Source organism: Fibrella aquatilis, from assembly GCF_017353255.1.
GTDB lineage: Bacteria > Bacteroidota > Bacteroidia > Cytophagales > Spirosomataceae > Fibrella > Fibrella aquatilis.
Map to the genome: position 1 here is coordinate 1 of NZ_JAFMYU010000013.1, position 187,580 is coordinate 187,580.

148 protein-coding genes, 1 tRNA gene and 2 pseudogenes are annotated in these 187,580 nt (G+C 52.4%); 76 read left to right on the forward strand and 75 right to left on the reverse strand.

Annotation, left to right across the window (positions count from 1 at the left end):
• Nucleotides 1-194 precede the first annotated feature (194 nt).
• The gene (locus tag J2I48_RS15970; RefSeq protein ID WP_207336477.1) at nt 195-1,223 is read left to right on the forward strand and encodes a glycoside hydrolase family 43 protein; all 1,029 of its coding nucleotides are present in this window, start codon (nt 195-197) and stop codon (nt 1,221-1,223) included.
• 148 nt (nt 1,224-1,371) lie between these two features.
• A complete protein-coding gene (locus tag J2I48_RS15975) occupies nt 1,372-2,517 on the forward strand; it encodes a L,D-transpeptidase family protein (protein ID WP_207336478.1) in 1,146 nt (381 codons plus the stop codon).
• A 60-nt stretch (nt 2,518-2,577) separates the two neighbouring features.
• Here the strand turns inward: J2I48_RS15975 and J2I48_RS15980 are convergent, their stop codons facing one another.
• On the reverse strand, nt 2,578-3,285 hold the full coding sequence (locus J2I48_RS15980) for a murein L,D-transpeptidase catalytic domain family protein (RefSeq protein ID WP_207336479.1): 708 nt from the start codon (nt 3,283-3,285) through the stop codon (nt 2,578-2,580).
• Nucleotides 3,286-3,454: 169 nt separating this feature from the next.
• Complete coding sequence (locus J2I48_RS15985) at nt 3,455-4,165, reverse strand: murein L,D-transpeptidase catalytic domain family protein (RefSeq protein WP_207336480.1); 711 nt, start codon at nt 4,163-4,165, stop codon at nt 3,455-3,457.
• 311 nt (nt 4,166-4,476) lie between these two features.
• Between J2I48_RS15985 and J2I48_RS15990 the strand changes: the two genes are divergently transcribed.
• The gene (locus J2I48_RS15990) at nt 4,477-4,710 is read left to right on the forward strand and encodes a hypothetical protein (protein WP_207336620.1); all 234 of its coding nucleotides are present in this window, start codon (nt 4,477-4,479) and stop codon (nt 4,708-4,710) included.
• 432 nt (nt 4,711-5,142) lie between these two features.
• Here J2I48_RS15990 and J2I48_RS15995 read toward each other — a convergent pair whose 3' ends face one another.
• The 10 genes from J2I48_RS15995 to J2I48_RS16040 all read right to left on the reverse strand — a co-directional run bounded on the left by J2I48_RS15995 (nt 5,143) and on the right by J2I48_RS16040 (nt 12,628).
• On the reverse strand, nt 5,143-5,772 hold the full coding sequence (locus J2I48_RS15995; RefSeq protein ID WP_207336481.1) for an HAD hydrolase-like protein: 630 nt from the start codon (nt 5,770-5,772) through the stop codon (nt 5,143-5,145).
• Nucleotides 5,773-5,782: 10 nt separating this feature from the next.
• A complete protein-coding gene (locus J2I48_RS16000) occupies nt 5,783-6,184 on the reverse strand; it encodes a DUF3347 domain-containing protein (protein ID WP_207336482.1) in 402 nt (133 codons plus the stop codon).
• Between the two features lie 107 nt (nt 6,185-6,291).
• Nucleotides 6,292-6,921 (reverse strand): FISUMP domain-containing protein, encoded by a 630-nt coding sequence (locus J2I48_RS16005; RefSeq protein WP_207336483.1) that lies wholly within the window; start codon nt 6,919-6,921, stop codon nt 6,292-6,294.
• Nucleotides 6,922-6,969: 48 nt separating this feature from the next.
• Nucleotides 6,970-8,295, reverse strand: coding sequence for a hypothetical protein (locus tag J2I48_RS16010; protein ID WP_207336484.1), 1,326 nt, complete (start codon nt 8,293-8,295; stop codon nt 6,970-6,972).
• Between the two features lie 69 nt (nt 8,296-8,364).
• On the reverse strand, nt 8,365-8,982 hold the full coding sequence (locus J2I48_RS16015) for a hypothetical protein (protein ID WP_207336485.1): 618 nt from the start codon (nt 8,980-8,982) through the stop codon (nt 8,365-8,367).
• A gap of 337 nt (nt 8,983-9,319) precedes the next feature.
• Nucleotides 9,320-9,469, reverse strand: coding sequence for a hypothetical protein (locus J2I48_RS28305; RefSeq protein ID WP_229376354.1), 150 nt, complete (start codon nt 9,467-9,469; stop codon nt 9,320-9,322).
• Between the two features lie 131 nt (nt 9,470-9,600).
• Complete coding sequence (locus tag J2I48_RS16025) at nt 9,601-10,017, reverse strand: DUF4345 domain-containing protein (RefSeq protein ID WP_207336486.1); 417 nt, start codon at nt 10,015-10,017, stop codon at nt 9,601-9,603.
• A 76-nt stretch (nt 10,018-10,093) separates the two neighbouring features.
• The gene (locus J2I48_RS16030) at nt 10,094-10,672 is read right to left on the reverse strand and encodes a Crp/Fnr family transcriptional regulator (protein WP_207336487.1); all 579 of its coding nucleotides are present in this window, start codon (nt 10,670-10,672) and stop codon (nt 10,094-10,096) included.
• Between the two features lie 19 nt (nt 10,673-10,691).
• A complete protein-coding gene (locus tag J2I48_RS16035) occupies nt 10,692-11,486 on the reverse strand; it encodes a LytR/AlgR family response regulator transcription factor (RefSeq protein WP_207336488.1) in 795 nt (264 codons plus the stop codon).
• Between the two features lie 20 nt (nt 11,487-11,506).
• On the reverse strand, nt 11,507-12,628 hold the full coding sequence (locus tag J2I48_RS16040; RefSeq protein WP_207336489.1) for a sensor histidine kinase: 1,122 nt from the start codon (nt 12,626-12,628) through the stop codon (nt 11,507-11,509).
• Nucleotides 12,629-12,968: 340 nt separating this feature from the next.
• Between J2I48_RS16040 and J2I48_RS16045 the strand changes: the two genes are divergently transcribed.
• Entirely contained in the window at nt 12,969-14,174 is a 1,206-nt protein-coding gene (locus J2I48_RS16045) for a site-specific integrase (RefSeq protein ID WP_207336490.1), read from the forward strand.
• Nucleotides 14,175-14,269: 95 nt separating this feature from the next.
• Here the strand turns inward: J2I48_RS16045 and J2I48_RS16050 are convergent, their stop codons facing one another.
• The 4 genes and pseudogenes from J2I48_RS16050 to J2I48_RS16065 form a co-directional block, all read right to left on the reverse strand.
• Nucleotides 14,270-14,635, reverse strand: coding sequence for a transposase family protein (locus J2I48_RS16050; RefSeq protein ID WP_310587281.1), 366 nt, complete (start codon nt 14,633-14,635; stop codon nt 14,270-14,272).
• 16 nt (nt 14,636-14,651) lie between these two features.
• Nucleotides 14,652-15,167, reverse strand: a complete 516-nt coding sequence (locus J2I48_RS16055; RefSeq protein WP_207336491.1) for a hypothetical protein — start codon at nt 15,165-15,167, stop codon at nt 14,652-14,654.
• Between the two features lie 288 nt (nt 15,168-15,455).
• A complete protein-coding gene (locus tag J2I48_RS16060; RefSeq protein WP_207336492.1) occupies nt 15,456-16,094 on the reverse strand; it encodes a toll/interleukin-1 receptor domain-containing protein in 639 nt (212 codons plus the stop codon).
• Between the two features lie 328 nt (nt 16,095-16,422).
• A pseudogene (locus J2I48_RS16065) lies at nt 16,423-16,659 on the reverse strand (transposase); the annotation flags it as partial.
• A gap of 294 nt (nt 16,660-16,953) precedes the next feature.
• On the opposite strand from J2I48_RS16065, the gene J2I48_RS16070 reads away from it, so the two are divergent.
• The 10 genes from J2I48_RS16070 to J2I48_RS16115 all read left to right on the forward strand — a co-directional run bounded on the left by J2I48_RS16070 (nt 16,954) and on the right by J2I48_RS16115 (nt 32,626).
• Nucleotides 16,954-18,240: a DUF4062 domain-containing protein gene (locus J2I48_RS16070; protein WP_207336494.1), complete on the forward strand. Its 1,287-nt coding sequence runs from the start codon at nt 16,954-16,956 to the stop codon at nt 18,238-18,240.
• Between the two features lie 7 nt (nt 18,241-18,247).
• Complete coding sequence (locus tag J2I48_RS16075) at nt 18,248-19,207, forward strand: AAA family ATPase (protein WP_207336495.1); 960 nt, start codon at nt 18,248-18,250, stop codon at nt 19,205-19,207.
• 13 nt (nt 19,208-19,220) lie between these two features.
• Entirely contained in the window at nt 19,221-22,562 is a 3,342-nt protein-coding gene (locus J2I48_RS16080; protein WP_207336496.1) for a vWA domain-containing protein, read from the forward strand.
• Between the two features lie 327 nt (nt 22,563-22,889).
• Complete coding sequence (locus tag J2I48_RS28310; RefSeq protein WP_229376356.1) at nt 22,890-23,066, forward strand: hypothetical protein; 177 nt, start codon at nt 22,890-22,892, stop codon at nt 23,064-23,066.
• Nucleotides 23,067-23,222: 156 nt separating this feature from the next.
• Nucleotides 23,223-24,026: a DNA/RNA non-specific endonuclease gene (locus J2I48_RS16090; protein ID WP_207336498.1), complete on the forward strand. Its 804-nt coding sequence runs from the start codon at nt 23,223-23,225 to the stop codon at nt 24,024-24,026.
• 130 nt (nt 24,027-24,156) lie between these two features.
• Nucleotides 24,157-24,873 (forward strand): hypothetical protein, encoded by a 717-nt coding sequence (locus J2I48_RS16095; RefSeq protein ID WP_207336499.1) that lies wholly within the window; start codon nt 24,157-24,159, stop codon nt 24,871-24,873.
• An 11-nt stretch (nt 24,874-24,884) separates the two neighbouring features.
• On the forward strand, nt 24,885-26,861 hold the full coding sequence (locus J2I48_RS16100; protein WP_207336500.1) for a CHAT domain-containing protein: 1,977 nt from the start codon (nt 24,885-24,887) through the stop codon (nt 26,859-26,861).
• A 35-nt stretch (nt 26,862-26,896) separates the two neighbouring features.
• Nucleotides 26,897-28,270: a TRAFs-binding domain-containing protein gene (locus tag J2I48_RS16105; RefSeq protein WP_207336501.1), complete on the forward strand. Its 1,374-nt coding sequence runs from the start codon at nt 26,897-26,899 to the stop codon at nt 28,268-28,270.
• A gap of 85 nt (nt 28,271-28,355) precedes the next feature.
• Nucleotides 28,356-29,222, forward strand: a complete 867-nt coding sequence (locus J2I48_RS16110) for a toll/interleukin-1 receptor domain-containing protein (protein ID WP_207336502.1) — start codon at nt 28,356-28,358, stop codon at nt 29,220-29,222.
• Nucleotides 29,219-32,626, forward strand: a complete 3,408-nt coding sequence (locus J2I48_RS16115) for a HEAT repeat domain-containing protein (protein ID WP_207336503.1) — start codon at nt 29,219-29,221, stop codon at nt 32,624-32,626. The genes J2I48_RS16110 and J2I48_RS16115 overlap by 4 nt, the downstream gene beginning before the upstream one ends.
• A 134-nt stretch (nt 32,627-32,760) precedes the next feature.
• Here the strand turns inward: J2I48_RS16115 and J2I48_RS16120 are convergent, their stop codons facing one another.
• Nucleotides 32,761-35,874 carry a TIR domain-containing protein gene (locus J2I48_RS16120; protein WP_207336504.1) on the reverse strand — a complete coding sequence of 1,038 codons (3,114 nt, stop codon included), beginning with the start codon at nt 35,872-35,874 and terminating at the stop codon, nt 32,761-32,763.
• Between the two features lie 184 nt (nt 35,875-36,058).
• Entirely contained in the window at nt 36,059-37,168 is a 1,110-nt protein-coding gene (locus tag J2I48_RS16125; RefSeq protein ID WP_207336505.1) for a patatin-like phospholipase family protein, read from the reverse strand.
• A gap of 164 nt (nt 37,169-37,332) precedes the next feature.
• Here J2I48_RS16125 and J2I48_RS16130 point away from each other — a divergent pair, with 164 nt between their 5' ends.
• Complete coding sequence (locus J2I48_RS16130; RefSeq protein ID WP_207336506.1) at nt 37,333-38,175, forward strand: hypothetical protein; 843 nt, start codon at nt 37,333-37,335, stop codon at nt 38,173-38,175.
• A 183-nt stretch (nt 38,176-38,358) separates the two neighbouring features.
• Here the strand turns inward: J2I48_RS16130 and J2I48_RS16135 are convergent, their stop codons facing one another.
• From J2I48_RS16135 to J2I48_RS28320, 4 genes are all read right to left on the reverse strand, one after another.
• Nucleotides 38,359-39,309: a DNA adenine methylase gene (locus J2I48_RS16135; RefSeq protein WP_229376366.1), complete on the reverse strand. Its 951-nt coding sequence runs from the start codon at nt 39,307-39,309 to the stop codon at nt 38,359-38,361.
• A gap of 11 nt (nt 39,310-39,320) precedes the next feature.
• Nucleotides 39,321-43,313: a bifunctional RecB family nuclease/DEAD/DEAH box helicase gene (locus J2I48_RS16140; protein ID WP_207336508.1), complete on the reverse strand. Its 3,993-nt coding sequence runs from the start codon at nt 43,311-43,313 to the stop codon at nt 39,321-39,323.
• 424 nt (nt 43,314-43,737) lie between these two features.
• Nucleotides 43,738-44,193 carry a transposase gene (locus J2I48_RS28315; protein ID WP_229376368.1) on the reverse strand — a complete coding sequence of 152 codons (456 nt, stop codon included), beginning with the start codon at nt 44,191-44,193 and terminating at the stop codon, nt 43,738-43,740.
• 69 nt (nt 44,194-44,262) lie between these two features.
• Entirely contained in the window at nt 44,263-44,502 is a 240-nt protein-coding gene (locus J2I48_RS28320; RefSeq protein WP_262899093.1) for a transposase, read from the reverse strand.
• Nucleotides 44,503-44,753: 251 nt separating this feature from the next.
• Between J2I48_RS28320 and J2I48_RS16150 the strand changes: the two genes are divergently transcribed.
• The 6 genes from J2I48_RS16150 (at nt 44,754) to J2I48_RS16175 (ending at nt 51,415) form a co-directional block, all read left to right on the forward strand.
• The gene (locus J2I48_RS16150; RefSeq protein WP_207336509.1) at nt 44,754-45,542 is read left to right on the forward strand and encodes a TIR domain-containing protein; all 789 of its coding nucleotides are present in this window, start codon (nt 44,754-44,756) and stop codon (nt 45,540-45,542) included.
• Between the two features lie 386 nt (nt 45,543-45,928).
• Nucleotides 45,929-47,725 (forward strand): DUF262 domain-containing protein, encoded by a 1,797-nt coding sequence (locus J2I48_RS16155; RefSeq protein WP_207336510.1) that lies wholly within the window; start codon nt 45,929-45,931, stop codon nt 47,723-47,725.
• 4 nt (nt 47,726-47,729) lie between these two features.
• The gene (locus J2I48_RS16160; protein WP_207336511.1) at nt 47,730-48,662 is read left to right on the forward strand and encodes a hypothetical protein; all 933 of its coding nucleotides are present in this window, start codon (nt 47,730-47,732) and stop codon (nt 48,660-48,662) included.
• 66 nt (nt 48,663-48,728) lie between these two features.
• A complete protein-coding gene (locus J2I48_RS16165; RefSeq protein ID WP_207336512.1) occupies nt 48,729-49,055 on the forward strand; it encodes a helix-turn-helix domain-containing protein in 327 nt (108 codons plus the stop codon).
• Between the two features lie 411 nt (nt 49,056-49,466).
• A complete protein-coding gene (locus J2I48_RS16170) occupies nt 49,467-50,516 on the forward strand; it encodes an AAA family ATPase (protein ID WP_207336513.1) in 1,050 nt (349 codons plus the stop codon).
• A 56-nt stretch (nt 50,517-50,572) separates the two neighbouring features.
• Entirely contained in the window at nt 50,573-51,415 is an 843-nt protein-coding gene (locus J2I48_RS16175) for a hypothetical protein (protein ID WP_207336514.1), read from the forward strand.
• A gap of 397 nt (nt 51,416-51,812) precedes the next feature.
• Here the strand turns inward: J2I48_RS16175 and J2I48_RS16180 are convergent, their stop codons facing one another.
• From J2I48_RS16180 to J2I48_RS16195, 4 genes are all read right to left on the reverse strand, one after another.
• On the reverse strand, nt 51,813-53,741 hold the full coding sequence (locus tag J2I48_RS16180; protein ID WP_207336515.1) for a response regulator: 1,929 nt from the start codon (nt 53,739-53,741) through the stop codon (nt 51,813-51,815).
• A complete protein-coding gene (locus J2I48_RS16185; protein ID WP_207336516.1) occupies nt 53,738-54,469 on the reverse strand; it encodes a hypothetical protein in 732 nt (243 codons plus the stop codon). The genes J2I48_RS16180 and J2I48_RS16185 overlap by 4 nt, the downstream gene beginning before the upstream one ends.
• A 4-nt stretch (nt 54,470-54,473) precedes the next feature.
• Complete coding sequence (locus tag J2I48_RS16190; RefSeq protein ID WP_207336517.1) at nt 54,474-56,513, reverse strand: reverse transcriptase domain-containing protein; 2,040 nt, start codon at nt 56,511-56,513, stop codon at nt 54,474-54,476.
• A gap of 285 nt (nt 56,514-56,798) precedes the next feature.
• Complete coding sequence (locus tag J2I48_RS16195) at nt 56,799-58,151, reverse strand: ATP-dependent DNA helicase (RefSeq protein ID WP_207336518.1); 1,353 nt, start codon at nt 58,149-58,151, stop codon at nt 56,799-56,801.
• Between the two features lie 85 nt (nt 58,152-58,236).
• Between J2I48_RS16195 and J2I48_RS16200 the strand changes: the two genes are divergently transcribed.
• Complete coding sequence (locus tag J2I48_RS16200; protein WP_207336519.1) at nt 58,237-59,229, forward strand: helix-turn-helix transcriptional regulator; 993 nt, start codon at nt 58,237-58,239, stop codon at nt 59,227-59,229.
• Between the two features lie 203 nt (nt 59,230-59,432).
• On the opposite strand, the gene J2I48_RS16205 is transcribed toward J2I48_RS16200, so the two are convergent.
• The 4 genes from J2I48_RS16205 to J2I48_RS16220 all read right to left on the reverse strand — a co-directional run bounded on the left by J2I48_RS16205 (nt 59,433) and on the right by J2I48_RS16220 (nt 61,974).
• Nucleotides 59,433-59,506: transfer RNA gene (locus J2I48_RS16205), tRNA-Asn, on the reverse strand.
• Nucleotides 59,507-59,764: 258 nt separating this feature from the next.
• The gene (locus J2I48_RS16210; protein WP_207336520.1) at nt 59,765-60,070 is read right to left on the reverse strand and encodes a PH domain-containing protein; all 306 of its coding nucleotides are present in this window, start codon (nt 60,068-60,070) and stop codon (nt 59,765-59,767) included.
• A 103-nt stretch (nt 60,071-60,173) separates the two neighbouring features.
• A complete protein-coding gene (rsmG, locus tag J2I48_RS16215; protein ID WP_207336521.1) occupies nt 60,174-60,794 on the reverse strand; it encodes a 16S rRNA (guanine(527)-N(7))-methyltransferase RsmG in 621 nt (206 codons plus the stop codon).
• A 13-nt stretch (nt 60,795-60,807) separates the two neighbouring features.
• Complete coding sequence (locus tag J2I48_RS16220; RefSeq protein ID WP_310587282.1) at nt 60,808-61,974, reverse strand: glycosyltransferase; 1,167 nt, start codon at nt 61,972-61,974, stop codon at nt 60,808-60,810.
• A gap of 92 nt (nt 61,975-62,066) precedes the next feature.
• Here J2I48_RS16220 and tgt point away from each other — a divergent pair, with 92 nt between their 5' ends.
• Complete coding sequence (tgt, locus tag J2I48_RS16225; RefSeq protein WP_207336523.1) at nt 62,067-63,197, forward strand: tRNA guanosine(34) transglycosylase Tgt; 1,131 nt, start codon at nt 62,067-62,069, stop codon at nt 63,195-63,197.
• Nucleotides 63,198-63,259: 62 nt separating this feature from the next.
• Here the strand turns inward: tgt and J2I48_RS16230 are convergent, their stop codons facing one another.
• The 5 genes from J2I48_RS16230 to J2I48_RS16250 form a co-directional block, all read right to left on the reverse strand.
• Nucleotides 63,260-63,904, reverse strand: coding sequence for an acetoacetate decarboxylase family protein (locus J2I48_RS16230; RefSeq protein WP_207336524.1), 645 nt, complete (start codon nt 63,902-63,904; stop codon nt 63,260-63,262).
• 11 nt (nt 63,905-63,915) lie between these two features.
• A complete protein-coding gene (locus J2I48_RS16235) occupies nt 63,916-64,635 on the reverse strand; it encodes a hypothetical protein (RefSeq protein ID WP_207336525.1) in 720 nt (239 codons plus the stop codon).
• A gap of 16 nt (nt 64,636-64,651) precedes the next feature.
• Nucleotides 64,652-65,392 (reverse strand): toxin-antitoxin system YwqK family antitoxin, encoded by a 741-nt coding sequence (locus J2I48_RS16240; protein WP_207336526.1) that lies wholly within the window; start codon nt 65,390-65,392, stop codon nt 64,652-64,654.
• Nucleotides 65,393-65,463: 71 nt separating this feature from the next.
• Complete coding sequence (locus J2I48_RS16245; protein WP_207336527.1) at nt 65,464-66,633, reverse strand: glycoside hydrolase family 172 protein; 1,170 nt, start codon at nt 66,631-66,633, stop codon at nt 65,464-65,466.
• Nucleotides 66,634-66,751: 118 nt separating this feature from the next.
• Nucleotides 66,752-67,327, reverse strand: a complete 576-nt coding sequence (locus J2I48_RS16250) for a hypothetical protein (RefSeq protein ID WP_229376372.1) — start codon at nt 67,325-67,327, stop codon at nt 66,752-66,754.
• A gap of 152 nt (nt 67,328-67,479) precedes the next feature.
• On the opposite strand from J2I48_RS16250, the gene J2I48_RS16255 reads away from it, so the two are divergent.
• From J2I48_RS16255 to J2I48_RS16265, 3 genes are all read left to right on the forward strand, one after another.
• Nucleotides 67,480-69,165, forward strand: coding sequence for an AMP-binding protein (locus tag J2I48_RS16255; RefSeq protein ID WP_207336528.1), 1,686 nt, complete (start codon nt 67,480-67,482; stop codon nt 69,163-69,165).
• Nucleotides 69,166-69,406: 241 nt separating this feature from the next.
• Entirely contained in the window at nt 69,407-69,592 is a 186-nt protein-coding gene (locus J2I48_RS16260) for a CsbD family protein (protein ID WP_207336529.1), read from the forward strand.
• Nucleotides 69,593-69,837: 245 nt separating this feature from the next.
• Nucleotides 69,838-70,209 carry an HPF/RaiA family ribosome-associated protein gene (locus J2I48_RS16265; protein ID WP_207336530.1) on the forward strand — a complete coding sequence of 124 codons (372 nt, stop codon included), beginning with the start codon at nt 69,838-69,840 and terminating at the stop codon, nt 70,207-70,209.
• 94 nt (nt 70,210-70,303) lie between these two features.
• Here J2I48_RS16265 and metK read toward each other — a convergent pair whose 3' ends face one another.
• The gene (gene metK, locus J2I48_RS16270) at nt 70,304-71,581 is read right to left on the reverse strand and encodes a methionine adenosyltransferase (RefSeq protein ID WP_207336531.1); all 1,278 of its coding nucleotides are present in this window, start codon (nt 71,579-71,581) and stop codon (nt 70,304-70,306) included.
• Between the two features lie 313 nt (nt 71,582-71,894).
• Between metK and J2I48_RS16275 the strand changes: the two genes are divergently transcribed.
• Nucleotides 71,895-73,412 (forward strand): adenylate/guanylate cyclase domain-containing protein, encoded by a 1,518-nt coding sequence (locus J2I48_RS16275; RefSeq protein WP_207336532.1) that lies wholly within the window; start codon nt 71,895-71,897, stop codon nt 73,410-73,412.
• Nucleotides 73,413-73,492: 80 nt separating this feature from the next.
• Nucleotides 73,493-74,062, forward strand: a complete 570-nt coding sequence (locus J2I48_RS16280) for an HD domain-containing protein (protein ID WP_207336533.1) — start codon at nt 73,493-73,495, stop codon at nt 74,060-74,062.
• Here J2I48_RS16280 and J2I48_RS16285 read toward each other — a convergent pair whose 3' ends face one another.
• The 5 genes from J2I48_RS16285 to J2I48_RS16305 all read right to left on the reverse strand — a co-directional run bounded on the left by J2I48_RS16285 (nt 74,063) and on the right by J2I48_RS16305 (nt 82,517).
• On the reverse strand, nt 74,063-75,217 hold the full coding sequence (locus J2I48_RS16285) for a lycopene cyclase family protein (RefSeq protein WP_207336534.1): 1,155 nt from the start codon (nt 75,215-75,217) through the stop codon (nt 74,063-74,065).
• A 131-nt stretch (nt 75,218-75,348) separates the two neighbouring features.
• Nucleotides 75,349-78,747: a right-handed parallel beta-helix repeat-containing protein gene (locus J2I48_RS16290; RefSeq protein ID WP_207336535.1), complete on the reverse strand. Its 3,399-nt coding sequence runs from the start codon at nt 78,745-78,747 to the stop codon at nt 75,349-75,351.
• A gap of 242 nt (nt 78,748-78,989) precedes the next feature.
• Entirely contained in the window at nt 78,990-79,868 is an 879-nt protein-coding gene (gene lipA, locus J2I48_RS16295) for a lipoyl synthase (RefSeq protein ID WP_207336536.1), read from the reverse strand.
• Nucleotides 79,869-80,009: 141 nt separating this feature from the next.
• Nucleotides 80,010-80,894 (reverse strand): hypothetical protein, encoded by an 885-nt coding sequence (locus J2I48_RS16300; RefSeq protein ID WP_207336537.1) that lies wholly within the window; start codon nt 80,892-80,894, stop codon nt 80,010-80,012.
• 165 nt (nt 80,895-81,059) lie between these two features.
• Nucleotides 81,060-82,517 (reverse strand): sugar MFS transporter, encoded by a 1,458-nt coding sequence (locus J2I48_RS16305; protein ID WP_207336538.1) that lies wholly within the window; start codon nt 82,515-82,517, stop codon nt 81,060-81,062.
• Nucleotides 82,518-82,716: 199 nt separating this feature from the next.
• Here J2I48_RS16305 and J2I48_RS16310 point away from each other — a divergent pair, with 199 nt between their 5' ends.
• On the forward strand, nt 82,717-83,142 hold the full coding sequence (locus J2I48_RS16310) for an OsmC family protein (RefSeq protein WP_207336539.1): 426 nt from the start codon (nt 82,717-82,719) through the stop codon (nt 83,140-83,142).
• 398 nt (nt 83,143-83,540) lie between these two features.
• The gene (locus J2I48_RS16315) at nt 83,541-84,056 is read left to right on the forward strand and encodes a hypothetical protein (protein ID WP_207336540.1); all 516 of its coding nucleotides are present in this window, start codon (nt 83,541-83,543) and stop codon (nt 84,054-84,056) included.
• 300 nt (nt 84,057-84,356) lie between these two features.
• On the opposite strand, the gene J2I48_RS16320 is transcribed toward J2I48_RS16315, so the two are convergent.
• Entirely contained in the window at nt 84,357-85,712 is a 1,356-nt protein-coding gene (locus J2I48_RS16320; RefSeq protein ID WP_207336541.1) for an NAD(P)/FAD-dependent oxidoreductase, read from the reverse strand.
• Between the two features lie 139 nt (nt 85,713-85,851).
• Complete coding sequence (locus tag J2I48_RS16325) at nt 85,852-86,574, reverse strand: SDR family oxidoreductase (RefSeq protein ID WP_207336542.1); 723 nt, start codon at nt 86,572-86,574, stop codon at nt 85,852-85,854.
• A gap of 104 nt (nt 86,575-86,678) precedes the next feature.
• Between J2I48_RS16325 and J2I48_RS16330 the strand changes: the two genes are divergently transcribed.
• Nucleotides 86,679-87,830 carry a PQQ-dependent sugar dehydrogenase gene (locus J2I48_RS16330; protein ID WP_207336543.1) on the forward strand — a complete coding sequence of 384 codons (1,152 nt, stop codon included), beginning with the start codon at nt 86,679-86,681 and terminating at the stop codon, nt 87,828-87,830.
• Between the two features lie 194 nt (nt 87,831-88,024).
• Here the strand turns inward: J2I48_RS16330 and J2I48_RS16335 are convergent, their stop codons facing one another.
• Nucleotides 88,025-88,906: an alpha/beta hydrolase gene (locus J2I48_RS16335; RefSeq protein ID WP_207336544.1), complete on the reverse strand. Its 882-nt coding sequence runs from the start codon at nt 88,904-88,906 to the stop codon at nt 88,025-88,027.
• Nucleotides 88,907-89,022: 116 nt separating this feature from the next.
• Here J2I48_RS16335 and J2I48_RS16340 point away from each other — a divergent pair, with 116 nt between their 5' ends.
• The 3 genes from J2I48_RS16340 to J2I48_RS16350 all read left to right on the forward strand — a co-directional run bounded on the left by J2I48_RS16340 (nt 89,023) and on the right by J2I48_RS16350 (nt 91,699).
• Nucleotides 89,023-89,325 carry a DUF427 domain-containing protein gene (locus J2I48_RS16340; RefSeq protein WP_510186082.1) on the forward strand — a complete coding sequence of 101 codons (303 nt, stop codon included), beginning with the start codon at nt 89,023-89,025 and terminating at the stop codon, nt 89,323-89,325.
• Nucleotides 89,326-89,413: 88 nt separating this feature from the next.
• Nucleotides 89,414-90,568, forward strand: a complete 1,155-nt coding sequence (locus J2I48_RS16345; protein ID WP_229376373.1) for an ATP-binding protein — start codon at nt 89,414-89,416, stop codon at nt 90,566-90,568.
• Between the two features lie 219 nt (nt 90,569-90,787).
• Nucleotides 90,788-91,699 (forward strand): hypothetical protein, encoded by a 912-nt coding sequence (locus tag J2I48_RS16350; RefSeq protein ID WP_207336547.1) that lies wholly within the window; start codon nt 90,788-90,790, stop codon nt 91,697-91,699.
• Here the strand turns inward: J2I48_RS16350 and J2I48_RS16355 are convergent.
• Nucleotides 91,662-92,291: a Uma2 family endonuclease gene (locus J2I48_RS16355; protein WP_207336548.1), complete on the reverse strand. Its 630-nt coding sequence runs from the start codon at nt 92,289-92,291 to the stop codon at nt 91,662-91,664. The two genes, J2I48_RS16350 and J2I48_RS16355, sit on opposite strands and share 38 nt — an antisense overlap.
• Nucleotides 92,292-92,483: 192 nt before the next feature.
• Here J2I48_RS16355 and J2I48_RS16360 point away from each other — a divergent pair, with 192 nt between their 5' ends.
• The 7 genes from J2I48_RS16360 to J2I48_RS16390 all read left to right on the forward strand — a co-directional run bounded on the left by J2I48_RS16360 (nt 92,484) and on the right by J2I48_RS16390 (nt 99,687).
• Nucleotides 92,484-94,127, forward strand: coding sequence for a TldD/PmbA family protein (locus tag J2I48_RS16360; RefSeq protein ID WP_207336549.1), 1,644 nt, complete (start codon nt 92,484-92,486; stop codon nt 94,125-94,127).
• A 4-nt stretch (nt 94,128-94,131) separates the two neighbouring features.
• Nucleotides 94,132-94,371 carry a DUF8507 family protein gene (locus J2I48_RS16365; protein WP_207336550.1) on the forward strand — a complete coding sequence of 80 codons (240 nt, stop codon included), beginning with the start codon at nt 94,132-94,134 and terminating at the stop codon, nt 94,369-94,371.
• A 32-nt stretch (nt 94,372-94,403) separates the two neighbouring features.
• On the forward strand, nt 94,404-95,744 hold the full coding sequence (locus tag J2I48_RS16370; protein WP_207336551.1) for a TldD/PmbA family protein: 1,341 nt from the start codon (nt 94,404-94,406) through the stop codon (nt 95,742-95,744).
• 279 nt (nt 95,745-96,023) lie between these two features.
• Nucleotides 96,024-96,266, forward strand: a complete 243-nt coding sequence (locus J2I48_RS16375; protein WP_207336552.1) for a hypothetical protein — start codon at nt 96,024-96,026, stop codon at nt 96,264-96,266.
• Between the two features lie 66 nt (nt 96,267-96,332).
• Complete coding sequence (locus J2I48_RS16380) at nt 96,333-97,976, forward strand: TldD/PmbA family protein (RefSeq protein ID WP_207336553.1); 1,644 nt, start codon at nt 96,333-96,335, stop codon at nt 97,974-97,976.
• Between the two features lie 21 nt (nt 97,977-97,997).
• Complete coding sequence (locus J2I48_RS16385) at nt 97,998-99,335, forward strand: TldD/PmbA family protein (protein ID WP_207336554.1); 1,338 nt, start codon at nt 97,998-98,000, stop codon at nt 99,333-99,335.
• A gap of 97 nt (nt 99,336-99,432) precedes the next feature.
• On the forward strand, nt 99,433-99,687 hold the full coding sequence (locus J2I48_RS16390) for a hypothetical protein (protein WP_207336555.1): 255 nt from the start codon (nt 99,433-99,435) through the stop codon (nt 99,685-99,687).
• A 7-nt stretch (nt 99,688-99,694) separates the two neighbouring features.
• Here J2I48_RS16390 and J2I48_RS28325 read toward each other — a convergent pair whose 3' ends face one another.
• Together J2I48_RS28325 and J2I48_RS28330 are read right to left on the reverse strand one after the other, a co-directional pair.
• Nucleotides 99,695-100,093, reverse strand: coding sequence for a restriction endonuclease (locus J2I48_RS28325; RefSeq protein WP_229376394.1), 399 nt, complete (start codon nt 100,091-100,093; stop codon nt 99,695-99,697).
• Between the two features lie 123 nt (nt 100,094-100,216).
• Nucleotides 100,217-100,366 (reverse strand): annotated as a pseudogene (locus J2I48_RS28330) (DNA polymerase III subunit beta); the annotation flags it as partial.
• 119 nt (nt 100,367-100,485) lie between these two features.
• Between J2I48_RS28330 and J2I48_RS16400 the strand changes: the two are divergent.
• From J2I48_RS16400 to J2I48_RS16420, 5 genes are all read left to right on the forward strand, one after another.
• Nucleotides 100,486-100,989: a DinB family protein gene (locus tag J2I48_RS16400; RefSeq protein WP_310587283.1), complete on the forward strand. Its 504-nt coding sequence runs from the start codon at nt 100,486-100,488 to the stop codon at nt 100,987-100,989.
• Nucleotides 100,952-101,578 (forward strand): hypothetical protein, encoded by a 627-nt coding sequence (locus J2I48_RS16405; RefSeq protein ID WP_207336557.1) that lies wholly within the window; start codon nt 100,952-100,954, stop codon nt 101,576-101,578. The genes J2I48_RS16400 and J2I48_RS16405 overlap by 38 nt, the downstream gene beginning before the upstream one ends.
• 178 nt (nt 101,579-101,756) lie before the next feature.
• A complete protein-coding gene (locus J2I48_RS16410; RefSeq protein ID WP_207336558.1) occupies nt 101,757-104,180 on the forward strand; it encodes a TonB-dependent receptor domain-containing protein in 2,424 nt (807 codons plus the stop codon).
• A gap of 8 nt (nt 104,181-104,188) precedes the next feature.
• The gene (locus J2I48_RS16415) at nt 104,189-104,545 is read left to right on the forward strand and encodes a hypothetical protein (protein WP_207336559.1); all 357 of its coding nucleotides are present in this window, start codon (nt 104,189-104,191) and stop codon (nt 104,543-104,545) included.
• Between the two features lie 34 nt (nt 104,546-104,579).
• On the forward strand, nt 104,580-105,788 hold the full coding sequence (locus tag J2I48_RS16420; protein ID WP_207336560.1) for a helix-turn-helix domain-containing protein: 1,209 nt from the start codon (nt 104,580-104,582) through the stop codon (nt 105,786-105,788).
• A gap of 126 nt (nt 105,789-105,914) precedes the next feature.
• Here the strand turns inward: J2I48_RS16420 and J2I48_RS16425 are convergent, their stop codons facing one another.
• The 3 genes from J2I48_RS16425 to J2I48_RS16435 all read right to left on the reverse strand — a co-directional run bounded on the left by J2I48_RS16425 (nt 105,915) and on the right by J2I48_RS16435 (nt 108,412).
• Entirely contained in the window at nt 105,915-106,604 is a 690-nt protein-coding gene (locus tag J2I48_RS16425) for a DUF421 domain-containing protein (protein WP_207336561.1), read from the reverse strand.
• Between the two features lie 136 nt (nt 106,605-106,740).
• The gene (locus tag J2I48_RS16430) at nt 106,741-106,935 is read right to left on the reverse strand and encodes a DUF2188 domain-containing protein (protein WP_207336562.1); all 195 of its coding nucleotides are present in this window, start codon (nt 106,933-106,935) and stop codon (nt 106,741-106,743) included.
• Between the two features lie 73 nt (nt 106,936-107,008).
• Nucleotides 107,009-108,412 carry a TolC family protein gene (locus J2I48_RS16435; protein WP_207336563.1) on the reverse strand — a complete coding sequence of 468 codons (1,404 nt, stop codon included), beginning with the start codon at nt 108,410-108,412 and terminating at the stop codon, nt 107,009-107,011.
• 79 nt (nt 108,413-108,491) lie between these two features.
• Between J2I48_RS16435 and J2I48_RS16440 the strand changes: the two genes are divergently transcribed.
• Both J2I48_RS16440 and J2I48_RS16445 read left to right on the forward strand, forming a co-directional pair.
• Nucleotides 108,492-110,150 carry an amidohydrolase gene (locus J2I48_RS16440; protein WP_207336564.1) on the forward strand — a complete coding sequence of 553 codons (1,659 nt, stop codon included), beginning with the start codon at nt 108,492-108,494 and terminating at the stop codon, nt 110,148-110,150.
• A 1-nt stretch (nt 110,151) separates the two neighbouring features.
• Nucleotides 110,152-111,105: an Rpn family recombination-promoting nuclease/putative transposase gene (locus tag J2I48_RS16445; protein ID WP_207336565.1), complete on the forward strand. Its 954-nt coding sequence runs from the start codon at nt 110,152-110,154 to the stop codon at nt 111,103-111,105.
• A 61-nt stretch (nt 111,106-111,166) separates the two neighbouring features.
• Here the strand turns inward: J2I48_RS16445 and J2I48_RS16450 are convergent, their stop codons facing one another.
• A complete protein-coding gene (locus J2I48_RS16450) occupies nt 111,167-112,321 on the reverse strand; it encodes an amine oxidase (protein WP_229376375.1) in 1,155 nt (384 codons plus the stop codon).
• A gap of 567 nt (nt 112,322-112,888) precedes the next feature.
• Between J2I48_RS16450 and J2I48_RS16455 the strand changes: the two genes are divergently transcribed.
• Nucleotides 112,889-115,132 (forward strand): T9SS type B sorting domain-containing protein, encoded by a 2,244-nt coding sequence (locus tag J2I48_RS16455; protein WP_207336567.1) that lies wholly within the window; start codon nt 112,889-112,891, stop codon nt 115,130-115,132.
• Between the two features lie 31 nt (nt 115,133-115,163).
• A complete protein-coding gene (locus J2I48_RS16460) occupies nt 115,164-116,543 on the forward strand; it encodes a DUF6734 family protein (RefSeq protein ID WP_207336568.1) in 1,380 nt (459 codons plus the stop codon).
• A gap of 79 nt (nt 116,544-116,622) precedes the next feature.
• On the opposite strand, the gene J2I48_RS16465 is transcribed toward J2I48_RS16460, so the two are convergent.
• On the reverse strand, nt 116,623-116,982 hold the full coding sequence (locus J2I48_RS16465) for a helix-turn-helix domain-containing protein (protein WP_207336569.1): 360 nt from the start codon (nt 116,980-116,982) through the stop codon (nt 116,623-116,625).
• A 292-nt stretch (nt 116,983-117,274) separates the two neighbouring features.
• Between J2I48_RS16465 and J2I48_RS16470 the strand changes: the two genes are divergently transcribed.
• The 6 genes from J2I48_RS16470 (at nt 117,275) to J2I48_RS16495 (ending at nt 128,543) form a co-directional block, all read left to right on the forward strand.
• On the forward strand, nt 117,275-118,903 hold the full coding sequence (locus J2I48_RS16470; protein ID WP_207336570.1) for a cysteine peptidase family C39 domain-containing protein: 1,629 nt from the start codon (nt 117,275-117,277) through the stop codon (nt 118,901-118,903).
• Between the two features lie 12 nt (nt 118,904-118,915).
• Nucleotides 118,916-120,274, forward strand: coding sequence for a glycosyltransferase (locus J2I48_RS16475; protein WP_207336571.1), 1,359 nt, complete (start codon nt 118,916-118,918; stop codon nt 120,272-120,274).
• A gap of 396 nt (nt 120,275-120,670) precedes the next feature.
• A complete protein-coding gene (locus J2I48_RS16480) occupies nt 120,671-122,065 on the forward strand; it encodes a thioredoxin domain-containing protein (RefSeq protein ID WP_207336572.1) in 1,395 nt (464 codons plus the stop codon).
• Nucleotides 122,062-124,431, forward strand: coding sequence for a peptidase domain-containing ABC transporter (locus J2I48_RS16485; protein WP_207336573.1), 2,370 nt, complete (start codon nt 122,062-122,064; stop codon nt 124,429-124,431). Before J2I48_RS16480 ends, J2I48_RS16485 begins: the two co-directional genes overlap by 4 nt.
• Nucleotides 124,428-125,720 (forward strand): HlyD family secretion protein, encoded by a 1,293-nt coding sequence (locus J2I48_RS16490; protein WP_207336574.1) that lies wholly within the window; start codon nt 124,428-124,430, stop codon nt 125,718-125,720. Before J2I48_RS16485 ends, J2I48_RS16490 begins: the two co-directional genes overlap by 4 nt.
• Nucleotides 125,721-125,786: 66 nt before the next feature.
• A complete protein-coding gene (locus J2I48_RS16495; RefSeq protein WP_207336575.1) occupies nt 125,787-128,543 on the forward strand; it encodes a carboxypeptidase-like regulatory domain-containing protein in 2,757 nt (918 codons plus the stop codon).
• A 67-nt stretch (nt 128,544-128,610) separates the two neighbouring features.
• On the opposite strand, the gene J2I48_RS16500 is transcribed toward J2I48_RS16495, so the two are convergent.
• The 10 genes from J2I48_RS16500 to J2I48_RS16545 form a co-directional block, all read right to left on the reverse strand.
• Nucleotides 128,611-130,317, reverse strand: coding sequence for a GMC oxidoreductase (locus J2I48_RS16500; RefSeq protein ID WP_207336576.1), 1,707 nt, complete (start codon nt 130,315-130,317; stop codon nt 128,611-128,613).
• A gap of 122 nt (nt 130,318-130,439) precedes the next feature.
• Nucleotides 130,440-131,171 carry a helix-hairpin-helix domain-containing protein gene (locus J2I48_RS16505; protein ID WP_207336577.1) on the reverse strand — a complete coding sequence of 244 codons (732 nt, stop codon included), beginning with the start codon at nt 131,169-131,171 and terminating at the stop codon, nt 130,440-130,442.
• A gap of 12 nt (nt 131,172-131,183) precedes the next feature.
• The gene (locus J2I48_RS16510) at nt 131,184-131,675 is read right to left on the reverse strand and encodes a helix-hairpin-helix domain-containing protein (protein ID WP_207336578.1); all 492 of its coding nucleotides are present in this window, start codon (nt 131,673-131,675) and stop codon (nt 131,184-131,186) included.
• Nucleotides 131,676-131,707: 32 nt separating this feature from the next.
• Nucleotides 131,708-132,670 (reverse strand): OmpA family protein, encoded by a 963-nt coding sequence (locus J2I48_RS16515; protein ID WP_207336579.1) that lies wholly within the window; start codon nt 132,668-132,670, stop codon nt 131,708-131,710.
• Between the two features lie 268 nt (nt 132,671-132,938).
• Complete coding sequence (locus J2I48_RS16520) at nt 132,939-133,814, reverse strand: T9SS type B sorting domain-containing protein (protein WP_207336580.1); 876 nt, start codon at nt 133,812-133,814, stop codon at nt 132,939-132,941.
• A gap of 167 nt (nt 133,815-133,981) precedes the next feature.
• A complete protein-coding gene (locus tag J2I48_RS16525) occupies nt 133,982-135,460 on the reverse strand; it encodes a hypothetical protein (protein WP_207336581.1) in 1,479 nt (492 codons plus the stop codon).
• A gap of 142 nt (nt 135,461-135,602) precedes the next feature.
• Nucleotides 135,603-136,967, reverse strand: a complete 1,365-nt coding sequence (locus J2I48_RS16530) for an Ig-like domain-containing protein (RefSeq protein ID WP_207336582.1) — start codon at nt 136,965-136,967, stop codon at nt 135,603-135,605.
• Between the two features lie 30 nt (nt 136,968-136,997).
• Nucleotides 136,998-138,929 (reverse strand): Ig-like domain-containing protein, encoded by a 1,932-nt coding sequence (locus tag J2I48_RS16535; RefSeq protein WP_207336583.1) that lies wholly within the window; start codon nt 138,927-138,929, stop codon nt 136,998-137,000.
• A gap of 42 nt (nt 138,930-138,971) precedes the next feature.
• Entirely contained in the window at nt 138,972-140,834 is a 1,863-nt protein-coding gene (locus tag J2I48_RS16540) for a DUF11 domain-containing protein (protein ID WP_207336584.1), read from the reverse strand.
• 632 nt (nt 140,835-141,466) lie between these two features.
• A complete protein-coding gene (locus J2I48_RS16545; protein WP_207336585.1) occupies nt 141,467-142,246 on the reverse strand; it encodes a hypothetical protein in 780 nt (259 codons plus the stop codon).
• A gap of 130 nt (nt 142,247-142,376) precedes the next feature.
• Here J2I48_RS16545 and J2I48_RS16550 point away from each other — a divergent pair, with 130 nt between their 5' ends.
• A complete protein-coding gene (locus J2I48_RS16550; protein WP_207336586.1) occupies nt 142,377-143,201 on the forward strand; it encodes an SGNH/GDSL hydrolase family protein in 825 nt (274 codons plus the stop codon).
• A 42-nt stretch (nt 143,202-143,243) separates the two neighbouring features.
• Nucleotides 143,244-144,020 (forward strand): UDP-2,3-diacylglucosamine diphosphatase, encoded by a 777-nt coding sequence (locus tag J2I48_RS16555; protein ID WP_207336587.1) that lies wholly within the window; start codon nt 143,244-143,246, stop codon nt 144,018-144,020.
• 61 nt (nt 144,021-144,081) lie between these two features.
• Here J2I48_RS16555 and J2I48_RS16560 read toward each other — a convergent pair whose 3' ends face one another.
• The 3 genes from J2I48_RS16560 to J2I48_RS16570 form a co-directional block, all read right to left on the reverse strand.
• Nucleotides 144,082-144,984, reverse strand: coding sequence for an SDR family oxidoreductase (locus J2I48_RS16560; RefSeq protein WP_229376377.1), 903 nt, complete (start codon nt 144,982-144,984; stop codon nt 144,082-144,084).
• A gap of 3 nt (nt 144,985-144,987) precedes the next feature.
• Nucleotides 144,988-145,827: a crotonase/enoyl-CoA hydratase family protein gene (locus J2I48_RS16565; protein ID WP_207336588.1), complete on the reverse strand. Its 840-nt coding sequence runs from the start codon at nt 145,825-145,827 to the stop codon at nt 144,988-144,990.
• 73 nt (nt 145,828-145,900) lie between these two features.
• Nucleotides 145,901-146,347: a type I restriction enzyme HsdR N-terminal domain-containing protein gene (locus J2I48_RS16570; RefSeq protein WP_207336589.1), complete on the reverse strand. Its 447-nt coding sequence runs from the start codon at nt 146,345-146,347 to the stop codon at nt 145,901-145,903.
• 149 nt (nt 146,348-146,496) lie between these two features.
• Here J2I48_RS16570 and J2I48_RS16575 point away from each other — a divergent pair, with 149 nt between their 5' ends.
• Entirely contained in the window at nt 146,497-147,270 is a 774-nt protein-coding gene (locus tag J2I48_RS16575; RefSeq protein ID WP_207336590.1) for an AMP nucleosidase, read from the forward strand.
• A 145-nt stretch (nt 147,271-147,415) separates the two neighbouring features.
• The gene (locus tag J2I48_RS16580) at nt 147,416-147,880 is read left to right on the forward strand and encodes an energy transducer TonB (RefSeq protein ID WP_207336591.1); all 465 of its coding nucleotides are present in this window, start codon (nt 147,416-147,418) and stop codon (nt 147,878-147,880) included.
• 82 nt (nt 147,881-147,962) lie between these two features.
• On the opposite strand, the gene J2I48_RS16585 is transcribed toward J2I48_RS16580, so the two are convergent.
• Nucleotides 147,963-149,348 carry an ATP-binding protein gene (locus J2I48_RS16585; protein WP_207336592.1) on the reverse strand — a complete coding sequence of 462 codons (1,386 nt, stop codon included), beginning with the start codon at nt 149,346-149,348 and terminating at the stop codon, nt 147,963-147,965.
• Between the two features lie 18 nt (nt 149,349-149,366).
• Nucleotides 149,367-151,553 (reverse strand): sensor histidine kinase, encoded by a 2,187-nt coding sequence (locus J2I48_RS28335; RefSeq protein WP_229376379.1) that lies wholly within the window; start codon nt 151,551-151,553, stop codon nt 149,367-149,369.
• Between the two features lie 860 nt (nt 151,554-152,413).
• On the opposite strand from J2I48_RS28335, the gene J2I48_RS16595 reads away from it, so the two are divergent.
• The 6 genes from J2I48_RS16595 (at nt 152,414) to J2I48_RS16620 (ending at nt 164,505) form a co-directional block, all read left to right on the forward strand.
• The gene (locus J2I48_RS16595; RefSeq protein ID WP_207336593.1) at nt 152,414-152,890 is read left to right on the forward strand and encodes a response regulator transcription factor; all 477 of its coding nucleotides are present in this window, start codon (nt 152,414-152,416) and stop codon (nt 152,888-152,890) included.
• 119 nt (nt 152,891-153,009) lie between these two features.
• Nucleotides 153,010-154,194 (forward strand): sugar transferase, encoded by a 1,185-nt coding sequence (locus tag J2I48_RS28480; RefSeq protein ID WP_207336594.1) that lies wholly within the window; start codon nt 153,010-153,012, stop codon nt 154,192-154,194.
• A gap of 279 nt (nt 154,195-154,473) precedes the next feature.
• Entirely contained in the window at nt 154,474-155,691 is a 1,218-nt protein-coding gene (locus J2I48_RS16605) for a glycosyltransferase family 2 protein (RefSeq protein WP_207336595.1), read from the forward strand.
• A 286-nt stretch (nt 155,692-155,977) separates the two neighbouring features.
• Entirely contained in the window at nt 155,978-156,799 is an 822-nt protein-coding gene (locus tag J2I48_RS16610) for a TolC family protein (protein WP_229376386.1), read from the forward strand.
• 8 nt (nt 156,800-156,807) lie between these two features.
• Nucleotides 156,808-158,994, forward strand: a complete 2,187-nt coding sequence (locus J2I48_RS16615; protein WP_207336596.1) for a GumC family protein — start codon at nt 156,808-156,810, stop codon at nt 158,992-158,994.
• A gap of 81 nt (nt 158,995-159,075) precedes the next feature.
• The gene (locus J2I48_RS16620; protein ID WP_207336597.1) at nt 159,076-164,505 is read left to right on the forward strand and encodes a non-ribosomal peptide synthetase; all 5,430 of its coding nucleotides are present in this window, start codon (nt 159,076-159,078) and stop codon (nt 164,503-164,505) included.
• 27 nt (nt 164,506-164,532) lie between these two features.
• Here J2I48_RS16620 and egtD read toward each other — a convergent pair whose 3' ends face one another.
• From egtD to J2I48_RS16645, 5 genes are all read right to left on the reverse strand, one after another.
• A complete protein-coding gene (gene egtD, locus J2I48_RS16625) occupies nt 164,533-165,579 on the reverse strand; it encodes an L-histidine N(alpha)-methyltransferase (protein ID WP_207336598.1) in 1,047 nt (348 codons plus the stop codon).
• Complete coding sequence (gene egtB, locus J2I48_RS16630; RefSeq protein WP_207336599.1) at nt 165,543-166,715, reverse strand: ergothioneine biosynthesis protein EgtB; 1,173 nt, start codon at nt 166,713-166,715, stop codon at nt 165,543-165,545. Before egtB ends, egtD begins: the two co-directional genes overlap by 37 nt.
• Before the next feature lie 46 nt (nt 166,716-166,761).
• Entirely contained in the window at nt 166,762-168,150 is a 1,389-nt protein-coding gene (locus J2I48_RS16635; RefSeq protein ID WP_207336600.1) for a mercuric reductase, read from the reverse strand.
• A 90-nt stretch (nt 168,151-168,240) separates the two neighbouring features.
• Entirely contained in the window at nt 168,241-169,368 is a 1,128-nt protein-coding gene (locus J2I48_RS16640) for an acyltransferase family protein (protein WP_207336601.1), read from the reverse strand.
• Between the two features lie 123 nt (nt 169,369-169,491).
• Nucleotides 169,492-171,267 (reverse strand): ABC transporter ATP-binding protein, encoded by a 1,776-nt coding sequence (locus tag J2I48_RS16645; RefSeq protein WP_207336602.1) that lies wholly within the window; start codon nt 171,265-171,267, stop codon nt 169,492-169,494.
• Between the two features lie 82 nt (nt 171,268-171,349).
• Between J2I48_RS16645 and J2I48_RS16650 the strand changes: the two genes are divergently transcribed.
• From J2I48_RS16650 to J2I48_RS16680, 7 genes are all read left to right on the forward strand, one after another.
• Nucleotides 171,350-171,985: a DUF4126 domain-containing protein gene (locus J2I48_RS16650; RefSeq protein ID WP_207336603.1), complete on the forward strand. Its 636-nt coding sequence runs from the start codon at nt 171,350-171,352 to the stop codon at nt 171,983-171,985.
• A 140-nt stretch (nt 171,986-172,125) separates the two neighbouring features.
• Nucleotides 172,126-172,398, forward strand: coding sequence for a hypothetical protein (locus J2I48_RS16655; protein WP_207336604.1), 273 nt, complete (start codon nt 172,126-172,128; stop codon nt 172,396-172,398).
• Nucleotides 172,399-172,674: 276 nt separating this feature from the next.
• Complete coding sequence (locus tag J2I48_RS16660) at nt 172,675-173,814, forward strand: lytic transglycosylase domain-containing protein (RefSeq protein WP_207336605.1); 1,140 nt, start codon at nt 172,675-172,677, stop codon at nt 173,812-173,814.
• Between the two features lie 167 nt (nt 173,815-173,981).
• Nucleotides 173,982-175,781, forward strand: coding sequence for a pyruvate dehydrogenase complex dihydrolipoamide acetyltransferase (locus J2I48_RS16665; protein WP_207336606.1), 1,800 nt, complete (start codon nt 173,982-173,984; stop codon nt 175,779-175,781).
• A gap of 220 nt (nt 175,782-176,001) precedes the next feature.
• Nucleotides 176,002-176,430: a DoxX family protein gene (locus J2I48_RS16670; protein WP_207336607.1), complete on the forward strand. Its 429-nt coding sequence runs from the start codon at nt 176,002-176,004 to the stop codon at nt 176,428-176,430.
• Between the two features lie 6 nt (nt 176,431-176,436).
• A complete protein-coding gene (locus tag J2I48_RS16675) occupies nt 176,437-176,775 on the forward strand; it encodes a YciI family protein (protein WP_207336608.1) in 339 nt (112 codons plus the stop codon).
• Between the two features lie 23 nt (nt 176,776-176,798).
• Nucleotides 176,799-178,037: an RNA polymerase sigma factor gene (locus tag J2I48_RS16680; RefSeq protein ID WP_207336609.1), complete on the forward strand. Its 1,239-nt coding sequence runs from the start codon at nt 176,799-176,801 to the stop codon at nt 178,035-178,037.
• 130 nt (nt 178,038-178,167) lie between these two features.
• Here the strand turns inward: J2I48_RS16680 and J2I48_RS16685 are convergent, their stop codons facing one another.
• Nucleotides 178,168-179,778 carry an OmpP1/FadL family transporter gene (locus J2I48_RS16685; RefSeq protein WP_207336610.1) on the reverse strand — a complete coding sequence of 537 codons (1,611 nt, stop codon included), beginning with the start codon at nt 179,776-179,778 and terminating at the stop codon, nt 178,168-178,170.
• 158 nt (nt 179,779-179,936) lie between these two features.
• Complete coding sequence (locus J2I48_RS16690; RefSeq protein ID WP_207336611.1) at nt 179,937-181,301, reverse strand: hypothetical protein; 1,365 nt, start codon at nt 181,299-181,301, stop codon at nt 179,937-179,939.
• A gap of 250 nt (nt 181,302-181,551) precedes the next feature.
• On the opposite strand from J2I48_RS16690, the gene proS reads away from it, so the two are divergent.
• Complete coding sequence (gene proS, locus J2I48_RS16695; RefSeq protein ID WP_207336612.1) at nt 181,552-183,024, forward strand: proline--tRNA ligase; 1,473 nt, start codon at nt 181,552-181,554, stop codon at nt 183,022-183,024.
• A gap of 86 nt (nt 183,025-183,110) precedes the next feature.
• Here proS and J2I48_RS16700 read toward each other — a convergent pair whose 3' ends face one another.
• Nucleotides 183,111-184,859, reverse strand: coding sequence for a S8 family serine peptidase (locus tag J2I48_RS16700; RefSeq protein ID WP_207336613.1), 1,749 nt, complete (start codon nt 184,857-184,859; stop codon nt 183,111-183,113).
• A 138-nt stretch (nt 184,860-184,997) separates the two neighbouring features.
• On the opposite strand from J2I48_RS16700, the gene J2I48_RS16705 reads away from it, so the two are divergent.
• On the forward strand, nt 184,998-185,633 hold the full coding sequence (locus J2I48_RS16705) for a thioredoxin family protein (RefSeq protein WP_207336614.1): 636 nt from the start codon (nt 184,998-185,000) through the stop codon (nt 185,631-185,633).
• Nucleotides 185,634-185,691: 58 nt separating this feature from the next.
• Nucleotides 185,692-187,569 carry a TlpA disulfide reductase family protein gene (locus J2I48_RS16710; RefSeq protein ID WP_207336615.1) on the forward strand — a complete coding sequence of 626 codons (1,878 nt, stop codon included), beginning with the start codon at nt 185,692-185,694 and terminating at the stop codon, nt 187,567-187,569.
• Nucleotides 187,570-187,580: the final 11 nt, after the last annotated feature.

Here is a 187,580-nt window from a genome sequence, read left to right on the forward strand (position 1 = left end):
ACGCTCGCGTCAGCCCACTCGCTCAAATTGCTGACGCGAGCGTAGGCCTGTGGAGACACAGGCCAAGGAGTCGAAGCCCACTCAGCGCGAAGCAACATCAAACCTTAAACATTCACCCCCTCACTCTTCACAACCCCCAACAGGATAGTTTCAGCGCGAATTGCCTTTGGAAAGAGACACGAACGTATCCCGTTATGAAATCCTCTACCCTACTCTTATTTGCCTGTATGATTACGCTGTCGTCATTGGCGCAGCGCACGTTTACTAACCCGCTGAAACCGTCGGGACCCGACCCGTGGGTGTTGCAACAAGGCGGCTGGTATTACTACATGAACACCACCGGCCGCGACCTCACCCTGTGGCGGACGCACAACCTCGCCGACCTGGCTGCCGCCGAGAAGAAGGTCATTTTCACGCCCCCCACCGGTACGGGCTATTCCAAAGACATCTGGGCACCGGAGATCCATTTTCTGGACAACCGCTGGTACGTCTACTTCGCCGCCGATTCGGCCAACAACCTCAGCCACCGGATCTGGGCGCTTGAAAACACCGCTGCTGACCCATTTACGGGCAATTGGACCGTGCGCGGCAAAGTCGGTGACCGCGACGACCATTGGGCCATCGACCTGTCAGTGTTCGATTTTCGGGGGAAACGTTACGCCGTCTGGTCGGGGTGGGAAGGTCGAAAGAATGGGCAGCAGGATATTTTTATTAGCCAGATGACCAACCCCTGGACGCTGAAAAAGGGCCGTCGCACCAAGATTTCGTCGCCCACCTACGAGTGGGAACAGCACGGCGAAATGTCGGCAGAGGGGGTGAAGAACGGGGAACCGGTGCGAATTCTGGTGAATGAAGGGCCGGAGCCGCTGCAACACGACGGGCGGCTGTTTGTGGTCTATTCGGCCAACGCCTGCTGGCTTGACTACTGCCTCGGCCTGCTCACCTACCGGGGCAAGGGCAGCTTGCTGAAAGCCAAAAACTGGATCAAATCCCCCACGCCTGTGTTCACGCAAGCGCCTGAGAATGGGGTCTATGCACCCGGCCACGGCGGCTTTTTCGTAGACAGCAAAGGCCAAAATTGGATGATCTACCACGCCAACCCCACCGCCACCGACGGCTGCGGCAACAAACGCGCCCCCCACATCCAACCCTTCACCTGGCACCCCGACGGCTCCCCCAACTTCGGCAAACCCGTAGCGAACGTGCCGATGGTGTTGGAGTGAAGGGATTTACGATGTACGAATTACGATTTACGATTTATTGCTGACGCCAGAATAGTCTTGCTCCAGCCCATTGGCGTCAGCAATAAATCGTAAATCGTAATTCGTACATCGTAAATAACATTTCTCTCCCGTCATGCGTCTTTATAGTATGACTCAACGCACCATCACCGCCCTTGGGGTAACACTTTTTCTGACGGCTACGCTGTTTACGCAGTGTACCGAAAAAACCAAACCAGACCCCACCGCCCAGCACCTGCGTACCGCCAAACATATGGCCGACTCGCTGGGGATCGACACGACGCGCTATGCTACAGCCAGCCCCGGTCTGGCGGGCGAGACGCTGCGCAACCTGCTCACCGAAATCAGATACGGCCAGAAACCGGCCGATCAGTCGTTTAGCAAACTACCCGAAACAGTAGACACAACGGTGATTGGCGAAGCCCTGCGCACGGCCGATCCGGTGGCGAGTGTGCAGGCCAAGGCCCCCGCTTTTGCGCCTTATAGGGCGTTGGTAGCGCAGTATCAGCAGGTGCGGAAAACGGCTACGCCCGCCCAGTTGGGCCAGATCAGGCAGACGCTCAATTTCTACCGCTACCTCAACCGCTTTGGTGCCGACAAATTTATTCTGGTCAATATCCCCGCCGCACGGTTGGCCGTGTATGATCAGGCCGGACACCGCCAACTGCCTATGGACGTGATCGTGGGGAAGGCCGGAAAAGCAACGCCCCGCTTCAATTGCTACCTGACCGACATTGTGGCGTACCCCTACTGGAACGTGCCCGAAGGCATTGCCCTGAAGGAAATTGTGCCGAAGGTGCGCGCGAACCCCAGCTACCTCGATAGTCAGAATATGGAAGTGCTGGACAGCCACGATCAGCCCGTCGATCCTGAATCGGTTGACTGGACAGACGTTTCAGCCTCGAACTTCCCATACCGATTTCGGCAAACGTCGGGTTGTCATAACTCGCTGGGGCTGATCAAGTTCACGCTCAACGGTCCGCCCGCTATCTACCTGCACGATACCAACGCCCGGCAGCTATTCGACCAAACCACCGACCACTGGCGGAGCCACGGGTGTGTGCGGGTAGAGAAGCCTGTAGAGTTGGCCAACTTCGTGCTGGGTACGCCCAAATTTGATCAGGGGTTCTACAACCGCTGCCTCACTGACCAGACACCAAGCACCTTCAAGCTGCCCAAGCCCTTCCCCGTCTTCGTCACCTACAACCTCGCCGACGTCGATGAGACGGGCAAGCTGGTGTATTATAAGGATGTATATGGGCTGAAGAAGTCGTAAGTCGATAGTCGTAAGTCTGGAAAGCCGTGCGTCAGCAACACTTCACACGGCTTTCCAGACTTACGACTCCTTTTTGCAAAACACCGACTGCTTCAGATACTGCTGATCGGGAGAATAGATGAACAGGCAGGAGCCACCTGAAATGGCCCGCACAATGGGCGAACATTCGGACGTAGATACGGCGGGGCAACCCTGACTGCGGCCGAGGCGACCGGTTTGGCGGATAATGGATTCGCTGACGTAATCGGCACCGTGCATGACAATGGCGCGGGCAAAGGCATTGTCATTGATGCCCTTTTCCAGCCCCTGTAACTGCATCGACAGGCCGTGTTTGCCCTGATACAGGCCCAGCGTTTTGTAAAAACCAAGGCTCGACTGAAACGATGAGTTGGCGTTGGAAAACCGTTTGGCCAGCAGTTCGCCGGAGTTGCGACCGTGAGCTACGTAGGTATGAAACAACAGCTTTTGTCTTAGTAAATCAATGACATACAGCCGTTTACGGCTCGATGGTTGACTCATGTCGACGATGGAAAGCAGCGGCTTGGCACCAGATACCTGCTGCATACCACGCACCGCGAGGGCAAAGACGTCGCGGTTTAGGCCCGATGCGGCCAGGTTAAGCTGATCGTAAAGATGAAAAAAAGGGAGGGCCGGGGGCAACGTTACGTGATGCGCAACGGTGGTGGTGATGGAGGGTTTCGGCGTCTTTTCTGAACTGGTCAGGCTAAGACAAAACAGCGACAACGCGGCGATCAACACTCGATTCATGCAGACGGAATTTTTCGTTGGTATCGGAGTTAAAACAACGAATAGTCTACTGGTTTAATTCGGTAATCGGCGTTAAAAAAGGAAGTGAGCCATTGTTCGAGTTGAAGCGAGTTGCATATGGTGTGGCTTGGCGCGCGGTGGGTTGCTGACGCACAGCCACACCATACACCTACTGACTAGCCAATAACCTCGGCACCGGATTTACGAAGGTCGACTGGCTTAGGTATCGCTTATCGGGATAGTACACAAAGAGCGTAGCGCCGCCTTCTACGGCCTCGATAATGGGCGTACAGAGTTTGTTGGGCACCGCCGGGCAGCCCTGACTGCGCCCTAGCATACCCGTGTAGCGGATCGTGTCTTCGCAGACGTAATCGGCCCCGTGCAGCACAATGTTGCGGGCGAACACCTGGTCGTTAATGCCTTTTTCCAGCCCCTGCAATTTCATCGACAGCCCGTGCTTGCCCCAATACCGCCCCATGGCCCGGTAGAAACCCAGGCTCGACTGCATCGACGACCCTTCGTTAGAAAACCGGCTTGGCCGCAGTACACCTGACCCTTGTCCATGAGCCACGTAGGTGTTGAAGAGCAGCTTGCGCTTTACGAGATCAATGACATACAATCGCTTATGTGTTGATGGCAGGCTCATATCGGCCACCAGCAAAATGGGTTTGGGTTTCGGCACGTACTTCATACCCCCCAGGGCCAGTTCGTAGGCCGTACGCGACAGGCCGCTGTTTTCCAGCAGCAGGTCGTCATAGATATGAAACAGCGGATTGGCCGAGGCCGTACAGGTAGGATTTTTTGGCGCAACCGCTGCCTGCCGCCACGGCACAGCAGCCAGGCAGATCAGGGCCAGCAAACACGGTAGAAGAATACGCATACGGGAATGGGTGGCTTTACCAACTGGCTTGGCCCGGCGGGTTTATTTAGGTCTATAAAATTACTCGACAACCACTACACCAGCAACCAGCCCCTGACTTTCAACCTCAAACGGCATAAGGTTGCTGCTTACTGGTGGGTGCTGCCGCCGTCGACAGGCCGATATCACCTGTAGTTATGGCAGTGGCATACGTATGGCTGAACAGCCCAAATTTACTCAACTATAATAGGCACTAAATGGGCCTTCCTGACACGAAAAAGCGGCTTTTTATGTTATATCAACGGGAACAGAAACAACAAAAACAGCGCAAAATGGAATCGACTAAACTGCTTGATTTACTACCTCCGGCCACCGGCACCATGGCATCGTTGGGCAAATACCACAAGGCCAATGGTCCCGCCACGGCTGCCCTGCTTATTCAGATTGCAGCCGAAATGCTGGAGACATCCCCCGCCCTCCGCAGGCGCATGGGCATCACCCTCAGCGACCTCGCCGCCGCCGACAAAGTCCGCAAAGAACTAGCCCGCAAAACGGCGGTTGCCTAGGTGTATAGGGTAGTAAAACCGGTTTTATCATGGCCTATGAAAGCAAAATCCTGACAACCTACTGTCAGGATTTTTAGTATATCCGTTGCTCTAGTCAGTAATGTCGATAGTATTAGGAGACGCAGATAGCCTTCTCCGTCAACTATGCGCTAATGTTAACTACCTAACCGTTAATCGGTGCCCTGATGGCGTTCGCGCTTCTCCTCCGGCAAGCACCAGCAATGCTACGGCTCCTATTAAGTTTAAGTAGCCAATTCCTATGATCGGTTGATCGGCCATCCATAACTAACAACAGACCGTAGCAACGCAGGATGCCGTAATGGATTTCCTCCACGTCCAGCGGCGAAGACGCCAACGCACGTTGGCAGTTCCGCTTCAAAACCGTTACGATGAAAACCTCCGCGTCATCGTATATATGCCACCGCCTACCAGCTACGTTAACACGAGTTGCTCAATATCAGTCATCTGCTTCAGGTCAAGGCCTATTGGTAAACTCGGCAGGGCATCAAAACGGGTGTATCCCCACGACACGGCACCAAACGCAACACCCTCGCTTATGGCGGCTTCCCAGTCGCGCAGTTCATCACCGACAGCCAGCGTTTGGGCAGGCTCGATACCGCTTCGACGAAGCACCTTGCGAAACGCCCGCGCCTTACCAAAGAGTGCCGTTCCACAAACGTAATCGGTGATGAGCGAGGCAATATTCGGCCCCAGTACCCGGCGCACATTGGTCTCTGTATTCGACGAAACAAGGGCCAGCCTGACACCCGCCTCGTCTAATCGACGCAGCATCTCAGGCACACCGGCAAACAAACAGACCTCACCGATAGATTGAGTCATGAGTCGGCGCATGCCAAAAGCAAGCAGCGGAGATTTCCAGGCGGGAATGTGCAAATGTTGCATCAACTGGCGCGGCCCCAGTGTTCGAAGCATGTCCAGTTCGGCGTCCTCCATCGGACGAATACCGTAGCGAACAGCTACCGTATTAAACGCTCGCAAAAAGAGGGGAAACGAGTCGGCGAGGGTGCCGTCAAAATCAAAGATAACCAGTTTATAGCGCACGTTTAGTCCGTCAATTAACAACACCCTTAATTACGTTAATGACTCGGCCCTGACGCCGTTGCCGGTGTTCTGCGTATGGATTCTCGATTTGCTTGGTGCCGCTCAACCAGTAAGCACCGTGAGGAAAAGCCGATGAACTGAATTGCACATATACGGTAGCCGGGCGCGTCGAGCGGACCAGAGCGATCATAGCAAGGGACAAATCCCCGAAGAAACGGCGTTGGCCCGTCACATTGCTCGACTTACAGATGCTGAAAGCAGCGGTGTCAATGGCCAGCAGCCGTTGCTGATCCGTTGCGGATAGGCGTCGGCGATCAAGCTGGTCCAGGACGTTCAGCAGCGTAGCCGCCCGTGCTTTCGCCCGCCCGCCGTCCGAGGCCACCAGCGCAGCTTTGAGCTGAAAATAAGCCATCAGAACCGGTTCGGTTGACGGCGCCCGGCACACCAAAGCTCCGCCTAGGTCAAGAAACAGCAGTAGCAAATAGGTCTGTCGACAGGTCATATGGCCCAGCAGATAAATCATTTGTCGCGAACAAATCGCAGGTTGAAGCGGTCGTCGGGGCTATTGCTATTTTGGTAAAAACGTAGAATGTGCGTATTGCCTGCGGCATTTTCCTGGATGCTCAGCGTGTTGCCTTCCATTGTCCAAAATTCGGCGAGATCCCCATCCTGAGGCTGAATCGTGCCGGATACGTACCCAGCCGGATAGGCATTGAAACCTGACGTATTGGTGCCTGCAAGCGTCCGCCAGTGAGACGTGGACATCAGGTTGCGGATGGCTTGCTGCCCTTTTGCCTCGAAGTTTGTAACTACCACGCCCTGCTGTTGAGCCAGCGCCAAGTAATCAGCCGTTGTCGGCAGTCGCCAGCCGCTTGGCAGCGGAACCGCTTTAGCCTCGATAAAGGTGTAGTAGCGTCCATATTCGGGTTTTTCCGAACCCGACCGGTAGCCCACGCCACCCGGCCCGGCATAGTTGGCAGCGGTCCAGACCTGATTGCCTATCGCGATGATCGGGTACGTCTTGTCGGCAATAACGACCGACGCAGGCTGGGGAAGGGGTTGGTTGGCTGGATCTTTCCGGCACGAGGTTGCAGCAGCCAACAACAGGATAAAGTAACTCAGAATGAAGTAAATACGCAGTGATTTCATGGTTTTAGTGAGGAAATTGATTGTGTAGAGGACAGCACACCATACTTACTAGAGGCTCGCAGCCCGAAAGTGGCCAGACACGGACGTAGTTTCGTGCTTGTCTGTTTTGCTGTCGTAGTAGTGCAGCGTTCCCGAAAACTGGCCTGCCACCTTTTTCTTCTCGCGGTCATAATCAGTGATTTTCACCGTTAAGGGACCAACCACCTGCCCACCGGTGCGGGGGTAGTATACGCTCGACCAGCTTTTTTTGTTGCGGTCCTGTCCTTCGATGAATAGTTGGCTGTCGTCGCTGCCAGAGGCCGTGTAGGTACCGGTTCCGGTAAAGTTCTGCTTGATGCTCATACTGACAAGGGCCACGTTCTCTTCGCCAGCTAAATGGCTTCCTTCGGCCATCCCGACCTGAAAGGCTTGCCCGTGGGCCACCATGAACATCAGCAGAGCAGCATTAGGCTCTGTAACGCCGTTGAGTTTAAACCCGTTGGCTCCCTCGATGGTCAGGTTTGAGACCAGCATCAGCTTGGCGTTGGTTCCAGTCAATAGTACCTCTACGCTGACAGCGATCTTATTTTTTTCGGGCATCGCGCCAGGTACCAGGTACGTAGCCTCCGCCTTCGTCTGGTTTGGGGTAAGGTGGCCCAACTGGATATCAACCCGCTCGGCAAGATCCTGCCCGTTTACCCGCCAGTTCTTTACGTCAGCCGCTTTTAGGGCTTCAGGGGTCGTCAGTGGGGTGAAAAAATCGTCGATGGTCGAATTATCACTAAGTTCCCGACGACCGGACTGGAAATACACAGTTAACTGCTGGGATTCACCGAGGGCCAGCGAGGCCTTGGCAGGCTCCATATAATACTGCTCATAAAAGGCCGCCGGTTGCAGCTTGTTCACACGTGCGGAGGCTTTCCGGCTCGCTTTGTTCAGGATGATGTCGCGCCGACCCAGCCAGGTGCGGTCGGGCTGCTGAACGGCCAGCCCCAGGGCTTCGGGTGCCGACCCTTCTACGTCGTTAACCTGGTAGTTCCAGACGAGTTCGGCGGGTTTGGCCAGCTCCAGGTTTTGGGGGCTGAATGCATAGCCCAGCCCCGTGCCGCCCGGTGCTTTGTTCTCGACGGGCTGCACTGTAATCAGGGTGTCTTTTTTCAATGCCCCCGGCGGGATAATCAACGTTAAGGCATTGTCGGCAGTAGACAGACTGCCCCCGGCTGGGCCAATAGTCTTCTGAATTGGACTGCCTAAAGGCTTGCCTACTTCAGTCGGGATGCCCGGCACTGGGGCGGTGGGGGCTGGTGCGGGGTCAACGCCGTTGGCGGTAGGTTGGCAGGCGGTCAGCAGCCAGCCGCCCAGCAACAGACCCAGTACGAAACGGGAAGAGTGCATGATGATAAGGCGTTAAGTCCGGGCAGCCGGTAGTAGCTACCCGGACGGTTGGTTGTGAATCAATAGCGGTTACCAGTTACCGGCTTCCATGATGACGCCCTGTTGGTCGTCGTTGCCGAAGTACACACGAAGGGCGGGTTTGCCCTTGCTGTTGGTGGTTTTCTCGTAGCGTACCGAGAAGGTGGACCGCTGCAATTCACTCTCCTTGGCCGCCCGCTTAAAGTCTTTGTCGGGCGTACAACTGTATTCGCCTCGTTGCGTGCCTTCCGTGGGTGTCAGCGAAATGGACTGATCGGCTTCGTTGAATTTGGCTTTGCCCTTGAAGTAGGAGTACGCTCCGGTGCGGCAACTATAGTACGTCGTGAAGTTCATCACGTACATCTCGTAGGCCCCGTTGGGTCCAAAATTGAAGGCAATCGACTGTTCGTAGGCACTGCCGTTGTAGGTGCCCCCCGTGCCCCAGAAACTGCTGGGCGAAAAGGTGCCGTAACTCCATTTCCCACCCACGCCACTGGGTGGAGGAGATTGTTTATCCGGGTCAATGCTGTCAGCCGATTTGGTGCAGGCCAGGCTGACCGTGGTGACAAGTCCTAGCAACAGTACATAACGCAACGCGACAGACCGGCGGGTAGACCGAGAGCCAACTAAGCCTGAACACAGGCTTATAAGCGGGATTCTACTTTTCATGGATGATGTGATTTTTGTGGTTACTAATGAAAATTCAGGCCTCACGGGGATGCGCCTCCCCCTGACGACAGCACAAACGTAGCCCGCCCTGACCGGGAGCAGAAGTTGATCCGAGCACAGTTGAGGATTTGGAGGGTCGAACCAGCAAAAGCAGGTGCCGAGCGTTGACGTGTCCTGTAGTGCCAATCCGAGTGCGAGCTACGAGAGCGCTAGCCGACTTATAGGTTCCAGTTAGCCTGTACGATGTGCCGCTCTGCATGAACCACCAGAAAGGCAAGCAGGTCGCCCGGTGGCAAGCGCATCCAGGGCGCAACAGACAAGGGAATCCTGACGGCTTTCAGGTCCTTTCGTTGGCATCCCGCAAGAGACTAAGTAGTTCTTCTTGCTGGTTAATAAACTCGGCCACTACCTGGTATACGGGTACTGATTGGTCGGGTTGATGCTGCCGGGCGGCTTTGAATTTCGCCCGTCCCGTTAAGGGGTTCATGAGTTTCGTCAGGTAAGCGGATAGTAAGGTCTTCTCATCCAAGTTCTGAAACGTCTGGATGGCCTGTAGAATATGGCACTCGACCTGCTATTCCAACCCGGCGAGCGAGACTGCTAGATCAACAGATTTCATTAAGCCGACAACGTAGCACTGGCCTTGCGGTTTGCCCACAGCAGCAAGAGGGCAATCAAACAGAAAACCGACTCGATAACCAGCCATTGCTGGCCAAACGCGCCCAATGGCCCTTCAGACAGCGTCGTGATGATCCGCGACAGAGCGTAGAACCCCCACAGAAGGCTCAGAAATGCCAGCCCCTTCGGCACGTCGCGCAGCATCAGGTACAGCAGGCTGATAAACAGGGTCAGGCCAACACCCCCGTACACGCCCCGAATGGAACTGAATGCGTCGGTATTGGACAGGCGGACCTGCACTAAGTCCATTACGGACTGTGGATTGGAAAAAGCCATCAGGCTGACCGACAGCAGAGCCAGGGCCGATAGCAGGATGAAACTTTGCCCGGCCCGTTTGGCAATACGGTTGATTTTCATGCTCTTGACAGTTGTTTTAGTACGGGACAAAATTGCGGCGTCCGCCCTCGCCCGTTGTTGGTATTTGCCAAGATTATCAGCCCTTCACGCTGTTGATCAGTTTACTGAAGTTTGTCGGGTCCACGCCAATGTAATTGGCCAAGTATTTATGGGGCACTACCTGTAGGATATGGGGACTGCGCCGAAGCAGCGTGCGGAATTTTTCCGTTGAGGAGTAGCATTGCAGTTCTACCAACCGTTCGAGCACGCCCGACAGTGCCTGCGTAATGCCCAGTCGAATCATGGTTTCCACCGCCGGGTGCTGCTGCATGACGGCCTGTAAGTCAGTAAAGGAAGCCCGCAAAAACACGGAGGGGGTCAAGGTTTCGTAAAAGTAGCGGGCGGGTTGTTGCAGCATCAGGGCATCGACCACCCCGCCGAAGGAAGGCGCATACGTGAAAACGAGCGTTGCTTCCCGGCCCTGCTCGTCCAGGTAGTACACACGCTGAACGCCCTCCGCTACGAAATACAGATAGTGTTCCCGCTCACCGGCCACCGTCAGCAGGGTCTTGCGTTTGGCTGAGAATGGCTGCCAGATGCGGACAAAGTCGTCCCAAGCCAGATTGGGAAGAGGATGAAGTGCATCAACGAGTTGTTTTAATTGATGTGTAGGCATGTTGGCGGCAACGGTTGAATCACTTACCCATCCATTCTTTGAAGGGCGTGAGTTTTTCGCGGCTGACGACCACCTCCTTGTCGGTGCCTGGTTTGAGTTTCAGGGCCAGGCGGTTGCCAAAGTACGTCTGCACCTGATCGACGCTGCCAATCGACACCAGGAACGAGCGGCTCACCCGGAAAAAGTGGGCGGGGTCCAGCATGGCTTCTACTTCGTCGAGGCTGTAATCGACGATCATTTTACGCCCGTCGAGCGTCTGAAGCTGATTCAGGCGGTTGTCGGTAAAGAAATACGCAATCTGGTGGGTTTCAATCGACAGCAGTTTGTTGACGTACTGTACCAGAAACCGTTGCCGGTAGGCTTTGGGTTGAAGCTGTTTCTGCAATTCCTGCACCAGCAGCCGCACCGTTTCTGATGCTTCGACGCCCGTTGGCATTTTGGCCGCTTTCTGACCCAAAAACTTGTCGAGCGCGGCCCGCAGTTCATCTTTCTGAACCGGCTTGAGCAGGTAGTCGATGCTGTTAACTTTAAACGCCTTGAGCGCGTACTCGTCGTAAGAAGTGGTAAAAATGACCGGAACGTTCACGGGGATTTGCTCGAAAATCTGAAAGCTCTGACCATCGGCCAGTTCGATGTCCATCAGAATCAGGTCGGGCGAGGTTGGGTGGCCGGTGCCGTAGGTACGCAGCCAGCTAACCGTTTCCCCAACGCTACTGGTAACGGCCACAACCGTTGCATCGGGTTCGACAGCCTCCAGCGTTTTGGTCAGCTTTTTAGCCGCGATGTCTTCGTCTTCAACAAGCAGGATATTCACGGGTCAGACGTCTGGGTGGTTTATAGACGGGCAGCAATACTACCCGATGTGATTAGGGGAAAGGAGACAATAAACTGGTCGGCGGTCTCTTGAACTTGCACGTCGCCCTGACCCAGCAGCCGAAATTTGGTAGCGATGTTATGCAACCCAACTCGTGTGGAAGGCATTTGATGCGGCTTTCTCTGGAGGTTATTCTTCACGGTCATCAACGCATCCGGCCCCGTCGAAATATCGACCCGTAGCGGCTGGTTTTTGTCAATAACATTGTGTTTAACCGCGTTTTCGAGTAACAGTTGCAGGGTCAGCGAAGGCAGCAGATAGGTGTCGAACGATGTAGACACGGCAATGTTGAGGTGCAGGCTATTGCCGTAGCGGGTTTTCAGCAGGTGGAAATACGAGCGTATGAACTGGAGTTCGGTAGCCAGATCGGTCAGTTCGTGCTCATTAGCCCGTAGCAGGTAGCGATACACTTTGCATAGTTCATTCAGAAACTCTTCGGCCCGTTCGGTGTCGTCGCCAATCAGGTACGACAGCGTATTGAGACTATTGAACAGGAAGTGCGGATTGACCTGCTGCTTCAGGCTATCCAACTGCGTTTGCAAATTCTCTTTTTTAAGGGCTTCAGTTTCCCGCTCCGATTTGAGCAACCGGTTAAAATAATAGACTGCTTCCTGCATCCCGATGGTGAAGCCGCTGAATACTAATGCGCCCGATGCCATCAACGCGCCCACTGCCACCAAAGCCCCCATGTTGACATTCGCTGTGAAAACCTGTGTGCCGAGTAGCTTAGACCCTTGATTCCCTGCCCAGAAATCGAAAAATGTATCGACCAGAAAAATCAAAAAGATTGTCAGCCAACACAGGGGTAGGAGGAGCAGAATTCGTGTACGGGTCTGGGACAGGTGCGGGTATCGTCGTTGAAATCGGATGATAATCCAGCGGGGAATTTCCCAACTAAGGGTTATCACAATCAGCGATTCGAGGGCAAGCTTCAGGTTGTTGCTACTCAGAAAATGGGAGGTAAAAAGCCCCGACGAGTACAGATCGCGCAGCCACAGCAAGCCAATGCCGCCTACCCTGACCCACCGATCATTGATCTCTTTCACCGCCTGTACAAAGTATGAATCCTCTGTGTCAAACATAGGCCCCTAAAGGATGATCTGTATCATGCCACGATGCTGAACTGCGTAAAAACTGTGCTGAACCCGACGAATAGCTGTTTCAATTTACGCTGACTTGGAGAAACAAAAAAAGTCCTAAATCATCGCGATTTAGGACTCTCTTCATTTAGCTCCCGAAGCTGGGCTCGAACCAGCGACCCTCTGATTAACAGTCAGGACATTTTGACTTGCTAAAATTTACAATTACTTATCATAATACTGATTATCAGACGTATAGATATTTACTTAAGGAAATTATTTTTAACTAATTGCTGAAATTTACTAGGTTTGTTTAAACCATGTTTAAACCGACCAGCTATAAATGGCTTCAATCAAGGTACTTCTATACACGTCAAAAATGTTAAAAAATGGGGAACACCCCATAATGGTAAGGCTTACCAAGGACCGAAAAACTAAGTACATCTCAGTAGGCCACAGTTGCCCACCCGATCTCTGGGACCATAAGAAAGACTTACCTAAGCGAAAGCACCCAAACTTTCGTGAGCTTGAAATCAACATCGAACTGAAGAAGACAGAGGCCAAATCGCTCCTACTTGGGTTTGAAAACGAACAGAAAGACTTCTCACTCGATGACTTCAAACAGCGGTATCGTGCTCATACTGTCCGAACGTCTGTCTATGACTACATAGACAAGTTAACTGAAGAACTGAACAAGACTGGCCGAATTGGCTATGCTAATTCTCACAAAGATTTGAAGAGGATTCTGACGCGGTTTCGTGAGAAGGAGTTTTCCTTTTCAGACATAGATCATGCATTCCTCCGCCGTCTTGAGCAGTTTTTCCGGGAACGCGATATGAACGAAAACGCGATGGGAGTCTACTTTCGCACTTTGCGAGCCGTGTACAATAAGGCGATGGCTGACGGTTATGTCAAAAAAGGAGACACCCCATTCGATGACTTCAAGGTCTCCAAATTCAAATCCCAAACCAGAAAGAGGGCCATTTCAAAGGAAGATATTCAGCAGCTAGCTAAGGTAGATATTGCTCCTAGCTTACGCCTTTATGACAGTCGTAATGCCTTCCTATTTAGCTTCTATTGTTCAGGGATTAACTTCATTGATGTGGCCCATCTAAAATGGGCCAACATTATCAACGGAGAAACGCTGTATTATGAACGGGAGAAAACAGGTGATGTCTTCACGCTCAAAATTCTGCCTCCTGCTTTGGCCATTTTGGACCACTACCGCAAGTTCAGAACATCTGGCTACATCTTCCCCTATCTGGACGCATCAATCTACAAAACACCCGCCACGATCCATCAGCGTATTCAAGAGCGACGCAAAGTCACGAATAAGGACCTCAAGAAGTTAGCGATTATAGTTGGTATAGACCCAGTTCTAACCACTTACACAGCTCGTCATTCCTTCGCTACAGTGCTTAAGCGAAGCGGAGTGGCTACGGGTAAGATCGCAGAACTAATGGGTCACGAGAGTGAACGTACTACTCAAGTTTACCTAGATAGCTTTGAGCAAGAGGACCTTCACGACGCTATGTTGAATTTGCTATAGGTATTGTAGACTACAGCAAACTTTATGAGATGTGTTATTCTTCTGGCCCGTAGCATGCGGGCATATAATAGACATGTTGCAAAGGTGATAGTCAGCTAACTAGTTAAGTTGAAGTTCCACAGACCAGCACAAATAAGTAGTGATAACTCATACAAATTTGCCTTGTGTGTACGCAGTCGATCACTTAAATACCGGTAGCGTTTCAAGCCGCCAATTGCGTGTTCGATACGAACTCTAGTCGAACTCTTAGTCCGATTCGCTGCCTTTTCTGTTGAGGTCAACTCGCCGCCTTTTGGTTTCTTCTTCGGCTGACTAACTGCCTGACAGTCATAGTCATTGACTAGGCCCTGATAGCCTAAATCTACCTCAATGGAAAGTTGAGAAAACCAAGGTTGATCGGGTGGGAAATGATACTTTAATTGTCGATAATCATAATGTTTTCCTTGCCAGGCTTTGCTCACATAATGAATGTAGCGGTCAGGGGTAGCAATAATTAATAACTTGACGGTATGAGTTTTTTTTACCGCTGTACATGCCCTGCTGATAGTCTACGTCCTTGGGGCGTTGCGTACGTTGTTCGGTGGCATCGATAAGCAAGGGACCTTTGTCCGAAAAGTAAGCTTTGAAGCTCTCAGCGTTGTCAAAATGCGTTTTGGGAATATGGCTTGACTGGCTCAAAGCAGTTTTAATGAGGGCAAGTCCGCTGTCCTGATTGCGCTTAGCTGTCGAGCCATCCATGCCTGTAGCCAGGCCCAACAAATCGAAAGAAAGGCCTGATTTTAAAGAGAATAGCGTAAATAATAGCAGGTCTTCATAGCTGCTCAGGGCGGGCTCGTCAGGACAATCTTTATGGCGTAGATCAATAGATTGTCCATATAGCTGCTCGTAAGCGGCAGGCAGTAAGGCGAGCAGATTTTGGAATCGTTTCTGATCAAGCCCGGTAGCTGAGCGCCAATGACGATCTGTTCGTAAGTTAGCCGTTGAGAAATTCATACCACAAAATTAACTCTTTCAAGGAGTTATAACGAACTGACTATCACCCCTGCAACAACTCTAATGATTGAAATGTCTCTCCGGCGATCACTTACAAAGCCCAATGCGAAGCGTCCAAGAATTGAGGCTAAAACTCGAAGCCGCTTACCAGTCCAATAACGTGATCATGTCTATATCTGTCAAGGAGACCCTAACATTGACATGCAACAAAGCTGTTTCAATACTAAAATTAATATTGACTTAACTGTTTAAAAAATGACACATTAAAAGTTATAAAATATCTACTCTTTATGGTGTGATCTTAGCTAGACCTGGTCTATTACCTTCAAGAGTAGCTCTTTTAAATATAGATGCATTATTTTTTACCAATGCCTCTATATTTTCATCTGTGAGCTCAGAATCAATTCGTCTGCGCAGCCTATCAAAACTTACCATCTGATATCCACGCTGATTTAAGTAGTTTAGAATGGATTTTACTAATGGATCCTCTGAGTTCGTTGATATCTCTTGCGATGCGCTCTCTGCCATTACCAAACTTTGGTAGCTATCGACCTCGATTTCTTTAATTCTTTCAATTAAAAGATCCCATGGCAGAGTATTAGAAACCCTAAAGTCTAAATGTTGAATGGATTCCAAACGTGGGTGCATTTGGCATTCAGTGATTTTAAGTGGAATTATTGGTTTTCCTTTGCCGATAGCATAAGCCCACTCATATGTCACGTAAGATGATTCTGTTGATTGCAAACTTAAAGCCACCAGTACTGCTATACTATTAGATATACCATTTTCAATCCCTTGGCGCCAATCAGTACCGGCAATTAAACTACCTTGGTCTCTCCATAAGCTAATTCCTGCCTCCGCAAGCTTTATTCCTAATAACTCTGCAAAAAAATAATCTTTGGTTGAATAACTCAGAAAAACAGTCATACGGTTACGGTTTGGTTGTATGTCAACTTATCATTACGCTGCGAATATCCTTGTGATCATTCTACCAGCCAGTTCATCAAAGCAAGGTAACCATATGTCGACTGCCGTAATTTAGGCGTATTTGGGCGATGTCTCGAATCAATTTGCGTTGCCCTAAATCGTTGCGTGATTCTGCCTTGTAAAGACAACTTGACAGTAACAAGAATAATACCTTATGGCCCCCGGAAACCCAATGGTCGTTCATCAAACTCTGAGCTAATCCTCAACGTTAAGCGGGCCCGCTGGGGCAGCCTCGTTACAAATTTTTTGAGGATGGCCTGTATCATTACAACCTCTGTTTGTTCGAGATCAGATCAGCGACCAATTGCCTCAACTGCTGGTTCTTATATTCTAACTGGCAGAGCCGCCGTAGTACAGATACACCTAGGCCGCTGTATTTTTTCTTCCAGTTGTAGAAGTAATCTGCCGCTACGGATGCTTCACTAATGCCCTTCTTGCAGCAAACCTCCAAGCTGACCTTTCCAGAGTCGGCTTGGCGCAGAGCAAATACGATGACGGCGGCCAACCGTCTGTGCTTCGGTGAATTTTAACTTTTCATGTGCGACTGCTTGGTTAGTGAAGTGTGAAAAAGCGCCCGAACTCTCAACTTTATAATAGTCCGGTTTAATGGGGACAGCTCAAATCATTAAGATCTTACTCGAAAATAAAGAGATAATCAACCTCATTTGAGTATACGGTAAACTAAGGCACGGTATCTCCTTGTAGTTTTGATCATTCAGTTGATGGAGTTGAAGAAGATCTTAAAATCGGTTGTTAGCCAGGAACAGTTTAGACGAAACGGTAGCCCCTTCCATTCCATATGCCTGCCTATAAAGTCTATATTTCTTCTACGTATGAGGATCTGAAATTACACAGACAGGCTGTTTGGCGCGTGTTCCTGAAAAATACCGAGTGTTTCGAAGTACACGCGATGGAAGGGTATGTTGCCGAAAGTATTACACCGCTCAATAAGTGTATAGCCGATGTTGCAGCTTGTAACCTGTACATCCTGATTCTCAGTAATCGCTACGGCTACATTCCCGATGACCGGGTCGTAAACCCCAACGGATTGTCGATCACACAGTTGGAATATCAGACGGCCTATGCCCGCTACAAGCAGGGGCAGTGTAAACTGCTGTGTTTCATGGCTAGCGCTGACGAGAGTGTTTTTCCATTCGACAGCCTCGATCCTGAGGATCCCAAACGAGAGAAAATGAAGCAGTTTCGCAACATTGTGGGTATCGAGTTTGTGTGTGGCGAACCGTTTCGCTATGACTACGAACTTCGCGCCACCGTGCAGGATGCCCTGATTCGGGAATTGAGCTTGCAATTGCGCCCGGTTGACATGCATCTTAACGAGATTGTCAAACATTGTTGCGACCGCCGCCCTCAACTGGCCGACTTCTGGCGGCAGAACCGCACCGATCAGGCGTTCGCCGTTTACGAAATTCGCAGCCGCCCCGATGACCTCGGCGATAATTTCATCAAACGGCTCGGCTGGGAATTCATGGATTGGCAACGGTTCAAGGTAACGCCCAGCCTGACGAGCAGTGACCTCTTCAATTCAACCAACTTCGAGCGGTTAAAGCAAAATTTTCTGTATACGCTCTACACCGAGCTGTTCAAGACCGAACCCGACGGCCCCGTCACGCTGGAGGGTATTTTGCAACGCTGGAAGCACCCCTACATAGTCGTTAATTTTCTGCTCAACGACGACGTTGGACTTGTCAATACCGACCGGTGGACGTTGCTGATGCGCCTGTGCGCTGATGTTGAGCAGGCGTTGCAAGGGCGTACCCTGCCGCGTGTTTTTTTCTTCATCAACATCGACAGCGAAGAGCCGGAACCGACCGCTACCCCCGATAGCCTAACCACTTACCACCGCATTGATCTCATCAATCCGTTGGGCTATGCCGATCTGAAAAAGTGGTTCTACGCTTTCATGCGCGAAGACGAAGCCCTGTTCGATCAGGTTGCACAGCAGTTTTTTATGCAGTCGAAGGCGGCGCGTCCGCTCACGATGCGCGTGGCGGAGAGCGAGTTGGGTAAGCTCATTAATCTGTGCAACCGGACCGAGAAGTTCATTGACTACCTGGAAAACCTCTGATATACCTATGCCTGCTCCCCTGCTCCTCCAGCGCATCGCCGTTAATAACGATCCCGGCCAGTACCAGATGAGTTCGGCCCTACAACGAGCTGTCGAATTGGCTATCGCGCTCAATAAGCCGCTGTTGGTGGGCGGCGAACCCGGAACAGGCAAAACGCAGTTAGCCCATGCCGTAGCCAGGCGGTTGCACGAACAGACCCAGGCTGATGCCGCTCCTTTTTTAGAGCGCGCGCTGCAATTTGACACGAAATCGTCGTCGGCGGCGAGCGATTTGTTTTACACCTACGATGCGGTGGGGCATTTCCGGGATAAACTAGGGCAGGGAGCCGATCAATTTATTGAGTTGAAAGCCCTGGGGGCCGCGTTTGCGCTATCGCAGGGGTTGGCGGCAGAAGGCGGCACATTGCCTGAACCCCTTGCCGAGCGAGTCGCCGCGAAGTACACTTACGGGCAGCGTACCGGGCAACCATTGAGCAGTGTCGTGCTGATCGACGAGGTTGACAAAGCACCCCGCGAGTTCCCAAACGACCTGCTGAATGAACTGGAATCGTTTTCCTACGAAATCCGCGAGCTAAATCACCGGCTCCACAAAGGCCCGGATGCCCGGATCGTCATTATCCTGACCAGTAATTTTGATAAGAACCTGCCCCCGGCGTTTTTGCGGCGGTGCGTTTATTATCATATACCGTTTCCCGAAACGGCTGATCTGCTAACCATTACGCAGCATCGGCTGTCGGTGGCCGAGTCGCCCAAACTGCTTGGCGCCATCAAGGTGTTTGAGCAATTGTACAGCCAAAACAAAACGGTACGTACCCCCTCTACGGGTGAGTTACTTGACTGGCTGGGCTACTTGACCCAGACGGGCCTATTCGAGCAGTTGCAGACCATACCGCCCGAAAAAAACGACCCGCTCTATGAGACGTACCAACTCGTTACGAACAGTCTGGTGCTGAAAACCAATCAGTAACGCACCCACCGCCGTGTCTCGCCGCCCTACCCACGATGCTTCACCGCCGCGCACGATTTCGCTGGATGGCCTCATCGTGCGGTTGCAGAACGCGGGTTTCCAGCTACGCCCCGACGATTATGCGGAGATTCTTCAAGTCATCACGACGTTTTCGCCCCGAACTCCCGACGAACTTGCTGAGCGTATTGCCCCGTTGCTCGTCACGAGCGAGGAAGAGCAGCAGCGGTTCTACGCCCTCTTCGCCGAAGAGCAACGAAGCGGGCAACCAGTGGTGCCTCACCCCCCCAAACACCGCCCTTGGTTTGTTTGGACAGTGTTGGCGGGGTTGGTGGCGGTGGGGCTGTTGGCATGGTGGCGTTGGCCGAAGTCGGTACCGGTCCAAGAAACAACCACGACCCAGCCCGACTCAACGTCGGTAATTTCTCCACCCCCAAATGAAAGCGACACGGCTACTGTACCACCTGAACGGCACCTGGTGGTTGTCTCATCGAGCGGGGATGTTAATCTTAGTAAGCTGGTAAACCCGTATCATCTGTGGGGGCCGATTGTACTGGGGCTGCTCTGCGCAGGCATGGGTACATACCTACTGCGGCGCGCCCGGCGGCGGGTACGTCGGGGAGCAGATGGCGGCGATGGTCCCGACCTGACAACTCGTTTTGGGGCCAATCAGCCGCCGTATGAGTTGCCTCTGCCCAATCGGGAGGCCGAACTGGTGCAACCGACGTCCGCCTTCAATACAGTTGTGCAGACCCTACGGCAGCGAAGCGAAGACGAAAGCACTACGCTCAATATCCGGCGCACACTCTCGGCCACGCTACGTAGCGGTGGCCTGCCCGACCTGGTATTTAGCCACCGGCTGCGCGAAGAAGAGTTTGTGTTTCTGATCGACGGATCGCGGAGCCGCAGCCTCCAACGGCACCTGTTCGAGTATTATTTCCACGCGCTGTGCCGGGAGGGCGTTCATGCCGAGCGGTTCTTTTACCGGGTGCCGTTTGGGCTGGTCTATAACGACCGCTTCCCCGACGGCCTTCGCCTCGATCAGCTCGCCACCCGTTACGCCAACAGTACGTTGCTGCTCTGGGGCGATGGCTACCCGCTACTCTTCGACGACTCGGACGTACTATTGCCCACGTACCTACCCGACCTGCGTCGCTTCGACCGCCGCGCCATCCTGACGCCCGTTCCCTTCGCCGACTTGACGTACCGCGAACGGGCTTTGCAAAGCGAATTCGTGTTGCTCCCCGCCGACCTGCCCGGTCAACTCCGGCTGATGCAGGCCCTGCGCGATAATCGACCCGACCAAACTACTTACCTCGAAACCTGCCGAGGGATGTACTCGACCGAAGATGTATCGTTCCGGCGCGTCTCAGAAGTGAAGACGTACCTGGCCGACGACGACCTGTTTCAGTGGCTCTGCGCTACTGCGGTGTATGGCAAGGTACGTTGGGAGGTTGTCATCGAAATGGGCAACGCCGTATTGCCCGACCCTAAAAAGCTGACATACACCAACCTGCTGAAACTGGCCAGGATCAGTTGGCTCAACGAGGGTATCTTCCCCGACAAGCTCCGCTTCGAACTCCTCAAAGAACTCCGCCCCGACACCGAACGAAAAACCCGCGAACGCCTGCTCGACTTGCTCTACTACGCCGACGTGCGCTACCCCGATGGCTATTTCTTCGATGAAGAAAGGTACCTACTACGTACCACCAATCAGTTCGTACTGCACCGCCACGATCCAAGTCAATACGCGAGTTACGCCGCCGCCGCACAGGAGTACGAACAACTCTGGCGCACCAATCAGCTCCCCGACGGCACCACGGGCCTCTACCTGAACAACCCCGATGCCGCTTGGGATAACCTGCTCGGCGAAGGCCATGCACGGGTACGTCTCGGCGAACAGTTGACGACTGAGGCCACATCGGAAAGCCGCTGGCAGAAGGGTTGGCAGTTTAACCTGGGCCTCAATTTAATCGGCCTGGCAACGTTGCTTTGGCTTTACGCCGGGTACGTTAACTGGCAGAAACCCACATATGCATTGCAGGAAAGACAAATACCGTACGCATTTCAATTTGTAAGAAACCAATGTTTGCTGCCTCTCAAGCTACAAGAGCATAAATACGTGATACTGAAAATAAATGGAGTAGATAAACTATTAGATTTTAATGGCAGAGAGAATAGTACAGATACAGTTATGTTGCCCTTCAAACAACTGCCTGCCGGCTTAGTAAATGTATCCTTCACTACAGGTATAAGTGAATATGATATAAAATACCCCGTCAGTCTGGACTTGTCCAAAGAACGTCACGTACTCGAAATGCGCGGTGATGGTTGTGACTCCCTTACATCGGCAATAACAGTCACTAAAGACTACAAACTGGAGTTTTTTTATTTTGAGAGAGTGCGTAACGGGATGAAGTTATCGGATAGCATACGCCGGGAAGTGCTTAGAAATAGGTATAACTTTCGGGATACCACAGTTAGATTCCAATCAATAAATTTTAGCGTTTTGTCGCCAGCAGAAGCAATAAAACTTAATGTAACAACGAATCAGATTAGGTTCGATAACGGAAATGTAGAAGAACAGGATATAGCTACTGATCTGCAATCGCAATTCAATAACCTGCCGATGGTAAAAGACAGAGGCATTCGGTTTGGCCTCTCGCGGGTGATGTACCAGAAAAGCCCGAATTATATCAGCGTGTTTATTGTGGACGATGCGGCTGGTACGGTAACCACGCCGCCTGCGTCACTGTCGGGTAAGGGTAAGGTTTCGTCCCGGCCCCGTGCGGTACCATCGCCTTCCAAGTTGGCTGTTCAGCAAACAGCCCCGCCCGAAAAACGACCCACTTACGAGGTTACTGTTCCTGACCAAACAACTCCGCCGAAGAAGCAGACACCTTATGAAATTACTACTCCTAATACGCCGGTTACGAATCAGGTACCATCACAAGCACAAGTTGTTGCGCTTGCCACCAACCTTAACCTGCTCGACGTTTGGTACTATCAGATGAAGAATAGCAAATTCCAATTGGTCGGCGACGCCCAACTACCAACCGGCGACCAACGCGTAACCATCTATTTATTGCCAAATCTGCTTCCAACCCGCCTACCCGCCAGGCAGCGGTTGCAGGGTGTGAGTGATGATCTGTTAAGTCGGCTTAAGGCAGGAAGTAAGACCGGAACGCCCACAATCGAGGTAGCTGAGGATCTGGATCAGCTTGACGAGGCCGCCCGATCCCTGCTGCTTAGGCAGGCGGGTTGGGAAAAAGGGGCCATTCCAGCGCCACCCGCCGAGTATTCAGAAGGCGTTTGGGTCGCCGTCTTCGGCCAACGGGCCAGAGCTTTCGCGAAATAAAAATAACCCCCGCTGTCCACCACACGTACCCATGAACAAGCTGTTTATCTCTTACCGCCGCGTTGATTCGGAAGATGCCACCGGACGCATCTACGACCGCCTCGAGGAGCGATACGGCGAAGACAACGTGTTCAAAGACTTCAACTCGATCCCCGTTTCGGTCGATTTTCGGGAGTACGTCAAGACGTCGATTCTGGGAAGTCGTGTGACGCTCGTGGTAATTGGCCGGGGGGGCTCAACGCGCCCGACGAACAGGGCAACCGCCGCCTCGACAACCCGGCAGATTTCGTACGGATCGAGATTGAAACGGCCCTCGATGCGCCTAACATGGCCGTCATTCCAGTGCTGGTGGGGCGCGCCGTTATGCCCGCCGCTCATGCCCTGCCACCCTCGCTGCAAAAACTGGCATACCTCAATGCGGCGCAGGTACGTCCCGATCCCGATTTTACCGACGACTTACAGGAACTCATGAACGGGACCGACCCACATATACACCTGTCGTAGATACGTCGGTTGCTACCATTCGTTGGGTCTGTCAACCGGTCGATGTTGATAGGACTGATGCTCGTGTTGGTGGTGGGTATGGTAACGTATTTGAACGTTAATCGATACAGCCTTAAGTCGCATGAGGGATTACCAATGAAAGTTGGTGTCGACACTATGACGTATCCGGATACGATAGCTGCCGATACCTGGACTATTTCTCCCCCTACGCTTGATACCATCATTCCTTACAACCCCAATTTCATTGGCAAACGGACAATTCCACTGCCCGACCTGACCGATCAACTCAGCACGGGGGATGTTCTCGACGGCCGGGTCTTCGACTATATCTACTACTCGCTCATTATGGACGAACGCCGCGCCATGCCCCTCTACACCGCCTATAACATCGACCGCGAGCGCATGATACACGTTCCTCGCCAAGCTGACCATTGGGTGGTTGACCCGCGCATTCCAGCGGGCTTGCAAACCGACGAAACACTCTATGAGGGCAACGATTGGGACCGGGGCCACATGGTACCGCGACGCGCTGTTGCCTGGGGCGATTCGGCCACAGCCACGGCGGCAGCACAAGGCGTGTTCTATTATTCGAATACGGTACCACAACACCGGATTTTCAATCAGCGCAACTGGAACGACCTGGAAAATTTCGTTCTACAAAAACTACGCCCTGATTCGAAACGGTTGAGTGTGTTTGCTGGGCCAGTAAGTCGCCTCACCGACATCGAATATCGGGGTCGTCGCGTTCCCCACTCATTTTGGATGATTACCGTGGTGAGCGACGAAACTAACCCGCGTAATTTCTTCGTCCATGCGTATCTGATGGACCAGTACGCGCTGACAGCCAGCGGAACGTTTACCCCAACACAGCCTATCCAGCAGTTCGACCCGTCGGCTCATGGTGTGAGTGTTGCCCAGGTCGAAGCTGTAACTCCACTCAAATTTGGCAGCCTGCGCTAACCAACAGGTGCCACGTGGAGCCGGGCTTACCGATTAGTCAATTCATCTGGCTTATGCGCCAGATCGCTCCATAAAAAGCTACATTGCTATCTCTTAGTCAAACAGATAACCCCCTAACCCAACGTAAATTATGGGCCTTGCAGCGCAGTTTGAAACCATCATACACAAGCAACTCAACGTGCATGCTTCGTGGTTGCCTATTACCGTGCCCTATAAGCTCGGTGATTACGGGTTTATTTCCGATGGCGTATTTCAGAAAATCGGCAACGTCGCTGAGTTTAATATCACCTTCACGCAGGCGACGGGCAATGATGCAGCCCTCAACTTTACCTCAGACAGCGTGACGGCCATTGATAGCAGTGCAGGTGCAGCCGTAAGCGTCGATCCGGGAATTGAGATCAAGGCCAGCCTGACCTTTAAATTCAATAGCGACCGCTCGTTCTTGGTGAAAGCCCCCATCATCAACGTCGCTCAGATCGAGAACGTCAATCAGGTGGTTAATCAGCTTAAGCAGGTGGGCAATTGGCGGCGGAAGTTTATAGTGGTCTATCAAGTTTATACGGCGCAGAATCCCCTAATTATCTCGAACCTGGAAAGTGGCACCGAAGTAACCATCAGTGGTGATGGCACGGCCCCTAAGCCGTTCAATGTGGGGAGCGCGTCAGCCAAGTTTAGCCTGAAGACAAACAAAGAACTGGGCCTAGAACTAACGGGGCAAACAGGCCCTATAGCACTAGGGCTATTTAAACTCAACTGGCTGACGGGCAAGCCGAGTATTCTCGACAACGAAGATGATGAGGTAGAAGTAATCGACCTGAACGAGGAGCCACTTACAGATACGATTTAACCGCAGCTAATATGGTCAGTCAACCCCAGCCGAAGAGCTCGTTGGGTAACCGCTCTGTGGCCCTTGAACTGCTTCGTACGGGTACACCCTACAACCAGACACTCTCGCCAGGTATAACATACCTGGCGGTTTGTGGCACGCACCCACCCGCCGAATTCAGAGTTAATCTGGAGCAGTTTAAGTTTGTGCGGTACCTACGCCTGCTGCGCTATCAGGCTGGGCTAGGGTCATCGATGCAATTGGCTAAAGAGGCCCTTCAGGACATTCTGACAGGGGTTTTTGAGGTTATACCAGCCCTTCAAATGGAGGCAGGCGTCAGTGAGGGATGGCTGCACCTCCGCCTCGTGATGACTCCGCGCGAACTGGCTATGCTACCTTTCGAGCTGGCGCTCACACCTACCGGATTTCAGGGAGCCCGTGATAAGCCTTTTCTTCTGAATCAGCAGCGACTTACTACGCTAACACGGGAAGTAAGGCAGGTGGCCCCGCGTACGTACACCTGGCCTGCCAAACCCCGCATTTTGTTCGCCTGGGCAGCGCCTAAAAAGGCCGTCCCCTCCGACGAGCACGTAGCGGTTCTTAGGGACGCAATTGCTCCCTGGGTACGCCCCAAACAGGGATCGCTCGAGCTTGAGGCTGACGAAAGTCCCCTGCTGACCATCCTGCCCGAAGCACGGCCTGATCAACTTCGGGCTGCCGTGGTCAAGGCAGTGCAAGAGGGCAATCCCTATACACACGTACATATCCTTGCCCACGGCATGCTGCTCGATGACCCCGATACTGGGCAGCGGTTTGGCCTCGCCATGCACTTGCCTCGCCCGACATTGGCCAAAGACGGAACCACTACCCAAACTGACCGTGTCGATGCAGCACGCCTCACCGATGCCCTCGTGGTGGTACATAATGACCGTACTTATCGCCCTGCTGTTATTACGCTCATGGCTTGTGATGGCGGCAACGAAGGGACTAACATGGCGCCGGGGGGAAGTTTGGCTTATGCGCTGCACATGTCGGGTGTGCCTTACGTGCTGGCTTCTCAGTTTCCGCTTTCTGTGGAGGGGTCAGTGCAACTAATCAGAGACCTATACCCTCGTCTTCTTCATGGTGAAGACCCTCGAATAGCTCTTTACTACGCCCGAAATGCCATCAGTCAAGGCGATTTTCTTGATTGGGCGAGTCTGGTAGCTTACGCCCGATTTCCCGACGATCTGGAAGAACAACTCGACAAAGCGCAACTCCAGTTAGTGCTGGAGATGATGAAAACCGCCACCGCCTGGACTGACTATCTGCTTGCCCACCCGCCTGCTCAACAAGACACCTATACTATGGTGCAGGCCCGGCTGGACGCCGCGATCGGAAAACTAGAAGACCTGCTGTCTCAACGGGTAGGCCCCGTTAGGAACCCCGCCCGTCTGGCCGAACACTTGGGCTTACTGGGCAGTGCCTATAAACGGCAGGCTGAGTTTTTTTTTCAGTTCAGCACCATACAAGTAGCCGACGCCGACTGGTCTGCCCAGTCAAAGATAGCCTTAGCCCGCGCTCGCGACTGCTATCAACGTGGCCACAACCTGTTACTAACCAATCACTGGACAGGCATTCAGCATCTCTCGCTGGTGGCCATCGGACAAGAAACGCTCGAAGCCGAACATGACCGATGGTGTGTGGTGCTGTTTGCGGCGGAGCAAGACTTGCAGAATTCCACTGATGAGGCACGTACATGGGCGCTAGGTACATTGGTTGAATTGTATCTGCTGCAACCGTTCACAAAGCCCACCACTGATTGGGTCACCTCAAAACAAACCGCCCTCGATAAAGCCTGTAGATACGTCGACGAACTAGCACAGTCAGGCCAACCGTTTGCTATCGAATCGACCGCCCGACAGCTCAATCGGTATGTAAAGTGGTGGGCCAATACGTACCCATCAGCTCTGACCGCACAGCTCAGCGAGATGGCGACCCAACTGCTTAAGCGGCTTACCCCAGCGTAAACTACTATCAATCACCAGGTAAAACCAACGCACCTATGGCGCAGAAGACATGTTTTGTCGTGATAGGCTTCGGCAAAAAGACTGATTTTGAGTCAGGTCGAACGCTCGACCTGGACAAGTCGTATCACAACCTGATAAAGCCGGCAGTTGAGGCAGCGGGCCTGACCTGCGTACGGGCTGATGAAATTGTGCATTCGGGCTTAATCGATGTGCCGATGTACGAACAACTGTTCTCCGCCGACGTGGTGGTGGCCGATCTATCTACGTCAAACAAAAACGCCTTTTACGAACTTGGCATCCGTCACGCCCTTAAACCATACACAACCATCGTGATTTCAGAAGATGGTGCTAAATCGTTTCCGTTCGATGTTAACCACGTTGCGATTCGGAAATACCACCACTTAGGCGAAGACATTGGCTATTCGGAAGTGCAGCGGTTTCAGAAGCTACTGACAGAATCGATCAAAGACATTCTGAACAAAGACCCGCGCGATAAAGACAGCCCGGTGTATACTTTTCTAAACAACCTAAATCCACCTGGTTTGGGCGAGGCCATAAAGACGATGATCAAGCAGGCAACAGACTCGATTACAATCGCATCAAATGAGTCTGAGGCATCGTTGGTAACAGGTGGCACGACCCACAGTTTGCTGATGCAGCAGGTAGATAAAGCAGAGCAGGAAGGTGATTTCCTGACTGCGAAAACTCTATTGGGCTCCATCCGAACGATGATGGAGCCGCCTAAGGACCAACTTGGCCAACTGAGCCAACCCGAAGACCCTTACATCATTCAGCGGTTGGCATTACTTACCTATAAAAGCGAACACCCGACCCAGGAAAAATCACTGCAAAAAGCCCTAAGCCTTCTGCAAATACTAAATCCACAGACCTCTAATGATACGGAAACATTAGGGTTGTGGGGAGCAGTGAACAAGCGGCTCTACGGACTAACAAAAGACGTTTCATTCCTCACTCAAGCTATACGGGCTTACCGGCGGGGCTTCAACCTACGTAACGACTATTACAATGGCATCAATCTAGCCTATCTGTTCAACGTACGGGCCGCAATAACTACCAGCAGGGTAGAAGCTATAGCGGATTTTGTGCAAGCACAACGGTACCGGAGAGAAGTGCTGGAAGCCTGCGAACAATGGCTACAGGATAACCCAACTCCAACTAACCAAAACCCTAAAGCTAGTATCGGTCATAAGAAAAATCTGTACTGGGTACTAGCTACGAAAGCCGAAGCGTATATAGGCATTGGTGATACCGAAACAGGCGAGCAGCTCTTGAAACAAGCCTATGCCATTGCCCCCCTGAACTGGATGCGAACGTCGACGGAGGATCAGATTAAGAAGCTTCAACCCTTGCTGTCTAATTCGCCGTTGCGTTATGTTCAGGCCGACTGATCCATTTACTGTTAGCACTTCAAATTGTCTTACGACTGTCAAGCCGATAAAGATATTCCCGACGCGAGCGCAAAGGCGTTGATTCTTGACATTAGATCAATTTAATAAATTTAATCACCTACGTTCAACAAATCTGCTTTTGGAAAAGGATAAATCAGAGGTATTTATCAGCTATCGCAGAGCCGACAAGCATTATGCCGACCAACTTTACAATCTACTTACCAAGCAGGATGTTGAGGCTTGGTATGACCCTCTCATTCCACTTGGCATGAATTGGCGTGACGCTATTGTAAAACACTTAAAAAATGCGAAAGTTATGGTCATTTTACTGTCAATAGAAGCTCTCAAATCCGAGGAACTTAAGAAAGAATTGGCTGTGGCCGTTCAGGCTAAGGTACAGTTGTTGGCCGTGCGTTTAGAAGATGTAAAACCCAGTGGAGCCTTTGCGTATGAACTTGCTAGCATTCAGTGGTTCGATATTTTTGTAGATCCAGATTCACGATTACCCCAATTGGCCGACGTTTTGAGGGTACTAGTAAATGAGCCCCAAGAAAATCCACGAACCCTGAAAAATTTACTTCAAATACTTGGAAAAGAGGGGTATAACATAACCTTAAGTGCTAAAAGTATAATCTATAATAATAACGTTATCTTAAGTTCCTTCTTTGCAATATCAATACTACTACTTTTGCTTTATCAACACCTTGTTTCTCCCATTGATGAGTTAATTAACAATGGAGTCAATTCATTAAAAGCCTACGGTTATACAATGTTTGCGGTTACGCTTGGGTCGCCTTTACTTTTCCTTTCTGTCCTACAAGGTGAAATAACCACTCGTGAGTTACCCCTTCTTGTAGTAGCTCTATTAAATTCAGTGCTTCTTGTTTTACTCTTGAGAAATTTTTGTTTCACGATTTATCGTAAATGGATTTTAAAAAAACTGCAAAAATGAAGACGCAGGCATCAACATTGGTTTTCTTGGAACAGTATGAAATGGGCTATAGAGGCTATCATTTAAGTATTACTGTAATGATAGCTCTTGAAATTATTTTGAGTTTCACATGCTTTGTAAGGGCGCAAGCCCCAACTGTAGTTAATAACCCTAAACCAGAAAGGATTTCATCAGATCCTACGGTAAGCGATACTACTTACTCAGAGACGTACCTACTTCCATTACTCAAAAATAAGGATCCCCAAATCCGCCAATCTGTAGCACTGAAATTATCGGAGTTAGAGAAGCCTTCAGTGGTGGCAATTAAAGCAATAGTGAATTTACTGGCAGATTCGAGTGAAAGAGTAAGGTTTCAAGCTTTAGCTGGACTTATGCGCCTTGGTGAACTAGCAACTGATGAGTTGAGTAAGACACTCTCTGACACCACATTGGTTGGTAAATTCTCCTATCATTCTGAAGCGTATAATGGAGGAAGGTATCTCAATATTAGCAATTCTGATCTCGCTTACGCGGCACTTAGCTATGCAAAGACTACAGATGTTGATGTCCTGTTAAGTAGGTATAATACCGCTCCTAATTCAAAAACGAAGCCTAATGCCAAAACAGATATTGATTTCCTGTTAAGTAGGTTTAATGTATCCAGCAAGTCGGTAAGAGAACGTATACTTCGTCTACTAGAGACTGTTCCAGTACAAGTGACACCTACTCTTTACAAAGCTATTGAAGGCGATGACCGCACATTGGCAATTACAGCTATAAATATGGTAGGCCGGGCTTCGTCACCTAAAACAGATGCCGTTCCAATATTATCCCGTATTATGATTAATGGTTCTGATAATTTGCGGAAAGCGGCTTCTTTTACTTTAGCCAAGATTCCGGGGGTTGGGATTACTACACTTCAGCGTATGCTTAATAGTCCTAATGCTGTGATACGTAGATATTCACTTGCGGCCTATCCCGCCGACGTTGACAGTGCTGCTCTTTTAATAGCTACTTTTTTAAAAGATCCTGACTCGGAGGTTCGATCTGTAGCACTTAATCGCATACAAACACCAGATTTTTCTGAGTCCTATTTTTACGCCCGCCGTTCCCCCTGCGAACTTGTTGCCAAGACAGAACAGCTTTCTAAATTCTGGCTTACGTTGCCTAGGTCAACAGTTGTTGATGTTCTGCTTTTACTAAAAGATGCATCACCCAAAGTTCGTCAATCGGCGATTAGAACACTTGGGTCATTAGCATGTATTCATCCCGAGCATGCTTCAACCATTGCGGATACCTTACTCAAGCAAATTGCTAATCCTGCGGTAGGCATAAAATCTGAGGCTATAGCGCAATTAGCTAAACTTACTGAAACTGGTATTGCACCACGAGCAAATAACTGCCTAGATATCATTGTTATTGAACTAGAAAAAACAATGAGCCAACGTAGAAATAAGGAAGTTATAGAATCAGATAATCAGTGGCGAACGGAAGAAGGCACTCACCAATTGTTGACAATACTTAGAAAAATAAAATTACCAGATACACCACATAAAGATTTAATAAAGTTATTAACAACTCTTACACTCGAACAAGGAGAGTATGGCAATAAAGATGTCGATTCTATTTTGATGGCACGACCAGCATGGAAAGATGAAATGGTTAAGGAATTGATTTCTCGATATCCAAAACTTAAACTTTTTGATTATAAAGCTCTGGAAACTCTGCATCACTTTAAGTCAAATAGTCCCGTCTTTATTCAGGCATTCGATCAGCTTTTGTTACATCCCGATAAAAATATACGTATTCAAGCGGCCATAGAGCTCGTGGAACTAGAAAACACCGACCGTGTACTTAACGTACTTCAAGAAGGTGCACGAAGTTTTGAGGGTTATGCTGGAACATATGGACTGGCTGCGGATTACTTGACAAATAGTATAAAGGGTATCGAACGCCTGATTGCAATCGTCGAAGACCCTAAAACGACAAAAAAGACCCGCAACGCATTGCTTTATTATGGATTAAGTCGTGTCGTTGACAAAGACAAACGGGTTGCCGATCTTGTACTGGCTTCAGCAGGCGACTTGTCAAATCCGGATCAGGACCATATGATTTGGGCCTTACGCTCTGTTAAAACGCATCGTGACCAGGTTCAGACCACGTTAGAAAAGGCGTTTTACTCAAAGAATGCAGAAGTTCGTCGAGCTGTTGCGATGGTATGGGCGGAACTAGGGTTTCTACCTGATAAGCTTTTAAATCGGATCACTGAGGATCCAGTTCCTCGTGTCCGCGAAACAGTTTTCCAACTCCTTAATAGCCTCCCAACAAATGACTCACGGCTAATTGATATTATAAACATTGCCATAAAAGACACCAACCAAGATGTCCGTGATGCAGCCTTACAATTCGCGGGACAGTTGGGAAATGTTGGAAGAGCAATATTGACAGAGTATGCTAGTAAGGGAAACCCACTGACATACGACTTCTTTAATGGAATAGAGAAACTAAGATCATATGATCGTGCCTTGCTTTCTGTACTCGAACTGCGTAAGGTAAATGCCTCTCAAGATGTCCGAACTCAAATTGACGACCTTTTAGGAACTGTTGAGAGCGATTCGCTGGTGGATCGAAATAAGCTTTACACACAATTACAAAGTCAAAATGAAAATGATCGGTACAGTGCTGCCAAAACACTATTTGCGCTTCATGAAGACCCTTGGGCAAAAGGTGGCGACATTGCAACTGTATTGATGAACATTGAAGTAGATCGAATCTTGAGAGAACGCCTTGGAAAAGTACTTGATCAACTATACCCTGTTTATGAAGTATTAACATCAGGCCGTATACGCCACTTACCTCAGTTTCCCTGGCCACCACCAGCCGGTTATCAACGCGTTGTGGTCCAACGTGATCTGCTAAAAATAGGTCAAAACGCCACTTTAGGTACAGTTTACAATAAACTAGTGAGTACCCTAGAAACGGCAGATAAAGGCTTTGAGCACGGTTTGTTTGAACTGGAATCGAGTGGGTTTGCCTTGGTAGCACGAATGGAGCATATTGAAAGTGATGGCACACCCTTACCAGACCCTGGTAGATGGATAAAAGATGGTTATCCGAACATGAGTCTTTTGAGTTTTTTAGGCGATTTATTCTTTGAGAAGCCTGGCTTCTTCCGCATAGTAGTGTTTGCCATTACAGACGATGTGGCTCCGGTGGCAAATGCAAAGGCTCAATTGCCTGATTTTTCGACAGGAGCCGCAGCAATGCCACGTGATATGGCAGCAAAGCCATTTACTAATGATCAGGAAGTGCTTGCACTTGTCTATTGCTTTGAGCGACGTAAAAATGCGAGTATTGTTCCTCGGAGAGATGGCGCACTGTCAGCTCAGCAACACTTGATAAAGGCAGGGGTTTGGGCGAGATAAGATAACCCACTACGAACTCGACGTCGATCAGTGGTTAAACCATTTCTTTTGGTAAAGACACTCTTGCCCACGCATTAACTGGCGATATATCTCAACTCTCCCTTCGCCTTAATAGATATATTTACAGACACAGTTCACACATCCATTTTCGCCATCAGTTCATCAATTACGCGGTTCCACTCTTTGTCGTTGTTGGGAGTGCCGATGCTGATGATGTTTTTTTCGGCTTGGGTTGGATCGTCGGTTTGTTGATAGTTGGCCATGTCGGTTCGTTTCCAGCCGCAGGGTTGCAGTTCTATGAAAAAGAATTTGGCGGTCTCACTCTGAAGTTGCTGAATAGCGAGTGGAATTTCCGTTTTCATGATATATTCGGTGGCCAGAAAATCTGGGCTGAGCAAGAAAATAATTACATCCGAATTTCTCATCTCGTTACGGATGCTGTCGTCCCATTTCGAGCCTGATTCAATCATGCGGTCGTACCAGGGGTCGATGATTCCATTTGATTTCAGGATTTCCAGATGGGTAACAAACCGTTTGATGAAGTCGGCGTTTTTGGACGAATACGAGATAAATAGCTTTTTAGGTAGTTTCTCGAAACTGGTGATGTGTTTAAAATCATTAACGCTGAATGTTTTGCCATTCTTCGAAAAGCTAAACTGGTTATTTGCTACCGCTTCCTTCAGCGCCTGCACATCGAAAAAGTCGGTACTATTTACGGAGATTTTTTTACTAACCGTCCAGCCCTTATTGAGTTCATCGAGCGTGTTTTCAATTTCTTTTTCAAGCCCGTTTTTCTGAAATGGCCCCATCGTTCGAATGTTGACAACACCCTGATCTTTATCTTTCCGTAATTCGACATATACCATCTGCCGGGCTGAGCCCTCGCCTTTGCTCACAATAATGCCATTGCGCCAGAAAGGCATGTTTTTAACTCCCGCTGACGTATCGATGCTGGCACTATTTAGGTAACGAGCAAACAGGCTGAGCAACAGTGTTTTGTGGAAATAGGCTTTATAGATGAAACGTATGTGGTTGTGGGTGAACGTATTCAGAAAAAAGGCAACGGACGGGTCAGGGTTAACGGGCAGGAACTGGGGTGCCAGAAATTCCGAATCATTAATTTTTAGGATAGAGTTATTCTTTAGTAAAAGGTCAATCGCCTCTCTCTGGCTCTCAACGTGACTCACCTGCGACAATTTGAAAAAGCCCCGGTCGCTGCCCCGTTTGGCTACGTCCATAATCTCTTTGATGATCTCATTCAGCCGGTTAATCTGAGTGAACACCACCCCATCGTTGTCAGCGTGTTTGTCGTAAAACACGACACCGATGGCGTTCAGGATCTGGGAAATAATTTCCGCATTCTCTTTTGTGAACGTAATGGATGCATCATTAATAATTTGCTGACATTCAGCCCAGAAATCGTCTAAAGTAATGGCCTGAAAAGGGCGTGGCTTGGTCAGATAGTCATCGATTATTTTGTATTCAAAATTAATTAGTTGCCGCCCCGACAGGTTGAGAGCGTTCATGTAGTCGGTCAACACTTCGTTCAGAATTTGGGTACGTTTGCGGGCTGTCAGCGACATACTAAAGAATCCCGCAATGTTGGGGTACTGCTGGCTCAATTCTTGCTGGTTTAGTCGTCCTTCGCCCAAATCAATTTTGTTTTGCAATACCAATACGGGAGCAGTGGTGCTGGAAGTCATGCTTGTATCAGTCTTGTACATAGGGCGGAATTTATCGGCCAGATTATAATTAATCGACTCCAACCAGTAGGCCAGCGGGTAATTTTCGTAAACGAGGTTTGTGGGCTGGCCTGCTGTCGTTTCTATTTCTTCCGAGTAATTGTTGGTGGCCGTATCCCAGAGTAAAATATAGGCGGTATCGTGCGAGTAATACATCCGGTGGGCGTCGTGGTAGTAGTCCTGCCCACCAAAATCGAAAATATTAACCAGCATCGGCTTACCAAACGACGCATCCCAGCGCTGTATATCCAACAGGTGGGTGGAATTATGATTCCGGGCCAGTTTAACACCGCGCAAAAATTCACTTAAATTGGTTTTACCTACTTTACTGTTACCCACCAAGATAAGCTTTACGATTTCCAGCTTTCGGGTTCCGTAAGTTTGGGCATCATCGAAATACTTTAGGATAGCTTCCTGCCCTTTTTCAATAACCTCAATAGAAGGCTCGGCCAGAGTCGTGTTGTCTTTAATAAAAATACCCTCGTCAGTTTCGCTATAACTATACTTAAGCAGCACGGTCAAGCCTTTTTTGATGTGCCCCAGTAGCGGCTTGATCGATATGATCCGGTTGCCGGTTAATACTATCCGCTTCAGATTGGGTAGGTCGGCCAGTTCATCAACCCGTTTTAATCGATTGCTGCTAACATACAGGATGGTAAGCTGCTGAAGGTGCTGCAGCCCCGTTAGGCTATCCAACTGGTTCGACGACAGCCCCAACTTAGTCAAAGACAGATTTTTATTCAGATTCTCGATGGTGCGGAGCCGGTTGAACTGCATATCGAGTATCTGGAGGCTGGTTAGTTTTTCAATCCCCTCAATCTGCTCAATTTCATTGTAGGTGATATTAAATTGCTCCAGCTTGGTGAGGTTATCCAGGTTTTCGAGCTTGCGGATGTAGTTTTTGTCCAGGTACAGTTGCTTTAACCAGGGCATATCGAGTAGGTCGCGCGGAATAACCGTCAGGCTGCATTCGTTCAAGCGAAGGATGCCACTTCGTTCAGATTTCTCCTGGGCAATGAGCTTCATTGCCTTGCTGTTTTGTTTTAAATGAGCAATGCCCACCAGAGCTTCCACTACTTCGCCATAGGCTTCCTCCCGGTTCTTAAAGTCGCTTACGGGCCTGCCAAACTTAGGAAGCCCCTGAAAATCGGCGATGGGCGTTTGCGTCCAGTCACTCGGTTCCAATATGATAGGGATGACTTTATGCGTCTGGTCGGTTTTGCCACTTTTTAGGATTTCTTCCAGTTCAGGATTTTTACTGGTCGACTGTAGATAGTTATTAGTAACCAGTAGCAGGTATACATCGGCCTCCCGCCGCATGTCGGCCATTCTTTTCACCCACACATCGCCGGGGATTAGATTCTCATCCGATGTAATACGAATGTTCTGCCCCGATGCCACAATGTAGTTTTCTAGGTCCTGCTTGTAGGTTACGTCGAGCTGCGAGTAGGAAATGAAGACATTAAGGGGAGGCAAAGGGGGCGTCGAACTGCTGGTCAGTTGCATATGTCGAAACAGTTTATTGAAAGATCAGTCGGCTTCAGGTACGTTAACAATCAGGCTATATAGGGCAGTGCGTCAGCTACCGGCATGATTAACGATGGAGTGTGTCTTACTAAACGTATGGTTTTTAGCTGTGATGGGATGCATAATCCTGTCACTTTACGTGGCGAGATAGGCGTTTAGTCGACTAAACAAACTGCGCGAAATGTTCTTTCACTACCTTTCTATCGGCTACGGCTCTCCCGACGCTTTGCAATTCAGCCTTATAGTTTACGGAGTCCATCTGCTGCACCTGCTCAGGCTTCACCTGAAACAGGCCTAGCTCATCAAGCCCTCTACGCGATAAGTCGGCATTGTAGCGAACATAGGTGAACAGTTTTCTGTTAACCGGCCCTTTTACGTCGCACATGTCGCCTACTTCGCGATCCAAATGATTACCATGAAGACAACGACCGAAGGTGCGGCATAGAAAGTCCTGCTCGTTGGAGGCTGCGTACATGAGTGCAGACGGAATGGAGGAGGCATTATAAAGCAGGTTCATCTCGCCGGGGGCCAAATCGGCATTAGCACTAGCCGATGCCCCCGTACCGACCGACACCAACAGCATGTCCTTTTCGCCCGTGGGCCACGCCAGCTTATAAGGCTCTACGGTGGCCATTAGAAAGAGTTGAAAGGCAGGATTGTTGTACATAGTGACGCCCCCATCCACAAAGATGAAGTTATTCGGCCCTACCTTAATGGATTCGGGCGGGAAGTAGGTTGGTGCCGCAGTGCTTGCCCGTACCAGTTGCCACAGAGGAAAATTAAGGTTTGAGTCAGACCGGTCATTGTATTTGGCCGCCGGGTTGTTCGATACCGGCCAGGGCGAGTCAGTCGTAGCGTTGCGCATCACCAGCATCAGCAGGGTTTTGAGTTTGTCGCTGCCTAATGTCGTGTCTTTACCAATGACATCCTGAAGTTTGCCCGCCAGTTTTTCGTCTTCATATTTGAAGCGGAATCGCTGTAGCAAACCAGCCTTATCAAACATGACCCTGCCACTTTCCTGATAAAAATCCCGGATGGTATCTACCCGCATGCCCAACGACAGGCAGGTGGCAATGATAGCTCCGGTGCTCGTTCCGGCAATGTAGTCGAAGTAATCGGCCAGTACGAACTGGTCATCACGGCCTTGAGCTTCCTGTAAAAGACGCTCGATTTTGGCCAGGATTTCGATTGTGATGATGCCACGATAACCGCCCCCATCAAGGGCCAGTAGTTTACGTGGGCCGGTTTTGTTCAGTAAGTGCTGGATAGACATAGCTGAGAGTGAGTTATCGTTGTATACCTTATAAGCGATTAGGATGGTAGGAGAGATCCAAGTTCCTTGTTATAAGGCGTTGATCCGCTACCGATAAATAAAAGTATATTGACTATCGACCATGTTGCCTTGTCGATCCGCTCAGTGTTCCCTTATTGCTTGTCATGAAACACCTATTCATCGTCGTATTAGCTGTTGTGTCATGTACCGTAAAGAAACCAGACCCTACTCAACAGGCAAATGCTCAAACCGAATTGGTTTCAAAAGCTACTATGTATATGCGCACAATCAAGGCTGCCGAATTAAAAACCGGACCGGGCTATAGTACACCCGTCATTTCAAAGGCGCAGAAGTTTATTATTCCTGTTCCTGCTTTCGGAGCAAAAGGCGAACTGCTCATTTATCCCGAAGAGCAACCCAAAGCAGGTCAGCCCATCCTCGACTACAAAGGCAACCCAATTGGCGAACGGGGAATCGTTTTTTTCAACGAAAAAGACCAGTCGTGGCAGGCAGCCCCTGGCGATGGTCAAAGCGTAATTATTATTAATGAAGTCACTCAAAAACAGGCCGAAAAGCTTTACCACAGAATTTATGACCTACAGCTAAGTCTCGATGAGCTTAGCATAACTCAACTCAAGCAAGTGCTTGACTATGCGAAGCAGGAGTTGGAATTAAAAGACATGTATAACTCTACTCGCTCATTCATCCAGGAAAAGATGACCCCAGTTAGTTCAGGCAAGAGAACACCGGCGGGTGAGGATGATGTATATGGGTTCAAAAAAAGAGACGACCGCGACGTAAATCAGGCGATCTATATACCAGGCGCGTTTCTGTTTGAGGGTCCAGCAGCTAGTCCACAGCAATTCACCAGAGGAGGAGTCATCATTGAACAGAATGGAACAACGCGAGGAATTCAGCCTGGCATTTTTATGAGGACGTACACCTTAGCTGATGGTAGTCGCATCACCTCCGTTGCGGAGAATATTAAGTCGCAGATGGCAGACTGACGACATCCTGCCCTAAAGGCCGGTTTGATTAAGTCAGAATTTCTTAGATAGTTCTGAAATTGATTGGCTCAGATATGTTGGCTACTAATCAACGTGACATCTTTATAGACTCACTCATTTACCTTTTTCACCGCTTTTATCGAAACTTACGAAAGGCTATCTAAGGGAATAAAACTCTGCCGTTTATGCACACACAGCTGTATTGTCTATTCGAATCTGTCTGATTTGTAGTGACTCTGCCTTTGATAGCCAAAGACGGTTCTGTTCAGGAAAGTTAGTTAGGTTGGTCACGATCAATTCCTTAGTCGATTGTAGCTTTTCGCGTGATCCTGTAGAATATAAAAGTTCTACTTGGGCAGGGACCATTCCCAAATCGCTGTATAATTTAACAATCGGTTCAGCTACATCGTAAGACAGCACGTAGTCTGATTCTAGCGCTGCCACTGCCATCGCCAGTTGTTTATGCTGTTTGGCAACGAAATAATGACGGTATAGCCGATCAGCCTTCTCATAGAAAGGTGGATCGAAATAATGTAGCATCTCTCTGGGCGGATACCCTAAACTACCAGCAGCCTTTAACGTTGATTTCCAAGAACCGGCCTTTATAAGTAGCACATTACCAGATAGTAATTCTGCCTGCCGAATTCTGTCGATTAGCCGTTGCTTAGGGAACCGACAGCCTATTCCATAAGCTGACTGCTGCGCCCGTCCACCAATAGGACCGGCAGTGTCACTTAAGATTCCAGAAAAACTTGTACGGTTAAGAAATAAGCAAGCGAATGCCCGCTCTCTTCTGGTCTTAGGTGTATTGGTTTTATAATACTCCCAGAGTTGTAGTGTGGGCTCTACCTCTTCGATACGTCTGACAAGCCAGTCAGCATCGAAAAAAACGGTCTGCCAGAAGGCCGAGACCAACTCATCTTTATCGCCAATTGCGATCTTCTCAACCAAGCCATCATTTAATAACTGCAAAGAGACGCTGGCCCCCCCGGCAAATGGTTCAACAAATAAACGAGGCCGACGATCATTAAGCTTTAAAAGTGCAGCAAGGTAGCCCACTAGCCTCTTTTTGCCACCAGGGTAGCGTAGAGGTGATAGAATTGAGGCTCTATATGGTGGTAGGGGTGTGGCCAAACTAGTATCAATTAAAAGCTTTTCCAGTGTACAGTGAATGAAACGTCTCCTATATCAGAAACAGCAACGATATGCGTTTCTTGCCCATCGGCACAATAGTTTTTAAACTCCTTCAGCATTGTCGCGTCCAGCAGGATTTGACGGTCTGTGGGCACCACATCAATAACAGGATCAGCACAGAAGACAATAAGCTTCCGTTCAGCACGTGTAGCAGCTACATTAAACCTATTTTCTGACAGAAGGAAAGTTGCTTCGGCCTCTGCATACTCACCATCTGCAACTCCGTATGACACAAAAACAACAGCTCGTTCCTTGCCCTGTAATTTTTCTACAGTATCCACCAAAGGCATTGGCTTAACAGTCGATCCAAATCCCATCTGGCCTAAGACATTTCTCATTGCTGCGTTCTGAGCCCGGTGGGGAGCTAAAACGGCTACTCCTTTCTCTGCAAATTTTGCAGGCGAATATAGTTTGTCTGAACCATCGACAGTAAGCGTACCAGACAAGTAATAGACAGCCTGCGCTATCAAAGTAGCTTCGATGGGGTTCTTAGCTGTATATGAACGCTCAGGCGTGTACCGAACCAATATAACAGGCTTTGATGGATCCATCAGTAAACTCAAGAATGGGTCTACAGTTTCAGGTACGTTCGTAAAATCAAAACCGATCTGAATCGCAGGTTTGGTCGAAGTATAATTACCGTAGATTATCTGCCTGGGGTATGCTGTCAAGGGTTCATTCATACGGAAATTCTCTTCCAATTGAAATAGTGCCCTGTGTGGACTGGTCATTCCCTGAACGATGAGCGCCTGCTCAAATTTGTGCCGGATGAAGACAAATACCGACGAGAGTATTAGTTTATGTTCTTCAACGTAAGTTCCGTGAAGAATTGGGGGTAACTGCTTATCGTCACCAGCTAAAACTAAACTTACCGTTGGCTTTGACGCTGCCAAGGCAAGCAATGCATCTGATAGCTTCATTTGAGAGGCTTCATCTATCAGCACTACATCAAACCAATGTTGTGGGATACCCTGCTCCTTAATCGCTTTATAGATGCCCCACACCGTAGAGCCAATAATAACGCATGGCGTCTCTGATTGAATTTGATCAGCTACTCCCTCGTCACTGATTTTGGACTGATCAGCTATTTCATCATCAGCTGTGTTGTCACCACTAGCTTGCACCTTAAGTACGGCAAGCACATCTGAGCCAATGCCGTACCTGCTGGCGAGTTCGATCGTTTTATTGAGAACATTAACGATGGCATGGTGCGTAAAAGCTGTGACCAAAATGCGTGTAGGTCGTTGTTGAAGCTTTGCAGCAATGGCGTAGCAAAGCAACATGTGAGCAACCGTGAAGGTCTTACCTGTGCCAGGCGGTCCCCATATGAGCGAAACTGGCTCTTGCATCGATCCAGATATTGCTCGCCATTGTGCGGCGTTTAGTAGTTGTAATCTTGTACTATCCGCTAGAGCAATGAGTTCTGATTCAACTTGTTCGGGATCATTAATAAAAGGTAGCCAATTTCTGATTGCACCATCCGCTACTAATTCACGAACGTGCTCAGCACCAGGCTCTAATTTCAAATGCTGAATGGCATTTAAAACTCGTTTCGAATTATAGTCAGTATACATCGTATCAAGTACATAAGTATCTGACGGGTTTTCAGTGAAAATGGCTTCCCAATAAGCAATATTATTCGTCTGTAGCTTCAATAACGGAGGCGTACTTTGGCTATCTAATTCGATCAGGGTTACTTTATTTCTTGCCCCTCTCCAGCCAGCGCTCCTGAACAGTGATCCATCAACTTCTATGATCAACTGGTCAGGGTTTGATTCAGATGTAAGTACTAGATTGAAGTTCCCAACGTCAATTTTTGCGTCTTTACACTCTAGATCAAATGTGAAGTGAAACAGGCCATCTTCGGTTTTTATGTACCTCAATCCATTGATTGACTGAAACTTAGCTACTCGCTCTGAGATTGGCATAGTGTGCGCATGCTTAACGGCCAATTCGGAGAACGATTCTTCTAGAACCGTGAAAACCTCCATCACTTCTAGAACTCGTTGCGCGTCAACATCCACGATTGGGATACTGGGATCAAACGTTTCGTATAGACAAAATGGCTCTTTCTTCAGCAGCAAGTTGGATGATAGGGTTTGTTTCACTGCCCTCACTACAGAATCGGTTGCTCGTAACTTATTCAGTATGGTCTTCTCAATCGCTGTTCTTAATGCTGAGGCGTCCATATCGTCCCACTCCTCTACTTTCCATACATTTAGAATTCGCTCAAAAGCAACCTGATTAGAGTAGGGCCAGCCAAAACCATATTTAGGTCTATACTCAAACCCGTTAAGCTCTCCGTCAGCCTTCACAGGTTGCAGATCACGCGACACACTTGCTAAGTCAAATCCATATGCAATAGGTAACGTGAGCGATTGTTTAAGCACCTGGCTCACCACTGTTCCTGGAACGGTCCGAAAAGCATCAGGATTAGGAAGCACCGATGCAGGAGGAAAGATTCGTATAAGCCGACGCACTTCATCAAGCAGACCTGTAGGCTCGTCTGATAGCAGGTGACGTTCCAGACAATCTTTTAGAATTAATAACTCTAAGCCGTCGTAAACATATATGTGCAGTTTCTTAGAAAGCTTCCAGCGTTGCGAACTAGCTTCTCTTTTCGCTTCAACTATCCTCGTTTTACAAACGGCAATTCTCTCGTTCAATCTTTCACGATGAGCAATAAGAGGTACGTCTTCAGGTTTTCTTTTATACAGACGCGGGTAAACATCTTTAAAATCAGCCAACTCTTTTTCTGCATCAGCGAAAGCTTTTTCTGCATCAGCTACTTGTTGATCCTCGGGGAGTACAGTGTCTTTCACTGCCTTATTGGCCGTATCAACACGTAATAATACATTGTTTAGCGTTTGCAGAAAGCTTAGTAATAGTGCCCCTTCCTTGTCAGGCCCATCAGAAATGAATACGTTTTCACTACCGATTACCTTACTGGTAACTTCGTCCCATCCTTCATAAACTTTCATACCCAGTGCGAAACACGTACCTGATACTGCATCTTGCTCGGCCGACAAGATTATCCGCACATCCTCGTACTGAGGCATCAATAAGTTTTTAGTCTCCAGCGAACGAATTTTCCCGTCTTCCAGTGTTTGAGCAGCCTTAATATAGCGGTTCAGGTTCGAGGAAAGATCATGACTTTCTAACCTCAGATCAGCGATTCGAGGCAAATCGGCATGAAGCGCTGCCAATTCACGATGAGTTGGAATACCTGCTTTCTTCAACCGCCGTTTCGACTCCGAACTCATATATGGCACACGTGAAATATCATTGCCCGCGTCGGATTCAGCACGGCAGGTTTCGGCGTACTCACATAAAAGGCAATTTTCACAAAAGTGAAAGTGCGCATCTGCCGCTGGTGTGGTTAACAAGCTACCAACCGTATCTCTTAAGAAGTTAGCAACTGCCGTACGATATGGAGTTAGCTCGAATATATCTGCTTTTTGTCGCGATTGTATAACGGCCATTTCCACATCTACCACAATGTCAGTACGGTTCAAGCAACGTAATATGTGCTCCAGCAGCAACGAATAAAAAGCGACCTGAATATAGTGATCATGACGAGCTTTTCGGCTTGCTTTGAAATCCCAGATACGTAGCTTTCGGGGAGCACCTGTCTCATCTGAAGGTATAATTTCAATGAGATCTGGAAGTGCCCTAGTTAACTGTACTTCTGTAGGGTTTAGCTTGTAGCGTTGTAGAAACGTTTCGGATATGAAAGGGTCGAAGCCGTTCTCGAAATTAAGATCAATCTGGGCATAAAATTGAGCCGTGCTTCCGCTATCCAGCACGGTTAAGAAATCGTAAAATGATAATGGGTTTATTTTGCCAGACTTTTGGTCAACCCCAGCATAATGCACCGCAGCAGTTCCATGCACTGCGATGAGTTTGTTTATTTCAGCAACCTCAAATTCATCGCCTCCCTTCATAAGGTCTACTACCCCTGGACGAGTATGCTGACGCGCCTTTGAGGGTACTCGCCAACCAATAGTACCTGCCCGGCCCCTTAATTTACCAGGAACGGTATTGTAGCGAAATAGTCTATCGCAGCGGTGCTTAAAGTGCGACGCAATAACTGATGCAGTAAGTCGGTGTTTAGTCACTTGGGTAAACGAGTTGAGTTTAAAGTGTGGATAGGGCTACTATTCGTATCAAAATAGTAAGATCTGATATAACCATCGGTTTTCAAAGGTATCGCTATCTAGTGCAGCGTTTCTGCATTATCTACTCTCAAATGAATTTTTTCGTAGCTATAACTATTCAGTCTTCATCCGTATGCTGTGCTGCTACCAGCTTATACTGCTCTGCCAGATCCTTCCGTAAATGCTGAGGCTCTAAGAACGTGTTGGGAAATTATGTTTGGCACTGATGATCAGTTCGTTGCAACATAATTTGAATATTGGCTAGGTATAGCCAGCTCACCGAAGATGATACTGTATACTCGTAATCTTTGACAATGCGCCGGAAAAAATTGGTCCAGGCGATAGTCCTTTCCACCACCCATCGCTTGGCAACAGGGACAAAACCTTGCGCTGATTCGGGCCGTGAGGCCTTCTCAAAGTCGATGCCCCATTCTCTCAACTCTTGGGCAAAAACACCATTATAAGCTTGGTCGCCAAGCACTTTTTCCAACCATTCGCCTACCCGCCACAAAACATCGTCGATTAAGGCGCAGGCAATAGGGCCATCCGCCTCGTTGGCTGCATGAACACGAGCAACCCAAAGCCGACCTTCCGTATCAACGACAAGTTGTCGTTTGCGTCCATTCACCCGTTTGTTGGGATCAAGACCACGCTCTTCATAAATCATCGGACTAAGTATAATACTCTGATAATCAATGCATACTAACGGAGGTGTGGGCATTCTCTCGACTCTTTTTCAATCCAATTCATTGAGCGTTGCGTTGAGTCGTTCAAACAGATTATCCCTTTTCCAGAGGTCAAAATAATAGTAAACGGCTTGCCAGTGCGGCCAGCATTTAGGCAGGTTTCGCCACTGACAGCCGGTTCGCAAAAGCCACAGAATGCAGTCGACAATGTGTCGTAAATCGTGCATTCGCTTGCGTTTAAGGTTAAAGAAAGGCGAAATTGCGGCCCATTGAGGGTCGGTCAGTGGCATCCACTGTTTGGTCTTAGCTCTGTAGTTTGGCGACCACAAAGTTGACACGACTCTCAACTTTTCTCAATTTCCCAACACGCTCTAAAACAGTCTTTGCCGCTTTTTGCCAGCAAAGCCTGACATTCGATACAAAGTTGGAGCTGTACAACAAATTGTCGGAAGACAAAGCCAACGCCACTAGGAAACGGCTCTGGTTTAATTCACTTTACGACCTACGGATTCGAGGTCTGCGACCTTAATTGTTCAAACGGATGCATCTGGACAAAACCAAACTTAAGCAACTAATCAAAAAAGCAGAGGAGGTTCCTGAGAAAGGCTCGATTAACTACATAGGCGCTACTCAAACAACCATTGCTGATCAGTTGAGTAAAATAGCAACCGGTTTGTCCGGATGGCTGTCCAGACACACCAATCTGACAAATGGGGCTGCGTATGGCAAGAAGCTGGCTGAAATACACTCACAGCTCCCGGCAGTTGATAAACGCGGATTTCATACTGGCTATCTCTCCGAGAAGGATGCTGCATCCGCCCGAACTAAGCTGCTTACTCTGCTTCGAACTATCGACAAAGAGAATAAGTCCGTCTTCATTGTCCATGGCCGGGATCACCAGATGCGAGACAATGTACAAAGTGTATTGAGGGGTCTAGGCATAGCAACCGTAGTACTTGAGCGCGAAGACGACAATGGCCAGACGATAATTGAGAAATTTGAGAAAGAGGCGGCTCGTTGCGAGTATGCAGTAATTCTCTGCTCTGCCGATGATGAAGGTCGTTTGCGAACGAAGGGGCGGGCGAAAGAAATACCCTTGAAACCCCGCGCCCGCCAGAATGTGGTTCTAGAGTTAGGCTACTTCTTAGCCAAAATTGGGCGAGGAAACCTGTTTGTCTTATACCCTGAAGAATCCATTGAGCAGGCGAGTGACTTTTTTGGCGTGATCTGCCAAACTTATGACAAAGCTGAGAAATGGAAAACCAAGCTTGTGCGTGAACTGAAAAAGGCGGGCTTTAAAATACCTGCGAAGCTATCTGATCGGATATAGAACATATAAATTTTGCCTCCCACGACCGTACCTACAGTTCCAGTCAATTTTAAAGTAACCTTCTCATGAGAAAGCACCACTCTATCACGCTCGAGCTTAAAAAAGACAAAGCTGACATGTATACCGTTATATCAACAGGTGGCAGCTAGTATCTTCCAGCCATGGAAATGAAGTCTTCTATCTATTCGCCGATGCGTTGGTGCAGTGGGGACCAGCGCGAGATTACCCAGCAAACGTATTTTCAATCGTAATGCAGTACTCACCTGAGATTGGCTACAATGTGGATATCTCTCAACCAACACACATTCACGTAAAAGACATCCATAACGTCAATTAAGCATTCCATAAGTTTGTAGCAGAAACAACGGTGAAATAAGAACATTAAAATGATTCAGTCGGCTAACAACTACGAGTTATCTATTCTTTTCAATCCCGATCAAAATTTAAAGTATACCATTCCCAAGTACCAACGCGAATACGTCTGGCAGCAACGGAATTGGGAAGCTATGTTTGACGATGTATGGGAGAATGACAAAGGACATTTCTTTGGTTCAATAATTTGCATCAATCAAAGCGTAGATGTACATCAAACATTACGCCTTGAATTAGTAGACGGCCAGCAGCGCACTACAACAACGTCACTCCTATACGCGGCCATCTACACATGGTTAAATCAGAACGCAGTTAAGACCGATAGGCGAGTTATGGTGCAGGAAACGAATACGTTGCATCGCCTTGTGCATCAGCCTAACTATACAGCTTTGCGGCTTGAACCATCTCGGCAGGGAGGCAATTATGATGACTACCAGTGGGTAATGGCAAACGCCGGTATCTTGGATAAAGAAGTTCATAGACCGCCGAACGTAGGCAAACGACGAATTTACAGGGCTTACGACTACTTCTTAAATCGATTGAATCAGCTAGATACAGATGGAATTGCTCTATTTGATACGCCTAAAGTGCTGGCTTTTCTCGATAAGCTAAACGGTGCGTCTATGGTACAAATCACCGTAAATAGTCATTCTGACGCCTTTACTCTGTTTGAGACATTGAACAACCGTGGGGAGCCTTTGTCAGCGCTAGATTTAATTAAGAATAAGTTTTTGGATGTACTTGATCAAAAGCAGGTCAAGAGTATTGAGCAGAACTTTGACACTTGGACCAAGCTACTCGACAATCTAACAGACGACCCACGAACACAGCAACGGTATCTCCGCCATTATTACAATTCTTTCAAATATAAGCAGGCAGTACGTGTAACAAATATTTCCAAGGCCACTCGGTCTAATCTAATTGATATTTATGGCAAGTTGATTGATCGCGATGTCCAATGGATATTTAACGATTTATACGCTAAGTCTAAATTATATGGACGACTAGTTAAACCAGAGAATGATTATAACAGTCAGCCTATAACGAATACTCTGCTGGACTTAGAGCGTATTGGCGGCGTTACGTCAATAGGTTTTCTGCTATATTTATTAGCCGAACATCCTGACTTAAACAGTCCAGAACTAGCTGCTATTATACGGCTGCTGGTCATATTCATGGTGCGTCGGAATATCACGGATACGCCACCAACCCGCGATCTTGATAAACTCTTCATAGACCTGATTGAATACTGTCAGCAACTAGACGAAACACCAACCGCTGAAGACGTAAAAGCGTTTTTGAAAAAGCCAGAATGGTATGTTTCCAACGAAATATTTCGGGGTAAGCTAGAAGGAAATTTGTATTATGAAAATACAGATGCCACCCGCTTTGTCCTTTGCTTTCTCGAAGCACATTACCAAACCCGTGAGACGCAAAAAGACCTTTGGCAGCGATATGGTAGTGGTCAATACGTCTGGACAATAGAGCATATCCTTCCGCAAGGCAAAAACATTCCAGCCGACTGGGTAACAATGATTACAGACGGTGATGAACAGCTAGCTAAACAGGTACAGGAACAAAATATGCACACACTGGGAAATTTGACCATCTCCGGATATAACAGTACGCTAAGCAATCTTCCTTTCGGTCAGAAGCGCGACCGGAAAGACAATAAAGGTTTATATGTTGGATACAGGAACGGCCTTCACCTCAATAAAGAATTGGCTAATAAAGAGAAGTGGACTATTGCTGATATTCAGGAAAGAACTAACCAACTAGTAGATCAAATCTTAACCCTGTTCAATTTTTAAGCTAATGAATAAATTCGATATACATATAGGACAAATTAACAGGGTGTACCGGGAATACTGGTGGATCAACGAGTATACATACAAAGAGCGGCATGAACTAAATAATGAAGTAAAAACAGCGCTTATTAGTACGTGTAATGCCACAGGTGATTACGATACATTGAAAAGCTACATGGATCGTATTCCCAACATCATCTACGACCTCAATGAATTCAAAGTCAATATAGAGGGCGAATTAATAGACATTTCTCAATGGCTAGCAAAGCATGACCGCTTTGTTAATTTTATTTACCTAGAAGAGAAAGGTCTTTGGAGAGTTTATCACTGGAATCTTGACCGAATATTGAAGCCTACAGAGAAGGGGTATAATAACTATTTTGCACTGCTATGGAATGTAACCGATACTGAACTGAGTGATGATTTCATCGATTATCAAGTAGAGAGGGGGTTTGCTTCATCTAGAGTAGAGGCAGTTAATAAGCTAAAAAAAATTGTGCTGCAATACTCAGGATTATTAGCCAAAGAGAAGTTTAGTGAACTTATAGACATATACGCAACAAATGGATCAGATCAACCTTTAGGGCAAATACAATTACTAGGCGATGAGGATAAAAAAATCATTATTGGCAAACCAAAAGTCACTCGTAAAGAAGGAGATGCTGTAACAGCGTTGAACCTGAAACAAACGAAAAGAGCTTTTTCTTATCTGCGTGACGCTGGTATTATCCTTAAGGACACCAGCTATCAGAGTGGAGATAACATCAACAAAGCAATCCAAGCATTAACAGGACATCATAACGATAGCCTGCGCAAACACAAAGATTTAGCAGCTATAAGCATATCCGACCTAGAAAAAATAAAAAGAGTATTTGACGAAGTTAATTTGTTGATTAACAGAGACTTAAAGAGCCTAAGAGATCACAGAAAAAATCTGTGACGTCACAAGTACCCTACTAATCGGCCGTACCTGACGAAAATTTGCCATATCAAAAACGAAAATGATATGAGCAAAATTCTGATTATGACCGAAGAGGACGTCATCACGTTACTCGACCAAGTTGTCCGCAACATCTTGACGGACAAAGATTCCCGAATCAGGGAAGATATCCCAGATTACGTTGGCTTATCTGATGCTGCCAAGATTCTTCAGATAAGCGAATCAGCTCTCTATTCTCATACGAGTCAGCGAAGAATAGAGCACTTCAAACGCGGGCGTAAACTCTATTTCAAACGGTCTGACTTGACCGCCTGGCTCGATGCTGGACGTAAAAAGACGCGTACTGAAATAGCGGACGAAGCGGGTATTAACCGTAAAAGAGGCAGACAGTGATGCAGTCAAACACACCCTCATTTGAGCTTTCCATTTGGGATTTCTGCTCTGATTCAGAACTCAAGTCCTTAAATGAGCTTATTCTTCGAAAATACACGCTCCTTCAAAAGTATCGGAGTATAGACCTATTCTCGCTCTCCGAAAATGAAGCAACCAAGCAGCATAAAAGAATAGTCTTCCTTGAACAAGAGATAACTATACTATATGCGGCTAGACAAATGATACACCACCTACGAGAGGTCTATCAAGAGGCTGTTGCCCTATCGGCAGAGGCCGCACAACGTGAACTACATCAAATGCGGCTCCAAATGCAGTATTGGAAAAAGCGGTTTGAGCGTGAACATGCTGAATGCATCCGTGAGAAGGAGGAAGTGCTTCATTGGGTTATGACTGCCCGCAACTACCTGCGCAATGGAACACAAACCCAGTGATACATGGTCTGAATTAGAGCGTGATTTCGGCTCTGGCAGGTTAGGAAAGGATAAAGAGAGTGCAAACGAACCGCTCCTTAAAGTGCGCTCTGCAAATCAGTGCCTATTAGACGCACGGAGTAAGCCCATTCCTAATATGCTTTTCGGGGAGTTATGGCACGAAGGCGAGTTAGCCATTCTATTTGCTGACACCAACGTTGGTAAAAGTATCCTGGCCGTTCAGGTGGGAGATAACATTAGCAAAGGTCGAAGCCCGCCAGTATTTCAGAATAGAGGAGGGAAGCAGCCCGTAATCTATCTCGATTTTGAACTGTCTGACAAGCAATTTCAGCAGCGATACTCGATTGACTTTGAGAATGAGTATCAGTTCGACGATCAGTTCTATCGGGTAGAGTTAAATCCTGAGTTTACAGATTTCGACCGTTTTGAAGATGTACTCAGATCAAGTCTTGAGAGCCTAATTGAGGAGTCTGGAGCCAAGGTGTTGATTGTTGACAACCTAACCTACCTCAAAACTCAATCAACCGATACGGCCAAGGAGGCATTACCGCTGATGAAATTCTTAAAGGACATCAAGACTCGCTATAGCCTCAGTGTACTTGTACTGGCACACACACCAAAGCGGGATAATTCGAGAAACCTTACTGTCAATGACCTAGCGGGAAGTAAGCAACTGTCAAATTTTTCTGATGCGATTTTTGCCATTGGCCATAGCGAGCGAGAGCCTGATTTACGCTACATCAAACAGCTGAAAGCACGGGCGACACCGATGATCTACGACTCCGACAATGTCATTGAATGTCGGATAGCCAAAGAAGGTAACTTTCTCGGTTTCCATTTCGAGCGGTACGGCTATGAGCAAGAACACCTCAAGGCGAAAAGTGACAAACAACTCAGTGAACTTGATGAGCAAATCATAGCTCTGAAAGAACAGAATAACGGTATCTCAAATGCTGACATAGCACGCCAACTCTGTACGAACAAAATGCGAGTTGGCCGCGTGCTGGAGCGTAATAGTAACACAGTGTAACGCCGGTAACAGCTGTTACTAGCTGTTACCGGCGTTACTTAAACAAAACAAGAGTAATGGACCATCAACTAAGTGCAATCCGCCAACTGCGGGATTCAGGCGTGAGTATTCGGGACATCGCCGACCGGTTAGACATCAAAAAACACGAGGTAGAAAAGGCGTTTATCACGCTGAAAGCCCTCGGACAGCGTCCAGACGTGGATTCAGGCAGCGAGCCGGACCCTTGGCCAGACGAATCCGCTAGTATGTACGGACACTCGCCAGACAGGTCAAATCGCGTAGTTCCTAAAGCAAAAGCCCCCAAGGATAGGCCATCAGAGTGGAACTCTAACTGTACACAACAGGAAGCTGACTTCATCATCAGCAATCATCTTGAAGGATTTCAACCCTACGAGATTGGCAGTGTGTACAGAGAAGAATGGACAGATGGTTTCTTAGCGTTAGCCGACATCGAACGTGTCATCGACGCCTACGATAAAGCGCAAAGTCGCAAGAAGGAGGCAGAAGCGGAGAAGCAACGGATAAACGATGTGCGACTGATTGAAACCTTCAATCACTTCATCGGGGAAGATGCATTGGCTTTGTTACTTTGGATTCATGAAATAGACGAATGGGACCTTTCAGAAGTCAAAGCGTGTGCGGCTCGTGCAGGCACGGTCATGGCAGAAATCGAGAGCTTTTGCCGCAAGCATAAGCTGACGTATACGGACTACGAACCGTACTTAGTCTTGAGAGCAATTAAAGCTGAGGTTGATGCAAAAGCTAGAAAACGAGATGACGATGTAGAATTGGATGAGTCCAGCATCTCATTCATTGGAATGCTTGCTCTTCGACCAAACTTGGACCGCTACCTCTACAAGCTGCTAGAAAAATCTAGAAATAGCTACTCAAGATGGTAAGCCATTTTATTAGCTACCATTAGGTTTATTTAAAAACCCTGATGACCTAGTAGGCAGCAGGGTTTTAAATAAACCTAATGGTAGCTAATTAAGCACCTAAAGGCATTAACCTGTATACTGTTGACCCGTGAGTTAGTATGTAAAGTGAACCGAGAAGGTTTATAAGACTGTCTAATCTAATGCCAGTATGAAAGTAGATATGCTTCACAGACTAATTCACGGGTCAATAATTGAAAATACGTGGTCATATCATACCAAATACTAAGAACCATTACAACCCTACCTTTGAGTGATGTACTGGAGTACAAGCAGCTTCACAACTGTATCACTTTTTACGAATTAGTATGTGTGATTCTACAAGGTGAAGTTGATTTGAAAATAAAAATGAGATCAATCTCTACCAAACACACTCTACACCAGAAGTTAGAAAATACACAATATCAAAAAGTTGTTTACATTTTTTATCTAAGTCTGGGACGCGTTGTGATCTGATCAAAGCACCATAGTTTGTCAATGAGGAATCATCTCCATGAGTAAGATACAATTTATTTCTCGTATCATTCAAATTTTTGAGAGAAGTAAGTAATTGTTGTCTACAAGACATATTAAGTAATATGAAAGCTATTTGACAATGCAATATCTGCTCAAGATTCTTTTTTACGTGAACAACGCCACGCGGGTTGAATGAATAATAGCGTCCATGTCTATTATCACCATCGTAGTATAAGATACTACTCGGATTAGGGTTTATATCATAATAACCATAGCCATCTCTTACCGATCCAGAAGAATCATAATTAAAGACAGGGTTGTACTCAACAAATTTTAAGTACCTAGGCCTAAATGAACTTGGTAGCTTTAATGTCCAATTATGTCTTTTAGGCAAGGAAGGTTTAGGAATTTCTGTACGTCTGTCATGTTCAACATATGAATTTCCATTTCTGTCTACGTAAACTACAGCTTGTTTTTCAAAAAAGGCTTGTTGTATTTCATTCAATACACTCCATAATGTTAAATATGCGAGTTCGGTATCTGAATAAAAGAAGGTTATTTGATCAAAGTCTGTTTGCTCAAATGATTTTTTCAGAAGGCCTAAAAACATATGTAGACGTTCATCAATACGTTCTTTTATGATCTCACCAGGAGGATCGTTTATTACTATTTTACTTTTAATTTCTTTTATTTTACTCAAATATGGTCTTAAAAGTTTTCCTTTCTTAAGACAGTGATTTATAGTCCTATGAAATTCGTCGAAATTCTCAACAGAAAATTTCCAGTTTTTAGCCGTTTCAGGGTGTTCTTTTACATAATATCCATCGGCACCTGCTTCATATAACTTATCCATATTCCATGCCTTATTTGAAGCGGTAAACATAATGACTGGCAAGACAGGATTAAGTTTTTTTATATCAGACAGAATTTTATCTCCTTTTTTATGGTCAGCGAGGTAATAATCTAGAAAGACTAAATCAAATTTATCATTCTCTATATCACCTTCCAAAGCTATATCCCAAGCCTTACGTGATATTATGGTAGCTTTCCCATTGGATATAATTTTGTTATTTAATATCAATTCAAGACATTTTGTCCACCCTTTATACTCATTATCGTCAATGTATAGAATGGTTAAGTTTTTATCAAAGAATGGTTTGAGCTTTGATGGCGTGGCGTTTTTTTCATCTTTAAACCCTAGAAGGTATTTAAAGTAAAGGGTTTTGGGGTATTTAAAGTCTTTTAAGTCAAGGCCTGCAACCTCCGCCATACGGTATGCGCCCCATTCGTTGGCAATACCATGTCTACCATATTGTTCATCAGGTTCTCTTATTACCATTTTTTTGAGAAACTGATTTAAATAATCTTCATTTTTTACTGGTATTTTTAATACCAGTTGTTTACTGAGATAATGAAGAAGTAAGCAATTGAGTTGATTTTCAGTTTGATAGATTATTCCGGCTGTATTTAAGATTAGCGTTAACTCTTTGTAACCACTATCGGAAGTATCTGAAACTAATTGATCGAAATTTGTGTCACCAGTCAATACAATCGGCTTGCTTCTGTAGTCTTTACTTAAACGTAAGTGATAAATTAACCTTAAGCCCAGAAACATGTCTGAGTTATCACCAATATAAGAAATAACAATAAGGTCCGATTGCGATAGTGTGGTACTATTTTTATTCAACATGTCATCTAATCTGGTGTCATAATCCAGATGACTATCACTGGCCAATTCTGTTTCAAGCTCTATTACACGGGTAGAATAATCATCATGCATTAGATACTTTGGTAGTGAGTTTTCTTCTTGCTTGCGTATTAGAGTAATATTCATACAATTAATGATTTTAAAAGTTCGTTGTTCAGTCTTGATATGTCCTTTGCTTGTTGAGCATACTTTCTCATTATATCCACATAATCAGTATAGCTATTAATTGTTTTCATATATTCTCTACCCTTTTCAATCCGAGTAGTATCTAAATCGGCCAAATACATAATATTTTCGAAATGCCTATTGCCTCTATGTTGTTGTAATTGAGTTTGATTAGTAATGTTTCTTTCTATCCATTGAATTTCGCTTTCTGCTTTTTCAATCTTCTTTGAGAATGCCTGCTTACCATACACTAAAATATATGGCTCAAAGAGATTAGATTGCTTATAAAATCGTATCGCTAGCTGGAAACCTTTCGTTTGCATATTATATATATGTTCGTGACGTTGAAATCTAAGGCTTTCTCTGTTTGTATTGAGTGATCCTTGGCCACTAAAACGAGCAAATAGAGTATTGTGCTGACTTGCCTTCAGCGCATTATACAATGGTTCGTTATAGATAGGACTATCTTGTGAAACGTGTACAAAAATAATTTTACGCGATTGAAGATACGGATTCGGCTGAATCATAACGAAATCAGTGTAGGGATCAACAGAGTGTTTAATTTCTAGATCTGAAATGAACTCTATTATGTCTTCACAATCTTCAAGTTGATTTTTCAACTCACGAAAGCGGTATTCAAAAGTACCTTCAACTTTTTTCTCATCTACAAACAGTATGGGAGCCAACATGATGTCATGAATGATAAAAGGTTAATTTATGAGTAATTCCTTCTGTTAGTTGATTATCAGATCGTGTCTCTGGCGACGCCAAAAATAAATGTTCAGATAACTGACCACTCTCATCTTGGTAAACTGTAGACCAATCAGCCAGCTTATGTAATCGCTGCTGATTCTTAGTGAGCCTTGACTGTTGAAAAGCTTTAAGTTCATTCACAATGAATGCGTTCTGTAAATTCAAGTAAATTATTGTTGCGAAGAATGATTCTCCATTTAAGTTGCGTTTAATAGTGGCTGAACGCAGCAAGATTATACGTTCGTCTTTCACATCATAATACGGATTTTCAGCTAGATCTTTGAGGAGAGATCTTATCGCCTTCCAGACTTCCTTTGTATCTGTAAAGAACTCACAATTCAAACTGAACTCCTCTTCGCTCGGCTCGTATGAAATGCTTACTAGTTCTCTACTATTAAGTTCATTAACAATAGGTTTTAGCGAATTAATTAAAATCCAATCATGAAAATAATCATTACCAATTCTAATCTGTGTTCGGAAGTCTTTAGCGGCTTGGGTAACCTTATTGTCAGGAAGAATATCTTCTGCCTGCACTCTTGTTGTTAATACCATATCTTCTACAACTTTATTTTTTTTCTTACGTGACAGTATGTCAATAAGGTTATTGGGATTAGTTTTTTTTTGTCCTTTTAAGGGAAGTAAACCATACTTTTCGTGATATGCTTGGCCATCTGTATTATATACTGCCACAAAAGATTCTAACTTCGTGTATAGACTGGCCGGAAGCACTGCTGATAACGCTGGCATCTGCTCATTAACTTTGGCCAGATTTGTTTTAAAGTCAAAATCGCTGACATCGGGGTCATGTAGCAATTCCCTAAATCCCGTCTGGTTTATTACTTTAAAATTACGCAGAAAACTTACCACCTGACGGGGCTGGTGTTCTACAGTTTGAGTTCGCAGAATTTTCTCACTAATTTGAAAGATCAACTCGCCTTTGAGAAGTTGTTCGAACGCCTCCTTGCATTGTCGATAAATGGAATCATCGGCACCACGCACCATTTTTAGGTAGTCGATCTTCCCACCAACAACGTTACTCAATTGTGGATCAGACTTTTTATTCTTTACAACATTGGCAGGTGGTTTATAACTACTTAGAAATCGATCCTGTGCTTTTTCATAGCCTAGGTTAGTCCAATTGTATAGCATAGCGCGGATTTTCCGTATATACTTACGGGATACGTTTGTTTTATCATTTACCGTTACGCCGGTAACCTCTTGACGCACATCCCTACCTAGTAAACGTACCTTACCTGGATTTATCAGAAAGCCTTCTTCCTGAATAATCTCCTCTAAACGAGTTAAAAATCCGTTCTGGAATGGTTGGTCTGATGAGAATGTCAGGTCATCAGCATATCGGCTGTAGGAAAGATGCTCACTTCGGGTTAGCTCAGTAAGTCTAAAGTCAAGGCGTTGACAAATCAAGTTTGAGAGAACCGGAGACGTCGGGGCACCCTGAGGCAAAGCCCCATTGTAGCAGCAGTATTTAGTAAGCAAATAAGCAAATTTCGGTTTTACAGCAATAGGCTTAAGTTTCAGTACAGCGGATACGCGACCAAACTTTATGTTTGGGAAGAAGTCTTGTAAGTCAATATTCAAGACAAAGTTTTTATTAGTATGCATAAGAGCGTTCGAGACCACACTACGGCCTTTTACATAACCATTGACCGAAAAAGGTGGTTGGTAGATAATTTGTAAAAGATCTGTAATGCAACGCTGAATGGCTTTCAATGTCCCATCAGGAGCGTTAATAGTGCGCAATGCACCCGATTTTTTCGGAACTTGAAATGAGTGATATTTCTTATCTACATTTTTATAGAAAAAAGAAAGTTGCTTGCGTGTAAACAGACGGCGCTTACTTTGATGAACAAAATTCTGCCATTCAACAACTCCATTTAACAACGTAAGTAAATCGTCGAGGCTCTCCCCTTCACGGAGCAGACTAATTAGGACATTTGTGTCGTACTGTGTTGAGATCATTTCAAAAAAATAGTGCCTGTCTGATTTCTAAATCTATCCCCTTATCGTATTCTTACCGGTTCGCGTTACTAGCTTGTTCCTTGTTCAGCTAATAAGGCGCTTGGTAGGACCCGAGGATGTCCTACTCGAAGGGCATTCGAGTACTCGAAGAGTCAATGAATAACCATTCATTGTACGCATTGCGAAACGCAATACAAAGTCAAATCTTACAGACAGGCACTTGTTTACAAAGTTATAGTTTAATTACTTCCATTAACTGTTCCTAAGGCCTGAGTTACGGCATCGTTATACCGAGCAAATTAACCGCTCTCGTGCTCGTGTTACGCCAGTGTAGAGGTAGTTGAGGTTCGTCTTGCCTTCGCGTGCCCAAGTATTTAGTAACACTGTGTCGAACTCGCTCCCCTGGGCTTTATAGCTCGTAATACCGTAACCGTAGCGCAGGCGCATCGCTCCTAGGTACGGGTTCAGGTAGTTCTGCCTGTACTTGCTTTCCCGAAATGCCTTGTCGGTACGCATCACTTCAGAATAGAGCACGTTCTCCTGCTCTCGCATCAGTTCGGGCTTTTCAGCCTGCGTGAACTCCAAACAAACCTTGCCTGCTACGCGCTGTAGTTGGCCCCGTTCGTCAGTCAGCTCAACCATGACCTGCTGAAAATGCAGTCCCCCGAAGCGTTCGACTCCACTGACCAGTTCAACCACCGTGCCGAAATCGCCGTTGAAAGCGGTGTAGTCAGTGCCAACAAAGTTCTGGTGAAACACTATTACATCACCAACCGCTAATGTGTCGGTCCGGCCTAGCTGCTGTCGAACGTCTGTGTTGAACCGGGTTAATGACTTGTGATAGTGCGCAATGTACACGACTGAATCTAACCGGCGGGGGTTGAACGCCCGCAGGTATCCGTCAACGGCTCCTTTCGGACCCCAGAAATGTTCGCTTTCGATCTGCCAGCTACGGCCAAACCGCATAGCATCGCGCAGCGAGGTGGCGGAACGCAGAATGCTGGAGCCCTCAGCTTGGCGTTTGACATCGGTCAATTCTACTACTCGCCCGCTTAGGCCGAACACCCCACGCAGGTAACTTTCAGACAAGGCTGGTGGGGTTTGGCCTGCCTCGTATCCAACTGGTGGCAACTGATAAACGTCACCGATAAATAGGACTTTGCTGCGCTTGTTGCCGTTTTTGACATAGTGCAGAAAGTTATACAATAAGCCACGGCTCGCAATAAATTTGTCATCGTCCGTGACGCGGTCAGATATCATTGACGATTCGTCTACGATGTAGAGCGTTGGCAGGGTATCGTCGTTCACTTTCAGGGAGGTCTTCACTCGTCCATCTTCCAGTGGTTCAATTAGGTAGATCCGGCTGTGAAGGGTGCGGGCTTCGCGTTCTGTTTTTCGGCCAATGATCCGGGCCGCCCTCGTGGTGGGTGCCGACAGAAAGCAAGGAATCTGCTGCTCGGTCAGGTGATCAACAACTGCCTTAGCGATTGATGTCTTTCCCGTTCCCGCCGAACCACGCAGCATGAAGAAATCCTCATCGGACTCCATAAACTCTTCGATCTCGAACAAGAACTGGGCTTGCTCGGTAGTGGGAGCGAATGGGAGAAGATCAAAAATCGTAGCAGTAGTTGTCGTCATAGCTTGTTTGCCGTTGGTTTCTGCTACAAGACTAGGACCCTCAACTACATATTTATTTACTTTGAGAAAAAGTAGGTGATGATTTATGAAAAAACTGGGAGCTGTTAGCGATTTACGTCTGAAACGCATCTTCAAGATTCACAAAGTGCTGCGAAAAAGCCATCGGGGATGGTCAGCTAAGGAACTCTGTGAAATATGTCGTGAGGTAGATCCAGGTCTGAACCCCGCTTTAGATGAGCGAACGATCATGAATGATCTCCGTTTTCTTCGGGATGAGTTAAAGGCTCCGTTACCCGAACGGGCGAACAAACATCACGGCTACTATTATTCAGAAACCTATTCGATACTTGAGGGATTAGACAATTCTTATCTAGGTGGCCTTAATGAAGCTCTGGCACTGCTCCGTCAACTGTCCAAGTCCAATGAATTCATCGGGCTGGAAGATTTACTGCTTCGTCTGGAACAACGGGTGGCCGTCACATCGGCCGAGCAGAATCCAGTCATTGAGTTTGATGAAGCAGAACTGTTAGGTCGTCAGCACCTTATCGGGTTGTACAATGCAATTCAGAAACAAGCATTTTTACGGATCACGTACCAGACGTTTCAAGGTGAGGAGGTGATGAATCGCCATATCTTACCGCTCCTATTGAAGGAGTATAATAATCGCTGGGTACTAGTGGCTTGGGAGAATGGTCGGGATACTCCACAAAACCTGCCACTTGACCGGATTATAGCCCAGCGGGAAACGGCAGAAACGTTTGTTCACTCAAAGGTCTTTGATAGCCAGACCTATTTTAAAAATTTGTTAGGAACGACTAAGACAGACAACGAGCCACAGGAAGTGGTCTTACACTTTAGAGCGGAACGAGCGAAATACGTCGAGACTAAGAAAATTCACCCAACACAGGGAATTACTTGGTTAGCCAACAGCAGGTTAGAAGTCCGGCTGTTTGTAGAATTGAATCGAGAACTAGAAGCTCGTATCCTGGAATTTGGTAAAGATGTAGTCGTAATAGAACCTGTAGCATTGCGGGAACGCATTAAGGATAATCTATACGAGGCGTTGACAATGTATTGAGCTATTGAGATGGGATAGTAGCTATGAAAATATTCAGTAAATAACATGTCTCGGACCCTATCCCGTATCGTAAAGCTAACCTTGTATTCTGAATGCAAGAAAGTTATGCTTGTTTAAACCATGTTTAAACCAGAAACCAGACGCAATTTAAAACAGTAACAAAAAAGCCTGATAACTTGTTAGTTATCAGGCTTTTATACTAGCTCCCGAAGCTGGGCTCGAACCAGCGACCCTCTGATTAACAGTCAGATGCTCTAACCGGCTGAGCTATTCGGGAAGGTGCCGGACGACTTCGTTGTTCTGAAATCGTGGTGCAAAAGTAGGGCCTGCGGGCGTTCTGCGCAAGCGTTCAGGCGAAAAAAATGGTCATTTTGATGCGCAGTCATTGGTCATCAGGTCATTGGTGGCTCGGAATGTGGTGACTGCTAATGACTAACGACGACGCAATACGAGGAGCAAGGCCCAAAAATTTTCTGTTGCCTGACCTGGACAGTCTGGGAATGAAACGCCGCTAAGCTGATGGTCCGTCTGACCGTTAGCGCCCGAAAGCGTCAGGGCGGTTGTTGGGTACGTTCTGAAGAATGATCTCCTTCACGCGGCGGGCGTCGCCCTTGGTGAAATTATTGATCACGATTTCGGGACGGGCGCGGGGGATGATCCGGATCGTGGCGAAAAACAGACCGTTGTCGATCTCTACGCCCGATATGTCGGAGTAAAAGACGAAGTTGTCAGTGCCGCCAATGAGCTTCTTAGCCCGGAAGGTGACGCCCTTGTCGTTGAACTCGATCACGTCCTGCCGGATCGGATCTTTAAAACTGCTGCTGGTGAATTTCTCGTTCATGGGAGGGAGAGTTCAATGTCTAATGTCTGAAGTCCAAGGTTGCCTCGCACTCGCAGGAGCCGGGCGCGAAGCAACTTTGGACTTTAGACATTAAACCTTAAACCTATTTTTTAACGTACACTACTTTTTTGGTTTCAAAGAATTCGCCCTCGAAATAGTCTGAGAGGTTGTAGAGGCGGTGTTTTTCGGGGATCTCGGCGAGTTCCTCGGTGACGTCGCCGCCTTTGAGGTATAAAACACCGTTGTGGAGGTCGTTGTTACCGCGTTTGGTGATCTTGTAGCGCACCCAGCCCATAAACGGCTGCAACCGCGTCACGGCCCGGCTCACCACAAAGTCGTAGGTACCCTTGATCTGCTCTACCCGCGCCTGCTCGGCCCGCACATTTTGCAGCCCCAGCGCGGTGGTCACTTCCTGCACCACCTTGATCTTCTTGCCAATGCTATCGACCAGGTGAAACTTCACCATCGGAAACAGTATGGCCAGCGGAATGCCCGGAAAACCGCCACCCGTGCCCACGTCCAGAATCTCGGTGCCGGGGGTAAACTGAATCACTTTGGCAATACCCAACGAATGCAGTACGTGCTTTTCATAGAGCGCGTCGATGTCCTGCCGCGAGATCACGTTGATCTTGGCATTCCAGTCACGGTAAAGCCCGTCCAGCGCCGCAAACTGCGCCCGCTGCGCGTCGGTGAGGTCGGGGAAGTAGGTGAGGAGTTCGTTCATTTTACATTTCTTCCTACCATCCCCCCTGCTTCCTACGCCATGTCAGCGCTACGCGGAGAGTGGAGAAGCAGTAATAGATGGCTAATATGAGGTCGGTGAGGGGGATGGCGAAGGGGGCGATCTGCTTGCCTAACTTGTTGCTGATGCGGCCAACGATGCCCCAAAATAAGCCAAAACGGAGCACAAACAGGCCTGTAGCCCCAAGCAACAATGGGTTTAGCAGCGCCGTTTTTTGTCCCGACATGGCCAGCCAAAGCACATACAGGCCCACGCCAAGGCCCAGCACCCAGGTCAGCACGTGCGAGGCGGTGATGATGCCCAGCCGGACTTTGTCGCCGGTTTTGTAGCGCTTGCCCACGGCCAGGTGGCGCTGTTTCTGCCGTTGCCAGTCGGCCCAGGTTTCTTTCGGGGCCGAGGTCGTGAAGGTGTCGGCATGCAGGGCCACGGCTACGTTGTGGGGAGTGGCCGCTTCGTTGACGAATAGGTCGTCGTCGCCGCCCCAGACGCGCATGTGGCTATAGAACCCTTTGTGGCGGAAAAACACCTCGCGGCGGTAGAGCAGGTTACGTCCCACGCCCATGTAGGGCCGTTTGGCCAGGGCCAGCGACAGGTATTGCACGGCGGTAAAGAGCGTTTCGGACCGGATCAGGAAATTCAGAAAACCCGGTTTCCGCTCGTAGGGCGACACCCCCAGCACAATCTCGGTGCCGGGCTGTTGCAGCGGCTCTACCATGCCCGTCAGCCAGGCGTCGGAGGCGGGGCGGCAGTCGGCGTCGGTGAGCAGTACGGTGGGGTACATCGCCTTTTTGAGGGCAATGGTCAGGGCGTATTTTTTGGGCGTCACGTGGTCGGCCTCCACGTCGATACGAATATAGCGAAGGTTGGGCAGCAGGTGCACCATCTCCTCCAGCAGCACGTCGGAGAGGTCGGTCGAGCGGTCGTCCATCACCAGCACTTCGTAGAGGGGGTAGTTTTGGGCCGTCAGTAGGGGGAGCAGTTCCAGCAGGTTGTCGTGTTCGTTATGGGCACACACCACCACCGTAACGCCCATGACCGGGGCCACCGTGGCACCTTTGGGAGCCGAAACAGGGCGAAACGCCAACCGCGAAAACAGAAAGAGAAGGCAAAAAAGCTGAACCACCAGCACCAACAGCCAGCTTGCCAAGAGAAAGAGAATCACCAGAACGGTAGCAGTTTTATCGAATATGTAAGCCGATGTATCTGCCCGCAAAGATAGACACAAACGGCGGCATCGTACCTTTGAGGGGAGATATGACATTCACCATTGAACAAAACGACCCGCAGTCGCAGGCCCGGACGGGGGTGCTGACTACGGATCACGGCGACATTCGGACGCCCATATTTATGCCCGTCGGCACGGCGGGAACGGTGAAAGCGGTGCATCAGCGCGAGCTGGAAACCGACATCAACGCCGACATTATTCTTGGCAACACCTATCACCTCTACCTCCGCCCCGGCCTCGACGTGATGCGGCAGGCGGGTGGACTACATGGCTTCAACGGCTGGAAACGGCCCATCCTGACCGATTCGGGGGGGTATCAGGTCTATTCACTGTCGAACACGCGCAAGATCAAGGAGGAGGGCGTGACGTTTAAATCGCACATCGACGGGTCAAAGCACACGTTTTCGCCAGAGGGGGTGATGGATATTCAGCGCACCATCGGGGCCGACATCATCATGGCTTTCGACGAGTGTACCCCCTACCCCTGCGACTACGCCTATGCCCGCGCGTCGATGGAAATGACCCACCGTTGGCTCGACCGGTGCATCACGCGCTTCGACCAGACCGAAGGCCACTATGGCTACACCCAATACCTGTTTCCCATTGTGCAGGGCAGCACCTACCCCGACCTGCGGCGGCAGTCGGCAGAGGTGATTGCGAGTAAGGAGCGGACGGGCAACGCTATTGGTGGCCTGGCCGTGGGCGAACCCGCCGAGGACATGTACAAGACCATCGACATTGTCAACGAGATTCTGCCGAAAGGCAAACCGCGCTACCTCATGGGCGTGGGCACTCCCGCTAACATCCTGGAAGCCATTGCGTTGGGCGTAGATATGTTCGACTGCGTGATGCCCACCCGCAACGCCCGCCACGGTCTGCTGTTTACCACACAGGGCATCATGAACATGCGCAACGAGAAGTGGAGCCGCGATTTCAGCCCCATCGACGCGGAGCTTGGCGGCTACGCCAGCACGTTCTACAGCAAGGCCTATTTGCGCCACCTCTTCAAAGCCGAAGAACTCCTGGCCGGCCAAATTGCCTCCCTTCACAACCTCACGTTCTACCTCTGGCTCGTACGCCAGGCCCGCCAGCACATCGCCGCTGGTGATTTCGTGTCGTGGAAAAATGAGATGGTCGTGCGGTTAATGCAGCGGATGTAGTGAAAGAGTGAATGGTGAAAGAGTGTAGTCCGGCACGCCGACTGGCGCATGGGTTTGTTCTCTCACTCCTTCACTCTTTCACCATTCGGGAACACCATCGTGAAATCGCGCACGGCGATGGTGGCGAGGCGGGTGCCTTGGGCGATGTCGGGGAAGAAAGCAGGGTCGATCTGGAGATCGTAGAGGGAGGCAAACTGACCTTTGCCGGTGGCGGTGGGGGCCGTGAGCAGCGTTTCGTTGCGGCGTTGTTGCGTGACCTGAAAACCAGGTAGCAGTTTGGTACTCACCGGAAACGATAGCCCACCCGTTTTGACCCGAACCGAAAAAAAAGGGGTGCCCCCCTGGCTTACCATGTAGGTTGTGGAGCCGTCGGGTTCGTGTATGATATCGAAATCAGCCTGCTCTTTCGGGATACCCCAGTTTTCGATGCCGTTATCCACGCTGACCTGGGTAGAGACGTATATTTTCGAGATCGAAAATGTGGTTCTGCCCCTAATAGAAAACAGCCCCGGAATAAACAGCAACTCCCGATACGGCCCCACGTTCGACGTTTTATAGTCGACCAGCATGACCGTGCCCACCCAGCCCCGGTAGCCCCTCTGCTGAAAATCGGCCAGAAAACCGTGTTCGCGCACAAAGGCTTCGGGGAAGTGGGCTATCAGCACCAGACCATCGCCGTGCAGGGTCCAGGGGGGCGGGGCGGTCATAGGAAAATGGGTTAATGAGGTCGGCCAACCATCTCTGTGGTTATCACCTCTGTTCTCCGCTCAACGGGGATGGCGGTCACTACTATTTCGCTGAACAGGTACGTGGCGGCAACGGGTTTATCCTGATAAATTACTGGCAGCCAATCTATTCCTTTAATGGCCATGTTCATGGCATCTCTTGCTGATTTTTTAAATTCAGTATCTGGATTTGACGCCAAAATGCGGTAGAAAGTACCCATTAGTGATACCGAGGCTATAACTTTAAATGACAGTTCGCGTAAACCCTGCCGCTGTAGATGGGCGGGGAAGCGCACCTCACGAGCCATAATAGCATAAATCTGCTCAGAACTGGCCAGATATACCGGCGACGCGTCGAGGTAAACCTGAGCCACTGTATCGCCCTGTTGAATTTGTGCTAATGAGGCTACCGTCTGCGTCCGCTTATTGTCAATCACGTTGCGGGCCGTGTAGTCATAGACCAGTTCAGGAGTGCCCTGGCTATAAAACGTCCAGATGCCCACCCGCCGATTAGCCTCGTAGCGGCCTTCTTCCAGCAACTTTTTAGTGTCGATGAACATCTTTTTGTACGATCCTGTCCGCATGGTGTCATTGTCGGCCAGCACCTCAAATTGCTCCAGCAGGTATTTAGAGCGCTTTTTCACCGTCTTCAGCGTCTGAGCGTCAGACAATATTGGCAGTAAAAGCAGTAGTAGAAAAAGTAAGCGGTTCATAGTTGAGTAGTTTGGGTTATTGAGTGTCTAGGGGGTCTTTCGACCAGGGAGGTCCAGGAGGAGGGTCGTTATCATATATTTTCATGGAAGGTGCCATAAGTGTGAATTTTTCAAATTGATACATAGCTGTAACTGGCCTCTGCTGATAAGCTGCCGATACCCATTTGACACCACTGAAGGCCAGCCTCATGGCTTTGTTACAACTAGCGGTGAACTCGGCAGAGGGGTGAGATACGGTAACTCGATAGAAAGGCCCTGCTTCAGAAACAGTAGCTGTAATCTTAAAACTCAATTCTCTAAGTCCCGCTTTATACAGGCGGGCCGGGAAATGGATTTCCCGCAACAAAATACACCATATCTGCTCTGAGCTAGCCAGATACACGGGTGCATTGTCTATATATACCTGAGCCAGCGTATCGGCCTGTGGAATCTGAGCCAAGGTAGCAACATGCTGAAACCGGGTGGTGGAGATGACCTTTTTTGTCGAATAATTGTATTGCAGTTCCGGCACGTTGTTGGCCCCATAGAATGTCCAAACGCCCACGCGCTGGTTTTCTTCATAGTGGCCTTCTTCCAGCACCTGTCTGTTTGTCAAAAATAGCTTCTTATACCTTCCTTCTCGTATTGTGTCATTGTCGGCTAGCACCTCAAATTGCTCCAGCAGGTATTTAGAGCGCTTTTTCACCAGCTTCAGTTGTTGCGCCTCCAGTAATGAAGGGAGCAGGAACAAGCCCACAAAAAGCAATCGATATAACATGGTAACGAACAGTTGCGTTGACCCAAATGTATCAACCTTGCTAGATAAACAACTTAGTCGGCCTTGATTTTTCAGCGGGGTACTTCCAGTTCGTCTTTGGTAGGCAGTTTGGGGAAACGGGCGTGGGGTTCGCGCTGATACCAGTAGGCCACCGTAGCAATGTCAGACTGCTGCGGGTAGTACCGCCCGCCGCTACGCCAGCCCAGGTCCTGGATAGTAATTTTCAGATCCTTGTCAAACCGAACGGGGTCCATAATGTGCCAGCGGTACATGCCGAATGCCTGCTGCGATTTATACGTCCCATCGGGTTTAATGACCTGATGCAGCCCGGCATAGGGTGTTGAAAAGGGCGTGTACTGCCCACCCCGGTCAAAGTTGTACGAGCCGCAGAAATAGTCTTCCGTACCCGTGCCCGCAATGGTGGGGAAAGTGGTGTCGCCGTCGAGGAAGAATTTAATCTCACCCTCACCCCACCAGCCGTTGTTGTTTACCCCGATGGCCATGTAGGTGCCCACATACTGCCCTTTACCCTGAACGCCATCCAGAATGGTATGCAGCGATCCTTTGGTGGGATTCGACCGGCGAAATTGCGCGTGGAAATAGGCCTCGTATTCCCCTACCGGCGTCAGCGTGTAGTTGATCTGGTAGTAGAGCCTCATCTGCTCGTCGCGGTTGAGGTTTTCCAGCGTGACTTTGCAGTGCTTACGAAACGGCATTTTCCAGTAGCAGTTAAACGCGCTGCCAGGGTTCACCGTCACGGGCAACGAGTTCAGGTGGGCATATTCGCCCCAGCCCATGCCGAAGAAATCACCCACGGGCACTTCAATAGATGGCTCTTTTTCATCATCCCAATAAAAGCGCAGAATCGAGTAACGCCAGTTGCCGGTGGGAGTCATCCAGATTTGTTGAATAGCCCCCGGTCCATCCATCTCGGCAATGGTGAGGGTCTCGCCCTTATCCACAATGATGAAGGGGTTTATTTTCCAGCCCCGCCCCAGGTCACGGGCTTCGTTGGCAGCATTGGCCACGTTGCGCTGCCCCTTCTGCAACACCGGGTCGGCCATACCACCCTGGCCTTTGCCACCCGTAAAGTTCTCCGGACTGATAGACCGGGTTTTGGCATCTGACACCCGCGAAAGATTGCCGAGGTTCATGTCCAGCCCGTCGAACCCTGCCGGGCGTTGGGCCTGGGCGGTGAAAACAAAAAGGAGGCTCACAAAGCACAGAAAAGCATGTTTCATCGTCTTCCGGTAGCGTTTAGTCTGGCTATGGAAGCTGAAAAAGCAGGGGATTTACTAAAACACGCAACTGCCAACCAGTGCTGTCAGGCTGGGAAACCCGACAGCACCGGTGACCTGCTTATTTCTCAGCCGCTTTTCGGGCTTTCTTCGCTTTGTCGGTGTTGGCAACAGTTTGCTTACCAGCTTTTGAACCAGCCACTTTCTTGACGTTCGTCTCTTTTTTCTCCTTGTCCGACAGCTTGTCCCAGGCCTCTTTGGGCAGGTAGCGTGTGGTGCCCCCCTTGCGGTCGGCGGGCTTTCCGTCGGCTGTTTTCCAGTCTTCGTCGGTCCATTTAGAAAGGTGCTCCTGTGACTCGGTTTTCTTGTCTTCTTTGTAGCCCCCGCCCGCTTTCTCGTACTCATGGGTGAGCAGTTGCGCCTTGCGGGCACTCCATTGACCTGCTTTGCCGCCCTTTTCGCCTTCCTTGATCTCGTTCTTCAATTTCTCGCGCAGCTCAGGATCGGTGTAGTTATCGTCTTTTTTTGCCGACGTTTTTTTAGCGGCAGGCTCCTTTTCCGCCGTTTTCCTGGCAGCAGGTTTCTTCTCCGCCGTTTTCTTCGTGTCGCTCTTCTGCTTCTTGGCCGTGGTTGATTTGGCACCTGTCGTGCGCTTGTCGGGGGTGCCGTCTGCTTTCTTTTCGGTTGCTGTTGCCATGGTAATTTGTGTTCGTTGAGTAAACCGTTATCGGCAGACCGCGCCGGCTAACGTCACAGCTAAACCCTGTAAGTACATTTTTGTTCGCCTTCATGGGTCTATGGTTATTTCCGTATTAAATTGTACTCCAAAGCCTAATGAGCCACCAAATCATGACCCCGACTACATCGACTACTGCTCAGCACGCACCTGCTACGCTGACCGATTTCTTTCTGAAATGGGAAGCCGAGCAGCCCCGGAAAACGTACCTGCGCCAACCCATCGGCGACGACTTCATCGACTACACCTGGGCCGAAGTGGGGCAGCAAGCCCGCCGCATGGCCACCTACCTGCAATCGCTGGGTCTACCCCACGGCAGCAACATCGGTCTGGTGTCGAAAAACTGTGCGCACTGGCTCATTGCCGATCTGGCTATTTTCTTCAGCGGCCACGTGTCGGTACCATTCTATGCCACGCTCAACGCCAGCCAGATTCGGCAAGTACTGGACCACAGCGGCTGTCAGGCCCTTTTTGTGGGCAAGCTCGACGACTGGACGGGCATGAAACCGGGCGTGCCCGAAGGCACCACGATGATCGGCTTTCCCGACTACGCCGACCTCCACGATGTCGGCCTGGTACCTTGGGACCAGATCATGGCCACCAATGAGCCACTTCAGCAGGTGTACCTCCCTAAGCCCGACGACCTCTACACCATCATCTACACCTCGGGTACCACTGGCAACCCCAAAGGCGTAATGATCGACTACCGAGCTGTTGCTGAGGCGGTTAGTCACACGTCGGTGATTATGAAGCACAACACGCCCAACGCCCGCTTCTTTTCCTACCTACCGCTCTGCCACGTGGCCGAACGCAACGTAGTGCAGGCTACCAGCCTGGCCACGGGTGGCACCGTCTACTTCGCCGAATCGCTGGACACGTTTGCCAAAAACCTGGCCGTAGCCCGGCCCACCCACTTCCTGGCCGTACCCCGCATCTGGACTAAGTTTCAGTTGGGTATTCTGGCCAAAATGCCCCAGAAAAAGCTCGACCTGTTTCTGAAGATTCCGATTCTGTCGGGCATTGTGAAAAAGAAAATCCGCGAGGGGCTGGGCCTGAACGACGCCGTGCTGATTCTGACGGGGGCAGCCCCCATGCCTAAATCGCTGATTCTGTGGTTTCGACGGCTGGGCATTATCATCCAGGAAGCCTATGGCATGACCGAAAACCTGGGGGCCGTGAGCATGATGCCCACCACCGACATCCGTGATGGGTCGGTGGGCAAACTGTATCCCGGCATGGCCGTGAAACTGGACCCACAAACGGGCGAGATCCTGACTAAATCGAGTTGGCTCATGCGCGGCTATTACAAAGAGCAGGTCCTTACCGACAGCGTGTTGCAGGATGGATGGCTCGCCACCGGCGACGTAGGGACGCTGGACAATGATGGCTACCTGACCATTACGGGCCGGGTGAAAGAGATGTACAAGACCGCCAAGGGCGAATACATTGCCCCCGCCCAGATCGAGTTCGGCTTCGCCGACAATATGTTTATTGAGCAGATATGCGTGGCCGGGCAGCACCTGCCCCAGCCGCTGGCCCTGGTGGTGTTGTCGGAGATGGGCCGTCAGGCCGAGCGCATTGCCGTGGAACGGAGCCTGGAGGACACCATCAATGCCCTGAACCCCAAACTGCATAACTACGAACGGGTACGCAAAGTGGTGGTGGTACGCGACCCCTGGACGGTAGATAACAACCTGATGACACCTACCATGAAGATAAAACGCAACATTATCGAAGCCCGCTACGATGCCCGGCTGCAACCCTGGTATGAGAATGATGAAGTAATTATTTGGGAGTAGGGGTGGAAAAGAGCTAAGAGGTGAGAGCTAAGAGGTGAGAGCCAAGAGCCAAGAGCCAAGAGCCAAGAGCCAAGAGCCAAGAGTGGCTGACGCATGAGTACGCTTGCGTCAGCCACTCTTGGCTCTTGGCTCTTGGCTCTCACCTCTTAGCTCCTTCTCAAACAATTTTTTCCCGGCATCGTTCTATTGTCATGGCTCACGAAGAGTCTGCATCAATCACTCAAAAAGATAGCTCAACGTCATGAACGAGACAACCGCCAGTGGTCTATGGGACCAGATGAAAGGAAAAATCAAGCAGGCATACGGCGACCTAACCGACGACGACCTGGCCCACGAAGAAGGCAAAGAAGATGAAATGTGGGGTCGGGTGCAGGAGAAAACGGGCAAGACCAAAGACGAAATTCACAAAGCCATTGCCGATTTATAACAAGAAGCTCCCCATTGTGGGGGGCTTTTTTTTTGCGCTAATTATACTTTAAGAAGAAGTTGCGTTTTATAGACGTTCCACGCAGTAACGTATATGGGTGTCAGTGAGGCGCAATGTGATGTTTATGTTAACAAGGGCGTGAAACACGTTTGCACATTTCGCCGGAAGGCTTGACTCGTATAGGCAGAATCACAAACTTAGATAGTCCATTGGTATATGTTTCACTTTATAACCGCTTGGACCATATGAGAGTACAGATGCACGCCGTGCGCTTCACGGCCGATCAATCGCTACTGGATTTCATCCAGAAGAAACTCAATAAACTAGACACCTTCCACGACCGCATCGTTAGTGCGGAGGTGTTTCTACGACTCGACGGAGCCGAAACCGCCAAAGTGAAAGACAAAATTGTCGAGGTGCGGCTCAATATCCCCGGAAAAGAACTCTTCGTTACCGAGCGTAACAAATCATTTGAAGGTGCCATTGAGCACCTGATGGACGTCATGAAAGACAAGCTCGTCCGTTGCAAAGAAAAACGCACCGACTTCTCCAGCCCCGCCATCATGCAGGCCCAGGAACAACAGGAGCAGGAAGCCGTTGAGCAGGATGAGTATTAACAAACGGTAAGTGGTAAACGGTGAGGGGTGAGTTTGCTGACGCAAAAAGACGCGTCAGCAAACTCACCCCTCACCGTTTACCACTTACCGTTTGTTAAAGTCCAAACGCCGCTTTGATCTGATCTACGAAATCGAGTTTTTCCCAGGTAAACAGTTCTACCTCGACAGTTTTGGTATGGCCGTTGCCGCCGAAGGTTTTTGTTACTACCTCGTTTTTACGACCCATGTGGCCATAAGCAGCTGTCTCTGAATAGATTGGATTGCGTAGTTTCAGGCGTTGCTCAATGGCGTAGGGACGCATATCGAAAATGCGGCCGATGGCTTCGGCAATGGCACCGTCGTGCAGGTCCGTTTTGGCCGTACCGTAGGTGTTGACGTATAGGCCACAGGGTTTGGCCACGCCAATGGCGTAGGATACCTGCACCAGCACCTGATCGCAGAGGCCCGCCGCCACCATGTTTTTGGCAATGTGCCGGGTAGCATACGCCGCCGACCGGTCTACTTTCGAGGGGTCTTTGCCCGAAAAGGCACCACCACCGTGGGCACCCTTGCCGCCGTAGGTATCCACAATGATTTTGCGGCCCGTGAGGCCCGTGTCGCCGTGGGGGCCGCCAATGACAAACTTGCCCGTGGGGTTGATGTAGTACGTGATGTCGTCATTGAAAAGGCCCTGGAGTTCGGGTTTCAGCTTGGCCTTCACGCGGGGGATCACCAGGTTAATGATGTCTTCACGGATCTTAGCCAGCATCACCTCGTCGGCGTCAAAATCATCATGCTGGGTCGATACCACAATGGTGTCGATGCGAATGGGCCGGTCGTCGTCTGAATACTCAATCGTCACCTGCGACTTGGCGTCGGGGCGGAGGTAGCCAATGAGGCCGGGTTCGGTATTGCGAATGAGCGACATCTCGCGCAGGATGGCGTGGGCCAGATCCAGCGGCAGGGGCATAAAATTGTCGGTCTCGTTGGTGGCGTAGCCAAACATCATACCCTGATCACCGGCACCCTGCGCGTTGGCCTTCGACTCGAAGTCGTCGGCAGCGGCGGCGCGGTCAACGCCCATGTTGATATCCGCCGACTGATCGTGCAACGCCGAGAAGATGCCGCACGAATTGGCTTCGAACATGTACTCGCTCTTGGTGTAGCCAATCTTGCGGATCACCTCACGCGTGATCTTCTGCACGTCCAGGTACGTCTCGGTCTTTATTTCGCCCGCCAGCACCACCTGCCCGGTGGTAACCAGTGTTTCGCAGGCAACTTTACTCGACGGATCAAAGGCTAAGAAGTTATCGATGAGGGCGTCGGAGATCTGATCGGCGACTTTGTCGGGGTGTCCTTCAGAAACTGACTCGGACGTAAATAGATAAGGCATTGCGACTCCGTTAGGACTTGGTTGAAGTCGCAAAACTAATCAAAAAGAAACTGTCCTCAGCCGCCCGCGCGGATCCAACGCATCAGGGGGCGCAGATAACGCATTCAGCACTTAGCACCGTGGCTCGTTGGTTAGGCAAAACAAGCCATTTTCATTAGTTACGTTCCCCATTCTTTAAGTAGTATTCACCAACGTTTACTGGAATACTTACCACTAAGAAAATAGTCTGATAAACTGATTGTTATGGCGCTTTATTTGACTATAGTTATTGAAAAATGACCAGATTATCCATTCACTATTACCAATTATACTCATGTTTCTGTCCTCTTTATACCGACATCTAGTTAGCTGGTTTGGCTGTAGCGTGGCGCTGTGGCTGCTTATGGCCCTCCCCCTTCAGGCGCAGCAATCGGGCGGGTCACTGGCCTATTGGGAAAAAGCCTTACCCCGCCAGACCGATAGCCTGCGCAAAGCCGAAGTGCTCCTCTTTATTTCGAAGGGGTACGAAACCACCGATCCCACCCACGCTATTGCCTACGCCCAGCATTCGCTGGACATTGGTCAGGCCAACAACGCACCCAGAACCATTGGGTTGGCCTCGCTGCAACTGGCCCGAATTCATACCCTGCTGGGCAACAAGCGCAAAGCCCGCCAGGCTCGGCGGCTGGCCGAAGCCAACCTGAAAGACGTAGACCTGATGGCCGATCTGGACCGGCTTGAAACCCAGAAGATCGCGGCCGAAGAGTCGGCAGAGGCCCAGCAACAGGCAGTGGTGGTGTCGCAGCAGCAGGTAAGTGCGCTTAGTTCCGAGACCCGGCTAAAGACCCGTGAACTAACCTTACGCACCAAACAGCTGACCCAGCAAAGCCAACTGCTGGGATCGAAAGACGCACTCATCAGCCAGCGTGATTCGGTGCTGACCAAGCGCGACTCGGTGCTGACAAGCCGAGAACTGGAGTTGCGTTTTCAGGCCGACCAAATCAAACTACTGGAACAACAACGCGCTTTGCAGGCCGCAGAGGCCGTTTACGAACGCACCGTACGCAATGCACTGCTGGCCGGGGGTAGTCTGCTGCTGGTGCTGGCGGGCTTGCTCTGGCGGCTTATTGCCAACAAGCAACGCGCCAACCGCGCCCTGGCCCGGAAGAATCACGAGTTGGATATCTCGCGCCGCCGGTCGGACGAATTACTGCTGAATATACTGCCGGCCGAACTGGTGGAAGAACTCAAGATCAGCGGCATTACCCAGACCCGCCACCACGACGAGGTGACAATCATGTTCACCGATTTCAAAGACTTCACCCGCATCAGCGAACTGCTCACCCCTACCGAACTGGTCCGCGAGATCGACTACTGTTTCCGGCAGTTCGACAAAATCATCAGCAAGTACCCCAGTATTGAAAAAATAAAAACCATCGGCGACTCCTACCTCTGCGCCGGTGGCCTGCCCGACCCCCACGCCGACCATGCCACCGAAGTAGTGGCTGCGGCGCTGGAAATCCGGGATTTCATTGCCAACCTCTGCGAAGAGCGCACCCGCGAAGGCAAACTGGCTTTCCAGGTACGCATTGGCGTACATACTGGCCCCGTGGTGGCGGGTGTGGTGGGGGCCACCAAATTTGCCTACGACATCTGGGGCGACACCGTCAACACGGCCTCGCGGCTCGAATCGGCCTGCGAAATAGGGCGCGTCAACATCTCGGACGCCACCTACCAACGCATCAGTTCGCAGTTCTCCTGCGCCTACCGGGGCCAAATTGCCGCCAAAAACAAGGCCGAAATGAGTATGTATTTTGTTGATCTCCTGCCCGAAGCTGTATCAGTTCTGTGACCTTCTCCGTCAGAACAAAACAAAAGGCTGCCTCAACCGGTATACTAATCCCGACGCAAGTCATTTTTGGCTGTTTTGTCATGCAACTGCAACACGCCTGCGACTATATGCTGAACCGGCTGGCCCGCGAACTCGACTCGCGGCTCACCTACCATAACCTGGCCCACACCACCGACGTGATGGCCCAGACGGCGCGTATTGCCCAGGCTGAAGGCATCACCAACCCAACCCAACTGGCATTGCTGCAAACAGCGGCCTGTTACCACGACAGTGGCTTTCTAAACGTTTATGACCAGCACGAGGCCGAAGGCTGCCGCATAGCCACTGACACATTGCCCCGGTTCGGCTACTCACCCGCTCAGATCAACACGATTTGCCGACTCATCAGCGCCACCAAAATCCCCCAGTCGCCAACCGATAAATTAGGCGAGATTCTCTGCGATGCCGACCTCGACTACCTGGGTCGTTCAGACTACAGCACAATCAGTGGGCACCTCCTGACCGAATGGCTGGCGTTTGACCGAATACCCGACCCAGCGCAGTGGGGAGCTATTCAACGCAATTTCCTAAGCCAGCACCGTTACTTCACCGCCACCAATCGGCGCCTGCGCAGCCACAGCAAACAACAGGTATTGGTGAGTGTGGGGTAACTAGAAAATCTTCTTCCGAAACACGTCGATGGCGCCGGCGATGAAGGGAGAGAGCGGTACGCTGTTCATAATGCGGATGTCTTCCCAGAAACTGGTGTCTTCATCCAAAAACCGGAGGATGTCTTCGGGCGGATTGCGCTGGTAGAGGTGCGTGAAGATATCATCGGCGGGGTGGCGGTTGTTTTGCAGGACGTTCAGCAACACGCTATCCAGCCAACCTTTGAATGGCTTGGTAAACCACGACTTACGCCGTTCGGGCTTGCCTGTGGCGACCAACAGGTTCACCAGCTCGCGGAGGTAGCCTTGCGTGCGCTGAAAGGTGTAGCCCGTAGACGGCTTGGTATACCCGCCCGACGTACCGATGCGCACGATATGCTCGGCAGGGTTTTCGGGTGCGGATTCGTCTGACATCGGAATGACACCAAACTCTGTTTCACTGATGGTGTAGTTACCAGCATCGAGGTAGGTGGCGATGTAGGTGCGGAGTGAATCTTCGTATTGAGCCGGTTCCAGCAAATGATCGTTGAAGATGGTGTATTCAACCAACGCTGTTTTCTCGTCAAACGGTAGGACGTACAAGAACCGGCAGTCACCTTCCTGCGCCACCCGGAAATCCATAATGCGCGGATGGTTCACGTCAAAACAGGGCTTTTCGGTGGTGATGACCCAGCCTTTAAAATGCTGCAACAGGTTGTGGTTGTCTGGGTTCTTGAGGTTAAGCGAATACGTGCTGTCGAAAACATAACCGGCCATAACCGGCTCATCGTCTACAATCAGGAAACCACCATCGGCCGTATCTTTCAATCGGTTGATGGTGCCCTGCCGAAATTCGATGTTAGGAAAATGAGCTAAATGCGCCTTTATATGGCCGTAGAAGTCGATACCCCGCAGCATCTTGTATTGATAGGCGCCAATATCGAGCGGGCCGGAGAGCGTCGTGCCATAGAAGTCGACCGTCTTCCATTTGCGGAAGATGATAGACTCAAACGGACCTTCGCCACGCTCCCAGAAGCACCAGGTCCGGTCGTTCTGATTTTTAACTTCTTTGTCAATAATCAGCATCGACCGGTCACGCAGGGGCGATAGGGTAAGGTAGTAGGCCAGACTCAGGCCCGCCATGCCGCCTCCTGCAATGATAAAGTCGTATTTTTTCATACTCGGCTCAATAACTGTCCGTGACCATTTCGGGCGGCCTTCTGTAATACACTAAGTACGTAGCTACTCAAATTGTTTCCAACCCGATTCGCTACGGATATACCCCCTACATTGTTCTAGTCCGACGGGCATTACCTAAGGCGCAAATCGGCTTGGGCTTCATCATCTTCACCGTTCAAATACCCATTACCAGCCGTCGAGTCGCTGTCGGGTTTGTCGCTGCTCAGCACCTGCGCGCGCAGCACGAAAGCGGACTTGCTGGTGGCGGCACCGGTTTTAAGTTTAATTGAACGTATTACGCTGCCCCCTGCTGGCACACTTAACCCAGCGGCAGTCACCAACGTACCGTTACTGCTCCAGCCATTGCCGCTCAGGAACGTGACCCCAGCAGGCAGTTGCACCTGTACACCCACGGCCGAAGCCGCCGCACCACCCGTGTTGGTCAGCGTCAGGTTGGCCGTCAAGGTATCATTAGCGGCCACCACGCGCCTGCTCAGGGCCAGGGTAAGTTGCAAATCGGTCTTGGTGGGGTCAACCGGTGGCTGATTAATCACCACGGCGGGCAGGGGTAGTTGGTAAGGATTGGGCGAAACAAATATGGCGGTGCTGCCTGGGCCACCTACACGGAAAAGCGTAGTTGCAGTGTCATCTTCGCCGTCACCCGTTCCCGAATCAACACGGCTATCGGGGTCTGTGTTGTTGCCCAACGTAAGCTGTGCAGCCACAGCATATGTTCCAGCTACTGTAGGCCTCAGCCGAATGGTATAAGCCGAATCTGGGGTAGTCATTTGAGCAATGAAAGCCGATAATTCCCCACCAGCATACATCACATTGGGCGGCATGTCAACCACCTGAAGATTGGGTGGAAGTTTACACTTCCATTGGGTGTAGATCAGTGGCACTGCTGGCGTCTGATTCTGAACCTGCACGGTCAGTAGTATATCGCCATTAGTGGGTACCCACAAGCGATTTGTTTTCAAAATAAGCCGTAAATCAGCCGGGGGTAATGTGTCTTTAATCAGAACCAGCGACGTAAAAGGCTTCAGCTTTACTACATCATTGAGCTTGTAGTAATTATTTTTCACATCGCGATAATTACCAGCCATAGTCAGCGTAGTATCGCGCAGGGTGGGGTTGTAGAGCAGTTTAGCGTACTCATCGGGCGGCAGGCGCTTATAAGTGCCTTGATTAACTGCCAAATTGTCAAGATATATCGGGTGACTAGATTCCACAGCCTGCACAATCAAGATGGTCTGGGTTTCAGCCATAGTAGTAATCAGCGTAGCAGATTGTCGACTGCGTGTAGTACCTATGGTCAGCGTAGCACGGTTGCTAACATCTTGATAGGGTGCAAACTTCTGTCGAAAATACACCTGCACTGTCTGAGCGCTATCGGGCGAAACAGCATCGAACTTAATACTGAAGCTATCATTGGCCGCCAACGACCCTACTTCTACTGAGGGTATTTGGTAAGAGTCGGTTTTACCCGATGGCGGCGAAAAACTGATCTTCATACTTCCACCATCTAGTGGGCTCGATGGCGTCCAGTTTATTTTTCCGTTGCCATAGGGACTCCAGGTATACCAGTTACCAAGAGATGTCTGAAAATTTTCGCCGTAATACTGCACACCATCCCCGCCACTGGGAAGGTATTCGGGGTATTGAATGGGCGTACCCCGCGAGTGTAGGTCATGCCCAAATCTTGCCCGCCACTGATCAAGTGTAATGCGAGCATACTGATAGCTGTTCACTACCGCCTGTATGTTATTGGGATTAATAAATACTGACGCATAATAATTGTTGTCGAAAACGCCATACTGTTGCAAATCATCAGCGTTTGACTCTACTTCAATCGCTATCTGTCTGGCCTCGCGCCCTACAAAAATGTTGTGTTGCACATCGTGGCCACGCATTACACACAATCCTGCGTCGTGGTACATGGTAAACTGCGACATGCCATTGTTAAATGAGGTGTTTCCATGTACCTGAACATTGTTAGTTGCATGGAGATAAATGCCCCACTGGTGATTCTGGAAAACAGTGTTATCACCGATGTCAACGTGTTGTACACAATTGTCGAGTAAAATGCCATTAGCACCCGAAAACTGCTTTTGGTATGACCCTTCTGGCGCACCCAGTCCATTATAAATGATATTTGAGAGAAGGTGAATATTTTCCATCTGGGCTTTATTCCCGTTGAAGGCATATAGTCCCCCTCCGTCGCTCTTGGTCATGCAGTAATTGGAAATCACATTTTGCCGAATGGTGGTATTGTTCCAGAACGTGATGCCGTTGTAGCCTACACTGTCGATCACGTTGTTTTCGATCAGCACGTTTTGCGCCACCGACTGAATACCGTTATACTGCCCGTCGCCGCTTTTGCCCCGCCCCGGCAGCACGCCCACCCGCCGGAGGGTATTGTTGCGCAGGATAACGTCGCGATAGTTACCGTCTACGTAAATACCGTTATTGTTGGTATTCAGCAGCTTACAGTTATCGACCAGCACGTCGCGGCCCGAGCCGGTAATGATAAGTCCATCCTCGCCCGAGTTGACCATGTCAACGCCGACGAGCGAAAAGCTGGACGAGTTACTCACTGCAACGGCCGTAGCCAGACTCTCGGCCAGGTGCAGATTGCGCAGCACCACGTTGGAGGCATTGTACATATCGACCCCTTTCTCATTGACCGTAGCTGTGATGGCCTGACTGTTGGGGTTGGCCAGCGAGTCGAACAGGAGGATAGTTTTCGACGAGGGCGTGTAGCACCATTCGCCGGACTGGTCAAGGGTTTTGGGGTGGTTCTGGATGAAAAACCCCCACCCATCGGCGGGGTAGTAGTTAGAGTTGTTGAACAGGTTGAGGGCGTTGTCATATTGGGCGTCGATGATAGCACGGTCGATGATCCACTGCGTAGGTCGCATGGCTACTTCGCCCCCGGCCAGCCCTTTTGGCAGGGTCTCAACGCTCACAATCTGGTATTTCTGGTTGTGGCTGTAGATAGTCAGGTAGCCTTTGTTGGGCGTATCAGCATTAGGGTAACGCCCCAGCGGCAGGGCCACTTCACTCCGGTGCACACCCGTTACGCGGTCGCCGCAGGCAGCGCAGTTGGCTTGCCAGACGTTGGCATTAGCGCTTGTGCGGGTCCAGCCGGTCAGGGGGATTGACCCACTCAATACAGGCTTGTTGCCAGCCCCGTAGGCTGCAAACACAATAGGCCGACCCACCGCCCCCGACCGGCTGATCTGAAGCGTACCCCGGAAGGTGTCGCCCCGCTTGAACAGCACCGAATCACCGGGTTGCAGGGCCAGCGAACTCACTTTACCCAGACTCTGAAACGCCTGCGCTACCGTCCGACCCGAGTTGCCATCATTACCCGTAGCTGAGACGTAATAGGTTGTCTGCGCCTTACCCAACCACGGCAGGAGCAACAGGCAACAGCAGAGTATGAGTTTGCCGGGAGATTGGTTGGCTAAAGAGCGAGAAATAGCCCGTTCTGAGGCCGGGCGACCAGTGGGTAATCGGTGTTTCATGAAGTCGTCGAGTAATTGGCAAGCGAAAAACCGGTGCGCGTCTACAAGGGACAGGGCAACGGGAAGGCAAAAATGCGGTATTACAGCGTACCTCCGTTTAGTTACACCTTCTAAATACGTGTAACTCTATCATATGGATTGTCTATAATACCCAGTGACTTTATATTATTATTCCACAAAAAGAAGCCCGGCTGTCTGCCGGGCTATCTATGTCATTATCTAGCAGTGGGTTAGCAACACGTTTACACATGCACGTGACGCTCGGCATGGTAGCTAGACCGCACCAGCGGGCCTGCTTCAACGTACTTGATGCCGCGCTGCTCGCCCTGTTCTTTATACATGGCAAACGTATCGGGGTGGATCCAGTCGATTACCTCGTGGTGCATTTTGGTGGGTTGCAAATACTGACCCAACGTCAGGATATCACAGCCATTTTCGACCAGGTCATCCATGGCTTTGAGCACCTCGTCCTGCGTTTCGCCCAGGCCCAGCATAATACCGGTTTTGGTGCGTTGGCCGTAGTCTTTGGTACGCCTGATCTGCTCGAGGCTGCGTTCATACCGTGCCTGCGGTCGAACGCGCCGATACAGCCGCTCAACGGTTTCCATGTTATGCGACACCACCTCCTGTCCGCCTTCGATCATGCGAATCAGGGCATCCCAGTTCCCTTTGGTGTCAGGAATCAGTGTTTCGATGGTGGTAGTCGGAGAAGCTTCTTTCACCGCCCGCACCGTCTGATACCAGATTTCGGCACCCCGGTCTTTTAGCTCGTCGCGGTTGACGGACGTAATCACAGCGTGCTTCACTTTCATGAGCAGAATAGCCTCGGCCACGCGGCGGGGTTCGTCGGTATCGTACTCGTTGGGGCGACCCGTGGCCACGGCGCAAAACGTACAGCTCCGGGTGCAGACGTTGCCCAGGATCATGAACGTGGCCGTGCCAGCACCCCAGCATTCGCCCATATTGGGGCAGTTGCCGCTTTCGCAGATGGTATGCAGTTTATAGGTATCCACCAACTTCCGCACACTGGCATATTCGGGGCCGATGGGCAGTTTCACCCGCAGCCAGTCGGGCCGTTTCTGGCGTTGCTGTTGGGACGGAATTACCGGTAAGTCAATCATGGTGTATCTCCACTCGTTTCTTCAAAAATGCGTTTGAGCGGGGTAAAGTTCTTTTTTAATGTGCAATGTATAATGGCTCCGCACAGGAAAGCCCGGTCGCGGAGCCATTATTCATTGTACATTATACATTGTACATTAAAGTTACTTCTTCGACCCAAAGAACAGCGTCACGTAGCCGGAGGTGAAGAAATTGCGATTGCCTACTTCGCGGCCACCGGCGGTGGGGTCGAGGTTGGGGATGATGATGATCGTTTTGGGAAACATTTCGGCCAAAAACCCGATTTCAACGCCGGTAGTGTTGTTGCGGAACGCGCTTAGCTCGAAGCTAAGGGCCGCTTTGGCATGTATGCCCACCGTGAGGGTCGATTCGCCCAGGCCTTTAAAGAAACTACCCGACCCAACAATGTTTTCGGCCGAACTGTAGGCCTGTGCATACGGTACTTGCCGGGTAGTATTGCCCGATGACACCTCTACGTAATAGGGTTTGATGATGCCCAGCGAAGGGCCTACTGCAAAGATGGCGTTGACCGAAATACCCTCGTCGGCATTGCGCCGGAACAGGGCCAGTTCACGGCCATACTGGGGCCGGACCACGAACAGGTAATTTTCTTTGCCCGGCGTGATCGACGAGCCACCGAAATTATTCTGGGGAGAGTACTCGCGGGGGCTTCTTACGTTGACCACCTCAAGGCTCAGGTAGCGGTATTGCGGCTTGCCAAACAAATCGGTGTCCATGCGCCGCGACTGCCGGAACACCAGGCCGCCCAGCAAACCAGCGTTGGTATTGGTGGTGATACCAAACGTGGTAACCGTCTGGTATTCATCATCTTCACTGGCCTCTGCGGTGGCTTTGGGTGGTACAGGAGATTTAGCCCGGCGGGTAGCCGCATTGCCCGTAGTAGCTGCGCCCACCGATGAACGCGTCCTGGTAGGGGCTGCTTGTGGAGCCGTCTGTGCCTGAGCACTACCCACCGTTAGCCATAGACTACCGAGACTTGCCCATAAAAGTGTATAAACCGAGCGCATAGCTATTTTTTCTGAATACGAAAGTTACTGCTTTTCAGTAAAAACGCACAGACACAGGGGGATGTTTTAAGTGAAAGAGTGAATGGTGAAAGAGTGAAAGTTGCTTATGCGAGAGATTACTCAGGCGTAAGCAACTTTCACTCTTTCACCATTCACTCTTTCACCTTAATGCCCTCCTTTGCTGGCAACGGCCTGATCAAAGTCAATACCTTGTTTACGGAGTACCCGCTGAACCAGGATGCCGAATAAGAACAAGTAAGCAAAGCAGACCACCGCCACCAGATAGGAGCGTTGAATGCCCACCAGATCAGCAATTTTGCCCTGCAATAGCGGAATAAGGGCACCACCCAGGATCATCATAATCAGAAATGCGGCACCCTGGTTGGTGTATTTGCCCAAACCAGCCGTACCCAGTGAGAAGATGCTCGGCCACAAAATAGAGCAGAACAGCCCACCGCTGATGAGGGAAAACAAGGCAACTTTACCCGTGGTAAATACGCCGATCAACGCCAAAATGGCCCCCACTGCCGTAAAATAAAGCAGGATGGTCACGGGCTTTTCGCGGGCGGCCAGGAAGGTGGCAATCATCACGACTACGCAGATAACATAAGGCAACAGGTCAGTAACGTCGCCGCTATAAATGGCGTTAACACCAAGCACGATAGCGAACGCTACAAACGGTACAACAAATACCAGTATGCGCTTTAGTTGTGCCGATGGGTTGAAGTTGCCAATAGAAGCCGTCCAGCGGCCAATCATCATGCTGCCCCAAAACAAAGACACGTATTTCGATACCTGCGAGGCTTCAAGGTGTTCTACTTTCTTCAGGTACTCGCCCAGGTTCGAACCAATCGTTACCTCTACGCCCACGTACACGAAAATGGCGGTCATGCCCAGCACCAATTGCGGGTATTTCAGCACGCCGGTGCCCACTTCCACCTTTTCATCGTTGGTGATGTGGGGCAGTTTTGAGAGTTTAAAGAACATAGCCAGAGCCAGAAAAAGGCCTCCCAGAATTAGGTATGGCACTTTCACCGACTCGACGGTGGCGGTTTTGGCGGCTTCGGGCGAGATAGACCCGAAGATGGCAAACGACACGATCACGGGACCGATGGTGCCGCCCAGATTATTGACCGCCCCACCCAGGTTGATGCGTTGCGCGCCCGTTTCGGGTGGTCCCAGCGCAATCATAAATGGCTGAGTGGCGGTCTGTTGCAGCGAGAAACCGAGGCCCACAATAAACAGCCCCGATAGCAGCAGAGCGTAGGACTGAAGCTGCGCGGCGGGGTAGAACAACAGCGTACCCACCGCCGAAATCAGCAGGCCATACACAATACCGTTTTTGTAGCCAATGCGGTTGAGCACGTCGGTCTTCATAGATGCCGACACCAGCAGGTAGAGGATAGACCCCACGAAATAAGCCGCGTAGAACGCAAAGTCGATGTACTGCGCCTGGGTTTGGGTGAGGTGAAATTTGTCTTTGAAGAGGGGAATCAGAATACCGTTCGAGGCCGCCACGAAGCTCCAGAAGAACCAGACGGTCATGAGCGTGTAGAGCGCCGACTGGTTGTCGGACTGTTTGACAAGGGGCTGGCCCGACGGGGCAACAGGTTCGTTCACCATGTGCGTAAAAGTTAGGTTAAGGCAACGGAAAGGAGTTGATTATTGGCCCGAAAAGGCGCTGGAATGACAAAACTAACCAGATTCCGGCAGATGTTTGCTCTTCTGAATGTTCTATCCAGAAGTCTTTAACAACGCGTTTGTAACGCGCCTGACCAGCTGTTTTCTCTTACTTTTGCCATTCACGAAGCAACCTCCCACTATGGCAACCATCCAGATCAATTACCTCGGCGACCTCCGCACGGAAGACCTCCATCTGCAATCGGGCACGCGCATCCATACCGATGCCCCCACCGACAATCAGGGCCGGGGTGAGGCCTTCTCCCCTACCGACCTGGTAGCCAACGCCCTGGGCACTTGCATCCTGACCACAATGGCCATTTTTGCCCGCCGCGACGGCATCGAACTGGCCGAAAGCAGCGCCGACGTGACCAAGATCATGAGCAGCGAACCCCCGCGCCGCATTGCCAAAATCGAGATCGACCTCACGCTCCGCGCCAAAACCACTTCCGGCGAACCCCTCACCGACGCCGAAAAAGCCAAGCTGGAACGCATTGCCCACACCTGCCCCGTAGCCATCAGCCTCCACCCCGACCTGGAGCAGGCCGTGACGGTGAAATGGGTATAGTTACGTGTAGTTGCGTAGACACAGCATATAACCGAGCTTCAAGGACATAAAAGCCCCCTCGACCGGCTATAAGCCAAGGTGTGCCAATACGAATTCCCAAAAGCCACAATACAAAATGCGCTACGCGCATTTTGTATTGTGGCCCTACCTTTCAATAAATATCCATATCATAACAATTTGATAATCAATAGTTTAGTACGAATGAAACAGTACATTTTGACTGTAAGATGATTCTGAGCTATATTGTAAATGCAAAACCGAAACATGCGCCTATTTATGAGTTGTGCGTTATGGCGAAGAAACTTATAGTTCCAAAGTTCACTGACTATCCAAGCCAACAATTTTAATCTATTTGATAAAGGGAGACAATAACTGTAATTTTAATTTTAGAATAAAACATGAAAAATAAATCGTTTCTTTTCCTTTTTCTGGTATGCTCAACAACTTACTTGACAGCACAGACACCAAATTCTAACTACAAATTAACCAATGAGTTTGTGAATTTCTTTGTTGGTAGTTGGGCAGGAGACGGAGAATTTCCCAACGGCAAAAAAATATCGGCTAACTTAACTTTTGAGCTAACACTTGACAGCAGTTGGATAAGCTACGAACATACTGACAAATTACCAAACCGATATAAAGCTCTTTCTATGTGGGGCGTTGATATGTTGAGTGGACAATTTGTAGCCTACACATTTGATAATTTTCACGGACACAGAAAATTTGTAAGTGACGGTTGGAAAGACAACAAACTTATACTTACGACAAATGAATACTACCCTCAACGTGGGCTTTTATTTCAACATTTTATTTATGAAAAACTCACTGACAAAAGCTTTAAAATGACTTACGAAACCAGTAAAGACGGAATTACTTGGAAATTAGGAGATTTCTTAGTTTTCAGTAAAAAGTAAAATGATGAGAAAAGCCACAAACGCACAACATGGGGTTTGCTGCAAATGTGGCTGGACGTTGTTAGCACCGGTAGCAGTTCGCTATTCAGCTTCAGTCCGGGCTTGACGGAATGCTATTGGGCTTTTAGTTTTTAACTTGTACTTTTAGTTCATCAATCAGCAGCGGTTCCGGGCAGACGGAATACTAATTCCACACCTGTAGCAAGACCCATTAAAAAGGGCTGCTACGAATTTGTAGCAGCCCTTTTTAATGAGATAGATTCCCTTATAAACTACATAGCCAGGCGCTACCAGATGGGCTTAAGCGAATAGCCCGAACAGGCCCTTCTTGGCTTTTAGCTTTACGCCTATACCGGAGTTTTCGGCGTTGAACTTGGCTAGGATGGCGGCTTCGTATTGGCGGAAAAATTCGGGGTCGAAGTTGGCTTGGGGGAGGTGTTCAAGGACGTGTTGAATGGGGCGGCTTTGCTCGATCCAGTTGGTCCAGACGTCCTGCCGTTGGCGAATGCCCAGGGCGTTCATGCCCGTTATGGCCCCACCCTCGGCGCGGTAGTTGATCCGCAGCCCGATTTCGCCGTTCGGGTGCTCCCAATAGAACGTCTTCAGTGAGCCATCGTCGGGCAGGTTGGCGGGGACGTCGCCGTAGGTTTGGTACTCAATGTCGAAGAATTTGGCCGAGTTGAAGAAGACGCCGGGGTTGTAGACCGTCGGCTTGCCCAGCAGGGTTTTGGCCACGGTTTCGCCCATGATCCGGCCTGTATACCAGATTTGTTCGGTGGGTCTGCGCATGGCCCCGTTGGTGCTGCGGGGCGGGTTACGGTGCTGCACACAGTCGCCGATGGCCCATACGTTGGGGAGGTTGGTTTGCAGCGTTTCATCTACCAAAATGCCCTTGTCAACGTCCAGCAGTCCATTTCTGAGCCAGTCTATGTTGGCCGACACCCCTACCGACACGCCCACAAACTGCGCGTCGAGGCGATTGCCCGCTTTGGTCGTTACGCCCCCCACGCGCCCGTGGCCATCGTCGTGGAGGTCGGTCACTTCAGTGTTCAGGTGCAGGTCTACGTGGTGCGCCCGGATATGCCGCGTCACTAGCTGCGATTCTTCTTCGGGCAGCACCGACCGCCAGAAACTGGCTTCACGAACCAGAAACGAAACGGGAATGTGGCGCGATAGCAGCATCTCACAAAGTTCAATCCCAATCAGTCCGCCACCCACCACCACCGCTTTCCGGATGCCTTCGGTGGTGAGTTGTTCCATTTGATCAAGGTCGGGTTTGCCGTACAGTCCCTGTACCCCGCGCAGCGTAGTATTCAGGCTGCCGGGTCGGTTTGGTTTCGACCCCAGGGCCAGCACCAGCACGTCGTAGGTTAACACGGTGCCGTTGTCGGTAGTGAGTGTTTTTTGCTCAAAATCGATCCGGTTCACATGCGCCCGCAGCAGGCCGATGCGGTTTTTAGCCCAGAAATGGTCTTCATACGGCTTAGTATGCGCGTAGGTCATGTGGCCCATGTAAATGTACATGAGGGCAGTGCGCGAGAAAAAATGGTCCGTTTCCGACGAGATAACGGTGATTTTATCGTCGCTCCCTTTCCGTAATTCACGAGCCGCCGTGATCCCGGCAATACCATTTCCAATAATAATGACCTGACGCATGAGGGAGAAATAGTGGTGAGTGATAAACCGGTCCGCCGGTGCGGGTGAGTGGTAAGTGTATTGCCGCTACAAACACAGGAATATACGTTACTGATGCAATTACGGTTTACACTTACCGTTCACCACTTACCGTTTACCACTATTTTTTCTTTCCGCCCGGAATTGTGGGGCGCACTTCGATCTTGCTGGGCAGGGTGCGGGGGTGCATGCTGAGCAGGTCGATCACGAGCTTGCCGATGTCTTCGGGCTGAATTTTCCAGGCGTCGGCGTCGCTGGGTGTATGGTCGGCAAATTCGGTGGCCACCGAACCGGGCATGATCGTGCTGACTTTGATGCCCTCGGCGCGAAGGTCGAGCATGATGGCCTGGGTGAAGCCCACCAGCCCAAACTTGCTGGCGTTGTAGGCCGACGCTTTTTCGAAGAAATTGGTCCCCGCCAGACTAGCAATGGTGATGAAGTAGCCCTCGGTCTTTTTCAGTTCGGCCAATGTGGCTTTAATTGAGTTGAACACGCCCGTCAGGTTGATGTCGATGGTTTCGTGCCACTGTTCGGGGGTCAGTTCCTGAATAGGTGCGAAGTGCCCTACACCCGCGTTGGCAATGACGTAATCGAGTCGCTCCCAGCGATTAACCACTTCATCCACAACGCGTTGCTGCGACGCCAAATCGCGCACATCGGCGGCCATCCCGAACGCGTAGCCGTCGTGAAGTTCATTTAATTTGGCTGCGGCTTCGTCGGCGGCCTGCTGCGACCGGCTGGTGATGGCCACCTTCACGCCGCTTTTAATGAGTGCTTCGGCCACGCCGTAGCCAATGCCTTTCGAGCCGCCCGTGACGAGGGCCGTTCTGATATGATCTGCCATGATTTGTACGTTGTTTAGAGCATATAAGGCCGTTGGGGCGTTATAGGTTTCGACGGCTCAGCGCTTCTGACCGAAAAATGATCTTTCGTCAACAAAACTCAACCATGAAAAATACCCTGCTGCTACTTACCTGTTGCCTCGGCGTGTGGGCCTGCACCCGCACCGCCGACCCCATCAGTGACCCCACGCCCCCAACCAATCCCACGCCGGCGGTGCAGACAAAGACCCTGCTAACGGGCTATGAGATCATCTGGGGCATGGATTTTTTGCCCAACGGTGATCTGATCTTCGGCGAGAAACGCGGACGAATCTACCGCCGGTCGGGCGAGGTGGTGACGGAGTTAACCGGCCTGCCCACCGACATCAACAGCAGCGGGCAGGGTGGGCTGCTCGACATTCGCGTGCACCCCAACTACGCCGCCAACGGCTGGATCTACGCTAGCTACGCCGCCTCGGCAGCGGGCACCACCAACACACAGCTCAATCTAGTTCGCTTCAAGATTACCGAAAACCGCCTTACCGAGCTGCAAACGCTCTTTCGCGCCGCCCCCACCAACCAGTGGAAAGGCCACTACGGCAGCCGGATTGAGTTCGACAAAAGCGGTTTCCTGTATTTGAGCATCGGCGAAGGTGGCCCCAGTTCGTACGGCGGGGCTACTTCGCCCAACAAAAACGCACAGAACGTGCAGACCGAATGGGGCAAAGTACACCGCATGACCGACGCCGGTGCCGTGCCCACCGACAACCCGATTCTGCCCGGCAACACCGCCCCGACTACCGTATTTTCGTACGGTCACCGCAATCCGCAGGGCCTAATTGTCAACCCCACAACCGGCGATATGTGGGAAAGTGAACACAGCGCTAAGGGCGGCGACGAACTGAACATCCTGAAAAAAGGGGCTAACTACGGCTGGCCCCTGGTGTCGTACGGCATCAATTACGACGGCACCACGATCTCGGCCAGCCCTACGATGGCGGGTGTTGAGAACCCCATCTACACCTGGACGCCCTCTGTTGGTCCCTGTGGCTTGGCGTTCATCACAAGCGATGCTTTCAAAACCTGGAAGGGTAATTTGCTGGTGGGTGGTTTGGCCCTGAATTACCTCAGCCGACTGGAGTTAGATGGCAACAAGGTGGTCCGGGAAAACAAGTTGCTGGAGGGCAACCGCATCCGCAACGTGAAGCAAGCCCCCGACGGCAGCATCTACGTGTCGGTAGAGAACCCAGGGCGGGTGCTGCAGCTTACGTTGCAGTAAGTGGGGTTATTGTATTGCTTCGCGCTGATTGGCTACGCGCTCTAGGCCCTTCGACAGGCTCAGGGTGACAACGACCTTGGATCAACTCAGGAAGATTATTGTAATGCCCTGTCACCCTGAGCCTGTCGGGGACGCCTAGTCGAAGGGCCTAGAGCGCGAAGCAACAACATTTTCACTCATTACCCCTCAGTAAATCACCCCTTTACCAGCGCCAGCAACTCACGGTAGATGATGTTGCGTTTCCAGAACAGTTGCTTCACCATCGGCACGTGTTCTTTGCCGGGAATGACCGTCAGCTGGCTTTTGTTTCCCGCCGCCAGTAGCTTTTCCTGAAAGGCATTAGACCCCTGAATGATGCTTGGGTAGGTCTTTTCGCCCACAAACAAGAGCATGGGTGGTAGCCCGGCCCGCACCTTAAACAGCGGCGACACGGCCCGCCAGCCTTCGGGGTTGGTGCCAAACGACACCAGGTACTGCTTGTCGGCGGGGTTCTTGGTTTCCTTCAGAAAATCGTACATGTCGATCCCGGCGGGGTCGTCCAGAATGGCCCCTTTGACGGGGTTTTTGGGCATACCGATGGCCGAAAACAGGGCATCGTCGGTGGCCAGCAGCGCGGCCAGTCCGCCCCCTGCCGAGTGGCCCATGACGTAGATTTTGTTCGGGTCGCCGCCGTAGTCGGCAATGTGCTGCGAGACCCACTGCACAGCGCGGGCGCAGTCGTGGCTCATGGCGGGCACCTGCACGTTGGGCGCGAGGCGGTAATTGATAATCACGGCCACCACGCCCTGCTTAGCTAGTCGCCGACCAATAAACCAGTAGATATTTTTGTTGCCGCTGTTCCAGTTGCCGCCATGAATAAATACCACTACGGGCTTTGCCGTGCCTTTTTGGTGGTTAGGGCTATACACGTCGAGCAGGTGCCGGACGGGATCGAAACCGGGGGTGGTAGCGGCCAGGTAGGGTATATTTTTGGTGCGGTGGCTGGTGAAGCTGATGGCCACTGCCGACGAGATACTGTTATAGCAGAGCAGGCAAATGAGGGCGAAAACGGGCAGGCGAAACGGGTAAATGTGCATAGTGAATGGACCGGTGAATGACGTAGGTATCAGCAAACCTAACGCTTTATGCACCGAAAGGTTATTGGCTCACCACCAGATACCTATAACGAAAGCCTGCCTTGGCGAGTTAAGTGATTACGCAAACAAAGCACACAATGAAAGCGATCTGGAACGGCCAAACCATTGCCGAAAGTGATGACACAGTGGTGGTTGAAAACAACCATTATTTCCCCAAAGAGTCGGTGAAGACCGAGTACCTCACCGACAGCACCACGCACACTACCTGCCCCTGGAAGGGCCTTGCCTCCTACTACTCGCTCACCGTCGACGGCAAAACCAACCCCGACGCCGCCTGGTACTACCCTGACCCTAAAGCCGCCGCCAGCCAGATCAAAGACCACGTAGCGTTCTGGAAAGGCGTAAAAGTGGAAGCGTAGGCCTATTTTGTAGGCTGCTTGTAGTAATTTTATCCTTGAAAATTGTATAGTCAACTTTGAATTTTCAAGGATGGTCGTTCGCGCGATAATGGCACGTTTGCTGGAAGATCTGGCTTATTTTCCAGTAGTTGGGTTGGTAGGACCCCGTCAGGTTGGCAAGACAACCCTGGCTAAAGGACTTGCGGGTCAGTTTACCAAGCCAATTGTCTACTTCGACTTGGAGTTAGAATCGGACAGGCGACGACTCACCGACGCAGAAACATTTTTGCGCCAATACACTGGCTATTGTGTGGTTATTGATGAAGTGCAGCGAATGCCGCAACTTTTTCCACTCCTTCGCGCCCTGGTTGATCAGCAACGTGAACCAGCACGTTTCTTACTGTTGGGGTCGGCCTCACCGGAGTTGGTACGAGACAGTTCAGAGAGTCTGGCAGGGCGAATCAGCTACATTGAGCTGATGCCATTTTCGTGGCCGGAGGTTCTCTCACAGAGTACCATTCAAGAACATTGGCTTAAGGGCGGTTTCCCTAATGCCTTTCTGGCACCGCGCCTGCCGCTCACATTTCGCTGGCTGACCAATTTTATCCAGACATATATTGAGCGCGACCTGCGCCTACTGGGCTACGAACTGTCTGGCCGGCTGTTAACGGATCTGCTGAAAATGGTCGCACATGTTAATGGTAACGTGCTGAATATTAGCGACTTGTCTAGATCATTGGGCGTTTCACAACCTACTGTAAACCGGTATCTCGATCTGCTGACGGGCAGCTTTGTTATACAGCGGTTGGCTCCCTATTCGGTCAATGTAAGCAAGCGACTCGTAAAAGCACCCAAGCTTTACATCCGTGATTCGGGCGTGTTGCACCAACTGGCGCAGACCATTACGTACGATGCATTGTTGGGCCACCCGGTGGCGGGGGCATCGTGGGAAGGCTACGTAATCGAACAAATCAGGCGGGTGGTAGGTAACGACTGGTCATTCTATTACTACCGCACTCATGCCGGGGCCGAAATCGACTTGCTACTTATTGCTCCAAACGGCAAGAAAGTGGCTATCGAGATCAAGTTGTCCAATGCTCCTACTGTGTCGAAGGGTTTTTATAGCAGCCTTGACGATCTTCAGGCAGACTACCAGTTTGTCATCATCCCCACCGGCGAAAGCTACCCCAAAGACAATAATCTGTGGGTTTGTAATCTCACCGATTTTTTGATCAATAGACTACCTGAGATATATACAGAGTAAGTGGATTCTGTATAGTTGAAAGAATGCATAGACGCTGTGGAAATGCCCGTTTAGATTATCGTACTCAAGCTCCACCTCGTCTAGGTCTTGTTGCCCAACGGCACACACCTAACCTACCCGAATGGCCTGCTGCAAGACCCAATTTTAAGGCTTGAAATGGATGTAGATCGGTTAATGCGTTTAAGGAAGTAAATCATTTATATTCTAAACACAGAAATTATGCTCTGGCGACTACACATCAAACCTGATTGGAGTAAAGGAAAAACTCGCGACGATGTAATAAACTATTGCATTACTAACAAAGTTGCTGGCATTGGTTGGCCTGTAAACATCGTACCTCAATCTGCTCAAGAATACGAGTTGGCAGCTTTAGCAGAATATAAAAGCAGATGTTCTGCAATTGCATTTGCAAAAAAGATTTCCATTGGGCACTTTATTTGGACTAGAGATGGACACGGCAACTACTATTTGGGCCGTGTGGTAGGTGCCTGGTTTTACTGTAATAAGGAAGAATGTAATGATCTAGATATACCAAACCAAATCCCATGCGACTGGATGGAGGTTGGACTCGACGAAAAAGTGCCAGGAAAAATAGTTGCTTGTTTCCGTTCTCCAAGAACATTACAATCTATAGAAGATGAAGATAAATCCATGTTACAGCAGTCAGCATGGATTTTTGGCAGTAACACTAAAGATGAGTTGTTACTGCATGCAACAAGACAAGAACTAAACGCTAAAGATTTTTTCAGACTGATAAGCTCAGAAGACTGCGAAGACGTAGTAGGACTATATCTTCAAAAAATGAAGGGATATTGCATTATCCCAAGCTCTTGCAAGAAAGATACAGTTGGTCATGAGTTCATACTAAAGCATTCTGAGACATTTGAATTGGCTTTAGTCCAAGTAAAGCAAGGTAAAGTTCCACTGAGTAATAAATCTTTAGGAAAAGCTGATCACATATTTTTATTTACCACGGAAGGATACGCTAGTTCTGAATCTAGTAACGTGACTATATTAAGTGCAGATGAATTATTTTCTTTTGTAAAACAGTACGAAAGACTTCTTCCTGAGAAAATTAGATATCATTTCTCCATCAATACTCAATCTCTTCCTCATCCAGCAACTGTTTGACGTTGAGTTGGCAATTATCTATCACGTTGATTGACGTTGACCAGTCTACAATGTGCCAGGTGGGGTCGTTGCGGTCGATGACGTAGATTTTTTGTTGCGACGTGATAATCCAGAAAACGCGTTCAACCCCAAAGTCGAGGAGTTTACGCGCCTTTTGCATGACGTATCCATCTGCTCCGTTTTCAAATTCGGTGACATCAGCTTTGATGTCTACCTCGATTACTACTTTAGGCGGGATGTCAAAATACTTACCACGCAGTTTATTTATTTTAACCTTTTCGTAAATGACTACGTCGTTACACAAATTATCATTTAACGCGAGATGAATACCAATTTCATTGGTTGCCAGCAAGTAGGCCTTGCGGTCAATCATGCCAAACAAATGGCCATTTATCAGTGAGACTAACACTCCCTGCAAATCAGAGCATGACATAACTTCTTCGATGGTTTTTTTACCCGTCAGCACATCGCGGTAGCCTTTGTAGTAGACAGGTTTTCCGGCCCACTGCTCATAGATGAGCGCGGCAGGAATGGCACGTCTCGCGGTGCGGCGTGGTGGGGTACCTCTCTGTTTGTCAGCAAGCGCAGTCATACATTCCTCTGTTGAATGAGTATCTAAGTTAGCTATAACCGATCGCAGGAGCAAATTAGACGCTCGTTGTGCCTTCGCAGTGAGGATCCTTCCAGCCATTCGTCACAAAAAATGGCCTTAGAACCGTGTAGGCCGTAGATTGTGCTGTTTTTGGTCTTATCTACCGAACAAAACCAATACAACGTATCATACATGAATAGACGAGACTTCATCAATCTGTCGGGCTTGGGGGTCGGGGGGTTGCTGGTGGGCAGTATTCCCGTCATGGGCTATGCCGTACCCAGTCAGCGCCTGCTGGAACCGGGGGCCGACGTGGCTACCAAAAAACGACTGGCCGACATTGCCCTCAACGCCGCCAAAAGCCGGGGCGCTACCTACGCCGACGTGCGCATTGGCCGTTACCTTCAGCAGTTTCTGTTCACCCGCGAAACCCGGGTGCAGAACATCACCAACGCCGAATCTTACGGCGTGGGCATCCGTGTCATCGCCAACGGTACCTGGGGCTTCGCCGCCACGTCAGACGTAACGCCCGACGGCATTGCCAAGGCCGCACAGACCGCCGTATCCATTGCCAAAGCCAACGCCCGGCTCCAGAAAGAACCCGTGCAACTGGCCCCGCAGGCGGGCGTGGGTGAGGTGTCGTGGAAGACGCCGATCAAAAAAAACGCGTTTGAGGTTCCCACGCAGGAAAAGGTAGACCTGCTGCTGAAAGTGAATAGCGAGGCCATGAAAAACGGCGCCAGCTACGTAATATCGAATATGTTTTTCGTGAACGAGCAGAAGTATTTCGCCTCTACCGACGGCTCGTATATTGATCAGGACATCCACCGGATTTGGCCCACGTTCACGGTCACGGCGGTAGATCGGGCGGCGGGGAAATTTCAAACCCGCGACGCGCTCAGTTCACCAATGGGCATGGGCTATGAGTACCTCGACGGTACGGCGTCGGAGAAGATTTTGGCACCAAATGGCCTTGTGGGTTATCGCAACGCCTATGACATGGTAGAAGACGCCACCCTGGCAGCCAAGCAGGCGAAGGAAAAGCTGACGGCTAAATCGGTCTCGGCGGGTAAGTATGATCTTGTTTTGGACCCCAACCACCTCGGCCTCACAATCCACGAATCGGTTGGCCACCCAACGGAACTTGACCGGGTGCTGGGCTACGAGGCCAACTACGCCGGTACCAGTTTCGCCACGCTCGATAAGTGGAAAACGAAGTCGTTTAAATACGGCTCGCCGCTGGTGAACATCGTGGCCGACAAGACGCAGCCGCATACGCTCGGCACGGTGGGTTACGACGACGAGGGTGTGCCCGCCAAGCAGTGGGATTTGATCAAAGACGGCGTGCTGGTGAACTACCAGGCCATCCGCGACCAGGCGCACATCATTGGCGAAAAGGCCTCGCAGGGCTGCTGCTACGCCGACAACTGGAGTTCAGTACAATTCCAGCGGATGCCCAACGTATCGCTAAAGGCCGGGACCGAAAAACGGTCGGTGACGGACATGATCAAGGGCGTGGAGAAAGGCATCTACATCATTGGCCGGGGTTCGTATTCCATTGACCAGCAGCGGTATAACTTCCAGTTTGGGGGCCAACTGTTTTACGAAATCAAGAACGGCGAACTCGTGGGAATGCTCAACGACGTGGCCTACCAGAGCAACACCCAGGAGTTCTGGAACTCGTGTGCCCAGCTTTGCGATCAGGACGATTACCGCACTTTCGGCTCGTTTTTCGACGGTAAAGGCCAGCCCAGCCAGATTTCAGCCGTATCGCACGGCTCGGCAACCACACGATTCAACGGGGTAAACGTTATCAATACGGGAAGAAAGATTTAAGGTTATGACCGCGCCAAAACACCTCAGCAACATTCAGGTAGAGCTGTTGAAGCTTTATGCCAATGATCTACCTACGGAGCAACTGCACGAAATTAAACTGATGCTGGCCCGCTATTTTGCCCAAAAAGCAACGGAAGCAATGGATAAGCAGTGGGATGAACGTGGATTCACTGAGCAGGATATGGTGAATTGGACAAACGAACATAACCGACAGTATAAAGACACACTGACAACCGGGCGGTAAGAAGCCTCCTGATTTACGACTTCTCATACCTCATGCTATCAAAAGACGAAGCAAAACGAATTACCGACAAGGTGCTGGCTTTCCGCAAGGCGGATGAACTGAGCGTGGCCTTGTCGGGCGAACGGAACGGCAACATCCGCTACGCCCGCAACACCGTCTCCACGTCGGGCGAGACCAACAACATGAACCTGGCCGTGACGGCGGTTTTTGGCAAACGGTCGGGTACGGCCACCATCAACGAGTTCGACGATGCGTCGCTGGAAAAGCTCGTGCGGCGGGCAGAGGAAATTGCCCGGCTGGCCCCCGAAAACCCCGAATTTGTTCCGGCATTAGGTCCGCAGACGTACCTGAACACGGCTTCCTATTCGGAAAACACGGCCAAGATTGACCCGGAGTTTCGGGCGAAAGCAGCGTTTGAGAGCATTCAGGCGTGTGCGCCCAAGAACCTTACGGCGGCGGGCTACATGGAAGACAGCACGGGCTTTTCGGCCATTGCCAACAGCAAGGGCCTCTTCGGCTACACCCCCTACACCGGTGTCGATTTCTCGGTTACGGTCCGCACGGCCGACGGCACCGGCTCTGGCTACGCCCTGCGCGACGTGACCAACGCCAGTCTGCTCAACACCCGGCAGGCCACCGAGGTAGCCGCCCAGAAAGCCGCCGCTTCGGTCAACGCGAAAGCCCTGGAACCCGGTAAATACACCGTTATTCTGGAACCGGCGGCGGGCATCGACCTGCTGCAAAACATGATGTTCAGCATGGATGCCCGGCAGGCCGACGAGGGCCGTTCGTTCCTAAGCAAGAAGGGCGGCGGCACCCGCCTCGGCGAAAAACTCTTCGACGAGCGCGTGCAGATTTATTCCGACCCCATGAACGCCGAAGCACCGGGTTCGCCCTTTGCGGGTGGCGGGGGCCGGTTTGGCGGCGGGGGCGTAGATGGTCGCCCGCAGGAGAAGGTGACGTGGGTAGACAAGGGCGTGGTAAGCAACATGTACTATTCGCGGTTTTGGGCTGAGAAGAAAGGCGTCAAAGCCACCCCTCCCCCGTCGAACATACTGATGCTGGGTGGTTCTGAATCCATTGCCGACCTTATCAAGAGCACGCAGAAGGGCATTCTGGTCACGCGCCTGTGGTATATCCGCGCCGTTGACCCGCAAACGCTGCTCTACACCGGCCTCACCCGCGACGGAACGTTCTATATCGAAAACGGACAGATCAAATTCCCGGTGAAGAATTTCCGGTTCAACGAAAGCCCGGTCATCATGCTCAACAACCTCGAAGCCCTGGGTAAGCCGGTGCGGGTAAATGGTAGCCTGGTGCCGCCCATGAAAATCCGCGATTTCACGTTTAGCAGTTTGTCAGACGCAGTGTAGGGTGTTGAGGGGCTTTGGGCTATGTAGCTGATTATCCCGTAGGGATTTTATAGCGAAGCGTCGGTAGAAAAATGACCCTAAGTTCCTCTTGCGTGCCGTAGGTACGCGACCAGTGACGTACCTACGGCACGCAGGAGGTGAAAACCCAAACCCACAGCTACCGACGCTTCGCTGTGATGTCCCGATGGGACAAGCAGTTACACAAGCGTGAAACAGACCCGTGATGATTGCCGATCTCTGAATTCTCTGCCAGGGATCGGCAACCCAAACAATAAACTTATGGAAGCCCTATTTAACGCTTTCCTGGCCGACGATGCGCCGCAATCAACTATTCTACCCCTCTTTGGCGGGGCGGAGAAACCGGTTGAAGAAATGACTACCAACGAACGCGAACGAGCCGCTAGACAGGTATATGCCAAAGTTCGGGAGGCTGCTTTTAGTCGTGGATTTCCAGTGATTATCAAGCGTAACGGACAGATAGTCAAAGAGTTCGCCGATGGTCATACAGAAATTATTACTTGATGCAATTTGTCTTTTAGGCCTATTACCAACAACCCACCCAATCATTCTTATCAACAGAAAACCCCAATGAACCGCCGACACTTTAATCAACTCATGGGCATGAGCGCCGCTGGCATCCTGCTCCCCAACGTACCGAGCTTGGGCCGCTCCGTCGACCCCGCCGCCTTGCTGGAAACAGGTATGGACGTGGCCGTGAAAAAACGCCTCGCCGATGCCGCCCTCAACGCCGCTAAAGCCAAAGGAGCCACCTATACCGACGTGCGGATTGGCCGCTACCTGAACCAGTTTGTGGTCACGCGCGAAGACAAGGTGCAGAACATTGTCAACACCGAAAGCTACGGCGTGGGCGTTCGCGTCATTGCCAACGGCTGCTGGGGGTTTGCCGCCGTGGTCGATGCCAAAAACGAGACCGACATGGCCCGCGCCGCCGAACAGGCCGTAGCCATTGCCAAAGCCAACTCGCGACTGCTAAAAGAACCCGTTAAATTGGCCCCGCAGCAGGGCTACGGCGAGGTGTCGTGGAAGGCGCCGATCAAGCAAAACGCCTTCGAGGTGCCCATCAAAGAAAAGGTCGATCTCTTGCTGGGCGTCAACGCGGCGGCTATGCAAAACGGGGCCAACTACGTCAACTCGGTGCTGTTTATGGTCAACGAGCAGAAATACATCGCCACCACCGACGGCACCTACGCCGACCAGGACATCCACCGCATCTGGCCCATTTTCAACGTCACCTGCATCGACCCCAAAACGGGTAAGTTCGAGACGCGCAACGCCCTCAGCGCCCCGTCGGGCATGGGGTACGACTATTTGCAGGTGAACCCCGCCGACAAGGTCACGGGCATCACCACGCGCTACAACAAGGGCTATGACATGCTCGAAGATGTAACCGCCGCCGCCCAGCAGGCCAAACAAAAGCTGGCGTCGGCCAAGAGTGTGGAGGCCGGAAAGTATGATCTGGTGCTGGACCCCAGCCACCTCTGGCTCACGATCCACGAGTCCGTTGGGCACCCGCTGGAACTGGACCGCGTGCTGGGCTACGAAGCCAACTTCGCCGGTACGAGCTTCGCCACGCTCGACAAGTGGCAGTCGAAAAACTTCCAGTACGGCAGCAAGCTGGTCAACTTTGTGGCTGATAAACAGCAGGTTGGCTCACTCGGCGCGGTGGGTTACGACGACGAAGGCGTGCAAACCAAGCAGTGGGACCTGGTGAAAGACGGTGTGCTGGTAAACTACCAGGCCATCCGCGATCAGGCCGCTATCATTGGCGAAAAAGCCTCGCATGGCTGCTGCTACGCCGACTCGTGGGGTACGGTGCAGTTTCAGCGGATGCCCAACGTGTCGCTACAGGCAGGCAAGACGCCGCTGACGGTGCAGGAGATGATCAAAGACGTGAAGAAAGGTATCTACATCGTCGGCGACGGATCGTTCAGTATCGATCAGCAGCGGTACAACTTCCAGTTTGGCGGACAGCTCTATTATGAAATCAAAAACGGCGAGATCACCGGCATGCTGAAAGACGTGGCCTACCAGAGCAACACCCAGGAGTTCTGGAATTCCTGCGCCGCCATCTGCGACGAGCGCGACTACCGCCTAGGCGGCTCCTTCTTCGACGGCAAAGGCCAGCCCAGCCAGTCCAGCGCCGTATCGCACGGCTCGGCCACCACGCGGTTCAACGGCGTCAATGTGATCAATACGGCGAGGAAAATTTAAAAAATGTTTACTCCCTTCGAAATGGCAATCATCCTATCTGAAGCGGAAGCCAAGGCGCTTCTGCAAAAAGTCCTCAAGTACTCGAAGGCCGATGAGTGTGAAGTAAACCTGTCGGGCGAAGAGCGGGGGAACATTCGCTACGCCCGCAACGAGGTATCGACCAGCGGCAACAAGATCAACCAGAACCTGGTGGTGCAGTCGGCCTTTGGCAAGAAAGTAGGCACGGCCACGATTGATGAGTTCGACGACGCCTCGCTGGAAAAGGTGGTGCGGCGGGCCGAAGAACTGGCCAAACTAGCGCCCGAAAACCCCGAATACGTGGGCATTTTGGGGCCGCAGACGTACCTGAAAAGCAACGGCTTTTTCCAGAATACAGCCAGTATCACGCCCGACGTTCGGGCCGAGGCGGTCTCGAAAAGCTTGGAACTAACCCGCGCTGCCAACCTCACCGCCGCCGGGTTTATGGACGACTATCGGGGTTATCAGGCTATGATGAACTCCAAGGGTCTGTTTGCCTACTATCCCAGCACCAACGTCAACTTCTCGCTTACCGTCCGCACCGCCGACGGCAAAGGGTCGGGCTACGTAGCGCGGGGCTATAGCGACATCAGCAAGCTCGACACCGCCGCCGCTACGCGCATTGCCATGCAAAAAGCGAGTGCGTCGGCCAGTGCTAAGGCCCTGGAGCCGGGCAAGTACACCGTTATTCTGGAACCCACGGCGGGGGCCGTCTTGCTGGAACAACTCTTTTTCGGCATGGACGCCCGGCAGGCCGACGAAGGGCGCTCGTTTCTGAGCAAGCCCGGCGGCAAGACCAAACTCAACGAGAAGATTGTAGACCCCCGCGTCACGATCTACTCCGACCCCACCAACGCCGAACTCCCCGCCTCGCCCTGGGCTGGCGACGGGCAGGCGCAGCAAAAGATGCTATGGATCGACAAGGGCGTGGTACAAAACCTGGCTTACTCGCGGTATTGGGCGCAGAAGCAGGGCAAAAAGCCTGTGCCATTTCCCAACAACATGATTATGGTAGGGGGTACGGCGTCGCTGGAAGACATCATTAAAGGCACGCAGCGGGGCATTCTGGTCACCAAGCTCTGGTACATCCGCGAGGTAGACCCGCAGTCGCTGCTGCTGACCGGCCTCACCCGCGACGGGACGTTCTACATCGAAAATGGCAAGATCAAGCATGCCGTGAAGAACTTCCGCTTCAACGAAAGCCCGGTCATCATGCTCAATAACCTGGAAGTGCTAGGCAAACCCGAGCGCGTGGTCAGCACCGAATCGGAAGGCAACTACCTAATTCCCCCCATGAAAATCCGCGAGTTCACCTTCAGTAGCCTGAGCGACGCGGTGTAATAATCTGCTTGCCGCTGACCAAAAACTAATAAGGTCAGCGGCAAGCGAATCAATATAGATCGCATTCCGTTTTTCGCTGACAGGCCATATAGATACGATGCAAACACAAACTATTGATCAGATCAAGGCCACGTACCCAGACGAATGGGTACTACTTGGCGACCCCACATTGTCTGGCGCGCAAGTAGCAGGAGGCATTGTTATTTACCACAGCAAAGACAAGCGTGAGATCGCTTACAGTTCGCCAAACTGGCGCGATCATTTTCAGTCAGCAATCACCATTTTCACAGGTGAACAACCTAAAAACAGGAAGTTTTGGCTTTTAAAGCAAAAAGCAGTTCTCAATCATTAAGTGATTATCAAGCTAAAACAGTGCCTAGTGACCTGTTTACATAATCTTTTATCATACTTAAAACTTGATCTCCATCAATCAATTTGAGATAATACTTGTATGCTTGTGTTGAAAACTTTCTCAGAACATCCAGTGAGTACTTATAATTAGTAACCACAATGCCTGTGCTAGCCTTTAATTCATTCACTTTGTATATGAACCTTTCTATTACATCTATGCCCACTTTCTTCTCTTTCTGAGTTGATTTGCATTCGATAAGGTGAGACGTTGGAATAACCCCACCACGAACCGCTATCATATCATAGCCGCCATCTCGCGTTCGTTTCGTAGGGGTGACATTATATCCTGCGCAAGAGAACAGTCTTGCGACAACTCTTTCAAAATTGTAATGATGTATTTCGTACATTTTCTTATTGTTTTCGTATATCTGCAATATTATTTCATCCACTGGATCCTTTTGGGTAGCGTCGTTTTTGAGTACATTCAAAATTAATACCGCACTCAAGGATAAGCAATCTGGCTTAAATGGCTTAAGTTCGTCTACACTAACCGTAACGTCACTATCGCCAATGCGAAATAAAAAATTTTCGAGAATAGGAACGATTGGACTAGTAGCTATGACTCCATTAATAGTCAAAAGGTTCTTCAAAAGAACAGAAGAGCTAACTAAAAATTTCATGAGTAGATTATTTTGTACATTCAAATATAAACATTTACTCCACAATAAAACCGCAAGTGATTAGTCTTTCTTTGTCAAGGTTTTCACAATTTCAGGCTCCCGCTTAACTCATATTTTCTATGATCATCCAGACGCTACAAACGCTCTTCAGGCGGGACCTCAATAGGCTGAAGAAAGAAATCTCGCTCTACGAAAACGAAGCGGCTATCTGGACGGTGGCACCGGGCATTGCCAATTCGGCGGGGAATCTGTGTCTACACCTGATTGGCAACCTGAACACCTATATCGGGGCAGAACCGGGTAAAACAGGTTATATCCGCAACCGCGACGACGAGTTTTCATTGAAAAACGCCCCCCGATCTACGTTGCTTTCGCAGTTAGACGACACAATAGCAGCTGTTGAAGCAGGGCTAAATAATGTTAACTGTCAGCAGCTTGAACAGGAATATCCCTTGCTCGTTTTTGCCGAAAAAACCAGCACAGGCTATTTTCTTATTCACCTGGCTACCCACCTGGGTTATCACCTGGTCAGGTCAATTACCACCAGTGGCTGCTGGATTTATAAGCACTATGCTACAAAAACGGATGAAGAAATTGCGCAATGCTACCCGGCATTTGCCTAACATCGAGTGGTGGCGGGAGAGCAATTTGTTCCTCAATCTTGATAGATTGAGTATATACGGTAAAGCCTATGTCAAATTCCGTATTGAACCTTGGACCATTTCTATCACCGACAGTGAAATTCCACAGCCAACCGGCAGACTCAAAAGGCGTATTATCGAGAGCCTGCTTGATATTTATGACCATTGGGAGCATCAATTGGCCGAATTAGGTGAACCCTATTATTTGAAAATCTGGCTGTATGATCCCGATTTCAGGGAATCGCAAGTGGTGTGTGCCATCGGTGAAAAGATTAACCACTATGAGCGGGTCTTCAACAAAGTTGATGAGCCTAAACTATTTCATCCTGAACATTACGGTTCACTACAGAAGCGTTTGAAGGGCTACAGATGGGAAGCCCATATTGACGATATAGAGCTGACAAGCGATATCGTGGGAACCCGCGACGATTACGACACAATCACCAGATATGAACAGATGCAGGGTTGGTTCCGCCGCAAGACGAAGCGTGCTTACAAGACGTATACTCTGGACGATGGCCGGGATGTGCATCTAATCAAACGGGGACTTATCTGGGTGGGCAGCCGTTAATACTCGGCTATAGTATTCTGATAGTCAATATACTATCCATTTTCATTGACTACTTTTTGGCGTCGATTGGCTCAGATTATAACCTGAGCCGCCTCAAATTAATGCTGAGGCGCAGCGCGAAGTGAGTGCTGCCACCTTTGGGTCATCAATCACAAACGCCCCAACGGGCACGCTGATCATGACTCGTTTCGCTACCCTCGCCTGCTTGCTGCTGACTTCGCTTTCGGCCCTGGCCCAGACCATCATTGGCTCTGTTCAGGATGGTGCCAACACACCCGCCCCCTTCGCAGCTGTCAAACTCCTTCGTGCAGCTGACTCGTCGTTCGTAAAAGGCACCGTGACTAACGAAGCTGGGAGTTTGACCATCGTCAACGTAGCGGCGGGGGCTTACCTGGTACAGGCCTCGTTTGTGGGTATGGCCAATGCCACGGTTCGCGCTATGGTTGTTGAGGGCAAAGCAACCGTGCTGCCGCCCATTATGCTGCGGGCCAATGACCAGACGCTGGCTCAACTCACCGTCCGGGCCACCAAACCCTACGTGGAGATACAGGCCGACAAGACCGTGCTGAACGTGGCCGCTAACGCCTCGGCGCAAAGCAAAACAGCCTATGAGCTGCTGCAACAGGCCCCCGGCGTGGTGATCGACCCAAACGAGAACATTCGTATGGCGGGTAAGCAGGGTGTGAACGTGTTTATCGACGGCAAACCCACCAACCTGTCGGCGGCTGATCTGGCCAATCTGCTCCGGGCCACGCCCGCCGCCAACATCGCTACGGTCGAACTGATTGCTAACCCATCGGCGCGGTATGATGCGCAGGGCGGGGCCGGGATCATCAACATCCGGTTTCGGCGTGACAAGAGCCTGGGCCTGAACGGTAACGCCTCGGCGGGCTATGCGCAGAGCGATCATTACCGCGCCAACGCCGCCGTCGACCTCAACTACCGCACCAAACGCCTGAACCTATATGGTAACCTGTCGGGCAGTGATAATTTCCAGAACACGCGGGTGGGCATCGACCGGATGGCGGGCGTGTCGCGGTTTTCGCAACGCGGGTTCGACACCGACGGCACGCAGGCGGTGGTGTATAAGATGGGGGCCGACTACGGCTTTGGCACGAATAAAACCACCCCGCAGCACACGCTGGGGCTGATTGTGGCGGGCAACGCAGCTACCAACCAGTTCGGCACCTTCACCAATACCGATCTATTCAGCGGCCGCGCCACACCCGATTCGAGCCTGACCAACCGGGTAGATAGCCCCAGCCAAAACCAGCGGTTCAACGCAGCCCTTAACTACCAATATGCCGATACGCTGGGCCTGACGCTCTACCTCGACGCCGACTACACCCGCTTCAACAATACTGCGCCCAGCCGCATCATTAGCCAGTATGTGGGCGCTAACGGGCAGCCGTTGTTCAGTCGCCAAAACCGATTCGATGCCAGCACGGGCATCACCATCCAGACGTACCGCGCTGATCTGACAAAAGACTGGAAAGCCCGTAACCTCAAGCTCGAAACGGGTTTGAAGCATACCGACGTTGCCACCAATAACAACCTGCTGGCCTACACCGGTGCCGAAGACCGCCCGGACGTGAATCGTACCAACCAGTTTACTTACCGCGAGATCGTGACGGCAGCCTATGCATCGCTAAACCACACAACGGGCAAATGGACCGTGCAGGCAGGCCTCCGAGCCGAAAACTCGACCGTGCTGGGCCGCTCCACTGACCTACTCAACCGTAGCATAAACAGACCCGACACCAGCTATCTGAACCTGTTTCCTACGGCTTTTGTGCAATACCAGGCTTCGCAAAACAGCCAGTTTAACCTAAGCTACGGGCGGCGCATTGACCGCCCTAACTACCAGGATATGAACCCGTTTGTGTATCAGGTAGACCCCTATACCAGTCAGCGGGGCAACCCCTACCTGCGGCCCGCCTACACCCACAACGCCGCCCTGAGCTACACCTACAAATGGGCTATGACGCTGAAACTAGACTACAGCCAAACCGGTGATTTTTCGACCGACGTGATCCGGCAGCAGGGCCTAACGGGCTACCGGACCGTGGCCAACGTAGGCAGCGCCGACGCCCTAAACCTGTCATTGAATACCCCGATCACGATCAACAAATGGTGGAATGCCTACCTCTACGCCGGGGCTACCTGGAACCGCTTCCGGGGCAGCGTCGCTCCGGGTGAATCGTTCGATAGGCGGGCGTTTGCGTTCGAGGGTTACATGCAGCATTCGTTTACGCTCTCGAAAGTCTGGGAAGCGCAGGTATCGGGCTTCTGGAATGCGCCTACCCAGCAGACCATCTACCAGATTGGCGGCCTCGGCGCGCTGAACCTGAGTGTACAGAAGAAGATGCTCGACGGGCGCGGCAGGCTCACGCTGGGTATCGACGACCTGCTCAATACCATGCGCTGGAAACAGTCAGGGACTTTTGCCGATGGGCAGCAGTTTGCCGTCGACCGCAAATGGGAAAGCCGCCGCGCTACCATCCGGTTTACCTACCGTTTCGGCAGCAGCGACATCAAAGAAGCCCGCGAACGCAAAGACAACACCGGTGCCAGTCGGATTAAAGCAGCAGGAAACCTATGAACAACAGTATGAAATCACTCATCACAACCACGTTCTTGGGTCTACTACTGACCACCAAGTGCGTTGCCCAATCGCCACCCCTAGTGACGCTCAACCTCAAAAATAATAGCGTCTTTCCGCGCCATTTCAAGTTTCTTGAGCGGCACCCCAGCGTGAGCTACCCCAACGTGTTTACAGCCTATATCATGCCGGGGCAATCCTACACCGTACAACTAAAACCCGGCACGGTGCTGTCGCAGGTAACACAGCGCGAGATCAACGCTACCATGCGGGGGCAAACCGCACCGGGGCAACTACTTTTGGTGGTAAAGGCCAACGATCAGGGGCGGACGGTGGCCCTGATTGAACGGAAAATCAGACAGTAATTCGGCTTATTTTGCGCCCTCTTCCCACTGCATCATGAACTTCTACTTCTCTGTTTATTCCACGCCATTGCTCATTGGCTTCATTCAGGGTTTGGTCTACGCCATGTTGCTGTGGGTGCGGGGTTGGCGCGAAGAGCGGCTGTCCGACACACTGCTGGGATGGATGGTACTGGCACTGTGCTTCAGTTTTCTCGATTATATGTTGGGCTTTGCAGGCATCGAGATTTTGTGGAACGAACTAGAATTTTTTCCCCGGTCGCTCGACTTGCTCTTACCGCCGCTGTTCTATTTCTACCTCCGCAGCCAGTTCGACGGCTCGTTCCGGTTTTATTGGCGCGACCTCCGACATGCACTACCTTTCCTGATCGACACGCTTTACCACCTGATCATCTTTGCCGCTGGTCCTGACTTTGTGTCGAACTGGAAAGCCAACGTGCATGACGCGTTTGGCGGCGACCGCGTTGAGTATGCCATTGGGGCGGGGCAGCAACTGTTGTACCTCTACTGGTCGCTGCAACTCTACCGCGACTACCGCGGCTGGATCAAAACGCAGTTTTCCGACACCGATACCATCAGTTTCGGCTGGTTCCGCAATTTCCTGATTGCCCTCACGGTCACGTTGCTGTTTGCTTTTGTTATGGATGGCCTCGACCTCTGGCTGAACCTCTCCTTCTGGCAAGATTGGTGGGACAACCTGGTGTATGTGGTCCTGGTTTACTACGTCAGTATCACGGGCTACGCGCAAATACAACCTACCCGCCGATTGGCTTTCTCGGCCAACGCCAACATCACCCCCAGGCCACCCGTTCAGGAGCCAATCCTAACTGACACTCCGGCAGGTGTGGCCCTCCCCAAACTAACCGCTACTGATATACGGTCTGTTGACCAGGGATTAGGCGCCGAGCTTGAAGCGCAAAAGCAGGAGCTGTTAACGATTATGGCTACCGAAAAACCATACCTAGAACCTGACCTCTCACTGGCTGACCTGGCCCGGCGAATGCAGGTTCACCCCGTCACGCTGTCGCAGGTGATCAACACGGGTACGGGCCGGAACTTCAATGACTTCGTGAATGCCTATCGCGTCGAGGAATTTAAGCGGCAGGTGCGCAACCCGGCCAATGCACACCTTAGTTTTTTGGGCCTGGCGCTCAACTGCGGGTTCAATTCCAAAGCTACCTTCAATCGGGCCTTCCGCAAGTTTACAGGCACTTCGCCGGGCGCATTTTCCGGACAGACGGAATAAAACGAAAAAGCCCATCGGCGGTTGGCAGACAGGCTTTGTTGGGTAGTTGAGGGTAAAACCACGGAACGCACCCAAAAGTTTCAGCTTTAGAACATAGTGCGTTTATTTTTCTGAAAATTTTTGTGCTCACCCTTGCGCCTTCACCCATTGACTGTGTTGGCAATTGGGACAAGTCAGATTTTGATCGGGTTGCATGGGTTGGGTATAGCCACAGCGGTCGCAGGCGTAGGTGTCTGCCGTGACAATATGCCGGGTGAATTGGGCGAGTGCCTTGGGCAAGATAGGCAAGCCTGGTTTCACCTGATTGTCGGATTGTTTATACAGGCTCAACGTGCCGTTAGCTTCCAATATCGCCACGCGTACCTCGCCCAGTTGCTCAATGCCCGCCTGCCGCAAGTCGGCGAAGAGTTCGTCTTTACCCAGGTCTTCATCGTCGAAGTTTTTAGTCAGGATGCAGCCATCTTCGATCACGTAGACGGGTACGCCTTCTAGTTTTTCGCGAATAGTTTTGTTGCGGTCGCTGAGTTTGGTGATGAACTTGTAGCAGAGCATAATAACCACAAACACCACCACCGCCGCCCCCAGCGGCACGTCGTGGTAGAACATAGGATCGCCCGCCGCCGAGCCAAGTCCAATCAGCAAAACTAGCTCATAAACAGACAGTTGCCGTACTTCCCGCTTACCCGAAATACTAAGCGCCGCCAGAATCACGACAAACATAAATACCGTACGCAGGGCTACCTCACCCAGAAAGGCGAGCGGAAAATCGTGCAGCCACATACGCTGCCAATCGAAGGGTATAACGGGGTCGTCCATATCAGTAACCAATTCTACAGTAAGCAGTATGCAGTGTTGCTGACGCCAATGCCTCGGCGCTAGCGTATTCGTGCGCCGAGACGTCGGACCGCAGCCCCACTGCATACTGCATACTGTAGAACTGGTTACTGTAACGTTATTTTCCTTTCTTCCGAATGCGGATATTACGGGTTTCAGCCCATTTTTCGGCTTGGGCGGTGGCGATAGCAATGGCTTTGGACTCGTCGTTGCCGTCGGCAAGCAGGGCGTTGGTAATTTCAATGGCTTTGCTGCGCACGGGTGCCATAAAGTTTTTCAGCGAAGCCGGATAATCTGTTTTCGAGTAAGGCATATACGAGCGCGTTTGGTTATGCTGCCCTAACGCCCACAGCCCGTTGCGCTGCCAAAAATCTTTGTTAATGGCCTTATTTTGAGGGCACTTCGGGCTGCCCCAGAAATTGCTGACTGATAGTACTGCTCAGCCGAAGCAACTCAATTTCAGCGGCCTTAGCGTTGAACTCGGCGGTAAACAGCCGAGCCTGCGCCGCCACGGCGTTGCGCTGCACGTCGCGAAACTCAACCGCTGTGGAATTACCCACCCGGTAACGGTCATAGGCAATGTCGATGTTTTCGAGCGCAATTTTGTAGTTCTGCACTTCTACGTTGAGCAAGGCCAGGCTATTTTGGTATTGCGTAAACGTCTGCGCCACCGCTTGTTGCAGTACCACCTCCTGGTTGGCCTGCTGGTATTCGGCCGCCAGCGCGTTGGCGCGGGCGTTGGCTTCAAGCCGTCGCAGATTGCCACCCGCAAAGATCGGGATAGCCGCCGCAACGCTGTAGGTCAGGCCATTGTTGCGCCCCGTTGCCACGCCAAACCCGCCCTGATTGTCGATGAACTGGAAATTATAGCCTGTCTGCACGCTCACCACGGGCTGCCGCTGCGCTCGCGCCAGGCGGATGTCGAGGTCGGCCAGGCGGCGGTTCAGAGCCGCCGTGGCCAGCAAAGGGTTGTTATTGGCCATGTTTTGCCGAATCTGCTCGAGGTTCAGATCAGGCTTGGCGATGATGGTATCGCGGATGGCGAATTCAGTGAGGGGATCGCGGATAAGCAGGGTATTAAGCAAGATCTTGGCCGATTTCAGGCTTTGTTCCTGCGTGAGCAGGGTTACGCTGTCGGCGTTATAATCGACCTGGGCGGTGAGGTAATCCACCTTCGACCGGGTGCCCACTTCGTAGTTGGCTTTGGCCAGTTCGAGGCGGTCACGCGAGATGTCGAGTGCCTGCCGAAACGAGAGCAACTGCTGCAACTGCCGCACCACGTCGTAGTAGGCCGTGGCCACGTCGGCAATGGTTTGCTCTACACTCACGCGGGTGTTGATCTGGCTTAGGCGGATCAGTTCACCCAGCCGTTTGTAGGTATTTAGGTTGGCAAAGCCGTTAAACAGCGTCCAGTTAAGGTTTACGCCCGCCGTGGTAGTGCGGTTAAACAGGCCCGTCTGTACCTGTGGCGGACGGATGTTGTCGATAAATTTCTGGTTGATATTTTGCAAGCCCCCGTTCGAGCTGACGTTGCCCGTCACGAGCGGATAAAACCCCGCGTTGGCCGGAATACGATCATTCACAGCTACTTGCTCCTGCGTTTGCAGGCCCTTGATCTGGTAGCTACGCGCCAGTGCCTGCGTGATGGCGTCGGTGAGGAGCAGGGTCTCGCCCTGTTGGGTCACGTAGGCGTTGCGGAAAGCCCGCTGCACCGGGTTTTGAAACGGTTTGTTCTGGCCAAACGCGTTAACCGCCAGAAAACAGCTTAATAAGATACCAGTTGAGCGCATTGTATTGGTGTAAATCAAGACGGCAAAAGTAAGCGTTGAGACTTACGATGTAAGTTTGCGCTCTCTCTTTCCTACTACCATGCAAAGAACTCACTATTTGCTCTGTCTGTTGGCCGGGCTGCTGTTAACGGCCTGCGCCACCCGCCCCGAAGCCGACTATATTCTCACCAACGCCACGGTCTACACCGCCGATTCGCTCCATACCAAAGCTCAGGCCTTTGCTGTAAAAGACGGGCATTTTGTGGCCGTGGGTACTACCGATGCCGTCATGAAAGCCTACGCGTCCGACAGCGTCATTGATCTGAAGGGTCAACCCGTTTATCCCGGCTTCTACGACCCCCACGCCCATTTTCTGGGCCTTGGCCAAATGCTGGATCAGGCCGATCTGGTGGGGGCTACCTCCTATAGTGACGTGGTGGCGCGGCTAAAAACGTACCAGCAGCAACACCCCGATGCGCTCTGGATCATAGGCCGGGGCTGGGACCAAAACGACTGGCCTGCCACCGACTCGCCCGTGCGGGGTTTTCCAACCAACAAACTGCTCGACGAGGCGTTTCCCAATATCCCCGTAGCCCTGACCCGCATTGACGGCCACGCTATTTTGGCCAACACCAAGGCCCTGCGGCTGGCCCGCGTCACGGGGGGCACTGTGCTGGCGGGCGGCGAGGTGATCCTCGCCAACGGCCAACCCACGGGCGTATTGGTCGACAACGCCATGCAGGTGGTGAAGCGCGTGATTCCCCAACCCGACGAACTGGCCAAAACCCGGATGCTCCAGAACGCCGAAGCCATGTGCCTCAAGCTGGGCTTGACCACCGTTTCCGACGCCGGCCTGAACCGCGACGACATTGACCTGGTCGAAAAGCTGCACAAGAACGGTAAGCTCCGCATCCGCGACTACGCCATGATCAGCCTCGGCGAACCCAACCTGGAACACTATCTGAAGCGTGGCCCCTACCAAACCGACCGGCTCACGGTGCGGTCGTTCAAGCTCTACGCCGACGGGGCGCTGGGTTCACGGGGTGCCTGTCTGCGCCAACCTTATACCGACCAGCCTACCACGTCGGGCCTTTTGCTGCTGGCTCCCGCCGAACTGGACCGCGTAATTGGCTTGCTGGCTAAGAGCGGTTTCCAGGCCAACACCCACTGCATCGGCGACTCGGCCAACCATCTCATCCTAGGGCTGTATGGCAAGTATTTGACGAAAAAAAACGACCGTCGCTGGCGGATTGAGCACGCGCAGGTGGTGTCGCCTGAAGACGTACCGTTGTTTGGACGTTATTCTATTATTCCGTCGGTGCAGCCTACCCACGCCACGTCTGATATGTACTGGGCCGAAAAGCGGCTGGGGTCTATCCGGGTAAAGGGGGCCTACGCGTTCAACGACTTGTTGACGCAAAACAAGCTCATTTCGTTTGGCTCTGATTTCCCCGTTGAATACGTCAATCCGTTGTTCGGGTTCCACGCTGCTGTTGCCCGACAAGACGCTAAAAACTTTCCAAAAGGCGGTTTCCAGCCCGAAAACGCGGTTTCCCGGCAAGATGCGCTGGCGGCCATGACACGTTGGGCGGCGTACTCCTGCTTTGAAGACCATATGCGCGGCAGCATTGCCCCCGGCAAACAAGCCGACTTCGTAATCCTCGACCGCGACATTATGACCGTTCCCAACGAGCAACTCCGCGCCACGCAGGTACGCCAAACCTGGATCGGCGGGCAGCGGCTGTATTCGGCGAAATAATATGACAAACCCCGCCGATAACCCCCACGACCGGTATTTTAAAGAGGCATTTTCTCAGATTGACATTCTAGCCGATTTTCTAAATGTTTATCTGCCAGAGGCTCTTCGAGGGCAACTTGACATGACTTCGCTGGTCCGGCAGCAAGATTCATACACCGATGATTCATTGAGCGAACACTTCGCCGACCTCGTCTTTACAGCTCAGTTGGGCAGTAAGCCAGTGCAAATTGCGCTGTTGCTGGAACACAAAAGTTATACCGAGCCGCACATTCATTTTCAGCTAAATCGGTATATGCTTAATGCTTGGGAAGACCAACTCACGCACAAAAGACTGTTGTTACCCATAATTCCCATCATCGTTTACCACGGGCGGCGGCGGTGGAAAAAACAGCCCATTTCTAATTACTTCAGCACATTGCCAATTAGTGTGCTTCCTTACTTGCCCAGCTTTGATTACGTACTCATCGACTTGTCGACTATGCTCGAACGCCTGCCTGCATTTGCTTCCGACTATGCTAGGCTCACAGGTGTTTTATTACAGAATAGTCGACAGAAACGAGTGTTAGAAAGGGCCTTACGGGAAATAGGTGATAGCATTAATCGGTTGCTAGCCGAAGAACGAGGCGAACGATTCTTCAAAACTTCTTTACTTTACCTAACATGGGTAACCTCCTTGACAAAGGTAGAGGCAGTCATTATCTTTCGTAACGTTTCACAAGAAGCCGATAACTATAATATGTCACTGTACGAACAACTAATTCAGGAAGGCGTCGAGAAAGGCATCAAGCAAGGGCGCGAACAGGGCATTGAGCAAGGTATTGAGCAAGGCATTGAGCAGGGTATCAAGGCTATGCTGAAGCTGAACATGACGGCTGAAATCATTGCTGCTGCCATGGAATTACCCCTTGATCAGGTAAACAACTACATTGCTCATATACAAGCCAAACAGGCTTAGGCTACGCTTTCATAACAGGCAAAAAGGGCTGAATCTATGCAGATTCAGCCCTTTTTGCCTGTCAGCTAATCATCCGCTGCGCCTGCTGCAGGGCCTCGGCGTAGGGCTGGCTGAGGTAGCGACCGGGGGTTTGGCCGGGTAGCATGTCGACACCGTCGGGCGAGGCGTCCCAGAGGCCGGAGCGGTGCCAGGGACGTTCGAGGTGGTCCCAGTCGGGGCGGTCAATGATGGGGTAGAGACAAATGCCTTCCAGGGGTACGCCCACCTGTTTAGCAGCAGCACACTCGCGGGCAATCATCCGTATCCAGCCGGGGCGGTCAATGCCAGGGTGGCTGGTTTCGGTGAGGGCAATGGGCTTGCGATACCGCTTGTATACCTCCAGAAACAGCAAATGCAGTCGCCGAAAGCGGGGGTCATTGCCTTCGTTTCCCCACGGCAGCAGTTCGTAGGTAGGAATTACCCACTGGTTGTTGTAATAAAAATTCAGCCCCACCACGTCGACCATGTGTGGCGCACCGCCCAGTTCGGGGTGCAACCGGCCCATGAGCATGTCCACGGCCTGATACTGGTTCTCGTGGGCATTGCGGGCGTTGGTGATTTCCTGCCGCGATGCCTTCAGCGGGGGCACCATGTTCACCAGCGGTTCGGTGGTCAGGATAATAATGTTGGCATCTACGTCACGCATCGCCGCAATACCCTCGACATAAGCCCGAATCAGCCCCATTTTCACTTCCAGTCCCTGTTTGGTGCAATAGGGTACGGTGCCGCGCACATCACCGCCAAGCCAGGAGATAAAACTTACTTCATTGATGGGGGTCACGATCAGCGGCCCGTCGGGGAAGACTTCGCGATAGATGGGTACAAACGCTTTGCAAATGGCCGCAAACCGCCGGGCAAACATAGGATGCAGGGGCGTGAGGTCGTCGGGATAGCCGAAATGGCAGATATCCCATATCTGCTGGATACCTAACGCCCCGCCCCGTTGCAGCATTTGCCGCACTACGGTCCAGTCATAGATGTAAGCGCGTTTTTCCACCTGACTCCAGCGGATGCCCTCGCGCACGGTGCGGATATTGAGGTCACTGATGTCGCGGTAGTCATCGTCGAGGCGGTCGAGGTGGCCGGTGAGGGGCAGAAAATCGACCCGGTTGCCAAAGGCGTTTTGCTGGTCGGTGCATTCATAGCCCGCCCACCAAAACGTGTTAAAGCGGGGCATTTGCGTACTTGTTTGGGGAATCATCGAATACCAAAAGGGTGGTCTACCTATGTAAACCCATCGCCGTTTCCGTTTGGTTGTAAAACTCTACTTACCGGACATGACAAACTAACGTTATGCATATCTATCTGAATAAAAAATGAATAAACCTGAATAACACCTCGCTATAACTATCCACAACCTTTGCGCTGCCCGAGGCGGCACATGGGGTGTAGCGGGTTGGCGTAATCACATGAAAGCAAAATTTGTAAACCTGAAGTTAGAGTCGGTTCAAGTGCTATCGAAAGAATCACAGAAGCAGGTCAAAGGAGGGGGTCCTAACAGTCCATGTTGCACCACCAGTCCGTATTACAGTCCTAGTGCCTGCGCTGCTTACAGGGCCGGTTGCCCCTCTTGTGGCTGGCAATGCTAACCCCCTGTATGAAAAGCAGTAGGACTGGAATCGTAGTTCGGTTCCAGTCCTACTGCTTTTCAGGCATTCAATTCATTCCTTTTTGAACAACTACCGCCTGTAAGTGCCTGATCTCTATTAACTTTCGTAATTACAAGGCACTACCGTAATCCTTTATGAGAAAACTTCTGCTCGTACTGCTCCTGCTGGATTACTCTACTGTTTGGGCGCAACCAGACAGGCGGGGCAACGTCTGGCACTTCGGCGAACTAGCGGGGCTAAACTTTGCCGGAGGCACAGCGCAAATCCTTGATGGCAGCAGAATGGGCGAAACACTACGGGGCATCGGCACCATCGGCGACGAAACCGGCCAACTGGTGTTCTATTCCGATGGACAAACCGTCTGGAATCGATTTCACCGGGTGGTGCCGGGTGGCAATTCGCTGATTTTTCTGGGTAAGCGGCAGGGGGGATCTACACAAAACGGCATCCTGTTGCCTCATCCAAAAAATCCCGATTGGTACTACCTGTTTTCCATTGAGCAGCCCTTTATCGACAACGACCGCTACACAGTCTACTACTCGCTCATCGACAGCAAAGCCAACGGCGGCGAGGGTGGCTTTATCTCGAAACTGACGCTCTTAGCCCGCAATGTAGCTTCTTCACTGGCGGTGGTACGCCATTGTAACAACCGCGACTTCTGGCTGATTGTCCACGATGCAATGAGTACCAATACGTTTATGTCTTACCTGCTCGATGAGGCGGGAGTGACAGCTACCCCCACCCTTAATCAGTCAGGTAGCCGGGTCGATGACAACGGCCCTGGCCGGGCTTATTTGAAGGCTTCACCCGATGGCAAGCGGCTGGCAATGGGCTTCTACGGTTCAGAAAGTAATACCAACTTCGCTGAAGTTTTTAGCTTCGACAACAAGACGGGGCAGGTAGGCCAACGGCTTACCAGGCTGGATTGGCCTTCCCTCTTTGAGTTGACCATCCCCTCCCCATTAGAGGGAAATCGTAGCCCGTCAGATATTGCTTTCTCGCCTAATGGCCAGTACCTCTACGCCACACGCCGGTACAGTTCATACGTGCCGCAATCGCCACCCTGGCGGAGCGAATTGTACCAGTTCAATCTGGCTACCAAAGCCTGGACCCGCCTCGTAACTGAAACCTACGATTTCTCGCAACAGGGCATCAATTACGTTTATTCCGGGCTGGAAAATGCCCCCGATGGGCGGCTGTATGTCTCGCATTGGAACCGCCCGTTTCTCAGCAGCATCAACAACCCCAACGCCGACGGCGCGGCCTGTGGCTTTCAGCAAAATACCATTAACCTGGCCGGGCGCAACGCCGGGCTGTACCTACCCTTTCGCTACCCACCCCGCCTACCCGACCCCACTGTAACCGTCGCCCTACAGTCCAACCCCACCGGCTGCAACGACGTTCTCACCTCTATCATCAGTGGCTTCGACCCCAGCGAAGCCCTGCGTTACCAGTGGTTGCGCGACGGGAAGGCTATCACCAACGCTACCAACGCTACCTATACTGTGCTGGCTTCGGGCGGCTATGCCCTATTGGTAGAAGAAGTGGGCGGCTGCCGCCGCAAGCTATCGGACTCGCTGCCCGTGACGATTGCCAATGCGCTACTACCGCCCGCCCTTACCTCTGTACCGCCAGTCTGCGTGGGAAGTACAACGCCCACTCTACAGGCAACGGGGCAGCAAGTGCAGTGGTACACGAGCAGCCCACCCGCCGTATCGGTTGCCGCAGGTCCTTCGTTTGCGCCGTCAATGGCAACCAACACACCTGGCACTTATACCTACTACGCCACCCAAACCGATACTAAAGGCTGCACCAGCCCCGCCAATTCCACAACGGTGCGCGTAGTGGCCCGCCCAGATCTGACACTAACCCAACAACAAGTCGGTGTGTGCCTGGAAACGCTAGGCGCAACAGCATTATTAGAGGCCATATCCAGGCAGGGAGTACAGTTTATGTGGTCCCTTCGGGGCCAATTAGCTGGTAATCAGGCTACGATAACGGTTAACGATTATGGCCGCTACTACATATCGGTTACTGACCAAAACCAGTGTGTCCGCCGCGATAGCGTGGAGGTGATAGATCGGTGCTACCGGCTCTATATGCCCAACGCCTTTACGCCTAATGACGATCAGGCTAACGATGCGCTCGTGGCCTATGGCAACGGCATCAGCCGTTATGACCTTCTGATTTATAACCGCTGGGGCGAAGTTATTTTTGCCGCGCCCGACCAACCTTTCAACGACGGTAGTCCCCTCTGGGACGGGCGGGTCGGAGGCAGCTACGTCCAGCCTGGACTGTACACTTATCAGCTGCGGGTAGTGCGGCAGGAACCAACCGACAGTATTATCAAGATTGGCAGTGTGCTGGTCATTCGGTAAGCAGATTGCCTCGTAGCCGCCTCTGCCAATCATGAAATTCATTCAAACGCTCTGGCTACCCGACAATGTGCCGCAACCGCTGGCCTATAAGGCAGGTTGGTTATCTGCCGAGTATCATTGGATTGGCTGGGCATTAAGTTGTCTGCTCCTCAGAAAGCAGGCTTCTGAGGTTGCCCTGTACGCAACCAAAGCTGGTCAGCATATTCTAATCGACATGCTGGGTCTTCCCTACACGGACGTGCATCCCCTTCCTGAGCAGGCGTTGGTTCATGAGGGAAACTGGGCGTTGGCAAAGCTTCTCACCTACCGCACACAAACCGCACCTTTCTTGCACGTCGATGGCGACGTATTTATCTGGAAACAACTACCCAATTCACTACTGGAGGCACCGCTGATTACGCAGAATGCAGAAACTGACCTAAACGCCTATACATTGGGCTTGGCATTTGTTCGTGAGCAGTTGGGTATGAGTGCTTACGAGGGCAGCGTTAGTACAACGCAGGCTGTGGCCTACAATGCGGGCATTCTAGGTGGCAACGATATACAATTTTTGCGCCAGTATGCCCAAACAGCCATTGACCTGATGGCCGCAGACGAAGTTGACACCCAAAATCGTCTGTCGGTGAGTGCTTATTGTATGACATTCGAACAGTGTCTTTTCGCCCAATTAGTGGCCAAAGCCGACCGATCAGTAGCTACCTATTTTGATAGTCCTGTTGCCAATATCAGCTACTTTGACTTCGGCGATTTTCTGATGATGAAACCCAAAGGCTACTGGCACTTAATGGGCGAAACCAAATTAAACCGATACCACCTGAAAATGATGAGTGCCGAGTTGCGAACTATTGCCCCGGCAACCTATTATGCCATTCTGAAGGCAATTGCCACTGCTGGCATTGAACTTGATATTAAAGCTTATAAGTTGCCCGCCCTCGACCCACTACACCACCCCGCCGAGTACTTTACCGCACTATCCGCCACGTTCGATACTCACTACCGATTGACCGAATCTATCGACTGGGTTCATTACTACACCAAAGACAGCTTCGTTCACCACCAACTCACTCAATGGCTCGACTTAGACAGAGCCACTTGCTATCGCCAACTGCTGCTAGTAAATCACGATTTCTTACTAATCGAAGAGACAGACCCCGTTCTGCGTCAATACATTCGATTCCCCGACACCTACACGCTTGATCTGGTCACTATCGAGTTAGATGACATGACGATGATTGTGCTGGATGCCGTCAGTGACGGCCCTACAACTATCGAACAACTGGCCGATATCGTTGGCCCTTACTTGCCGCCAACTGAGGCCGAACAGCACCGCCCCCTGCTGCTGAAACTGATCGAGCAGTGTATTCTGAAATTGGTATTCTGGGGAGCAATTCGGTGGGTGGGCGCGGTATGAAGTACTTACTCATTATGGCTGCCGCTTTTTCCTGCCAGACATATAACTACGTAAGCAGTAAATTATGTTAATCAGCGCTTTACCCCCTCCCCCTTAAAGTTGTTTTAAGAAAACTTTGTAACTGATCGAGTTGCCGTCTGAGGAACGAAATTTCTTCGTCTTTTACGGCAATAATGGCTCGATGCTGCATTAGTTCCTGCTGTAGCCGACTGTCGATAAGAATATCTTGGGAGCCATCTATGTTCACCGTATAAGTACGAAGTGCATCGGCACTTATGCCAAAGATGGCTGCTAACTGATCGATCTTCTTTTCACATTCCCGGTCATTATGTTCAACACGGGAATACGTTGGCTGTGACATACAGAGGCTGTCAGCCATGTATTCTTGTGAATAGCCCTTGTCAAGCCTACAACGCTTTACACAATTCGCTAAAGCCATGAGAACAAAGATTTGAGTAAAAGTACGGCAATACTAATACTCTTATGTAAACAACGCAACACATACTGACACCTGACTACTGACACCTGACTATTGTTAACAATCTACTTCGATGGCTATACATGCGTTCCTTGATACTCAGAAGCCGTTTTTCCAGTAACAGGGAAATCTAAAAAGTGTGTGATCGGTAACGTAAGTTTCCTCTATGAATAAACCTGGATGAAATTTGAATAAACCTGAATAACAAATTAGGCGCTTGCTAACCAACCTTTAGCTCATAAACATACCCTGTATGGCCTTCCTGACGTTTACGCCTGACCTCAGTACAGATAATGCCGCTGCCACGCTGCAAGCACTGCTTCATGCGCTGCGTGTGCGCGTAACGGAACAGACTATACGCAGCACACTCTTAAGCCATCCTGACTACCCCAGTATGCTCTCCCTGAGCGACACCCTGGCTGAATGGCAGGTGGACAGAATGGCTGTGCAACTTAACGCCGCCGAACAACTGCGCGAACTGCCCTTACCGTTTGTGGCGCACTTAACGAAACAAGGTGGCTGGTATGTGCTGGTAACGGCCCTGCATAGTGATCACATTACTTATACAGATGCGGAACTCGGTTCCCAAACAGAGGCCCTAGCCGACTTTGAAGCACAGTGGTCGGGCGTAGTGCTAGTGGCCGAAGCCAACGAGCAAGCGGGAGAATCAGACTATACTAACAAGCGCAAACACGAGTGGCTGCAAAAGGCACGAGGACCAGCCGTAATCGTAGGTATCGCTTTGTTTCTAGCAGTTGTTTTCTTGGGGGCCGGGCCAACCTTGACCCTGACCGACTACCTATGGCTGTTTACCAAAGCTACAGGACTGTTCATCAGTATATTGCTCGTTAGCAAAGTGATGGGTAACACCAATACACTGGCCGATCAACTCTGCCGCCTCACCAGCCAAACTAACTGCAACAGCATCCTGAATGCGCCTGCTGCCAAACTCTGGGGCTGGCTCAGTTGGGCCGACGTTGGCCTGCTTTATTTTGCCGGTGGTTTGTTGGCTGCACTGGCGGTGGGGTTTGCACCCACAGCGCAGCCAGTACTGGGTATGCTAGCTCTGCTGGCGTTACCCTACACGCTGTTTTCGCTGTATTATCAGGGCGTGGTGATGCGGCAATGGTGTACGTTGTGTTTGCTTGTGCAAGCCGTCTTACTGGCCGAAGGAGTTTTGGCGGCGACGCACTTCATCGCCCCACCCGATAGCTGGCAACCCTACGCGCTGGTGGTGGGGCTACTACTCATGCCCACGCTGGTTTGGATGGTATTAAAACCCCTGCTCATCAGCCACAAACAGGGGCAACAATACCACGAGCAGCTAATCAAACTCAGGCGCGACCCCGACTTGTTTCGGGCACTTATGCGTCAGCAGGCACCTATGCCGCCAATTACACCCGACATGCACCCGGTCTGGCTGGGCAATCCCGATGCCGCCCATACCATCACGATGGTAACGAACCCCTACTGCGGCCCCTGCGCCCGCAAACACAAAGAACTGGAGGCACTTCTGACAAAAACAGAGGACGTAAACGTACAAGTGGTATTTACCTGCGACGGCCCTGCCGGGCGTAAAACACAGGTAGCCCTCCACCTAATGGCCCTACCACAAAACGGCTCCGCCCAAGCCGCCCTTGCTGACTGGTATGGCGGCGAAGAACCGGACTACGCCCACTGGGCCACTGCTTATCCCCTTGCGGAAACCGCGCCCGATGCTGAACGAATAGCTTATGCTAACCAAAAGTGGAGCGCACAGGCCAACATCGACGCTACGCCCACGCTGTATATCGACGGGTATCCGTTACCGCAACAGTACGCGCTGCCTGATGCCCTGCGCATGATCCGGTATGTTGCTGTTACGCAATCCCAAACTGCTTAATCTGCCCTTGCCATGCCTATTGCCTTGTTTGTGATGCTGCCTTTCCCAAGCCATTACATGGCTTCGTTCGGGTTTGCCCGGCTGTGGCAGCAGCGCGGCTACATGGCAGTTTTTACGGGGCCGCCACACCTGCGGGCAATAGTGGAGGCGCAGGGATTTGGCTTTACCGAATTAGTCAATACGCCTACCTATGTAATCCGGTCATTGAAGGCATTTGTGGGGCTTTGGCTGCAAACCGTCGCCGACGCAGGGGCTACGCGCCGCCGCTACCGCGAGTGGTACGGTTGTGTGCAGGCCATTCGGCAGGTGGTGGCCGAGTATCGACCCGCGCTGATTTTTTTGGACGAACACCTGAGCCACTATGCCCTCTACCTGGCCGGTACGCCAGCAACAATAGCAGTTGTGAACACCAAACTCTCGACGCGATGGCACTCGAACATCCCGCCCCTGAACAGCACGTATACCCCCGCCCGTTCGGTCGCTTCGGCAGTATGGTGCTGGTGGCTCTGGCAACGGCACTTATTACACCGCCGCGTTGAGGCTGCTATGCAGCGATGGGCTTTCCTAGGTAAAGACGACACCTATTTTGATGGCCGAATGGCCCGGAGGCAGGGCATCCGGGTAAGCAACTGGTTTGCCCATGACAATGCCTTCTACGACCGCCTCACTAACGTACCGACCGTGATACTGGCCCCGCGCTTGTTGGAGTATGATTGGTTCAGGCCACTCCCAAATGAGTTTTTTATCAACCCGGCCCCTGACCGCGACGAGGCGGCATACTTGACCGAAACGTACCTGACCCTAAAAGTGCATTTACTGCTCCGGCAACAGACGGGCGACGTGCAGGTAATCTATGCGGCCTTTGGAACGCTGACAGGGGCGAATGCCAACCCCATCCGCGCTTTCTTACCGAAATTGATTGACGCCGTGCGGCAACAACCCAACTGGTTTTTGATGCTGGCAACTGGCGACCTGCCCACCGAGGAGCTACCTAACGTAGCCAACGTGGCGTACTTGCCTTTTGTGCCACAGTTAGACACGCTCACCTGGGCCGATGCAATGGTGACACACGGCGGGTTAACAACGGTGAAAGAATGCCTATTGGCGGGTGTGCCGATGCTGGCCTACCCGCTTAACGGTCTGGCTGACATGACCGGTAATGCTGCTCGGTTAACCGCAAAAAAGTGGGGCATGGCAGGTTCCATGACAATCGACACCCCTGCCGGGATTAGTCAAAAGCTACAAACGATCCTGACGTATCGGTTGCCCCATTTTTTATCCGACAGAGCCTTGCCTAGTTCCTTGCTGGCCGCGCTGTCTCTCCCAACCCCGGATTTGGCCGAATCACATAAATCAATCGTTTCACTTTAAACCAATGTCAACATGAAAAAGATATTAATGCGTTTTGCTGAGGGGTTACTCTCTCGTGAGCAACTCAAGGCCGTTAAAGGGGGAGGTATGTGTATGTACCCTGGCCAAACTAACTGTCTATCTGGCGGGGGCGGTGCTGTTGGCTGTAATGATGCTGTCTATTATGTGACAGAGCAAGTTTGTAAAGACAAATGCAAGGGTGCTACTTATTCGAAATGCACTTATAATTCGAGTAGGGTCGAGTGGCAATGTTCTTGCTTTTAGTACAAACTATGCTACCTATTAAAGTAGGTTAGGAAAACCCAGAATGTCATGTGTAATCAATTTCCACTGATTGAATGATGTCTTTAATATATCACCCAATCAGTGGAAATTACTATAAACAATATCGTAAACATGAAATCTATAATCATTACAACACTACTATTATTTCTATTTCTCGTTAAGGGAATATCAGGTTGTATCCTTAGCGATTCATCTCGTGTAAAACTCTTCAAAGGTTCATGGGAACATTTGATTAACAACGCAACAAAAACAAATAAACCTATTTTAATAGATTTTTACACGAGCTGGTGTGGTCCATGTAAATATATGGATAAAGAAGCATTTAACGATTCAGCAATAGCTACAAGGCTAAATAACACATTCATCATCTATAAATTAGATGCAGAAAAAGGCATAGGTATAAAATTAGCTAAGTTGTATAATGTTCATGCTTACCCAACGCTCGTTTTTGCGAACCCGAAAGGAGGGATTGCCTACCGTTCAATTGGTTATGAGGGCGTAGCTCGCCTCAATGAAGCAATTTCCATCGGCTTAAAGTCTCTTGACGATCCCAAGCCACTAGCTGTTTGGGAAAATGAGTATAGTAAAAACCGTTATAGCAGGAAGTTCTTAAAAGAATTTATCTCTAAAAAATCTGAACTTGGTTTAAATTGTCGAAAGGAAATAACTGATTACTGTAAGTTATTCACCTATCCAGAATTGACTGATAATTCTAATGTCAGTACATTACTTATGGGTGTACAATCTCCAAATGAATTACCCTTTAAAATTATATTCAATAAACTTATTTCAAAAGACTCAACATCAATCATTGATAAACCAAAAGCTATCTCAATTTTAGAGCAAGCCATCATTAACGATTATGACGATGCTATTGAATCGAAAAGCGTGGTAAAGTTACACCATCACTTGTCAATACATGAAAATTTCTACAAAAAGATTTATAAATTTTCGACACTTATGATTGAAAGTCAAAAAACAACAAAATCAATGAATTTTTATTTAAAAACACGTAATTTCAAAGGTTATAAACCATTAGCCGAGTTATATGCAGGAAAACTTATGAAAATAAGTGACGACTCGCTCAAAATTGGGGATGAGAGAGAATACAAAAATATTCTCAAATATTTCTCGACATTTCCTGACTCAATTAAATTATATAAAATAAATAATTTATCCAGCAGGGCCAGAAGAATTAGCAGTAATTTTCTAACGTCAGATCTCCAAGAAGTTTCACAATCATTCTCAGAAATGAGTACGTCAAAAAACGATTATGAAAAAGCAATTGTATGGATGCAAAGATCAGTATCAATTACCCAGAACAGTGGTTGTTTTCACTTATTAGCTGGTTTATATTACAAAAACGGCAACAAAAAACTGGCGATAGAATCTCAGGAAAAAGCAATTGACTTTGCTCAACAAGAAGACGTTGACGTTCAGGACTTACTAATTGAGCTTGACGCCATGAAGGCAGGCAAAGCTAATTTCTTAAAAACCGCTAAATGACAAAATTTCCTCATTATACTCAACTCGACCAGATGGACTGCGGGCCTACCTGCCTTAGGATGGTGGCGAAGCATTATGGGCGGGTATTGTCGGCGCAGTCGTTGCGGGAGAAGGCGCAGATCGGGAAAGAGGGCGTATCGCTGCTGGGTATTGCGGAAGCCGCCGAGGCCATTGGCTTTCGCACGATGGGCATAAAGCTCACCTTCGAGAAGCTAGTCGCCGAGGCCCCGCTGCCCTGCATCGTCCATTGGGACCAAAATCATTTTGTGGTCGTTTACGCCCTTAAAAGTACAGGTGACGGCTGGATGAGCCGCATCCGGGGAGGCCGCAACGTACCCACACCCATCAAGCGGTTTACCCAGCCGTTACCACCGCTGACTTCCTTCGAGATGCGCGACGGGCAGATGGTCGTACCGCCCGATATACAGCAATTGCTGACCCCGCCGCCCGCTTCGCCTTTACATCGTAAGGGCACCGTTTACGTGGCCGATCCGGGGCGGGGGCTGCTCACCTACACCGCCGATGAGTTTTGCCAGCATTGGCTCTCGGCCCAAACAGACCGCCACGAGGAAGGCGTGGCCCTGTTGCTCGAACCCACTCCCGCCTTTCATGAGCAAGACGATGAGGCTGCGACGAGCTATGGTTTTGGGCGGGTGCTGGGCTACCTCTGGCAGTACAAACGGCTGCTGGTACAACTAGCGGTTGGGCTGGCCGTCGGAAGCGGGTTGCAACTATTGTTTCCGTTTCTGACCCAATCGGTGGTCGATGTGGGCGTAAACACGCAGAATCTCCCCTTTGTGTATCTGGTGCTGGGGGCGCAACTGATGTTGATGGCCGGTCGGCTTTCGGTCGAGTTTATCCGGTCCTGGATTCTACTACACATCAGCACCCGCGTCAACCTCAGCATCCTCTCCGATTTCTTGATTAAACTGATGCGCCTGCCTGTGTCGTTTTTCGACAGTAAGCAGTTTGGCGACATTATGCAGCGCATTGGTGATCATCATCGCATCGAGAGTTTCCTGACCGGCCAAACGCTGTCGGTGTTGTTTTCGCTGCTCAATCTGGTGGTGTTTAGCGGCGTACTAGCCCTCTATAGCTTACCTATTCTTGGTGTCTTTATGCTATCGAGCCTGCTTTATGTAGGCTGGGTAGCCCTGTTTCTGCGGCAGCGACGTAAGCTTGACTTTAAGCGGTTCGATGTCTCGGCCCGCAACCAGAGCAGCATTGTTCAGCTTATTCAGGGAATGCAGGAAATTAAGCTGGCCGGAGCCGAGCGGCCTATGCGCTGGGCGTGGGAGCGGCTACAGGCGCGGCTGTTCCGGCTCCAGATGAGCGGGCTGGCCCTGAGCCAATATCAGCAGGCAGGGGCGTTCAGTATCAACGAGGGTAAGAACATCTTCATCACGTTCTTGGCGGCGCAGGCGGTCATCAACGGACAGTTGTCGTTAGGGGCTATGCTGGCCATGCAACAGATTGTAGGGCAGTTGAATGGCCCTATTGAGCAGTTGATCGGCTTCGTACAGGGTTTGCAGGACGCCAAAATCAGCCTCGAACGGCTCAATGAAATCCACACCCTCGCCGACGAAGAACCCGCTGGTCAGGAGCGTGCGGATGCACTCCCAACAGAGCAGTGCATCCGTATCCAGAAACTATCGTATACCTATCCCGGCGCGGGCAATGAACCTGTGCTACGCGATATAGACCTGCTGATACCAGCAGGCAAAACTACCGCCATTGTAGGCATGAGCGGCAGCGGCAAAACCACTTTACTCAAATTGCTACTTCGTTTCTACGAACCGGGGCGGGGCGAAATCCGGGTAGGCGACACGGCCCTTCGCAACATGGGGCATTCGTTCTGGCGGAGGCAGTGTGGCGTGGTCATGCAGGACGGCTTTATGTTCTCCGACAGTATCGCCCGCAACATCGCTGTGGGCGTAGAACGCATCGATGCCCGGCGGCTCGACCACGCCGTGCGGGTGGCCAACCTGCGCGACTTCGTTGATACCCTGCCTTCGGGGCTACATACTAAAATCGGCACCGAGGGTAACGGCATCAGTCAGGGGCAGCGGCAACGCATGCTTATTGCGCGGGCAGTGTACAAAGACCCACAGTACCTTTTTTTCGACGAGGCTACCAACGCGCTGGATGCCAATAACGAGGCCACAATTATGGCAAACCTGAATGAGTTTTTTCAGGGCAGGACAGTGGTTATCGTGGCCCACCGCCTCAGTACTGTCTGCCATGCCGATCAGATTGTAGTACTCGACAAAGGCCAACTCATCGAGCAGGGTACCCACGCGCAATTGGTAGCCCGCCAGGGTACGTACTGGCAGTTGGTTAAAAATCAACTGGAGCTGGGCCAATGAACACCACCCCGACATTTCAGGAATTACGAGCCGAAGAAGTACAGGAACTGCTGACTCGCCCGCCTACCTGGCTGTTGCGCTGGGGGACGCTGGTGGTGTTGGCCGTCTTACTGGTGGTGCTGGCGGGGGCATGGTTCATTCACTACCCCGACCTAGTACACGCCTCATTCCGGCTCACCTCGACCAATGCCCCCAAAGCGGTACTGACCCGCACTGAGGGTAAAATAGTGCGGCTATTGGTGCGTGATGGGCGATCCGTGAAGCAGGGCGAGTTGCTGGCATTTCTGGAAAGTACTGCTCACCACCCCGACGTACTACGCCTATCGGTACAGTTGGCGCAGGCCTGGCAAACTGCCCGCCGGAGCAATATAGAGGGTATCGAGCGGCTCAACCTGTCGCGGTACAGGCAGTTGGGCGAATTGCAAACGGCCTATCAGAGCTTCGAGCAGGCACACATTCAGCTTCGGGCCTACTTAGCCAACGGATTTTCGAGCCGGAAAAAGGCGATGCTTCAGCAAGAGATCACCGACTTACAGGCGTTGGCTACGAACCTGCGCCAGCAACAACAGCTACAAGCCCGCGATCAGACATTAGCCGAAGACGACTACGCGATTCAGCAGCAATTGGCAGAACAAAAGGTGATTGCCCAACTCGACTTGAAACGGGAAGAGAGCAAAACCATTGCCCGTAAGTTACCTTACCAGCAAACGGCATCGTCGCTCATCAGCAACCTAACGGCCCAGCGGGCAAAGGAAAAAGAGATACTAGACCTTGACCGGCAGGTTGCTGAAGAACGTGACAAATTTTTGCAAGCCCTGAACACCCTACAAAGTGCAGTTGATGCCTGGAAGCTGAAATATGTGCTAACAGCCCCCGTCGGCGGCAAGCTGATTTTCGTGGGTGTCGTGCAGGAAAACCAGGCCATCGCCCTTAATCAGGAATTGTTCTATGTAGCTCCACCCAACACCAGCTACGTAGGTGAATTGCATATACCACAGCACAATGCAGGTAAGGTAGAGGAAGGGCAAACCGTGCTAATTCGGTTTGCGGGCTACCCTTACCAAGAATATGGTGCTGTACGGGGCCGTATCAAGGCTATATCATCTATTCCATACCGCGACAGTGTGTTTCTTGCCCGTGTGATTCTGCCCAACGGCCTGCGCACTACGTACCACAAAACACTTACGCAGAAAACCGGCATGACCGCCACCGCCGACATTATCACCAATGATACCCGACTGCTGGAAAAATTATTTTATCAGCTACGGAAAATGCAGGGTGGTCGGTAGAGTAGTTTCCCCTATATTTCTGATGGTTACACCCAGTCAACCTGCTCCATTTCCATCACTACGCATATGACACGCTCTACTGTTTTCTGCCTTACGCTGCTAATGATACAATGGCAGTGGCTGACCTTTGCTTCTTTTGGCCAAAGTACGCTTACAGGGCGGGTTGCCGATGCCAAAACAGGCGAAGCCGTGGCCTTTGCCAACGTATACGTGAGCGGCACGACGCAGGGTACGCAAGCCGACGAGTTCGGCCAGTTCAGGCTACCGGGCATAAGCGCTTCTACAACCCTGCTAGTGGTGTCGGCAATAGGCTATCAGCCTTATCGGCAGACTCTTACAGTTGCCTTGGCCGCAACCCGACCACTAACAATTACCCTCGTGCCTGAGGCGGCTAACCTGAACGAGGTGGCTGTGAAAGCCAAACGCGACAAAACGTGGGAGCGGCAACTGGCCCGCTTTGAAGACCTGTTCCTCGGCGACTCTCCGAACCGCAATCAGTGCCAGTTGATGAACCCCTGGGTCATCGACTTCCAGACCGGCTCCGATGGGGTATTTCGGGCAAAGGCCAGCCAGCCTATCGAGGTCGAAAACCGGGCATTGGGTTACCGGCTGCGCTACACTATGGCCGAGTTTTCGGTTTCCCGCAGCCAAATACGCCTCAACGGCACCTCACTTTTTGAAGAGATGCCTGCTACAATCAAAAACGCTGACCGCTGGTCTACCAACCGACAACGTACCTTCACACGGTCGTTACGGGCATTTTTGGCGGCACTTCACCAGCGTCAATTATCGCAGGATAGCTACACCATTTACCGCATGACCAGCGCCAACTTTCTGGAAACCAATGTGTGGGCAAACGAAAAGGCATTCTATACCGGCAACAACGTAATGACGGAAAAGACGCTGCTGAAACCCAATGCCACACCCACCGAGCCAACACAAATTGATCTATCGGCACCCATTGAAGTCATTCTTACTAACCAGTATATCACGCTGGGATCGCAGGGCGTGTTTAACAAAAACCCCGCCTCGCGGCTCCGTGCCCTGAAACCCAATGTACTGATTACGCCTGATGGACAGCTTCAAGACCCCACCTCGGTTGAGATTGTAGGCTACTGGGCCGAGGAACGCTTGGCTGATATGCTGCCCACCAACTACCGCCCCACTGCTGAGGCCCTGGCTACGAGCACTGACGGACAACCACAGCCAACGGCATTTTTGGTTACCAACAAAGACATCTTTCGCGTGGGTGAGACGGTGTGGCTCTCGGCTTTCCTGACTGATCTACGGAGCGGGCAGCCTGCTAAAGGCCCACAACCACTTTACTTGTCGCTGCACGATTCGACCGGCGCACAACAGGTACAGGATGTACTTTTCACAGCCAACGGGCGCGGCAGCGGCTATTTAACCCTCCCCGACGTGCTGCCTAACGGCACCTACTGGCTGCGAGCCTACACCAAGGCTATGCTCACTACCCCCGCTCTGCGCTTCGATAAACCATTGCGCATCACCAACCAAACACAGGTACGTAACCAGTGGCCCTCTGCCCCACCAACAACCCTGCAAGCAGATACGCTCCACCTCACACTTGCCACCAACAAGCCGACGGCAGGACTTCGGCAATTAGTAACAGTGCGATTTCGAGCCGAGTTTTTGGGTCAGGCCATGCAGGGGTCGTTTGCCGTCCGCGTAACTGACCGCGACCTAACCGACGTAATGCCTCGTAACGCTATCGTCAGGCAACAGACCACATCCATCAACAAGCCGAGTCGCCCGGTACTTCCCGAAGTGGGGCTGTCATATGCGGGTCAGGTACGCAACGGAACTGATGCTCAACCACTGCCCAACGCCACTGTGACGATGCTCCTGCACGATTCGTTACGAACCGTAACACATGTAGTTCGCACCAACAGCAAAGGTCAGCTTCAGCTCGACTCTATCGATATCACCGGCGACTACCCGCTCACGTATCAGGTCACAGACCGTAAGAATAAGGTAGTAGACGGTGGGCTACTCTTACTTACACGCCAAACGCCCACCCTGTCGTATCCTTTTGACCCAGTCCCCGTCTGGCAACCTATGCCCACCACCATCCGCAAATCTCTGTATGGGTTGGATGGTAAAAATCGATTCGATACCACGCAATATCAGCAGCTCAAGACGGTGACGGTCAGGGCCAAAGCAGGCGAATCGGGGGTAATACGCCTCCATTCCGATCCTACGTTTGCGGTCGATTTCGGCGATCAAACCCCTAACTTCCCCACGATTTATGAACTGTTGATCGGGCGGTTACCCGGCGTACAGGTGGTGCAGAATGGCTATGATGGCTATAGTGTACTGATTCGCGGTGTAACTACCTGGAACAATACCGACCCACTGTTTATTCTGGATGGGTTGCAGATCGATGCCAGCCAACCGGGTGGACTGAGTTTTATCAACACCGCCGACGTGAAGCGCATTGAAGTTATCAGCGGGGCTAATGCGGCTATTTACGGATCACGCGGGGCCAACGGGGTCATTGCCATTTACACCCGCCGGGGTGTCCGATCAGATGATAAACGGCAACTGGCACAGGGCATTACCCTGCCCGGCTACCAGCCAGACCGGACGTTTTACCAGCCTACTACCGCCCCATCGACAGCTACCGATGCCGACCTGCGTCAGACGCTATACTGGCATCCCGATTTGCAAACAGGCCGCGATGGCTGGGCTGCGTTCTCGTTCTATACCTCCGATTTACCCGGCTCGTATGTCATCTGTGTAGAAGGCTATACCCCTACTGGCCTCTCCGGCAGAGCGCTGACCACATTGGTGGTGAAATAAATGAGCTGTCGGCCAGAGCGCTGACGGATCAGTAAGTCTCCATGCTGCTCTACAGCCAATATTATATTCAAAGGTTCTTTTTCTTCATCTCGGCGGCGGCGAAGTTGGCGGCGCGGGCAGTGAGGGCCATAAACGTGATCGACGGATTTTGGGTGCCGGTGCTGGTCATGGCCGCGCCGTCGGTGACGAATACGTTCTTCACGCTATGTAGCTGATTATGCGCGTTCAGCAATGATGTCTTAGGATCTTTACCCATCCGCACACCCCCCATTTCGTGAATATCGAGGCCGGGGTTCCGCTTGTCGTCGCCCGCCGTGATGTGTTTGCAACCCGCCTGTTCAAGCATAATCTGGCCCTGCTCGAGGAAGTCCTTCATCAGCTTCTCGTCGTTGTCGGTGTAGCCAATAGACGTTACCAACTGCGGAATGCCCCACTGATCTTTCAGGTCTTTGCTCAAACGCAGGTGGTTTTCGTAGCGCGGCACGGTCTCGCCCTGCATCATCATATACACGTGCCAGTTGCCCGCCTTCGTCATGGCTTCTTTAAACTCCGGGCCAAAACTCGCTTCGGTGGGTACGCCCCGACCCCGGCTGGCGCTGAAGGCCACCATATACCCCCGCTGGAAATCCGTTTCCTGCCTGTGTACGTTGCGGAAGTTGGGCATGAACGCCGTAGTAGGCCGCCGACCGTAGTAGTAGCCGTCTTCAAACCCTTCGTAGGTAGCATTCAAGGCCCCCCGGTAATTATGGAAGGCGGCGTAGTGACCCATCAGCCCGTTGTCGTTGCCCAGCCCATTCGGAAACCGGCGCGAGGTGGAGTTGAGCAACACCAGATTGGTGTTCAGGCAGGCCGCGTTAACGAAGATGATGCGGGCGAAATAGTCCGTCACCTGCTTGGTGTTGGTATCTACCACCCGTACGCCCGTGGCCTTACCTTTGGCTTCGTCATAGATGATCGATTCAACCACCGAAAATGGCCGTAGGGTGAGCTTACCGGTTTTGGCCGCCCAGGGCAATGTGCTGGAATTGCTGCTGAAATACCCCCCATAGGGACAACCCCGGTAACACAAATGCCGCGCCTGACACTGCGCCCGGCCCTGGTCAAAGTGAATCTGCTTGGGTTCGGTGAGGTGGGCGCACCGGCCAATAATCACGTGCCGGTCGTTGTAGGCCGCCGCCACGCTTTTCTGGATGTGTTTCTCTACGCAGTTTAGCTCCCAGGGCTTCAAAAACTCACCGTCGGGCAGGGTGTCGAGGCCGTCTTTGTTGCCCGAAATACCCGCAAATTTCTCTACGTGGCTATACCAGGGGGCCAGTTCGTCGTAGCGAATGGGCCAGTCGATGGCGGCACCGTCGCGGGCGTTGGCCTCGAAATCATATTTGCTCCAGCGCTGCGTTTGCCGTGCCCAGATCAGCGACTTGCCGCCCACCTGATAGCCCTTGATCCAGTCGAAGGGTTTTTCCTGCACGTATGGATGGTCGGCATCTTTGGCGAAAAAGTGCTGTGTGCCTTCGTCCAGGGCATAGCATTTGGTGGCAATGGGGTTCTTCTCATCGAAGTCCAGCGGCATCCGGTTGCGGTGCGGAAAATCCCAGGGGTTGTTCATCGCCGTGGGGTAATCCTGAATATGCTTCACATCGCGGCCCCGTTCCAGCACCAGCGTACGCAGGCCTTTCTCGCACAGTTCTTTGGCTGCCCAGCCGCCGCTGATGCCTGAGCCAATCACGATGGCGTCGTAGGTATGTTTGTCTTTTCCGGGACCGTTGATGTTCATAAATACGCCTTAACAAGAGTGATTATCCACTTCACGAAGATACAAAAAAGGGCAACAGGCCGCCCCTGAAACGGAGTCGGCCTGTTGCCCTTTTTTAATTGTCAGTTTACTGTCTTCTGTTCTTATGCGTCGTGCTTCTTGCCGTACTTGGTTTCGTAGAACGACTTCGACTGGTCTACCCAGTTGTCGCGCTGAATGCGGCCGGGGAAGAATTCGATAATCTCGTTGACTTTGGCAATGTCTTCTTTGGTGAAATTGGCCACCTGCCGGAACGTGTAAATACCCAGACTGTGCAGTTTCCGCTCCAGGAACGGCCCCACACCTACGATGTCTTTGAGGTCGTCGGCTTCGGCGGCGGTGGCGCGGCCAATCCGGTCGAAGTTGATCTCGCTGGCGCGGGCGGCAATCCGGTTTAGCACAACGTCTTCCGAACCACCCATAGGCACTGGAGCCGGGGCGGGCGTGGCTACGGTAGTTATTTTTTCCATCACCGGTGCAGCTACAGCAGCTGCCGCCGCCATCGCGGGCACCTCTACAGACGGCACATGCATAGCGGGCACCTCCACCACGGGCGCAGCAACGGCCACCACAGGCGCTTCAACAACCGGAGCGGCTACCACGGGGGTAGTCATTACGGGCGCAGCCGCCCGTTGCGTGTTCACCGACGGGGCGGCTTTGGCGCGGCGGCAGTCATCAAGGGCGGCTTCTTTATCAGCAATATCGGCCTGGAGGGCACTGATGCGGCCATTGAGTACCAGGCGGCCAAGCAACCAGCCCACAAAGGCGGCAAGCGACAGAATCAACAGCGCTTCGGTAATGGCCACCGGGCGACTAAAGGGGTCTAATCCAAACATGGGGGTGGGGGGTTAAGCGTTGCGTTTTTTACGATCAAAATCTGCCGACTGGCCAACCCAGTCGTCGCGCTCGATGCGCCCGGGGAAAAACTCGATGATGTCGTTGACCTTATCGACGTCTTCCTTGGTGAAATTGGCCACCTGCCGGAACGTGTAGATGCCAATGGCGTGGAGTTTCTTTTCCAGAAACGGCCCTACGCCTACAATGTCCTTGAGGTCGTCGGCATCGGCCATGCTGGCGCGGCCAATACGGCTGAAATCCAACTCATTAGCCCGGGCACGCACCCGGTTCAGGATCAGGGCTTCCTGATCGTCGACGGCGGCAACGGGGCGCTGGCAGTCGGCTAAGGCACGCTCGGTGCTGGCCAGGTCGCCTTCCAGTTGGGCAATGGTTCCTTTGCGGGAAATATAGCCGATGATAAAGCCCAACGTACCCGCTACCAGCCACATGATCCAGTGCTGGAAAGTGGCATCGGGCAAATTCAGGGGATTCATGGTAAACATACGAATCTGCGTTTATGTGTGTAGGGGGACTATTATTGCACAACGACGGTTACGCGGCGGTTGGCTTTGCGGCCGTCGGCGGTCTCGTTCGATTCTTTGGGCTGGGTTTCGCCTTTGGCTTCCACCTCAATCTGGTCGGCACTGATGCCGTCTTTCCGCAGCCGCGATTTCACACCACTGGCCCGTGCCTTCGACAGTTCGAGGTTCACGCCTTCCGGCCCTTGGTCATCGGTGTGGCCCGTGAGCAACAGTTTCTTGTCTTTGTTGGCTTTTAGGTACTTCTCGGCTTCGGCAAAGAACTTCTTGGTGTCTCCCGTTCTGATGTAGCTCGACTGGCCCGACTTGAAGTAGAGGTCGATGGGTTTGAAGACCGATGTAAATTTCTGCGCTTCAGCCAGGGCCTCTTCCGTTTTAGGTTTGGCAGCCGTAGTGGTGTCGGCAGCGGGAGCCGCAGCGGTTTTTCCCGTAAATGAGAATGCCAGCCCGCCGTAGAGTGAATCACCTTTGGCATTGTAGGGCATCATGGCTCCTTCGGGCGTGTTCACCAGCATACTGGCCGTAGCGAGTTGCGCGGCAGGAACCCCTAGTTTCATCAGATCAGCTTTGATGGCTTCGGCGCGGGCAATGCCCAGGTTAGGGAACGTGCTGGGGTTTTGCTCGTCGGCATGGTAATGGCCCGTGATGGTCATGATCCGGCCCGGATTGCCCTTGAGGTAGTCGGCCACGGTTTGGAGCGTGTTACCCACCGCGGCGGGGTTGGCCACCTCGCCCGACTTGCCGTAGACGAAGTTACCGGGCACACTCAGGTTGAGCTTGTCGCCGTCGGCAATAGTGAGGCCTGGCGTGGATGCGTCGGGCATAGCGGTGGCCGCAGTGGGCAGGGTACCTGGCACGTCGTCGCCGCAGAGTTGCTTGATCTTGCAGACGTGCCACCATGTCGATCCACCCATCCATAGCAGGAGCAGAACAATCCAGGGGGTTTTGTTGGTAAACATAGAAAAGGTTGATTAGGTCAGACCAGCCGCCGCACCGACTCGGTGTAGGACAGGCGTGAGACGAGTTACAAGGGCATTGGTCATCCAAAAATAGGTTTACACAACGTAAATGCAACACAATCAGGCATTTTCGGAAAAAGCATGAAAAGTTTAAGGTCTAAAGTCTAAGGTCCAAAGTTGGCTGACGCGAGTGTATTCGTGCGTCAGCCAACTTTGGACCTTAGACTTTAGACCTTGAACCTTGACCTTTAGGCCTTAAACTTTCCCCCTACCGCGCAATAGTCATGTACCGAATCAGTGAGCGGCCATCGCTCAGGTCGACGGCGTAATAGTAGGTGCCATCGGGGGTGGGCTGACCGTTGGCGAGGGTACCGTCCCAGGTGTTTTTGTAGTCATCATCGCTAAATACCACCGTGCCATACCGGTTGTAAACCTTTACCCGCGCCGATAGTCCGCCCAGGTTTTTGATTTCGAAACGGTCGTTTACCCCGTCGCCATTGGGTGAGAACCCCTCCGGCACAAACAGGGCATCAGTAACGGGCCGCACCGCCGCTTCGTTGGGGCAAACCGCGCTGAACGGACCTAGGTTTAAACTATAATATACCCCCGCCGCCCGCGCCGAACGGGTAGTGTAGTCGTTGCCCATGGCAGCAGGCAGCACCTCTTCCAGTACCGTTTTCGGGAATTGCTTATCGGTTTGCCAGGTCAGTGCCAGCGCGTCGTCGGTCCGGTTCATAAGGTCGAACTGCAATGTGGCTATGCCAGTCCATTGATTATCAGTGAGTTGCATATCAATACCGTTGCCACTATAGAATACGTTGAGCGACACAATGCCCGCCATGCCGCTCTCTACCGAGCCGGTCAGGGTGTGGGCATCGTCGCCTTGTCGGGCACGCAGGTTTAGCTGATTTAGCAGCACCGGATGTGCAAACGCCCGCGTGTCGTAGCGAAGACGGAAGTTGGCATTACCCAAATAAAATGCCTGCTGTCCCGCCGCCCGAATCTGCACGTTTACCTGCGCTTTCTGGGTAGCGCAGTCAATAGCCTGCGTCGTAAGCCGAAGCTCATACTGCCCCGGCTGCGCCCAGGCAACCGCCCCCCACAGCAGTAGCAGGGCAAGCAGAAAGTAAGTTCGTTTGTTCATACGTTGTAGCGTTTATGTCATTTGGTCATTGGTCATTTCGCTGCGCTGTCATTCAATGGTTATTCAATGGTCATTAGTAGTCATTCATTGTCTTTACATCGAATGACCATCAAATGACAGCGCAGCGAATGACTATTGTATGACCATCGAATGATTACCAATGACCACTAATGCGGCACGGCTGAGTAGCGGCCGTTGTTGCGTTTCCAGAGCACGTTGTCGTCGGCGTTTACGTCGGCGTCGAGGTTGAAATCACCGGGCAGGTAGTGCAGAAATATCCCGCTCTGCATTTTCCACAACTGCGAATCGGCCGTGTTGATGTCGAAGTTTTCGCGGTAGGTGTCCTTCTTGCCGTCGGCGGCGTAAAGCAGATACCTCCCGTTGATCTGCGTTTGCCCGAACGAAGGCGGATCGGCCATGACGTACGATTGCTGGATACTGAAGTCGAAGTTCAGTGCGTCGTTGGTAACCGGTACCGCCGTGGCACTCATCACGCCCAGGTGGTTTCGGTGTTCAACCACCACAAAATAGTTGCCCGACGGCACCTGCAGGCAAGGATCGACAAACGTGATGCGCCCGTCGTTATGCAGCAGCGCCGCCGCCCGAAATACCGCGTTAGCCGACTGACTGGATGTGCGTAGCGAGACCAGTACCCAGTCTACCACGTCGGCGTCGTACGTAAAGCCGGGGGATTTGCCTTCCGTGCCGCTGTAGTTCCAGGGGGCGGTGTTGTAGGGTTGTCCGGCTGGCGTTGGCTGGGCAAACGGACTGCTGGGTTGTTGACCCGGCAGCAGTCGGTTCTCATTGAGGGCTGTGCTCATGTTCATCAGCGTGGGGTCGTAAGGCCCTTCCAGCAATGCTTTCAGGTTGACACTCACGCAGGTAACAATAGACGGGCATATCCGCAATGGCAGTGGTGCGGAGAAACTGTAGCAGGCACCGCCCGCCACTGTTACGGCCGTCAGGCTACCCCCCACCGTAATGCCCGACACCGTGGCCCCCACGTCGGTGAGCAGTTCGTAGGCAAAATAGGAGCCGACAGTGCTCGGCCCTAATAGCGTGGTCGAAGTAGACGTGCTCACGATGGTGCCGTTCTCGTTGACCAGCAGGTAGGTAGCTACCGTATTTGCGGCCTGCCCACCCGACAGGTTCACCACAATGGATTGGTCGGTAAACAGCGAGCAGGTTGTCGACTCGGGGCAAACCACCACCGGATACGCCGCCGACAACCGAACGCAGGTGCCCGCAATGGCCGTGACCGAGCCACCCGCCGTGATACCCACCACCGGCGACCCGTTGTCGTAGATCACGCTGTAGACCAGGTAGCCACCCGCCGGTTGTGGTCCAAAATTGGGATTGTTAGCCACTTGAAGAATGACACCCTGCCCGTTGGTGAGCACATATTGATTAGTGACCGATGCCCCCACCGACCCGCCCGCTGCACTAAAGGCAACGGGCTGAGTGGTGGTGAACGCGCAGCTTGGTGGAATCAGTTTGGGAATAAGCTGGGCCTGACTAACTGACGGGTTGCTCAACCAGAAAAACAGCAACAGACATAGCCACGCCACGAGGCACCCCCCCTCCCACCGGCACTCCGGCCCGTGGCGAGCGTTGACACGCAGACAATAGTTGTTGAAAATAACCATGGGTATAGTTCCTTTTTTACACCGTATGTAGCTCGCCTTCAGCGCGGTAGCCACGCCACATAGGTGTACTACGGTGGGTTGTGGCGTTGGTTAAGCGCTGAAGGCGAGTCACATACGGCTATGATTAGCTTTCAAAAGCTCATTATTGCTTGGTTAGCGTATTCGGCACCAGATTACAGGTGTTCCCCAGTGCCACGTTGACCGTAATAGTGGCTGTCTGGCAGCTTGGTATGGGCGTGGCACTGTCGCAAACGCGGATACAGAACGTGTCGGTACCCGTGAAGCCCAATGCAGGTGTGTAGATATACACGCCCGTCAGCACGTTGATCGTTACGGTTCCACCCTGCGTTGATGTGGTCGACGCTACCCCGGTGGCGCAGTTCACGATCTGGTAGGTGTAGGGCAGTGTGCCGCCCGCAGGCACCAGTTGAACCACCGCCGACGCACTCACCGGAATACCCAGCGACGTGCTGATGGTGGCCGTAGTGTTGCCCAGCATAAACGGCGACAGCACCGTGACCTGCACACTGGCGGGGTTACTGCTGCCCGACGAGTTGCTGGCTACGGCCGTAATCAGTTGCGCACCAGGCGTAAGGCTCACCACACACGAGTAGTTTCCGCCCGCCGTGGCCGTGGTTGTACACAGCACGGCGTTATTACCTGCCGTTAGCACAACCGTACTGTTTGGCGTAGCCGTACCTGAAACTGTCGGCGACGTGCTCACCACGGCACCGTTGACGGGGCTGTTAATGGCCACCGTGGGTAGTGTAGCAGCACAAACGCGCAGCACCAGCGGATCAGAGAAGTCAAAGCAAAGGCCACCGCCCAGTGTGAGGCCCGTAAACAACTGCCCCAGCGTGGCCCCCGAAACGGTGGTACCACTGCCCAACGCCAGTTCATAGACATAATACACGCCCGGCGTGGTGATGGCCGAAAAGGAAGGCGTGCCCGAAATAGCGACGATCTGCCCGGCCTCATTCACCAGGTAATAGCTCAGCGTGGTGCCAGCAGTATTGCCGCCACCCACCGTAAAGCTCAGCGACGCCCCCGCCTGTAATGAACAGGTAGTAACATCAGGGCAAACTACCACCGGAAACGGATCTGAGAAGCGGATACAGGTGCCCGCTACGGCCGTTACGGAAGCCCCCACGGTGAGGCCCGTTACCGTAGTCGACACATCGGAGGCCAGGTCATAGACCAGGTAACCACCCGCGGGCCGTACCCCAAAATTAGGCGTGTTGGCCACCTGTAGAATAAGGCCGTCGCCGCTGGTGAGCACATACTGGTGGTTGGTACCGGCGCCCGTGCCGCCCGACGCCACCAGCGACAGCGTTTGGGTGGAGGTAAACGTGCAGCCTGGCGGAATAACGCGGGGAACAACCTGCCCTTGAGCGCCGAGGGCCAGCAGCAGTAGCAAACTTGCCAGCAATAGCCTTGACAAATGGAGAATAAAGCCAATAAGCGGCCTGGCCAACCAAGTTGTTGACGCGGGATATACAGCAATCATACGTGAGTTCTGGTTGAAAAAGTGGGATAACTACCGCGTCAGGACGTGGGCCTGCACCAAACAGTTATTTCCGGAGCCAACCGTGACAGTGACCGTGGCCGTCTGGCAAACCGCGACCGGCAGGGTGCTGTCACAAACGTGCACGCAAAACGAGTCGGTACCTGTGAAGCCCGATGCGGGGGTGTAGACATACAGGCCCGTAAGCGGATTCACCACCACCAACCCGCCCTGAGCCGTAGCCGTCACGGCCAGGCCCGTCTGGCAGTTAACCGCCACATAAACCAGCGCTCCAATGCCACCCGTGGGGTTGAGTTGCGTTACCAGCGACCCGTTTACCGAGGTATTTTGCCCCGTTGTAATGGTCAGCGATGCGTTGACCAGCGAGAGCGAAGCCCCGCCACCCGGTGCCACCAGGGTGAACGAACGCGAGGCACCGCAGGTACCGGCGTCGGAAACGCTCAGCGAGTAAACACCCGCCGCCAGGTTGGTCAGGTCCTGCGTGGTAGCGCCGTTGGCTACCGGACCCGTCCAGGCGTAGGTGTAGGGCACCGTCCCCCCCGTCACGTTCACGTCGATGGCACCATTTGCCAGACTGGCCGAGGTGGGGTTGGTCTGACTTACCAGGCCAATGACTGGTCCGTTTTGCACGAAAGCATAGGCCACATTGACGTTGATGAGCGCCCCCACTAGGCTGCTGGCATCGAGCTGCACTTCGTCGAAAGCCTTGGTAGTGGTGAACCCGATTGACGAATAGCCCGCCGTGAGCAGGGGCAAATCGAGCAGGCCCGTTACCGACGCTTCTTCCTGCTGCACCCCACCCAGAAACGTTCTGATCTTGGTACCGTTGAACAGCGCCGTACCCAGCAAACCGCCGTCCTGCAGCACAAAGCCTGCTTTCAGACCCGCAGAATACGTGCGGCGGGTGTCAAGAACCGAAATACGCCCACCCGACACAACACCCGCCAGGATGTTGATATTGGCCGTGTTGGTGGTGTTGGCGTCGATTACGTTGGCGGTGTTGGTCACGCCGCAACCCACACAAACGCCGTAGATGCCCGTGCGCACATCGCCACCCACGGTAGCGGTGTTGACGGTTACGCCCGTGAAGTTATTGGTCGTCAGGGGTGAGATGCCGCAGGCAGTAGCCCCCAGGTCGATGGTCTTGGTAAACAGGCACCCAACCGCTGAACTAACGGTAGCCGTATACGTGCCAGCCGCCAGACCCGATGTGGTCTGGGTAGTACCCACCGTAACGTTAGCGGCGTTTTTTAGCGCGTAGGTATACAGCACATTGCCAAGCAGGTTCTCGCCGCCCGCCGACACGCTGATAACGCCACTGTTAGCGGCCGCCAGCGTGGGGTTAGTGGCCGTGGCCCCACCTGTGTAGGTAGCCAGGGGGTAATACACACTGTAATTCTGCGTACCCGCCAGCAGGTTAAACTGAATACGAACCTCGTTGAACGGCTGGGTAGTGGGAATGCCCACAAAGGCAGTACCGGGGCTTAGTAAGGAGAGGTTTACCAGGCTGGCTACGGTGTTCTGATCTTTCTGAACACCATCCAGATAAGTCGTAATCTGAATAGACGTGCCCACGCCCAGGTTTAGCGCTCCGCTGCCAATAACATAGCCCGCCGTGGCACCCGCTGGCAGGGTGTTGCTGCTCACCCGCGACGAAATGGCCCCCGTAGCCCCCACCAGGTTCAGCGATATAGTGGCCGAATTGGTCAGGCTGGCGTCGGTCACGTTGGCTTCGTCACTAATGGAGCAGGTAAGGAAGGTACACAGTCCCCCCGTGCCTGTTCGGGCGGCCACATTGGCTGCCGTAGCAAATTGGGTGGTGGTAAGCGGGTAATACCCGCAGGTAGCCTGTGCGGTAGCCAGTTGTGCGGCCAGCAGCAGGAAGGTGGTCAAGAATAGGCTAGCCAGCCTCCCCAACCAATACAGGAAAAGATTTCGTTGCATAACATATGAGTGATTAAACTAGATTGGAAATCCAAAATCCCATCACCGCGTTTTGCGGATCACGAAGGGTACACACTTGGGCGGGCCGCAGCAGGGGTTGCGCACAAAGACCGCCGGGCAGCAGCCGGTGCCACCGCAGCTACCGGGAGCACCCTGGTAAGACACCGTGCCCGGACGGGTCACCGTATACGTTGGTGCCGTCGCGACTAATACGCCATCCACAAACCATTGCACGGCTCCCAGACTGGGCGCAGCCTGAATCAGGTATTCGTCGCCGTCGCAGAGTTGTATGGGTACCGACACGCAGGCCGTGGCGTAATCATCTTCGGCCAGGATGCCATTGTCCGGCGTCGAATCGGGGTCGGGCTGGTCCGATTTCACGATTTCAGCTTTCAGGAACAGGGGGCCTTCACCCGTTATCTGGGTCTGGATAGTAGCCACCAGTGATGCTCCCACGGGCAGGCTGGCAATAGTCCACTGCACCACGTTGCCGTTCACTAAGGTTAGTCCCGGTGAGGCGCTTACGTACTGAATACCAGCCGGTAAGGTGTCATTAACCACCACATTGGTAGCCGCATTTGGCCCATCATTGCGGATCACGAGTGTGAACGAAGCAGGCGTATTCTGAGCTAGGGTGCTGCTGTTTGGCCCCGTCTGCGTGAGGCTCAGGTCAGCCGACAGGGTGGGCGGCGTACAGAGCTGCGCCGGACAGACCGAGGCGTTGTCATATTCGGTACCCAAAATCGGAATCAGCGAATATTGCCCGGCCGTGGGGGTAGTTACCTGACTCATTACCGTGCGGGGTACGGGTCCGGTACCCGTGCGCCAGCTAATGGGGAAACAGGCCGCATTCAGCGCACCCGCATAGTCGAACTGGATGCACGAGACGGTAACCCAGTCTGCGCCAACGGTGGCCGCCGCTGCCTGACTGGCCTGAAGCGTACCGGCAAACTTGGTGTTGAGCGAGAGTATACCCGCCGCACCAGCCACAGCGCTACCGGTTAGATCCTGGGCCGTGTAGCGTGGGTCATTGGCGGGCGCGGCGCTCGAAAAATGCTCTTGCGACACAATAACCGGGTTGGTCAGCAACGAGGCGTCATAATCGAAGCGGTAGTTGGCATCGCCCATCAAAAACGACCCTGACGCGGGCGCAGTAGCTTTTACTTCTACCCGGATCACTGCTTTCTTGGTAACGCAGTCGAAGTTTTTCACCGATAACCGTACGCCATAGCGGTTGGTCGGCGCGCCGCAGAACGTGTCGGGGCAACTGTTGAGGTTCTGGTAATTATTTGCCGCTACGTCGGCCAGTTGGTAAGCGTAAGGCTGTGTGCCGGTCACGATCACCTCGTTCATACCCGTAGACGGGAACGTGGTGTCCCAGCGCAGATCGAAACAGGTAGTTAACTGTCTGAGGGTGAATTCAATGCAGCTCACACCCACCCAGTTGGTTCCCACCCGCACGGCCCCGGCATTACCGTTATAGACGGTGTTGAGCACCACCCGCCCCACGGTTGGCCCTTCTGTAGAGGCGTTGGCAATGTCCTGGGGGGCATAGGCCGGTTGGCTGGCCGGTGCCAGGCTGGAGAAGTTCTCTTGTAACACAAGGCGCGGGCTGGTGAGCACCTGCGAGGGATAGGTGAAGCGGAAGTTGGCATCGCCCATCAGGAATGTGCTGTTGGCATCGCGGGCTTTTACTTCCACCCGGATGACTACTTTCCCGGCCGCACAGTCGATTGATTTTTGGGTGAAACGAACGTCGTAGGCTCCAGTTTGGGCAAATAACGCGGCAACGGGCAGCAGCAGGCTCAGCAGCAGCAGATACGTTCGATAAGAAAACACCCGGCAGCAGGTGGTGGCAAGTAAACCCAATAGTTTACCGGCACTATTTTTGCGCGTAGCATCCATAGTGTTGATACAGATTTGTTGTCGATACGATATAGTGGAACGAGAGAGGGGATATTGATTTTGGCCGATCTAGCCCCCTCTCCGTTCCCTGTTTATTAAAAAGCTTACTGGTTAAGCATACCTGGCATAAGACCTGTCTTTAAGCAGGACCATCCACAGCCACCGCACCAAACCCCGAACAGTCGGGTGTTGCTACAGGCTATCGGTTTACCCAATCGAAACAGATTAGAATCGTTGTTGGCAACCCGCCCGAAGGCAGGTTGAAGGCCGCTCTATGAAAAAAGCGGATAGAGAGCCTGGCAGGCTGCAAGCCGTTATGCTTGCAAATAGGTGTACATAGTCTTCCATAACGTTTCTCATCAATTCAATGACAGTTGTAAAAATGTGTTACAATAACCTTGCCTATCTATCTACTATACCAATAATAAATCAATGACTTCGAAGAATATTTATAAAAAAATTCTTTTATGTTTAATAAACTTTAATGAACGAGTACATAAAAATTTGTGTATTACACGGCTAGTTACGCGTGCCATCCTCTGCTTACTGACACTTACCCAGGTGGTCTTACCAACAAAAAGCCCTGCCAGTTTACTGGCAGGGCTTTCAATTACCGCATGTCGGTCGGGCCTTTACTTATCGTCGGCCGGGCCGTAGTACTCGCCGATTACTTCGTGAAAGATTACGTTGGCCAGGATAGCCGCGCGTTGCTGCGCCACAGCGGGCGTATCGGCAGTTTTTACCTGTATGTTCAGGATGTGGTTGTTCAGCAATACGTGCATGGTACGGTTGGCGGGGTCCCAAACGGCCTTGTCGCCCAGGCCCGGATAAGCCACAAAGGCACCGGCACTTACGGCGGGAGTAGTCAGTTGGGTAGCTGCTGCTGTCACTCGTGAAACGGTTGTGGCCGAGTCATTGGCTGCCGACGTATCGCGTTTAGTGGCATTACCAGTAGCCGATTCGGCGGGGCGTTCGGCACCGGTACCTTCTGGATTTGGGCCAGACAAGGCTTCTTTTTCAGGCTCGGCATCCATCTTAGCGGCCACGCCGGGCTGGTATAATTTGTCGAAAACGTATTCGGCGTGGTAGATAGACGGGTAGGGCTTAGGCGCGCCAAACGACACGACAACTTCGTTTTTGCCCCACTCGAATACACCTCCTTTGCGGGTGTTAATTACTTCCAGCTTTGTATCTTCTCCCAGCTTAAAGGTATTGCGCACAAACTCTTCGGCGAGGTAGCTACCGGCCTCTTCGTAGTTTGCATCATTGGCCAGCATCCGCACGCCAACCACCGATTTGGCCAGGTAAGGGCTACCCGTGCCACCTGCATCGTTGGCATCATCGGTAGTATTTGGGCGACACGAAGCGAAAGTTGCCACTGCCAGTGCCAGCAGCATAGTTGATTGTTTCATAGAACTGTGTACGACTCAGAATTCATCCAGATTGTCAACCCAAATATACGGCTGAATGTTAGAGTCACCGAACCGAAGGCTTTTCTGAACGCCTGGATTGCACCTGGCTCCCTCCCCGATTTCCTTTTCTATGAAAAAGCTACTCCTCCTCACGGCCATCATTTTTCTGTTCAGTGCCGCCAGGCCAACTCAGCAAACCTGGGTGGCCATCGGCGATTCAATCACCTACCTCAACGACCATCTGAACGAGACGGGCAACCGGGTTACCAAAGGCTATATGACCCGCGTAACCGAAAAACTGCCCCACCTGACGTTCGTTAATCAGGGCCATAACGGCTGGACGTCGGGCCAGATCGCCGAGTCGGTCGACAAGCTGGGCCTTGTGAAAGCCAATGTCTATTCCGTCTTTCTGGGCACCAACGACTGGTGGCGGGGTCGTCCGCTGGGGCGGCTGAGCGACTATCAGGCTAACACCGGCAACGCCACGGTATACGGGTCGTTTCGGATCATCATCAACAAGCTCCGCAGCCTGAACCCCCAGGCGAAGATCGTGTTGATAACGCCCATGCAGCGGGCCGATTTTGTGTACCTCACCAATTTCAAAAACAACGCCTACGGCTCGTATAAAGCCAAAAATGGCCAATACCTCGAAGCCTTTGCCAACGCCATCGACTCGATTGGGCGCGTGGAGCAGGTGCCCGTGGTAGACCTGTATCATGTGCGGCAGCTGGGCGTGGCCAAGCTCGTGAAATTCAAACGGCTGAAAAACCCGCAGACCGGCGTCTACACCAACTACCCCTACCCCGCCTTCATCGACGTGCCGTTTTCGCCCGACACCGACGAGTACCCCTACCCCACTGAGGCCATCGAGATGACCTACGACGGCCTACATCCCTCCGACGCGGGCTACGCGCAGATCAGCAAACGGCTGGTGAAGGTGCTGAAAAAATTATAAGCGGGTGGACCTGGGTAGGTGGCGTACGTACCTTTGCGGGGCATGAATGAGCTTACGTCTATTGCGCTGCCGCCTGGCAAACGAATTTACTTTGCGTCTGATTTTCACCTCGGCACACCCTCGCCTGCGCTCAGTCGGGAGCGCGAACAGGCCGTAGTACGCTGGCTGGACCAAATTCAGCCCGATGCCGCCGCCCTGTTTCTGGTGGGCGACGTGTTCGATTTCTGGTTTGAATACCAGCACGCCATCCCCAAGGGCTTCATCCGGTTTCAGGGCAAGCTGGCCGAACTCGCCGACGCGGGCCTGCCCATTACGCTCTTCACCGGCAACCACGACATGTGGATGCGCCACTACTTCACCGACGAGTTGGGCATTCCCGTACACCGCCTGCCGCAAACGTATCTGTTGGGCAATAAGCGCTTCCTGATTGGTCACGGCGACGGCCTCGGCCCCGGCGACCACGTGTACAAGCAGCTAAAAAAGGTCTTTGAAAGCCCCATTGCCCGGTTTGCCTTCCGGTGGCTCCACCCCGACCTGGGCATCGATCTGGCCCAACGCTGGTCGCGCCGAAGCCGGATTACCAACAACAAAAAAGCCGAAGACGAATTTCGCGGCGAAGAGCAGGAATGGCTCTGGCAATATTGCCGCGAAGTAGAGGCCAGTCAGCACCACGACTACTACATCTTCGGCCACCGCCACCTCCCCCTCGACCTGACCGTGACGCCCACCAGCCGCTACGTCAACCTCGGCGAGTGGGTCCACAACCGCTCCTACGGCGTATTTGATGGCGATACGATGAAATTGATGTATTTCATATGAGTGGAAAGAGATGAGTAGCGGAAGCAAACTCAATACCCACCACTCATCCCTTTCCACTTATTCATTTCCCTTCCTGCTTGCTTGCCTTGTTGGCTTGCTTGATGGTCTCGCCGATCATGTCCCACTGATCTTCGGTCACTTTTTCGAGGTGGCTGAACTCCCCGGCGGCCAGCACTTCGCCACCGTCGATGGTGATGCACTCGCCGGTCATGTAGCCCGAAAAGTCGGAGAGGAGGTAGGCCGCGAGGTTAGCTAATTCCTGGTGTTCGCCCACGCGCTTGAGGGGAATCCGGCTGGTGGGGTCCATCATACTGGCCAGTGGTTCGGGGAAGAGCCGGTCCCAGGCACCCTTGGTGGGAAACGGACCGGGCGCAATGGCGTTGAGCCGAATGCCGTATTTTCCCCACTCCGCCGCCAGCGATTTCATCATGATCAGGGCACCGCCCTTAGCCACCGCGCTGGGCACCACATAGCCCGAACCCGTGGTGGCGTAGGTGGTTGAGATGTTGAGCACCGTGCCTTTGATCTTGTTTTCGATCCAGTATTTGCCCACCGCCAGCGTGAAATAGTAGGTGCCGCGCAAGACAATATCAACCACCACGTCAAACGCCTTGTACGACAGCCGCTCGGTGGGGCTGATGAAGTTCCCCGCCGAATTATTGAGCAAACCATCTACCCGGCCAAACTGCGCCACGGTTTCGGCCAGCACGTTTTCAATTTCCATCGGGTTGCGCACGTCGCACTGAACAGCCAGAATTTTTCCGGCGCCAGGGTGGTTGGCCAGTTCGGCAGTCAGTTCCTGCGCCGTCTGATCAAGCACCGCCTGCCGCCGACTACAGATGGTAACGTTGGCCCCCAGCTGGAGCAGATAACGGGTCATCGATTTGCCAAGGCCCGTGCCCCCGCCCGTTACAATAATGGTTTTACCCGTCAGCGCGTCATCGCGCAGCATACCTGTGGTCATGGATCAATAGCCTCGGTTTAGTTTATTGTTGAAAGCAGCCTGCCGACGTTCGGAAGTAGCCTGCATGGCTTCGGAAAAATCGGGCGACTGAAGTTGCGATGAGTTCCAGACGGCTACGTATTGAAGGCCCGCCTCTACGCTCTTGTCCATACCGTAGTTCAGCACGCTTTTGGCCCCCTGCACCGCCAGGGCGGCATTGTCGGCAATTTGCCCGGCCATCTCATCGGCTTTGGCAAAGAGGGCGTCGGGGGTGTCCAGCACGTGGTTCACCAGGCCCGTGCGCAGGGCAAAGGTGGCATCGTAGTCGGCGGCGGTGAAGGCCATCTCGCGGGTGATGCCCTCGCCCACAATGTGCGGTAGCCACTGCAACCCCCCAATGTCGGGCGTAATGGCCAGTTTGGCTTCGCGCAGGCTGAATTTGGCATCTGCCGAACAGAGCCGGATGTCGGCTGCGGAGATCATGTTTACGCCCCCGCCAATGCACCAGCCGTGGATAGCCGCAATAAACGGCTTCGGCGATTCGTGCATTTTCTGGAACCCCAACTGCATCTGCCGGATCATGTCCATCAACTCGCGCCGACGGTCAGCCATTTGGTTACCGCCCACCATAGCGCCCAGTTTGGGCATCATCTGGGGCAGATCCAGGCCGTAAGAAAAATGACTGCCACTGCCCCGCACAATTACGACCCGCACGTCGTCCATGGCCGAAATCTCGTCGATAGCACCGGGAAGTTCGGCCCAAAAATCGGGTCCCATGGCGTTGCCTTTTCCGGGGCCTAGCAGTGTGAGGGTGAGTACCCCGTTTTGAGTGGTGAGTGAAAGCGATTTGTACGACTCTGCCATGACCGGTAGTATGCGTGCATACTATTTTTTGATACAGGGCAAAGGTATACAATCCCCCAAAAAGACAAAGCCCCTACCCGCCAAAGGCCGGAAAATCGTCGAGAAACGAGATGGTCTCTGTAACGTGGCATACCTGGCAGCAGTAGTGCGTCAGGCCGTTGGTCACCACCACATAGGGTGCTTTGTGCACGTGGTTATAGCGGCTCACCTGGTCGAAAACGGCCTGCGACAGCGCTACCTGCGGGGCCTTGCATTCTACCAGCAAATAGGGGTTGCCCGTCCGGTCAAACACCATTAAGTCGGTGCGTTTCAGTGTCTTATTCAACGACACCCCCCCCTCCGACCGGATAAGCGCCTTAGGATACCGGTAGTGTTCGATAAGCAAATTGACCACATGTTGCCGCACCCATTCTTCGGGCGTGAGCCGGACGTGCTTGCGGCGTAACAAATCGAAAATATAACGTTTCCCGTCTATCTCCGTAAGTTTGCAATCAAATGCAGGCAGATTCAGCGCGTCCATACGTAAAGATAATGAGCGAAGAGCAGAGAGGGTAGAGCCAAGAGGTGAGAAGCAAGAAGCAAGATTCTTCGGTAAACGTTTTGCCTCTTGACGCTTATGTCTTGCTTCTTGCCTCTCACCTCTTGGCTCTCTGCCCTTCGCTTCTCCCTATGAAAACCAAAGAAGAAATAGTAAACAACTGGCTGCCGCGGTATACGGGTACGCCCATCGAACAGTTTGGCGAGTACATTCTGCTCACCAACTTCATCAATTATGTCGAGCTGTTTGCCAAGCTCTATGACGCCGAAATATACGGCATCGGGCGGGCCATGCAGACGGCCACGGCCAACAATATCACGATCATCAATTTCGGCATGGGCAGCCCCATGGCCGCTACCGTGATGGACCTGCTGTCGGCCATTAGCCCCAAGGCAGTGTTGTTTTTAGGTAAATGCGGGGGTCTGAAACGCCGTACCCAACTGGGTGACCTGATTTTACCCATCGCCGCCATTCGGGGCGAGGGCACCAGCAATGACTACCTCCGCCCCGAAATTCCGGCCCTGCCCTCCTTCCGGTTGCAGCGGGCCGTTTCGTCAACGATCAAAAAACACAAGCTCGACTACTGGACCGGTACCGTTTATACAACCAACCGCCGCATCTGGGAGCACGACGAGACGTTTAAAGAATACCTCCGCGAAACCCGCGCCATGGCCATCGACATGGAGACGGCCACTATCTTCGCCGTAGGGTTCGTCAACGCCATTCCGCACGGGGCACTCCTGCTGGTATCTGACAACCCGATGGTGCCCGAAGGCGTAAAAACCGAAGAAAGCGACAAGAAGGTGACTACCAATTTTGTGGATACGCATCTGAAAATCGGCATCGAATCGCTCGAAGAACTAGCCATGTCAGGCGAGTCGGTGAAGCACCTGCGGTTTGAGTAAGGTGGACCGCATGGCGTTTTACCTTACAATAAAGTGACGGAGTTCGGTACTGGATATCACTGAGTTCAGGGATTTACCGGCGATGCGTAGAGCGGGAGATTTGTGTCAGCAATAAACAGCTGACCATCAGCAACATTTCCTGAATATGAAACGCATCGTACTCTCCATTGCCAGCCTGTGCCTGTCGGGTTCACTGGCATGGGCACAAAGCGCACAAACCACCGGTTCGGCCATCGCCACGTCGGCTCAGCACACCGCCATCGGCTGCTATTCTCCCTTTACCGAAGCAACTCCAGACGAGTATGTACCGCTCAACAACCCGCCTTTTTTCCCAGGCGGCCCAAAGGCGTTGGCAGCTTACTTCCTGAACCCTGATTTATACCCCTACGTGGCCCGCACCAATGACCTTGAAGGCACAGTGCAGGTCAGTTTCAGGATTCAACCCACTGGTTTTTTGACTAGTATCAGGGTAACAAAATCCCACAGCCCCCTGCTCGACTGGGCTGCCCTACGTGCCGTGGCGCAGATGCCGCGCTGGTATCCCGCCCACCAAACCGGTATCGCTGTTATTTGTCCTGTACAGCTGTCTATACGTTTTGAAACAGACTAAGCAGCGAGGTAAGAGGGGGTAAGAAGCTATAAAACAAGAGGTAGAACAGATGCTGTCTTGCCTCTTGCTTCTCTCTTCTTGCCTACCCTGGCAGCATGATCGTGAAGGTAGTGCCTTTGCTTTCCTCCGATTCTACCTCCAAGGTACCGCCGTGCCCTTTGGTAATGATGTCGTAGCTGAGACTAAGGCCCAGGCCCGTGCCGCTGCCGCTGGGTTTGGTGGTGAAAAAGGGCTGGAAAATCTTTCCCTCCAACTCGTCGGGAATACCTGTTCCATTGTCGGCCACCCGAATCACTACGCCAACGGGCGTTTGCTGGGTAGATACCTTCACGGCGGGGCGATAGGCATAGCCGGCCAGCGTTCCTTTTTCGCGCTCCTGCTGCTGCCGCTGTTGCACGGCGTAAAAGGCGTTGTTGAACAGGTTCAACAGCACCCGGCCAATATCCTGCGCCACCACATTGATAGGAGCTACATTGGGGTCAAGATCGGCTACGAAGCTGGCGTTGAAGGTCTTATCTTTTGCTCGCAGGCCGTGGTAACTGAGGCGCAGGTACTCGTCGGCCAGAGCGTTGATGTCGGTGAGGTCGCGCTGCCCGGTGCTAGTGCGGCTGTGTTGCAGCATATTACGCACAATAGCCGACGCCCGCTGCCCGTGGTGGCCAATCTTCTCCAGGTTCTGAACCAGGTCGGCCAGCAGGTCGGCTTCCAGTTCGGCGTCGCGTTGGGCCTGCGGTTTGGCGCGTTCGTCCTGAAGTTCTTTCACCAGTTCGGTGCTTACTTCCGAAAAATTGTTGACGAAGTTGAGCGGGTTCTGAATCTCGTGGGCAATGCCCGCCGTTAGCTCACCCAGGCTGGCTAGTTTTTCGCGCTGCACCAGTTGGTCCTGCGTGGCTTGGAGTTCGGCCAGGGTAAATTCGAGAGCTTCTTTCTGCTGAGTTAGTTCGGCGGTCCGTTTTTGTACCAGCCCTTCCAACATATGGCGTTCGCGCTGTTCAGCCTCTTCCCGGTCAATACGAGCCTGGTGTTCTTTGGTATAGGTTTTTCGCTGACGGGCGGCAATGATATACAGCCCACCAATCCAGAAATAAAAAAAGCCAAGGGTGCTTTCAAACCAGGTGTGGTTTGGCCCGTACACTGTTTTGGGCAAGATCGTTTTCACCAGGTAAATCACCAGGTGGACCATAATAAAAGGCACCAACCCAAAAAGAAGTACGCGGGCTGGTGGATACCGCTGCGCCCGTTTATAGGTTACGTAAGCCGCAAAAGTCAGCGCCACGTAGCAGAGCCAGGTAGCGCGCAGGTTATACCCCAGGTTGTCGGCAAGGCTATCAACGCCGATTAGCATACTCAACCCATAGACACTCCACAGCAGCCAGCGGTCCCAGCGGGGCGTACGTTCTTTTGTCTCCAGAAACTTGCGGATCTGAAACAGCAGAAAGATGGTGACGGTGAAAACGGTTAAATCCATAACTCACTGGTAAACAGGCTAGCGCGCGTTTGGAATCATAACGATGAATGTAGCCCCTTCACCTTCCGTGCTTTCAGCGCGCAGTGAACCGCCGTGCCCTTTGGTAATGATGTCATAGCTTAGGCTGAGGCCCAGACCAGTACCGCTGCCGGCTGGCTTAGTGGTAAAAAAAGGCTGAAACAACTTCTGAGCTACTTCTTCATTCATACCCACGCCATTATCGCTCACCCGCACCTCCACGCCACCTGGCACGGCCCGCGTCTGCACCCGCACGCTGGGTTGGTAGCCTGCCCCACCCGCGCCGCTGAGGTATTTTTGCTGCACGGCATAAAAGGCGTTATTGAACAGGTTCAGCAACACCCGGCCAATATCTTGCCCCACCACTGAAACAGAAGGCAGGTCGGCGGCAAAATCGGTATCCATAGTGGCGTTAAACGACTTTTCTTTAGCCCGCAGGCCGTGGTAGCTCAGGCGTAGGTATTCGTCGGCCAGTTCATTAATATCAGTTGGCTCGCGCTGCCCGGTGCTGGTACGGCTGTGTTGCAGCATGCTCCGCACAATGGCCGACGCCCGCTGCCCGTGGTGGCTAATCTTCGACAGGTTCAGGTTCAGATCGGCCAGCAGCTCAGCCTCCAGTTCAGTGTCACGGTCGGCTCCTTTTTCGCGCTCCTCTTCCAGTTCCTTTACCAGTTCGGTGCTTACTTCTGAAAAGTTGTTGACGAAGTTGAGCGGGTTCTGAATCTCGTGGGCAATGCCCGCCGTTAGCTCACCCAGGCTGGCCATTTTCTCTTTCTGCACCAGTTGGTCCTGCGTGGTGCGCAACTCATCCAGCGACTGTTGCAACTGCGCCGTGCGTTCGGCCACCTGCTGGGCAAGCATATCTTTCTGCTTCATCAGCAGTTGCTGCCGGTCCTGTTCCTGCCCAAACGATTGCTTCGACAAGCGCTGAATTTCAAGTAGTTGTCCCGTCAGTCGGCGTTGCGTGGCCACAAACGTACGGGCCAGGTAAAGCGACATGGCAATGGGTACGCAGCAAACGCCAATGATGTAAAACAAGTGCACACTGGTCTGGTCGAGCTTTAGAAAGCCCGCTCCTTCGAGCCGGTCGTAGGCAAAAAACAGCAGAAAGCAAAACAACGCGCCCCCCATGCCAAACCCAATAATGTTGGCCCCACGCTGCCGCCACGACAGCACCGTTACCCGGATCAACTCTGAGAGTGCTACCAGTTCTGACCCCGTTTCGGCCCACATCGCGCCGTTGATACGATCGGTTACGCCTAGTAGCGCAAAAACCACCAGGGCCAAGAGGCAAGCGTAATAGACCAGCCGCTGCGGCCGGTCGAAGATGCGGTAAAGGGCCGTGAGTAGAAAACCATAACCCAGCGGGTAGCATAATACACTCACCATGCTCCACGATTCGTAGATCCCCAGTTCGTCGAGCAACAGAAACGTAACCCCCACCGACAGCGATGCCACGCTCAGAAAAAACGTGGCCAACGCCACAAATAGGTTGGCCCGCTGACTGGTATCATAGGCGTAGAAAGCCGCATGCAAAATAGCCATCATCAGCAGGAGTCCGGCCACCAGCGTTTGGGTGAGGGCCTGCCAGCGGTTGTAATATGGCTGGGTAGTCTCCTGTCCGTTGGGCAGCAGCGTCATGGTGAGCAGGTTATTTACCAGTTGCCCATACTGCGCCCGGTAGCCCGTTGGCTCAACCACAAACCGCACCGCCAGCACAAGCCGCCCTAGTGAATCGGGCAGGGCAGCGGCATAATAGTCATGCAAGCCATGCACGGCTTTAACCATGCCTGAATCAGAACTGACAATGCCTGTAGCCCGCACCAGTTGGCCATTGGCAAATACTTCAGTAGCCGCTGCCTGCCGCCAGCGTAGGAGCACCGGTTGCCGCCGAAAGGTAGAGTCGAGTTGTATACGCAACCGAAGCCAGCCAATGCGATTGGGTAGTTGGGGTAGCAGATCGGGTACCGGCTGAGCCGGATTGAGTGGTTGCCAGGGCTTGCCGGGACCGATTTGGTCATCGAGGTAGGTTTGGCTCCACGTGCGGTCGTCCCCTGCCCGGAACACCCAGGTCACGGCCAGCGATTCGCCCAGGTCTGAGAGATTCTCGACCCGCTTTACCTGGCTGATGGCAGCGGGAATCGTTACAAACAAAAAGCCAACAAGTAAGACAAGTAAACGGTGCATAGTGGGCCGGTTCGGTAGCGTGAAGAAACAGCATTCGGCTCACTTCGTCAAACCGGTAATAAAGCTACCTACTCTATTGAGGCTGCATCGTGCTTTTTATGGTAGGCAACTGTTTAGCGCTGTTTAATAAGCATGGCAATACACTAATATAAACCACGTATAAGTCTATACGCCGTAGTACTCCTCTGGTCTACCGGTGAAGTGCCCGGCCAAGTTATTATGTCAGCGATTTACAGGCCACCACTAAACAACCCTCCGATATTTACACCCACATAAATACTTAAGTAGTTGAAGCCTGCTGCTTCATATGATTTTTTATATATAGCAAAACCGGGCACTAGTAGGACTAATCTAATAATTTCTAAAAGTTATACATCAGTTAACAACAATACATAACAAACTGACTAACAGCTGTTTATATTATTTGTATATACAAACACTAACCTCTTAATAACAATTTCACCTGCATTATACTCATAAACAGCTGTGACGGGACCATACCTATTGGTTCTAAACAGCAATACTGTGCCCAAGAATCGTGCAGACGATTTTGGGAACAGCACAATAAGCCGTGTCAAGCCCTAAATAACTTCCAATACCCTACGAAGTTTGCAGGGCAGGGTAAGTTGAGGTTAATCTGTATCTCTAGGCGTTTTGCAGCCGTAACGCATTACGGATACAGTTAAACAGTAACAATTACCGTGCCATTCGCAATTTCAGAGTTGTCAATTTCATTTTTCTGTCAAAAAAAGACAAATGACCTGTCTGACGACCCTGAGCTTCCCAAATGAACCAGTGAAGATGCCATTGTAGCAATACGTAACAAACTTCATGCCACAACGCCCCGAATAAAATTTTTTATGAGAAAGCCTGCCAAACGTCTGCTCATCATTGATGAAAACCCGCACATTATCTCTGTGCTTCAGCAAACCCTGAAAACAGAATTTGATTGCGTGGTGGCCCGGTCAGGACGTGACGCGGTTCGACTGCTGATGCAGGGAAACCGGTTTGATGCTATTATGACTGAGTTAAATCTGACGGCATTTAGTGGACTGGAGCTAATTCGTTTTGTACGTGCCAACCAGTTAATCGGCCAAACGCCCATTATCGTACTCTCCAGTGCCACTGATAGTGCCACTCGGATTGATTGCCTGGATGCTGGTGCTGACAGCTATTTGCCTAAGCCATTTAACCCACTCGAAGCCAGAGCCAAAATCCAGTCGCTTTTGCGCCGCACTGCCGCTCTGCCAGAGGTGTATCAACTACCCGTTACTTCGCAGAAAGCGTCTCGTCAGAAGGTCTCATGGTCATTGAACACGCTGTTCAACCTGTTTTGAATCTGCCAATTGGCCAGCTGTAAGCCAGGTTTCGATTGACTTCCTAAGCGCCTGCTACGTGCCTCATGGAACCGATTATTTCTACTTAAGCACCTCCTGAGCCAACCCACCTTCACCTGATGAGTAGCCTAACCACTACCTATATACTCTTAGTTGAACGGGATGAAGCCGTATTTAACCGGATCACCAGTGTGCTAGGACGTACCCAATATGTTATCTGGCATAAACAAGTCGATGATGCAGTAGCCTGGCTGGCCAATCAGCGCCCGGTAGACATCATTCTTGTGGGTCAGTCGGCCAACTATGCCGAAGTGCTACACCTCCTGCACCCATTCAGCTCCCGCCTGGGACTACCGCTGTTGCTCTTGTGCTCATCCATCACCCGCTCTGTACTGCAACTAGCCACTGAAGGGGGAGCCACCGATATTATTTCGTTTTACCCGGTCGACGGACCATCGTTTCGCGAACGTCTTCAGGCCTACCTTGCTTTATTACCGCGGATTGCCCAAAATCAACAGGCACCTGTACTGCCAGAGCCAGAAAGTTTCGCGCTTCCGCTCTGGAAACGGGGCCTCGACATGCTCGTTGCCATGGGTGCCTGCCTCACGCTCAGCCCACTACTTATCATTACAACGGTGCTGATTAAGCTCGATTCCAAAGGACCTGTTTTCTACCGGTCGAAACGGGTTGGCGCCAACTATCGCGTGTTTAGCATGATCAAGTTCCGCACCATGTCGACCCAGGCCGATAAGATGCTGAGTACGATGTCGGCGCAAAATCTGTACGACAGCCCGGTAGCCACTACCGATGAGTTGGATGCCCATACCGATACCCTCTGCGAAACCTGCGCGCTGGCTGGTTCATGCCAACGTCTGCTTTTCGACGAAGACCATTATGTGTGCGAACGGCGCTATCAGCGCAGCCACGAAGGCGGCACGTTCCTGAAATTTCGCGACGACCCCCGTGTGACGCGTCTAGGCCGTTTCCTGCGCAACAGTAGCATCGACGAACTACCTCAACTAGTCAATATCCTGGTCGGCGACATGTCGTTGGTGGGCAATCGACCTCTGCCCCTCTACGAGGCCGAGAAACTCACCACCGACTACGCCGTGCGGCGGTTTGCTGGACCGGCGGGGCTAACGGGGTTGTGGCAGGTGAAAAAACGGGCCAAAGGTGAAGGCAAAATGAGCGAACAGGAACGTATTGACCTGGACATTGAATATGCCCGCACCTTTTCGTTTGGCCGTGACATGAGCCTGATCTACCAGACGCTCTTCAGCCTTTGGCAGAAAGAAAACGTATAAATGCCTACCCCTTTCTTCCCACCTGCCATCATGCGCAAAACGAACCGAATCGTCTACTTGGAGCCTCAGAAGCCTAACCCTTCATCGGTACTGTTCGTTAGGCTCACGTACACCGATGCGCAAACGGAGCAGTACACAGGTCAGGAACTGACTCTCTTGGAGCAACCTGCCATTGCTGTTCAATATTCTGTATGTGAGTCGAAAATGACTGCGGCTACCTACCTTATTCGTTATCAGTTGACTAGCAACTAGTTAGCTACGTGCTGTTGCCTTAGCATCATGTCATATCCAACGTCTTCTGAGCTTCTTTTCCTGCTTCTGGCCGGGCTTATTGCCTATACCTATGTGGGATATGGCTTTATTATTTATGGCCTGGTGAAACTGCGGCGACTGGCTGGCCGTGGCAACCGCGTCAGCACGCCCCTCGCCCACCCCGCCGACGTCACACTGATTGTGCCGGCCTACAATGAGATCGACTACCTACCCGCCAAGCTGCAAAACTGCCTGGCACAAGACTATCCTGCGCAGCATGTCCAGTTGTTGTTTGTAGTCGAAGGGTCAACAGATGGGTCTGCCGAGTACCTCGAGCACATGAAAGCGCAGGTGCCCAACCTCACAGTGGTGTCGGGGTCGCGGCGACTGGGCAAAATCGAGGCCATGAATAATGCCATGCCCCTGGTGCAGACACCCATTGCGCTCTTTACCGATGCCAATACGCTGCTGAACCCAGAAGCCGTCAGCCGGATTATGCACCGCTTTGCCGATGTCAACGTGGGTGCTGTAACAGGTGAAAAACGAATCAGCACCGAAACCACCGAGGCAGCATCGGGCAGCGGCGAAGGCCTATACTGGCGCTATGAATCGTTTCTGAAACGGCTCGACGCTGAGCTACATACTATAGTGGGTGCAGCCGGTGAGCTTTTCGCCATCCGTACAGTGCTCTATGAACCTGTTGAAGCCGATACACTGCTGGACGATTTTATGATCTCGCTGCGCATTGCCGGGCGTGGTTACCGCGTCGATTATGCGCCTGACGCGTACGCCATGGAGCGTCCGTCGCACTCGATTCGAGAGGAGAAAAAGCGCAAGGTGCGGATAGCAGCGGGGGGCTTTCAGTCGATGGGGCGGCTACTACCGTTGCTTAATCCGTTCCGCTACGGCTGGCTCAGTTTTCAATATATTTCGCACCGGGTGTTGCGCTGGGCGGTGGCACCGTTTTGCCTGCCCCTACTAGTCCTGCTCAACCTGCTGATTGTGCTGCAAGCCCCAGCCGGTAGCTCACAGTGGCTTTTCTGGAGTGTTATGTTGCTGGGACAGGTACTTTTCTATAGCATGGCCGGGGTGGGCTATTACCTCGAAAACCGCCAAACCCGCTGGAAAGCCACATTCGTACCCTACTACTTCGTCTTCATGAACTGGTGTGTGATGCTGGGTCTGGTCCGTTTCTGGAACGGTGGTCTGTCGGGTATCTGGGAAAAGGCAGCTCGCGCCGCGTAGGCCGGTATATGATTACCCCAATATGTACCGTTCGTCCTATTTAGCTGCCTGAATACGTCACCTGCCAATTTTCGCCGATAAACAATCCATTGGGTTGTTTATCTTTGTTTAGAAACGATTATCACATTAACTCCACAGAACCTGTTAGCTAGCTAACCTAGGTCTGACACATGCCTCAGGAGCTTGTTGTGACATTACTAGTAAGTAAAAGTCAAAATAACCAAAACGACGCACGCGCTTAGGCCATTTGGGCAGTGTATGCATCGTTTCAACACGCGCCTTGAGAATGAATCGAGTACCGACGCTGCTGACCGAACTGTTTCGTCGGCTCAGTTTGCTGCTAATTATGTGTTTGTTGTGTGCTACGTCGAGCCTGGGTCAGGGCGGTGCTCGTGGGATGGTGGCTTTTGGTAAGGCCACTGGCCTGTCTGGTGACACATTATACCTGGATGTGAATCAGGATATTGGTACCCAACTGCTACCGTTTGACCAGATTGTCAAGATTGCAGCGGCTAATTCGCCCCTGTTGAAATACCAGGATGAGGTTATTAACTCGCTGAATGCCGCCACCGCTGTAACCCGGTCGCAGATCTGGCAAAACGTAACGGGTTTCAGTAACTATTCGGGCGGTAACCAAACCTTGCTGGCTAGTGGCGTGTCGGGTACCGATGGGCGCACAGGCAGCATTGGGCAACTCACCAATGGCTGGCGCGCGGGTATCGAAGCCCGAATTTCGCTCTACGACCTCTTTGGCCGTAAGCACCTGATTCGGCAGGCCGAGGCAACTCAACAGGCTGGCGAACGCCAGAAAGAGGTGGCACTGCTTCAACTGAAACGCGAACTGATTACGATCTACCAGGACATGCTAACGGCCCAACAGGTATTAAAGATCCGGTTGCTCGACGAACAGGCTTCGCTAACGGCTTATCGTATTGCCGAAGCTGAGTTGCAGAAAGGACGTATAACCGCCGAGCTTATGGCCAATGCCACTACCCGCTACGTGGAAACAAAGTCAATTTCGGAGCAGGTAAAAGGTGAGTTCCTGAAAAACGTCCACACCTTCGAGGCCCTGGTGGGTGTACCTATTCAACGCTTAAAACGAAACTGATCTGCCGTATGTCAATCTCTGTCTTTCTGCGTTTACTGAGACAGCACGTACTTTGGTTCGTGCTGATTCCATGCCTGACAGCGGCTACGGCATTTTATGTTACGCGTAACGAACTGAAAATATACAAGTCGCAGACCTCACTATACACCGGCCTGGCGTCGGGCTATACGCTGATGACCGACCGGATGGGTGCCGTGATGGACCGGTCGGTGAGCGCATTTGACAACCTGCTGAGCACGTTAGGCTCGAAGGAAACGCTGCTTCAGGTAGGCGTAAACCTCCTGGCCGACCACCTTCAGTTAACCCAGCCCGACAGTATGGTGCTGGGCTGGAATGGCTTCTATGACCTGCAAAAAGCAGTCCCGGCCAGTTTCCGGGCCGAGCTACCCATCAACGGCGACACTATGACGCTACGTCGTGCGCTCGACAGCCTGGTACATTCGCCCACCCCAAACCCTATTAAGAGCCTGGTTTTACAGGAAAACTCGTACTATTCGTTTCGGCTGCTGAGCGAAAAGGTCAAAGGGTCGGCCCGGAAGAACACCAACGACGTGCTACTAATGGAGTATGAAGCCAACGATCCCGCCGTGGCCCAGCAAACGCTGAAATACGCCATCGACGTGCTCAACAAACGCAACTCGTATTTTAAAACGGCCGAAACCAACTCGGTAGTTGGGTATTATGAGGAACGACTGAAAAAAGCAAAAGAGGCGCTGGACAAAGCAGAAGGCAATTTACGGGCATTCAACACAACCCATAACGTACTGGATTACGACGAAGAAGCCCGCAATATGGCGTCGGCCCGCGAGGCACTGACGAACGAGTATAACCAGGAGTTGATGCGCAAAAATGCCGCCAAAGCCTCATTGGACGCCCTTAACAAGCGCATGGGTCAACAGAGCAGCATCCGGTCGGCGAACACCGATTTGAACGAAAAACAACGCAAACTGGCCGAAGCCGAAAATCAACTGTCCAATGCCCGCGCCTATGGGCAGCCCAGGGCCGTTTTGAACCGGTTGCAGGCGGCCGTGGCAACTGCCCAAGAAAATCTGAAAGCATCGGCCGAGGAATATGATGCAGCCACCAATACGTCTGATGCCCTACCGCAACAAACGCTGGCCGCCGACCGTCTGGCCAAGTCGTTGGAGTACGAAGAAGCCTCGTCGAAACTGGAGTTGTACCAGCGGCGAATGGGTGAATACAAGACCAAAACCAGCGAATACGAACCTTTGGGGTCACAGTTGCGCCAGCTAAACCGCGATTTGAGCGTAGCTGAAAAAGAATACTTTGCGTTGCTGCAACAGGTCGATCAGTCACGCACCCGGAAAAAAGACGTTGATGTTGGTGGCAAACTGGAGGTACTTGACGCCCCCGATTTTCCACTCGACCCGCAGCCCTCGAAGCGCAAGCAACTAGTGATTGTGGGCATTGGCGTGGGCATTTTTCTGGCCCTGCTCCTGATGGCCCTGCGGTTCTGGCTCGACAAGCGAATCCAGTCGCCAGAGCAGGCCGAAACGCTGGTGGGTCGCCCGTTGACGGCCTTCTTTCCGCTGGTAAAAAACCCGCTGTCATCGTCTAAAGCTAACCGGGCTGCCACCAGTATGTTTGAGCAGTTGTTTAATACGCTCAACATCGAGATTGCGCAGGTAAAAGACAAACCTTACCCACCCGTTATAACGCTGTTTAGTATGCAATCTAAGCAGGGTAAAACTTGGGTGGCGCACGGGCTGGCGCGGCTATATGGTGCTGCCGAACACCGGGTAGCCTATTGCTACCCCCGCAAAACCGGTAACGAAGTGCGCGAGGATCAGGGTAATCTCAGCTACCTGCCCTATACGGTTCAACCCGATTTCATGAACGTAACAAGTATCGAATACCTGCTGGATCATAATGCTGGGTACGATACGTCGCACTTCGACCGTATTCTGCTTGAACTGCCCGCGCTGGCCAACAACCAGATGCCCGTTTATTTGCTCAAAGATTGTGCAGTATCAATCCTGGTTATCGATGCCAACAGTTCGTGGGCCAGAGCCGAGAAGCAGTTACTTTCGCTCTACGAACGGCTAACCAAGCAGCCCATTCTGACCGTGCTGAACCGCGTTGGTACGAACCACATTGACAACAATGGGTCATCATCTATACTAGAGCAAGACGGCATAAGACCCCGGCTTCAGCCCCAGCGAACCAACCGCTGAGTTTATTCAGCCAGGCTTATGCGTAAAAAATGGCTGAATATCCCCTACTTTTAATACAGCCGTAGTAGATTAGGCTATCCAATGAATCGTGCTACCCAACCTGCGCTTACTGTCGTTGATTTTGATCCATTTGCCGGGCCTGAACTGGTAAAGGTATCGCCCATTACCGACGCGCAGGCCGAAATCTGGACAGCTTGCCAGTTTGGAGGAGACGATGCCAACCGGGCTTATAATGAGTCTATTTCGTTGCGGCTGACTGGCGTACTGGACCGAGACGCCTTTGAGCAAGCCTGGCTCACCCTGGTGCAGCGCCACGAAGCCCTCCGCACGGCCTTCAGCGCCGACGGACAGCAGCTGTGCCTTTTTCGCACACTGACCGGCCCGCTTAATTACCTGGACAACAGCGCGTTGTTAGTTATTCAGCGAGAGCAGGCCGTAACAGATCTTGTGGCCGCCGATGCGAAGATTCGGTTCGACCTGACCAACGGCCCGCTGGTGAAAGCTACCCTGCAAAAGCTAGACGACACCACGCACCACTTTACCCTCACCGCCCACCATATCATTTGCGACGGCTGGTCGACAGGCATATTATTGCAGGATCTGGGGCAGCTTTATTCTTCGCTGGTACAGGGCATGACCCCCAAACTGGCCGTGGCCCCGCAACTGAGTGAGTACGCCCTGGCGCAACAAGCCTACACAAAAAGCGACGAATACCGGCAGCACGAAGCCTATTGGCTGAACCTCTACCGCAATGGTGTGCCCCTGGTTGACCTTCCTACCGACGCTCCCCGCCCTGTACCGCGCACCTACGCCGGTAACCGCATCGACGTGGCGCTGGACACGGCCCTGGCACAGGCGCTGAAACAGGTGGGTGTACGAGCCGGATGCAGCCTGGTCACCACCCTTACGGCCGCGTTTGAGCTTTGGCTTATGCGCCTCACCCACCAACAGGACCTAGTGCTGGGCCTGCCTGCCGCGGGTCAGTCAGTGACCGATTTATACGGGCTGGTGGGGCACTGCGTGAACCTGTTGCCGTTGCGAAGTCATTATTCGCCGGGCAACTCGTTTCAAACACACCTCCGTCAGCGCCGCACCGATTGGATGGATGCTTTTGAGCATCAGCGTGTTACGTTTGGTGGACTCCTGCGCAAACTACAGATTCGGCGTGACCCGGCGCGGGTGTCGTTTGTGCCGGTGGTCTTCAACGTCGACATGGGGCTTGACGAGGGGGTATCATTTGTGGGGCTGTCGCATACGCTGATTAGCAACCCCCGCGCCTACGAAAATTTCGAGCTATCGCTTAACGCCACGGGATCGGAACAGACGCTGATTCTGGAATGGACGTATAACGTAGGGCTATTCAGGGCCGACACCGTCCGGGGGTTCCACGATTCCTTCGCTCAGTTTCTGTGGGCCGTTGTGCAACAGCCCGACGCGCTACTGGAGCAGGTAGAAATCACCGGAGCGTTCGTTGAAAAGGACATTTCGGAAGAATACAGTCTGCACGCACCGGCCGTTGGCCTGGCTACCGACAACCGGCTACCCTACCCCCGCGAAAAGGCTCTGACTACGCTACTGAGCGAAACAGCCGCGCAGTATCCCAACAAAACAGCGCTTCGTTTTCTGGGCGATTCATTGACGTTCAGCCAGTTAGATCAACGGGCCAACCAACTGGCGCAACTCTTGCTGAAGCAGGGTGTGTTGCCAGGCCACCGCGTGGGGCTGGCCGTCGACCGGTCATTGGCGATGGTGGTGAGCATGTTAGCGATCCTAAAAACGGGTGCTGCCTACGTACCCGTTGACCCGCAGCACCCCACTGACCGCATCAACTACATCTTGGCCGATGCTACCTGTTCGGTGCTGCTCACATCGGCGGCGCATCAGGGGCGGTTCGACGCTTCGCTGCGCGAACTGGTGGTGGAAACCATCTGGCCCACGTTGGCACAATACCCCGCCACGGCCCCCACATCCGAACCCACCGGGCAGAGCATTGCCTACGTCCTCTACACCTCTGGCACCACTGGCAGGCCCAAGGGCGCGGCCATTCGGCACCATAGCGTGGCCAACGTGCTCTACAGCATTGCGCGTGAACCGGGCCTGACTGCCAACGACAAAACCGTCTCGCTTTCCACCGTCGCATTCGATCTGTCGGTGGTGGAAATCTACACCGCCCTGCTCACGGGTGCCGAACTGATTTTGGTTGACCCGGCCACGATCCGCAATGGCGAACTCCTGGCTAATCTGCTTGACAACGAGCATATTACGTTTTTACAAACTACCCCTGCGGCGTTTCGGATGCTGCTGGCGGCGGGCTGGCGGGGCAATAAAAATCTGCGCGTGATCTCCTGCGCCGAAGCCCTGCCGCTGGATCTGGCCCGTACACTACTGGCCTGCTGCCGCGAGGTTTGGAACTACTACGGCCCCACCGAAACCACGATCTACGCCACCGGCAAGCAGATCCTGGCCACCGACGACCGCATCACCATTGGCTACCCCATTGCCAACACCACCGTCTATATCGTAGACGAAACGGGGCAACTAGCCCAGCCCGGCGAGGCAGGTGAACTGTGCATTGCGGGCGAAGGCGTGTCGGGCCAATACCTGAATCAGCCCGAGCTGACCGCCGAAAAATTCATCGATAATCCTTTTGCCCCCCCCACTGCGGCCGCGCCCAAAGGGCTGAACGGCCACGCGCCGGGGGCAAAAAAAGCGCAGTCAGCTGGCCCGGCGGGTAAGCTTTACCGATCGGGTGATTTGGCGCGGCGACTGCCCAACGGCGACATTCTGTACATGGGTAGGATTGACCAGCAGGTGAAAATCAGGGGGTTTCGTATTGAACTGGGCGAAGTAGAACATACGCTGGTGCAGACCGAAGGCATCAAAGAAGCCGTGGTGATGGCCCGCGAAGACCGCGAAAACGATCAGCGCCTGGTGGCCTATGTGGTGCCCGATAGCCAAACCGACACCGACGGCACCGACTGGCACCAACGCTGGGATGTGATCTACACCCGCGCCGCCGACCAGATGACCACCACCGTAGATGCCAACGGACAGGTTCACGAGGCCGACCTCGACGTGGCCATTGCCGAACAACTGACGGACCAAACCGACATTCGGCAGCAGGCCGACGAGTGGTTGGGGCAGTCGGTGAAGCGGTTGAAGGCGTTGCGAGCGCGGCGGGTACTGGAAGTAGGCAGTGGAGCCGGACAGTTGCTTTTTGCTTTGGCCGACAACACCGACCGCTACATCGCCACTGACTACGCCCAGCCTGCCATTGACAACCTGAACCACAAGCTGGCCGCTCAGCCCGACCGGTGGGCGCACGTAACGGCCAAAACCGCCCCCGCCGACGACTATTCGCTGGTTGAGAAAGCGTCGCTGGACCTGGTGCTCATTCATAGCGTGGCGCAGTATTTCCCCGACGGGCGGTATCTGCTCCGGGCCATCGAGCAGGCCGTTCTGGCCACGGCACCGGGCGGCTGTGTCTTTGTGGGCGACATGCAGAGCAAGCAGTTGCAGGCCATGCACCACGCCCAAGACCAGTTGCCGCGCTCGTCGGGCAAACAGACCGTGGGCGAGTTCAACCGGGTGGTGGACAGGCGCGTACGGATGGACGATGAGCTAATGGCCGACCCCGCGTTCTTCTACCTGCTGCCCCAGCTCATTCCGGGCATTACGGCTGTGGATGTGCAGTTGCGCGAGGGTCAATCAGTTAACGAAACCACCAAATACCACTTCGACGTGTGGCTATATGTTGGCAATGCAGCCACAGTAATGCCTGTTAGTCAGCAAGTTGACTGGAAAGACGTTGTTTCACAAGGCACCTCGGCGACAACGGTTTTGGCGACAACGCTGGTGCAGCATCCGGGCGAAGTGGTCTGCGTGACGGGCATACCCAACCAGCGCAACGCCGCCGGCCATGCCCTGCTGACGCTGCTGGCCAACGCCGACCCTGACACATCGCTCGACCTAATCCGCGCCAAACTGGCCGACGTGGCACCGGGCGTTGACCCCAATAGCTGCTGGCAACTGGGCGAGTCACGGGGGTATCAGACGCACGTACGCTGGTGCAGCAACGGGCACGACAACCTGTTTGAGGTCGTCTTTATTCCGCAACAGGCTGGCACCTTGCTGCCCCCACCACCCGCTGCCCTGAACCTGGCGCAGGCCGACGCGCGAGCTTTTGTCAACGAACCCTACGCCCCCGTGCCCACGGTATCAGCTGAGCAGATTCGGGCGTGGAAAAAGCAGGCCGCCCGCCACCTGCCCGACTATATGGTGCCCACCGACTTTGTGGTGCTACCCCGTTTTCCGATCACCGCCAACGGCAAAATAGACCGGAAAGCCCTGCCCGCTCCCACCCCCGCCGCCGTGGAGACCAACGCGCAAAACGCACCGGCCACACCTGAAGAAAAGCGGCTGGCCGCCCTCTGGGCCGACGTGCTGGGAATGCCGCAGGTGAACGTAGACGATAATTTCTTTGAACTGGGCGGCCACTCGATGATTGCCGTGCAGGTGATGACCCGCCTGGAAAAACAGACCGGACGGCGCCTACCTCTGGCCACCTTGTTTGAGTACCCCACCGTGCGCGAAATGGCGCGGCTGCTGCACGAAGATGCCCAACCCGTATCGTGGGAATCGCTCGTGCCCATTAAACCCGGCGGCACCCGCGATCCGCTCTACATTGTGCATGGCGCCGGACTTAACGTACTGTTATTCAACGCTGTAGCCAATAATCTTCATCCCGATCAGCCTGTCTATGGCCTTCAGGCACGGGGGCTAAACGGCGTTGATGAGCCGTTTCACAGCATTCCCGAAATGGCGCAGGCCTACGTGGCCGAGATCGTAGCACACAACCCCACGGGGCCTTACTTGCTGAGCGGATTCTCATTTGGGGGTATCGTGGCCTTCGAAATGGCGCGGCAATTGTGGGAGCAAGGTCGACCCGTGGGCCTGGTTGCGCTCTTCGATGCCTACGCCTATGACGCGGGCCGTAGCAACCCCTGGTGGCAGCGCAAAGCGCAGGGGCTAGGGCTTTTCCTGAATAAAGTGGGTCATACGATGCGCCTGATCCGGAAGCACCGGGGGCAGGGCGTAGCCTACAAAATGGAGTCGATAGACCGTCGGCTGATTAAGAAATACTGGCAACTGAAACCCAGTAAACGCCTGGATCAGGTATTCACCCGGAGGCTCATTCAGGCGTACTGGCAACTGAAATTCGGCCAACAGCAGCAGCAGGAAGCTATTTTCGATACCACATTCCGCATTGAGGCTATCAACGATCTGGCTCTTGAGGCATTTCAGCTACTACCCGCTGATCTGGAGGTACACCTGTTCCGGGCCACGGTACAAACGTTTTTCATGGAAGACTACGCTTTCTACGGCTGGCGCGATTTTGCCCGCAAAGGCGTCCACGTCCACGATGTCCCCGGCGAACATAGCTACATCTTCGCGCCCCCTAACGACAAAGTATTCGCCGATAAGTTGCAGGCGGTGCTGGACGGAAAATAAGTACATCTGTCTCTTCACCCGCTGTACTTATTTGCTGTACACTACATCAGCAAAGTATTTTTTACTATCTGTAAACCAGTCGGTTAACGAGAAGCCGGACTGCTGGGCGAGGTGTTCGATACCGGCGCGACTGAACTTGCGAGAAATCTCGGTATGGATAACCTCACCAGCAGCAAACGGCACCGACAGGTTTAGCGCGGCTAATTGTACTATCTGCTCCCGTTCGCTGACGAGGTAGCTGCGGGCCTCGCCGTTTTCAGGGTTGTAGGTCTCGTAATGGTCGAAAGCGGCCAGATCGAAGTCGGCATCGAGGTCGCGGTTGAGGCGGCGGAGCAGGTTCAGGTTGAACGCGCGCGTCAGGCCTGCGCTGTCGTTATAGGCAGCGTGGATAATGGCCGGGTGCTTTTGCAGGTCGAAACCCGTCAGCACCAGGTCGCCGGGGTGGAGATGCTGCCCGATCTGCCGGTAAAACGCCACGGCCTCTGCCGGACTGAAATTGCCGATATTCGACCCCAGAAACAGTACCACGGTGCGGGTGTGGTTTCCTTCATTAGCAGCCTGGTTGCCTAAGCGCTTCAGCGTGTTGAAGTAGTCGTCGTGCTGAGGCGAAAGGGCCATTTGGGGCCACTGTTGGGCAATATCGGCCACCAGGCCATCCAGGGCAGCCTTGGAAATATCAACGGGCGTATAGGTAAAATCGGCCAGTTCGTTCCAGAAATGATCCAGCAACAGCTTGGTTTTCAGGCCGTCGCCGGCGCCGAGTTCCACCAACTCAAACGGGCGATTGTCGGCACTGAACAGGGCGAGCAAATCGGCCTTGTAGGTGTCTAAAATCTCGTATTCGCAGCGCGTGAGGTAGTACTCCGGCAAATGCATGATTTCGCTGAACAGCCGGCTGCCTTCGTCGTCATAAAAAAACCGCGACGACAGCTGCTTGGGCGAACCGGTCAGGCCCCGACGCACGGCATCGGCCAAATCGAGGGCTTCGGCTTGGTGGGCGGTGGGCACGTCTGGTATTAACTGGGTTTGACTGCCGTTTAGGCCTGAATAAGCCGGATTCCCGTGAATTGCCATTGTTTGTCGGGTTGAAAAAAGTTGCGATACGTAGGGCGGCTATGCCCGGCGGGTGTGGCCACCGAACCACCCCGTAATACCAGCTGGTTGCTCATGAATTTGCCATTGTACTCGCCCACGGCCCCGCCCGCCGTGACGAATCCGGGGTAGGGCAAATAGGCCGAGTTAGTCCATTCCCACCGCTGCCCCCAGTTGAGCGGGGCCAAATGGGCGGCGGCTTCCCACTCAAATTCGGTGGGCAGCCGCGTGCCCCGCCACCGCGCGAAGGCGTCAGCTTCGTACTGCGACACATGGCTCACGGGGGCGGCAGGGTCAACGGGCACCAGCCCACCGAAGGTGTAGTAATGCCACTGCCCGTCGACGTTATGCCAGTAGAGGGGGGCCTGCACGGCGTTGGCGTTGACCCACGCCCAGCCGTCGGCCAGCCAGTGACCAAAGTGCCGATAGCCACCTGCAGCCATAAATTCGAGGTATTCGCCGTTGGTAATCAACTGCCCTGCCAGCGTTGTTTCGGCCAGGTAGACCTTGTGCACACCCAGTTCGTTATCGAAATGAAACGGGATAGCATCGCCCGGCATACCACCCCGGTAGCCAATCTCGTAGATGCCTTCGGGCAGGGTGATGGGTGCCGACACGGGGTTGGCGGGGTATTCAATGATGGGGATGCCCAACGACGGCAGCAGCGGGTTGTGGCCCAGCGTGTATTTGATGTCGGTCACGAGCAATTCCTGGTGTTGCTGCTCGTGGTTGAGGCCCAGAATAATCAAGTCGCGGAGGTCGGCATCGGTGGGGTCGGTAGCCAGAAAACGGGCCATGTGCTCATCTACGTAGGTCCGGTACCGATAGATTTCGGCCACGGTGGGGCGGCTGAGGTTACCGCGTTGGGTGCGCAGTACCCGCTTACCCACGGTCTCGTAATAACTGTTGAATACATAACTAAAATCGTCATGAAATACCTGATAACCAGCCATGTACGGCACCAGCACGAAGGTTTCCCAAAACCAGGTGATGTGCGCCAGGTGCCATTTAGCCGGGCTGGCGTCGAGGGTAGGCTGCACCACGTAGTCCTCGGTCTCGAGATTAGCGCACAGGGCAATGGAATGATTTCGTACCGACTGGAAAGCAGTGAGCAGCATTGATTATGTGATTTGGATAGAGAAACGCAGATGACGCTGGCCCCTTTTATGCTAATTTACTGAACAGATTATTGAGCGATTCGGCCAGGGTGGGGTGGGCAAAAACGGCATCGCGGAGACGTGTGTAGGGCAGTTTACCCAGCATGGCAATCTGGAGCATGGTCATGAGTTCGCCGCCTTCCATACCTAACACCGCCGCCCCCACAATAAGGTCCGTGTCGGCATCCACCAGCACCTTCATAAAGCCGTTGGTATGGTCGGTTTCAATAGCGCGGGCCACCGACGTCATGGGCAGCTTCGCCACGTGCACCCGTTTGCCCTGCTGCTGAGCTTCCTTTTCCGACAGCCCAATGCGCCCCAACTGCGGATCAGTGAAGACCGTATAGGGCACCTGCCGGTTGGTAGTGGCGGCTACACTGCCTTCGAGCAGGTTCTGCTGGAGAATACGGAAATCGTCGTAGGCAATGTGCGTGAAAGCCGGGCCACCGTTGATGTCGCCAATGGCGTAGATGCCGGGCTGGTTTGTTTCGAGCTTATCGTTAACCACTATAAAGCCCTGCTCATCAACAGCTATGCCTGCCGCCGCCAGGTTTAAGGCAGCGGTGTTGGGCGTAATGCCAATAGCCAGCAACAAGTGGGAACCGTTTACCTGCGCCACATCGTCGGCCTCCAGCAACACCTCCAGGGCGTGGGTGCCCGTCTGCCGCACCTGCTGTATGTCGCTGTTGAGATGAACGGTGATACCTTCGGCTTCCAGTATGTTGGTCAGTTCGGTGGCGACGTCTTCGTCTTCATGCTCAAGTAGTTGGCTGCCGCGCACAATGAGCGTGACGTCAGACCCAAACCGGCGATACATCTGACTGAACTCGACGCTGATGTAGCCGCCACCCACCACTAGCAAGTGAGTAGGTAGTTCATCTAATTCAAGCAGCGTTTTGGACGTTAGGTAAGGCACCGAATCCAGGCCCGGCAGCGTTGGCGTTTTGGCACTTGTGCCGCAGTCAATCACCATCGTATCGGCTGTAATGGCCTGACTTCCACCTTCGTTGAGCCTAATAGCCAGCGTTTTTGGTCCTGTAAACCAGGCTTCGCCGTAAATCAGCGTAAGGTTTTCGGTCTTGTCGAACGCCGTTTCGATACTGTGGCGAAAGTCTTCGACAATGCGCTCTTTCCGACCTTTAACTGCCTGAAAATCAACCGAAACCTCGCCGGTTTTTATTCCGTACATACCTGCCCGACGGGCTTCGTGAGCCGCCTGCGCCGAAGCAATCAGGCTTTTGGTGGGTGTGCAGCCGTAGTTGATGCAAGTACCGCCTACGTGTTTCCGCTCAACGAGGGCCGTTTTCCACCCTTTCTTGGCCATAGCCATGGCAAGTGGTTTGCCCCCCTGCCCTGCCCCAATAATAATGGCATCGTACCGCTCCGGTTGGTTCATAACTACTATTGAGATAGCTACCAAACCCCGTGTAAGGGAGAATTGTTAAACGCCGTGGGCAGTTGCGGCAGGTTTGTGTTACCCCATAACCTAGTGCAACCGCAGCGCCACCCGACGGCGCAGGGCTTCCACAGGCTCGCCCACCAGCTGATTTAGCCCTACTGCCAGCCCCAGCGAAAGGGCCAGGGTGAGCAGATTCTGGTAGTTGCCACCCAAACCATAGGCTCGCAGGGCCTCAAACACGATATAGTGCACAATGTAGAGCGGGTACGACAAATCGCCGATGCGCTGATCGAGGCGGTTGGTTTTGCTATGGATGAACAGCACCGGTATACAGGCCGCAATAGTCAGCGTAAACAACGTTGACATGGCAATGGGCGGCACCCCCAGCCGGTTGGTGATCTGGAAGATTTCGCCGAAAAACAGGGTAAAGCCCAGCGCACCGTACAAACACAACCGCCTCACCGCCAGCGGAATAGATTTTTGGCGCAGGACCCGATACGCTTTGTAGCCCAGGGCACCGAGCATGAAAAACGCAATTTCGGTGGGGAAAAATCGATACTGCCAGGCCAGGCCGGTGAGGCCATACTGGCGGCGGAGGTAGACCCGCAGGGCTGTAGCCAGCACCACAACCAAGATCAGCACCCAGCTTTTTCGGCGCACCAAAAACGGGGCCATCAGGTAGAAAGTGATCTCCAGCCCGATGGTCCAGCCCTGGTGTACGAGCAGAAAATTATTGAGGTTGACGGGGGCCGATGAGAAGTCGCGGGTGAAGATCAGCGCGTGGGTAGTGGGGGCAAGGGTGAGAAAACTAACCCAATCCTGCCCCACCAGCAGGGCGTTGACCACAACCAAAAAAGCCTTTGTTCCGGTAGAAAGCTGGTGACCATATGCCCGCACGGCCTGCGCAAATTCGAGGTGTACCTCTCCCAGTGTCAGCCACATCACTATGGCTACCACGCCAATAATGAGCAGCGTAGCGTAGTAAATGGGAAACAGCCGCAGCAGCCGGTTGGTGAGAAACAGCCGGTAGGTTTGCCCCATGCTGAGGCTGGCCGACGGCACGTATTTCTCATTGAGGATCAGGGCCATGTAAAACCCCGAAATCATGTAGAACGCCTGCACGGCCAGATTGCCACCCAGCGTATGAAACCCGCGCAACGGCCCGGCATGAACAAACACCACCGCCGCCGCCAGCAGTACACGTAAAAGACCCATGGTTTAAGAGACAAGATGTAAGAGGCAAGAAGCAAGCGTAGCACTCAGTCGACTTAACGCTTATGTCTTGTCTCTTGTCTCTTGCCTCTCACCTCTTGTCTCTTGGCTTCCCGCAAATGTAATCTACGCCATCTCTTTATACTGCATCCGGTAGAGGTTGGCGTAGACGGCATCCAGTTGCAGGAGTTGCTCGTGGGTGCCGCGCTCTTTAATCTCGCCCCGGTCTACCACCATAATCTGGTCGGCTTTCTGGATGGTGCTCAGGCGGTGGGCAATCACAATGGCCGTGCGCCCGCGCATGAGCTTGCTGATGGCCTCCTGAATGAGTTCCTCCGTCTCGGTATCTACCGACGACGTGGCCTCGTCGAGCACGATGATGCGGGGGTTTTGCACCATGGCCCGCACAAACGAAATCAACTGCCGCTGCCCTACCGAGAGCGTGGCACCGCGTTCCTGCACGTTGTAATCATACCCGCCGGGCAAGCGCATGATAAACTCGTGAACACCCACCAGCTTGGCCGCCTCTACAATCTGTTCGCGGCTGATGGCCGGATCGCCCAGGGTAATGTTGCGTTCGATGGTTTCGGAAAAGAGGAAAACATCCTGCAACACCACGCCGATATGCCGCCGCAGCACGGTCAGGTCATAGTCTTCCACGTTTACCCCGTCGATCTGGATAGTGCCCTGGTTAATGTCGTAGAAACGACTTAACAGGTTGATAATGGACGACTTACCCGCGCCAGTAGCCCCCACAAAAGCCACCGTTTCGCCCGCTTTCACGTCGAATGAAATGTCTTTCAGCACGTAGTTTTCGTCGTTATAGGCAAACCAGACGTTACGGAATGACACATCGCCGCGCAGGTTGGCGGGAGCGAGGGTGCCGTTGTTAACGGTGTATTCGTCGCTGTCGAGAAGCTTCAAAATCCGGTCGGCGCTGACGATGCCCATTTGCAGGGTATTAAACCGGTCGGCCAGCATGCGTATAGGTCTGAAAAACAGGTTGATAAACATCACGAAGGCCGTGACGGTACCAAACGAAATCTGTTCGTTCAGAATCTGCCGCGCCCCGTACCAGACAATAAGGCCCGTACCGGCCGCCGCCAGGATATCGGCCACCGGAAAGTAGATAGAATAGTACCAGATAGACCGGATGTTGGCTTTGCGGTGCTCGTCGTTGATGACGCGGAATTTTTCGGCTTCGATTTTTTCGCTGCTGAAAATCTGCACGATGTTCATGCCCGAAATGTGTTCCTGCACAAAGGCATTCAGGTTGGCCACCGCCGTGCGCACCACGTTGAACGATGCCTTGATCTTTTCTTTGAAAATATACGTACTCAGCAGCATCAGCGGCACCATAGAGAGGCTGATGAGCGACAGCCGCCAGTCGGTGTAGAACATCACGCCGATGATGAGAATCAGTTGCAGAAAGTCGCCCGCAATGGCCGCCATGCCCTCGCTGAAGACGTCGGCCAGGGTTTCGATGTCGGAAATGGTGCGCGTTACAAGCCGACCAATGGGCGTATTGTCGAAAAATTTGAGGCGCAGGCCCAGGATCTTTTCGTAAAGCTGTACCCGCACGTCGCGGATCACGTGCTGCCCCAGCCAGCCCGACAGGTAGGTATTGGCAAACTGTACGCCCGCCTGAACTACTAGCACCCCCACCATAACCGAGAGCATGAGTACCAACCCGCCGTAGTTGGCCCCGGCAATGTCATTATCAATTGTTTGGCGAATGAGCAGCGGCGTGATAGGCGCAAGCGTGGCCCCCAGCAAAATAACCCCCACTAACCCGTAGAAACGGCCCTGGTAGGGCCGCACAAAATCATAGAGGCGTTTAAGAATGGCAATATCGAAGACCTGACCAGATGCTGGTCCGCCGCTTTTTTGTTCGTCGCTCACGAGGTAAGATTTTCGCCCGTTTCTGGCAATTGTTCGGGAGAGTAACAGTTATTTGGCGTTATAAAGTTTTACCCTATCAACTATGGAATGGATCTTGAGTGCCTGTGTGGGCGTTGGCCTGGCAGCTTGTTGCGGTTTTCGCATTTTCGTACCCATGCTGGTGGCGGCGGCGGCTACTCATTTCGGCCTCATTGGCACCATGCCCGGTTTCGAGTGGCTGGGTAGCTGGACAGCTATCATTGGCCTGAGCATCGCCACCTCCGTTGAGTTAGTGGCCTACTATATTCCCTGGGTCGACAATGCGCTCGATGCCATTGCCATGCCGGTATCGGTAGTGGCGGGCACGCTGCTTTCGACCTCATTCTTGCGCATCGACGATAGCATGGTGCGCTGGTGCATGGGCCTTATGCTGGGCGGCGGTTCGGCGGGAATCATACAGGCGGGCACGAGTTTGCTGCGGCTGGGATCTACCGCCACCACTGGCGGGCTGGCCAACCCCGTAGTAGCCACGAGCGAAAACGCCGCCTCGCTGGGGTTATCGGTGTTGATGGTGTTTGTTCCCCTGGCGGCTTTCGTGGCGGTGCTATGCCTGGTGCTGTTTTTCGCGTTCCGCCTGCTGGGTCGCCGCCGCCTGAGCTTCACTAAAGCCGACGTACCCCTCACCCCCCCCGCCCCCCTGGCCCCACCCCCACCCTCGTTGCCAGAAGACGAAATGTAGAAGGGATTTTGGATTGGGGATTTCGGATTGGGCTTACGCCAGAGTACGTTTACTCTGGCGTAAGCAACAATCCGAAATCCGAAATCCAAAATCCCAAATCCCTTCATAACCTTCACTGGCCTGATGCAGTTAATTCAGCTATGGAAAACAAACCCGATAATTACGACGCTGGCATTGACCAAAATCAGGGGGTGGTGGGCACCATGGCCCGCAACCAGGAACGGCCCAACGATGCCGACAGTAACGACCGCGTGAGCCGCCTCGACCCCAACGTAGTGACGGCCCAAACCGATGAGTTGCCTAACGACGAAAACGCCGCCGAGATGAATGACAACATGGGCGAACGTACCTATGTCAATGACGAACAGCCCGCCAATGCAGAAGCGGGGCCGTCGGACGATACGGGGAAGTAGTAGTATTATACGTAGAAAATACTCCCTTGGAAAAATTCAATTTTATAGATTTCTAAAAGCCGCCAAAAACACTGCCTACGGGCTGTGTGGCGGCTTTTTCTATGCTTAGGCACCAAGGCCAAACTTGGCTACATGCTATAGTCCGTAGGATAATTCGCAGAACAAGCATTTGCCAATAGCCACATTATCAGGTATTTTTGCATAATGATTTTTGCATTACGGCGTTACCTTATGGTACCGCCGTGAGTCTTAGTCTATCAACAAATACCGCTCCTCTTGATAAAATCTGTCGGATTCTCTGCCCTGATCGCACTGGCCAAACCAGCCATTGCCACTGCGCCCTTCGAGGCCCATTTTGAACTCGATACTACGCGCCAGGCTGGTAACCCGCTGGCCATTTCCCAGAAGCTAAGCACCCCGTTGCTGCTCAACGCCGATACTACCCGGCGTTTTGTGCCCATCTATTTTTGCGGCGAAGCCGTACCCATCGACAACGCCTATGTGTCGCGGCAATGGATGCGCAACCTGATGCAGTGCCAGGCCGAACGCGAAGAACTCTACGCTATTCGGAAGCGGGCAGCCGTGTTTTTCCCCATTATTGACCCCATCCTGCGCCGGTTCAACATTCCCCCCGATTTTCGGTACATTCCGCTGGCCGAAAGTGCTCTCATCAACAACTGCGTGTCGCCGAAGGGTGCCTCGGGATACTGGCAGCTAATGCCCGAAACCGCCCGCGAACTGGGCCTGATCGTCAACGACGAAACCGACGAACGCTACGATTTGCCCAAAGCCACGGTGGCCGTTTGCCGGATGCTCCGCGACCTGTATCACGAACTGGGTTCCTGGACGTTGGTGGCCGCTGCCTATAACGGTGGGCTTGGCCATGTGCAGAGCCGGATGTTCCAGCAGCGTCAGAGCAATTATTTCAACCTCAAGCTATACCACGAAACCAGCCAATACCTCTATCGGGTGCTGGCCTACAAAGAACTGCTGACCAACCCCCAGCAATACCGGCTGCTGTTGTCGTCGGCGGTGATGGGGTTCCTGACTAAACCACTGCCCAACCACCTGCAACCGTTGCCCGGCACACGGCGCCATGCTGCGTCGGCGGTGGCGGTGGGTACAGATACCGAACTGGCCGACATTGAGAATATCGACCCGGCTTGGGGACCCCAAACGGGCGATTCTTTCCTGGATGCACCTACGCTGGCCGAAATCCTGCTGGCCGGGGCCAACTACGCCAGCATTTTGCCCGCCGGTGATGATCATCAGCCTGCCGACCTTACCAATGAGCAAAAAGGCCAGCCCATTCCAAAACTGCTTGGTCTGATGGTGCTGCGGTTCCGCCGCCCCCGGTTCCTGCGGCAAACGCCCGGCACCGGCAGCCGCCCCCGCCACCGTTGGGAGTGGGTTTAGGGTAGTTCAAGGTTTAAAGTCCAAAGTCCAAGGTTGGCTGACGCAAGAGTACATGCGTCAGCCAACCTTGGACTTTGGACTTTAAACCTTGAACTACCCTAAACCTTAAACCCCTTTTTACGTTAATTTTGGGGGTTGTTGATCTACAGAAGCATCCTACAGTTATTATGGCAGAATTAATCCGTATGCCCAAAATGAGCGACACCATGACCGAAGGGGTGATTGCTGAATGGCATAAGAAAGTGGGCGATACCGTCAAGTCGGGCGATGTGCTGGCCGAAGTCGAAACCGACAAAGCCACCATGGACCTTGAGGCCTATGATGAAGGTACCCTGCTCTATATCGGCGTTGAAAAAGGGCAGGCCGTGCCCATCGACGGGGTTATTGCCGTTATTGGTCAGCAGGGCGAAGATTTCCAGGCACTGCTGAATGGCAATACGGGCGGTAGCGCCGAGGTAAAACCCACCACTGCCCCACCCGCCGACGGTCCCGCACCTGCCGCCGCCGACACTACGCAGGTGAATACTGCCATGCGCGACGCCGAGGTGGTCTCTGCCGCCCCCGCCGCCAATGCTGGCAACGCAACGGTCATCAGGATGCCCAAAATGAGCGACACCATGACCGAGGGCACCATTGTGGCGTGGCATAAAAAGGAAGGCGATACTGTGAAATCGGGCGATGTGCTGGCCGAAGTCGAAACCGACAAGGCTACTATGGACCTGGAGGCTTACGAAGAAGGTACCCTGCTCTATGTTGGCGTGAAAGAAGGCGAAGCTGTGGCGGTAGATGCCGTTATAGCCGTAGTAGGCGAGAAAGGTGCCAACTTCAAAGTGCTGCTCGACGGTGGCGCTGGCGGAAATGGCTCGGCTGCTCCTGCACCTGCCTCAGCGTCGGCTCCAGGCGCAGCCAATGAAACTGCTGGTAATGCCACTGCCGAACAAAACCCACAGGCAGACGCGCCGGCCAACGCCGCGACGGACCTCTCCTACGCTGGTGGCAACGAAAACGGTCATGAAGCCAACGGCCGCCTGAAGGCTTCGCCTTTGGCCAAAGCCATTGCCGACCAGAAGGGCATAGACCTCAAGCAGGTCCAGGGTACCGGCCCCGAAGGCCGCATTGTGAAAGCCGACGTTGAATCGTTCAGCCCACAAACGGCTCCGCAAGCTAAGCCGGCCGCGCCAACCCAACCCCCCGCCCCGGCTCAACCTGCTCCGGCTACCCCCGCCCCGCAACCGGCACAAGCTGCTCCGGGTATTCCACCCGTACAGCCTGCCCCGGTGACTACCGGCGACTACGAAGATGTGCCGCTTACGCAGATGCGCAAGACTATTGCCCGCCGTCTGAGTGAAAGCCTGTTTACCGCGCCCCATTTTTACCTGACCATGGAAATCACCATGGACAAGGCAATGGCCCTGCGCGGACAGGTGAACGCGGTGGCTCCTGCCAAGATTTCGTTCAACGATTTTGTGATCAAAGCCGCCGCCCTGGCCCTGAAACAGCACCCCAACGTGAATGCGTCGTGGCTAGGCGACAAGATTCGGAAGTACAACTACGTAAACATCGGCGTGGCCGTAGCCGTTGATGAAGGCCTACTGGTACCCGTGGTGCGCAACGCCGACCAGAAAACGCTCTCAACCATTGCGGGCGAAGTGAAAGAGATGGCGGGTAAGGCGAAAGAGAAAAAACTGCAACCCAAAGACTGGGAAGGCAGCACGTTCTCGATCTCCAACCTTGGCATGTTTGGCATCGACCAGTTTACGGCTATCATCAACCCACCCGACGCCTGTATTCTGGCGGTAGGAGCCATTAAGCAAAGCGTGGTTTTCGAGGGCGAAACGCCCAAGCCCGTCAACATCATGAAGGTGACGCTCTCCTGCGACCACCGCGTGGTAGACGGTGCCACCGGCGCAGCTTTCCTCCAAACGTTCAAAGGCTTCCTGGAAGATCCCATGAAAATGCTGGTATAAAGGCGAGTTTGAAATATAGAAGTCAACGCTTTGGGGGCTTTGCTTAGCACAAGTTTGTGCTAAGCAAAGCCCCTGATTATTAGCGCGCTGGCTATGCATAGCGAGCACCTTTACGGGGGTGTTTGTTGTACGACCTCACCAAATGCAAAAAAACCGTACCCAGGTTGTCCAATTTGGGTCGGCTCAGTCATTGGTAGAGTGAAACCAACACGGACTGATTATGACAACGAATCAACGTACAGCGAAAGAACGCAAACACATTGGCTACTGGGTCGTAACTGGCCTGCTGCTTTTCGGAATGGTAGCGGGCGGTATTGCCCAAATCAGCCATGTCAAAGTCAACGTCGACGGCATGATTCGCCTGGGGTATCCGCTCTATACGATGCGGGTACTGGGCATCTGGAAGCTCGCTGGTGCGGTGGTCCTTGTCTTGCCCGGCTATGCCCTGTTGAAAGAGTGGGCGTATGCAGGCTTCTTCTTCCTGCTAACCGGAGCGGTCATGTCGCATATTGCGGCTGGTGATACTTTTTTTCAGTGGGTAGCACCCCTCATCTTTTCTATTCTGACGGTATTATCGTGGTACTTACGGCCTGCCAATCGTAGATTACCCAGCACGTCGGTAGTAGCTACAGAACCCCAATCTATCTAATTGATTATGAGCGAATTCATGTTGTTATTTCGCCAGCCTAGCTTCGATACGGGCCAGATGTCGCCCGCCGAATTTGCTGCTATCGCCAGTCGCTGGCAGGCGTGGGTGGGTGGCATAGAAGCCGGGGGCAACCTGGTTAGCCGGGGTACCCGGCTGGCTACAGAAGGCAAAGTAGTACGGGCCGATGGCCTTATTACCGACGGCCCGTTTGTAGAGGTAAAAGAACGATTGGGCAGCTTCGTGCTGGTTAGGGCCGATAGCCTAGACGAGGCCACGGCGTTGGCGCACGGCTGTCCGGCCATATCAGCAGGGGGTAGCGTTGAGGTTAGACCCCTGCTGGTGTAATCTATGGGGAGCAATCGACACAGATGGAAAACGCGCAGGAATCGCTCAGGCAGGTATTTCAGCAGGAATTTACCCGGATGGTGGCCGTTATCAGCAGACGATTTGGCCTCCAGCATATCGAGCTTGCCGAAGATATTGTAGGGGAAACGTTTCTGCTGGCCGCTGAAACCTGGGGTGTGCGGGGACTGCCTGCCAACCCCACTGCCTGGCTCTATACTGTGGCTAAACAAAAAGCCATTTACCAGTTCAGGCGGCGCAAACTGCTCGATGATAAGGTCATACCCGGACTGATGGCCCAACACACCCAGGATGACGAATGGGATACCCTGAGCTTCTCGGCCCATAGCATTCGGGATAGCCAGCTACAAATGCTGTTTGCCATCTGCAATCCGCTCATTGCTGACGAAGCTCAGATCGGGCTGGCCCTGCGTATTCTCTGTGGTTTTGGTATCTACGAAATAGCGGAGGCTTTTTTGACAAACAAAGAAACGATCAACAAACGACTCTTTCGGGCAAAGGAAAAACTGCGGGCGGCAGGCGTAACAATGGACTTACCCGCCGATAGTGAACTGGTTCGTCGACTGGACACGGTGCTGCGGGTAATCTACCTGCTGTTTAACGAGGGCTACTATTCCAGTACCCAGAATCAATCGTTGCAGAAAGATGTGTGTCTGGAAGCCATGAGGTTGGGTGTTATGCTCACCGACTATGAGCAGATCAACAGCCCTAAAACCAACGCACTCCTGGCCCTCATGTGCTTTCACGCCTCCCGATTTGAGGCCCGGCATGGAGGTGCCAAAAGTCTACCCCTGCTATATGAACAGCAAAATGATACTCTATGGGACACTGCGCTGATCCGGCAGGGGTTTGCCTATCTGGATCGGGCCATGCAGGGCAACGACCTGAGCACCTATCACCTGGAGGCCCGCATTGCGTCGTGGCATTGCATTAGAGACGATACGCCCGAAAAATGGACGGCCATTCTAAGCCTGTACAACCAGCTTGTGTTGCTCAACAAGTCGCCCAGCGCGGCGCTCAATCAGGTCTACGCGCTCTACAAAGTAGCCGGACAGGCAGCGGCGCTGGCAGCAGCCAAACAGCTTCGGCTGGACAATAGCCATCTTTATTTCACCCTGCTGGGCGAACTGTATCGGGAAACAGACCCGGCGCAGGCCACGGCCAGTTTCCAGCGAGCCTATTCCCTGGCAAAAACGCAGACAGACCGGCAGACCATTCAGCAAAAACTAGATGGAATGGCCTAAACAGGAACACAGCCAACTGCCAACTTTAAGTTATTAGGCATTGAATTAGGGAACAACTAAAAAGCCGCGTTCAGCTTCTGCTGACGCGGCTTTTTAGGTTTAGCAGGGCATCACTTGCCCACTGCCCTGTCTAGAAGAACACACCTACCGACAGCAGAGCGCTGCCGACTTTGTTGTTCAACACGGCGGCGGCGTAGTTCTGTGAATTGTTGAGCGTATAGGGGGCGTAGGCTGTTTTAAAGGCGTAGGCCGAATAAGCCAGATCCAGGAAGAACCGCTCGTTGCGTACCCCTACCCCACCCGACAGCAGCAGCGAGTTGCGGTCGCCGTTACGGGCCAACTGGTCGTAGGTGTCTTTGTAAGCAGTAGGCAGATAGGCCGCCCCCGCCCGGAAGCGGAATACGCTGGCGCGTACCTCGGCACCCACCCGGAAGTTGACCACATTCTGGTAGAAGGCCTGCACATTCTTCTTGTTATCTTCCCGAAACGCCTGATTGTCAGCCGCTGCCTGGTAATCGGACGTACCCACGCGCATACCTGTGTAGCCCACGTATTCGGCAGTGGCGGTGATGAACCCGCGCTTCTTGAAAAAGAACGTAGCCCCGCCCGATGCCCGCAGTGGCGTGGTAATGTTGTAGTTAAAATCGTTAGAAGGCAACGCAATGCTCAGTGGATCAGGCACTTTGCGTAGTTGATTTCCGTTCGCATCAAGAATTGGTTTGCCATTAGCGTCAAACTGGCGAATCCCGATTATATCGGCGCTGAGGGTGCGGTCATACGTTTCTGCCAGGCCGCTGAACGTAGGCGAGGAAACGGTAAGACCCAATTGCAGCAGTTCAGTAGGCCGGAAAATGGTGCCCAACGTCAGGTTGATGCCCGTGCCGCGCACACTCAGCGTACTGCGGTCGGTCAGGCCACGAATCTGATCACCACCTACGAATACTTCCGAATACTGGTTGGTAAAATCAAAGCGGGTGCTGCTTAGGGCCAATGCGCCACCTACGTACCATTTGTCATCGAAGTTAGCTCCATAGCCTAGCGTCCACTGCGACTGCGATCCGCTCGACGAATAACTCTGCGTCTGGTTGACCACCTTATCGCCCTCGGCACCTCTGTAGGTGGTGGCGTTATCGCTGGTTGGATCAATCAGGTACAGCTGATAGGCCGCCGCCAGATAGGCCGTACCCGGAATACCGTTGATGTCAGTTACCTGATTAGTGTTTCTGTTAAATACCCTGTCGACCACACCAGAGGCAATATTAAAGCTGTTCAAATCAGCGGCCCAGGCGTCGGTAATGGAGCTTCGGTTATTGAGGCCCGTAAAAGCAAACTCGTTGCCCAGGCTCACCTGCCGCGAATAGGTAATGCCAAACGTACCTCGCCGCATACTGCCCTGCCGCGAAGGTTCACCTGCAAAAATGAGGGCCGCCTGCCCCACAAACGGCACGGCCTTGTTCGAATTGGTATTCTGCCCGGCATAATTCACGCCCACGTTCTGCAACCGAACGCCCGGACTGATGCTCAACTCTGACCGGTTGTAGAAACCCAACCCGGCCGGGTTGGTAAATGCCGAAGAGGCATCGCCGCCGATGGCCACGTGGCCACCACCAAGGCCCTGAAAGCGAGCCGTACCCGTAATGGGCTGATCGGAATAACGAAACACGTCGCCCGAATAATCCTGCCCAAACGCGCTAACCGCACCCCCAAAGAGGGCTGCGACCGAAAGCAAATATCTGTTCATAACTAATCTGGATGTAGGTAGATGAAACGCCCTTTTCAGTAGGACAATAGTACGTCCCGAACGTTTAATGCCACGCTATGTACTAAACGAAAAAACCCACTGTCTTTCTCAAAACAGCGGGTTTTTCATACGTATTAATGCATATTTAACAGCACGACTTACCGTGGACCGCGGCCACCACCACCGCCGCCGCCACCACTGCTGTAGCCACCACCACCACCACCCGATGGCGCGCTGGGCGCACTATAGCTGGGTGCACTGGGGGCGCTATAGCTGGGGGCACTGTAGCTGCCACGGCTTGGTGCAGAATAGCTCGGTTGCGAGTAGCTCTGCTGAGGCTGTGAATAGCTGCGTGAAGGGGCCGAATAGCTAGGCGGCGAATACGACCGGTTTTGTGTACCGCTGGCATCCTGCGAAGGCGTATAGTTACCCCGGCTGCTACCCCGGCTTGGTGCTGAATAGTACGTATCAGCCGACCCACGTGATGAGCTACCGTACGACGGCGCAGCCGGTGCGGCATTGCCCGACGTGCGGCCACCGGCAGCACCGCTGTTGTCGTAGTAGTACGTACCCCGTGTGTTGGCCCGTGAGCCGTTGTACCCACCGTCGGTAGGGCGGCTGTAGTAGGCATCACCACGCGATGGTGCAGGCGTATTGTTGGTGTAGCCACTGTTGCCCGTATAGGCACCGGCGCTACGACGGCCACCACCATCGGCGGCGCGGGGGGTATTGTTGAAATCACCGTTATACCGGCCCGACGCCGAGCTATAGCGGGCACCCACTGTGCGGTTGTTGCGGTACGGATCGGCACCGGTTACGTAATAGTTGTTCACCACCGTTGGCCGGTAGCCATAATAGCTGCCAAAACCACCAAAGCCGCCGAACCCACCACCAAAGCCAAATGGGCTGTATCCATAGCTGTAGAACGGATCATAGCCGTAGCCACCGAAACCACCAAAGGCGTAGGGGTTATAACTAAAGCGGTTGTAGCCACCAAAGCCAAACGGGCTATAACCAAACCCAAACGGGCTGTAGCCGTAGCCAAACGAGCCGAGACCAATACCCAGGCTCAGGCCGCTGTAGAAGCCACCGCTGTTCAGACCCCAGCGGTTCCAGCTGTTGGCACCGTAGAGACCCTGGTTGTAGCCATTGTTATACCCACTGTTATAAGCACTGTTGACGTCACCCCAACCCGGATCGGGCGAGATGCCACGCTGTACGTTGCGGGCCGTGAGTTCTGAATAATACTCCTGCTGATTGGTGCCAGCCAGCCCCGCCTGCTCTTCGTTGTAGTCGGGGTTGATATTACTCAATCGCTGCTGCCTGCGGTCGAGGCGGGCCGAGCGCTGATCCTGCCGCGACGTCTGCCGTTCGTTGCCAGATGCCACCACGGCATCGCCCGAATTGCCGTACAGGTCGTCGACCTCACCGGCATTCTGGGCAGTTTGGCGGCTGGAGCTACACGCCCCAACACCCAGCAAAGCGGCCATTGCCAGGTAGCGCCACGTATTGTTGGTTTTCATAAAGAAAGCGGTTTGGTAATCAGTGAGGGTTCAAGTAAAATCGGAACGCGCAACGATTCGCTCATATAACAAGCAGAGCGACTGATTGATTACAAAAATAGAGTTAAAACCTATCTTTGCAACCCCTCAGTCTGTTAGACTGACAGGTCTAATCAAGGTTTAATCTTAAATAAAAATAGTCGTAAGTGGAGGAGTCGTAAGTCGGCTGGCGCAGGTGGCTTACGACTCCTCCACTTACGACTTTAGTTTCATGGCTAAAGCAATTCCAGCCCGGTCCGAAGATTATTCGGAATGGTATAATGAGTTAGTGCGCAAAGCCGATCTGGCCGAAAACTCGGCGGTTCGGGGCTGCATGGTGATCAAGCCCTACGGCTTTTCGATTTGGGAAAAAATGCAACGGGCCTTAGACGATATGTTTAAGGAAACGGGCCACCAGAACGCCTATTTCCCCCTCTTCATTCCCAAATCATACCTCAGCAAAGAGGCCTCGCACGTGGCGGGTTTTGCCAAAGAGTGCGCCGTGGTGACCCATTACCGCCTGAAAAACGCCGAAGATGGTTCGGGCATCATTGTCGACCCGGAAGCCAAGCTGGAAGAAGAGTTGATTGTGCGGCCCACCTCGGAGACCGTGATCTGGAGCACCTACAAAAACTGGATTCAAAGCTACCGCGACCTGCCGCTGCTCATTAACCAGTGGGCCAACGTGGTGCGGTGGGAAATGCGGACGCGCCTGTTTCTGCGCACGGCAGAGTTCCTCTGGCAGGAGGGCCACACCGCCCACGCCACCGCCGAGGAAGCCCAGGCCGAAACCCGGCAGATGCTGGAAGTCTACGCCACCTTTGCCGAAGAGTGGATGGCCATGCCCGTGATTCGCGGCACCAAAACCGCCAACGAACGCTTTGCCGGGGCCGACGATACGCTGTGCATTGAGGCTATGATGCAGGACGGAAAAGCCCTTCAGGCCGGAACGTCGCACTTTTTAGGGCAAAACTTCGCCAAAGCGTTTGAGGTGCAGTTTCTCTCGAAACAAAACAAACTCGAATACGTCTGGGGTACGTCGTGGGGCTTGTCTACCCGTATGATGGGTGCCCTGGTGATGGCCCACTCCGACGACGACGGGCTAATCATCCCGCCCAAACTCGCACCCATCCAAGTGGTCATTGTGCCCATCTACCGCTCCGACGAGCAACTGGATGCCGTGTCGGAGAAAGTGAAGCCGCTGATGGCCGAACTGCGCAAAGCGGGTGTTTCGGTGAAGTACGATAACTCGGACTCGTACAAGCCGGGCTACAAATTCGCCGAATATGAACTTCGGGGTGTACCCGTCCGGCTGGCCATAGGCGCACGTGACCTGGAAAACGGCACTGTCGAAATGGCCCGCCGCGACCTGAAAACGAAAGAGACCGTGCCCTTCGACGGCCTCACCGAGCGCATTGTGGCCCTTCTGGACGATATCCAAAAAACGATCTACCAAAAAGCTCTTGCCTTCCGCGAAGCCAACACCTTCGTGATCGACACGTTTGACGAGTTCAAAGAGCAGATCGAGAAAGGCGGCTTTATTATGGCCCACTGGGACGGCACCTCCGAAACCGAAGAGGCGATCAAAGAGCAAACCAAAGCCACCATCCGCTGTATCCCTTTCGAAGGGGCCAATGACCCCGGCCCCTGCGTCTACTCTGGCAAACCCTCTGCCCAACGGGTAGTGTTTGCGCGGGCCTACTAGCTGATTAAAAAAGCACTAAATGAGGAATGGGCATTGATCTTGGTAATACCGGGATCAACGCCCATGCCTCATTTAGTGCTTTTTTATTAACGGGTCGCCAGGTCCATATTGACCAGCCCCCAGCCAAAGCTAGGGTGGCGATTGTCGGGGTGGGTGGCAGCGCGGCGGAGGCGGTCCAGAATCTGGGCGGCATCTTCATTCGGGAAGCGCGACCAAACCGCTGTCGCCATAGCCGACATGGTAGCTGTGGCTGCCGATGAGCCACCAAAGGTGACGGGTTCGATGAAGTTCCGCCGGGGAAGTGTCAGTACCCGCTCGGCGGTGCCGATGTTGTCTTTTTGCATGACCACCGCAAAATCAACGCTGGGGCTGTAGAAGCATTCGTGGCAATTGGTGAGGAAATTAAGCGAGTAGTTCGACACGTTATTGACAAGCAGACCGTTGTTCCTGACCTGTGCCCGAATACCCGTAACGGCCTGTACCACACCGTCCATATTAGCCGGGAAGATGGTCATGGGCAGGCCACCCGCCCCGAGCGTCCCGGCGGCACAGAAAATGAGCTTGCCGCGCTGATGTGCCAGCCGAACGGCATCGCCGATGTGGGCGTAGGCAAACGTAAACGGCGTACCCAACCCGTTGACTGTATAGGGCAGGTTCACCACCGTACCCATCGACATACTGATGACACGGACATTGGGGTGATTGGCAAGCCGGGTGAACGCATTGGCGGCACCCCGGCATTCGCGGGCCGACGTAAAGACAACATCAGCCGAGGCCCGTACCGACACCAGACTGGCCTGATAAGCTACCCCCACCGACGACACGCCCATGTGTGGGGCTACGCCAATACCGGCCGAACACGTACCATGCCCGCAGGGGTCGTGGTGGGTTTCGGGGGCCTGCCCCCGCTTGTTGGGTAGTGTCCAGGTACGTTCGAGCATACGAGAGCCGGAAGCCCCCTGCCAGAAATTCCAGTTCAGCCGTCCCTGCTGATCCGATACTCCCGTGTCGATATAGCCGATGTACTGGCCCTGCCCCGTTGCGCCCCGCGCCCAGGCGGAAGGCATCTGGTGGACAAGCAGATTCCACGAAATTTTGGAGTTTTGAGGAGCCAGGAATGTATAGTCTGTACCGGGCGTGAGGTAGGGTAACGATTGCTCGTGGTCGCCGCAACCGAAGCCGCTGCTGGCTGAGCGGCCATTTTTGCTGGGATTGCCTTTGGGCAAAACAGCCCCCTTATGCTGGTATTCCGTCGGGATAATGTACCGGATAAAGCCCGTGGCGCGTAGCTTGTGTAACGTAGCCAGTTGCGTGATGGTCAGTTCGAAATTAGGCAAGCCCTCTTCAGGGTACACCACCAGGTCTTCAGGGCGGGTGAGTTCCTTGTTATATTCCTTCTCGCTGTTGAACACAACGTCCAGTAGTTTCTGCCGAATATCCTGCCACGCTTTGTCTTTGAGGTTGATTTTGGTCAAATCCTTAAAATCATAACCCGGAATGGTGTACCCGACCGTCAGTACCGGATCGGTATGCTGGGTTGTGCTCCAGATAAGCCGGTCCATATCCAGCGTTTCGTCCTGACAACCTCGGCAAGGATTGCGCCTGGAAAACTGATTCGGGTATTCATTAGCCCAGTCGAACTCACTTGTTTTTCCTTTCTGACTGGCTACAGTGTATTCGATATGATAGTCGATCTCTTCTTGGGTCATCGCCTTGTCGCCCTTGCGAGCCTGGGCGGCGGGGCTTGCCCTGGTAGGCTCGGGCAGGTCGGGGGTGCAGGCATCGAAGAGGAAGCTGGTAGCCAGCACGGCAAGAAACGTAATTGGTTTACGCATGGGGGGATGTTGTCGTTAATAGTTCAGTAAACCAACTACGCAGTACCTTATCCAGGCCGCGCCGTTTTACGAAACCCACTTTTGGGTTGAGACTCCGACCGCTTCACGAACAAACGGGGCTTTTTCGCGCTTGTCTGGATGATGCAACCAACACCAACCTCCCCCATCACGCCCGCACTCGTGGCTGAGGCGATGACTTACGCGCAGTATATGACTCACGCCTATGGGCGATTTGAGCAGCACCTGACTACCGCCGACGATCCGCATTACAACACCGAACAGATACTGGGATTTACCCGGCTGAATTTCTCGCGCATAGCCCGGTTGGAGAAAACAACCGTGCTGACCGACGAGGTGACTGCCGCGCTGGCGCAGGTACGTGAGCCGTGGATTTGGCTGGTGCTGGTGGAATCGTGGTGCGGCGACGTGGCCCAAATTCTGCCTGTGATGAAACATATGGCTGACTGGTCGGGCAAGATTGAGCTGCGGCTGTTGCTTCGGGATAAAAACCTGCCCGTAATCGATGCCTACCGCACCAACGGGGGCCGGTCCATTCCTAAGCTGGTCTGTCTGCGCCAAACCGACCTGACCGAACTGGGTACGTGGGGACCGCGCCCGGCTGCCCTGCAAGCCGAGATGGACGGTTGGAAAACCGAGAACACACCTTTCGACCAGGTTATTGAACGAGCCCACGGCTGGTATGCCAAAGACCGCACCGCCCATACGCAGGCTGAGCTGGCAGAACGTATTCTTACCTGGAGCCAGACTGCTTAAGGTCGGGGTGGGCGGGTGATGGCTGCATCAGATAAAAACCGGGCCTTATCTTTAGTGCATGAACCGCCTCCTCACCCTAGCCTTCTTTTTACTGACCACTCCCCTGCTGGCTCAATTTCGGTATTTGCCCGAAAAGCCTCTGCCGGGCGATGTCGTCTCGTTTACCTACACGCCCAGAAACACGCCGCTGGCTTCAGAAACGGCCATTTCGGGCATCTGGGTACGCTATGCCGCCCCTTCGCAGATGGTGGCAAGCCTGCCTACCACGGCCACGGCGGTGCAGGAGGGCAACGCTTTTGTGGGCGAGATGAAACTGCCCAAACCACCACTGTCTGGTTTATTATTCACGTTTCAGAGCAAAACCAACTCCGCCCTAATTGACGCCAACAACGGCCATTTCTACCCCCTGCTGGTCTATACCGACGGTGGCAAACCGCAGCCCCACGCCACGGGCGGGCAGGCGTCGGTGCTGGTACGGACGGCCTATGCGGCCAAGCTAAAAGTTAAGTCAGACTGGGCGTGGGCGGTGCAACAGTACGAACGTGAACTGGCGCAGAACCCGCAGCTGCGGCCGCAGTACTGGAGCGACCTCATTGCCACGCAACTCCGGCTGCAAAAACCCGGTGCCAAAGCCACCGCCCTAAACCAGATTCCCGCCTACCTGGATAGCCACACACCCACACCCGACGAGCTGACCACCGCCGCCAACCTCTATGACCAACTAGCCGAACCCGCCCGCGCCACCGCCGCCCGCGAACGTATCCGCACGGTTGACCCCACCGGCGACGCCGCCCAGAAAGCCCGCGCAGAAGTAGTTCGGAAAGAGGCTGACCTGGCCAAAAAGCTGTCGGGCTTTGCGTCGTTTACGCAGGCGTTTCCGGCTTCTACTTACCGCGGTATGCTGGTTAGCTCGGTGGCGGAAGCGTACTTTAAACCAGGGCAGTTCCGAGACCTGGTGTCGTTTCTGGCTCAGCAACCCCTACCCGCCACCGACCCCATGCTGCTCCACAGTTTCGCCGGGCAAATGACCGACGAAGGGCGTGGCATACCCCAGGCCGAGTGGCTCGCCCAACGCGCCCTGACGGTATTGCAACAACGGCCACTGCCCAAGAAGGCCTCGCCCGAACAAACGGCGCAGCGCACTTCCGACATCCAAAATTTCCGCGCCACGCTGGCCTATGCGTTTGATCAGCAGGACCGGTTCGGCGCGGCGTTGGCTACCTACAAACAGGCCGTGGCCGAGCCGGACGCCAGCGACCCGCGCACGAGCGAACGCCTGTGGCTCTGTGCCCTCCGCGCCAACCGCGCCGACTCGGTGTTGCCCTACATCGAGAAGGTGGTGCGGGTAGGCCGACTCACGCCCCGGCTGCGGTCGGCGTTGCGGGCTTATCAGGCAAAAAAACTAGGTTCTGAAGCCAAAGGTGAGACCTACGTGCGCGATCTGTTGGCTCCCTACCGCGCCGAGCGGCAAGCCGAACTGGCCGAATCATTTGTGAACCAACCGGCGCCGGGCTTCACGCTCAGCACTTTATCGGGTAATACGGTGTCGCTGGCTTCGTTACGGGGCAAGGTGGTCATGCTCGATTTCTGGGCTACCTGGTGCGGTCCCTGCGTAGCTTCATTTCCAGCAGTACAGCAGGCAGCGGCCTATTTCAAAAACGACCCCAATGTGGTCTTTCTCTTCGTGAATACCCGCGAGGGCGGCCCCCTAAGCCGGGTTCAGTCGTTCATGGCCCGTCAAACCAGCACTTTCACCGTACCGCTCGACCGCGATCAGCGCGTAGCCGACTCGTACGGCGTGTTGGGCATCCCCACCAAAGTCATCATCGACCCCAAAGGCCGCGTCCGCTACCGCAGTCTTGGCTTCTCTGGCAACACCGATGCCACGGCTGAGGAACTGACGCTGGTGATTGAGGCGCTAAAGAATCTACAATGAATATTGGACAA

Coding starts and splice junctions, on each gene's coding strand:
- J2I48_RS15970 (WP_207336477.1), top strand. CDS start 195: ATGAAATCCTCTACCCTACTCTTATTTGCCTGTATGATTACGCTGTCG.
- J2I48_RS15975 (WP_207336478.1), top strand. CDS start 1,372: ATGACTCAACGCACCATCACCGCCCTTGGGGTAACACTTTTTCTGACG.
- J2I48_RS15980 (WP_207336479.1), bottom strand. CDS start 3,285: ATGAATCGAGTGTTGATCGCCGCGTTGTCGCTGTTTTGTCTTAGCCTG.
- J2I48_RS15985 (WP_207336480.1), bottom strand. CDS start 4,165: ATGCGTATTCTTCTACCGTGTTTGCTGGCCCTGATCTGCCTGGCTGCT.
- J2I48_RS15990 (WP_207336620.1), top strand. CDS start 4,477: ATGGAATCGACTAAACTGCTTGATTTACTACCTCCGGCCACCGGCACC.
- J2I48_RS16000 (WP_207336482.1), bottom strand. CDS start 6,184: ATGGCTTATTTTCAGCTCAAAGCTGCGCTGGTGGCCTCGGACGGCGGG.
- J2I48_RS16005 (WP_207336483.1), bottom strand. CDS start 6,921: ATGAAATCACTGCGTATTTACTTCATTCTGAGTTACTTTATCCTGTTG.
- J2I48_RS16010 (WP_207336484.1), bottom strand. CDS start 8,295: ATGCACTCTTCCCGTTTCGTACTGGGTCTGTTGCTGGGCGGCTGGCTG.
- J2I48_RS16015 (WP_207336485.1), bottom strand. CDS start 8,982: ATGAAAAGTAGAATCCCGCTTATAAGCCTGTGTTCAGGCTTAGTTGGC.
- J2I48_RS28305 (WP_229376354.1), bottom strand. CDS start 9,469: ATGAACCCCTTAACGGGACGGGCGAAATTCAAAGCCGCCCGGCAGCAT.
- J2I48_RS16025 (WP_207336486.1), bottom strand. CDS start 10,017: ATGAAAATCAACCGTATTGCCAAACGGGCCGGGCAAAGTTTCATCCTG.
- J2I48_RS16030 (WP_207336487.1), bottom strand. CDS start 10,672: ATGCCTACACATCAATTAAAACAACTCGTTGATGCACTTCATCCTCTT.
- J2I48_RS16040 (WP_207336489.1), bottom strand. CDS start 12,628: ATGTTTGACACAGAGGATTCATACTTTGTACAGGCGGTGAAAGAGATC.
- J2I48_RS16045 (WP_207336490.1), top strand. CDS start 12,969: ATGGCTTCAATCAAGGTACTTCTATACACGTCAAAAATGTTAAAAAAT.
- J2I48_RS16055 (WP_207336491.1), bottom strand. CDS start 15,167: ATGAATTTCTCAACGGCTAACTTACGAACAGATCGTCATTGGCGCTCA.
- J2I48_RS16060 (WP_207336492.1), bottom strand. CDS start 16,094: ATGACTGTTTTTCTGAGTTATTCAACCAAAGATTATTTTTTTGCAGAG.
- J2I48_RS16070 (WP_207336494.1), top strand. CDS start 16,954: ATGCCTGCCTATAAAGTCTATATTTCTTCTACGTATGAGGATCTGAAA.
- J2I48_RS16075 (WP_207336495.1), top strand. CDS start 18,248: ATGCCTGCTCCCCTGCTCCTCCAGCGCATCGCCGTTAATAACGATCCC.
- J2I48_RS28310 (WP_229376356.1), top strand. CDS start 22,890: ATGGCCGTCATTCCAGTGCTGGTGGGGCGCGCCGTTATGCCCGCCGCT.
- J2I48_RS16090 (WP_207336498.1), top strand. CDS start 23,223: ATGACGTATCCGGATACGATAGCTGCCGATACCTGGACTATTTCTCCC.
- J2I48_RS16095 (WP_207336499.1), top strand. CDS start 24,157: ATGGGCCTTGCAGCGCAGTTTGAAACCATCATACACAAGCAACTCAAC.
- J2I48_RS16100 (WP_207336500.1), top strand. CDS start 24,885: ATGGTCAGTCAACCCCAGCCGAAGAGCTCGTTGGGTAACCGCTCTGTG.
- J2I48_RS16105 (WP_207336501.1), top strand. CDS start 26,897: ATGGCGCAGAAGACATGTTTTGTCGTGATAGGCTTCGGCAAAAAGACT.
- J2I48_RS16115 (WP_207336503.1), top strand. CDS start 29,219: ATGAAGACGCAGGCATCAACATTGGTTTTCTTGGAACAGTATGAAATG.
- J2I48_RS16120 (WP_207336504.1), bottom strand. CDS start 35,874: ATGCAACTGACCAGCAGTTCGACGCCCCCTTTGCCTCCCCTTAATGTC.
- J2I48_RS16125 (WP_207336505.1), bottom strand. CDS start 37,168: ATGTCTATCCAGCACTTACTGAACAAAACCGGCCCACGTAAACTACTG.
- J2I48_RS16130 (WP_207336506.1), top strand. CDS start 37,333: ATGAAACACCTATTCATCGTCGTATTAGCTGTTGTGTCATGTACCGTA.
- J2I48_RS16140 (WP_207336508.1), bottom strand. CDS start 43,313: ATGAAGGGAGGCGATGAATTTGAGGTTGCTGAAATAAACAAACTCATC.
- J2I48_RS28315 (WP_229376368.1), bottom strand. CDS start 44,193: ATGATTTATGAAGAGCGTGGTCTTGATCCCAACAAACGGGTGAATGGA.
- J2I48_RS28320 (WP_262899093.1), bottom strand. CDS start 44,502: ATGCCACTGACCGACCCTCAATGGGCCGCAATTTCGCCTTTCTTTAAC.
- J2I48_RS16150 (WP_207336509.1), top strand. CDS start 44,754: ATGCATCTGGACAAAACCAAACTTAAGCAACTAATCAAAAAAGCAGAG.
- J2I48_RS16155 (WP_207336510.1), top strand. CDS start 45,929: ATGATTCAGTCGGCTAACAACTACGAGTTATCTATTCTTTTCAATCCC.
- J2I48_RS16160 (WP_207336511.1), top strand. CDS start 47,730: ATGAATAAATTCGATATACATATAGGACAAATTAACAGGGTGTACCGG.
- J2I48_RS16165 (WP_207336512.1), top strand. CDS start 48,729: ATGAGCAAAATTCTGATTATGACCGAAGAGGACGTCATCACGTTACTC.
- J2I48_RS16170 (WP_207336513.1), top strand. CDS start 49,467: ATGGAACACAAACCCAGTGATACATGGTCTGAATTAGAGCGTGATTTC.
- J2I48_RS16175 (WP_207336514.1), top strand. CDS start 50,573: ATGGACCATCAACTAAGTGCAATCCGCCAACTGCGGGATTCAGGCGTG.
- J2I48_RS16180 (WP_207336515.1), bottom strand. CDS start 53,741: ATGAATATTACTCTAATACGCAAGCAAGAAGAAAACTCACTACCAAAG.
- J2I48_RS16185 (WP_207336516.1), bottom strand. CDS start 54,469: ATGTTGGCTCCCATACTGTTTGTAGATGAGAAAAAAGTTGAAGGTACT.
- J2I48_RS16190 (WP_207336517.1), bottom strand. CDS start 56,513: ATGATCTCAACACAGTACGACACAAATGTCCTAATTAGTCTGCTCCGT.
- J2I48_RS16195 (WP_207336518.1), bottom strand. CDS start 58,151: ATGACGACAACTACTGCTACGATTTTTGATCTTCTCCCATTCGCTCCC.
- J2I48_RS16200 (WP_207336519.1), top strand. CDS start 58,237: ATGAAAAAACTGGGAGCTGTTAGCGATTTACGTCTGAAACGCATCTTC.
- J2I48_RS16210 (WP_207336520.1), bottom strand. CDS start 60,070: ATGAACGAGAAATTCACCAGCAGCAGTTTTAAAGATCCGATCCGGCAG.
- rsmG (WP_207336521.1), bottom strand. CDS start 60,794: ATGAACGAACTCCTCACCTACTTCCCCGACCTCACCGACGCGCAGCGG.
- tgt (WP_207336523.1), top strand. CDS start 62,067: ATGACATTCACCATTGAACAAAACGACCCGCAGTCGCAGGCCCGGACG.
- J2I48_RS16230 (WP_207336524.1), bottom strand. CDS start 63,904: ATGACCGCCCCGCCCCCCTGGACCCTGCACGGCGATGGTCTGGTGCTG.
- J2I48_RS16235 (WP_207336525.1), bottom strand. CDS start 64,635: ATGAACCGCTTACTTTTTCTACTACTGCTTTTACTGCCAATATTGTCT.
- J2I48_RS16240 (WP_207336526.1), bottom strand. CDS start 65,392: ATGTTATATCGATTGCTTTTTGTGGGCTTGTTCCTGCTCCCTTCATTA.
- J2I48_RS16245 (WP_207336527.1), bottom strand. CDS start 66,633: ATGAAACATGCTTTTCTGTGCTTTGTGAGCCTCCTTTTTGTTTTCACC.
- J2I48_RS16250 (WP_229376372.1), bottom strand. CDS start 67,327: ATGGCAACAGCAACCGAAAAGAAAGCAGACGGCACCCCCGACAAGCGC.
- J2I48_RS16255 (WP_207336528.1), top strand. CDS start 67,480: ATGACCCCGACTACATCGACTACTGCTCAGCACGCACCTGCTACGCTG.
- J2I48_RS16260 (WP_207336529.1), top strand. CDS start 69,407: ATGAACGAGACAACCGCCAGTGGTCTATGGGACCAGATGAAAGGAAAA.
- J2I48_RS16265 (WP_207336530.1), top strand. CDS start 69,838: ATGAGAGTACAGATGCACGCCGTGCGCTTCACGGCCGATCAATCGCTA.
- metK (WP_207336531.1), bottom strand. CDS start 71,581: ATGCCTTATCTATTTACGTCCGAGTCAGTTTCTGAAGGACACCCCGAC.
- J2I48_RS16275 (WP_207336532.1), top strand. CDS start 71,895: ATGTTTCTGTCCTCTTTATACCGACATCTAGTTAGCTGGTTTGGCTGT.
- J2I48_RS16280 (WP_207336533.1), top strand. CDS start 73,493: ATGCAACTGCAACACGCCTGCGACTATATGCTGAACCGGCTGGCCCGC.
- J2I48_RS16285 (WP_207336534.1), bottom strand. CDS start 75,217: ATGAAAAAATACGACTTTATCATTGCAGGAGGCGGCATGGCGGGCCTG.
- J2I48_RS16290 (WP_207336535.1), bottom strand. CDS start 78,747: ATGAAACACCGATTACCCACTGGTCGCCCGGCCTCAGAACGGGCTATT.
- lipA (WP_207336536.1), bottom strand. CDS start 79,868: ATGATTGACTTACCGGTAATTCCGTCCCAACAGCAACGCCAGAAACGG.
- J2I48_RS16300 (WP_207336537.1), bottom strand. CDS start 80,894: ATGCGCTCGGTTTATACACTTTTATGGGCAAGTCTCGGTAGTCTATGG.
- J2I48_RS16305 (WP_207336538.1), bottom strand. CDS start 82,517: ATGGTGAACGAACCTGTTGCCCCGTCGGGCCAGCCCCTTGTCAAACAG.
- J2I48_RS16310 (WP_207336539.1), top strand. CDS start 82,717: ATGGCAACCATCCAGATCAATTACCTCGGCGACCTCCGCACGGAAGAC.
- J2I48_RS16315 (WP_207336540.1), top strand. CDS start 83,541: ATGAAAAATAAATCGTTTCTTTTCCTTTTTCTGGTATGCTCAACAACT.
- J2I48_RS16320 (WP_207336541.1), bottom strand. CDS start 85,712: ATGCGTCAGGTCATTATTATTGGAAATGGTATTGCCGGGATCACGGCG.
- J2I48_RS16325 (WP_207336542.1), bottom strand. CDS start 86,574: ATGGCAGATCATATCAGAACGGCCCTCGTCACGGGCGGCTCGAAAGGC.
- J2I48_RS16330 (WP_207336543.1), top strand. CDS start 86,679: ATGAAAAATACCCTGCTGCTACTTACCTGTTGCCTCGGCGTGTGGGCC.
- J2I48_RS16335 (WP_207336544.1), bottom strand. CDS start 88,906: ATGCACATTTACCCGTTTCGCCTGCCCGTTTTCGCCCTCATTTGCCTG.
- J2I48_RS16345 (WP_229376373.1), top strand. CDS start 89,414: ATGGCACGTTTGCTGGAAGATCTGGCTTATTTTCCAGTAGTTGGGTTG.
- J2I48_RS16350 (WP_207336547.1), top strand. CDS start 90,788: ATGCTCTGGCGACTACACATCAAACCTGATTGGAGTAAAGGAAAAACT.
- J2I48_RS16355 (WP_207336548.1), bottom strand. CDS start 92,291: ATGACTGCGCTTGCTGACAAACAGAGAGGTACCCCACCACGCCGCACC.
- J2I48_RS16360 (WP_207336549.1), top strand. CDS start 92,484: ATGAATAGACGAGACTTCATCAATCTGTCGGGCTTGGGGGTCGGGGGG.
- J2I48_RS16365 (WP_207336550.1), top strand. CDS start 94,132: ATGACCGCGCCAAAACACCTCAGCAACATTCAGGTAGAGCTGTTGAAG.
- J2I48_RS16370 (WP_207336551.1), top strand. CDS start 94,404: ATGCTATCAAAAGACGAAGCAAAACGAATTACCGACAAGGTGCTGGCT.
- J2I48_RS16375 (WP_207336552.1), top strand. CDS start 96,024: ATGGAAGCCCTATTTAACGCTTTCCTGGCCGACGATGCGCCGCAATCA.
- J2I48_RS16380 (WP_207336553.1), top strand. CDS start 96,333: ATGAACCGCCGACACTTTAATCAACTCATGGGCATGAGCGCCGCTGGC.
- J2I48_RS16385 (WP_207336554.1), top strand. CDS start 97,998: ATGGCAATCATCCTATCTGAAGCGGAAGCCAAGGCGCTTCTGCAAAAA.
- J2I48_RS16390 (WP_207336555.1), top strand. CDS start 99,433: ATGCAAACACAAACTATTGATCAGATCAAGGCCACGTACCCAGACGAA.
- J2I48_RS28325 (WP_229376394.1), bottom strand. CDS start 100,093: ATGTACGAAATACATCATTACAATTTTGAAAGAGTTGTCGCAAGACTG.
- J2I48_RS16400 (WP_310587283.1), top strand. CDS start 100,486: ATGATCATCCAGACGCTACAAACGCTCTTCAGGCGGGACCTCAATAGG.
- J2I48_RS16405 (WP_207336557.1), top strand. CDS start 100,952: ATGAAGAAATTGCGCAATGCTACCCGGCATTTGCCTAACATCGAGTGG.
- J2I48_RS16410 (WP_207336558.1), top strand. CDS start 101,757: ATGACTCGTTTCGCTACCCTCGCCTGCTTGCTGCTGACTTCGCTTTCG.
- J2I48_RS16415 (WP_207336559.1), top strand. CDS start 104,189: ATGAAATCACTCATCACAACCACGTTCTTGGGTCTACTACTGACCACC.
- J2I48_RS16420 (WP_207336560.1), top strand. CDS start 104,580: ATGAACTTCTACTTCTCTGTTTATTCCACGCCATTGCTCATTGGCTTC.
- J2I48_RS16425 (WP_207336561.1), bottom strand. CDS start 106,604: ATGGACGACCCCGTTATACCCTTCGATTGGCAGCGTATGTGGCTGCAC.
- J2I48_RS16430 (WP_207336562.1), bottom strand. CDS start 106,935: ATGCCTTACTCGAAAACAGATTATCCGGCTTCGCTGAAAAACTTTATG.
- J2I48_RS16435 (WP_207336563.1), bottom strand. CDS start 108,412: ATGCGCTCAACTGGTATCTTATTAAGCTGTTTTCTGGCGGTTAACGCG.
- J2I48_RS16440 (WP_207336564.1), top strand. CDS start 108,492: ATGCAAAGAACTCACTATTTGCTCTGTCTGTTGGCCGGGCTGCTGTTA.
- J2I48_RS16445 (WP_207336565.1), top strand. CDS start 110,152: ATGACAAACCCCGCCGATAACCCCCACGACCGGTATTTTAAAGAGGCA.
- J2I48_RS16450 (WP_229376375.1), bottom strand. CDS start 112,321: ATGCCCCGCTTTAACACGTTTTGGTGGGCGGGCTATGAATGCACCGAC.
- J2I48_RS16455 (WP_207336567.1), top strand. CDS start 112,889: ATGAGAAAACTTCTGCTCGTACTGCTCCTGCTGGATTACTCTACTGTT.
- J2I48_RS16460 (WP_207336568.1), top strand. CDS start 115,164: ATGAAATTCATTCAAACGCTCTGGCTACCCGACAATGTGCCGCAACCG.
- J2I48_RS16465 (WP_207336569.1), bottom strand. CDS start 116,982: ATGGCTTTAGCGAATTGTGTAAAGCGTTGTAGGCTTGACAAGGGCTAT.
- J2I48_RS16470 (WP_207336570.1), top strand. CDS start 117,275: ATGGCCTTCCTGACGTTTACGCCTGACCTCAGTACAGATAATGCCGCT.
- J2I48_RS16475 (WP_207336571.1), top strand. CDS start 118,916: ATGCCTATTGCCTTGTTTGTGATGCTGCCTTTCCCAAGCCATTACATG.
- J2I48_RS16480 (WP_207336572.1), top strand. CDS start 120,671: ATGAAATCTATAATCATTACAACACTACTATTATTTCTATTTCTCGTT.
- J2I48_RS16485 (WP_207336573.1), top strand. CDS start 122,062: ATGACAAAATTTCCTCATTATACTCAACTCGACCAGATGGACTGCGGG.
- J2I48_RS16490 (WP_207336574.1), top strand. CDS start 124,428: ATGAACACCACCCCGACATTTCAGGAATTACGAGCCGAAGAAGTACAG.
- J2I48_RS16495 (WP_207336575.1), top strand. CDS start 125,787: ATGACACGCTCTACTGTTTTCTGCCTTACGCTGCTAATGATACAATGG.
- J2I48_RS16500 (WP_207336576.1), bottom strand. CDS start 130,317: ATGAACATCAACGGTCCCGGAAAAGACAAACATACCTACGACGCCATC.
- J2I48_RS16505 (WP_207336577.1), bottom strand. CDS start 131,171: ATGTTTGGATTAGACCCCTTTAGTCGCCCGGTGGCCATTACCGAAGCG.
- J2I48_RS16510 (WP_207336578.1), bottom strand. CDS start 131,675: ATGTTTACCATGAATCCCCTGAATTTGCCCGATGCCACTTTCCAGCAC.
- J2I48_RS16515 (WP_207336579.1), bottom strand. CDS start 132,670: ATGTTTACCAACAAAACCCCCTGGATTGTTCTGCTCCTGCTATGGATG.
- J2I48_RS16520 (WP_207336580.1), bottom strand. CDS start 133,814: ATGAACAAACGAACTTACTTTCTGCTTGCCCTGCTACTGCTGTGGGGG.
- J2I48_RS16525 (WP_207336581.1), bottom strand. CDS start 135,460: ATGGTTATTTTCAACAACTATTGTCTGCGTGTCAACGCTCGCCACGGG.
- J2I48_RS16530 (WP_207336582.1), bottom strand. CDS start 136,967: ATGATTGCTGTATATCCCGCGTCAACAACTTGGTTGGCCAGGCCGCTT.
- J2I48_RS16535 (WP_207336583.1), bottom strand. CDS start 138,929: ATGCAACGAAATCTTTTCCTGTATTGGTTGGGGAGGCTGGCTAGCCTA.
- J2I48_RS16540 (WP_207336584.1), bottom strand. CDS start 140,834: ATGGATGCTACGCGCAAAAATAGTGCCGGTAAACTATTGGGTTTACTT.
- J2I48_RS16545 (WP_207336585.1), bottom strand. CDS start 142,246: ATGAAACAATCAACTATGCTGCTGGCACTGGCAGTGGCAACTTTCGCT.
- J2I48_RS16550 (WP_207336586.1), top strand. CDS start 142,377: ATGAAAAAGCTACTCCTCCTCACGGCCATCATTTTTCTGTTCAGTGCC.
- J2I48_RS16555 (WP_207336587.1), top strand. CDS start 143,244: ATGAATGAGCTTACGTCTATTGCGCTGCCGCCTGGCAAACGAATTTAC.
- J2I48_RS16560 (WP_229376377.1), bottom strand. CDS start 144,984: ATGACCACAGGTATGCTGCGCGATGACGCGCTGACGGGTAAAACCATT.
- J2I48_RS16565 (WP_207336588.1), bottom strand. CDS start 145,827: ATGGCAGAGTCGTACAAATCGCTTTCACTCACCACTCAAAACGGGGTA.
- J2I48_RS16570 (WP_207336589.1), bottom strand. CDS start 146,347: ATGGACGCGCTGAATCTGCCTGCATTTGATTGCAAACTTACGGAGATA.
- J2I48_RS16575 (WP_207336590.1), top strand. CDS start 146,497: ATGAAAACCAAAGAAGAAATAGTAAACAACTGGCTGCCGCGGTATACG.
- J2I48_RS16580 (WP_207336591.1), top strand. CDS start 147,416: ATGAAACGCATCGTACTCTCCATTGCCAGCCTGTGCCTGTCGGGTTCA.
- J2I48_RS16585 (WP_207336592.1), bottom strand. CDS start 149,348: ATGGATTTAACCGTTTTCACCGTCACCATCTTTCTGCTGTTTCAGATC.
- J2I48_RS28335 (WP_229376379.1), bottom strand. CDS start 151,553: ATGCACCGTTTACTTGTCTTACTTGTTGGCTTTTTGTTTGTAACGATT.
- J2I48_RS16595 (WP_207336593.1), top strand. CDS start 152,414: ATGAGAAAGCCTGCCAAACGTCTGCTCATCATTGATGAAAACCCGCAC.
- J2I48_RS28480 (WP_207336594.1), top strand. CDS start 153,010: ATGAGTAGCCTAACCACTACCTATATACTCTTAGTTGAACGGGATGAA.
- J2I48_RS16605 (WP_207336595.1), top strand. CDS start 154,474: ATGTCATATCCAACGTCTTCTGAGCTTCTTTTCCTGCTTCTGGCCGGG.
- J2I48_RS16610 (WP_229376386.1), top strand. CDS start 155,978: ATGAATCGAGTACCGACGCTGCTGACCGAACTGTTTCGTCGGCTCAGT.
- J2I48_RS16615 (WP_207336596.1), top strand. CDS start 156,808: ATGTCAATCTCTGTCTTTCTGCGTTTACTGAGACAGCACGTACTTTGG.
- J2I48_RS16620 (WP_207336597.1), top strand. CDS start 159,076: ATGAATCGTGCTACCCAACCTGCGCTTACTGTCGTTGATTTTGATCCA.
- egtD (WP_207336598.1), bottom strand. CDS start 165,579: ATGGCAATTCACGGGAATCCGGCTTATTCAGGCCTAAACGGCAGTCAA.
- egtB (WP_207336599.1), bottom strand. CDS start 166,715: ATGCTGCTCACTGCTTTCCAGTCGGTACGAAATCATTCCATTGCCCTG.
- J2I48_RS16635 (WP_207336600.1), bottom strand. CDS start 168,150: ATGAACCAACCGGAGCGGTACGATGCCATTATTATTGGGGCAGGGCAG.
- J2I48_RS16640 (WP_207336601.1), bottom strand. CDS start 169,368: ATGGGTCTTTTACGTGTACTGCTGGCGGCGGCGGTGGTGTTTGTTCAT.
- J2I48_RS16650 (WP_207336603.1), top strand. CDS start 171,350: ATGGAATGGATCTTGAGTGCCTGTGTGGGCGTTGGCCTGGCAGCTTGT.
- J2I48_RS16655 (WP_207336604.1), top strand. CDS start 172,126: ATGGAAAACAAACCCGATAATTACGACGCTGGCATTGACCAAAATCAG.
- J2I48_RS16665 (WP_207336606.1), top strand. CDS start 173,982: ATGGCAGAATTAATCCGTATGCCCAAAATGAGCGACACCATGACCGAA.
- J2I48_RS16670 (WP_207336607.1), top strand. CDS start 176,002: ATGACAACGAATCAACGTACAGCGAAAGAACGCAAACACATTGGCTAC.
- J2I48_RS16675 (WP_207336608.1), top strand. CDS start 176,437: ATGAGCGAATTCATGTTGTTATTTCGCCAGCCTAGCTTCGATACGGGC.
- J2I48_RS16680 (WP_207336609.1), top strand. CDS start 176,799: ATGGAAAACGCGCAGGAATCGCTCAGGCAGGTATTTCAGCAGGAATTT.
- J2I48_RS16685 (WP_207336610.1), bottom strand. CDS start 179,778: ATGAACAGATATTTGCTTTCGGTCGCAGCCCTCTTTGGGGGTGCGGTT.
- J2I48_RS16690 (WP_207336611.1), bottom strand. CDS start 181,301: ATGAAAACCAACAATACGTGGCGCTACCTGGCAATGGCCGCTTTGCTG.
- proS (WP_207336612.1), top strand. CDS start 181,552: ATGGCTAAAGCAATTCCAGCCCGGTCCGAAGATTATTCGGAATGGTAT.
- J2I48_RS16700 (WP_207336613.1), bottom strand. CDS start 184,859: ATGCGTAAACCAATTACGTTTCTTGCCGTGCTGGCTACCAGCTTCCTC.
- J2I48_RS16705 (WP_207336614.1), top strand. CDS start 184,998: ATGATGCAACCAACACCAACCTCCCCCATCACGCCCGCACTCGTGGCT.
- J2I48_RS16710 (WP_207336615.1), top strand. CDS start 185,692: ATGAACCGCCTCCTCACCCTAGCCTTCTTTTTACTGACCACTCCCCTG.